At 41.5% G+C, this 230,686-nt stretch carries 219 protein-coding genes, 1 tRNA gene, 1 riboswitch and 3 other annotated features (2 of these 224 running past the window's edge); of the genes, 41 read left to right on the top strand and 179 right to left on the bottom strand.

Features of this window, described 5'->3' with window-relative positions; genetic code table 11:
* The 9 genes from AC0VXY_RS10700 to AC0VXY_RS10660 form a co-directional block, all read right to left on the bottom strand.
* Positions 1-494 carry the 5' portion of an SDR family oxidoreductase gene (locus AC0VXY_RS10700; protein ID WP_475527748.1) on the bottom strand. Its footprint begins 286 nt before the window's first position, so 494 of the gene's 780 nt are visible here — the first part of the coding sequence; its start codon is at positions 492-494; the stop codon falls past the left edge of the window.
* Between the two features lie 52 nt (positions 495-546).
* Positions 547-927, bottom strand: a complete 381-nt coding sequence (locus AC0VXY_RS10695; RefSeq protein WP_475527747.1) for a VOC family protein — start codon at positions 925-927, stop codon at positions 547-549.
* A gap of 90 nt (positions 928-1,017) precedes the next feature.
* The gene (locus AC0VXY_RS10690) at positions 1,018-1,440 is read right to left on the bottom strand and encodes a GNAT family N-acetyltransferase (protein WP_475527746.1); all 423 of its coding nucleotides are present in this window, start codon (positions 1,438-1,440) and stop codon (positions 1,018-1,020) included.
* A gap of 181 nt (positions 1,441-1,621) precedes the next feature.
* Complete coding sequence (locus tag AC0VXY_RS10685; RefSeq protein WP_475527745.1) at positions 1,622-2,551, bottom strand: sigma-70 family RNA polymerase sigma factor; 930 nt, start codon at positions 2,549-2,551, stop codon at positions 1,622-1,624.
* A gap of 199 nt (positions 2,552-2,750) precedes the next feature.
* On the bottom strand, positions 2,751-2,984 hold the full coding sequence (locus AC0VXY_RS10680; protein ID WP_475527744.1) for a hypothetical protein: 234 nt from the start codon (positions 2,982-2,984) through the stop codon (positions 2,751-2,753).
* 20 nt (positions 2,985-3,004) lie between these two features.
* The gene (locus AC0VXY_RS10675; protein WP_475527743.1) at positions 3,005-3,202 is read right to left on the bottom strand and encodes a hypothetical protein; all 198 of its coding nucleotides are present in this window, start codon (positions 3,200-3,202) and stop codon (positions 3,005-3,007) included.
* A 23-nt stretch (positions 3,203-3,225) separates the two neighbouring features.
* The gene (locus AC0VXY_RS10670; protein ID WP_475527742.1) at positions 3,226-4,278 is read right to left on the bottom strand and encodes a site-2 protease family protein; all 1,053 of its coding nucleotides are present in this window, start codon (positions 4,276-4,278) and stop codon (positions 3,226-3,228) included.
* Between the two features lie 68 nt (positions 4,279-4,346).
* Positions 4,347-5,504 (bottom strand): ABC transporter permease, encoded by a 1,158-nt coding sequence (locus tag AC0VXY_RS10665; protein ID WP_475527741.1) that lies wholly within the window; start codon positions 5,502-5,504, stop codon positions 4,347-4,349.
* A complete protein-coding gene (locus tag AC0VXY_RS10660) occupies positions 5,494-6,246 on the bottom strand; it encodes an ATP-binding cassette domain-containing protein (RefSeq protein ID WP_475527740.1) in 753 nt (250 codons plus the stop codon). Before AC0VXY_RS10660 ends, AC0VXY_RS10665 begins: the two co-directional genes overlap by 11 nt.
* 165 nt (positions 6,247-6,411) lie before the next feature.
* Here AC0VXY_RS10660 and AC0VXY_RS10655 point away from each other — a divergent pair, with 165 nt between their 5' ends.
* On the top strand, positions 6,412-7,110 hold the full coding sequence (locus tag AC0VXY_RS10655; RefSeq protein WP_475527739.1) for a LytR/AlgR family response regulator transcription factor: 699 nt from the start codon (positions 6,412-6,414) through the stop codon (positions 7,108-7,110).
* Positions 7,111-7,134: 24 nt separating this feature from the next.
* On the top strand, positions 7,135-8,103 hold the full coding sequence (locus tag AC0VXY_RS10650) for a sensor histidine kinase (protein WP_475527851.1): 969 nt from the start codon (positions 7,135-7,137) through the stop codon (positions 8,101-8,103).
* 409 nt (positions 8,104-8,512) lie between these two features.
* Here the strand turns inward: AC0VXY_RS10650 and AC0VXY_RS10645 are convergent, their stop codons facing one another.
* The 17 genes from AC0VXY_RS10645 to AC0VXY_RS10565 form a co-directional block, all read right to left on the bottom strand.
* A complete protein-coding gene (locus AC0VXY_RS10645) occupies positions 8,513-9,526 on the bottom strand; it encodes a serine hydrolase domain-containing protein (RefSeq protein WP_475527850.1) in 1,014 nt (337 codons plus the stop codon).
* Positions 9,527-9,612: 86 nt separating this feature from the next.
* Positions 9,613-10,134 (bottom strand): DinB family protein, encoded by a 522-nt coding sequence (locus tag AC0VXY_RS10640; protein WP_475527738.1) that lies wholly within the window; start codon positions 10,132-10,134, stop codon positions 9,613-9,615.
* A 28-nt stretch (positions 10,135-10,162) separates the two neighbouring features.
* A complete protein-coding gene (locus AC0VXY_RS10635) occupies positions 10,163-11,287 on the bottom strand; it encodes a metallophosphoesterase (RefSeq protein WP_475527737.1) in 1,125 nt (374 codons plus the stop codon).
* A gap of 35 nt (positions 11,288-11,322) precedes the next feature.
* Complete coding sequence (locus AC0VXY_RS10630) at positions 11,323-11,727, bottom strand: nucleoside 2-deoxyribosyltransferase (protein WP_475527736.1); 405 nt, start codon at positions 11,725-11,727, stop codon at positions 11,323-11,325.
* Between the two features lie 26 nt (positions 11,728-11,753).
* Positions 11,754-12,038 (bottom strand): hypothetical protein, encoded by a 285-nt coding sequence (locus AC0VXY_RS10625; RefSeq protein WP_475527735.1) that lies wholly within the window; start codon positions 12,036-12,038, stop codon positions 11,754-11,756.
* Positions 12,039-12,144: 106 nt separating this feature from the next.
* Positions 12,145-12,303, bottom strand: a complete 159-nt coding sequence (locus AC0VXY_RS10620; protein WP_475527734.1) for a hypothetical protein — start codon at positions 12,301-12,303, stop codon at positions 12,145-12,147.
* A gap of 147 nt (positions 12,304-12,450) precedes the next feature.
* Complete coding sequence (locus AC0VXY_RS10615; protein WP_475527849.1) at positions 12,451-13,143, bottom strand: DUF421 domain-containing protein; 693 nt, start codon at positions 13,141-13,143, stop codon at positions 12,451-12,453.
* Between the two features lie 116 nt (positions 13,144-13,259).
* On the bottom strand, positions 13,260-13,850 hold the full coding sequence (locus tag AC0VXY_RS10610; protein ID WP_475527733.1) for a kinase: 591 nt from the start codon (positions 13,848-13,850) through the stop codon (positions 13,260-13,262).
* Positions 13,851-14,049: 199 nt separating this feature from the next.
* Positions 14,050-16,344, bottom strand: a complete 2,295-nt coding sequence (helD, locus tag AC0VXY_RS10605; protein ID WP_475527732.1) for an RNA polymerase recycling motor HelD — start codon at positions 16,342-16,344, stop codon at positions 14,050-14,052.
* Between the two features lie 218 nt (positions 16,345-16,562).
* Entirely contained in the window at positions 16,563-16,931 is a 369-nt protein-coding gene (locus tag AC0VXY_RS10600) for a nuclear transport factor 2 family protein (protein WP_475527731.1), read from the bottom strand.
* Positions 16,932-16,981: 50 nt separating this feature from the next.
* Positions 16,982-17,182 (bottom strand): hypothetical protein, encoded by a 201-nt coding sequence (locus tag AC0VXY_RS10595; RefSeq protein WP_435990907.1) that lies wholly within the window; start codon positions 17,180-17,182, stop codon positions 16,982-16,984.
* A 36-nt stretch (positions 17,183-17,218) separates the two neighbouring features.
* Complete coding sequence (locus tag AC0VXY_RS10590; protein ID WP_475527730.1) at positions 17,219-17,926, bottom strand: M48 family metallopeptidase; 708 nt, start codon at positions 17,924-17,926, stop codon at positions 17,219-17,221.
* Between the two features lie 3 nt (positions 17,927-17,929).
* Entirely contained in the window at positions 17,930-18,442 is a 513-nt protein-coding gene (locus AC0VXY_RS10585) for a YehS family protein (protein WP_435990911.1), read from the bottom strand.
* A 167-nt stretch (positions 18,443-18,609) separates the two neighbouring features.
* Entirely contained in the window at positions 18,610-19,227 is a 618-nt protein-coding gene (locus tag AC0VXY_RS10580; RefSeq protein ID WP_435990913.1) for an HAD family hydrolase, read from the bottom strand.
* A gap of 83 nt (positions 19,228-19,310) precedes the next feature.
* On the bottom strand, positions 19,311-19,862 hold the full coding sequence (gene lepB / locus AC0VXY_RS10575) for a signal peptidase I (RefSeq protein WP_435990915.1): 552 nt from the start codon (positions 19,860-19,862) through the stop codon (positions 19,311-19,313).
* A 143-nt stretch (positions 19,863-20,005) separates the two neighbouring features.
* Positions 20,006-20,917, bottom strand: coding sequence for a cupin domain-containing protein (locus AC0VXY_RS10570; RefSeq protein ID WP_475527729.1), 912 nt, complete (start codon positions 20,915-20,917; stop codon positions 20,006-20,008).
* 80 nt (positions 20,918-20,997) lie between these two features.
* The gene (locus AC0VXY_RS10565; protein ID WP_475527728.1) at positions 20,998-22,302 is read right to left on the bottom strand and encodes a D-serine ammonia-lyase; all 1,305 of its coding nucleotides are present in this window, start codon (positions 22,300-22,302) and stop codon (positions 20,998-21,000) included.
* 129 nt (positions 22,303-22,431) lie between these two features.
* Here AC0VXY_RS10565 and AC0VXY_RS10560 point away from each other — a divergent pair, with 129 nt between their 5' ends.
* Positions 22,432-23,208: a putative hydro-lyase gene (locus AC0VXY_RS10560; protein WP_475527727.1), complete on the top strand. Its 777-nt coding sequence runs from the start codon at positions 22,432-22,434 to the stop codon at positions 23,206-23,208.
* Positions 23,209-23,255: 47 nt separating this feature from the next.
* Here the strand turns inward: AC0VXY_RS10560 and AC0VXY_RS10555 are convergent, their stop codons facing one another.
* From AC0VXY_RS10555 to AC0VXY_RS10520, 8 genes are all read right to left on the bottom strand, one after another.
* Positions 23,256-24,671, bottom strand: coding sequence for an MDR family MFS transporter (locus tag AC0VXY_RS10555; RefSeq protein WP_435990919.1), 1,416 nt, complete (start codon positions 24,669-24,671; stop codon positions 23,256-23,258).
* Positions 24,672-24,693: 22 nt separating this feature from the next.
* Positions 24,694-25,314 (bottom strand): TetR/AcrR family transcriptional regulator, encoded by a 621-nt coding sequence (locus tag AC0VXY_RS10550; protein WP_475527726.1) that lies wholly within the window; start codon positions 25,312-25,314, stop codon positions 24,694-24,696.
* Between the two features lie 115 nt (positions 25,315-25,429).
* A complete protein-coding gene (locus tag AC0VXY_RS10545) occupies positions 25,430-26,167 on the bottom strand; it encodes a glycosyltransferase family 2 protein (protein ID WP_475527725.1) in 738 nt (245 codons plus the stop codon).
* Between the two features lie 156 nt (positions 26,168-26,323).
* Positions 26,324-27,229, bottom strand: a complete 906-nt coding sequence (locus AC0VXY_RS10540) for a glycine betaine ABC transporter substrate-binding protein (protein WP_475527724.1) — start codon at positions 27,227-27,229, stop codon at positions 26,324-26,326.
* Between the two features lie 24 nt (positions 27,230-27,253).
* On the bottom strand, positions 27,254-27,991 hold the full coding sequence (locus AC0VXY_RS10535; protein WP_475527723.1) for an ABC transporter permease: 738 nt from the start codon (positions 27,989-27,991) through the stop codon (positions 27,254-27,256).
* Positions 27,992-27,995: 4 nt separating this feature from the next.
* The gene (locus AC0VXY_RS10530) at positions 27,996-28,988 is read right to left on the bottom strand and encodes an ABC transporter ATP-binding protein (protein WP_435990925.1); all 993 of its coding nucleotides are present in this window, start codon (positions 28,986-28,988) and stop codon (positions 27,996-27,998) included.
* An 18-nt stretch (positions 28,989-29,006) separates the two neighbouring features.
* Complete coding sequence (locus AC0VXY_RS10525; RefSeq protein WP_435990927.1) at positions 29,007-29,657, bottom strand: ABC transporter permease; 651 nt, start codon at positions 29,655-29,657, stop codon at positions 29,007-29,009.
* Positions 29,658-29,918: 261 nt separating this feature from the next.
* The gene (locus tag AC0VXY_RS10520; RefSeq protein WP_475527722.1) at positions 29,919-30,791 is read right to left on the bottom strand and encodes a TetR/AcrR family transcriptional regulator; all 873 of its coding nucleotides are present in this window, start codon (positions 30,789-30,791) and stop codon (positions 29,919-29,921) included.
* 214 nt (positions 30,792-31,005) lie between these two features.
* Between AC0VXY_RS10520 and AC0VXY_RS10515 the strand changes: the two genes are divergently transcribed.
* The 3 genes from AC0VXY_RS10515 (at position 31,006) to AC0VXY_RS10505 (ending at position 36,346) form a co-directional block, all read left to right on the top strand.
* Positions 31,006-34,068 (top strand): efflux RND transporter permease subunit, encoded by a 3,063-nt coding sequence (locus tag AC0VXY_RS10515; RefSeq protein ID WP_475527721.1) that lies wholly within the window; start codon positions 31,006-31,008, stop codon positions 34,066-34,068.
* A gap of 191 nt (positions 34,069-34,259) precedes the next feature.
* Positions 34,260-35,699 (top strand): MDR family MFS transporter, encoded by a 1,440-nt coding sequence (locus AC0VXY_RS10510; RefSeq protein WP_435990933.1) that lies wholly within the window; start codon positions 34,260-34,262, stop codon positions 35,697-35,699.
* Positions 35,700-35,851: 152 nt separating this feature from the next.
* Complete coding sequence (locus AC0VXY_RS10505; RefSeq protein ID WP_475527720.1) at positions 35,852-36,346, top strand: DinB family protein; 495 nt, start codon at positions 35,852-35,854, stop codon at positions 36,344-36,346.
* Positions 36,347-36,405: 59 nt separating this feature from the next.
* On the opposite strand, the gene AC0VXY_RS10500 is transcribed toward AC0VXY_RS10505, so the two are convergent.
* The 8 genes from AC0VXY_RS10500 to AC0VXY_RS10465 all read right to left on the bottom strand — a co-directional run bounded on the left by AC0VXY_RS10500 (position 36,406) and on the right by AC0VXY_RS10465 (position 45,228).
* Positions 36,406-37,200: an ABC transporter permease subunit gene (locus AC0VXY_RS10500; RefSeq protein ID WP_475527719.1), complete on the bottom strand. Its 795-nt coding sequence runs from the start codon at positions 37,198-37,200 to the stop codon at positions 36,406-36,408.
* A gap of 14 nt (positions 37,201-37,214) precedes the next feature.
* Positions 37,215-38,006 (bottom strand): ABC transporter permease subunit, encoded by a 792-nt coding sequence (locus AC0VXY_RS10495; RefSeq protein WP_475527718.1) that lies wholly within the window; start codon positions 38,004-38,006, stop codon positions 37,215-37,217.
* A gap of 6 nt (positions 38,007-38,012) precedes the next feature.
* The gene (locus tag AC0VXY_RS10490) at positions 38,013-38,897 is read right to left on the bottom strand and encodes an ABC transporter ATP-binding protein (RefSeq protein WP_475527717.1); all 885 of its coding nucleotides are present in this window, start codon (positions 38,895-38,897) and stop codon (positions 38,013-38,015) included.
* 23 nt (positions 38,898-38,920) lie between these two features.
* Complete coding sequence (locus tag AC0VXY_RS10485) at positions 38,921-39,541, bottom strand: TetR/AcrR family transcriptional regulator (protein ID WP_435990943.1); 621 nt, start codon at positions 39,539-39,541, stop codon at positions 38,921-38,923.
* A gap of 224 nt (positions 39,542-39,765) precedes the next feature.
* Positions 39,766-40,122, bottom strand: a complete 357-nt coding sequence (crcB, locus tag AC0VXY_RS10480; RefSeq protein WP_435994524.1) for a fluoride efflux transporter CrcB — start codon at positions 40,120-40,122, stop codon at positions 39,766-39,768.
* Positions 40,123-40,127: 5 nt separating this feature from the next.
* Positions 40,128-40,526, bottom strand: coding sequence for a fluoride efflux transporter CrcB (crcB, locus tag AC0VXY_RS10475; RefSeq protein WP_435990945.1), 399 nt, complete (start codon positions 40,524-40,526; stop codon positions 40,128-40,130).
* 152 nt (positions 40,527-40,678) lie between these two features.
* Complete coding sequence (gene mgtE / locus AC0VXY_RS10470) at positions 40,679-42,037, bottom strand: magnesium transporter (protein ID WP_435990947.1); 1,359 nt, start codon at positions 42,035-42,037, stop codon at positions 40,679-40,681.
* A 107-nt stretch (positions 42,038-42,144) separates the two neighbouring features.
* Positions 42,145-45,228, bottom strand: coding sequence for an SNF2 helicase associated domain-containing protein (locus AC0VXY_RS10465; RefSeq protein ID WP_475527716.1), 3,084 nt, complete (start codon positions 45,226-45,228; stop codon positions 42,145-42,147).
* A 635-nt stretch (positions 45,229-45,863) separates the two neighbouring features.
* Between AC0VXY_RS10465 and AC0VXY_RS10460 the strand changes: the two genes are divergently transcribed.
* Positions 45,864-46,481, top strand: a complete 618-nt coding sequence (locus AC0VXY_RS10460) for an acetate uptake transporter (protein WP_435990951.1) — start codon at positions 45,864-45,866, stop codon at positions 46,479-46,481.
* Between the two features lie 64 nt (positions 46,482-46,545).
* On the opposite strand, the gene AC0VXY_RS10455 is transcribed toward AC0VXY_RS10460, so the two are convergent.
* The 5 genes from AC0VXY_RS10455 to AC0VXY_RS10435 all read right to left on the bottom strand — a co-directional run bounded on the left by AC0VXY_RS10455 (position 46,546) and on the right by AC0VXY_RS10435 (position 51,973).
* Positions 46,546-47,472 (bottom strand): ferritin family protein, encoded by a 927-nt coding sequence (locus AC0VXY_RS10455; protein WP_475527715.1) that lies wholly within the window; start codon positions 47,470-47,472, stop codon positions 46,546-46,548.
* Between the two features lie 71 nt (positions 47,473-47,543).
* Positions 47,544-48,512 (bottom strand): GNAT family N-acetyltransferase, encoded by a 969-nt coding sequence (locus AC0VXY_RS10450; RefSeq protein ID WP_475527714.1) that lies wholly within the window; start codon positions 48,510-48,512, stop codon positions 47,544-47,546.
* 13 nt (positions 48,513-48,525) lie between these two features.
* On the bottom strand, positions 48,526-49,530 hold the full coding sequence (locus tag AC0VXY_RS10445) for a serine hydrolase domain-containing protein (protein WP_475527713.1): 1,005 nt from the start codon (positions 49,528-49,530) through the stop codon (positions 48,526-48,528).
* A 117-nt stretch (positions 49,531-49,647) separates the two neighbouring features.
* Positions 49,648-50,904: a tyrosine--tRNA ligase gene (gene tyrS, locus AC0VXY_RS10440; protein ID WP_475527712.1), complete on the bottom strand. Its 1,257-nt coding sequence runs from the start codon at positions 50,902-50,904 to the stop codon at positions 49,648-49,650.
* A gap of 144 nt (positions 50,905-51,048) precedes the next feature.
* Positions 51,049-51,258, bottom strand: a binding site (T-box leader).
* Positions 51,259-51,319: 61 nt separating this feature from the next.
* Positions 51,320-51,973, bottom strand: coding sequence for an O-methyltransferase (locus AC0VXY_RS10435; RefSeq protein ID WP_475527711.1), 654 nt, complete (start codon positions 51,971-51,973; stop codon positions 51,320-51,322).
* Between the two features lie 167 nt (positions 51,974-52,140).
* On the opposite strand from AC0VXY_RS10435, the gene AC0VXY_RS10430 reads away from it, so the two are divergent.
* Complete coding sequence (locus tag AC0VXY_RS10430) at positions 52,141-53,814, top strand: ribonuclease J (RefSeq protein WP_475527710.1); 1,674 nt, start codon at positions 52,141-52,143, stop codon at positions 53,812-53,814.
* Positions 53,815-53,878: 64 nt separating this feature from the next.
* On the opposite strand, the gene AC0VXY_RS10425 is transcribed toward AC0VXY_RS10430, so the two are convergent.
* From AC0VXY_RS10425 to AC0VXY_RS10365, 13 genes are all read right to left on the bottom strand, one after another.
* Complete coding sequence (locus AC0VXY_RS10425) at positions 53,879-54,175, bottom strand: putative quinol monooxygenase (protein ID WP_475527709.1); 297 nt, start codon at positions 54,173-54,175, stop codon at positions 53,879-53,881.
* A 19-nt stretch (positions 54,176-54,194) separates the two neighbouring features.
* A complete protein-coding gene (locus tag AC0VXY_RS10420; protein ID WP_475527708.1) occupies positions 54,195-54,830 on the bottom strand; it encodes a nitroreductase family protein in 636 nt (211 codons plus the stop codon).
* 26 nt (positions 54,831-54,856) lie between these two features.
* The gene (locus AC0VXY_RS10415; RefSeq protein WP_435990965.1) at positions 54,857-55,291 is read right to left on the bottom strand and encodes a MarR family winged helix-turn-helix transcriptional regulator; all 435 of its coding nucleotides are present in this window, start codon (positions 55,289-55,291) and stop codon (positions 54,857-54,859) included.
* A 141-nt stretch (positions 55,292-55,432) separates the two neighbouring features.
* Positions 55,433-56,215 (bottom strand): HAD-IIB family hydrolase, encoded by a 783-nt coding sequence (locus tag AC0VXY_RS10410; RefSeq protein WP_475527707.1) that lies wholly within the window; start codon positions 56,213-56,215, stop codon positions 55,433-55,435.
* A gap of 79 nt (positions 56,216-56,294) precedes the next feature.
* Entirely contained in the window at positions 56,295-56,486 is a 192-nt protein-coding gene (locus tag AC0VXY_RS10405) for a hypothetical protein (protein WP_435990969.1), read from the bottom strand.
* 122 nt (positions 56,487-56,608) lie between these two features.
* On the bottom strand, positions 56,609-57,070 hold the full coding sequence (locus AC0VXY_RS10400; RefSeq protein WP_475527706.1) for a DinB family protein: 462 nt from the start codon (positions 57,068-57,070) through the stop codon (positions 56,609-56,611).
* Between the two features lie 95 nt (positions 57,071-57,165).
* Complete coding sequence (locus AC0VXY_RS10395) at positions 57,166-57,531, bottom strand: hypothetical protein (protein ID WP_475527705.1); 366 nt, start codon at positions 57,529-57,531, stop codon at positions 57,166-57,168.
* A 98-nt stretch (positions 57,532-57,629) separates the two neighbouring features.
* On the bottom strand, positions 57,630-58,979 hold the full coding sequence (locus AC0VXY_RS10390; protein ID WP_475527704.1) for an NAD(FAD)-utilizing dehydrogenase: 1,350 nt from the start codon (positions 58,977-58,979) through the stop codon (positions 57,630-57,632).
* A gap of 123 nt (positions 58,980-59,102) precedes the next feature.
* Complete coding sequence (locus AC0VXY_RS10385) at positions 59,103-60,326, bottom strand: MFS transporter (protein WP_475527703.1); 1,224 nt, start codon at positions 60,324-60,326, stop codon at positions 59,103-59,105.
* Positions 60,327-60,339: 13 nt separating this feature from the next.
* Complete coding sequence (locus AC0VXY_RS10380) at positions 60,340-61,386, bottom strand: ArsR/SmtB family transcription factor (RefSeq protein ID WP_475527702.1); 1,047 nt, start codon at positions 61,384-61,386, stop codon at positions 60,340-60,342.
* A gap of 235 nt (positions 61,387-61,621) precedes the next feature.
* Positions 61,622-62,692, bottom strand: coding sequence for a dual-specificity RNA methyltransferase RlmN (rlmN, locus tag AC0VXY_RS10375; protein WP_034759748.1), 1,071 nt, complete (start codon positions 62,690-62,692; stop codon positions 61,622-61,624).
* Positions 62,693-62,855: 163 nt separating this feature from the next.
* Positions 62,856-63,494, bottom strand: coding sequence for a FusB/FusC family EF-G-binding protein (locus tag AC0VXY_RS10370; protein WP_475527701.1), 639 nt, complete (start codon positions 63,492-63,494; stop codon positions 62,856-62,858).
* A 162-nt stretch (positions 63,495-63,656) separates the two neighbouring features.
* Complete coding sequence (locus AC0VXY_RS10365) at positions 63,657-63,923, bottom strand: CD3324 family protein (RefSeq protein ID WP_435990982.1); 267 nt, start codon at positions 63,921-63,923, stop codon at positions 63,657-63,659.
* A 312-nt stretch (positions 63,924-64,235) separates the two neighbouring features.
* Here AC0VXY_RS10365 and AC0VXY_RS10360 point away from each other — a divergent pair, with 312 nt between their 5' ends.
* Complete coding sequence (locus AC0VXY_RS10360) at positions 64,236-64,781, top strand: GNAT family N-acetyltransferase (protein WP_435990984.1); 546 nt, start codon at positions 64,236-64,238, stop codon at positions 64,779-64,781.
* Between the two features lie 183 nt (positions 64,782-64,964).
* Here AC0VXY_RS10360 and AC0VXY_RS10355 read toward each other — a convergent pair whose 3' ends face one another.
* Both AC0VXY_RS10355 and AC0VXY_RS10350 read right to left on the bottom strand, forming a co-directional pair.
* A complete protein-coding gene (locus tag AC0VXY_RS10355) occupies positions 64,965-65,786 on the bottom strand; it encodes an MBL fold metallo-hydrolase (RefSeq protein ID WP_475527700.1) in 822 nt (273 codons plus the stop codon).
* An 82-nt stretch (positions 65,787-65,868) separates the two neighbouring features.
* Positions 65,869-66,432 (bottom strand): GNAT family N-acetyltransferase, encoded by a 564-nt coding sequence (locus AC0VXY_RS10350; protein WP_475527699.1) that lies wholly within the window; start codon positions 66,430-66,432, stop codon positions 65,869-65,871.
* A gap of 327 nt (positions 66,433-66,759) precedes the next feature.
* Between AC0VXY_RS10350 and AC0VXY_RS10345 the strand changes: the two genes are divergently transcribed.
* Entirely contained in the window at positions 66,760-67,575 is an 816-nt protein-coding gene (locus AC0VXY_RS10345) for an STAS domain-containing protein (RefSeq protein ID WP_475527698.1), read from the top strand.
* 90 nt (positions 67,576-67,665) lie between these two features.
* Here AC0VXY_RS10345 and AC0VXY_RS10340 read toward each other — a convergent pair whose 3' ends face one another.
* The 3 genes from AC0VXY_RS10340 to AC0VXY_RS10330 form a co-directional block, all read right to left on the bottom strand.
* Positions 67,666-68,406, bottom strand: coding sequence for a class I SAM-dependent methyltransferase (locus AC0VXY_RS10340; RefSeq protein ID WP_475527697.1), 741 nt, complete (start codon positions 68,404-68,406; stop codon positions 67,666-67,668).
* A gap of 34 nt (positions 68,407-68,440) precedes the next feature.
* Positions 68,441-69,115, bottom strand: coding sequence for a Type 1 glutamine amidotransferase-like domain-containing protein (locus AC0VXY_RS10335; protein WP_475527696.1), 675 nt, complete (start codon positions 69,113-69,115; stop codon positions 68,441-68,443).
* Positions 69,116-69,287: 172 nt separating this feature from the next.
* Positions 69,288-70,781 carry a lipase family alpha/beta hydrolase gene (locus AC0VXY_RS10330; RefSeq protein ID WP_475527695.1) on the bottom strand — a complete coding sequence of 498 codons (1,494 nt, stop codon included), beginning with the start codon at positions 70,779-70,781 and terminating at the stop codon, positions 69,288-69,290.
* Positions 70,782-71,072: 291 nt separating this feature from the next.
* Between AC0VXY_RS10330 and AC0VXY_RS10325 the strand changes: the two genes are divergently transcribed.
* Positions 71,073-71,381 (top strand): PadR family transcriptional regulator, encoded by a 309-nt coding sequence (locus AC0VXY_RS10325; RefSeq protein ID WP_475527694.1) that lies wholly within the window; start codon positions 71,073-71,075, stop codon positions 71,379-71,381.
* Between the two features lie 17 nt (positions 71,382-71,398).
* The gene (locus tag AC0VXY_RS10320) at positions 71,399-72,583 is read left to right on the top strand and encodes a chromate transporter (RefSeq protein ID WP_475527693.1); all 1,185 of its coding nucleotides are present in this window, start codon (positions 71,399-71,401) and stop codon (positions 72,581-72,583) included.
* A gap of 85 nt (positions 72,584-72,668) precedes the next feature.
* Here AC0VXY_RS10320 and pssA read toward each other — a convergent pair whose 3' ends face one another.
* The gene (gene pssA / locus AC0VXY_RS10315; protein ID WP_435991000.1) at positions 72,669-73,343 is read right to left on the bottom strand and encodes a CDP-diacylglycerol--serine O-phosphatidyltransferase; all 675 of its coding nucleotides are present in this window, start codon (positions 73,341-73,343) and stop codon (positions 72,669-72,671) included.
* 210 nt (positions 73,344-73,553) lie between these two features.
* On the opposite strand from pssA, the gene AC0VXY_RS10310 reads away from it, so the two are divergent.
* Both AC0VXY_RS10310 and AC0VXY_RS10305 read left to right on the top strand, forming a co-directional pair.
* Positions 73,554-74,000 carry a DUF2062 domain-containing protein gene (locus AC0VXY_RS10310; protein ID WP_435991002.1) on the top strand — a complete coding sequence of 149 codons (447 nt, stop codon included), beginning with the start codon at positions 73,554-73,556 and terminating at the stop codon, positions 73,998-74,000.
* A gap of 201 nt (positions 74,001-74,201) precedes the next feature.
* Positions 74,202-74,426: a hypothetical protein gene (locus tag AC0VXY_RS10305; protein ID WP_435991004.1), complete on the top strand. Its 225-nt coding sequence runs from the start codon at positions 74,202-74,204 to the stop codon at positions 74,424-74,426.
* A gap of 50 nt (positions 74,427-74,476) precedes the next feature.
* On the opposite strand, the gene AC0VXY_RS10300 is transcribed toward AC0VXY_RS10305, so the two are convergent.
* The 5 genes from AC0VXY_RS10300 to AC0VXY_RS10280 all read right to left on the bottom strand — a co-directional run bounded on the left by AC0VXY_RS10300 (position 74,477) and on the right by AC0VXY_RS10280 (position 79,749).
* On the bottom strand, positions 74,477-74,896 hold the full coding sequence (locus AC0VXY_RS10300; RefSeq protein WP_435991006.1) for a GNAT family N-acetyltransferase: 420 nt from the start codon (positions 74,894-74,896) through the stop codon (positions 74,477-74,479).
* Between the two features lie 112 nt (positions 74,897-75,008).
* Positions 75,009-75,740 (bottom strand): UMP kinase, encoded by a 732-nt coding sequence (pyrH, locus tag AC0VXY_RS10295; RefSeq protein WP_435991008.1) that lies wholly within the window; start codon positions 75,738-75,740, stop codon positions 75,009-75,011.
* 231 nt (positions 75,741-75,971) lie between these two features.
* A complete protein-coding gene (gene thrS, locus AC0VXY_RS10290) occupies positions 75,972-77,174 on the bottom strand; it encodes a threonine--tRNA ligase (RefSeq protein WP_435991010.1) in 1,203 nt (400 codons plus the stop codon).
* Positions 77,175-77,225: 51 nt separating this feature from the next.
* Positions 77,226-77,450 (bottom strand) — a binding site (T-box leader).
* Positions 77,451-77,777: 327 nt separating this feature from the next.
* The gene (locus tag AC0VXY_RS10285; protein WP_475527692.1) at positions 77,778-78,599 is read right to left on the bottom strand and encodes an undecaprenyl-diphosphate phosphatase; all 822 of its coding nucleotides are present in this window, start codon (positions 78,597-78,599) and stop codon (positions 77,778-77,780) included.
* A 292-nt stretch (positions 78,600-78,891) separates the two neighbouring features.
* Entirely contained in the window at positions 78,892-79,749 is an 858-nt protein-coding gene (locus AC0VXY_RS10280; RefSeq protein ID WP_435994528.1) for a YitT family protein, read from the bottom strand.
* A gap of 436 nt (positions 79,750-80,185) precedes the next feature.
* Between AC0VXY_RS10280 and AC0VXY_RS10275 the strand changes: the two genes are divergently transcribed.
* Together AC0VXY_RS10275 and AC0VXY_RS10270 are read left to right on the top strand one after the other, a co-directional pair.
* Complete coding sequence (locus tag AC0VXY_RS10275) at positions 80,186-81,433, top strand: ATP-binding protein (protein ID WP_475527691.1); 1,248 nt, start codon at positions 80,186-80,188, stop codon at positions 81,431-81,433.
* A gap of 129 nt (positions 81,434-81,562) precedes the next feature.
* On the top strand, positions 81,563-81,910 hold the full coding sequence (locus tag AC0VXY_RS10270) for a hypothetical protein (RefSeq protein ID WP_475527690.1): 348 nt from the start codon (positions 81,563-81,565) through the stop codon (positions 81,908-81,910).
* 105 nt (positions 81,911-82,015) lie between these two features.
* On the opposite strand, the gene AC0VXY_RS10265 is transcribed toward AC0VXY_RS10270, so the two are convergent.
* The 6 genes from AC0VXY_RS10265 to AC0VXY_RS10240 form a co-directional block, all read right to left on the bottom strand.
* On the bottom strand, positions 82,016-83,869 hold the full coding sequence (locus AC0VXY_RS10265) for an LTA synthase family protein (RefSeq protein ID WP_475527689.1): 1,854 nt from the start codon (positions 83,867-83,869) through the stop codon (positions 82,016-82,018).
* A complete protein-coding gene (locus AC0VXY_RS10260) occupies positions 83,866-85,476 on the bottom strand; it encodes an aminotransferase class V-fold PLP-dependent enzyme (RefSeq protein ID WP_475527688.1) in 1,611 nt (536 codons plus the stop codon). Before AC0VXY_RS10260 ends, AC0VXY_RS10265 begins: the two co-directional genes overlap by 4 nt.
* Before the next feature lie 11 nt (positions 85,477-85,487).
* Positions 85,488-86,063 (bottom strand): glycerol-3-phosphate acyltransferase, encoded by a 576-nt coding sequence (locus AC0VXY_RS10255; RefSeq protein ID WP_435991024.1) that lies wholly within the window; start codon positions 86,061-86,063, stop codon positions 85,488-85,490.
* A gap of 62 nt (positions 86,064-86,125) precedes the next feature.
* Positions 86,126-86,884: a YwaF family protein gene (locus AC0VXY_RS10250; RefSeq protein WP_475527687.1), complete on the bottom strand. Its 759-nt coding sequence runs from the start codon at positions 86,882-86,884 to the stop codon at positions 86,126-86,128.
* Between the two features lie 219 nt (positions 86,885-87,103).
* Entirely contained in the window at positions 87,104-87,901 is a 798-nt protein-coding gene (locus AC0VXY_RS10245) for an alpha/beta fold hydrolase (protein WP_435991028.1), read from the bottom strand.
* 251 nt (positions 87,902-88,152) lie between these two features.
* Entirely contained in the window at positions 88,153-89,154 is a 1,002-nt protein-coding gene (locus AC0VXY_RS10240) for a DUF3231 family protein (protein WP_475527848.1), read from the bottom strand.
* Between the two features lie 198 nt (positions 89,155-89,352).
* Between AC0VXY_RS10240 and AC0VXY_RS10235 the strand changes: the two genes are divergently transcribed.
* A complete protein-coding gene (locus AC0VXY_RS10235; protein WP_475527686.1) occupies positions 89,353-90,246 on the top strand; it encodes a glycerophosphodiester phosphodiesterase in 894 nt (297 codons plus the stop codon).
* Positions 90,247-90,291: 45 nt separating this feature from the next.
* On the opposite strand, the gene AC0VXY_RS10230 is transcribed toward AC0VXY_RS10235, so the two are convergent.
* Positions 90,292-90,588, bottom strand: coding sequence for a TIGR04104 family putative zinc finger protein (locus tag AC0VXY_RS10230; RefSeq protein WP_475527685.1), 297 nt, complete (start codon positions 90,586-90,588; stop codon positions 90,292-90,294).
* A gap of 172 nt (positions 90,589-90,760) precedes the next feature.
* On the opposite strand from AC0VXY_RS10230, the gene AC0VXY_RS10225 reads away from it, so the two are divergent.
* A complete protein-coding gene (locus tag AC0VXY_RS10225; protein WP_475527684.1) occupies positions 90,761-91,537 on the top strand; it encodes an MBL fold metallo-hydrolase in 777 nt (258 codons plus the stop codon).
* Positions 91,538-91,835: 298 nt separating this feature from the next.
* Here AC0VXY_RS10225 and AC0VXY_RS10220 read toward each other — a convergent pair whose 3' ends face one another.
* Both AC0VXY_RS10220 and AC0VXY_RS10215 read right to left on the bottom strand, forming a co-directional pair.
* Complete coding sequence (locus AC0VXY_RS10220; protein WP_475527683.1) at positions 91,836-92,441, bottom strand: YitT family protein; 606 nt, start codon at positions 92,439-92,441, stop codon at positions 91,836-91,838.
* 128 nt (positions 92,442-92,569) lie between these two features.
* A complete protein-coding gene (locus tag AC0VXY_RS10215; protein ID WP_475527682.1) occupies positions 92,570-93,640 on the bottom strand; it encodes a bifunctional transcriptional activator/DNA repair enzyme AdaA in 1,071 nt (356 codons plus the stop codon).
* 189 nt (positions 93,641-93,829) lie between these two features.
* Here AC0VXY_RS10215 and AC0VXY_RS10210 point away from each other — a divergent pair, with 189 nt between their 5' ends.
* On the top strand, positions 93,830-94,750 hold the full coding sequence (locus AC0VXY_RS10210; protein ID WP_475527681.1) for a hypothetical protein: 921 nt from the start codon (positions 93,830-93,832) through the stop codon (positions 94,748-94,750).
* Between the two features lie 64 nt (positions 94,751-94,814).
* On the opposite strand, the gene AC0VXY_RS10205 is transcribed toward AC0VXY_RS10210, so the two are convergent.
* The 7 genes from AC0VXY_RS10205 to AC0VXY_RS10175 form a co-directional block, all read right to left on the bottom strand.
* On the bottom strand, positions 94,815-95,420 hold the full coding sequence (locus AC0VXY_RS10205) for an alpha/beta hydrolase (protein ID WP_435991044.1): 606 nt from the start codon (positions 95,418-95,420) through the stop codon (positions 94,815-94,817).
* A gap of 13 nt (positions 95,421-95,433) precedes the next feature.
* Positions 95,434-96,414 carry a ring-cleaving dioxygenase gene (locus AC0VXY_RS10200; RefSeq protein WP_475527680.1) on the bottom strand — a complete coding sequence of 327 codons (981 nt, stop codon included), beginning with the start codon at positions 96,412-96,414 and terminating at the stop codon, positions 95,434-95,436.
* Positions 96,415-96,593: 179 nt separating this feature from the next.
* Complete coding sequence (locus AC0VXY_RS10195; RefSeq protein ID WP_435991048.1) at positions 96,594-97,436, bottom strand: STAS domain-containing protein; 843 nt, start codon at positions 97,434-97,436, stop codon at positions 96,594-96,596.
* Between the two features lie 843 nt (positions 97,437-98,279).
* Positions 98,280-101,726 (bottom strand): methionine synthase, encoded by a 3,447-nt coding sequence (gene metH / locus AC0VXY_RS10190; protein ID WP_475527679.1) that lies wholly within the window; start codon positions 101,724-101,726, stop codon positions 98,280-98,282.
* A complete protein-coding gene (locus tag AC0VXY_RS10185) occupies positions 101,707-103,557 on the bottom strand; it encodes a bifunctional homocysteine S-methyltransferase/methylenetetrahydrofolate reductase (protein ID WP_475527678.1) in 1,851 nt (616 codons plus the stop codon). The genes metH and AC0VXY_RS10185 overlap by 20 nt, the downstream gene beginning before the upstream one ends.
* A 15-nt stretch (positions 103,558-103,572) precedes the next feature.
* The gene (gene metC / locus AC0VXY_RS10180) at positions 103,573-104,757 is read right to left on the bottom strand and encodes a cystathionine beta-lyase (protein WP_475527677.1); all 1,185 of its coding nucleotides are present in this window, start codon (positions 104,755-104,757) and stop codon (positions 103,573-103,575) included.
* Positions 104,750-105,874, bottom strand: a complete 1,125-nt coding sequence (locus AC0VXY_RS10175; protein ID WP_475527676.1) for a methionine biosynthesis PLP-dependent protein — start codon at positions 105,872-105,874, stop codon at positions 104,750-104,752. Before AC0VXY_RS10175 ends, metC begins: the two co-directional genes overlap by 8 nt.
* Positions 105,875-105,965: 91 nt before the next feature.
* A riboswitch (SAM riboswitch) is annotated at positions 105,966-106,075 on the bottom strand.
* 307 nt (positions 106,076-106,382) lie between these two features.
* Here AC0VXY_RS10175 and AC0VXY_RS10170 point away from each other — a divergent pair.
* Positions 106,383-107,516 carry a zinc-dependent alcohol dehydrogenase gene (locus tag AC0VXY_RS10170; protein WP_475527675.1) on the top strand — a complete coding sequence of 378 codons (1,134 nt, stop codon included), beginning with the start codon at positions 106,383-106,385 and terminating at the stop codon, positions 107,514-107,516.
* Positions 107,517-107,601: 85 nt separating this feature from the next.
* Here the strand turns inward: AC0VXY_RS10170 and AC0VXY_RS10165 are convergent, their stop codons facing one another.
* From AC0VXY_RS10165 to AC0VXY_RS10120, 10 genes are all read right to left on the bottom strand, one after another.
* Complete coding sequence (locus AC0VXY_RS10165; protein WP_475527674.1) at positions 107,602-108,600, bottom strand: tryptophan--tRNA ligase; 999 nt, start codon at positions 108,598-108,600, stop codon at positions 107,602-107,604.
* 59 nt (positions 108,601-108,659) lie between these two features.
* Positions 108,660-108,902 (bottom strand) — a binding site (T-box leader).
* A 67-nt stretch (positions 108,903-108,969) separates the two neighbouring features.
* Positions 108,970-109,596: a metal-dependent hydrolase gene (locus AC0VXY_RS10160; protein WP_475527673.1), complete on the bottom strand. Its 627-nt coding sequence runs from the start codon at positions 109,594-109,596 to the stop codon at positions 108,970-108,972.
* A 95-nt stretch (positions 109,597-109,691) separates the two neighbouring features.
* Entirely contained in the window at positions 109,692-110,318 is a 627-nt protein-coding gene (locus tag AC0VXY_RS10155; RefSeq protein WP_475527672.1) for an NUDIX hydrolase, read from the bottom strand.
* A 23-nt stretch (positions 110,319-110,341) separates the two neighbouring features.
* Positions 110,342-110,998, bottom strand: coding sequence for an HAD family hydrolase (locus tag AC0VXY_RS10150; RefSeq protein WP_475527671.1), 657 nt, complete (start codon positions 110,996-110,998; stop codon positions 110,342-110,344).
* Between the two features lie 216 nt (positions 110,999-111,214).
* Complete coding sequence (locus AC0VXY_RS10145) at positions 111,215-111,394, bottom strand: hypothetical protein (RefSeq protein ID WP_435991066.1); 180 nt, start codon at positions 111,392-111,394, stop codon at positions 111,215-111,217.
* A 114-nt stretch (positions 111,395-111,508) separates the two neighbouring features.
* Positions 111,509-112,717, bottom strand: coding sequence for a cardiolipin synthase (cls, locus tag AC0VXY_RS10140; RefSeq protein WP_475527847.1), 1,209 nt, complete (start codon positions 112,715-112,717; stop codon positions 111,509-111,511).
* A 590-nt stretch (positions 112,718-113,307) separates the two neighbouring features.
* Positions 113,308-113,859, bottom strand: a complete 552-nt coding sequence (locus AC0VXY_RS10135) for a VanZ family protein (RefSeq protein ID WP_475527670.1) — start codon at positions 113,857-113,859, stop codon at positions 113,308-113,310.
* A 94-nt stretch (positions 113,860-113,953) separates the two neighbouring features.
* Positions 113,954-115,843 carry a selenocysteine-specific translation elongation factor gene (gene selB, locus AC0VXY_RS10130; RefSeq protein ID WP_475527669.1) on the bottom strand — a complete coding sequence of 630 codons (1,890 nt, stop codon included), beginning with the start codon at positions 115,841-115,843 and terminating at the stop codon, positions 113,954-113,956.
* Between the two features lie 14 nt (positions 115,844-115,857).
* Positions 115,858-116,010: a hypothetical protein gene (locus AC0VXY_RS10125; protein ID WP_475527668.1), complete on the bottom strand. Its 153-nt coding sequence runs from the start codon at positions 116,008-116,010 to the stop codon at positions 115,858-115,860.
* Between the two features lie 36 nt (positions 116,011-116,046).
* Entirely contained in the window at positions 116,047-116,583 is a 537-nt protein-coding gene (locus tag AC0VXY_RS10120; RefSeq protein ID WP_475527667.1) for a GNAT family N-acetyltransferase, read from the bottom strand.
* A gap of 629 nt (positions 116,584-117,212) precedes the next feature.
* On the opposite strand from AC0VXY_RS10120, the gene AC0VXY_RS10115 reads away from it, so the two are divergent.
* Complete coding sequence (locus AC0VXY_RS10115) at positions 117,213-118,415, top strand: IS4 family transposase (protein ID WP_435991858.1); 1,203 nt, start codon at positions 117,213-117,215, stop codon at positions 118,413-118,415.
* A 308-nt stretch (positions 118,416-118,723) separates the two neighbouring features.
* Here AC0VXY_RS10115 and AC0VXY_RS10110 read toward each other — a convergent pair whose 3' ends face one another.
* From AC0VXY_RS10110 to AC0VXY_RS10090, 5 genes are all read right to left on the bottom strand, one after another.
* Positions 118,724-119,320: an SCO family protein gene (locus AC0VXY_RS10110; protein WP_435991073.1), complete on the bottom strand. Its 597-nt coding sequence runs from the start codon at positions 119,318-119,320 to the stop codon at positions 118,724-118,726.
* A 122-nt stretch (positions 119,321-119,442) separates the two neighbouring features.
* Positions 119,443-122,577: an AAA family ATPase gene (locus AC0VXY_RS10105; protein ID WP_475527666.1), complete on the bottom strand. Its 3,135-nt coding sequence runs from the start codon at positions 122,575-122,577 to the stop codon at positions 119,443-119,445.
* On the bottom strand, positions 122,574-123,719 hold the full coding sequence (locus AC0VXY_RS10100) for an exonuclease SbcCD subunit D (RefSeq protein WP_435991077.1): 1,146 nt from the start codon (positions 123,717-123,719) through the stop codon (positions 122,574-122,576). Before AC0VXY_RS10100 ends, AC0VXY_RS10105 begins: the two co-directional genes overlap by 4 nt.
* Positions 123,720-123,871: 152 nt before the next feature.
* The gene (locus tag AC0VXY_RS10095) at positions 123,872-124,009 is read right to left on the bottom strand and encodes a YvrJ family protein (protein ID WP_475527665.1); all 138 of its coding nucleotides are present in this window, start codon (positions 124,007-124,009) and stop codon (positions 123,872-123,874) included.
* Positions 124,010-124,146: 137 nt separating this feature from the next.
* Positions 124,147-124,671, bottom strand: a complete 525-nt coding sequence (locus AC0VXY_RS10090) for a hypothetical protein (protein ID WP_475527664.1) — start codon at positions 124,669-124,671, stop codon at positions 124,147-124,149.
* Positions 124,672-124,966: 295 nt separating this feature from the next.
* On the opposite strand from AC0VXY_RS10090, the gene AC0VXY_RS10085 reads away from it, so the two are divergent.
* A tRNA-Sec gene (locus AC0VXY_RS10085) sits at positions 124,967-125,062 on the top strand.
* Positions 125,063-125,125: 63 nt separating this feature from the next.
* On the opposite strand, the gene AC0VXY_RS10080 is transcribed toward AC0VXY_RS10085, so the two are convergent.
* On the bottom strand, positions 125,126-126,451 hold the full coding sequence (locus tag AC0VXY_RS10080) for an ATP-binding protein (RefSeq protein WP_435991084.1): 1,326 nt from the start codon (positions 126,449-126,451) through the stop codon (positions 125,126-125,128).
* Between the two features lie 193 nt (positions 126,452-126,644).
* Between AC0VXY_RS10080 and AC0VXY_RS10075 the strand changes: the two genes are divergently transcribed.
* Positions 126,645-127,070, top strand: a complete 426-nt coding sequence (locus AC0VXY_RS10075; RefSeq protein ID WP_435991086.1) for a DUF2621 domain-containing protein — start codon at positions 126,645-126,647, stop codon at positions 127,068-127,070.
* A gap of 150 nt (positions 127,071-127,220) precedes the next feature.
* Here the strand turns inward: AC0VXY_RS10075 and AC0VXY_RS10070 are convergent, their stop codons facing one another.
* The 4 genes from AC0VXY_RS10070 to AC0VXY_RS10055 form a co-directional block, all read right to left on the bottom strand.
* Entirely contained in the window at positions 127,221-127,712 is a 492-nt protein-coding gene (locus AC0VXY_RS10070) for a site-2 protease family protein (RefSeq protein WP_475527663.1), read from the bottom strand.
* Between the two features lie 153 nt (positions 127,713-127,865).
* The gene (locus AC0VXY_RS10065; protein WP_034759886.1) at positions 127,866-128,345 is read right to left on the bottom strand and encodes a CcdC family protein; all 480 of its coding nucleotides are present in this window, start codon (positions 128,343-128,345) and stop codon (positions 127,866-127,868) included.
* A 120-nt stretch (positions 128,346-128,465) separates the two neighbouring features.
* Positions 128,466-128,825 carry a response regulator gene (locus tag AC0VXY_RS10060; RefSeq protein ID WP_435991090.1) on the bottom strand — a complete coding sequence of 120 codons (360 nt, stop codon included), beginning with the start codon at positions 128,823-128,825 and terminating at the stop codon, positions 128,466-128,468.
* A 126-nt stretch (positions 128,826-128,951) separates the two neighbouring features.
* Positions 128,952-129,659, bottom strand: a complete 708-nt coding sequence (locus tag AC0VXY_RS10055; protein ID WP_435991092.1) for a cytochrome c biogenesis CcdA family protein — start codon at positions 129,657-129,659, stop codon at positions 128,952-128,954.
* Positions 129,660-129,924: 265 nt separating this feature from the next.
* Between AC0VXY_RS10055 and AC0VXY_RS10050 the strand changes: the two genes are divergently transcribed.
* A complete protein-coding gene (locus AC0VXY_RS10050) occupies positions 129,925-130,104 on the top strand; it encodes a Spo0E family sporulation regulatory protein-aspartic acid phosphatase (protein ID WP_435991095.1) in 180 nt (59 codons plus the stop codon).
* A gap of 234 nt (positions 130,105-130,338) precedes the next feature.
* On the opposite strand, the gene AC0VXY_RS10045 is transcribed toward AC0VXY_RS10050, so the two are convergent.
* The 7 genes from AC0VXY_RS10045 to yneA form a co-directional block, all read right to left on the bottom strand.
* Positions 130,339-131,460 carry a CamS family sex pheromone protein gene (locus AC0VXY_RS10045; RefSeq protein ID WP_435991097.1) on the bottom strand — a complete coding sequence of 374 codons (1,122 nt, stop codon included), beginning with the start codon at positions 131,458-131,460 and terminating at the stop codon, positions 130,339-130,341.
* A gap of 188 nt (positions 131,461-131,648) precedes the next feature.
* A complete protein-coding gene (locus AC0VXY_RS10040; RefSeq protein ID WP_034759902.1) occupies positions 131,649-131,870 on the bottom strand; it encodes a YneF family protein in 222 nt (73 codons plus the stop codon).
* An 84-nt stretch (positions 131,871-131,954) separates the two neighbouring features.
* Complete coding sequence (gene sirA, locus AC0VXY_RS10035; RefSeq protein ID WP_475527662.1) at positions 131,955-132,392, bottom strand: sporulation inhibitor of replication protein SirA; 438 nt, start codon at positions 132,390-132,392, stop codon at positions 131,955-131,957.
* A gap of 254 nt (positions 132,393-132,646) precedes the next feature.
* Positions 132,647-134,650, bottom strand: coding sequence for a transketolase (tkt, locus tag AC0VXY_RS10030; RefSeq protein ID WP_475527661.1), 2,004 nt, complete (start codon positions 134,648-134,650; stop codon positions 132,647-132,649).
* Positions 134,651-134,837: 187 nt separating this feature from the next.
* On the bottom strand, positions 134,838-135,071 hold the full coding sequence (locus AC0VXY_RS10025; protein ID WP_435991103.1) for a DUF896 domain-containing protein: 234 nt from the start codon (positions 135,069-135,071) through the stop codon (positions 134,838-134,840).
* A 104-nt stretch (positions 135,072-135,175) separates the two neighbouring features.
* On the bottom strand, positions 135,176-135,826 hold the full coding sequence (locus tag AC0VXY_RS10020) for a YneB family resolvase-like protein (RefSeq protein ID WP_435991105.1): 651 nt from the start codon (positions 135,824-135,826) through the stop codon (positions 135,176-135,178).
* 11 nt (positions 135,827-135,837) lie between these two features.
* Positions 135,838-136,164, bottom strand: a complete 327-nt coding sequence (yneA, locus tag AC0VXY_RS10015; RefSeq protein ID WP_475527660.1) for a cell division suppressor protein YneA — start codon at positions 136,162-136,164, stop codon at positions 135,838-135,840.
* 153 nt (positions 136,165-136,317) lie between these two features.
* Here yneA and lexA point away from each other — a divergent pair, with 153 nt between their 5' ends.
* A complete protein-coding gene (lexA, locus tag AC0VXY_RS10010; RefSeq protein ID WP_034759911.1) occupies positions 136,318-136,938 on the top strand; it encodes a transcriptional repressor LexA in 621 nt (206 codons plus the stop codon).
* A gap of 215 nt (positions 136,939-137,153) precedes the next feature.
* Here the strand turns inward: lexA and glnA are convergent, their stop codons facing one another.
* The 4 genes from glnA to hflX form a co-directional block, all read right to left on the bottom strand.
* The gene (gene glnA / locus AC0VXY_RS10005) at positions 137,154-138,488 is read right to left on the bottom strand and encodes a type I glutamate--ammonia ligase (protein WP_435991109.1); all 1,335 of its coding nucleotides are present in this window, start codon (positions 138,486-138,488) and stop codon (positions 137,154-137,156) included.
* Positions 138,489-138,525: 37 nt separating this feature from the next.
* Entirely contained in the window at positions 138,526-138,942 is a 417-nt protein-coding gene (locus AC0VXY_RS10000; RefSeq protein WP_060673272.1) for a MerR family transcriptional regulator, read from the bottom strand.
* 148 nt (positions 138,943-139,090) lie between these two features.
* Positions 139,091-140,359 carry a methionine gamma-lyase family protein gene (locus AC0VXY_RS09995; protein WP_475527659.1) on the bottom strand — a complete coding sequence of 423 codons (1,269 nt, stop codon included), beginning with the start codon at positions 140,357-140,359 and terminating at the stop codon, positions 139,091-139,093.
* A 17-nt stretch (positions 140,360-140,376) separates the two neighbouring features.
* On the bottom strand, positions 140,377-141,630 hold the full coding sequence (gene hflX, locus AC0VXY_RS09990) for a GTPase HflX (protein WP_475527658.1): 1,254 nt from the start codon (positions 141,628-141,630) through the stop codon (positions 140,377-140,379).
* 203 nt (positions 141,631-141,833) lie between these two features.
* On the opposite strand from hflX, the gene AC0VXY_RS09985 reads away from it, so the two are divergent.
* Positions 141,834-142,442: a trimeric intracellular cation channel family protein gene (locus AC0VXY_RS09985; RefSeq protein WP_435991115.1), complete on the top strand. Its 609-nt coding sequence runs from the start codon at positions 141,834-141,836 to the stop codon at positions 142,440-142,442.
* A 47-nt stretch (positions 142,443-142,489) separates the two neighbouring features.
* Here AC0VXY_RS09985 and spoVK read toward each other — a convergent pair whose 3' ends face one another.
* The 4 genes from spoVK to AC0VXY_RS09965 form a co-directional block, all read right to left on the bottom strand.
* Positions 142,490-143,446 (bottom strand): stage V sporulation protein K, encoded by a 957-nt coding sequence (gene spoVK, locus AC0VXY_RS09980; protein WP_435991117.1) that lies wholly within the window; start codon positions 143,444-143,446, stop codon positions 142,490-142,492.
* Positions 143,447-143,831: 385 nt separating this feature from the next.
* Positions 143,832-144,065, bottom strand: coding sequence for an RNA chaperone Hfq (hfq, locus tag AC0VXY_RS09975; protein ID WP_034759923.1), 234 nt, complete (start codon positions 144,063-144,065; stop codon positions 143,832-143,834).
* Between the two features lie 27 nt (positions 144,066-144,092).
* Positions 144,093-145,052 carry a tRNA (adenosine(37)-N6)-dimethylallyltransferase MiaA gene (gene miaA / locus AC0VXY_RS09970; RefSeq protein ID WP_435991120.1) on the bottom strand — a complete coding sequence of 320 codons (960 nt, stop codon included), beginning with the start codon at positions 145,050-145,052 and terminating at the stop codon, positions 144,093-144,095.
* Positions 145,053-145,276: 224 nt separating this feature from the next.
* Positions 145,277-147,646: a penicillin acylase family protein gene (locus AC0VXY_RS09965; RefSeq protein WP_475527846.1), complete on the bottom strand. Its 2,370-nt coding sequence runs from the start codon at positions 147,644-147,646 to the stop codon at positions 145,277-145,279.
* Between the two features lie 250 nt (positions 147,647-147,896).
* Here AC0VXY_RS09965 and AC0VXY_RS09960 point away from each other — a divergent pair, with 250 nt between their 5' ends.
* Positions 147,897-148,343, top strand: coding sequence for a DUF4385 domain-containing protein (locus tag AC0VXY_RS09960; RefSeq protein WP_435991122.1), 447 nt, complete (start codon positions 147,897-147,899; stop codon positions 148,341-148,343).
* Between the two features lie 41 nt (positions 148,344-148,384).
* On the opposite strand, the gene mutL is transcribed toward AC0VXY_RS09960, so the two are convergent.
* From mutL to AC0VXY_RS09940, 4 genes are all read right to left on the bottom strand, one after another.
* Positions 148,385-150,256 carry a DNA mismatch repair endonuclease MutL gene (mutL, locus tag AC0VXY_RS09955; protein ID WP_475527657.1) on the bottom strand — a complete coding sequence of 624 codons (1,872 nt, stop codon included), beginning with the start codon at positions 150,254-150,256 and terminating at the stop codon, positions 148,385-148,387.
* Positions 150,257-150,268: 12 nt separating this feature from the next.
* Positions 150,269-152,890: a DNA mismatch repair protein MutS gene (gene mutS / locus AC0VXY_RS09950; RefSeq protein WP_475527656.1), complete on the bottom strand. Its 2,622-nt coding sequence runs from the start codon at positions 152,888-152,890 to the stop codon at positions 150,269-150,271.
* Positions 152,891-153,053: 163 nt separating this feature from the next.
* Positions 153,054-153,656: a DedA family protein gene (locus AC0VXY_RS09945; RefSeq protein WP_435991128.1), complete on the bottom strand. Its 603-nt coding sequence runs from the start codon at positions 153,654-153,656 to the stop codon at positions 153,054-153,056.
* A 132-nt stretch (positions 153,657-153,788) separates the two neighbouring features.
* The gene (locus AC0VXY_RS09940; protein WP_475527655.1) at positions 153,789-154,589 is read right to left on the bottom strand and encodes a hypothetical protein; all 801 of its coding nucleotides are present in this window, start codon (positions 154,587-154,589) and stop codon (positions 153,789-153,791) included.
* A 141-nt stretch (positions 154,590-154,730) separates the two neighbouring features.
* On the opposite strand from AC0VXY_RS09940, the gene AC0VXY_RS09935 reads away from it, so the two are divergent.
* Entirely contained in the window at positions 154,731-155,657 is a 927-nt protein-coding gene (locus AC0VXY_RS09935) for a VanW family protein (RefSeq protein ID WP_475527654.1), read from the top strand.
* A 35-nt stretch (positions 155,658-155,692) separates the two neighbouring features.
* On the opposite strand, the gene AC0VXY_RS09930 is transcribed toward AC0VXY_RS09935, so the two are convergent.
* The 16 genes from AC0VXY_RS09930 to miaB all read right to left on the bottom strand — a co-directional run bounded on the left by AC0VXY_RS09930 (position 155,693) and on the right by miaB (position 175,423).
* Entirely contained in the window at positions 155,693-157,048 is a 1,356-nt protein-coding gene (locus AC0VXY_RS09930) for an aminotransferase (RefSeq protein WP_475527653.1), read from the bottom strand.
* A 21-nt stretch (positions 157,049-157,069) separates the two neighbouring features.
* Positions 157,070-158,536, bottom strand: a complete 1,467-nt coding sequence (locus AC0VXY_RS09925; RefSeq protein WP_435991136.1) for a CoA-acylating methylmalonate-semialdehyde dehydrogenase — start codon at positions 158,534-158,536, stop codon at positions 157,070-157,072.
* Between the two features lie 166 nt (positions 158,537-158,702).
* A complete protein-coding gene (locus AC0VXY_RS09920) occupies positions 158,703-160,304 on the bottom strand; it encodes a PucR family transcriptional regulator (protein ID WP_475527652.1) in 1,602 nt (533 codons plus the stop codon).
* Between the two features lie 52 nt (positions 160,305-160,356).
* On the bottom strand, positions 160,357-160,536 hold the full coding sequence (locus tag AC0VXY_RS09915; RefSeq protein ID WP_475527651.1) for a hypothetical protein: 180 nt from the start codon (positions 160,534-160,536) through the stop codon (positions 160,357-160,359).
* Between the two features lie 17 nt (positions 160,537-160,553).
* A complete protein-coding gene (locus AC0VXY_RS09910) occupies positions 160,554-160,763 on the bottom strand; it encodes a hypothetical protein (RefSeq protein ID WP_435991142.1) in 210 nt (69 codons plus the stop codon).
* Positions 160,764-160,807: 44 nt separating this feature from the next.
* Complete coding sequence (locus AC0VXY_RS09905; RefSeq protein WP_475527650.1) at positions 160,808-162,280, bottom strand: NCS1 family transporter; 1,473 nt, start codon at positions 162,278-162,280, stop codon at positions 160,808-160,810.
* A gap of 132 nt (positions 162,281-162,412) precedes the next feature.
* The gene (hydA, locus tag AC0VXY_RS09900; RefSeq protein WP_475527649.1) at positions 162,413-163,840 is read right to left on the bottom strand and encodes a dihydropyrimidinase; all 1,428 of its coding nucleotides are present in this window, start codon (positions 163,838-163,840) and stop codon (positions 162,413-162,415) included.
* 16 nt (positions 163,841-163,856) lie between these two features.
* Positions 163,857-165,143, bottom strand: a complete 1,287-nt coding sequence (gene preA / locus AC0VXY_RS09895; RefSeq protein ID WP_475527648.1) for an NAD-dependent dihydropyrimidine dehydrogenase subunit PreA — start codon at positions 165,141-165,143, stop codon at positions 163,857-163,859.
* Between the two features lie 24 nt (positions 165,144-165,167).
* Positions 165,168-166,523 carry an NAD(P)-dependent oxidoreductase gene (locus AC0VXY_RS09890; RefSeq protein ID WP_475527647.1) on the bottom strand — a complete coding sequence of 452 codons (1,356 nt, stop codon included), beginning with the start codon at positions 166,521-166,523 and terminating at the stop codon, positions 165,168-165,170.
* Positions 166,524-166,607: 84 nt separating this feature from the next.
* Positions 166,608-167,498: a nitrilase-related carbon-nitrogen hydrolase gene (locus AC0VXY_RS09885; protein ID WP_475527646.1), complete on the bottom strand. Its 891-nt coding sequence runs from the start codon at positions 167,496-167,498 to the stop codon at positions 166,608-166,610.
* A 423-nt stretch (positions 167,499-167,921) separates the two neighbouring features.
* Positions 167,922-169,370, bottom strand: a complete 1,449-nt coding sequence (locus AC0VXY_RS09880; protein WP_475527645.1) for a carbon starvation CstA family protein — start codon at positions 169,368-169,370, stop codon at positions 167,922-167,924.
* A 224-nt stretch (positions 169,371-169,594) separates the two neighbouring features.
* The gene (locus tag AC0VXY_RS09875; RefSeq protein WP_435991156.1) at positions 169,595-170,122 is read right to left on the bottom strand and encodes an ankyrin repeat domain-containing protein; all 528 of its coding nucleotides are present in this window, start codon (positions 170,120-170,122) and stop codon (positions 169,595-169,597) included.
* A gap of 100 nt (positions 170,123-170,222) precedes the next feature.
* Complete coding sequence (locus tag AC0VXY_RS09870) at positions 170,223-172,391, bottom strand: DNA topoisomerase III (RefSeq protein WP_475527644.1); 2,169 nt, start codon at positions 172,389-172,391, stop codon at positions 170,223-170,225.
* 236 nt (positions 172,392-172,627) lie between these two features.
* Positions 172,628-173,164, bottom strand: coding sequence for an outer spore coat protein CotE (locus AC0VXY_RS09865; RefSeq protein ID WP_034759992.1), 537 nt, complete (start codon positions 173,162-173,164; stop codon positions 172,628-172,630).
* Positions 173,165-173,424: 260 nt separating this feature from the next.
* Positions 173,425-173,856 (bottom strand): YlbF/YmcA family competence regulator, encoded by a 432-nt coding sequence (locus AC0VXY_RS09860; protein WP_034759994.1) that lies wholly within the window; start codon positions 173,854-173,856, stop codon positions 173,425-173,427.
* A 1-nt stretch (position 173,857) separates the two neighbouring features.
* Positions 173,858-175,423: a tRNA (N6-isopentenyl adenosine(37)-C2)-methylthiotransferase MiaB gene (gene miaB, locus AC0VXY_RS09855; RefSeq protein ID WP_475527643.1), complete on the bottom strand. Its 1,566-nt coding sequence runs from the start codon at positions 175,421-175,423 to the stop codon at positions 173,858-173,860.
* A gap of 386 nt (positions 175,424-175,809) precedes the next feature.
* Here miaB and AC0VXY_RS09850 point away from each other — a divergent pair, with 386 nt between their 5' ends.
* The gene (locus AC0VXY_RS09850; RefSeq protein ID WP_475527642.1) at positions 175,810-176,382 is read left to right on the top strand and encodes a CotY/CotZ family spore coat protein; all 573 of its coding nucleotides are present in this window, start codon (positions 175,810-175,812) and stop codon (positions 176,380-176,382) included.
* A gap of 45 nt (positions 176,383-176,427) precedes the next feature.
* Here AC0VXY_RS09850 and AC0VXY_RS09845 read toward each other — a convergent pair whose 3' ends face one another.
* Both AC0VXY_RS09845 and AC0VXY_RS09840 read right to left on the bottom strand, forming a co-directional pair.
* Entirely contained in the window at positions 176,428-176,814 is a 387-nt protein-coding gene (locus AC0VXY_RS09845; RefSeq protein ID WP_475527641.1) for a hypothetical protein, read from the bottom strand.
* A 12-nt stretch (positions 176,815-176,826) separates the two neighbouring features.
* Positions 176,827-178,008, bottom strand: a complete 1,182-nt coding sequence (locus AC0VXY_RS09840; RefSeq protein ID WP_475527640.1) for a ParM/StbA family protein — start codon at positions 178,006-178,008, stop codon at positions 176,827-176,829.
* 234 nt (positions 178,009-178,242) lie between these two features.
* Here AC0VXY_RS09840 and AC0VXY_RS09835 point away from each other — a divergent pair, with 234 nt between their 5' ends.
* From AC0VXY_RS09835 to AC0VXY_RS09825, 3 genes are all read left to right on the top strand, one after another.
* Complete coding sequence (locus AC0VXY_RS09835) at positions 178,243-179,010, top strand: CsxC family protein (protein WP_475527639.1); 768 nt, start codon at positions 178,243-178,245, stop codon at positions 179,008-179,010.
* Positions 179,011-179,208: 198 nt separating this feature from the next.
* Positions 179,209-179,964 carry a CsxC family protein gene (locus AC0VXY_RS09830; RefSeq protein WP_435991171.1) on the top strand — a complete coding sequence of 252 codons (756 nt, stop codon included), beginning with the start codon at positions 179,209-179,211 and terminating at the stop codon, positions 179,962-179,964.
* A 70-nt stretch (positions 179,965-180,034) separates the two neighbouring features.
* Entirely contained in the window at positions 180,035-181,543 is a 1,509-nt protein-coding gene (locus AC0VXY_RS09825) for a hypothetical protein (protein ID WP_475527638.1), read from the top strand.
* 145 nt (positions 181,544-181,688) lie between these two features.
* Here the strand turns inward: AC0VXY_RS09825 and AC0VXY_RS09820 are convergent, their stop codons facing one another.
* Positions 181,689-182,447, bottom strand: coding sequence for a CsxC family protein (locus tag AC0VXY_RS09820; protein ID WP_435991175.1), 759 nt, complete (start codon positions 182,445-182,447; stop codon positions 181,689-181,691).
* A 319-nt stretch (positions 182,448-182,766) separates the two neighbouring features.
* On the opposite strand from AC0VXY_RS09820, the gene AC0VXY_RS09815 reads away from it, so the two are divergent.
* Positions 182,767-183,840, top strand: coding sequence for a hypothetical protein (locus AC0VXY_RS09815; RefSeq protein WP_475527637.1), 1,074 nt, complete (start codon positions 182,767-182,769; stop codon positions 183,838-183,840).
* A gap of 42 nt (positions 183,841-183,882) precedes the next feature.
* Here the strand turns inward: AC0VXY_RS09815 and AC0VXY_RS09810 are convergent, their stop codons facing one another.
* Positions 183,883-185,085: a hypothetical protein gene (locus AC0VXY_RS09810; protein ID WP_475527636.1), complete on the bottom strand. Its 1,203-nt coding sequence runs from the start codon at positions 185,083-185,085 to the stop codon at positions 183,883-183,885.
* Between the two features lie 256 nt (positions 185,086-185,341).
* Between AC0VXY_RS09810 and sat the strand changes: the two genes are divergently transcribed.
* From sat to AC0VXY_RS09785, 5 genes are all read left to right on the top strand, one after another.
* Entirely contained in the window at positions 185,342-186,502 is a 1,161-nt protein-coding gene (gene sat, locus AC0VXY_RS09805) for a sulfate adenylyltransferase (protein ID WP_475527635.1), read from the top strand.
* A gap of 13 nt (positions 186,503-186,515) precedes the next feature.
* Positions 186,516-188,273 carry an SLC13 family permease gene (locus AC0VXY_RS09800; RefSeq protein ID WP_475527634.1) on the top strand — a complete coding sequence of 586 codons (1,758 nt, stop codon included), beginning with the start codon at positions 186,516-186,518 and terminating at the stop codon, positions 188,271-188,273.
* A gap of 25 nt (positions 188,274-188,298) precedes the next feature.
* A complete protein-coding gene (gene cysC, locus AC0VXY_RS09795; RefSeq protein WP_475527633.1) occupies positions 188,299-188,895 on the top strand; it encodes an adenylyl-sulfate kinase in 597 nt (198 codons plus the stop codon).
* Positions 188,896-188,934: 39 nt separating this feature from the next.
* The gene (gene cysQ, locus AC0VXY_RS09790) at positions 188,935-189,708 is read left to right on the top strand and encodes a 3'(2'),5'-bisphosphate nucleotidase CysQ (protein ID WP_475527632.1); all 774 of its coding nucleotides are present in this window, start codon (positions 188,935-188,937) and stop codon (positions 189,706-189,708) included.
* Positions 189,709-190,309: 601 nt separating this feature from the next.
* A complete protein-coding gene (locus AC0VXY_RS09785; RefSeq protein ID WP_435991189.1) occupies positions 190,310-191,191 on the top strand; it encodes a glycosyltransferase family 2 protein in 882 nt (293 codons plus the stop codon).
* 50 nt (positions 191,192-191,241) lie between these two features.
* On the opposite strand, the gene AC0VXY_RS09780 is transcribed toward AC0VXY_RS09785, so the two are convergent.
* The 7 genes from AC0VXY_RS09780 to AC0VXY_RS09750 form a co-directional block, all read right to left on the bottom strand.
* Positions 191,242-192,123 carry an NAD-dependent epimerase/dehydratase family protein gene (locus AC0VXY_RS09780; protein ID WP_475527631.1) on the bottom strand — a complete coding sequence of 294 codons (882 nt, stop codon included), beginning with the start codon at positions 192,121-192,123 and terminating at the stop codon, positions 191,242-191,244.
* A complete protein-coding gene (locus AC0VXY_RS09775; protein WP_475527630.1) occupies positions 192,120-192,941 on the bottom strand; it encodes a dTDP-4-dehydrorhamnose reductase family protein in 822 nt (273 codons plus the stop codon). Before AC0VXY_RS09775 ends, AC0VXY_RS09780 begins: the two co-directional genes overlap by 4 nt.
* Complete coding sequence (locus tag AC0VXY_RS09770; RefSeq protein WP_435991195.1) at positions 192,938-193,930, bottom strand: SDR family NAD(P)-dependent oxidoreductase; 993 nt, start codon at positions 193,928-193,930, stop codon at positions 192,938-192,940. Before AC0VXY_RS09770 ends, AC0VXY_RS09775 begins: the two co-directional genes overlap by 4 nt.
* Positions 193,920-195,014 carry a non-hydrolyzing UDP-N-acetylglucosamine 2-epimerase gene (wecB, locus tag AC0VXY_RS09765; RefSeq protein WP_475527629.1) on the bottom strand — a complete coding sequence of 365 codons (1,095 nt, stop codon included), beginning with the start codon at positions 195,012-195,014 and terminating at the stop codon, positions 193,920-193,922. Before wecB ends, AC0VXY_RS09770 begins: the two co-directional genes overlap by 11 nt.
* 178 nt (positions 195,015-195,192) lie before the next feature.
* Entirely contained in the window at positions 195,193-195,966 is a 774-nt protein-coding gene (locus AC0VXY_RS09760) for a sulfotransferase family 2 domain-containing protein (protein WP_475527628.1), read from the bottom strand.
* Positions 195,967-196,014: 48 nt separating this feature from the next.
* A complete protein-coding gene (locus tag AC0VXY_RS09755) occupies positions 196,015-197,229 on the bottom strand; it encodes a glycosyltransferase family 4 protein (RefSeq protein WP_435991201.1) in 1,215 nt (404 codons plus the stop codon).
* Between the two features lie 231 nt (positions 197,230-197,460).
* Positions 197,461-198,420 (bottom strand): hypothetical protein, encoded by a 960-nt coding sequence (locus AC0VXY_RS09750; RefSeq protein WP_475527627.1) that lies wholly within the window; start codon positions 198,418-198,420, stop codon positions 197,461-197,463.
* Positions 198,421-198,685: 265 nt separating this feature from the next.
* Between AC0VXY_RS09750 and AC0VXY_RS09745 the strand changes: the two genes are divergently transcribed.
* Positions 198,686-199,750: a glycosyltransferase family 4 protein gene (locus tag AC0VXY_RS09745; RefSeq protein ID WP_475527626.1), complete on the top strand. Its 1,065-nt coding sequence runs from the start codon at positions 198,686-198,688 to the stop codon at positions 199,748-199,750.
* An 86-nt stretch (positions 199,751-199,836) separates the two neighbouring features.
* Positions 199,837-200,748: an NAD-dependent epimerase/dehydratase family protein gene (locus AC0VXY_RS09740; RefSeq protein WP_435991207.1), complete on the top strand. Its 912-nt coding sequence runs from the start codon at positions 199,837-199,839 to the stop codon at positions 200,746-200,748.
* A gap of 57 nt (positions 200,749-200,805) precedes the next feature.
* Here the strand turns inward: AC0VXY_RS09740 and AC0VXY_RS09735 are convergent, their stop codons facing one another.
* The 5 genes from AC0VXY_RS09735 to AC0VXY_RS09715 form a co-directional block, all read right to left on the bottom strand.
* Positions 200,806-201,510: a glycosyltransferase family 2 protein gene (locus AC0VXY_RS09735; RefSeq protein ID WP_435991209.1), complete on the bottom strand. Its 705-nt coding sequence runs from the start codon at positions 201,508-201,510 to the stop codon at positions 200,806-200,808.
* A 105-nt stretch (positions 201,511-201,615) separates the two neighbouring features.
* Complete coding sequence (locus AC0VXY_RS09730) at positions 201,616-202,002, bottom strand: M67 family metallopeptidase (RefSeq protein WP_475527625.1); 387 nt, start codon at positions 202,000-202,002, stop codon at positions 201,616-201,618.
* A 13-nt stretch (positions 202,003-202,015) separates the two neighbouring features.
* Entirely contained in the window at positions 202,016-202,150 is a 135-nt protein-coding gene (locus tag AC0VXY_RS09725; RefSeq protein WP_435991213.1) for a hypothetical protein, read from the bottom strand.
* Positions 202,151-202,170: 20 nt separating this feature from the next.
* On the bottom strand, positions 202,171-203,352 hold the full coding sequence (locus AC0VXY_RS09720) for a V-type ATP synthase subunit I domain-containing protein (RefSeq protein ID WP_475527624.1): 1,182 nt from the start codon (positions 203,350-203,352) through the stop codon (positions 202,171-202,173).
* A gap of 95 nt (positions 203,353-203,447) precedes the next feature.
* The gene (locus tag AC0VXY_RS09715) at positions 203,448-204,620 is read right to left on the bottom strand and encodes a BMQ_0737 family morphogenetic spore coat protein (RefSeq protein WP_435991217.1); all 1,173 of its coding nucleotides are present in this window, start codon (positions 204,618-204,620) and stop codon (positions 203,448-203,450) included.
* 496 nt (positions 204,621-205,116) lie between these two features.
* Between AC0VXY_RS09715 and AC0VXY_RS09710 the strand changes: the two genes are divergently transcribed.
* Positions 205,117-206,124 carry a hypothetical protein gene (locus AC0VXY_RS09710; RefSeq protein WP_475527623.1) on the top strand — a complete coding sequence of 336 codons (1,008 nt, stop codon included), beginning with the start codon at positions 205,117-205,119 and terminating at the stop codon, positions 206,122-206,124.
* Positions 206,125-206,145: 21 nt separating this feature from the next.
* Here the strand turns inward: AC0VXY_RS09710 and AC0VXY_RS09705 are convergent, their stop codons facing one another.
* From AC0VXY_RS09705 to AC0VXY_RS09605, 21 genes are all read right to left on the bottom strand, one after another.
* Positions 206,146-207,012: a 2-oxoacid:ferredoxin oxidoreductase subunit beta gene (locus AC0VXY_RS09705; RefSeq protein WP_435991221.1), complete on the bottom strand. Its 867-nt coding sequence runs from the start codon at positions 207,010-207,012 to the stop codon at positions 206,146-206,148.
* 3 nt (positions 207,013-207,015) lie between these two features.
* A complete protein-coding gene (locus AC0VXY_RS09700; RefSeq protein ID WP_475527622.1) occupies positions 207,016-208,758 on the bottom strand; it encodes a 2-oxoacid:acceptor oxidoreductase subunit alpha in 1,743 nt (580 codons plus the stop codon).
* Positions 208,759-208,984: 226 nt separating this feature from the next.
* Positions 208,985-209,908, bottom strand: coding sequence for a dipeptidase (locus AC0VXY_RS09695; protein WP_475527621.1), 924 nt, complete (start codon positions 209,906-209,908; stop codon positions 208,985-208,987).
* Between the two features lie 100 nt (positions 209,909-210,008).
* Complete coding sequence (spoVS, locus tag AC0VXY_RS09690) at positions 210,009-210,269, bottom strand: stage V sporulation protein SpoVS (RefSeq protein ID WP_034760060.1); 261 nt, start codon at positions 210,267-210,269, stop codon at positions 210,009-210,011.
* Between the two features lie 136 nt (positions 210,270-210,405).
* Positions 210,406-211,209 carry a TIGR00282 family metallophosphoesterase gene (locus AC0VXY_RS09685; protein ID WP_475527620.1) on the bottom strand — a complete coding sequence of 268 codons (804 nt, stop codon included), beginning with the start codon at positions 211,207-211,209 and terminating at the stop codon, positions 210,406-210,408.
* A 162-nt stretch (positions 211,210-211,371) separates the two neighbouring features.
* Positions 211,372-212,931 (bottom strand): ribonuclease Y, encoded by a 1,560-nt coding sequence (gene rny / locus AC0VXY_RS09680; RefSeq protein WP_034760066.1) that lies wholly within the window; start codon positions 212,929-212,931, stop codon positions 211,372-211,374.
* Positions 212,932-213,375: 444 nt separating this feature from the next.
* Complete coding sequence (gene recA, locus AC0VXY_RS09675; protein WP_060669610.1) at positions 213,376-214,413, bottom strand: recombinase RecA; 1,038 nt, start codon at positions 214,411-214,413, stop codon at positions 213,376-213,378.
* A 197-nt stretch (positions 214,414-214,610) separates the two neighbouring features.
* Positions 214,611-215,846: a competence/damage-inducible protein A gene (locus tag AC0VXY_RS09670; protein WP_475527619.1), complete on the bottom strand. Its 1,236-nt coding sequence runs from the start codon at positions 215,844-215,846 to the stop codon at positions 214,611-214,613.
* A 71-nt stretch (positions 215,847-215,917) separates the two neighbouring features.
* Entirely contained in the window at positions 215,918-216,496 is a 579-nt protein-coding gene (gene pgsA, locus AC0VXY_RS09665; RefSeq protein WP_258263310.1) for a CDP-diacylglycerol--glycerol-3-phosphate 3-phosphatidyltransferase, read from the bottom strand.
* A gap of 82 nt (positions 216,497-216,578) precedes the next feature.
* Entirely contained in the window at positions 216,579-217,475 is an 897-nt protein-coding gene (locus tag AC0VXY_RS09660) for a helix-turn-helix domain-containing protein (RefSeq protein WP_475527618.1), read from the bottom strand.
* A gap of 19 nt (positions 217,476-217,494) precedes the next feature.
* Complete coding sequence (locus AC0VXY_RS09655; RefSeq protein WP_435991236.1) at positions 217,495-218,286, bottom strand: DUF3388 domain-containing protein; 792 nt, start codon at positions 218,284-218,286, stop codon at positions 217,495-217,497.
* Between the two features lie 232 nt (positions 218,287-218,518).
* On the bottom strand, positions 218,519-218,776 hold the full coding sequence (locus AC0VXY_RS09650; protein WP_060669625.1) for a DUF3243 domain-containing protein: 258 nt from the start codon (positions 218,774-218,776) through the stop codon (positions 218,519-218,521).
* Between the two features lie 88 nt (positions 218,777-218,864).
* Positions 218,865-219,581, bottom strand: coding sequence for an elongation factor P 5-aminopentanone reductase (ymfI, locus tag AC0VXY_RS09645; protein WP_475527617.1), 717 nt, complete (start codon positions 219,579-219,581; stop codon positions 218,865-218,867).
* A 69-nt stretch (positions 219,582-219,650) separates the two neighbouring features.
* Positions 219,651-220,940, bottom strand: a complete 1,290-nt coding sequence (gene yfmH, locus AC0VXY_RS09640; protein ID WP_435991240.1) for an EF-P 5-aminopentanol modification-associated protein YfmH — start codon at positions 220,938-220,940, stop codon at positions 219,651-219,653.
* Between the two features lie 2 nt (positions 220,941-220,942).
* The gene (gene yfmF / locus AC0VXY_RS09635; protein ID WP_435991242.1) at positions 220,943-222,217 is read right to left on the bottom strand and encodes an EF-P 5-aminopentanol modification-associated protein YfmF; all 1,275 of its coding nucleotides are present in this window, start codon (positions 222,215-222,217) and stop codon (positions 220,943-220,945) included.
* Between the two features lie 506 nt (positions 222,218-222,723).
* Positions 222,724-223,683, bottom strand: a complete 960-nt coding sequence (locus AC0VXY_RS09630; RefSeq protein WP_435991244.1) for an ABC transporter permease — start codon at positions 223,681-223,683, stop codon at positions 222,724-222,726.
* Entirely contained in the window at positions 223,684-224,733 is a 1,050-nt protein-coding gene (locus AC0VXY_RS09625) for an ABC transporter permease (RefSeq protein ID WP_435991246.1), read from the bottom strand. It abuts the gene before it with no gap.
* Positions 224,726-226,261, bottom strand: a complete 1,536-nt coding sequence (locus AC0VXY_RS09620) for an ABC transporter ATP-binding protein (RefSeq protein WP_435991248.1) — start codon at positions 226,259-226,261, stop codon at positions 224,726-224,728. Before AC0VXY_RS09620 ends, AC0VXY_RS09625 begins: the two co-directional genes overlap by 8 nt.
* Positions 226,262-226,472: 211 nt before the next feature.
* Positions 226,473-227,567 carry a BMP family lipoprotein gene (locus AC0VXY_RS09615; protein ID WP_435991251.1) on the bottom strand — a complete coding sequence of 365 codons (1,095 nt, stop codon included), beginning with the start codon at positions 227,565-227,567 and terminating at the stop codon, positions 226,473-226,475.
* A 50-nt stretch (positions 227,568-227,617) separates the two neighbouring features.
* Complete coding sequence (locus tag AC0VXY_RS09610; protein WP_060669639.1) at positions 227,618-228,343, bottom strand: GntR family transcriptional regulator; 726 nt, start codon at positions 228,341-228,343, stop codon at positions 227,618-227,620.
* 424 nt (positions 228,344-228,767) lie between these two features.
* Positions 228,768-230,686, bottom strand: partial view of a DNA translocase FtsK gene (locus AC0VXY_RS09605; RefSeq protein WP_435991253.1) — the 3' portion only. Its footprint extends 445 nt past the window's final position; 1,919 of the gene's 2,364 nt are visible here — the last part of the coding sequence; its start codon lies beyond the right edge, outside the window; it ends in the stop codon at positions 228,768-228,770.

Genomic DNA, 230,686 nt, shown 5'->3' with positions numbered 1-230,686 from the left:
TCAGGGTCCGGTCCTTTTGAAACCATGTTGATAATCCGACCATAATTGCACCCCGGGAAAGCTCTCTCATATCTCCTTGCAAACTCCATTGTCAACAGAAGCGTACCACTATTGTTCACTTGGTAATGCTTATCAAGAATGCTTTTATCAAGTGTACGAAAGTTCGCCGGCGCTTCGTATGTTGCATTGTTCACTAATATTGTAGGTATTCCTAGAGTTTCTTGTACTTGGTCCATCAATCGTGAGGGAGCTGTTTCGTCACTCAGATCCAGCTCCATATGAGCAGCGCGCACTCCCGTATGGAGCAGTTCCTCACATAGAAGATGAGGAAAGCTATGATCTGCTCCCGTTCCACTTATTTCATCAAATGAACTCAAATGAGTAAAGAAGACATCTGCACCTGCACGTGCAAGTGAACGACAAATGGCTGCCCCAATTCCCTTGTCTCGGCTTGCTCCCGTCACGATGGCAATTTTGCCTGACAGATTGGTCATAATGTGTTTTACCTCCTATTTATAGAAGAGAAGATCCTTGTTAGTGATCACCTTAAATATTTTCATAGATTTCCAGTAGTACCCCCTCTGGATCACGAAAATGAGCGACCTTCATCCCCCACTCCAATTTCTCCATGGGTCTGGTGATGAATTCCACCTTGTCTTTCAGTTTTTCATATGTATCCTCGACACTCGCCACCTCAAAAATTAAAGCAAAACGTTCACCTTGCTCCGCTCCTACAATGTTTCCCGAGTTGAGGGCATCCGTCATCTGTTTCCTCTCAAATATCCCTAAGTGTGTTTGTCCAACTTTAAATTGACCATACAGGGAGTTTTCATCTCCCCACGATACTTCAAACCCAAGGACGTCTTTGTAAAAAAGAAAGCATTTTCTATAATTATCCACCAGTAATCTGGTATGTGTTAATTTCAATTCAAAAACCTCCCTTGATAACTTATATTTCTACCAATTATTCAATCCTGTTGATATTGAAGACTTTGATATACCAAGAATCATTTCCAATTAATGCTCTTCGAAGGTCTTCCTGAATCCATAAAATGGTCTGTATCCTTTTTGTTCATAATAGGTATGGGAAGATGTGCTTGCCAGCATTTCAATTCTGGTCTTTGGATATAGCCCATGAACGTATTTAAGCAAAGCATCTCCTATGCCCAACCCGCGGAAATCAGCTTTTATTAATAATTCGCAAACAAACAATGTAACAGATTGATCCGTAAGTCCCCGGATATAGCCGATGACCCCACCATTAAACTCAGCTACATATGCAATGTTCGAATGATCCCATGCATCTTTGGTACTTACGCTATTTTCCACAAGATTATTCCACTTTTCTTCTGTATTTAAGGTATGTATGCAAGAAAAATCTTCCGTATTGTATGCCCTTATTTCTATAAGGTTTTCATTTTTCAAACGTATTTGCATCATGAATTTCCTCCCTTTGTCCATTCCACCTATTAAATTTACTAACTCTCTACCAATCTAATTCATACTAAACTTCAGTAAAACATAACAGAGAGCTCTGACTATACTTTAACATAATTATCCATAAACCCTTCTTTTTTAAAAAATAAGAAGCCAAATCATCAGATTGGCTCCCTGACTCCTATCAATTCCATTCCACTACTGGCTTGTCGATCTGAGGTGGAATCCCCAATTCTTCACCAGCAGCTAAAATCAATTCTTTTCTAAAGTAGTAGCTCATATGGTGCACAATCTTCCCATTCTCCACTTCCTGGTACTGTATATCATGGATTTCAGGTCCTTTCGTTCCATCTGAAAGCATGACTATGACATTACGGCCCCATAAGCTGTATTCCTCAGCCCTCATACCAGGGAGGCCATATTTCATGGATCCGGAACGCATCTCTCCCTTGCTGTATTCCTGGAAGCCAAGGGCAGCCTCATTATGGGCTTCTTCACTGATTAATGCCATAACGCCTTCAATATCACCTTCATTCATTGCATTGAGGTAGGCTTGGATGACCGGATGAGTTTCAGATACCGGATGTTGAGTCCTGCTCTCGAGTAGGTCGACAGATTCCAACTTCTCTTTCATTCGTCGGACCGTTGCATAGACTGCTCCCGGAGTGGTCCTTACCATACCAGCCACTTCCCTGGCATCGAACCTGAACACTTCTTTTAACAAAAATACCGCCACCTGCCTGGGGTAAAAAAGGTCAAAAAGGATGTGTAATGCTTCCTCTGCCTCCAGACCATCTGTGAAGTTTTCTTGAGGAAGTTCATCTTCCTCAAGAAGACCGACATGCCTTTTTTCTTTACGGCACTGGTCAATCCACGTGGTTGTCGCCATTCGATATAAATAGGCTTTCGGGTTAGTCGGATGCCAACGCTGGTAATAGCCTCCGAATGCTTTTAGCATGGTATCTTGAAATAAATCCTCTCCATCCCAGGGTGAGCCCGTTAAATAACGGCAATACCTCCACAAGCCTTCTTTGAATTCTTCGATCATGGAATTGAATTCAATCGCCAATTCCCTGTTTTTTTCGGTAAATGATTCTTTCATTTTTTCCTGCATGGTCATCCCCCTCTAATTTATCATTCATATGTAAAACGTTTAAACAATGCAAAATTATACGGAAACAGCAAAAAAATAGTGAAGAAACTTAATATACCCCGTTTATTTTACCATAATATTCAAACTGCTAGCGTAATAGAAAAAGAGGACTCCCTGATTCGGAAATCCTCCCATACAAATTAATTTCGAATATGCGCTTTCAATTCTTTCGTTCATTCCCCCTCTTGAAATTACCCGTCACTTTTGCCATGATCAACTGAATTCCTTTTTCATCATGAACATCTTTCATTTTTTTCAAAAATTTATCCGCTTCTTTGCCTTTTAAAGTTTTCACCTGCTTACCTTCATACTCGATAAATACGGTTTGATCTTTGAGGACCCGGTAATGAAAAGGAGAATCATCCAGTCTGTTTCGTTTATCGATATTGTCCATCGCTTATTGTTCCCTTCTATTCATATTTGTTCGTGTTGCTTCTTAGCAGCCTGCCAAGTACGGATCATACTCGGTACACCTACCGACATGCTAACCATAAAACTCCACATTACGTACATCCATTGACCGGTGTAAAGTGCTACACATATGAAAAACAATAGTTGACCCAAGAGGGCAAACCATGAAGCAATCCATGCGAAAGTAAGATTCTCCTTCATCTCCCATCCTCCTTGGATAAATTTTATATTGCTATTTTATCCTCGACCAGTTTAGTCAAAGTTTTTTCTGCTTTAAGAAAACCATACAATGTCTCATTTTCAGCAATTTCCCTCTTTACGTATTGCAGGTGTTCAAATGCTTCTTGCTCGTTATGTCGCAGATACTCTATAAGCGCTTTTCCTCTATAGTAACTAATCGGCTCTATTTTCGAGAGTAACCGTTGAAGATGTGTAATCTCTTCTAAATCGGGTTCTTTGCAGAAGAAATTTGATAATTGTTCTAAATGAATAAGGAAGCCTAAGGTATGTTTGCTTTTCTTTGTGTAGGCAATGTTACGATAAGACTTGATTTTCTTAAGCGCTACTTCAAAACCACTCGATTCCACTTCCTTATAAAAAATCATCTGAGCATAAAATACATTCTCTGCCTTTGCTTCCTTTTCTCTAGCCTTTTCAAGGTACTCATGGCTCCAATCAAGTGGATGCTTCTTGCTTAGCAACTCTTTCATGATCTGCAAATCATCGATGAAATTGTATGTTTCTTCATTATTTCTGAACAAAGTAATGAGCTGGTACCCATCCGTTCGCATACTTGTTTTCATTGGAATGATGGTGGCCATGAAGATTGCACCATTCATGGTAACTAAAAATAATATAAAATCACTGTGTAACCATACATAAAGAAAATAGCTGAGAATTGCCGCCACCAGTGATACGGCGGGTCCACCCGCTACAGCTGCCGCCCATTTTAATCTTAGTTTTTCCTTCGTAGTCTTTGGAGGGATCATCATGGCCACACCACCAACAAATAACCAACTCTTGTTTTCTTTCAGCTTAATGCCGTTCATTGTCTTTTCGATTCGAAGAGGACCAGCTGTTAAGAATCCAAATTCAAACCCACTCCATTTTCCTAACATAATATGGCCAAATTCATGAAGGATGATGGCTAACCATCCTGCACAAAAAATACTTACGAGCAAAATGGTATCTTCCCTAAACGGCTCAATGGAAACACCTATTACTGTAAGAAAGGCTCCAATGATTGTGACCCATTTTGGACTGTAAAGAGATTTCAAAATCTTGATTCCTCCTTATGAATAATAGAAGCAATCACTAGTCGAAAGACGTGATTGCTTCATTCTTTTTAGTTCATCACCCATTTATCCTTCAAAAATAGAACTCTGCCAATGGCAAAGATGATCACCATAATCACCAGGTTGCTTCCTATCGTAATCGCTATGTGCTGATAATCGACCACACCCATCAGTAATTCTTTGAATTGGCTGAATAGGTTAAGAATCGGGATGGCAAAATGTTTGAAGGTCAGCTCATTTAGTCCGACATTTGTGATGATCATGCCTGGGAACGCTGCAAGCATCATGATCGGTGCACTATAGCTACCGGCTTCTTTAACGGTTTTCCCCAAAATGCTTGTGATCATCTGCAGGGAAGCGATAAACACGGCATACACAATGGTAAGCAGAAGAGAAATCCCTACGATCACATAGACATTATCGCCAAAGGATACTGCGTCTTTCAGGTTTTCTGTGAATAGCGTAATCTCAATTGCAAGGACAATGAGCGTGACAAGACCTGTAATGACACCTACGGTAGCAATAGTCAACCACTTGGAAAGCATTAATGTGGATCGTTTGACAGGTGTCATGAGTAAAGCTTCCATCGTTTTCTTTTCTTTTTCCCCAGCAAATAAGTCAGCTGCCGATGGTGAGGTTCCCACTCCTATGGATATCGCCAGGATAAGAGGTACAAGGAAGGATAGCAGGAACATGCTGCCCTCATCATCCGCTACTTCCAGCTGTGTGATGGTGAACGGCTGAATGATGGAAAGGTCCGTCCCTTCAGCTCTTAATCTCTCTGACGTAACTTCTTTTTCATAAGCAGTTAGGGCATTTGTAGCCGCATTCATAAGATTGCTTGAATTCTGGCTGAAGGAGTCCCCGATTAAAGTGATTTCAGCTTCCTTTCCTTGACTGACACTTTGAATGAAATCAGGGCTTACAATCATGGCGGCAAGTGCTTCTCCCTCTTCGACAGCTTTTCTCGGGTTATCTGTTTTGACTAGTTCAATACTTTCAAATCCTGTGAATACTTCCGTTAGTTCACGGCTGATAGAGGTGTCCACTGCAAGGGCATAGGTTTCCCCTTCTCCTCCGGATACCATATTCTCATAGAAGAATACAAGTCCACTCATCATGAAAATCGGAAGGAAGACGGTAAGCAGAAGAGTTCTGCGGTCTCTGAAACTGTCTTTCAGTTCTTTAAGATAGATATTAAGAAGCATAGTGCTCATCCCCTCTCACCAATTTACTCATAAAGATATAATTCAGATCCCTGCTCTTTTCCGTCTTGTATAGTTCTTCAATATCACCTTGATATACCAGTTCTCCTTTATGCATCATGGCCACTTTATCACACAGCATCGATACTTCCTCCATGATGTGGCTGGAGAAGAGGATGGTCTTGCCTTCACGCTTAAGTTGATGGACGAGCTGTCGAAAGACATTGGAGGATGTGATGTCTAGTCCGGTCGTCGGTTCATCAAAGAGGATGATATCCGGATTATGGATCAATGTTCTCGAAATGGCGACCTTCTGGCGCATCCCCTTAGAGAATCCTCCTACCCGCCTGTCAAGATAATCCCTCATTCCGAACATCCGTGAAAGGTCATCGATCCTCACTTTAGTTTCATGCTTACTCAAGCCGTATAGTCTGGCGAAGTATTGCAGATTTTCCCTGGCAGATAACCGGTCATATAAACCTGTTTCCCCTCCAAACAGCACACCGATCTTCGTTTTGATTTCGTTCGGATTTTTAATGGTATCGTAACCTGCTACTTTTATCGAACCCTCTGTTGGTGTCAGTAAAGTGGCTATCGTCCTAAGAAGCGTGGTCTTTCCTGCACCGTTTTCACCCAGCAGGCCGACCACTTCCCCTTTTTGAACGGAAAGAGAAACATGTTTTAATGCGGTTATATAGTTCTTTTTATCTTTAAATGTTTTTGTCACTTCATGAATATGAATCAATTTCTTCACCTCATCAATATTTATTATATTTTCATCATACAAACGAAAGGCGAAAGAATCCTTACTTATGTCGTGAAAAGTCCATTTCTTGTCGTGAAAATGCCAAATTCTTCTTTAGAAATGGTAAAATGAAGTAGAATAATAGAAAATGCGAGGGGAATGGAAATGAAGATTGGTCTGGTAGACGATCGAATGATTGACTTAGATAAATTAAACGGCATCGTTTCCCGTGCACAAGGTGTAGAAATCGTATTTTCCACCACCTCAGCCGAGGAAGCCTATGACCAAATCAAGAAAGAAACCATCGACGTTCTGATTGCTGATATTGAAATGCCTCACCTATCCGGATATGAATTGGCAGACATTATCCACTCACATGCTCTCAACATATCGGTGATCTTCGTGACGGCCAACAGTGGATATGCCGTACACGCCTTTGAATTGAACGTCCATGACTATATTATGAAGCCCTATACAAATGATCGCCTGATGAAATCCATCGAGCGCCTCATGGAAAAGTCGAGAACGGCAGAACTGAAGGGCCGACTCTATTTAAAGCAGAAAAATGATATACATATCATTCAAAAGAAGGATATCGTCTTCATTGAAAGATCTGGCCGATCAACGACGATTTACACGAAAGAGGAAAGGATCAAAACCTATCTGACCTTGAATGAATTAGAAGGAGAACTACGGGAAAGGGATTTCATCCGTTCCCATCGTTCCTTCATCATCAATATACACTTTGTAAAGAATTTCTCTCTCTATGCGAAGAATTCATATGTGATTACATTTGAAGGAATCACCGCACAGGCCATGATCACAAAGGAAAAAGTAGAGTATCTGCAACAACATTATTTCTAAAAGGTGGAGCCCGTTGTGAAACAAATGAAGTTTTATTGGTTAGTACTTTCCCTATTTGGCTTTATGCATATACAGGCGTTATTAACGAACCTCTCATGGCATCTGCCTCTTTATTTCACTTATCCAGCAGTCTTTTTCGTAACATATCTGTGTTATAGAAAAACGAAAATACAGCATTTTGGATTCGATCAGAAATGGAGCCACCTGCTTTCCCTCACACAACTATTTCTGTTACTTCCCTATTTGATCATTGAATCATCATGGTTACCTGCGTTCTTTTTCATGATTTTTATCGGGATTGAGTGGGTCCGGTGGGATGTCTCCAGCAAATTTAAGGTGTTTCAAAATGATTACGAGCAGTTCGAGATGGAACGGTTTCATTTAACCGAAACATTTCGGGTTGTACGAAGTGAACGGCATGATTTTCTCAAACATATTACTTCGATTCACTATATGCTCGAACATCACCATTACGAAGAGGCAGCTGCCTATTTAGACGATTTGGTGGACGGGTATGAAGAAACCAACCTTTCTATTAAAGGGGAAAGTGGAAGTGTGGCTGGAATTCTCCACCAGATGTACAATCAAGGAAAAGCTTGCGGGGTGACGATGATATATGATGTGGATATGCCCCTTTCCACGTTACCCCTCCCAGATAAGAAGATTGTGACACTCCTTGGGAATCTGCTGTCCAACAGTATAGAGGCTTCCACCCAATGGTTTGAACATTACGGTAATCAAGCAAGCGTCAGCCTTCAGTTTTATAAACGAAGCGGTCTATATATGCTGGTTTGCAAGAATCCTTCCCTCCCGATATCGCCATCTATCCTTGATGAGCTGTATCAACGCTACGGACATACAACAAAGGATGGCCACGAGGGTCTCGGCACCAAGATCATTCAAGAAACCGTGAAAGAATACAATGGTTTTCTGGATTTTGTTTATAAGGAAGAAGAATTTACGGTGAAAATTAAAATTCCGGCGATTCATTAGGGAAATGCAATTGATGCTGGACGAAATCGTAAAAGTTTTATCTTCTACAAGCTTTCTTTAATCCTATCAAAACACAATCTTACGTTTCAGAAATCTCATAGCAGGGAATATTCTTATGAATGAATCGAGAGGAGGAGCCTCAATGAGTGGAGCATCCGGAGCTGTTTTGTTTATAATTATTCCTCTATTAATCATTGCGGTCATTATTGGAATAACGATTAGTTACTTTAGAAAAAAAGCGAGAAAAAATAGAAATTTCTAGGATTAGTTGTTTAATTGACTTGAGAAAAAGGCTCGGAAGTTCGAGCCTTTTTTCTTTTTCACGTCGAACTACATTTAAATGAGAATATAGATTATCATTTATCGATGACCATCCCTGCGCACTTGAATATAACCATTTTTACAACTATTAATAATATGCTCTGTATACTTCACCAATGAGCCCCTTTAGCTGATGGACACCTGTGTCTGTATTCGTCATGATGACCAGACCCGCTTCTTCATTAGGAAATGCAACCATCATCCCTTGAAAGCCGACTCCCCATCCGAGTGAAGAAACTTCTATCCCTTTCTCATTGGTACCAAGAAAAACACCAAGACCTATCCACTCTTTTCCAAATTGAGGTGTTATCATCTCTCTAGCGCTGTTTGTAGAGAACTGATTGCTTTCGCCTTTGATTGAATTCATCCATTCAATAACCAAAAGTGCCACATCCGTTGGGGTGGTCCATAATCCTGAAGCCGCAGGATAGGGGTATATTGGATATTTTCCTGTTACCGATCCACAGCCCTTGGTATGACCGCATGAGAACTGATCTTTAGATGGTGGCAGCTGAAAAGTACTATTATTTAATCGTAGGGGTAGAAATAAATATTCTTCCATTACCTCTTCAAATGCCTTTCCCATTACATCCACTATCACAAGCTGGATGATACAGAAGCCGGCATCGGAATATGAAAATTCGCTTCCGGGCTTATATTTCACTTCGATTGGAATATCACAATATGGTGTTTTGCCATCCAATATTTCGACCATGGAAGGGGTATCAAACATAGGTATGAGTTCAGAAAAAGAGCCTTCCGGATCCACAATCCCTGAATGGTGACTGAGTAAATGCCTCAAAGTTATGACCCCAAAAGAATTCACCGGAACTTTCCATGATGACAGGTAATCGTTAATATTCCTATCTATTTCCAGAATGCCCTGTTCAGATAGAGTCATCACTAACATAGAGGTAAAAAATTTACTGATTGAACACGCATGAAAGATTGACTCATGTTCCACCCGTCTATTTGTTCCCGTCTCAAGGAAACCAAAGCAGGCGGTTTTACTTATGCATGCACCTTCAATTGTAGCCATGCTGACTCCGACTACCTGGTAATCTTTCAATTTTTTTTCAAAGTTGATCGTTTGTGGATTCATAGGATCCCCCACTGTTTTCATTTAAGATTCTCCCTGAATTAGGCTATCACATCACTGAAAGAAATGGTTGAATCACAACAACTGTATCAAGATTTATTCTTTTCAGAGAGTATTCTTCTAATCAGCCGGATTTGGCCCCTATGATTGATCTCATCCTCGAATACATGAAACCATATGAAATAATGGTTGGAGGGTTGATTATCCCATAATCTGCTTTCATAGAGCCATTCATCATTACGTTCTGAAAACTCCTGGAACGTTTTCTTTCTGACCTCATCAAGTTTTGTCAGATAAAATTCTAGAGGATTCCTATTTATTTTCTTACGACCTTCTTCTCCAAGGCTATAGGCTGCACCCCATTGAGCCATTTCCTTTTCATTTGGCCTTCTCTCCTCGAACAGTTCTATTTGAAACCCTTTTTCTACAGCCGCCATGTGTAGTAATAAAGCTCCAATACTGTTAGCACCTTCGCACGGTAAAAAATCCAGTTCAGACGGGGTTAATCCTCTCACACTGTCCAATGTTGTTTTTCTGGCATAGTCCATCTGGGAGACGAGGTAACTGATTTGCGGACTATAACCCTTTTTTGTGTCTATTTTATATTCCATAGATTATCGCACCTTATTGTCATATTGATTAAACGACGGGGATCGAGCCGCGTTGTTTCACTGGGAGGACGTCTTTAGGTACCCATCCCTCTTCCCCATTTTTCTTGATTAAGTCATATCCTGTGCAACTACTGTCAACAACAGATATGATATCACCAATATCCACAGAGATCTGCGCACATGAAAGATCCGTTTTTGCCGAATAAGTTCCCTTTTCACTTTGATGAATGTACTCATTTTTAACATATAATAGATCATTGGTTCCAACTTGTTTGCACAGTGTAAAATGCTCAGATGGTTGAAGGGGTATCAATTCGTAGTTTGGGTAGGAAATGGCCCCCGACATGATTGGTTCTGATATGTAGCCCTTCACCACTTCACATGTTAGGTGATGATCTATATAGCTTTGGGAAAAGCTGTCCCCGTTCTTTGTTCTATGTATGATAAATGCATTTAACTGACCTGTCGATTTAATGACATTTCCTCCATCAATGGAGATGATATTCCTATCTTCACTTACAATCGGATTATTGGAAGGAATGTCACTGGAATAATTGACAACGGGCCAATGGCCGACAATGACATATTTCCCTGTTCGATGTGATTTCTCCAGGAAGGCAGGCATTGTGATCGCAGAAATCCGATCCGTTTCTCTCCAATCTTTACGATCATCAAGACCTGCATGAACGAAAATATAGTCGTCTGTTTCGATTGCAGTTGGCAATTCCATCAGCCATTGGATTTCTTGAGGGAAATGTTGTGTAAGGATATCTTTCACCTCCTGAACCGTAGTATCTTCTTTTAGTTCAAACCCTACCTCATCAAGCCACTCTTTCAATATAGAATGTTTTCTTGAACTGATGTAGTTCATCAATTTAGGATTCTCTTCAAGAAGATCTTCTACCACAGTGTCGCAATTCCCTTCCGTTACATGGACGTTCGGTTTCCTCTTTGATAAATCCATGATATATCGGACAGTCCCTTTACTATTGCTGCCCTTTTCACAAAGATCACCGTTAATGAAAAGATGATCTTCTGAACAAAAATTTACTTTATGTAACAGATTGATAAATAGATTCAGTTCTCCATGTATGTCTGAGATTACTATAATCCTACCTTGACTTGGTAAGTTCACTCTTTTTATTTTCTTCAATGTCGGCTCCTTCCTCGAACAATGGTCCATAGGTCTTATTCATTTGCGCTGTAAATTCGGCTTTCTAGAACATATTCCAATAATTCCTCTTTACTCCCCGAACACTTTTCCACCTCAGGTAAGTGGTAAAATGTAGTCGTGTTAGCGAAATCATGTACCTCATCATTTGGAGAATACAAGATGATTCGTTTTTCAAGTCCCAGCGCTATTCCCAGTTCGACGTGACTCCCTTTTCCACCAGGGAGCATGATGATGATTACATTTGAATCAATGATGGCATCTTTTTCATTCTGGCCGATGTGCTGAAGGTCTTTCACTGTTGATGCGCGTTCATTCCTGGTCCAATCATATGCCTGGATAAAACCTTTTTGTTCAAGCCGATCACTCACATATCGCACATGGTCCTTATTTGCAAAGCTTGAGCCAATATAAAACTTCATCGTTAACACCCTCTTTTTATTGGATATTATTTTCGAAACAATTTACGCTGCTTCATGTAATCAATTGCCTTCGTCTTGTTTTTTTCATTTACCAGATAGGCTGCTTCATTCTTTTCCCGAAGATAGCTGGTGAGCCTTTCTTCAGGAAGAGTACCTTCTACTATTGCTTTTTTCACGGCGCAATTCGGCTCAGTTTCATGAGTACAGTTCGTGAATTTACAATCCGCTGCAAGGTTCAAGATATCTTCAAACGTGTCGGGAGTATCTTCTTTGGGATTCATGATTTCGGTCAATTTTCTGTTGGTTTTCATTAGGACTCCTTTCAATCATTTTCATTTCCCAATATTCTTGTTAGTAAAGTTGGATTCTGTTAATCCATTATGGATAGATAAAAAGAAAGTCATTTTTATTTACTCACTAACCCATAGCGAGGAAAATAATCAATACAAGTCCAATGAACAAATAGGTTGAGTATTTCTTTCTGTCGACTCCTATCCTAAGTTCCCATAGACCGACTGTTATCAAATACGCTCCCAGCAGTCCCATGACAAAAGGCAGTATAATAAAAAATAACATTTCAGCTCCCCCAATCTCTAATACAGCTATTTAGGATCCGAACATATATACCTACACCTATATTCCAATTATTCCAAATTATTTAATAAAACACAATCCTTTCCAAAATAAAAAGGTGCCACCCAAACTTAAGGGTTGACACCTTCTCTACTCCTTCAACCGGTCCCGACGCCGATCAATGTAAAGTGTTCCATTTTCCTGCAACTCGACGTAAAATGCATCTTGAAGTTTCACTTGGAAGTAGTTCAGCTGATTTCGAAGCCACTCTTCAGATATGCCCACTTCCTTTAAATTCTGATACAGGATGTTCCCATCAACGATTAATTCTGTTGGTATGTATGTAGGTCTACCGGTAATGATATCCTGATCCTTTTTGGTTAATGGTTGATTGCCGGATTTTAAAAATACGGTCAATTTCCCATCAGGTTCGAAAACAGCCGTATCAACTTCGTTAGTAGAAAATACATTTTTTTCTCTTAGTAGCATGCTTAAATCATCCATATTCAGATGATGTTTTCCTAACGTATCTTCAAGAATTTTTCCATCTTTCATGACAATGACCGGCTGCCCATCCATCACTACCCGTGCTCTCGGTGATTTGAGTCCGATATATCCAACCAGGAGCGTTAAGACACTCCACCAGATAAGGCTGGTCAGTCCTTCAAGAAAAGGAGTCTTCGATTCACCTGCAATATCTGCTGCAATGGAACCGATGGTTATACCGGTTATATAGTTAAAGAAAGTTAACTGGCTCAATTGTTTTCTTCCAAGCAAACGGGCGACAAGGAGTAGAACTAGAAAGCTTGTAGTTGAACGTGCAATCATTTCAAAAAAATCCATGTGAATCAATTCGGTTCGACTCCTAAAGGTATTTTCTATTAGTATTGTTTAATAAGTATCTAATATACTCTACCCCGTCACCATTCATTTGAAGAATCACGCTACCACATACCGGCTTATGAAGTTATAATGATATCTGCCGATTCGGCAGGATGACATCCATTGATATAATAGTCTTCTGCTTTCCAGTATCTATTTTCGAATTTTGACAAATTCTTTTTCGTTTCATTTGATTCGCGGTTAAACCTGGTCTCCCTCGGGCAGTCCAAATAGATAATCTTATCAAAAAAATGTTTCCACTCTTTCCGCTGGAGAAAAACTCCTTCTATAATGATTAATCCTTCCTTTGGCAACGGAATGGTACTGTTTTCATGAGTGTCCTTTGTCCCGTTATAAAAGGGGAGAGTGATCTGTTCCTCTTTCTTTAGCTTTTGAAAGAAGTGATTAGAAAGCCAATCTACATCCCATTGCAAATGAAAATATTCCTGCCATTCTTCTGAGCCAGTATTATAACGGCGTGCTCGTTCAACGATTAAATCATCCAGATGAAATATTTGATATGGACGATTTTCGTTATTCAAGATAAAACTTAATTGTTCCACAAAAGAGGTTTTCCCCGAACGGCTTAACCCATCTATTCCCAACAAAAATCTCGGCTTATCATGCTGGGCAACCATACTCTTCAACAAATCCACATAGGGATCCATCGTCTCCACTCCTTTCAATCCTTAAAAACTTGACATGATATATGAAACTTTGATTATTTATTTACAAATACAAATGAAATAAAACGCTCCCTATAATATTTTACCATTTTTTCCACAAAAGAGGGACGGACCTCTTTTTTCAGAGCAAAACCCCTTAAAATAGGGATTTCTTCTGAAAAATGGAGGTCCGTCCCTCATTCTATATTTGGATGAAGTGGGTTGGTTTGCCTATGCTGTAAAGCTTTAGTTCGTGCATGGCTCGCGTGCATGCGGTGTAGAATAGTCTTCGGAGACTTTCGTCACCGTATGTTTGGGCTGATGCGTCGTAAATGATGACGGCGTCGAATTCGATTCCTTTTGCTAAATATGCGGGTATGACCACGACCCCCTGTTCATATTCAAGAGAGACGCTCTTCATGAGTTTAAGGTTCTCCACATGATTTAACGAACCAAATACCCGTTCACTTTCAGCAGCCGTTTTGCATATGACGGCGATTGAACGATACCCAGTTGCCTTCCATTTCTCAATTGTTCCGGTAATTTTATCATGCAGGTCATCATGGTCCGTGACTGTCGTTATGACAGGTTTTGCTCCGTCCCGTTCGAAAGCGGAGATATGTTCCCCGCCCGGAACTATCCGGCGTGTAAAGTCTATGATTGGTTTAGTGGACCGGTAGCTCTCGGTCAGGTTAATGTGATCTGTTTCATCCTGCCCATACAAATCTGTCAGATTACTGAAATCAACATGTTCATTTGCATGAGCAAAGATCGCCTGATTAAAATCTCCGAGGACGGTCAATTTGGCTGAAGGAAACAGCCTCTTGATGAATTCAAATTGAAACGGAGAGTAATCCTGAGCTTCGTCGATGAGTACATGCTTAATGGATGTATTCGTTTGGAAACCGAGAATCAGCTCTTTTAATAGTAAAAATGGAGTCGCATCTTCATAGTACAGTTTCCCATCGTCGAGTATACTCAACGTCGATTGGCAAATATTCTCCCATATATCAGGTGTTTCCTTCCTCATTAATGAACTAATTTTCATAGGGTCTGCAAAGAGCTGCTGATAAATACTTTTTACATCCACATATTGGAGGGACCTGATCCATTTACGGAGCTTCTTGAATTTTTTACGCACAATCAATTTTCTCAAGGCTTCATATTCCATTTCATAATCATCGGAGATATTTCTCTTCCTAAAATACTTACGGGCCTTATGATATTGCTCATTGCTCATCAATTCAATGGCTTCTTCCACCCACGGCTCCATCCGTTCATGTTTCTCCGCATGATCGATTTGGCTGTTTAGCCATTCAGTCAGCTTTTCAAGTCTATTATGGAAGCGAAGTGAGCCGTCACAAGTATAAAACCGTTCGGTGATCTCTTCAGCGGTGACAATCGTCCTTCCCCTGAACATAATTCCTTTGAACTTCATCCCGGAACCCTCTAAGGATTTCCTATATGATTTAATTGCTTCAAAGAAATCGGTAGATGCTTTGAATTGGATACTCGCCGTACGTGTTGCATACGTGTGGCGGTTATCCGCCTTCCTCAACACGTACTCGAGTTGATCGTAGGGACCCTCCACCTGGAATTCCATGCTTAGTCGGTGGTCCAAATACTCTTGGAAAGTCACCTGCTCCATGTTTTCTTCCCCAAGTTCAGGTAGAACTTGAGAAACATAACTGTTGAACATAGAGTTAGGTGAAAACAAAACGATTTGATCCGCTTTCAAAGTTTCCCTATATTTATATAGTAAGTACGCGATACGCTGGAGAGCAGCAGATGTTTTTCCACTTCCTGCTGCCCCATGAACAATGAGGAGCCTGCCGTGGTCATGCCTGATAATCTGATTCTGCTTCTGTTGAATCGTGGCGACGATGCTATGCATGTGATTGTCTGTTCTTTTACCGAGTACCTCCTGTAAAATCTCATCGCCGATCGTGAGGCTCGTATCGAACATGGACTGAATCACACCATCCCTGATGAGATACTGCCACTTGCTCTCCACGACCCCACGGATGACGCCCCCCGGGGTGGTGTATTCTGCCTGCCCTGGTGGATAATCATAATAAACACTTGAAATGGGTGCCCGCCAATCGTAAATAAGAAAGTCATCACCTGTTTGATCAGTCAGGGTCGATATCCCGATATAAACCCTTTCAGTGGATTCTCCTTCTTCCGTGAAATCGATCCGCCCGAAATAAGGCTTCCCTTTCATCCTGTGCAATGCCGATAATTTTTTAAGTGCCTGTTTGTGAGTACTCTCAGAAACCGTCAACGATTGTGCCTGCTGCCTTAAAGCAATAACGGTTTCCAGAAAATCATCGAAGGTATCTGTGTTTACCTTTACCTCATCCCAGAAATGATTTCGGGTCTCCGCCACTTCCTCCTTGCGCCTTCCTGTTTCGGTTTCCAGGGTTTCGATCTGTCGCATGATGTTACCAATCACATCGTCCACTCGCTTTTGCTCATGCCTAATTTCAGATTTCATCTAAGCACTCCTTCAGCTATAAAATTCAGGGTTGACTAATAAGGATGTTATGTTATATAATTATTATTGAGGTAATATGAATGTTTTTACCTCGTCAAAAGGGTTTCTGTATTAATATATCATAATCACAAGACATTTACAATAACAAAATTAAACCTGCGCCGACTATTTATCATAGTGGTGCAGGTTTTTGTGTATATATATGCTGCTCTCCCGTTTTAAAAAACCCCATTTTCGTTCAAGGGATCTTCAGGAATTGGTTGACCTATGTCCCATAATTCTACGATTCTTCCATTTTCAAATCGAAAAATGTGGACAACCACCGCCCCTGGATCATCGGGATTCTGCCTTACATGGGAATGAACCGCTACTGTCTCTTCATCTGCCATCGCTCGTTTCACTTCAAATCTCTTATTGGGATTTTTTACAGCATTGTCTTCCATGCCGAGCATGAGCGATTCCGAGTCTCCACGAAAATAGGGGTTATGATGACGAAAAGCATTTCCTGTATAATCCTTGAATGCACCCCGGACGTCCCCCGACGCAACTCGTTCCAGAAAGGAGACGGCTATTTCTTTCTTTGACATTGTATGTGTTTCAGACACTTCCATCACCCTTCCATTATGAACACTCTTCCCTAACTCACTAGTACTTCATAAAAAGTTCCATTAATAAATAAAGTGATGTCCCCTATCGTTCCAATGCAAAAAAAGGTGAAATAATAGGTTGCCTTTGTCACTTCTTTTTTGAAAAGTTCTTTAAATGCTTGAATAAAAAGCCGATCAAATTTAAACCAACTGAGAATCCAGGCAATGATAAGGAAACTGGCGATTGTCATTTCCCATCCCTCCCAACCTGCTGATGACATTGCTCACTATACCGTCATCTTCCAACTTGTACTTGCCAGCCATTTTTCTTTTTCTTTATAATCAGGTACAATCTTCCCAACCAGACGCCAAAACGACCGATCGTGATTGAGGTGAATCAGATGGCACAGTTCATGCACAACAACATAATCGATGACCTCCTGGGGCGCCATGGCCAATTTCCAGTTGAAGGTCAGTTGTCTTCTTCCATCGCATGTCCCCCATGTTTTTTTACTATCCGAAATGCGGATCGACCGGGGCTTGATCTTAAAATGGTGCTGATGAAGAGAAATGCTGCTCTCTACCATGGACTTGCACCTCTTGTAGTAAAACCTTTTTAACGCCTGCTTTATCCGTTCATCTTCAAGCTCTCTGACCTGGATTTTCAGTGCATCCCCGTTAAAAGTGACAGAGTCTTTCGTGATGTCAGGGGTGTGAAGAACTTCAATGGGGAAGCTTTTTCCAAGATACAGGAAAGGTTCTCCGTGCTGGTAGGACTTCAACTGTGGGCCATTTAAGCGTTCCTTCATTTCATTTGATTTCTTAAGGATCTCATCCCAGTGATCCTCAAGCAACCGAAGGACAGATTCTTCATCCGTCCCTTTAGGTGCTTGGACTTCAATATTTCCATAGCTGTCCAGAAAAATGCCGATGGATTTACGGTTTTTATAATTAAGATCAAATTGAATCGTCTCTCCTGAATACGTATGGTTCATCTCCTAACCCCTATATCGGATTGCCAATCCTTTTAAGAAGTTCCGGGCGTAACGATCGCCGCAAATCCGGTAATTTTTATGGCCATCCCTTCGTAAAATCGCACCTAATTCACCTTTCGTGATATGCACGTCAGCTAATCCCAGAATTTCAATCATATCCTCACTTGTTAAGGAGAGCGCAATCTTGACTTTCTTTAAAAGAAGATTATTCACATGTTCATACGTTAATTCCGGTCTTTCCGCCTGTCCAGGCTTTGGTTCCCGCTTCCCTCTTTTGAACGTAATAAAGCCATTTAAAAAGGATTCGAACATCTCATCGTCACAAGGTATGTGATCGTCCTCTTCATACGTATCCTCTTCTAATTCCTCATGATCCATTGACTTCGTAAGCACTTTCAGAACTTCATCTTTAGATAATTCTATTCCGCCATGCTTGAAAATGTCTACCATTTCTGTATTTTTAAGATCGAGAGCGTATCGCAATCGAATTAAAATATCGTTATTATCAATATTCATCTGTATGCCTCCTGAGAATTTGCGTCTAATTCATTAGCTTACCATTTTAAAGACGTAAAAAGAAGCTTGCATGCTAAGATTCTTAAAGCATTGGCAAAATTGACCTCATTGTAATTCATTAAGAACAAAATGAAAGGTCCGTCCCTCGGAGAGAACAGACCTTAGTTCTAAAAAATATTCAATAATTCTTCAAATGATTGAATCATATAGTCATATGATTCTACTTTTCCAAAACCATACGATGCATATACAAAAGGGATGCCTGCTTCTTTGGCTGCTTTACGATCGCCTTCTGTATCTCCAATATAGACAGGTTCCTTTAATTGGTTTCGGTCGATGATGAGTTTAATGTTTTCTCCTTTTGATAGACCGGTTCTTCCCGGATTCTCATAATCAATGAAATGCCTGTCCAGTCCATGATACTCATAGAATGCTTCGATATAACCGTCCTGACAGTTGCTGACGATGAATAGATTGTACTTCTCCGATAGTTTCTCCAAGACTTTCTCTACGTGGTCATATAATTGACCTCCGTTTTTACTCAGGTGGGGAATTTCACGACGGGAAAGGTCTTTCAATAATTGCTCCCTTGCCTCTCCATTCAATTCCGGGAATAACTCCTTACCAATTTCCTTCATTTGAAGCCCCATGGTCCCTTCCAAATGCTTTCTGGTGATCCCATGCTCCAGCCGCTCATGATCTACGATTGTCTTATTCCAAGCTTCCAGTACTGACTCGATCGGGTCCCACAAGGTACCGTCCAGATCAAAGATGATGCTGTCCATTTTCCCATCCTCCTACTCTTTATATTTCTGATTTTTCAGGGATTGAATATTTTCCCCAAGTGGATGATCGCCATTTCTCTCACCTAATTATGAATGATTTTCATCTCCTTAACCGGCCAATACACGATATTTGTCGTTCCCACTATTTTATCGATGGGGATCGAGCCGATCTGACGACTGTCCTTACTGAATCTCCTGTTGTCACCCATGACGAATAATTCATCTTCCGGAACCGTCAGTTGTTTTAATGGAGTATCCTGTAAAGTGAAATCAGGAGTTAACGCCCCTACAGTCACTTCCTTTTGTTCATCCAGGTATGGCTCTTCATATGCTTCACCATTTATGTATAACGTATCGTTTATATATTCAATCTTATCACCAGGCAGCCCGATTACACGTTTAATATAATCTTCTGTTTCAGTTGCGTGAAATACTATGATATCAAACCGCTCGGGTTCATCCATTTTGTTTACGATCATGCGGTCATGATCCAGTAAAGTGGTATTCATCGAAGCTCCCTCAACGACAATGGGTATCACGATAAAGGACCGAATCATTACGGCTAACGCTATCCCAATTATCAAAGGCTGTGCCCATCCCATAATCTTTTTGCTTTTATTCACCAATCGATTCATCCTCTCACTCGGAAACTCTCAGTCTATTTATACTCACTGCTTCATTTTAACATATTATTCCTGAATTTTTGTCTGGAAAAGGCAGTTTCATTTTTAAGGATGTCGAATCTATCCGATTCCACATCCTTTTTATTTCGGTATGCTTAATAACTGCTATGCTTTTCCTCTGCCGCAATCGCGTCAGCTTTGGTTGTGTGAACCGTTCCCCTTGGATGATGTGGAGGTGCATATATCGAGTACAGTTTGATAGGCGTATTTCCGGTATTGATGACGTTATGCCATGTTCCGGCAGGGATCATGATGGCAAAGTCCTGCTTTACTTCTTTCTCATAGGTTAAGTTATCCTGGCGATCACCCATTCTTACAATTCCTTCTCCCTGTTCAAGACGGAGGAATTGATCAGTATTAGGGTGGATTTCCAAACCGATGTCTTCCCCGGGATTGATGCTCATAAGCGTTACCTGTAAATGTTCACCCGTCCATAAAGCCGTGCGGAACGTGTCATTATTAACCGTCACCTCATCAATATTAACGGAATACGGGTATGGCCCATAATCCTTTGACATCATCCGGTTGCTCGCTGCTGCACCTAAAACACTCAATCTTTCGGCATGCTGCCACTCATCTCTGCAGGTATTCACTAGGACCTCGTATACCGTGGAATGCTGAGCCTGCATACTGCAAATCCGATATAATTCATAATCTGCAAGCTCCGATTCATATCCTTGTTGCAGTCCCTCCCGATAGGATTGAAAATGAATTCTATCTACTTGATAAGAAGGCTGGGTATCGGTAAGGGAGATGTATAAATTCGTTAACTCCCACCAATGGCGCTCCTCGTCTTCCTTCATACGCATAAGATTTTGACGTTCCTCACTATTTGGTGCGAATCCGGCCAATCGATCATATAAATCTGCAGTGGATGCCTTTCTGCTTATACCGTTAAGCAGGGTATTCACTAAGTGCTGAGAAATACATTCACTTCTTTGTGCAGCGTTAATAAAGGTTTGGGGGTGGGTTGAATAAGTCGTCGGCACATTGTACATCCTGATCATTCCCTTCTGCTTTTTACCACGATATCATATGCGTGGTTTCAGAAGATGTGCATCTGCCTAGTACCATACTAATCCACGATTCATTCAACCAAATAACCCTCTCCTTTTTTCACGTACTCTTCCATGATTGCTTCTGGCACGAGCTTTCCTCCCGTGGCCCATACTACATGAGTGGCATGAGATAAATCCACTTCAATGGAGGTAAGATGTTCCTCAAGATCCGGCAGGAAGGGACCAATCATCCCTGCCACTGCTGACGGCTCAAGGAAGATGGATTCCGAATAATGTAGCAGGGCGAGCAATTTGAATAGATTCTTATCGCTTACCGTATATACCCCGTTGACCAGCTCATTAATCATTCTCCCTGCAAGAGCAGAAGGTCTGCCAACCGCCAAACCATCCGCTTCCGTACGATTGCTTAATCCAATATCCTGGACTGAAATCTCTTCATGTCTGCCGGATGCAAGTCCAAGGAGCATACAAGGAGAATTTACAGGTTCTGCAAAATAACAATGAACATGTTCGCCGAATACATGCTTCAAACCATAGGTCACCCCACCTGGACCACCGCCCACCCCGCAGGGCAGGTAAACGATCAACGGGTGATCTTGATCTACTATTATCCCCTCCTCTTCGAATTGTCCACTCAGCCTGAGAGCAGCGACTGCATAACCCATGAATAAATCCTTTGAATTTTCATCATCTATGAAGAAACAGTCTGGATCCAACTCACACTGCTTCCTCCCTTCAGCAACTGCGTGGGAGAAATCCTGTACATGTTCTACCACTTTTACTCCCTTTTCTCTTAAAAGTTCCTTCTTCCACCGCTTCGCATCGCGGGACATATGTACAGTTACCTTGAAGCCAAGAGCCGCCCCCATTATCCCTATGCTTAAGCCCAGGTTACCCGTGGAACCTACAGCGATGGAGTACCGTGAAAAGAGATTTTTGAAACGGCTCGTTGCCATCACTGAATAGTCATCTGTCTCTTGGATCCAGTTCTGTTCCATAGCAACCGTTTCTGCAATCTTCAATACTTCATAAATGCCTCCCCTTGCTTTAATCGAACCTGCAATTGGGAGGTCGTTATCACATTTAAGGAACAACTGACCTTGTATCGTCGATTGAACATTATCCTGAATCGCAGTTTGCATGTTTTTAAGAAGTTTGATTGGTGACTCGATAATCCCGTTTACCACTTCAGGGAATACCTTTTTTATATAGGGAGCAAAACGGGCGAGCCGCTGCTCGGCTTCAATGATCTCCTGAATGCTATCCCCTGAAATATTGCCGGATGCATCCAAAGGGTTGGTCCATAAAGTTTCTGTTTGCGACCGTAAATCCGATAATAATTTCGGATCCATGCCATGGAGATTTTGAGACATATTCGATTCCCCCTTAACTTGAATGGTTGATTACTGATAACGTAGCACAGATATATGATAGAAATATATGATAAAATGGATATTAATCTTCAGACTATTAAAATTTCAATTAAAGGAGAGCGTGTTTCCATGTTACCTCCAGAACTAAGAACGAACATCAGATGCGGAAAGCACCAAACTCACACTTCAGGGGTCTGCCAGGATTATGTACAAGCCAACCTGGTTGTCCTTCCTAAAGAATATGCCTTTGAATTTTTATTATTCACCATACGCAATCCAAAATCCTGTCCGATTGTCGAAGTGTTGGAACCAGGGCAATTCCAATCCAAGTATGCCGAAAACTCCGACATCCGCACTGACATCCCTTTGTACCACGTATATGAAGATGGTCAATTAGTTGATAAGAAGCAGCGGATTGATGAAATATGGAGGGATGATCTAGTCAGCTTTCTCATCGGATGCAGCTTTACATTTGAGAGTCAGCTCATCAAGGGGGACATTCCTCTGCGTCATATAGAGAAAAACAAAAACGTAGCAATGTATAAGACCAATATCCAGTCAGAAAAAGCCGGAGTATTTGAAGGGCCGATGGTCGTTTCCATGAGACCCATACCTGATTCACTCGTACAGAAAGCAACAGATATAACTGCTCTATTCCCCAAAATGCACGGGGCTCCTGTCCATATCGGAGACCCCGCTGGAATCGGCATACCGGATATTACAAAACCGGATTTTGGTGACTTTGTCGGAATCAGGGAGGGAGAGACTCCCATGTTCTGGGCCTGTGGGGTTACACCTCAAGCAGTGGCCCTTCATGCGAAGATCCCCTTCATGCTCACCCATTCCCCGGGCTGTATGTTCGTTACCGATTGGAAAAATGAAGAGTATTTGCAGGAAGGAAAATAAAATGAGGGACGGACCTGGTGATTTGTCAGGTCCGTCCCTCTATTTCATCATGCATTACTTCTAACTCTTGCAGGTCTCCCGCTTTTTATGAAAAAGGAAAGAACGAGTCCTGCAATGGCCGTTATGCCGGCAACAATGAATGAGACATTGACTCCATGAATCATCCCTTCGAGTCCACGGCTTGGATCTGCACTCGTTGTCATTACGGTTACAAGAAGCGCTGTTCCAACGGCACCAGAGACCTGTCTCATCGTATTGTTCATGGCTGTTCCGTGTGGTATCAGACTCCTGTCCAACTGATTCAGCCCGGCTGTTGTCACCGGCATCATCACCATGGCAACCCCGAACATCCTGAGGGCATTGACCGTTGCCAGATACATAAACGAGGTGTCAGTCGATAAATTTGCAAACATAAAAGTCGTGATCGTGAGAATCGATAACCCGATGATGGCCAGCCAACGGGCTCCGAATTTATCAAAGATCCTCCCAGTAATAGGGTTCATAAGCCCCATCAAGAGTGCACCGGGCAGGAGCATAAGCCCTGATTCAAAGGCTGAGAACCCCAGCATATTCTGCATAAGAAGGGGAAGTACAGTAGCCGCTCCGATCATCGCGATAAACACAACCATTCCTAGCACTGTGGTTAACGTGAACATCTTGTTTTTGAACACGCGGAATTCGAGTATCGGCTGCTTCAATTTAAACTGTCTTGTGATGAACCAAAAGAGTGTGACGCTTCCCACAATCATCGAGATAATGACCTGACCACTTCCCCACCCTTGACTTCCAGCGATACTGAAGCCATACAATAATCCCCCAAATCCAAGGGATGAAAGTAAGATGGAAAGAACATCGAGTTTCGGATACGTTTGTTTGGTTACATTCTTTAAAATGAAATACGCGACGATAAAATCGACGATGACGATCGGCAAAATCACATAGAACAAGCTTCTCCAAGGGAATTGTTCAACCAGCCATCCAGAAAGGGTCGGTCCGATTGCCGGAGCGAACGAAATGACGAGACCGAACATCCCCATGGCCGCTCCCCTTTTCTCAACAGGATAAATGAGAAAAAGGATGGTTTGCATGAGGGGCATGATGATACCTGCCCCTGAAGCCTGTATGATTCTCCCGACCATCAAGAAGCCGAAGTTAGGTGCAATGGCACAGATGAGCGTCCCTCCTGCAAACAAGCCCATGGCACTCAGGAACAAAGCCCGGGTCGTGAATCGTTCAATCAGGAATGCCGTAATCGGAATCATCACCCCGTTTACGAGCATAAAGATCGACGTCAGCCATTGGGCGGTACTCGCATCAAGGCTCAGATCGGTCATAATATGAGGGAGAGCCGTCGCAAGCAACGTTTGATTCAGGATGGCAGCGAACGCCCCTGATATAAGGACTACGAGCAGGGGTGTTTTATTAAAGGTTTCCGATTGGGTATTTGCATCTCTGTTATTCATGTTCTCCCTTCTTTCTATTTAACTATGTAGAGGATTTACACAGTCCTCTTTTAATCATGTTCATTTCCTTATCGTATTTTTCAAGCGCTTCTCCATGCGTCAGTTCATCTGCAATGCTCTGAACGAGATTATGGAAGGTGACAGCTGATAGGATCTGCAATACATGATACAAATCCAATTTATTATCAATAGTGAATTGATCTTTATTAACTAAAAGGAAGATTTCCTCATAGCGCTTATCGATGGTTTCCTTGGTTAAAGTCTGAGTGAACGTTTTCTCTATTTTGTAGTTCATATTCAAGAGTACATTACGAATAAAGTTATTTTGTCCATTTTCGTATGAAAACGAAAGCATTGAATGAAACATGACCCTTGTGGCTTCGAACAAATCTCCTTCACGGGATCTCAATAAAGCAATGAAGGTTTCAAACCGTTTCCGGGCATGTTCCCCAACGAGATAGAAAAATGCATCCTCTTTATTCTCAAAGTACTGATAGAAGCTTCCCCTGGGAATTCCAGCCGTCTTCAGGATGTTTGCGATGGAGGCATCGTACAAGGATACCCTGGAAAACTCCTTCTTGGCTGCTTCCACCAGTACATTTCTTTTCTCTTCCTTCAAATTAAAGAATGTTGGTTTAGGCAATTTCACAATCCTCCTTAAAAAATGACACCGTGTCACATGGGACATTCTCCACTCTATGTGACACGGTGTCATATGTCAAACGATAGTGTTTAAAACATTGAAATTCATTCTTCATTTAGAACTTGATTCTTTTTAACTTGTCTGAGTGTTGGACTGCATATTGATAGATCTGATGATGATAATGATGCCTGATCGCAGACACTTCCCTCTTCATTTGGTCAGGATGCTTACTCGTTCCAGAGTCAGGGTGTGACCGATATTTGAGCAGGACTTCATCTAAATAGTAAATGACATAACCTTTCATCAGCATTCGGCACCACATTTCATAGTCCTGGGTGAATTTCAAATGCGGACTGAAATAACCTATTTCTTTATATACATCTCTATGAACCATCACAGAGCACCCATTTATAGGGTTGATACGTGTGATTGTACGGTAGATTTCTTCTGCATTGGAAAACCTTTTTCCCACGAACGGAAGCAATGTTTCATTGTCTTTATTGATATAATCATAATTATGAAAACTTGCTTTGGCGCCTTTAGTGATCATGTAGTCCAATTGTTTTTCTACTTTTTGTCTATGAAAGTGATCATCTGAACTCAACCAGGCGATATACTCACCACTGGATCTTTTGATTCCTGCATTGACGGCAGTCGCTGTTCCACCGTTTTCTTTTTTTATATACGTAATTCGATTCATGAAAGGGGTCAATCTTTCCAACTCTTTACTAGAGCCATCATCCACAACAATGACTTCCGTATTCGGGTACGTTTGGTTCAAGGCGCTTCGAATCGCCTGATCCACGTACGAACAGTTATAAAAAGGGATCACAATTGATACAATCGGTTTCATGTTCTATTCCTCCAGTATTGCTTTGGTCAAGACGTCAATACTATAGAGTATTCATTTAGCGGTTTTCCGTTTAGGCGGAAAAGCTTTGCTGATAATTTATTACAAAAAGGAAGTAGGACTGAACCACTATCGGTCCAGTCCTACTTCACTCTTTTATCATTCTTTTAGTAGGTTGTTTTCCACGAGCCAATCATGGGCCACAACGGATACACTATTTCCTTCGATATCCACTTTGTAATTCAGTTCCCGCATAATATCACTGTTTAGTTTATCTGCCAATTTACCAGTGATTTCTTTGATTTCGGGATACTTTTTATATACTTCATTGTTAATGCTGACAGCTGCCCTGTATGGTGGGAAGAAATTCTTATCATCCTTTAAGGTTATAAGATCATAATCTACGATGGTTGCATCCGTTTCAAAGGCGACCGATACGTCCACCTGACGGTTATTCAACGCTCTTTGAGTCAATCCAAGATCCATCTGCCTTATTTGTCCGGAGCCGAATTTGAAGCCGTATTTTTCTTCCACCCCTGGGAGGCCATCAGCTCGGTTGGCAAATTCTGCATCAGATGCCATGGTTAATTCACCCGGATGACTATTGATGTATTGTGCCAAATCACTAATTGATTCGATACCCAATTCCTTTGCCTGGTCTTCATTCATGGCAAGGGCGTATGTGTTATTGACATTGGACATATTCATCCAATGGATTCCTTTTTTTGCATCAAGCTTTTTCACTTTTTCGAACGTTTTCTCGGGATCTGACATCGGTTCCTGCCCCATATAGGTGATCAAGGCTGTTCCCGTATATTCCCACATCATATCCACCTGCTCATTTTCCAGTGCCTTACGTACGACAGTACTTCCAAGATTGTTCATTTGCTTGACTTTGAACCCCTCTTCTTTTAAAAGAAAGGCCGTCATCTCAGAAAGCAGGTATTGCTCGGTAAAGTTCTTGCCACCGACGGATATCTGTTTGCCGCCTATCCCCACGTTTGAACAAGCGGAAAGCATAAGTATAAGGGTCAGGACTCCAACCCATTTCAGCTTCTGTTTCATGAATTTCACCTCCTGCTTCAACCATTACATTTCCAATGTTTGTTTCGTGCCTTTAGGAACGACGAGCCGCTCAATGAGCCTCAAGAATAAATCAACCAGAATGGCCAGTATCGTTACCGGAATAGCACCAGAAATTAAATAACCATTATCGAATAATTGAATTCCCGTAAATATCCAGACGCCTAATCCGCCTCCGCCAACGACGTACGCCAGAGCTGCAGTACCTATGTTCAGTACTACAGCTGTCCTGATTCCCGCAAGAATCGAATACGCTGCATTCGGCAATTCAATACGGAAAAGGATTTGATGAGGCTTCATCCCCATCCCTCTTGCTGCATCTATCAGATTATCGTCAATCGAGTCAATTCCTGCAACTGTATTTCGGTAAATCGGTAAAAGGGAATAAATAAACAGAGCGAATATGGCTGTTTTAAACCCGATACCCAAAATACTGATCATAAGGGCAAGTACAGCCAGACTTGGAATCGTTTGGCCAAAATTAACTGTATTCGATACAATCCACTCGGCTCTCCTGAACTGCTTTCGGGTAACCAGGATCCCCACTGGAACCGCCACCACAAGTGCAAGCAACGAAGACACCAAGACCAGTTGCATATGTTGTTTCAATAAGTGGAGAAACGTATTGGATTGACTGAACATATAATCAAAATAATGATTTTTTATCGCCCAGACAAAGAACAGGATGACCAGTGCATACACCACATACCGGACAATATTACTGACAACCTTTTTGGTATTCACCGAATCACCCTTTCTGAACCGCGTTCGATTTTCCTTTGATTTCATAATGGAGATACTTCTGAACAAGATCTATTGTAATCGCGCCTAATTTAGTGCCCCCATCGTCGGTTACAATCACTTGATCAGCTTCCTGATTCAAAAGCATCGACAACGTATTTCTAAGATCATGCCACACATTGATGGTCTTCGTATCAGGAATCGCTTCATCAAAATCTGCCAGTCCTATAATATTTTTCAAATCGGATATCGTATGGAGACTGAGACTCTTTATGGCTCGGTCTTTTCCGAAGAACTCATATACAAAGTCACTCTTAGGGCGGACAAGCATCTCTGAAGGAGTATCATACTGCATGATTTCTCCTCCCTGTAATAATACGATCTTGTCCGCCATCTTGATCGCCTCATCGATATCATGACTTACAAACAAGATGGTTTTCTTCACTTCCCTTTGAATCTGAAGGAACTCATCCTGTATCTTCTCACGGATGATCGGATCGAGTGCCCCGAACGGCTCATCCATCAACATGACGGGAGGATCTGCTGCCAGCGCGCGAATGACACCGATTCTTTGCTGCTGTCCACCGGATAATTCATGGGGGTATCTTTTTCCGAATTTATCCCCGCTCAGCCCGATCATATCCATCAACTTGTTGAAGCGTTCCTTTTTCTCTTTCTTCCCCCACCCTAACATGTCAGGAACAATCATAACGTTCTCTTCTATCGTCATATTCGGAAACAGTCCGTTGCTTTGAATGACATAACCGATTTTTCTACGGAGCTCAATCTGGTTTAATTCCATTGAATCCTGTCCGTCGATGATGATTTTCCCATCGGTAATCGACTCCAGTCGATTCACCATCCGTAATAAAGTCGTCTTTCCGCAACCCGATGGTCCAAGCAGTACGACGATATGACCTTCTTCCACAGTAAAGTCGACACCTTTAACCGCCGTCACTCCGCCTTCATATGTCTTTGTAGTCTGATCAAACGTAATCATCTCTTCACCTCTTTTACTTTATGCAATGCTTTTTGGTGTATAGCGTTTTTGTATCCACAACAAGATCGCGTCAGCAATCATGGCAAGTATCGCAACTGCAACAGATCCGCTGATGATCAAGTAATTGTCGCCTCTGGAAATCCCCTGAGTGATAAGAACACCGAGTCCTCCCGCTCCTATATAAGCTGCGATTACACCAATTCCGATATTCATGACAACCGCAGTACGTATGCCTGCCATAATAACCGGAAAGGCATTTGGAATTTCAACTTTTAACAGACGTTGGTGGGTCTTCATCCCAACCCCTTTCGCTGCATCTCTCATCTCGGGATTCACATTCCGGATCGCCGTATATGTATTCCTTATAATCGGAAGCTGGGAATAGAGTACCAGTGCCACAAAGGCAGGAACAAATCCAATTCCCTGATTGATGATAGAAAAGATCGGAATCATGACTCCAAACAAGGCAATACTCGGAATTGTCAGCATAACAGATGCAATCTGGAGCACCGTCTCCGCAAGATAATCGTTTGTCGTTAAATATATCCCTAAAGGTACCCCGATCAATAATGCTACGATGATGGCAAGTCCTACGAGAACCGCATGCTCTATCGTGAGATCAAGTATCCGAGGGGCATTGACCTCGAGGAATTTCATCCATTTCTCCACAATTTCACCCTCCTCAATATATGTATTTTTGGCCAAAACAAAAGCCGTCCAGGATCTATAATCATCCTGACGACCCACGGAGTTAGTATTACCGTAAAAATGCGCCAACATTCCTTTACCCTTAGTGTCGATTTTTGAAACATTTTGTAATGAAATAGAAATAAAGATAAACCAATTCCTTATTTATTGACCATCCGCTCATCCAAATGGACCAGAAAATAGTCCGGGAAATGCTTCCTCCACAAAACAGCTCCTTCCCAATCACTCGGGAAGGAGCTGTTTTTCTAACTCTTCAGCTTCCATTCTTAAATCTTCCGTATCCATTAATAACCGGAATAATCCTTTCAAGACCAATTTGTCAGGATCTGATTCCCTGCATTCCCCTGAAATCCGGTTTGCTATGTCCATGTAATAACCACTATTATCCATACCGTTGATCTTTCCATACAGGGATTTCCAAGCTTTCTCCCTTTTCTCAAACGATATGAAGGCTCCTTCCCTGTCCATACTGACAGAAAAGGATTTCATCATGTCATCATTCAATTGCGGAGAGCTTTTCCCAATTAGGAAGTCATTTGCAAGAAGTGTAATCTGCCTTACTAAATGTGTCCCAAGTCGTGAGGGCTCAAGGGTATCATCCTGTGATATCATCAGCATCATATAAGACGCATAAATGGACTGAGTCATCCACATCAGATCCCATTTGTATGGCCTGATTTCTTCCCCGTATACATCCAGGAGATTTTGTTCAAGCCAGCTGAACAGACGTCCCCTCATTCGGTGCTCCATGGCCGCCAGTTTTTCACTATTTTTCGTGGACTCCCCTCTCATGTGCATCTTCATATAAGACTTGTACTCCAATATCCCTTCGAATTGCACTTGGAACTGTTTCGCGAATCTCTCCATAGGAGACAGATTCCCATCCAGTCCTACCACGAATGCTTGCTCAAATACAAGCTGTTGATAATGTTCATAGATGGATATGATCAAATCTTCCTTCGATTGAAAATATGAGTAAAGGGAGCCTTTTGATATGCCGACACTTTCAGCGATTTGTTGCATAGACGTCTGATTGTAACCATGAGCTCCAAAGAGTTCCACTGCTGATTCGAGTATTGCATTCCGCTTATCCATTTTCTACACCTCAATATCCAGAGAAAAATATCCCTTTCTCATTTTAACCATAACCAGTAAAAATGAGAAGAGCATTATTTCTTGACTAGATAATTTTTTTAGGTAAAATGACTAGTGAGTCAACGAAACAGATGACTGTTATATCAATGATTAAACTCTTATAAAAATGAAAAAATGACCCACAAGTCAAATATTATCAAGGGAGGATTAAACCATGTTAAAAGCTATTTTAAATCGTTCGAAAATCGTACTGATCTTCATCTTATTATTTGTGATTATCGGAATTTTCACCTTTTTGCAGCTGCCACAACGGGAAATACCCGAAACCAGTGTCAATATCGGTACAGTAACAACTGTTTACCCCGGGGCTACCGTTGATTCCGTTGAAAGGACCATTACAAATCCGATAGAGTCTTCCCTTCAATCCATTGGAGGCATTAAAGAAATCAGCTCCTCATCTTCAGCCGGTTTCTCTACTATTATTCTAGAGGTTGAAGACGGGGAAGACAAAAAAGAAGTGTTCGGTGATGTGCGGCAAGCCGTCTCAGATGCTTCCACCTCGTTTCCTGAAGAAGTGTTCGATCCTGAAGTCAATGAATCTACCGTTAAGATGCCTATCGTATCATACCATTTGATCAGTGATGATAAGGAATCACTCCTTGATATGGATGATGAGGTAAAAAGATGGGAAGAGGAAGTAGAGGATTTAACCGGCGTTTCGAGTGTCACGGTGAAAGGACTTCCTGAAGAAGAAATTATCATAGAATTAAAGAAGGATGAACTCAAAGCATCAGGACTTAATCCTTCTACGGTCATGAGTGCCATCAATGACGAATATTACCCCACTCCCTTAGGAAAACAAGAAGTGGATAAAGAAGTGGTCCAACTGACTGTTGATCATTTTACCACGCTGGATGAAATGAAGGATCTCTTTGTTGGGAAGAATCCAAAAGGAGAATCGATCCTACTCGGAGAGATTGCAAATGTGAAAGTTTCTCCTAAAGAAGTCAAAGATATTGTGACGTTTGAAGGAAAACCTTCTATATCATTTACTGCTTTTGTTCAGCCTGGTGAGGATATCCCAACGGTCGATGAAAGAGTCAGTGATAAAGTGGATGAACTGTCAGACTCGCTTCCAGCCGATGTAGAACTTGTACCTTACTATTCTCAAGCCTCAACTGTAACGGACATTTTCGATGGATTGTTTAAGTCCCTGGGTATTTCCGTTGTGGCAGTTATCCTGACCACAGCTCTTGGACTGACAATTTCCGGTGCTTTTGTAGTGGCTCTTGCCGTACCTATTTCCGTTTTAATGGGGCTGATCCCCCTCCCGTTTGCAGGAGTGGATCTCAATCAGATTTCGGTTATCGGAGCCATCATTGCCCTCGGGATCCTGGTCGATGATTCCATCGTTGTAAACGATAATATTCAACGCAGATATAAACTCGGAGACGGTGCGCTTATGGGCGCCATTACCGGTGTGAAGGAAATATGGGTGTCAATCGTGACTTCCTCCCTTGCCATTGTGTTCACATTCCTTCCGCTCATATTCTTATCAGGCGGAAACGGGGCGTTCATCAGGGCTTTACCAACAGTGTTGATCACAACCATCATTGCATCCACATTGGTGGCTCTGATATTCGTTCCTATCATGAGATACTTTCTTTATAGCAAAACGAAGAAAAAAGTTTCCGATGCTCCAGGGTTATTGGGAAAACCTTTAAATAAACTTGCGGATTTCTATGCCGATACTGTGCTGAAGAAATTCTCGAAAAGGCCGTTCGTCGTGTCTGCCCTAGGCCTCGTGTTCACGACTGCGATCTTTGGTCTGATCGCTCTGACACCTTTTGAATTCTTCCCCTCTGCCGATCGTGAAGAAGTGACAGTCGATGTTACGTTACCGATCGGTACGCCGATAGAAGAAACATCAAATACTCTGGAAGAAATAGAAAAGATATTAAAAACAGATGAAGGTGTCTATGAAACGTCTTCCTTTGCAGGTACAGGATTACCGAATCTGTTCAACAGTTCATTATCCAATTCTGGTCAAAATACTGGTCAATTGGTTGCAAGGGTTGATCGAAAAAACCAGACTGCCCAAGGATTGATCGATGAGTGGACGGACAAATTGCGTAAAGAGTATCCTGAAGCCAAGATCTTCATGGAAACAATCCAGCAAGGTCCGCCGGCAGGGGCTCCTGTCACGGTGACTGTCTCAGGTCCGGAAATGGATCGATTAATTCAGCTCAGGGATACCATTTCCGATAAGATCGATTCGTTGGATACAGAATTAGTCGTTGATAATGTAGGGGAAATGGAACCTACGATCGTGTATGAGCCTAACCGGGAGAAACTTGAAGAAAATGGCATCACAATTAATGATGTCAGTCAGCAGCTGCGCTTGGCTACTGAAGGCATCCCGATGAAATCTTTCGATAATGGTGTGACTAAACGCGATATGACTCTCTTACTGGAAGGAAACGAAGGTGAAGTCGATCTTACTTCCCTGGAAGTTCCTGCTGAAGCGGCTAACCCTGCCGGACCACCGAAATTGGTTTCACTTGATGAACTGGTGACTCCTGAGAAGAAGGAAGAGCTTCAACTCATCCCTCATAAGGATGGAGAGCGTGCCATTACGATACGCGCCTTCCCTGGTGAGGACGAAAATTATAAAGAAAATGTACAGGAAATCGTGAAGGAAGTCAGGAAGAATCTTGATGACAATAACTACTCCATTACATTAGGTGGGGAAAATGAAGCACAAAATGATTTCTTCGCCGAAATCACCATCCTGTTTATCATCGTGATTTTCCTGGTGTATTTATTAATTGCGCTTCAGTTCAATTCTTTATCTCTGCCATTCCTGGTCCTGGTTGCGGTATACCTGGCGATCGCAGGTGCGATTCTCGGATTATTCGTCACTCAGACTCCAATCAGCTTCCTTGCCGTGATGGGGATGGTTTCCCTAACCGGAATCGTCGTACGGAATTCAGTGGTGTTAATTGAGTTTATCGAACAAGGATTACAAAGCGGAATGAGCGTGAAAGAAGCAGTCGTTGAATCTGGTCGTACCCGACTTCGACCTATCCTGCTCACCGCCCTTACCTCGATTGTCGCACTGATTCCAGTGGCAGTCAGTGGTGATGCATTATTCACCCCATTGGCCGTCACCATCATATCAGGTATTTTGTTCTCAGCTGTATTAACGCTGATTATCGTTCCTATGATGTACATGGTTTTTCATCGCTTCAGAAGAAAAAATGTGAAGCATAATTAACAACATCCTGAGGGGAGACACGGTCTCCTCTCCTTTTTATTTTTGGGATGATTGAAAAAAACGTCTTATGTATCCTTTATTAATTGATACGTGACTCTTTAGGATCACTTAAACTTTCCGCTTGAGATATTTCCTATCATCAAGCATTATAGATAAGTGTTACATTTTATACTTATTTTTGGAGGAACAACATGACAAATAAACTAAATTCAAAAGCAATCCTCACAACCTTCATGATCGGTGCTTTTTTTGCCATATTAAATGAAACGTTATTAAATATCGCCCTCACAGAATTAATGGCCGTCTTTAACGTGGATGCCCCCACCGTTCAATGGCTTGCGACAGGTTTCATGTTGGTGATGGGTGTGTTGATGCCCATCTCTGCCCTGTTGATTCAGTGGTTCACAACAAGACAGATGTTCATCGGTGTCATGAGTGTATTTCTCCTCGGCACAGTCATCGCAGCCTGCGCCATTAGCTTTCCCATGCTCCTTATAGGAAGGATGATTCAGGCTGTTGGAACAGGTTTGTTGATCCCGGTCATTATGAACGCCCTGCTGTTGATTTACCGTCCGGAAGTCCGCGGGAAAATCATGGGTACCTTTGGTTTGGTGATCATGTTCGCACCAGCCATCGGACCGACTCTGTCTGGAGTGATCGTCGATTTCCTTGGGTGGAGATGGTTGTTCATCACCGTCATTCCATTTGCCGTATTTTCCATTTTGTTTGCTATGAAATACTTACAAAATGTCGGTGAAGTTTCCCGTCCCGCTGTCGATGTATTTTCAATCATCCTCTCTTCCATAGGGATCGGCGGGATCGTATACGGCTTTAGCGCGGCAGGCGAAGAAGAAGCAGGATTTACGTCGGTGAAAATCATTGCCATCATAGCCATATCCGTGATCAGTGTCGTTCTCTTTGTCCTTCGACAATTGAAGCTTGATCAACCTCTCCTTGATGTGAGGGTATTCCGTTACAAGAGCTATACGAGGGGTGTAACCATCTTCGTCATCGTCATTATGGCCATGTTTGCCTCAGAAATTGTGATGCCGATGTACCTCCAGGGTCCTCTGGGGTTCTCTGCAAAAGCAGCTGGATTACTGCTGCTTCCTGGGGCATTGCTGAATGGCCTGATGTCTCCTACCATGGGCTCCCTTTTCGATAAATACGGCCCTAGGAAACTCATCATACCAGGCACGCTCACCTTGTTGGGAGTCATGATTTTCTTTAGCGGCATCAATCCGGCTACACCGATTTGGTTATTTGTACTGGTCTACATGATTCTCATGTTGTCGATATCCGCTATTATGATGCCTGCTCAAACCAATGGATTGAATGAACTCCCAAAGCACTTATACCCACACGGAACCGCCATTGCCAACACCTTGCAGCCGGTTGCCGGTGCACTTGGAGTTTCCATCTTTGTCAGCATCATGACCCAAAGTCAGAAAGGATACATCGAAGAGCAAGCAGGTGAGGTAACGGAAGGAATCCTTCACAATGCCATGACCTATGGTGTTCATCATGCCTATTGGTTTGCCCTTGCATTGGCTGCAATTGCATTCCTGATTTCATTGTTTATCCGCAAAGCGATTGCACCGGATTTTGACGAAGTGAAGTCAGAAGCTTAATAGATCGAATATCAAACGAACGGGAAGATCGCTACATAGGCGGGCTTCCCGTTTGTTATTCCTACTAATCAAACACGTAAAGTGCTATTACTGTACGTAACCCCTCTCCAAGAGTAAAATGAGCTTGAACGAAAGTATGAGGAGGATTTTGCATGGAGAAAGAAATAAAGATCATTGAAGATATTCGTTCTGAATTATTAAATAGTGTGAATGACTTAACAGACGAGGAATGTAACCAAGAGTTGGAAGAAGGTCGTTGGACGATTATGCAGGTATTGGATCATCTTTATTTAATGGAGAGATCCCTTACTAAAACGATTCAGTTGACCCTTGAAAAAGGCGAAGAACAGCAGGTGGACTCTAAACCGGTTCACTTTGCGGTAAATCGATCGACCAAGGTAGATGCCCCTCCTTTTGTGGTTCCTTCAGAAGAAATGCAGACTCTTCAGCAAATGAAGGAAAAACTGGAAGCGTCTCGAAAAGATCTTCTCAATTTTCTTGGAACAACGAGCAAGGAAGATTTACAGAAAAAAGCGTATCCTCACCCTATTTTCGGGCATATCCGTTTAGATGAGTGGGTACCGTTCATTGGTTATCATGAGAAGAGACACTTAGAACAAATTGAAGAGTTGAAATCAAAATTATAGACCTGTATGAATAGGATCTGTTTCTGTTTGAAACAGATCCTTATTAATTAAACCGATCTCTACAATTTTAGATCTCGTTTTTCAAAAAATAAAAATGTCGCAAAGCTCAAAATGACGATCAACGCTAATGATATCCCCACATAAGCAGAACCCAATCCTCCTCCATACATTACACTTTCAGCTTCAAAGTACTTAAAGGGTGTGAGATATTTTAAAGCCTCGATTTTTCCGTTCAAATCAATGGCGAATGACAGAATGAATGTTAGTAATAATACGCCAGTTGCGACTGCTGCTGATTTTCCAGGCTTTTTACTATAAGCTGCCACCGCCGTTCCAATCAATAAAAATAGTACTTGTAATATAATCATTCCGACTACCGTTACTCCAATATCAAAAGCTACCGACACATCACTATAATGACCTACAATCAACAAGGAGGAAATCCATGTGATCAATGCGAGTATCCCGATTTGAGTGAAGGCTGCTGCAAGCTTAACCCCTATGATTTTCTTCCTTGTAAGGGGTTTGACAAATAGAAACTCGGCGGTTTTATCCCTCTCTTCCTTGGAAATGATGGTCGCACCGGTCAAGGCTGCGTGGATGGTTGCAAGTAATAAGATATAAAGAAAGAGCACTCCGTAATATCCACTCGCTGTCGCCATATCAAGAGTACCAATTCCGAGAATGGCTTGCATAGGCTTAGGCAGCCCCTCCATCAATTCGTTCATGGATTGACCTGACGACGAGAAGCCTGCATACTTCCCCATCCCAGATCCAATCAATGCAATCATTCCTGTGCACCAGATGATTAGGGATTTACGATGAGCCCTCATTTCTCGTACATATACATTCATGACATCCCCTCCTTTTATACCGTATGAATGTCTTTTTTATTATAAATGATGAAGCTTAAGACCATGGCGACGACGATCAGTGTGATCCCTGCCACAAGGAATGACCACTCATACGCAGCGTGAACCATAATATAAGTGTAGTCAAAGTACTTAAAAGGTGTAAAATAACGCCCTGCTTCTTCTGTTGCAGCTACCATACTAATAACAAAAAAGGCGAATACGATGCCAAGTGAGAGCGTAAGGACAGATTTTACCCTTGACCATACGACCGCGATGATCATTCCTAAGGCAAACATGATGAATTGTGTGAGTAAGAGAGTAGTTGAAATCAATAAGAATATAGTAAGACTGAACCATTCCACCTTTACCAGGTTGGCGACAATGATCGCCGAAATCACGTAGACAATATTCGTAAGCAGGAGAGAAACAAGAGCTGCCAATACTTTCGAGTAAAGAATCTTCGTCCGGGTCACAGGCTTAGTCAGAAGAAAGTCCGCCGTCTTTTCCCTGATTTCCTTCGAACCAATCGAAATGGCCAGATTCATTGCCTGTATGGCACCGCATAATGTTATATAAAGAAAGAAATACGAATAATAACCGTTTAGGGATCCTATGCTATCAATCTGTATTCCCAATGCTTTTCGAACCCCCTCCGGAAACCCCTCCAGGAGCTTTTTGAATTCGTCGATTTCTTTAGAAATGGACGGAAACATGGACATGAACACAATCATCAATGAAGTAAGGGCCAAAGTCCATAAAATAGTCGACTTCCGATAAGACTTAAGCACATAAAGAAAGATATTCATAGAGCATCAAGCCTCCTTTTCATAATAGTGCATAAAGATTTCTTCTAAATCAGGCTCCTCGATCCATAGATTCGTTATTTCAATATCAGCAATCTTCTTCATGACCTTGTTGATATCCCCCCTGAAGAGGAAGCTGATTTGGCGATCATTTATTTCCAGTTTACTTACGCCCTCCACCTCAAAGTAAGAAGATTCGTAATCCCCTTTCGTCTCTATCTTGAATTTTTTATGATTCTTTTCTTTTAGCGTACTGATTTTCTCAACTTGAACGATCCTTCCTTCTTTTATGATTGCGACCCGATCACACATTCGCTGAACTTCACTCAATATATGTGATGAAAATAAGATGGTAGCTCCTCTCTTATTTTCATTTTGAAGCAATTCAAAGAATTTCTGCTGCATGAGGGGATCCAATCCTGAAGTAGGTTCATCCAATATAATCAGCTTAGGTTCATGAAGCAAACCCTGGATGATCCCGACCTTCTTCTTATTACCAAGGGATAGATCATCAATCTTCTTCGTTACGTCCAGATTTAACATATCGGCCAATTCCTTGATTCTTTTTGTACAATCCTTTTTATAAAAGCTGGCAGAATACTTAAGAAGATCCATCACTTTCATGTTGTCATAATAAAATACTTCAGAAGGCAGGTATCCCACTTCCTTTGCAATTTCAGGGGCAAATTCAATGCAGTCCATACCGAAGATCGTTGCGCTGCCTCCGGACGGATGGATCAATGAAAGCAAGGTCCGGATGGTCGTTGATTTCCCCGCGCCATTAGGCCCGATGAAGCCAAAGATCTCTCCTTCTTCTACATGAAAACTGATGTCGCTGATACCCCTGGATTTCCCATAGTTTTTAGTCAAAGAATGAATCTCAATCACATTCATCACATTAGCCTCCCTTTATCTTTCTATTTATAAAAAGAAATCTTCAACAATTCGATGTAGGCATCGATTTCCGCCATCACTTCTTCTTGATTGATTTCATCTACCGATAGTGATATCGCTTTCTGCTGTTGTTGATTGGCCATCCCTTCAAAGGTCCAATAAATAACCTGGATCGATTTATTTACGTCGATCCCTTCTTTGAATCTGGAGGTGTCGATGTTGGAGAATAAAGTGGCAAAGCTACTCTCCACCATCCTCGTTTTATACTTCTCAATTTCGTCTTTTACTTCGGGAGCCTCTTCTGAGAAGGCGCTGGTAAGGAAATTGATCAGATCAGGATAGACAGAAAATAATTCAAACTTGATCAATGTCACTGAACGGATCGTAACGAAAATGTCATGTTCATTCCAGTCGAGTCTTTCATATATTTTTTCTGTGAATAATTCCGAGAGATGTTCATAAAGAGAAATATACAGTTCCTTTTTACTATTAAAATAATGAAACAGGATCCCCTTGGAAATCTTCGCTTCCTTTACGATGGCATTTGTCGAGGCTTTCTCATAACCATTTTCGGCGAAAACCCGGGTTGCGGCTCTAATGATTCGATCCTCTTTCTCTGAATCGATTTTCAACGACTTAAACAATCTTGTTTGACCTCCTTTTAAAGGATAAGTGTTTGACCACTGTGGTCAATTTCATTTTAATCCTTTTGACCATTGTGGTCAATACTATTTTTATATAATGGCTGACTTCGCTAATTTACTTCTTTTTACCCTGAACAATATGTAATCTTGGATTAAAAAAAAGCTCAGGTGAGTACCTGACCTTCTTAGTGAGTTATATTAACCTATGAGTTGCCGTCTCTTCTTTACACCCTGCCTAAAGCCATTCCCCCAAAAGCGAATAAGATACCAATTGAATAGCTGAGCAGGAGATAAGTAATCAGGGGCTTCCATTTTTTATCGGAATGAAGTTGAATGTTTTCCAATTTAAATGTGGAAAATGTCGTAAAGGATCCAAGAAAACCAGTCCCAAGGAGAAGAATGCCTGTTTCTGCGATCTCCGACCCGATTAAATATCCAAGAAGAAAAGACCCAACCAGATTAACGAATAAGGTAGCGTATGGAAAATCAGAGTGATCATATTTCTTGAACAAACGGCTGATCCCAAAACGGGACATTGCCCCAAAGAACCCTCCGATTGCGACCATCATACCCTGCATCATCATCATTAGACCCCCTTTCGCTTATACAGATTCAATTGCTGCTTTCCAATCGTAAAGCCTGCCCATGACATAAACAAACCACCGAACATGCTTCCTAGTACATAAACAAGTGCCAGAACCAAATGTGAATGAGTAAGAAGGTCTACGGTTTCGACACTAAATGTGGAAAAGGTTGTGAAAGATCCAATCATCCCGGTCCCAATGGCTGTAGCTGCCATTGAATGGATCTTCTTCATTTGAAATATATATGTTGTTACATATCCCAATGTGAAGCTTCCAATCATATTGGCCAGAAATGTCCCCATTGGAAACGTATAATCCCACCATCCTCCGGCAAATATCCCAAGATAATATCTCAGCAGGGCACCCACCATACCGGCTGCACCGACTAATATATAGATCATATTTTTTCACCTCTGACATACTATTTCATTCATGAAAGAGACTCCTACCGATACATAAGTCTCGGTAGGAGCCTTTCACTTTTAAGTCGTAAAGCTAACTCCCTTGACGTTCACTGACTATTTTACCACAGGAAATATGTTGACCAAATCCGTTACATCAATTTTGTAATAAACATGGTGGCAATTCCAAAATAGATAAGAAGGGAAAGAATATCATTAATTGTGGTGATCAAAGGGCCGGATGCAACGGCAGGATCTACGTTAAACTTATACAATATGAGGGGGATGATGGTTCCTGCCAATGTCCCAATAATTAACGTAATCAGTAATGAGCTTCCCACCACGAGTCCAAGAACAATATTGCCCTGCCACACAAAGGCAATCAGGGCGATCATGACAGCACAAGTCACACCGATGATGATGCCTACCCATAGTTCCCTAAAAACCAGCTTTATGACTTGTTTTATATCCAAATCATACGAGACCAGTCCTCTGACGACGACGGCCAATGATTGCGTACCCGTGTTCCCGGTCATCCCCGCAATCATCGGCATAAAGAACGCAAGTGCGACAACCTGTTCCAAGGTTGCAGAGAATCTGTCAATGATACTTCCCGAAACGAGTCCGATGAACAGCAGTAAAACTAGCCATGGAAGACGGCGATAGGCTGCAACAAATGGTTTAGTCGTAAAGTCGATGGATTTACCCGATGCAGATAACTTCTCAATATCTTCATTGGCCTCTTGAATGACAACATCAATGATGTCATCGACAGTGATGACCCCGACAAGCCTTCCGTCTTCTTCAATGACAGGAAGTGTGATGAAATCATAGCGGCTGATCAATTTGGCCACTTCTTCCTGATCGGTATGGACATCCACCTTAACCACACGGCTGTACATGATATCTTCAATCTTATCTACTAATTCACTAAGTAATAAATCCTTGTAGGAAATGACCCCTAACAATTTCTTTTCGTCGTCGATGACATAGAGATAGTTCAAATATTCGGCGAGTTCTGCGAAATGCTTCAGTTTATCCACCGCTTCACGGACCGTATAATGTTTAGGTATCCAGACATACCGGTTGTTCATGATCCGGCCGGCTGTCTCCGGTTGGTAGGTCATGAGGTTCTGTACGACCTGAGACTCTGCCTGATTCATCTCTGATAGCAATTCCTCTATCTTCTCGGGCTCTAAATCCGTCAGCAATGTGGCCAGGTTGTCATTTTCCATCAAGTCGAGAACCTTTGTAGATTTCTCAATCCCCAGTTTTTCCAGTACGAGCAATTGGTCTTCCCTTTCTATCTCCTGAATGAATTCCGTTAGTTCTTCAAGAGGTAAATACAAAAGGAATTTATTCCGGTGCTTGGACGGGATATGTAGATATTGCTGAGCGATATCGTATGGCTGAAGCTCTTCGATGATATCTAAAAAAATGCTTTTCTTCCCATCTTTCAAACTTTGGATAATAGCAAGGGTGATTTCATTTTCCGTCATGGCTAATGTCATTGAGGGTGCTCCTTATAATATGTTTCTTTCAGATGGCATGAGGAAATACCGAGAAGGGTACTCACCACCCTACTAGTATCTCCCGAATCCTGTGTTCATGCCAATTTCTATTCAACTGTTTGTTGATCTATGGATAAGATTTCCTTCAACTCCTCTTCGGTTAAGGTTTGTACCATCTTTTCATCAGGGGTCATGATATCCCGGATCAGGTGCCTCTTTTTATCCTGTAGCTCGTTCATCTTCTCTTCGATTGTTCCTTTGGCAATCAGCTTCATCACTTTCACCGTATTTTCCTGTCCCATCCGATGGGCCCTGTCCGCTGCTTGTTCCTCTACTGCAGGATTCCACCATGTATCATATAGAATGACCGTATCGGCACTCGTTAAATTCAGCCCCGTTCCACCTGCCTTGAGGGAGATGAGAAATAGATTCCGTTCTCCTTCATTGAATCGACTGCACATCTTAACCCTCTCTTCTGAAGGAGTCGCTCCATTCAAGTAAAAATAGGATTGCCCTTTGATTGTCAGCTCTCTCCCGATCATCTCAAGCATTTTCGTAAATTGTGAAAAGACCAGGACCCTTCTGCCTGACAACCTGGATTCCTCCAACAACTCCATCAGCTCTAAGAATTTTGCTGATGAGCCATGATAACCATCTACAAATAATCCGGGATGGCAGCAGATTTGTCTTAAACGGGTCAATCCGGCGAGAATTTTAATTTTGTTTTTCCTCAGCGTGTCCTTATCCAAATGCTTCATCGTATTGTGTTTCAGCTTGGCGAGGTAAGCTGCATACAATTCTTTCTGCTGGGGCAGGAGCTCTGAATAATGGGTGATTTCTTCTTTTCCGGGAAGTTCAGATAACACGTCTTCTTTCATTCTGCGAAGAACGAATGGTTTGATTCTTTTCGCTATATCTTTTCTTGTTAAGCGGCTGTAATCCTTAAGTCCCTTGAATAATCCAGGAAATACAACGTGGAAGATGGACCATAATTCTTCAAGTGAATTCTCTACAGGTGTTCCTGACAAGGCGAAGCGATTATTCGCTTCTATCTTCTTCACACTTCTTGCCGTTTGGGTGAGTGGATTTTTGAAGGCCTGTGCCTCATCAAAAAAGACCGTATGGAATTTCTGTCGTTCATACCATTTACTGTCGCTTCTCAGTAAAGGATAGGAAGTGATGATTACATCCGCATCCTTCATACCTTTCTGTTTCTTCTTTCGTACAGCCTGATTACCGTCCATGATGAGGACATTTACGTCGGGGGCAAATTTCCCACATTCGCTTTTCCAGTTATACGTCAGGGAAGAGGGACAGACAATCAGGGCCGGAAGCTTCTTTTCCCTGATTTCTTCAAGAACCGATACGATAAACGTGATGCTCTGAACCGTTTTCCCAAGCCCCATATCATCAGCGAGGATCCCGCCCAACCCATAATGGGAAAGAGTCTTCATCCAGCGAAAGCCTGTCTTCTGGTAGTTTCTCAGCTGCTCGTCTAATAGGGAAGGCACCGAAATCTCCCGGCTGTCTGGGTTCATAAGATGCCCGTAAAATTCATGGAAGGAATGTTCAAGAGTAATGGAATGCCCCCCATCAACTGTATCCAGCAAATGTAGGCTTTGATGCATTGGTAGTTCGAGCCCCTTTACGAGATCATTCTTCTCTGCCTGTGAGGTATGCATGAAGCGCTGAATATCTTGAAATTCCTTTGAGTCCAGTGACAAGAGTGATCCGTTTCGCATCCTGTAATACTTCCGTTTTTCTTCCAGTGCCCCGAGGATTTCCATTACCTGTCTATCCGGGATGCCATCCATTTCAAATGTGAATTCCAACCAATTCATTCGTTCCTTTTTTACTTTGACCCTTATTTTTGGATGATGATTCCCTCTGGAAATCCTGTTTCTTACGGCGGTGGTGGCATAAATTTGAACATCCTTTTGAAGCTTCGTCACTCCATAGGTTAAAAACTCATATTCTAACTCTTCATTGTGTAAGTAGTAACCACCTTCTGTTTTTCCGAAAGAAAACTCGTCCATCCATTCCAGAATGGTATTTTCTTTCTCTACATTTCGTATTAGAAGAGAACCTGATGGCGCTTCCCGATTTTCAAGAGGATGAATAACGATTTGATCATAATGGAATTCAAGTCCTGCTAACAATCGGTTTTTCACCCGATCGAGATAAAGCTTCGCAACAAGTGGAGCAGTTTCCAGCTTTTCTGCAATGTCCTCTGATATTTGTACTTCCCCTAATTTCTTCAATCCAACAGCCACTTTTTCAAGGAAAAAGCCGATCTGATCTGGAGAAATCGGGATGTACCGTGCCCCTGAATGGTCCAACAGTCTCTTTAATTCAGTTAGTCTTTTACCATCCATGCTGCCAACCTGGGTAAAAATACCATCATGAATGACGGTTTGATATTCATCCATGACCGTCATATCATTCAGTCCAGAGATGTATAACCTGTAACCACCTGCGTCGGCATGCTTAAATTGGAATTGTATTGGAAGAGGCAGTTCCCCTTGCCTAAACCCTTTATGGACTCTTGCATTATGTTGCACTTTAACGTCTTTAGCACGTAAAAGTAATGAACTAACGTCCTCCCATGACGCTGGAGGGATAAGCAAATGGTCATCATCGTTTTTTTCCATTACTGAACCCTTTGACACCTTCACTAGATATTGAATGACAGCTGCCGTATCAGTTTCAAAATAATGAAACTCAGGATTGAATATGAATGATTCTGAAACATGAAAGGGTTTCCCTTCATTTATATATTCCAAAAAGGATCGAATCGGCATTACCATATTTCCATCTATCGTACATTCAATTCCAAGCATGTATCCCCCGTCTTGGGTAGATATGGGTTTAATAAGAAATTCACATGGCACAATCTGTCTGTTTTCAAAATGGCGAAGCTTGGCGGGGGAACGAAAGGTTTCCTCCTGGAACAATGTGAAAAATTTGTCTGTTACGCCTTCTTCATTCCTTTTTATTTTTTGCTCTTCATTCTCAAGTTTCAAAAGCACAGCTGCTATATGCTGACAATCCTTATCAAATGAAGCAAGCTTGGGGCAGCTGCAACAAGCTTCGATTTCACCTTTTGCGTCCTCCTGAATGGTAACGTGAAATTCTTCTTCCCCCATCACAGTTCCTCGACAATAATGTCTCGAATATTCGTCTAACTTCACCTTATTGGAGCGGTAATATGCCTCTCCCCGTTTGAAGGAAACGGTACCGCAGCGTTCTTTTATAAGTTTTTGATGTATAGCCTTCAAGGATCTGATTCCTTCCATGAATATGTATAGTAATGACCGATCAAATTTTTTGCGTTGAACATTCTAATGATAACAACAATTTTCGGATTTAGAAACATCCTGAGAGGATTAGTATTTTCATAGAAACGTATAAAGAAGAATAAAGCCACATAGAATATAAAGGAAACAGAAAAAAATCCGCACTATGAGGCCAGTCATAGTTCGGAAAACGTTCATGTCTTTTTCTACTTATCGATGTGGTTCAGTAACGAAATGAAGAAGCTGCCGGCTTGAAAAATGAGCATGAAAATGAAATATTCTTCCATCCTTGTCACCTCCTGTTGAGGGAAGATATTTGTCCCCACTTGATATCTATGTAAGATTGACTCAGTTCATGCGTTATTTTGTTGTGAATTGGATATTCTGATAGGGGAAAACAAAAATCCCGGATGATCATTCAATGATTATCCGGGATTTTGTATGAAAGTTTCGCTTACATGATATTTTCTATTGCATACCCACACTTTTTTATGTAAATTAGTCAAGTATGTTTAATAGGAGGTATCATCATGAATCACACACAAACCACTCAACGGGTTCAGATCACGACAGCTGATCCATCCGCACTTGGACTTTTCGGACTGGCTATGGTCACCCTTGTAGCTTCTTCTGCCAAACTTGGATGGACTGACGGTGTATCGTTCGTCTTGCCTTGGGCGATTTTCCTCGGAGGCATTGCTCAATTGATGGCAAGCTTTGGAGATGCAAAGCACAATAATACATTTGGTATGACCGCATTCGGTGCGTTCGGGTTATTTTGGCTGGGGGTTGGGACTTCCTGGTTGATTTCATTCGGGGTCTTCGGAGAAGCCGCAGCGGCTGCCATTGATCCAAGTCAGCTTGGCATTGCATATATCGGCTATCTGATATTCAGTATCTTCATGACAGTTGCTGCCATGGAGACTCATAAGGTCTTATTCATCATTTTTGTCCTGATCGATTTCTTATTCATCGGTCTTTCCCTGTCTACACTGGGAGTCGCTCCTGAAGCCACGCACAAATTAGCAGCGATCTCTGAACTGTTCATTGCCCTTTTCAGCTTTTACGGTTCAGCTGCAAGTGTATTGAATACACACTTCGGGAAAGAAACGCTTCCTGTTGGAAAGCCATTCGGAATTTTTAAATAAGCACAAAGAAGAGATAGATGAGTGACTCATCTATCTCTTCTATTTCACTATGGGGATCAGAATATTAGTGGTCTTGTGGTCTTGCTAATCCTCTCTCAAATGCAGCTAAATGATTCTGTGAAGCATTTCTCAATTGTGTGAAGACGATCCTCACATCCTGAGGCAGATTAAATGTCAAAAACCGATCATACATAGCGATATTATCAATCTCCCCTTGAACCCCTGCTGCATAGGCACTTTTTAGTGAATCCGGAGTGGTCGTATACGATTGGGATTGATCTTCAGGCAGAGCCAATCCGTAGTGTTGGAACAAAGTCTGCAATGCGGTAATATGGCGCAGCTCTGCTTCTTTAATCTGTAAAAATGTCCTTACATTCCCGAAATTCTCTAAAATCCGATCGTATCGTGCCTGGGCAAGGTATTCGTCTTGCATGGCATAATTGAGCATCTGGGGAACTGAAAGGAGAGAGGCAGCAAGTGCCCCTTTTGCACCGTAGTCCACTTGTCTTAATGCTCGCCTGCTTCCTTTATTCTGCATGATATAATATAAAAACCATACGGCGTGATTCTGTTCATCAAAAGCTGCACGACGAAATGTCTCTTTTATAAAGGGATCCTGTACCTCATCTGAAACGCTATGATAAAAATCCACCGTATCCTGCTCATCCCGAAAGGCAAATTCCAATCCCTTTTTATACGAGTTTGGACAGCCTTCCTGTAACCCAGGACTAGACTCCATCCCTGTCAAATTTCTATAGATGTCAGTGAATGACTTCAAATGTCTTTTTTCGTCCTTACGAATTTCAAGAATCCGTTGTCTTTCATCCTCAGTAGGGGCCAATTTCGCAAGTTTTTCATAACAAATAATGGCGCTATATTCACCATTGATGGCTTTTTGAAGATTTGATTCCAAAGATTGATTCCCTGGTGTCCGGGAATAGCCATCAAGATAAAAAGGTTTAAATTGACGGTAAAATTGATATGGGTTCATTCTAAGTAACACCTCTTTTATTCAGTCAATACATATGATATGTCTGACTGAATAATGGGTGTCTGTATAGTTTATTCTTTCTTTTCCCCCTGGAACGATCTGTACGCTTCCATAAGATCTTCCACTGATATGCCATTGATCTTCATACCGGTTACATCACTGTTTGAAATTTCAGCATGGTTCAAATTGCAGTTATCAAACTTACTACCATGAAAGTCGCAGCGTTCAAACCTGATCGGCTCATTTTTTTCTCCAAGGTTTGTGTCATGAACGTGAACGCCACCCAGTGTGACATGACCCATTTCACTTTGAGACAAATTAAGGTCTGCAATTAACGCTTTTTGCAGATTGATATTTTGAAAGCGGGATTCACTGAGATTGCAATTGTTGAACTGGACACCCATCAGGTTGCTGTTGCTAAAAGTGGAGTAACTTCCATTGATTCCATAGAAATCGATGTTTTTCAGGTTGCTATATTCCACCTGTAGTCCAGAAAGATCCCCGTCGTTTAAAGTATCATTTTGAATGGTAATCTCCCTTGACTCACCCTCTACAACAACCCCTTCTTTCATTTTTTTCTCATAGCAGAATTCCTCATCCGCTTCAAAGATCTTTTTGTACCCCATTTTCTCATAAAAATGGTGATTATTCAGTTGTCGACTTGAGGTTTCAAGCTCCCATGTCATCACTTCTGGATACTCAGATTCCATACATTCCATAACCTTAGAGCCGATCCCTTTTCCTTGGTATAAGGGATCGACGAATATCCGGTCTACTCTTCCGTGTCGTTTGCCGACCACTGTTAGAATCAATCCCCCTACAAGTATCCCTTCATAATGGATCTTAAAATAATTCAATTCCCTGATCATGTACTTAGTCATTTCGATTGAATCATACCCTGGTGGCTGGATATTAAAATCAACGATATCTTCCTGACCCCGTAGCCATTTTTCTTTTTCCGTGTCGAAAACGTTCTTTTTTAGACCGGTAAGGATGAATGCATCTTCAATATTAGCCTTTTCTATGTTAACAGTGCCCATTGTTGTTCTCCTTTTATCTATTGAAATAGCTTTCTATCAATTTCATAACAGCGAAAGCACCTGAGCTCTCGTTTGAGAGAATAACTGTCTTTATATTCTTTTCAGGATAATAGGCAGAATGAAAGCTCACCCCTGGGTCATACCCCATCACGTGATGCTTATGGGGTAGATTCAACCACATTCCATACCCATAGTTCACTCCTTCTTTGACTATAACATGGGGTTCTGAAATGAGCCTTGTACTCTCTTCATCAAGTAGCTTATTTGATAAAAGAGCCTTCCAAAATGAAAGCATATCAGGACCCGTGACATATGCCCCGCCGTCCGCCCCACCCTGTATGGGAATGGAGTACATATTGGTTCTCCATGAGCGGCCTGGCTCATCAATGTACCCGTAAGCCGTATTCTCAGGTAATTGATCCAGACGAAAATACCCAGATGCGTTCATATTCGCCGGTTCAAAAATATGCTTATTGATGTACTCTTGCACCGTCATCCCAGAAAGCTTCTCGATCATCAACCCCAGAATGATGTATCCTGCATTGTTATAATGAAACCTTTCACCAGGAGAAAATTTCATATAGCTATTTTGAAAGAACGGAAGAAAATCTTCCCCTTTTCTCATTAAGTACATTGGGGTCTGCTTCCACAAATCTTCAAAGTCATCCATCTCTTCCTCATCAAAATAGTCTGGAATCCCCGAGGTGTGGGTAAGTAAATGATGGATGGTCACATTGTCATCTAAATGTGGGAATGTGAAGTTCAAATATTCTTTTATTGGCGTATGAAAAGAAGCCTCTCCCTTTTCTATAAGTTGACAGATGGCTACAGCAGTAAATAATTTACATCCGGATGCAATACCAAATCGTGTATCTAGGGTATTTTCTCTTTCTTCACTGCGATCGGCAGACCCAAATGCCAATTCTAAGAAGCTCTCGCCGTCTCTCTTTACCATAATTGTTCCAGAAAAATGCTCCGTTTCTGCATGTTCTTTGATCATGTTATGTAGTTCATTCATCGTAAACACCCATTCTATTATTGTCTATGTGGAAAATTATAGCATATATAATTAGCCATGAAGAGTCCCCCCTTGACTCCCCATGACCATGTTTCCAGCTGAGTATCATTATCAATCTTACATTTCTTCTTGCACTCTTAACCGTATGAACTTTCTCTTCCCTACCTGCAAAACCATCCCATCTTTAATCTCTATGATCGACTGTACATCCAGAACCTTTTCTGAATTGATCCTGATGCCTCCATTTATTATCATCCGCCGTGCCTCACTTTTAGAGCTTTGCATGTTTAAGGCTACAAGGAGATCGACTACCGACATGTTCTCTTCTCCCGTCCACTCCTCCTCGGGGATATCTTCAGGAAGTGCCCCTTTTTGAAAGACCTCTTTGAACTGATTCTCTGCCTGTTCCGCTGCCTCTTTTCCGTGATAGATCCTTACAATCGTTTTTCCCAGAAGAATTTTGGCATCCCTCGGGTGAAGGGCACCACTCTTTACTTCAACGGCTAACCGCTCCTTTTCTTCTAACGATAAATCGGTGATCAAATTGAAGTATTTTGTTATCAGCTCATCAGGGATCGACATCGTCTTCCCAAACATTTGATTGGGATCTTCATCAATTCCGATGTAATTATGTTTCGATTTAGACATTTTATCAACGCCGTCAAGCCCTTCAAGTAATGGCAATAATATGACCACTTGTTTTTCCTGGTTGTAATGCTCCTGAAGATGTCTCCCCATCAGGACATTGAACTGCTGATCCGTACCCCCAAGCTCCACATCACTTTCGAGGGCGACGGAATCATATCCCTGCATCAAAGGGTAGAACAGTTCGTGAAGTGAAATCGGTTTTTTTTCTGATAACCGTTTGGAGAAATCGTTTCGCTCAATCAATCGCGCGACTGTGATCTTTGAAGACAAGTGAATCACATCTTCAAGGTTCAAGGATGATAGCCAGCTTGAATTGTAGTGAAGCTCCACTTTTTCCTTGTCCAGGACCTTTCCGAATTGTTCAAAATATGTCTGGGCATTTCTTTTCACTTCTTCATCCGTCAGTTGCTTCCTTGCAACAGATTTCCCTGTGGGATCACCGATTTTACCCGTGAAATCCCCGATAATCAGCTGGACGATATGTCCGTTTTCCTGAAACTGTCTTAATTTATTCAGTACCACTGTATGTCCGATGTGAACGTCTGGAGCAGTTGGATCCAGTCCCAGCTTGATTTTCAAAGGATGGCCAGAAGAAATTGATTTCACCAGCTTTTGTTTCAACTCTGTCTCTGGAATGATTTCATGCACTCCATTTTTATATTGCAGGAGCTGCCTTTCGACTTCGAGCTGTTGAACTTTTGAAAGAGATTCCCATTTGTGATCCATTATTGTTCCTCCTTGATTGATGATGGAAATAAGCAGTTTTTTTTTGGATTCACCGTTATAACGGAATATCCGCCAATAAACCAACTGATCTACTCCTTCCATTTCATAATGTTTAAGCCAAAAACAAAAAACCACGCCCCTTAATAAAGGGACGTGGTTTACGCGGTACCACCCTCATTGAAGATCTCTCTTCCACTCGATTCGGATAACGGACCGGCCGTTCTCTGCTACTTTTATGTTCACAAAGAATGTTCAAGGAGGTAATTCGCGCTTATCTGTGTACTGATTTCCACCAAGCATCAGCTCTCTAAGACAGGGAGATAAGTCACTACTGATTCCTATCATGACATGTATGATTTAGAATTTTCATTTATTTTACAGAAAAAAGGTGATCATTACAATAGAATTTATATCTTTATCTCACTATCCCCATTACAAATCCATCGTACCCCTTCGATCCGACTGTTTGAACGACTGTTGAATCGATTCTGTCTTCTTGAGACAACATCTCGGCAAATGACCTGACACCTTGAACGCTTTCATCTTCACTGTTTTCGTCAATCACCCTCCCGCCACGAACCACATTATCTGTAATGATAACTGTCCCAGGCTGGGCCAGTTGAAGTGCCCACTTTAAATAATTGGCATTGTTTTGTTTATCGGCGTCTATGAAAATGAAATCAAATGAACCTTTAAGAGATGGCAGTGTATCAAGAGCCGCACCCACTTTGATCTCCACCTTATCTTCTACCCCTGCATTGCGAATATTTCGTGCGGCAACCTGCGCATGTTTTTCACTGAACTCAAGGGTGACCAGACGTCCATCTTCCGGCAGGGCCCTGGCAAGCCAAATCGTGCTGTACCCACCCAGAGTCCCTATTTCAAGAATGCTTTTTGCCCCTTTAAGCTGGGCAAGTAATGATAGGAACTTCCCCTGATTCGGAGATACATCAATCGCAGGAAGTCCGGCTTCACTATTTTCTCTCAGGACAGAGTCCATAATGGAATCCGCTTTTTGTAGTTTACTAGCATAATATTGATCGACTTGCGTCCAAGTATTTGTTGACACTTTTTTCTTCACTCCCTTTAAAATCCTCTTGTTATCATAGCATAATTTTCCATTTCAGAATATTAAATTATGTGCATCTCTTATTAAATTCATCAGCAGCTAAATTTTGTAATTGGAACAAACTCATTCGGGAATAGTAAGAAAAACGTGTCTTGGAGGGTTCTTTCTTGGAAACAAATGAACAGGGTTTGACTATTTTTGCACTGGGTGGACTGAATGAAATCGGAAAAAATTTGTATGTAATTAAATATGGTGATGATATCATCATCATTGACTGCGGGGGGAAATTCCCCGATGAAAGTCTCTTAGGGATCGATTTAATTATTCCCGATGTTTCCTATCTTGAGAAAAATAAAGACAAAATCCGAGGTCTCATTGTCACGCATGGTCATGAGGATCATATTGGCGGGATTCCCTATCTCCTCAAAAAAATCAACATCCCTATTTATGCTACTCATTTTACATTGGGATTAATTGAATTAAAGTTAGAAGAACATAAGCTCATCCGGGATACAAAACTTTTAACGATTGATTCTGGGAGTTCAATCCATTTGGGATCCATCGATGTATCTTTCTTCAAGGTCAGTCACAGCATACCCGATTGTCTGGGGATTGTCTTTCATACGCCAGAAGGGAAGGTTGTACACACAGGCGACTTTAAATTTGATCTAACTCCTGCCAATCACCAATATGCAGATATTCATAAGATGGCGAGGATTGGCGATGAAGGTGTCCTGGTACTGCTTTCTGAAAGCACAAATGCAGAACGGCGCGGGTTTACGCCTTCCGAACAAATGGTAGGTAACCATATGGATGAAGCATTCTTTAAAGCACTTGGTAAAATCTTTGTTTCCACTTTTGCTTCCAATGTGAATCGTGTACAACAAGTGGTGGACTCTTCCATCAAGACGAATCGGAAGCTGGCATTATTAGGTCGAAGCATGATCAATGTAGTATCTGTCGCTTTGGACCGAGGGTATTTGACGGTTCCTGAGGGCATGCTGATTGATGCAGGTGAAATCGATGCATTACCTCCAGAGAAAGTAACCATTTTATGTACAGGGAGTCAAGGGGAAGCCATGGCTGCACTCGGCCGATTATCGACTGGGAATTTCCGCGGGGTATCCATTTATCCTGATGATACGGTCATCCTTGCAGCATCACCCATACCCGGTAACGAAAAAGACGTCTCCCGCATCATTGATAACCTCTTCCAACTGGGTGCCAACGTCATTTATGGAAGTGGAAGCTCTACAGGAATGCATGTTTCCGGTCATGGTTATCAGGAAGATTTAAAACTCATGCTGACATTGATGAAACCAACTTACTTTATCCCCATTCACGGTGAATATCGGATGCTTCACCATCACCGTTTACTTGCCGAATCGGTGGGAGTGGAGAATGGGAAGACGTTTATCATCAAAAACGGGGAAGCCGTGGATAATAGGAATTCCATCGCTCGTCAAACTCGATCTCATCCAGCAGGTGATACCTATGTGGACGGCTTGAGTGTCGGGGATATCGGATCCATTGTTTTACGTGATCGCAAGCAGCTTTCAGAGGATGGGATGCTGATCATCTTCGTTACCCTCAATAAATCGGATCATACCATTATTTCAGGTCCTGATACGATCTCTAGGGGATTTGTATTTGTTCGTGATTCAGAGGAACTCCTTAAAGATATTAACCAGTTAGTAAAAAAGGTAGTCGATGATTTGACCGAAGCGAATATCCGGGATTGGAAAGAAATGAAACAAGCAATCAAAAAAGACGTTGGTCAATTTTTATTCAAGCAGTTAAGAAGAAAACCTGTTCTATTGCCGATTATTATTGAGATTTAGTTAAGAGGCACTTTTATAAATATAAAAGCACCCAGCTCATGCCGGGTGCTTCTCAAGTAAGTTATTATTTTTCTACCTTATTTCCCTCATATATCTTCACATCTAAAGGAGCTGCTAAATACTCTGGTGCTCTTCCAACGAATGATGTGAAATGTTCGCTCGTATTATGACTCTCAACAGCAGATGGGTCTTTCCATACCTCTACCATTGTATAGACACTTTCTCTCTCTGTATCCTTCATTAAATCATAAGAAATGTTGCCTTCCTCCGCTCTGGATGAAGCGACAAGTGGGCGGATCACTTCTAAAAATGCCTGTTCTTTCATTGGATTGATCTGAAATTCTGCGTGTATAATAATCATGTCTTTTCTCCTCGTTTATTTATTTCCATTCTGCAATGGATTCGATTGGTAATCTGACTGATTTGTACCCCGCATCGGCAGCTTTCCCGATAGAAATCAACATAACCGGATAATAACGTTCTTTGTCCATGCCATATGCTTCAGCAATCTGATCTTTTTCATATCCACCTATCGGATTGGTATCATATCCGTGGGCACGTGCAGAAAGCATCAATTGCATGGATACTAATCCTGCATCAATAAGATTCATTTCCCTGAACTGATCTGCAGCCATCGTTTCAAGTAAACCTTTAATGGCTGGCAGTTGTCTGTCTCTTACTTCTGCAGGCATTAGTCCTTCTTCGACAGCTTTATTGTAAATTTCATCTGCATAATCAAGGCTGTTCATATCAACAAATACAGCGATGACTGCAGAAGATGTTTTCACTTGGGTTTGATTAAATTTGGCAAGTGGTGCAAGGGTTTCTTTTCCTTCTGCACTGTCGATTACAACAAAACGCCAGGGCTGCAGGTTAACAGAAGACGGTGCAAGTGTTGCCTCCGTAAGAATTTCTGTCATTTCTTCTTTACTGATTTTCACGGATGGGTCATAGTTTCGAATGGAACGGCGACCTGTGATAATTTCATTGAAATCATTAATTTTTGTTGTATTCATGATGCATTCTCCTTCATGTGTTTTGATTAGTATTCGATTTCTTGAACATTGTCCTGAATTCGATTCAGCATGCCCGATAAAATCGAACGTTCTTCTTCAGTGAATTTCTTGAAGACTTTAGAGATGAAAATCTCTTTCTCTTCCCTGTAAGCCTCAATCTTCATTCTTCCTTCTTCTGTCAGTCGAACATAAGTAAAACGGTTGTCCGCAGGATTCTTACGACGGGAAACCATTCCTTTTCCTTCAAGTTGTTTCAAATGCCTGGTCACGGCGGCACTGTCAATATTCACTTCACGTTGAAGGGCGGTCTGGCTGATTTCTTCCACTTCAAACAGTCTGTGCAATAGGTCCAGTCGCGATTGACTGATACCTGTACAGCGCTCAAATTTCGGACTCATTTGCTTATATATATCATTGAGTTGAACAATGATCTTCTCTTCCTCACGGCACGAGTTGGACAAAGCATCCTCCTCCTTTTAATTAAATGATTGATAGGTCAATTATTGACCCGTCAATTAATATAATATATTTAATACTGAGAGTCAATCATTTAGATCCAGACGAAAAAAAATGCCGGCTAAAAGGATTTCTCCTTAGCCAACTTACTTCGTTTCTACACTGATTTCACTATATGCAGATGTCAATTCCCTCAACTTCCTAATAATTTCCCCTTCATAATCTCCTGTAAGTGGGATTTGTTCATCAGCAAAGCTCGAAAGTCCTTCATGGTACCCTATCATGACAGCATGTCTTGCTTTCTGGAACATACTGATATCATTGGCATCATTACCAAAAGCAATAAAGTCTTCTTCATCCACTCCAAATCGCGAGAGTGCGCTCCACTTATGAATATTGGAAGGGCTGATATCCACTACGTTTTCATTCGTATGTATGTTTACGACGATATCCAAGTCTTGCAATTCATCAATTAATCCCTGAAAGTTAGATGCTGATAACAATAATATCTTCACAATTGAGTTCAGTGAAGCGACTGGATGCCTCTGGGCAAGATTGTCAGGATCAAGGAAATCAAGGATTGGATGATCGGCAGCACCTGTATAAGCGTAATCCCACTCGCTATCGATTAAATAGGTTGCCTCATATTGATGGATGAGGTCATGGATCCTCTTAAGGTCTTTTTCATGGAAAGAAGTTGCATGAATCACTTTTCCTTGATGATAAAGAAGAGAACCGTTCCCACCAATCAAAGGAAAAGAATGCAATCGATTATCCAGTACAGGGATCATATCCCGAATCGGTCTGGCAGATGCAAAAATCACTTCGTGGCCATTCGATTTCAGCTCAAGTAAACATTGGACGATTCTTGTTGAAATCGGTTTTCCTTTAAAGCAAATGGTTCCGTCTAAGTCAAATACGAATTTCATATATGTACACCCTTTCACAATATGTATGATTTTACCATATAAGATAAAAGCGAAGAACCATTTCATAAAAAAAAAAGACTTACTCCTTTGGTAAGTCCAATGCCTGATACGCAGCCTGAAATTTCCCACCATCCGCAACTTCCGAATGATACAAGGCTTTAAGGGCAAATGTTCTCTCTAAATTCATGTCTTCCATCAATACTTTCAGTCTTCCTTGTAATTCTTTATTATCCCTGACTAACAGTTTCATTTGTGACTTCATATATCTCATACGGCTTTTATTCCTCTCTTCCAGATGCTCATTCCATCAAGTATATCACTGATACCCATAGGACTAAAGGGATTTCTGTTTGAACATCAATTTTCGTGGCATTTCCTGCTGGTACACATTCTTCATCTAAAAATAAAATCACTCGATACAGGTTTTTCCCTGATCTCCCTTGCCCACACGGATAATTGCCCGATATGATGAATTTCATGGGTGACGATATGCTGCATTATTTTTTTGTATGTAAAGGTATACGTTTTACCTGACTTTGAAGTCATATTGAATTCTTTCTTATCATAGGCTGGTGTCCATAAAGATATAAAGCTTTCGGTTTGCTGCCGTGTCAATTCCGAAAATGCGATGACTTCTTCCAGTGTAGTAATGGCATGGATATCTTTTTCCATGGGGGGAATCCCCTGCAATTGATTCATCCATATCTGTTCACAATCAGCTACATGAAAAAGATTTTTCAGAATGCTCCCCATCCCGCCTGTCCTCTCTTTATTGAGTTCTGCAGAGTTTATTCCTCTACACCATTCAAACCAATCATCCCTCACTTGCCAGTTATATGAAAAAAGTTCTAACATCTAATCAACCTGCCCTTCATATATAATGTATTTAACTATCTGCTTATTCTTTTTCTATGGAAATCTAGTACATTTAAATCATCTTTATAACATCCCTAACTATAGAGTGATAAAACAAATAGGAGTCCATCGACTACTGAGAGACATACTAACGTGATCAATAATCTTTTTCTCCCCCACGTTTTTTTAAAATATAAATATAGCAATCCAAAATAAACGAATCCAACAGTGAACAAGCATAAAAAGAATTCCCTCATCATCTTTCCGTTAATATGAATGCCATTCACATGAACCCATTCGAATTTTTCATTAATATTCAATGGGACTGTGAAGAACATAACCCCCCACCCAAAGAAAATAAATATTCCCAGCAATCGAAGGAAAGAATACATACTCACCTGCTGTTTGGTTTGATTGTATACTTCCTCCTCATAATCAATACCGGTTTGATTTACTCTCAATCCCATAAAAAAATCCTTTCTGTCTGTTCTTTTCTACTAATACGAAAAAACAGACAAAAAGGTTTCAATTTTTCCTAAATTTATCATTTATTGGAAGCCTATTGACCGAAATATGTCCCTAGATATACACCGCTTGCCGCGGCCTGCGACAGGGAATGAGTTTCTCCCGAACAATCACCAATCAGAAAAAGATTTGATATATCCGTTTCAAAGTTTTCATCCGTAGGTAATTTCGGTTCATGAAATTTCGCATCCAACCCGTACAGAAGCGTATCAGGGTGGATTGGTTCCCCAATAAGGGTTTCCATAGAAACTAAAAACTCGATAAGCGCCCTCCCATACAATTCCGGGACCTCTTCCCGCATATTTCCGCATTCCGCATTGAGGGACGGACCTATCAAATTCCCCTCCAACGATTCAGTACGTCTATGGAGTTTAAAGTCTTGCAATCTCTGAACGACAATCCTCCCTCGTCCTTGATTGATTCCACCTATGATGTCCCCTGCATATTTCATTGCATCATCATGGGATTGAAAATAACGCGGAATGAATAAGCTGAAGTTCAGGTTCGCACTCGGTGTGTCCTCTTCACGGGCATTTTGTCCGTCCGGCATCACTAAACCATGCTGGTGCTTCCGGATAATCCGCCCTTGTGGATTCATACAGTAGGTCGTGGCACTGAATGCGTCCCTTTCGATCTTAAGCTTTGTTTCAAAGGTATCTTTTAATATCGATTGAAGTTGATCACCTTTCATTTCTAGGCGTATCCCCATATCCAGACGCGTTTTTCCCGGAAAAAGTCCAAGTGATGCTGCTTGTTCTTTAAGCCATTTGCTTCCACTCATTCCTGTGCCGATCACCAATTTTTCTGTGGTGAATTGACCGCTTGTCGACTTTAAAAGAAAGTCCTTTTCCTTTTTTGCAATGGTCTCGACATGTGTTTCAAAACTGAAAGTAACACGTTTTTGAAGCATCTCAAACATCTTTTGAAAAATCTCGCTCGACAGCCGTGTTCCTAAATGACGGACCTCCGTGGAAAGAACCTTCAAGCCCGCCTCATTGCCCCTACTTGAAAGCTTCTCATTTTTCGTACTATATGTGTGAATGGTATCGCCGCCAAATTCACAGAGAATATGGTCTACTTCCTTCATCAAGTCAAGCGTGTTTTGCTGTCCGATTTTCCTGCCAAGTTCTCCGCCAAAATCAGTCGTATAATTAAATTTGCCCTCGGATTTCCCAAGGCCTGCAAACCCTATGTATTTACTGCACACACCTTCACACGTGCAGGTTCCTCCCTCATCCAATCCACATGTACGTTCACTCAGTTCCTTGCCGAGATCAATCATGTGGATGGAAACATGTTCATTGAGGTTCATCAAGGTATAAGCAAGAAAAATACTGCTTACTCCTGCTCCGATGATGGTGATGTCATGGTGATTCGATTGCATCCCCTTTTCCCCTTTCTACGTTCCCCGTTATTTCATAACGATAAAACCGATTTTATTCATTACTATCTCAATTATATGCTATTCCCATCCTACCATAATGAACTTATGAGGTCCGTCCCTCTTCTAATCTTTCAAACTATGATGGAGGTAGGGGATGGAGGCGAGTGTCGAGATCGCACCGGCAAGCACGATGGTGAGGTTGGTTCCCATTGCTTCTGCCAGTATTCCTGCCAGAAATGCGGCGATGGGCATGAGGACCCACGTCATGAGACGACTCGTGGCCTGCACCCTCCCCAATAAGTGATCGGGGGACAGCGTTTGTCGGATTGTAATGATGCAGGGACTCATTATCGAAGCACAGAAGGTCCCTACTGCGTTCATGATAACGAGCCAGAAATACGATTCCATCAACCCGAAAGAAAGAATTGAAAGTCCTCCAATCACAGAGGCCGAAAATAATATGCTTCTATAAGAAAACCATTTCCGCAAGAAGTTCGACGTCACCGCACCTATAATGGCACCCACTCCGCCAGCTGATAACAACCAACCTATCATAACCGTATTTATATTCAGGGAATCTTTTAAGTGAAACACTAATAATGTAAGGAACAACGTTGTTCCGAATACGGAAGATACCATGGCGAGATTTGTGTACAAAATTGGTTTGGTCTTTAGAACGAATTCAAATCCCTCCCTGATCTCTCCCCAAATGGAAGCTCTTGATGAATCTCTCTCATTCCGCATCATCCTGAGACTCGCAATGGCAAGAAAGGATACCAGAAAGCTGACGCTATTCACCAACAGGGCATATCCTGGATTTAAAAAAGAAATGATTAATCCACCTATACCTGGTGCTAAAAAAACAGCTGAATTAAACATCCCCGAATTCAGTGAATTCACAGCTTGAAGGTCTTCTCTTCTCACCAGATTTGGAACTGAAGCAAATTGAGAAGTATTATAGATTTGACTTAATGATCCAATACCAAACACCACGGGGTATACCATCCACATCTCCAGAGTACCGATTATAAATAGAATCCCGATCATCCCGACAAGTATGCACCGTCCTAAATCGCATAAAAGGAGCAGGCGCTTTCGGTTGAAACGATCGGACAAGACACCCGCGAAAGGCTGCAACAGAATCGGTAACCTCTCAAGTGCCGCTACAATCCCCATGCTCACAGGTGAACCTGTTAAAGATAAAACCATAAGTGGAATGGCAATTAAATAGATCTGATCTCCGAAAAATGAAATCAGATTTCCACCCATGAACCTGAAAACAGGATAATTTTTCTTTAAAGGCGGGAAATCTGCCATTTGACTCACCGTGACCGCACGCTCTCCCATTCTGGACACCCCTTTACTCCTCTGTTAAATAGTGATTCAATTCATTCGATAACGATTGAACAGTATTCTCTTTCAGGCGATACTTCCCATTCCGGGTTTCGACGAGCCTAGCAGACCTGAGAATTTTCAGATGGTGGTGGACGGTGGATTTCCCCATGCCCAGTTCATTGGTGATTTCCTGAAGAGTCCGTTCTGATCCCTTCAAGAATTTCACCATTCGTAAGCGGGCTTCATCCCCGAGTGCTTTATGCTTCTGGACAAGAAAATAACTTGGCATATTCTTATCATCCGGATAAATACTTTCATTGGCTACAGGGTAATAAAACACCTTCACTCCTTCAACATCCCCTTCGACGTTCCAAGGACGGTAAATGGACTGGGGAATGAGGAGTACTGTGTGGACAGCCGGCTCGGGCAAATAAGTGATGCCGCCTGTGGCCCATTCCACCAAAGCCTCAGGATTTAGCTTTTCACTCATTTCTTTCTTAGACTGTCTATCCCTAGTCAATATTCCAGATAGTGTCTCTTGTTCAGGTCGAATCACTTCTTCATACCATCTGGTCATTACACTCATTAAGTGCTTCTTAAGGTTGAGGACATTTGTGGTGCAGATGAATTCAATATAGCCTGGATAATATGGGTTATCATCCGTCTGTTCCTTTAATCTGTTCCTTGCTGCCACATCCCCCTTTGATGCAAGCTTTCGAAGTTCCTGAAATTTAAGCCCTATGTAGGGAATGCAATGATATTTGACTTCTTCATCATCAAGGTCATCCATGTACGTGATGAAATCTTGTAAGGTTACAAATTCTCTTTGATGCAATAATAGAAGAAGGGATTTCCACGTATTATTCTTTTCTACATATTCTAAATCCTGGATCAATGAGTTGCTTAGAGACTTTTTTAACTTGTCCCATGATGCATTGGTTTTTTCTAAAGTATCAATGAGCCTTGTGTTGGTGATGGCAGCAATCCCTAAAGCACATTCCCATAGCAGGGAAGATTCAACCCTTACTTCATATGTCTCTCTTTTTCGACTGGTCATATGGAGCACATCCATATTAACACACCTCTTTTCCAAAAATTTCTTCTTAATAAATATTCTATAATTGTTGTATATTAAATTCAATATAAATCGAACCTATATTCAAAAAAGTTCCTGGTTCTCCAGAAAACGTGGATTTTCATTATCATTTTTTAAAAATGAGATCCAATATGATGAGTTTCAGTAGGGTATTCACAACAAAAAAGCACATAAATCCCAATCAGGAATTCATGTGCTCTATTCATACATATTACGATTTTACTTTATCCTTCTTGATCTGCTTACTTCTCAACTGACCGCATGCTGCATCGATATCTGTCCCCTGCTCCACACGTACACCACAGTTGATGCCATGTTCAAGCAATGTCCCGTAGAATTCAACGATCGCTTCTTTTGTACTCCGTTGATATTGATTGTGCTCGTCGACCGGGTTATAAGGAATCAGGTTGACGTAAGAAAGGTGACGCTTATTCTTCAGCAGTTTCGCCAACTGAAGGGCTTCTTCCTTATGATCATTCACATCACTCAACAAGATATATTCAAATGTTATACGTCGATTTGTTTTTTCTAAATAGTAATCAATCGCTGGCATTAATTTCTCGAGCGGATACGCACGGTTAATCTTCATGATCCTTGTACGCAATTCGTTGTTTGGTGCGTGAAGAGAAACGGCCAGGTTGATTTGAATATTCTCATCGGCAAATTTATAAATCTTATCAGCAAGTCCACTTGTGGAAACGGTAATATGGCGCGCTCCGATGGAAAGACCCTTCTGGTCATTCACGACACGGAAGAAGTCCATCATATTATCGTAGTTATCGAACGGTTCACCAATTCCCATCACGACGATGTGACTGACACGTTCCCCGTTTCCTGCTTCATCTAAATGATGTTGAACATTCATAATCTGTTCGACAATCTCGCCGCTGGATAAATCACGGTTCTTCTTCAAGAGTCCACTTGCACAGAATGTACAACCGATGTTACAGCCTACCTGTGTCGTGACACACACACTCAGGCCATAGTTAAAACGCATCAGAACGGTCTCGATCAGATTTCCATCTTCAAGTTTGAACAAAAATTTGATTGTACCGTCCTTCGATTCCTGTTTAACCTCTTGTGTGAGCGTATGAAGATAGAAGTGATCATCCAATAGCTGTACACAGTCAGCGTTCAAATTCTTCATATCCGCAAAGTTTGTCACTCTCTTTTTATATAGCCAATCCCACACTTGAGCCGCGCGGAATTTCTTTTGTCCGTTTTCAACAAGCCAAGTGGTCAGTTGATCTAATGTTAATCCATATATGGATTTCTTTTCCATTTAAAACCCTCATTTCAAAACTCTACAATTTTCTACTTATCTATACTACTTAAAGTATGGGAATGTTTCAAGGGATTTATAAGTGTTGAGAAGAATTGGAATTCCGTAATATAGTAAAAAGATAAAAAATATACGCCGGGAACTTTGCCCGGCGTATGGTGTCTTAATGATTGATTCGTTGGATGAAATCATCCAATTTCTCTTTATCTTTCAGCTTTCCATTACATTCACCACTATCCTGACAAATATAATTGCCTTTCTTTACAAAGGTTCCATGTGCAGACGTTTTGGATTCGGAAAGGTAAAATCCTATGCTTCCAAACGTGTTACATATCGTACAAAGCCCTTTTTTACTACTGCTTTTGAACGTTCCTTTGAACCCTCTAAACTTCCCTTCGTATTCTGCAACAATATATTTCCGTTCCTGACCGTAATCATTCCAACCCAGATAGGAAATGTCTTTTAACTCTATTTCATCCAATGCAGGTGTTTTTAACTTTTTTACCTTAGGGAATAATTTTTTCACTGCAGAATCACTCAAGGCAGGAAAAGGGATCACGAATGACTTTAGTCCAATCAGAAAGTCCTCAGCTTGCTCTGTATCCCGGATAGTAATAATCGTTTCAAGTTCCTTCAGCTGCAGTGGGGATAGGTCTTCAAATAGATTCATCACCTTATCGTACACAAGTCCTCTCAATGCTTGGAGAACACCAAGATCATTTACCGTTGAATACCCGTTAATCAGCGCCTGTGTTTGATACTTGATGAAATTGTATTGATCATTTCGAATAAATGAATCCATCGTTATCGCTCCTAAATCTAAAACATTTTACACTCTTTTATCTTTTCAGCCATGCAGATAAGCATGTACTCTCTCATATACTATATACCCTTATTATGCTTTCTGGATATGTAGAGTTTCACTTAGAATTAATATATACACTGAAAAAAGCACTGATACAACTCAGCGCCTTTTATAAACGATTTTCTTGATTGTTTCACTTGAAAGGTAATGTTCACCGGCTAATTCATGAATCGACTTTCCATTTGAGAAAGCTGCTTTGATTTTGTCATTTCGTTCATCAATGATCCTTCTGCTTCCGGAACGGCTCCCCCACTTCCGGTATTCCGCTTTCGGTTTTGGTATATAGAGGGTTTCCCCCTGTACATATTTTTGAATTTCTTTTACTAATGATTGAGGTAACACGCTTTCCGCTTTTACATATTTCATTTCAGTCAGCTCCTTATCTTCTACCTGAATTCAGTCAATAAGGTGCAAAGCCGACTTACTAGAAATGGACTTTCAGGGCGATCAAATTAGATACCATCCCATGCAAAGTGTCGCCTTTCTAATAATAGGCTTTGCATGAGACGCTTGGGACTCTGGCAAGATCGATCTCATTACCACGTCACCACCTCCTTCAACTATTTTCTTCTATTATAAAACAAATCCCCTTTATATCCATAAATTTTATTCATATATAAACGAATCAACACCACAAATATGGTATAATCTTCTAAATATAATAAAGGAGATGTTCCCATGTTTTCATTTACCGTAGATAAAGAGATTTCAATCGAGCTATTTCAACAGCACCATAAGGAGGAACTATACGAGCTGATTGATTCGAACCGGGATCATCTTCGCAAGTGGCTTCTGTGGGTAGATAAACGCCGATCACCAGAGGATTTAGAGCCGGTCATCCCTATTTGGATCCAGAATTATGCGGATAACAACGGATTTGATGCAGGGATACGTTATCAAGGGAGATTAGTCGGTATGATCGGACTCCATTTTATAGATTGGAAAACCCGTAGCACGAGCATTGGATATCTCCTCAGTGAAGAAGCACAAGGTAAAGGAATCATCACACGGACCGTTTCTTCCCTGGTAAACTATTTATTTAACGAATTGGATCTTAACAGGGTGGAAATCCAATGTGTCGTCAACAATGAGAAAAGCATAGGGATTCCAGTACGTTTAGGGTTTGCAAAAGAAGGTATCACACGGGATGGGCAGTGGTTATACGATCATTATGAAGACATTGTGACCTATAGTATGTTAAAAAAAGATTGGCCGGTTTCATGAAATCAACTGAATAAAACCACCCGTTTTCCTGAGAAAACGGGTGGTTTTATGTTCAGTCCGGACTAATCACTTAATACTCCTCTTTACCTCTTCCCCGATCTTGTTTATGGCTTTTTCCCAATCAGCCCATTTACCAGATGCATCCTTACAGTGAAGCAGCAAAAAAGAATACCAGTTGTCTGATTAAGTCTCAAACCAAGTACCCTCCAAGGCTCTTACGTAACGGTCGGCAGACTTCTGTACTCTCTCATGCGCATTTTCCTTTACAACGCGATGAAAGGCATTGTATAAACGGGCAAACTTCATTTCATTCACTTTTGAAGCGATCTCTTTTACTTTTGAAGACGGAAGAGGAATAAGGTTTGGATAACTGTACATGAAGCTGACCCACTCCCGGTCTGCTACTACCTGGATAATGTCCCCTGTGAGAAGGATGCCTTTACCATTAAAACCTGATTCCCATTCCAGGACGGCACCCCCTTTGAAGTGTCCACCAAGTCGATGAATGGTGATCCCGTTATGTAAATGAATAGATTCACCTGACCAATAAACGATGTGATCGCTTTTCCTCATTACCCATTCCCGGTCATCCTCGTGAATATAGATGGGCACGCCAAAAACTTCCGCCCATTCTACTTGAGTAGAATAATAATGGGGATGGGATAATGCGATGGCGTCCAAGTCTCCCAGTCTAGTGATCTCACTGATTGTTTCTTCATCAAGATATGAAATGCAGTCCCATAGAAGGTTGAATCCTTCATGTTGAACGAGATAAGCCGTCTGGCCGATGGCAAAATCCGGGGATGTTTTCACACTGTATAGTCCAGGTTCTTCCAGAATGATTTTATTCCTGAAGGATCCCCCCTTCATGTTTTCCAATGTGGTCCAGGATTGACCGTTGGGGTTGACATACTGCCTCTCTTCCTCACAAATCATACAGTGCTCTGGGATTTCTGACGTTTTTTCATACTGAACTCCACATGTTTCACAGATGTATCGGTGCAAAAGAAAACCTCCTTTTATGAAAATTGGAAATTATTACATTATCATTCTATAGAACGGTCCTTCCATTTGCAATTCGATTCAATCATCCGGAAATTTTCCCGTACACACATGTATCCGTTAATCGTTCTCCATCGACTGACAGATCTTCATTTCGAAGGATCCCCTCCAATTCATAGCCGATTCTTTCAGGAACCGCCCTGCTTTTGTCATTCGTCGATTCACATCTTATCTCCACTCTTTTTCCATTCAGCTCATTCAAAGCGAATTCCGTTAGTTTCCCGACCGCTTCTGCCATATACCCATTACCACTCATTCGGGTATCGATCCAATAACCGATTTCAAATTTCGGAACACTCCAATCGATGTTGTGAAAACCTGTTGAACCAACGAATTCATTTGAACCTTTCAAAAATATCAAATACCTCAGGCTTTCCCTGGTAACAAACTTGGCGTGCGCTTGACGGGTATTCGTCTCCGTTTCATCAACAGATGGGTTACTTCGGGCAAAGCCGAGCCACGGCTGTAATTCTGATAAGGAAGCCTTGATCGCTGCATTGACTGCACGGCCGTCACCCGGTTGAGGCATCCTTAGTTCCAGTCTTTCTGTTTCGATCATTGTAGGAACATCAATTAATACGGTATTCATTTCAAAACACTCCTTTTTAATAAAATAAAAAACCCTCCTCCTCAAGAACTAAATCCTAAGGACGAAAGTCATCACCTCAGTAATCTGCATTTGTACGTTTCCAGCCTTAACGAATTCTCAGTAATGGGATTCCAGTACGTAATTTCTGTATATATCAGATTTATGCAATGCTCCGATCGAGTCGTTTAATTGGAAATATTTTAAATTATTGAAATTATAAGGGAAAATCCACTTCTTTGTCAATATACCTGGTATACTATTATTCGCCTATACTAAATATGAATAATACTCTATACTAGAGGAAAAAGATTCAACTGGAGGATGAAAATGACTCACCATACAATCACCACATCCATTGGGGATCAATTGATTGAAAGGAAACAGGAAATCGCCAACTCGATCTTCTCTGAACTTGCAACATCTTACCCTGACCTATATGTCGAAGAAAGAAGAAATGACAATCTGCCATATTTTGTCCAGCTGATTGAACTCATTAGCAATGGATTACTGAAAGGAGAAAGGTTTGAGAGTCATTCAAGGCACTGGGGAAAAGAGGTTGGAAGACTTGCTTCCGGTCAAGGAATCCCTCTCAATATGTCAATAAGCAAAGTTTCTCTCTATAAAAAAGTGATATTAGAAGATATTGTTCTTCATAATGATGACACTTTGACGAAAGAGCTCCTCCTGCAGATTACCCATGATATCGACGAATCTTTTACGACGATGATTTCCGCTTTTTGTGAAGCGTATAGTGAATATGCAGATGAGCAGTTGAAGATCTCTGAAGAAAAATATCTATCCTTATCTACACCGGTTGTCCCCATCTTCTCGGACCTCGCTGTACTGCCTTTAATAGGTCAAGTCGATGAAGTTCGTGGAGAAATGATGGCAGAGCATGTTCTACTCGAGTGCAAAAAGCTTTCCATACAACAATTGATCATCGACCTTTCCGGTGTGTATGAAGTGAATCCGTTATTTCAACAAGGAGTCATGAAACTGATTGACAGCCTTAAATTACTTGGAATTGAACCGATTTTATCAGGAATGCGTCCCGAGATGAGTATCGAATTTGTTCAAATGGGCATTAATATTTCTACAATTAAAGTCTATCAAACACTTAATAAAGCCGTAGAAGCTCATTAATCGCTTCTATAAACATGAAAAAGGACATCATTAGCTGAAGTCCTTTTTTATATGTATATGAGATAGCTAACGTAAGTTTAAATTAGCCGATCAGGCTGTTTTCCTTGATATGATAATAAGAAATGATGGTCTTCGTTCTTCATTTTTCAAAGTCGGCATTAGTTTAATCCCTTCCTCCGTGGGCAGAGGCTCATGCATTTTTTCTAACATGAAACCATGACTAATAAGCCCATTAACCAAGGTCGGTATTGTCCTGTGATATTTGATCACTCCGTCTACATACCAATGCTGTTCCCGTTTCCCTTCTTCCCGGTAATGATCAATTGCCCAGTGCAACCGGTCCCCATCTGCATTTTCCCACCAATTTTTCATGTTCTTTCGTGCGGTTACGACAGGGTGCTCAATTGAGTAGATCAACAAACCGCCCGGCTTTAAAAAGGTATGGAGCTTTCGAATCAGAGATTCATAGTCTTCTATATAATGGATCGCCAGTGAGCTTACAATCAAGTCAAAAGGTTCTGTTGGAAATGTTAGGTCTTCAATCGGACTGCAAACGTATTTAATATTTTCGTCTTTATTTTCCTGTAATGCCCTGGTGATCATCTTCTCAGAAATATCCACCCCTACGACAGCTGATGCACCCATTTCAATACAGTATTTCGACAACTCCCCGGTTCCGCATCCAAGATCCATTACCCTTTCCCCCTTCAGATCTGGAAGTGCATCTCTCATTGCAGGCTGTTCAAGAAAATCATTATAGGTCATTTTGGAATCGCGCAAATTCATATACCCTTCAAAAAATGTAGGATTGTCATAAATATTTTGCTTCATGGTTCTCCTTCTTTCTCTTATTATTCATTGGCTTTCAGATAAATCGGCCAGGCTCAAAGACCCGTTTCATCAGGTCCATATTAAAAACATAGGCGGGCTTGGTACCCAGCACTTCCATTCTTCCACTCTTGAATTTTAGACCGGTCTCTTCACTCAGGGCTATGACAGGCTTACGGTATGCCTGAATAAACTGATGGATCAGTGGGTCATTTCCTTCCTCGTAATGGCACCATATCGATAAATCATTGAGAAAAAACAACCCATCTCTCGTCATCAGCTGAACATTATTTTTATCCATATGGATGCACGTTGCTATATTACTACCCATCACAATCGCACCGGCACTCCCACCGTAGATAATCCCGCCTTCTTCTTTGTAAGCCGATAAATGCACGTGGAAATCCGATTGGAAAATGTGATGCATTAAACTGAACGTGTTTCCACCTCCTATATACACAGCAGAGTATCTCTTAAGGTCATCCAGGGTCCTCCCCCTAAGATCCACCCACATCGTAATGTCATTAACACCAAAAGGTGCAAACACACTCTTAATCCATTCATAACACGCCTCATACGAAATATCACCCGGATCCATAGCCATCGGCAGATATAATAATGATTTCCTACCTGCCAACTCACCTGCAAACTCCCTATCAATAGCCCACGTCTGATCCCTATCGCCACCGCCAGAAAGATACAATGCACCCAATCTAACTACCCCTTCCTACTGGAGGGACGGACCTCCAATTTCTCCCACCCAATTATCATAATTATAGCAATAATCAGGATTTGTTCCATCATCTATCATAATATTGGAGGTCCGTCCCTCTATCAAGTTGAAAAAAGAGAAGCTGCTCATGAGCTTCCCTAATGAGGACTTATTATTGAACGAATACCTTCCCAGTTGAATCAATATAAATCGTTTTGATGAGGGTCCGTTTGAATCTTTTTTTATCTTTTTCAGCGTCTATATCAATGGTTACGTTGTAAACGCCTTCGCCCAGTTTGGGTAGTTTCAGTGTACCTTCCTTAAGTTTCAGCTTTCTTTCTTTTAAATTGCCGTTCTTATAATACTCGATTGTGGTTTCTTGTTGGAGTTTGATCTTACTGTCCTTTTTTTTCAAGCTGATTTCATCCCTATCAATGTTCACCTTCACAGCATCATTCACTGTACTCTCAAATGAAACATTCATAAGATATTTCTCTGAATTTGAAGAGGATGATTGGAGAGTCCACTCGCCAGGAATAGGGTTTGGAATTGTAAGAGTATAATGATAAGCCCCGTTAAAATACTCCCCGTCGTCTTTTTTTACTTTGAAGGAAGAATGTATTGTCTGTTTCGGATCCTGCAGGGTTATACGAGAGGAAGAACAATTACTTATCCAATCAAAGGTGACCGAATCAGCACCTTCTTCAACCAGGACTTTTTCTTGTTTTTTCCCGTTCGTTTCTCCACCTCTGACATACGAGGCTGCGTAAGTATTGAAGGATGTAGATTGCTCACTGCTTTGAATTTGAACCTTTTCACCTGATGAATTGGCCGTGCTTTCATTTAAATAATCCCTGAATAAGTTGAAAGTGGAGGATCCTTCTTTGATGGTGAAATGATTCCAGTCACCCACCCTCAGCTCAGTGGCATATGGAAGTCTGGAACTATTGACCGTAACGGCTCCATCATTGCTTCCATACCCCCAAAGATATAATCCGCCCCAATAAAGAGAACTACCAAAGCCCCCCCACTTTGTCCCTCCGAACGTATAGATTGGATTTTTATTTACATTCACATGCTGATCGGTTTCCGACCGGAAGTATGCCATATAACCCGTTTGCAGGGAGTAGGTGGCATCATTCTTACTGCCAAGGATGCCAGCAAGCCAACCCGCCCAGCTGCTATAAGCCAAGTCCGCCAATTGTGAGCCGTGATGAGGTGTAGAAAGGGTAATCACTCTTGATACATAAGGAAAGGCACCATAGTGAACGAGAGCCGATTGGGTATCGATTCCTCCTTTACTATGGGCGACAACCACCACTTTCTCTCCGTAGTAATTGTAAATCTCTCGTATTTTTTGCGCCAGGAGCGCGCCGTTGTCCCACATATTTTTTGTAGGATACAGGTCGATAAAAGCGGTCTCATACCCATTTTGATAGGCAGTGCCGTACATATTGTTATCGTTCCACCATGTATTTGAAGAGCTATTCAAACCGTGAACAAAAAGGATCGGTTGCTTTGAAGGAGCAACATACGAAGGAGTCGTACCTACATACCACTGCCCGGGAACTCCTGAAGGATCTTCATTTCCGAAAGATCCCGCCTGACTCCATGATGGCAGGAATAAAAAGAGCGCCAAAATCGTCATACTAATCTTTTTGAACATAACCTCTCTCCTTTACCGTTGAACTAAACCTGTAAAGTATATCGGCATGAATCAGAAGATATGCCCGGATTGAGCAATATGTGAAGAAAGGTCTAATAAGTGATGAGAGATTAGTAAGAATGACTCAGATTGAATTTCACTATTAAACTAAATAGTCTAACATTCCACTAATATTAAATTTGTGTAAATCTATGTGTTCTTTCTTTTGTTACCGTAAATCCTATGCTATAGTAGGATCGTCCGATTTCGGTTATCGATATCGCATCTCAATATCAAGTGGAGGTGACTTAAGTGGAGGACAAAGTCTTACGAAAACTATTCCTCGGTTTCATTCAAATACACATTCTTCATCATGCCAAAGAAGAGCCCATATATGGGACATGGATGCTGGAGGAACTGAGAGAGCATGGATATAGCATCAGCTCGGGCACTCTGTATCCGATCCTGCATTCGATGGAAACCGACGGCCTATTGATAAAAGAAGATAAAAACGTAGACGGGAAAATCAGGAAGTATTATTCCATCACCGATAAAGGAAGTGCAGTTTTGATTGAGGCTCGTCACAAAGCGTTCGAGCTCTTTAGAGAAATTAAAGATTGATAAGAAGGTGAATAATAATGAAAACAGCAATGAATCTTAAAACACTTTTGGAAATTCTTATTATTTCAACCAGACTTGGCTTCACCTCATTTGGCGGGCCTGTTGCCCATCTTGGTTATTCCCATGAAGAATATGTTCGCAGAAGGAAATGGATGGATGAAAAAAGCTATGCCGATCTCGTGGCCCTTTGTCAGTTCCTGCCTGGACCGGCAAGCAGTCAGGTTGGGATGGGGATAGGCATTATGCGTGCCGGAGTGCTTGGGGGTATTGTTTCTTTTCTCGGATTTACTATGCCTTCGGTCGTTGCATTAGTTCTCTTTGCACTCGTCCTTCAGGGTATGGGGGTGACGGATGCTGGGTGGATACATGGATTGAAAATCGTTGCAGTTGCAGTGGTAGGTCATGCGATCTTAGGAATGGCACAAAAGTTGACGCCGGATTTAAAGAGAAAAGCCATTGCGCTATTCGCTCTGGTTGTCATTTTGATGTGGCAGACCGCCATCTCCCAAGTTGCAGTGATCCTTCTGTCTGCTCTAATCGGCTTCCTACTGTATAAACATTCTGCTTCAGATCAGGAAGCAAGTGTGAAAATTCCGATTTCCCGCAGATTAGCGGTGATTTGCTTATTGATATTCTTTGGATTATTAATTCTTCTGCCGATTGTCCGGGAAGCAACCACATTGGAATGGGTCGCTCTCTTTGATAGCTTCTACAGATCAGGGTCACTGGTCTTTGGTGGGGGGCATGTTGTCTTACCGTTGTTGGAACGTGAATTTGTTCCGACAGGTTGGTTAACCGAAGAACAGTTTCTAGCAGGGTATGGTGCAGCACAGGCAGTTCCGGGTCCCCTTTTCACCTTTGCAGCTTATATTGGAGCGGTAATAAACGGATGGAAAGGCGGGATGCTTGCGACGGTGGCCATTTTCCTTCCTGCATTCCTGTTGATTACAGGGGCCTTGCCGTTCTGGGATTCCCTTAGGCAGAATCCAAAGATAAAAGGCGCATTGATGGGAGTAAATGCAGCAGTCGTCGGGATTCTGATAGCGGCTTTTTATCACCCGATCTGGACATCATCAATCCTCACACCTGTCGATTTTGCTTTCGCAGCGATTCTGTTCAGTATGCTGGTGTTCTGGAAGCTGCCGCCTTGGATGGTAGTAATTGCAGGGGCACTTGGTGGTCTTGTAATCAGGATCATGTAGTAGAATACAGAAATTAGCCAGGCGTTCATCGCCTGGCTAATTTATAATTATTACCATCTTATGTCTTTAAAATGCAAGAGAAAACTTACCTTCTTATAAACCGGTACGCCAGATAAGCAATATACAATGGCGTTGCAATGTAAATTAAATAAGGAAATTCTTCATATGTCCCTTTAAAGATTACATACAATAATGCCCCGATAAAGATCGTCACAATCGTCCCATATTTAGGTAACGGAACTTCTTTCAGACTCGGTATTCTGATCCTGCTGACCATCAGAAAGCACATCGCTGTAAAAATGACCGTTGTCACGATATTCGGAATCCAGTTACCGAACAATGTTAGAATGGCCAGGATCCCGCCCGCAGCCGTTATAGGGACGCCGACAAAATAGTGAAGAGATGATTTCGGCGGACTTGTGTTGAATCGCGCAAGACGGTACGCACCGAATAAAGGGAATAACCCAGTCACGATGAACCCTAATAATCCGAATTGAAAAAAGTATGTATAATACACAAGAAATGATGGTGCGACCCCGAATGTCACGATATCGGCCAATGAATCCAATTCCTTCCCCAGAACACTGTCTGCATTGAGCATTCTCGCAAGTCTACCATCCATACTATCGAGCATCATGCCAATAATGATTAAAACTGCTGCATTTTTAAATTGCCCGCTTGCTGCAAACCCGATGGATAAGAATCCGCAATATAAATTCCCCAAGGTTACCATATTGGGGATTTTTTTCGTTAGTTTCATTTTTAGTCCTCGCTCCGCCAAATATTCTATTAGTATTAGAATACCATTTTATTCATCTTCATAAAGCTGTGTCATAAAAAAAGTTCAATTATTCCTATAAAAAAGTCCATTTTCAATTTACAAACCTCAAAATTAGACATACTATAAACAAGAATGATACTAACACAAATTGAACGGAATAACATTCTAATAATATATGGTGATGATCAAATGATTAGAAAAAAACTAAGAGAATTAAAGTGCCTGACTTTAAAACTATTGCGGCTTAAAGATAATGCTCATAGCATCGCATTAGGATTCACGGTTGGCTTATTGATTAATTTCGTGCCATCCTTCGGAATCGGTCCTGTCCTTTCTACAGCCAGTGCAAAGATATTCAAAGGAAACCCTTTCGCCGGTTTAGTTGGCGGGGTCTCTTTAATCTGGGCTTTCCCTTTCTTCTTTTACTTAAATCTTGTCGTAGGACATCTTTTCTTTCCACTTGATTCCTCGGGTGATGCAGTAGGGGTCGGATTGCAAATAGGAAAAGCTTTCTTTACAGGAATGATGATCAACATCCCATTATGCGGGATTCTAACCTATGCCATCATGAATTCTGCCGTTAAAAAATACCGAGGGTCATTGCTGACATTTGTTCAAAGAAAGTGGAACGTATAACCCTCCCACTTTTTGTTGATTTACTGGTCATCTCCACTCTATTACTTTCAAATTTTTGAAACTCTTTCTTGGATTCATTCGTATATCCTTTTATAATGACTGCTTACTTATGATTACCACATTTTATACTATTTCATCTCGCACTTTGTTATAATTTAACTATTACAAGTCGAGCATAAAATGAGAAAGAGGAGGATTGAAATGACTGGAACCATAGCTGTAATCATGATTTTTTCCATACCCATTCTTGGTATTATTACAGACCATTTCCAAAAACAATCCAAGTTGAAACAAAAAATGATAGAAGATGAACTCGAACTTGAAAAACTCAAACATGAAAATTTCGTCATAGAAACCCAAAAAATGCGGCTTGAATTAGAAAAAATGAACCTCGAAGATCCCAAGGGGAAAACGCATACGATTTGAAGATATGTAGTGAAAGAGCCGGTCACATAGTGGCTGGCTCTTTTCCATGATTATGTTAAATATTCCTCCGCAAGGGATGGGTTGAGATACCTTGCCATTCCCGTCTTCAAACTTTTCATACCGTGTTTTCTATAGAAATCTTCATTGCCTGTAGTGGAGATCAATATGACACAAGATACATCCGCCAATTGCTCCAATAAATCCTTCATTATAAGAGTTGCAATCCCCTTGCGTTGATAACTACGATGAACGACCACATCATAGATCGTCGCATTGAAGACACCATCCGTCAGGGCTCTACCCACTCCGACAATACGACCTTCTAAAACTGCCAAAGAAACGATATCACTTCTGAGAAATATTTTGGATATCACCTCATTTGTATGCTTAAGCCACCCTACTGAACGGTATACATCTTTCATTTCATTCAGCCTATCCGGTTCAAATCGGTTCAGGATCCTGACGTTCACCGTTTCCCCTCCTTACTTTCTGTTATGAATGTCATATTTCATTTTCAAAAATTCATCGCTGCTGCCATTTGTTTGTAGGGTGAATGTTCCATTGGCTTTGAAGCCCACCTTCTTATAGAAATTTTGTCTCTTCTTGATTAATCAACGTTCCCTGTTTCTGTCCAGAGCAAATTTTTTTCATGATTCCCTCCTGATTAAAGTTAAAGATATGAACAGGTAGTTTATAATCACGAGCTAGTAGGAGCGCTGACTGATCCATGACTTTGATATTGTTTAAAACCACATCATCATAGTTTAAATTCTGATACATCTTCGCCTTTTTATCTCGTTTGGGATCAGAAGTGAATACACCGTTGACTCCTTGTTTTGCTACAAGGATAGCATCACTGTTTGTTTCAATCGCACGTTGGACACTGGGATAGTCTGTCGTGACGAAAGGCTGCCCATTGCCCCCTCCGAAAATGACAATATACCCTTTGTCCAGATGATGGACTGCCCGGAGGCGGATATAAGGTTCAGCAACTGTCGAGACAGGGATTGACGTCATAACCCTTACTTCTTTGTCCGTTTTACTTTTTAATACACCTCTCAGCATCAAGCTGTTGATGATCGTTCCAAGCGTTCCGATACTATCGGCTTCCACCCTTTCAATTCCCCAGATATCTGCTAAACTCCCCCGAAAGATATTCCCTCCCCCCACTACTATTGAGACTTCGATACCCATTTCTACAATGGATAAGATTTCGCTCGCAATATGCTCAAGCTCTGCTGTTCCAAAATTATTGCCTTCGTTATCTGCCAAAGCTCCACCACTTAATTTTATTAATACTCTTTTATATCCCAAATTGATTCCTCCATGACATGAAAAAAGCCAAAAAGTAAGTGCATACTTTTTAGCTCTTGTATAGGAAAGAAGAAATAAAGCGATATTCCAGATTAAATGTGCCCATTTCTTCTCCCCCTTCAGTATATTCAGAATTTTCCTTCTGTTAGTTTATAAAAAAAACAGGAAATAGTCAAGTGAATATTGAATATTTTTCCACCATCCCCCAGCAACCAAAAGGAATCCATATGGTTACCGCATCTCCTCTTTCAATTTTTGAATAACCTCACTCACTTGAAGTACTCCCACGTTACCCTCCTTCCTTTTTCTGAGTGACACCGATTGTTGCTGGATTTCTTTATCGCCTACGACCATCATATAAGGAACTTTTTGTATCTCGGCATCCCTGATCTTCAACCCCGTTTTCTGAACTCGATCGTCCAGTTCCACCCTGAATCCTTCTCTTTCCAGGTGGGACTTTACTTCTTGGGCATAAGGGATATGAGCTTCAGAAATAGGAAGGATTTTCACTTGATGGGGAGCTAACCAAAGGGGGAAATCTCCTCCGAAATGTTCAATGATAATGGCCATGAACCGTTCGATCGACCCGTAAATGGCTCGATGGATCATGATCGGTCTCTCTACCCGGTTATCCTCACCAAAGTATTGACACTGGAATTTTTCAGGCATTTGAAAATCAAGTTGAACCGTTCCACACTGCCAGCTTCTACCCAGACAATCCAGAATGTGAAAGTCGATTTTCGGTCCGTAGAATGCTCCATCTCCATGATTGATATGATAATCGACCCCCCTGTCCTCTAATACACGTTCAAGATCCCCTTCCGCTTGATTCCATAGGTCAACAGATCCCATATAATCTTCCGGGCGAGTTGAAAGCTCCACTTTGTATTCGAAACCGAATTTCCCATAGAAACGATCAATGAGATCGAGAACTTTATGGAGCTCTGCACGAATCTGATCTTCCCTTACGAATAGATGTGCATCATCTTGAGTGAATGAACGGACTCTCAATAATCCGCTTAACGATCCTGAAAGCTCATGACGATGGACCAATCCAAGCTCCCCATATCGGATAGGTAATTCCCGGTAGCTTCTCCGTTTACTTTTATAAATCAGGACAGCTCCAGGACAGCTCATCGGCTTAATAGCATATTTCTGATCGTCCACCTCTGAGAAATACATGTTTTCATGATAATGATCCCAGTGACCTGACTTCTCCCATAATTCCTGTTTCATCATGATTGGTGTCCTGATTTCCTGATAGCCTGCCTTCAGGTGCTCTTTTTTCCAAAATTCCTCCAGCTCATTCCGCAAGAGCATCCCCTTGGGTAAAAAAAACGGCATCCCTGGTGCATCTTCCATGGAGATAAACAATTCCAGCTCTTGACCCAATTTCCTGTGATTTCTTTTTTCAACCTCTGATTGAATAGACATGTCTTTTCCTCCTTAAAAATTTGGTATATAAAAAACCGCACCCATCCCTAACCAAGGGACGAATGCGGTCGTGGTACCACCCTAATTCCGAAGGACAAAAATTCACTGGTCCCTCGCTCAAGTAAGATAACGGTTTTCCCGATTGTGGATACTGTCATTTCCCCACAATAGCTCCAAGGTGGTAAATCATTTCTCTTTCTTCAGGGCTTGCAGCCTGATGACCCTGTTCTCTGGTAAGAAAGTGGAAATGATCCGTGTCCTCTTCATAGCGCACAACTTATTTAAAATAAAAAACCGCACTCATCCCTAACCAAGGGACGAGTGCGGTCGTGGTTCCACCCTAATTTCGAAGTGTACAATAAAACGCTTCGCTTAAGTAAGATAACGGTTTTCCCGATTATGGATACTGACCTTCTCCATAATAGCTCCGAGGTGGTAAGACATTCAATTCTCTTCGAGGGCTCTCAGCCGGTGACCCTGTTCTCTGATCAAGAAAATAGTGAATGAATCATGTCCTCTTCTTTGCTTTCATATAGTATATTCTCATTCTGAAAAAGTGTTATTGAAATTATATGGGAGTATTTTCTACCTGTCAAGTGTATATTATACAAAAATAAGTAAAATAATGCCCACCAGAATAAGGCGGTAAATAGCAAATGGGATTAACTTGACTTTATTGATCACTTTTAAGAAAAAGCGGATCGATAAATAAGCAAACAGGAATGCGCTGATGAATCCAACAAGTAAAAAAGGCATGAACTCAGCATTAAAATACATCCAGTTTTTCATCAGGGACAGTGCGCTTGCACCCAGCATGATCGGTACAGCCATAATAAAGGTGAAATCAGACGCAGCACGGTAGCTTAAGCCAAGTAATACGCCACCTGATATGGTAGAACCAGACCTTGAGAACCCCGGCCATAATGATAGACATTGTATCAGACCAATCATCAACGCTTTCTTGTGGGTGATCCCATCAACAGTTTCCACCGCCTGTATCTTTGGCCGGAACACATCGGCAGCAATCATAAGGAACGCACCTATGGCTAACCCTGCAAGGACCGTATTTAGTGAAAAGAGATGTTCATCGATATAGTCTTCGAATAGTAACCCAAGGATTACGGCCGGAAGCAACCCAACCAATATATGTGATAGTTTTAATGTTGATGATCTTTCTTCTTTACGGGAATTCATTCCTAATAAATCCTTGAATCTGTCCCGGAACACTATGACTACCGCAAGAATGGATCCAAGTTGAATGACTACTTTAAACGTATTGGCAGGATACTTCCCCAACACTTCTTTCGATTTGATCCATAGATCGTCCACCACGATCATATGGCCGGTAGAGGATACTGGAGCAAACTCCGTCAAGCCTTCTACCATACCGAGAATAAATGCTTTAATCAGTATTACGAATTCCATGGTTATGTTCTCCTCTATTGAAGATGATAATTTTTGTGCTGACTCGTTAAACGGATGTTCCTCTTTGAATGTTCGGTATCTAAAGAAAAAACGAGTCCTTTCTTCATCTCAATCTAGATAATAGTACTACAAGTACATGCGGACGACAATAAGTATATGTTCATAACCAAATACAGAAAGCCTATTAAGTGTTGGGACACATTCTGCTTGGTGGGACTTCACACATAAAAAAAACAAAACCGGGAGTTATGCCGATTCTGCGCATTAAAATGTAGTATTTATATCGTTGGGCTCAATGGATGTCTTTTTTCTTAAACCTTCCTCCTCTTACCTCTGCGATATCAGCTATCGCCAGAAACGCGGAGGGATCATGCTCAGCTACGATGTCTTTCAACTTTGCCTCCTCAAGTCGTGTGATGACACAGAATATGACCTTTTTGTCATCTCCTGAAAAGGCGCCTTCTCCCTTTAAGTAAGTGACACCCCTGCCTAACCGATGAAGGAGGGCGTCTCCAATCTCTCCGTAATACTCACTGATGATCCATACGGATTTAGATTCATCAAGACCCTTTATCGTAATATCAATGAGCTTAAAAGCAACATAATAAGCGAGTAGAGAATACATGGCCCTATCCCAGCTGAAGACAAAGCCTGCACTGGCTAAGATGAATAGATTCACAAACATGATGATTTCCCCTACAGAGAAAGGGAGCCTTTTACTTGATAAAATGGCAAGGATTTCAGTTCCGTCCAGGGAACCTCCGTATCTGATGACCATGCCGACCCCTATACCGAGCACGATGCCTCCAAATAAGGATGCCAACAGAATATCTTGTGTAAATGCTGCGACAGGATGTAGAAAAGTTGTAGAAATCGAAAGAATGATAATGCCATAAAGCGTCGAAAATGCGAAGGTTTTACCGATTTGTTTATAACCAATGAAGAAAAAGGGGATGTTTAAGATAAAGATAAAAAGTCCCAGCTTAATGCCTGTTATGTGTGAGAGCATAATGGAAACGCCGACAATCCCTCCATCGATGACCTGATTGGGGACAAGGAAAATCTCAAGACCGATAGCCATGATAACAGCTCCTATAGTAATCAGGAACGCCCTCTTCACCACTTCTTTCAATGGGATTTTCTTATGCATGATCTTCACCTGCTGCCGTTGATGCAAGACCTGTCCTTCGATCATCTTCATTCCTCCTATTCCGTACTCAAACGCAACGGCCGAACTATTCCATGCACTTGGCAACACCAAACTATGTATCATACCCTTATCATCCAATTCCCGAAAATAAGGCCTGTATATCTTATATATTCTATTCTCCCTGCTAAATTACCTGCTTATAGAGAGGGACGGACCTTGGAACAAGTCACATTTTTGATCTCAAACTTACTTGTAACATGCTTCAACACTACATTTTATTAAAATGATTGGTTAAAAATGCAAGCGATTCAGAGGTCCGTCCCTGAAATTTGACTAAAAAGAGGAAATGAAGTATTTTTTATATTTGTATGTTCATGTGTTATCAGACAGGGAGCCTTTCGTGGCCCTTTAGTCAAATAGTGTTGGGGGCTTTTCTTTGATTACATTAATCAAAACTCTACTGGTCAATATTACGATATTATTTTCTTTTACTTATAATGCAAATGTCTTATTTCCATTCAAAGAAAAACAGGATTCTATTTTCAAACATAAAATCACGTATGGGTTGGTTGGATCATTTGGGGCACTTTTGTGCATGTTGTATCCCATCGAAACGCTTGGAGCCACCCATTTTGATTTACGAATGATTGCGATCCTGATTTCAACTATATATGCAGGATTATTATCAGGTTCTATCGTGCTCGGCTGTGTCATCATATTCCGTTATTTAATCGGAGGTCCTTACGTTGCAGTGGGTATCGCCGTTTCAGTATTGGCTCTTGTGATGGGAATGATCTTCCGTAAGATGCTATTAAAGACTCAATACAAATTTCTAGGAAGCACACTTATCTTTCTAATCCACTCAACTTTCTACATTACGATTATTAATGTATATATTCCAATTCTACATTTGCCTTTTTATATTATTTATTTTTCTGTTTTTTATTTTACCTTTCTCTCATTAGTATTCATTATCGAGCACCTGATACGCACGAATAGACAAATTGAAGAAATGGTATATCTTGATAAACTGAATATGGTTGGACAGATGGCGGCTTCGATCGCTCATGAGATCCGTAATCCCCTTGCAACAGTAAGAGGTTTCATACAACACCTAAGCGAGGATTCACAGGATAAGAGGTTAAAGAGGTACTCACCCCTCATCCTCAATGAATTGGATCGAACGAACAAAATTATCACGGACTACCTGAGCGTAGCAAAACCAAGCGGGTTTCAACTGTCAAAGCTTAACATTGAAGATGTCATCGGGGATTGTGTGGATCTGTTAAGACCTTTTGCAGCATACTCCAATACTTCCATCGTTTTTTATAGGACCGGCTCCCATCATATTAAAGGTGATGAGCACCATTTGAAGCAAGCCATCATGAACGTTATTAAAAATGGAATCGAATCCATTGAGAATCAAGGCGAAATTTCAATCTCTCTCAAAGAAGATTCCTACTCTCGCTCTATTCATATCAGCATCTCGGATAACGGAAAGGGAATGACCGGAGATGAGTTAAAGAAGATTGGCTTACCCTTTTATACAACGAAAACCAAAGGGACAGGATTGGGAAGTATGGTGACAAATAAACTTATTCGTGAAATGGGCGGGATGATTGAATATGAAAGTGAATTGAACAAAGGAACTGTTGTAATAATCAAACTTCCGCTTCTTCCTTAATATGAATCTTTGAAAAGAGCTTGGGAGCCCAAGCTCTTTACTTATGGTGTTTTCCCCCCTTCCCTCGAAAACTGTGATAAACTGATTTTATCAGCATTTTCCAATTTTTTTGAAAGAAGGAATCGAACAATGAACAAAAGATTGGCGTTTCTTTTTGTTATGGGAGTAATCGTTGCACTAAGTATTGTTACGATTCTCAACAGACCGACGGAAAAAGATTTTGAAAAGTGGCTCCAGGAAGAGTATATGATCGATTGCAATGAAGATTGTTCCATCATCGAATTGAATAGTGATAGTGGAGATATTACCGAGAGGATTAAGTATACTGATGTAAGAGGTGCCTATTCCCCGGGACTATTCACTTTACGTATAAGCAAACAGTATAAGAGACTCGATGATCCTTTGCACATCATACATATCGACGTGATTGGTTTCAATGGTAGATTTTATCCCCTTCATACTGACGGTGAACTATAAAGGATCGCGGATTTTTGTTTACATAATAAAATTATGGTCATTACATATTGTTTCATATTAAGAAACCCCCGGCGCTCACCTAAGCCGGGGGTTTCAATTGCTTTTCTATTCCAGGAATCTCAATAAATCTCCATACATGATGTCATCTGACATCCTCAGCTCTTTTCTAACCGTTTCCTTAAATGGATCGCAGAGGGAATCATTGACAGACTCCTCGCTCTTTTTATTGTAGCAAACATTATCCTGGAAAATGTATTCATCTGTAATGAAATCCCCATCACGAAAAATAACGGGATGATTTTCATTTCGTGTGAATAGGCTATGACCAAATGAGAGAGCATTCTTTGTGTCTATCCCCAATAAATGCAGGATTGTTGCCCGGATATCAATCTCTCCTCCAATGGTGTCGATCGTCCTTGCCTCTTCTCCTGGAACATGGATGATCAGGGGAACCTGTTGAAGCTTGGCATGATTGACTGGAGTATCCTTCTGACCCAATAGCTCAAATACACCCGGTTCGTATTTCTCGGAAATCCCATAATGATCACCATAAAGGACCACAACCGTATTCTTATACATCCCATTTGCTTTAAGCTTTTCAAACAATGTCTTTATTGCTTCATCCTCGTAACGAACCGTTGTGACATAGCGGTTTACTACATCTTCACTCGTAGAAGCTGTATCAATGAATTGATCATCTTCTTCCAATAGAAAAGGGAAATGATTCGTCAGCGTTATGATACGGGTATAAAAAGGCTGTGGGATCTTCTCAAGATGTGAACTTGTCTGTTGGAAAAAAGGAATGTCCTTTATCCCATAATTGATTGAATTATCTTCTGTGACCGTATAGTCCCTTTTTGAAAAATAGCGATCGTACCCCAGGGACTCATACATCTTTTCACGGTTCCAAAATGTCCGCTCATTTCCATGAAAAACAGCTGCATAGTAATCTTTCTTCCTTTTCAGCATATGTGGAAGGCTGGCGTAGGTATTATCCGGTTTTCTCACAAAAGCTGACCCGCTTGATAATGGGTATAACCCGGTATCAATCATAAACTCGGCATCCGACGTTTTCCCTTGTGCCGTCTGGTCGTAAATATTATTGAAATAAAAACTGTCCTTAATAAGGGAATTCAAAAAGGGTGTGATTTCTTCTCCATTCACTTTTGCATTGATAACGAAGTTCTGGGTGGATTCCATGCTGACTAAGATCAGGTTTTTCCCCTCAGCAACCCCAAATAAGTCAGAAGGGTCTTGCTTGGTTGATTGAGTATACTGCATGGATGCCTTGGTGTCAGATTTGCTAGCAAGTAGATGGGAAAAAGGGTTCGTTGCGGCAATCCCGATGTCATACATATGATAATTATATGGCCCAACGGATTTCACCATTTGTTCCCTATCATAGGACTCGGCAAATAAATAGGGGGATTTCATTAATCCCATTCCAATGGTAAGCACCAATAATGAGAGACTAATTACGATATAGGTCAATTTCCATCTGCGAGGCAAGATGTTAGAAGCCGCCCTGCCCTTCTTCAACAGCCATCCTGCAATAATGATATCAACCAATAAAAGGAGATCCCACGGGCTCATGAGTTCGAACGTGCTGGGTCCGATGCCCCCCACATTCTTAAATTGAAAAAGAATGGGAACCGTTACGAAATCCGAAAAAAATCGAAAGTAAAGAAGATCGCCATACAGGAGACCTGTTGCAATCCCCATAAAAAGTATGACTAGGATCTTCTTAACCCTTTTAAAGAAAAAAAAGCTGAATCCGATTAATATCATTATGGAACCAACCGGATTTAATACTATGAGCAATAAGTCCAGAAAAGTCTCTATGTGGAGGTTGAACCCTATTAATGAGACCAAAATGGTTTTGATCCAAAGGGAAAGCAGGGCAAACCCTACCAGTTTATTTGTCTTAAATCGCGAAAAGAAATCTTTCATCCTACTCATTTCACTACCTTTGTTCCAATCATTCTGTTATGTTCTTCGATGAGCATTGTCATGCCATTCAAAACCTCTCGTTCTTTGTGTTCCCCCATTAGTGCCACCTGCACCCAATTCCTTTTAATCAAATATTCACTTTCATAGCTTAATAAGATGCCCCTACTTTTGCAGGCATCTCCGAATTGTCTACTACACTGTTCCCTATTTAGTGCAATGGTAATCACGCCGGGAGAATAATCTTCATCCCCTAAGATTTGAAACCCTTCATCGGCCAACATCCGTCTTACATTTTTAGAGATTTTTAAGGTCCCATCATAGTCAATCAACTGGAGGGCTTCTTTTAAAGCGATTAGTAGATTTGATGAGTGAGTATAAGGAACACTTCCATTCAATGCATACATGCCCACATCCAGATATCTAGGAATTGAAGCACTTGGATTGATTATTTCACGATGAAAAACGAGGGCGAGTCCCGGATACGATCCTAGTCCCTTTCCGCTTACTGAGGTGGCGAGAAAAACTTTATTAAAGTCGACTGGTACCGTTCCGACTGAACTGCATGCATCAATGCAAAGTTCTACATTATATTTTTGACAGAGTGAAAGAATTTCTCTTATATTATATAAATAACCTGTTGATGTCTCACAATGAACCGTCCACAGCCACTTTATAGCGGGATCACATTGAAGGACGGTTTCGATTTCTTCCACTGTAATATGTTCATTCCACTCCTTTTCGAGCGTATGAAAGGTTAAATCGAACCGTTTACCATGATCCATCAATCTGTTGCCAAATTCTCCGTTTGAAAGAATCAGACCTTTCCCCTGTATCTTTTTCAACTGAGCTGCCACCATATCATTAGATAAGGTGCCCGTTCCCACTGCCACCTGTACATGATTCGCACCCGTCATATCACATAAACTCTCTCTTACAACTTCCATTTCTTGCAGAAAGGGGCTGCTTCTATGAGATGTTGCGTCCCTTTTAAATGCGGCTTCCACTCTTTTATGACGCGGCACTGGCCCTGGCAGAAAAGACCGGGTGGTCAATGCGCCTGTCTTACGGATCATTAAGCGCTGAAACGCTTTTGTCGAATTCTCGAAGCTCTCACGGGTCAGATACATAGGTTGAAATCTTGCTTCCTCTTCTCCCACAAGTTCAGCAAAGGGGAGAAATCCAATCCGCTTATAAAGTTTAAGCTGACGTACCGTGCCGGAAATCAGCGCCATAGTATATCCCTCTTCCAAACAATGGGACACGAGGCGGTTACATAATTGGTAGAAAACCCTTGTACTTCTATACGCTTCCTTAACTGAAAGGAGCCTGACTTCACAGGGGACTGCTTGATCAGGTAAATACTCATCCAAATTGCTCAGCTTTTGATCTAACGAAAAAGGCCGTTCGGACCTTACGGCAATCATCCCGACGACTTCATCATCGGCTTTTGCTATCACATATGTATTCTCATCGTGAAATTTATCCACCAGCATACAAGTATCATTTTCTTCATGCTGAGGGATTTCTTCCACGAACGTTTGATAATTTAACGAATTTATTTGTTGAAATTCATCTTGTTCGCATGCAATTTTATATTGTAGAGTATCATTATTCATTCTCTTACCTCCTATGTTTGGACTGAATGATGAAAGGATCGGTTATGGAACAATAGGACCGTCATAAATAGAGCCCCCAGGCCAGCAGATATAGTGAATGAACCTTCAATCATATAGGCAGTTATCGGGATGGTACCCATTGAAAGAAAACCGGCGTATGTGTATCTCCTAATGATGAGGTATAATCCGCCCATCATAATAGCGAAAACACCGATACTTAATGGGCTCAGAAATAATGCTGAAGCCAAATAGGCTACAACCCCTTTTCCCCCGTGAAATCCGAGTTGAATGGGGAACAGGTGCCCAATCATGATCAATATCGAGCTTATGATCAGATAGCCCTCCCCATCAATCAGTATCGATGTGAAGAATAATGCCAGTATTACTTTGCCTGCGTCTATAAGGAGAGTCAGTAAAAACCCTTTCTTACCTGTGGATCTTCCTGCATTCGTAGCGCCGACATTGCCGGTTCCGATCTTACGAATATCCATGCCAGTGAGAAATTTCACTACATAATAAGCTCCTGTGATACTGCCCAATCCATAAGAAACCAAAACGATTACACTTAAGATCAATAGTTGACTCATCAAACCTGCTCCCTGCTTTATATGTTAATAGACGAATGAAACCAAAGGAAAGTTTCATATATTTACCTTACACCTTTCCGATTCTTCTTTAAAAGATAAAAAGGAGCATAGAGAAGGAGAAATAATAAAAGACTCACCCCTTCGAGTGAAAGGAGATACCAGGGATACTCCCCCAAATAATCGATCGGACCTGCGTTATACGGTTTATGCATTAGAAACATGTAATTTGCCCCGACTACTTTATTTACTGCATAAGCTATGACTGCGATTCCATTCAATGCCATAAATGCTCTGATCAGGGATCTGAAAGACAACTTGTAGCCTTCTATCCACACCATGTACAAACAAGATAGAACAATCGATAAATGGGCCAAAAAAAATTGAAAAAACCGAAAATGTGGAAAGCCAAAAAATAGTTCTGGTGTGACGATGGCAATAAAAGCCCCGGACATACTGGAAAAGAAACTAATTTCAAAAATTCTATAATTGTTACTTATAAGCATAAAGGTACAAAGATACAAAGACAACGAGCATAATTGAAAAGGTAAATTTATCGTTACGTCCCACTGATCATTCAAACCATACCAAACCTGGAAAGACACTTCGCTCAATACGAGTAAAATAATCAGCAGCCATTTCACCCAACTCTTTGCACTACCCTTTAGACGATTTCTAAAGATATATAAGCCCGCCATGCATACTACAGAAACTATAATCGCTGCCAAATGAGAACCGGAAAACGCCTCAAACGGATACTCCTCATACCTGAAATTCAAAACCTCACGAATCAAATCCTCAAATCCCCCCCAACAAACACCCATCTATACTATATTCTCCCAACATGCCTCCATCTCCTTTAAAGGGACGGACCTTGATTTCACCACTTTCTTTCCTGATTTAGAGCCTCTTATACGTCATTCTTTAGGGACGGACCTTTCATCTATTCCCCTACATTCGGGATGGATATTCCATTAACTCTTACTAATCCAAAATCAGGCACAAAAAATCTCCCATTTCGATTATGAAATGGGAGGTGCAAGTTATTGAACCTTCTGCAGTGGAAGAACCTGTTTATTATGAATGAAATCAAGTGCCAGCCGATTAAATTCAGTCGGCCTTTCTACATTGCAAACGTGTCCGCAACCGTCAAGGAATACCTTCATTGCCGAAGGATCTCCTTTTGTATCTTCATCAAGCGAACGGACAAACAGATGATCTTCTTTTCCGGTAATGTACAGTTTCGGGATGTGGGAGGCCCTTTCCTGTACAGAGGCATATGTCGATTTCACAAATGGAGTGAGCTGATACCACCCCAGAAAATCTTTCCGTTTCATTTTCTTTGCTTCCCTAATAAATAACTTCCTCGAAATTCTATGATTTCTTTTGGGCATCATGACGTATGCGAATAATTTATATAACCACATGAATGGAATCATGCCTTTGATAGCATGCCCCGCCTGCAGCAATGTGTTTGAAAGTAAAGTAAAACGAGTAATGCAACCACCAAGAACGGCCGTTTGCACCCGATCTGGAACTTGTTGCATCAGTTCATGAATAACCACTGAACCAAGAGATATCCCGATAAAGTGGGCTTGCTTAATCCCAATTTCATCCAGGACTTTTACGATCTCACGAACAATTAAATTGATTGTGAATGGCTCATTATATGTATCAACCCCTGGTGAATCACCATGACCAGGCAAGTGAACCGTCACTACGTTATAATGATTTTTAAAGGTTTCCATTTGTTTGCAGAAGATACTTGAGGTCCCTCCGATTCCATGAAGGAAAACCACATACTCTTTGCCGACTCCCTGATGTACGATGTATTCTAGCATCCATTTCTCCTTATAAACAGCACAACCTACCAAAAGTTTGGAGTGTATCAGGTGATCAATCAAGCACCGCTTTCCTTCTATTAGAATCTTCTTTATAGGGAACCCGTATTTTTGATTCAATCACATGATAGTCTCAACGCTTTTGAAGCCTTACCTTAATGTATCTTATATTCTATCCTATCCATACGTTCTTTGTCATTTAGAAACAAAAGAAATTCCGAACATTTTGTGATGATAGAAAGGATACTATTTTATTTACTTAAGTCTTTTCGGTCTTCCTCCTGTGGAGGCTGCTCCATCCACCCTCGCTCAACTAAAAGCTTAAGACCATCCGCCCCATATTTCATGATTTCTGACACAAACAGCATGTAATGAACGGCTAAGTCCTTTCTCGTCGTCATGGTGATGGCGTGACATAACGTAGAAAGGCCGACTGAATTAGAGGATGAAATAAAAAACAGCATCAGCTTTTCTGAAAATGGCGCTATAGTGGAAGCTGTCACTTCCATAGAGACAGGATAAGTGGGGAAAGCATCATCTTTTACCAGTACGTGATTGAATGTTGTAATTTGTTTTTCACTGAGTTTTTTCCCTTTTTTTAGATACTCTTTTACCTCCTTGTCTCTGGACGTTTGTATGAAACCCTTCAATAATATGATGCCTATACAATTCCGCTCAATCACAAAAAATAATTCGCTAAGTTCCAATGCATTAAGAGGTCTTGTTTCCCCAAGCCAGGTTTCCAGTAAAGAGGGCTGATGGGCGATATATTCAATGGACTTGGGATAATTTATTTTTGGCGGACGATCATAGATCCCCTTTTCCAACATCAGTTGAAGTGATCGTTTATAAAGGGATAGAGATTTCGTCAGACACTTCTCAAAAAAGTCATACACATCGGAACGGGCAACCGAACCTACTATTGTGGTAAAATGACTGTTTGTGACCTGTCCTCCCCGATAGACAAAGCTGAGAGCAAATATATCCGTGTACAGAGGAGGAGCAGAAGTATTCACGTCTTTATCAGTAAAGCCTGAGGGAATGGGAAATCCCTCTGAAACACATAATTTCTCGATTTCACTCATCGTCTCAACATTTGTGTTCAAGCTGTCTTCAATGAGGGATATAATACTCTCATCTTTTAGATACATAAGAAAGTGAGTATAAAAACAATTCATTGCCGAGCATTTAATATATGTTGTCCACAAAGCGGAGACTTCCGAAGTAGTCAATCTGATGTCCTGATTCTCCATCATACGACTCCTTTTCTTTTTTTTATAGTGTTTTCCTAATGTTGTAAATTATTCTACGATCTTTGGACTTGCGTCTTTCTCCTCAGCTGTCATATTCCATTCATACAATCTTCATATACCCTTTTCATTCCTCTCCATTTCCATTTACATTCATTTTATATCCTTTAGATGAGCTTAAATCAGAAGGGAGAAAATAGAATGAATACACTAGTTAGAAATATTTGTTTATCAGCAGCAATTATAGGGATCGGAGCCGGTACGGTTCAGACTGCCTCTGCGCAATCAGGCCACCCACCAATGAATGACAACAAATTTCTGAACATCGCCCACAGAGGTGGATCAGGTTACGCCCCGGAACACACGCTGCCATCCTATCAATTAGGTGACGAAATGGGCGGGGATTACATAGAACTTGATCTGCAAATGACAAAAGACGGTAAATTGATTGCCATGCATGACGAAACACTCGATCGAACAACCAATGGGACCGGACTAGTTAAGGACTATACGTTGAATCAAATCAAAGAATTGGATGCAGGATCCTGGTTCAATGAAATGTACCCAGAGAAGGCTAAGTCAGAATATAAAGACCTTAAAGTACAGACTCTTGAAGAAGTCCTACAACATTTCGGGAAGGACAAACACTATTATATTGAAACAAAGTCCCCTGAAGTATATCCCGGCATGGAGGAGAAATTACTTAAAACATTGGAAGACTATAATCTGACTAGACAGAACGGCCCTTCCAGCAAAGTGATCATTCAGTCCTTTAGTGAAGCAAGCTTACAAAAAGTTCATGAAATGAATGCAAACATCCCCCTTGTCCAGTTAATTGACTATAAGAAGGATGCAACCATCACAGACGAAGAGCTTGACCATTATGAAGAATATGCCGTTGGTCTTGGAATGAGTTTTAAGAAAATCGATAAAGAATATGTAGATAAAGTGCGTGAGCATGATCTTCTTATCCATCCTTATACTGTCCTCGAAAAAGAAGATATGAAAAGGTTGATTGAGTGGGGAGTGACAGGGATGTTTACTAACTATCCTGATCGGTTAGAAGAAGTGTTAAAAGAAATGAAGAAGAAATAGTCAATAATACAGAAGAGAGCTGCCATGATAGGCAGCTCTCTATATTTATCTTTGCTTATATTCATATTTAACGAATAACGGGAGGAAAAGTGAAATAACAAACGCCATGAGAACTATGAGGCCGAATGTCACCGGTTTCGATAGCCCTTGGGCAGGTGCAATCATTAAACCGAACACTACAGCTGGTACGATAATCAGAAAGGAAACAATGAATTTTGAGACAAAATTGATTGCATGCCTTTTTCCACATTGATTGCACTCAATTGGTTTATATGAAGCCCAAATTGAAAATAATAACTCTTTCCATTGAAATTGATTTTTACATACATTACATTTCTGCAAAACATTGCCCCCTATGTCAAACAACTGCTTTTTCTCTAGTTTACCATTTCCGGCATACGAGTAATAGATGATATTTGAGGTCCGTCCCTAGAAAAGATGTAGATACAAGCAGGGATTTCCATATTTTATCCGAATATTGTACTATAACACTTATTCATGAGGAGTAACTGCGTTGATACAATCATTCAAATTAAACGTTCAAACGTTTGGTCATAAAATGCCCGTTTATATTTTTCAAGTCGATGATGTTCTTGTAGATACAGGACCATATAGTATGAAAAACGAAGTGCGTACTATCTTCAAAGAGCTTCCCATCAAACGGGTCATACACACTCATCACCATGAAGATCATACCGGCAATAGTGCTTGGATAGAACGATTTTATTCGATCCCTCAATGGATTCATCCCCAGGGAGTCGATAAGTGCAATCAAAGTACCAAACTGCCTTTCTACCGGGCCATGTTTTGGCATAACCGGCCACCTTTTCATCCTTTGTCCCTTCAGCAACCTACACTTGAGACCGAACACCATTCGTTTCAAATCGTCCATACACCCGGCCATGCTGAAGATCACATTGTCCTTATCGATGAAGAAAAAGGCATTTGCTTCTCAGGAGATTTGTATTTATTTCATTCTCCCACCTCTAACTTCTCGTTCGAATCGGTGCCGGAACTGATTCGTTCCATAAACAAAGTCCTGATGTATTCCTTCGAAGAGGTGTATTGTTCTCATCAAGGGTACCTGAAGCACGGTAGAAGGCTGCTCGAGAAGAAACGGGATTACCTTCTCCGTCTCCAGGATTCCGTCACAAAAGCGCACCAGGAGGGGAAATCAGCCAAAGAAATACGTAAAGACCTCCTGCCGAAAAACAAGATGTTTCAATACATCTCTTTCTTTGAAAATTCCCCTACACATACCATCAAATCAATCATCAGAGAAATATCCTAAATGAAAGAGGTTGGGACAAAAGTATTTAGTTGAAAGAAAATCCGAACGATCATTCGAAATTCTTTTTTGAAAATCGAAATCGTTCGGATTTTTCATTGGATGTTTACGTAAACATCGTTGCTTGAAGATGCAGTAAGTAGTGGTTGATTTCCGCTACAGGTGCTCGCTTTCCGCCTTCCGCCCGAGGAAAGCGAAGTCTTGCACGGAAATCAAAAGCGGTGTAGCAAGCAATCCTAACTAATTTATGATTGTTCTCCTTTAGAAGAAATGGATTTAGTTATGTCCCAGCCTCTTTCATTTAAACATTTTCGACATGTGGAAGGCTTCGCCTGATATCGATCTTGATGATGATATCCAAGATTCTTGTAGCGATGAATTGACACGTTATGGCGAATAGAATGATTTTCACATCCACTACGATCCCTGTTAACAGTAATACACTGCCGTTTATTGCGAATAACGTCTTTCCCGGTGAGTGTCCTTTCAGCTTTGAAATGATTAGGGCTAAAATGTCCATTCCCCCGGAGGATGCACCCATCCTAAAAAGGACTCCGACCCCGATTCCAAAAAGGATACTTCCAATGAGAAGGTCCACAAATACAAATGAAACCGTACCCCTCAGAAATGGATCTACAGCATCCACCACCCCTGATGTGACTGTTACGCAATACATGGTCCAGAAGGCATTTCCCTTCCCCAGCCACTTCACAGCGGCACCCAATAAACACGCGTTCATCACCCACAAGGTAACCGCAAACGGGATATGCAGTAAATAGTTTAATAACACACTTACACTTGCTGCACCACCGGAAGGGATGAAGTGGGGAAACAAAAACACTGCCATAGCCAAACCTTGTAGGGTTGATGCGAACCCTAAAATAACTACTTTTCTCAACACACCCATATGTACATTGCTCCCGATTCTGTTAAGACTCTATGTCATAGTCTAGTAGCTCTTAGCAGAATCTGCAACACCTATTTATTTGCGGATGCATTGAAACCCCTCACATATGAGGATCCATCTGCTGTACATCATAATACCTGACCCTTCTTATTTGCCACCTTCCGTTCATGCTCTATCAGCCATTTTTTCCGGTTAAGACCTCCCGCATATCCTGCTAGATCACCATTTGCCCTGATCACTCTGTGACAAGGTATGATGATGGCGAGCTGGTTACAACCATTTGCCTTTGCCACTGCACGCACGGCTGTGGGATGATCAATATTTTGGGCGATCTCGGTATATGACCTTGTTTCTCCAATTGGTATTCTCTTAAGCTCCTTCCATACATTCATTTGGAATGAAGATCCACTCATATGCAAAGGAGTATTAAACGCTGACAGGTTCCCATTAAAATAATCGTTCAGTTCCTTTTCTATGGAACGAAGTGGCTCTGATGTGCCCGGGATGATCGCTGACTTTGTTTTATGCCTCAACCTTTCCACTTCCCGTTCCAGCCCCCGCCTGTCAACAAACTCTAATAAAAATAGTGCCTTATCATCAGAAATACCGATCATTGGCCCAAGTTTTGTATCGAGCCAAGCTGCTTTTAAAACAAGAGTGTGCTGATCTAAAGAAGCTGGTGCATACCCCATGATTCTTGAAAAAGCGTCTCTAAATCCACTTGCTGATTCATAACCGGTTACATGTTGGGCGTCAATGACTCTGGCACCAGATCTAATTTCCTTCATGGCCAGCCCCATCCTGCGTGCTCTCGCATATTCAACAAATGTCATACCAAATCTTTTCTTAAATTGGCGCCGGGCAGTGGAAGCATCAACCGATAATTGCTGAAAATCCTTGTCTTTCCAACGTTTCTCCGGATTTTCCTCTACAGCCTCCACTAACATTTTCACCACTTCTGATACACTATTCGGGTGTGATAATGGTCTACATCTCTTACAAGGACGATAAGATGAAAGCAACGCTTGCTCTGCTGTCTGAAAGAATTCACAGTTTTCAAATTTCGGTTTTCTGGCTGGACAAGAAGGGCGGCAAAACACTCCCGTTGTTTTCACTCCGACATAAAATACTCCCTCATAGTCCGTTCTCTTGTCTACCAATGCCATATAATACTCCGTTTGTAATTTAAGCGAAATCATCCTCGAGTCCCCCTATATCCTTCTCATAATCCTATTATACATACATCATAAAACGATGCCGCCGAAAATCAGGCATCAATTTTTTTGAGGGACGGACCTTAGAGTTTTTCACGAAATAAGCAGGAATTCCCCTTGCGATTAGATAATCTATTACTATAACCAATTATGCTTAAATAAGGAGTTTTTCATATGAACCTTTCCCCAGAGCAATGGAAAAAGGCAAAAGATTATATCCGACAGAATGCAAGGCCGCTTGAACAGAAATTATTCAAGTTTCACTTTGAAGGAGGAAGTAAAGAGGAAGCCGTCCATGAGTTATCTTGCTACCAAAATGAAGACGGAGGATTCGGCCAATCAATCGAACCTGACTTTCGCCTGGACAGTTCCTCCCCACTTGCTACCACCATTGGATTACAAAAGGCTAAGGAATTAAAACTCCCCGCCAATCATCCTATCATTCAAGAGGCGATGAGATATTTACAGAACGAATACGATGAAGAAAACGAGGGGTGGAATGCTGTACCCGAAGAGGTCAATTCAGTGCCTCACGCTCCATGGTGGCATTTCGATCCTAAGAGAGGTCATTGCGGCGTCCAAACTACCTGGGCAAATCCGAATGCAGAGATCGTAGGATATTTCCACCGCTTTCAACCGGACCATCCCCGTCTTCAAGAATGGACGGAAAAAGCGGTAAGTGAACTTACTTTATTAATCGAGCCTATCGATATGCATGATTTCCTCTGTTACGAAAGGTTGTTAAATGAAGTGAGTGGGAATACAAAATCCACTTTATTCAAGATCCTATCGACCAATGTACGTAAAACGGTTTGCACGGATCCCGAGAAGTGGAATGAATATGTGGCAAAACCGCTTCAGGTGGCAAGTGAACCTTCATCACCATTTTATAAGATATTGGAGGATGTCATAAACATACAATTGAGTAAGGAGTTAGCATCTCAGCATCATGACGGGTTCTGGCAGCCCACCTGGTCCTGGTTTGGGCACTACGAAGAAACATGGCCTGTTGCGGAAATGGAATGGCGGGGAATTTTGACCATTGAAATGTTAAGAGTCTTCCAGGCATATCATATGATTTCCTTTGAAAGATAGGATTCTTCTATTGTACTCCACAAAAAACTCCGGAAGACAATTGTCTTCCGGAGTTTTTCTACAATCACATAAAATTGTTTTCAAACCATTTCTTCGCTTCATCCACCTCTTCACGACGAAGTTCATGCCCTCCATCTGTCCAAAACTCAGTAACATCTGAGTGTGCCTTTTTCAGGTTTTCCACAAGTTCCTTTGTTTCATTCATGGGTATAAGGGAATCGCGCTTACCGGCACCAATAAAGACTCGGGTACCAGATAAATCCGGCAATTCGATCCCGCGTCTTGGTACCATGGCATGAAACAGGATACCAGCTTTTAATGAGTCTTTTATATGGTACATCATGCTTGCCGCTATGTTTGCTCCATTTGAATAGCCCAGGGCAACGACACGATCACGGTCAAATTCATAGTCATTCGCGCTTTCATCAATGAATCGTTTCAATTCATTCGTACGGAAAATTAAATCCTCTTCATCAAAGACCCCTTCCTGTAAGCGGGCAAAAAACCGGGCCATTCCATTTTCATCCACGTTCCCTTTCACACTTAGGACGGATGCTTCAGGTGCAATCATCTCGGCAAGGGGAAGTAAATCGCGTTCATCTCCCCCTGTCCCATGCAGCAACAAAAGTGTAGGGAGTTCTTTGTTTCCTTGCTTAAAGATATGTTTCAAGAAATTGTCCTCCTTATTCTTTCGTATCCAATGGTTTTAATTTCGATTCAATGGATTCTCTTTGGGCTTCGAAATATGGTGGAAGTGATAAATTTTGTCCTAAAGTATCGAAGTCTTCATCAGTTTCAAAGCCCGGACCATCTGTTGCTAGTTCGAATAGAATCCCATTTGGTTCACGGAAATAAAGGGAACGGAAATAGTAACGCTCCACAAAACCTGAATTCGGCAGGCGGTTTTCTGTAATCCACTCTATCCATTTTTGCAACTCAGTTTCGTCTTCCACCCTGAATGCCACGTGGTGGACACTTCCCCTTCCCGGTCTTTCCTGGGGGATATCATTTCTTTCTTCAAGATACACTTCTCCACCGGTTCCGCCTTCACCTGTTTCAAATACCCTGATATCTGCCTGGCCCTCTATATCCGAAGGAAAGCTTCCGGTCTCTTTAAAGCCTAAAACATCTTTCAGTACAGCCGCCGTGCTCTCCCCACGTGCGACGGTTAATGTGATAGGACCTAAACCGACAACCCCATATTCAACTGGAACCGGACTCTTATCCCAGGGCTTCCCACCGGGTATTCCTTCATTCTTTTCATCAGATACCAGCATAAGCCGCTGACCTTCGAAATCACGGAAACTTAAAGTAGACCGGCCGGTGTGATGAGAAATATTGTCATGATCGACGCCCAGCTCTTCAAAACGCTGTTTCCAATAGGACAATGACTCATCTGTGTTCACTCTTAGAGCCGTCAATGAAATACTATTCGTGCCTTTATACGTATTTCCTGCATGTGGAATCTCAAAGAATGTAAGGTCCGTCCCTGGATTTCCTCTTTCATCCGCATAGAAGAGATGATATACAGAGGTGTCGTCTTGGTTTATGGACTTCTTCACTAGTCTTAATCCCAGGGTTTTCGTATAGAATTCATAATTTTTCTTTGCATTTGCTGTTATGGCAGAAACGTGATGCTGCCCTTTTAATGGTTTTAGGTTCATCTTTTTTCACTCCTTAAGAGATAGTATTACCTTATAGATGTATCATACACGATATTTATCTTCAATTCAAGATATTTCATTTCAGAGCTTTTATTACTTCATATTATTTTGAAAGGGAACGAACTGGAAATAAAAAAAAGCATCCATACACGCTGTTAGGATGCTTTTAATCTGTTTGATTATGCTTCATTGTTTTTGATTGTTAAAGCTTGAGACAATGTTGATGTAATAGTGAGGTTTTCGAAGTTTAATCCAAGTTGAACCGCCGTTTGAGCAATTTCAGGTCGCAGTCCGGAAAGAATTGGTTTGACCCCAATCAATTGAAGTGCATCGATCAGCTGAAAAATTTGATGGGCTACCATCGTATCAATTAATACGACACCTGATAAATCGATGAACAATTGAGAAACTTCCATCTTCACGCATTGTTCCAAGGCATTTTCTAAGATCAGTTCCGCCCTTGAAGGGTCGATGTTACCTACAAGAGGCAACAGAGCCGTATGTGAATTCAAAGAGATGAGGGGGGAGCTTAGTTCATTTATGATTTCCTGCTGATTCTGGAGCTGCTGTTCCACAACTTCAGACTGTAACTCCACAAAACGCATCATGACCCGGTCAAATGCTTCTATTATGACTTTGCTCCATAAATTGAATTGGTCAAATATGCCCTCATCCAAATGAGAATCGGCATATTCTTTTATGAAGTCCAAGTATTGATTTCTCACCCTCATAAATTCCTTGAGGATATAATGGGTGGGCGTATCTAAATGTTCCTTATCATTCGCCAGGTTTAACACCCATTCGTCAATATTCTTACTAAACGTTTCTCTATCTTCCGCAAATACGTTACAGAGGATTCCGTGGAAATCAAAGTTTTGCTTTTTCAAAGCTTCAATTACTTTTGGATCGGTGGAAGAGTATACCCCCCTAGTTCTATTTTTATCTAATGTATCATACCATTCATCTGTCAATTGACGAGCCTTGCTCAATAAAAATGTATGTACTTCTTTGTTTCTATGCATGTATGATTCCTCCTATAATATCCATCAAAATGTTCCGTTTCCTCATCCCTAGCTGACGTTATGAGTAGTCGGGAAATCATACTCCAAGTGAAATTTTTCAAAACTAACTTATATCTCCTTCTAATATATAACACATTCATGTAACAATGTCATTTTAGAGGATATCCCGGAAATAAATACATGGTTACAGGGCAAGAAAGCGACTCAATTTTCGGGAAAACATTAAAGTGTGAATAGTGGATATTTTCAAATAATATTACACTATTTTGTAAATACCCTCTACAATTCACAATATAAAGTGTATAATGGGGGTATTAGCAGAGAAACAGACAGCAAGGGTATGTCTCGATATACTATTTTGATGTATAGGGATCTCCTATTAGAAACCAACCTCTAATCTTAAAATGATGTCGTATTCTTACTACTTAGTCATATGTCAAAATAGTTGGGAGCTGATGAGAGAATGAATAACAAGCTGACAAGAAAGTGTATCGAAACACTTGCTATCCAAAGTGCCTATTATTTTTGCGAGACAATAAGTCTTAAGCCCAGTTTACTTAATCTAACGATGATCACAGGATTTTCCGAAGAAAAGATACTCGAAATACTTGAAACAAAGTTTAGTAATCAAAGTGTTAAAGCAGAAGATCACTCTTTTTAACTCTGTGTTTCCCCTTTATTACTCTACAAGCCGATTTTCCTTCATCCCTTTTCGTTATGTTCAGCCATTTCCAATATATCCGTTAATAGTGCACCATTGCCCAAACTTACAGGCAGGTTAAGAAAGTAATAAATAGAAAAAGGCAACTCCGCATTATGGAAGTTGCCTTTATAATTGGAGAATTATAATACATTAAAATATCTTGCTTCCGGATGAGCGAAGACCATCGCTGTTACCGATGCTTCAGGTTCCATCATGCATCCGTCTGTTAGTTGGATCCCGATTTTTTCAGGTTCGATAAGCTTAAAAAGCTTCTTCTGATCCTCAAGTTCGGGACACGCGGGGTACCCAAATGAAAAACGTTGGCCTTGATAGTGGGTTCGGAACCTATCCTGCATCGTAAAGTCTACGGGATCCGGAAAGCCCCACCTGCTTCTCATCATTTCATGGACTCTTTCAGCCAGTCCTTCTGCTGTTTCCAAGGCAATAGCCTGCAATGCGTGACTTTCCAGGAAACTTCCTTCTTCTTTTAACTCCTTTGCCCACTGCCTGATTTTCACACCGGCCGTTACGGCGAAGAATCCGACGTAATCCATTTCCCCACTTTCAACCGATTTCAAGTAATCCGCTAAACAAAGATGCTGATTCCCTAATTGTCTCGGAAAGCGAAATCGTTCCACTTCTGTTGATGAATCTTCCGGGTGATAAATAACAACATCATCACCATCGGACTGGGCAGGAAAGAATTGATATCGTGCAGATGCATGGATCATTCCTTGCCTTTTTGCCTTTTGGTACAACTCATCCGTCACCGCTTTCAGGCGGATGGTTCGTTCGTCCCCTTCTTCCAGCAATCTTGAGATTTTCCCTTTAATCCCCAAGTGATGACCAAGAAGCATTTGCTGATTGATGTAGGGGTGGATTTGATCCAGTGAAAATTCATTTATGGTATGAGGTTTCAAGTCTGGTGGAACATAAACCTTAACATCCTTTGAGACGGCGGAACGTGCTTTCACTGCAACGGCAGATGTCTTTCGACTAGACGATTCTTCATGTAATAGGTGTGTGCTTCGTTTCTCCCGGTATTCCTCTTCCAGTTGCAGTCTTGTTTCTTCATGCTGAAGTCCATTCATGATACTCAATCCATCCATTGCATCCTTCGCATAAAGGACCAGACCATCGTATTCCTTGCCGATTTTGTTTGTAGTGAACTTTCTGGTGAGTGCTGCTCCCCCAACTACAAGAGGAACCGAAATATCAGACTGCTTTAAATCTTGAGCCGTGATGACCATTTGTTGAGCAGACTTCACCAGGAGACCGGATAAACCTACGATGTCAGGCTTTTCTTCCCGTATGACCCCAATCAGTTCTTGTGGAGTTACTTTAATGCCTAAATCAATCACTTCATACCCATTATTAGTGAGGATGATATCAACAAGATTTTTACCGATATCATGAACATCCCCCTTAACCGTAGCTAAAATTACTTTGCCCTTGGAAGAGGAACTTTCCGTTTGTTCCATATATGGTTCCAGATGAGCGACGGACGCTTTCATGACCTCGGCACTCTGTAATACCTCGGCAACAATCAGCTGGTTATCATTAAATAATCTTCCAACTTCGCTCATTCCTGCCATAAGGGGACCATTGATGATATCAAGGGGAGCGTTATATTTTTCCAAAGCAAGAGTTAAATCGGCTATCAACCCTTCCTTCGTCCCTTCTACTACATAATGAGACAATCGTTCTTCTAAGGTCATTGTATTTACAGGAGCCTTTACTTCTTTCTTTTTCCCCCTATAAAATGCTGTGAATTCAGCAAGGGTTTCATCCGTCGTCTCAAATAAGAGTTTCTCAGCCATTCGGACTTCTTCTTGAGGAATAGAGGCAAAGCGCTCTAGCTTTTCCGTGTTGACTATGGCATAGTCGAGGCCAGCCTTTGTACAGTGATAAAGATACACAGCATTGAGGACTTCCCTTCCGACAGGGGGCAGCCCGAATGAAACATTGCTGACCCCAAGTATATGAGGGCAATCAGGCAAGGCTTCTTTAATCTTCTTAATCCCTTCCACGGTGCTATTGGCTGATCCTATATATTGCTGATCCCCCGTACCGACAGGGAATACGAGAGGGTCAAAGATGATGTCTTCAGAAGCTATCCCATATTTCTCTGTTAACAGTCTATGGGAACGAAGGGCAATGTCAACCTTTCGTTCTACTGATACACCCATGCCCTTTTCATCAATCGTCCCGACCACCACTGCCGCTCCGAAGGCATTCATCAGTTTAGCGACCTTCGCAAATCTCTCTTCTCCGTCTTCGAGATTAATTGAGTTAATGATCACTTTCCCTTGAGAAAATTTCAAAGCGGCCTCAAGCACCTTCTCATCCGTTGAATCGATGACAAGTGGAACTTTTACTTTCTTCACAACTTCCTGAATAAAAACATTCATGTCCTCTACTTCTTCACGATCGGGGTCGGCAAGGCAGATATCGATTACCTGAGCCCCATTTTTCACCTGCGCCCTGGCAATCTCTGACGCTTCCTCTATCTTATTCTCTGCAATCAATCGTTTGAATTTTCTTGAACCGATGACATTCGTCCGTTCTCCGACCAGAATCGGTCTTCTGTCTTCATCCTCATAGACGAAAGCTTCAATTCCAGACACCGCATGGGGATGAGATTCTTTCGGTGTACGGGGCGGGAATCCCTTCACGACATCTGAAAGGGCGCGAATATGTTCCGGTGTTGTACCACAGCACCCTCCTACAAGATTCAGCCAACCTTTCTCCGCGAAACCTTTCATCTTTACACTGAGGGAATCTGCTGTTTCATTATAATTCCCTTCTTCATCAGGGAGTCCGGCATTCGGGTAACAGCTTACATAGGTAGTGGCTAAACCCGATAACGAACGGATGTGGTCACGCATAAATTCAGGCCCCGTTGCACAGTTCAGACCAACGACCAAAGGGTTTAAATGTTCAAGGGATAGATAAAATGATTCGATTGATTGCCCGGCCAGTGTAGTGCCCATAGGTTCAATGGTTCCGGATAATAAAATCGGGATTTCTTTTCCTCTGGATTCGAAAGCCGTTCGAATTCCGAGGTTCGCTGCTTTTACGTTTAAAGCATCCTGACTTGTTTCAAGTAAGAGCACATCAGCCCCTCCATCGAGAAGGCCTTCTGCTTGAACACGGTAGTTGTCTGCCAGTTCATCAAAGCTTACTCCTCCTGTTACGGATAACGTTTTAGTAGTTGGACCAAGCGATCCCGCAACGAACCTTGGCCACTCGTGAGTTGAGACATCATCTACTGCTTTTCTGGCGATTTCAGCTGCTACTTTGTTGATTTCGTATGCTTTATAGCCTAAATCATATTCGTCGAGTACGATGGGGGTTGCGCCAAAGGTATTCGTTTCAATCATATCAGCCCCTGCTTTCAAATATTCCATATGGATCTCATAGATTACCTCCGGCGCTGTCAAGACAAGATTTTCATTACATCCTTCAAGTTCTTCCCCTCCGAAATCCTCCGGGGATAAATTTGCTTGTTGAAGCATCGTCCCCATTGCTCCATCAAGTACGAGTATTTTTTTTCTAAGCTGTTCTTCAAACAATGTGATGGCCATAGGGAACCTCTCTTTCAGTGTTGGTTTTCTCTTGAATATGATGAATCAGTTCAATGCTCATATCATATCGTACAAAAGGTGTGATGAGATAAATGCCATTAAATAGTTCTAATGCTGTATCCAGCAAATCTTTGGCTATCTCCATTCCGACTGTTCTAGCAATGACAGGATCACTTCCAGCTTCCTTCATTCTTTGCCTCGTTTCTTCCGGTACATTGATACCAGGCACTTCATGGTGGAGAAATTCTGCATTTCTTGAGCTGATCAACGGCATGATTCCGATGAAAACCGGAACATCCAGATGCTTTGTCGCTTCATGGATTTGTATCAGCTGTTCATTCCCAAAGATCGGTTGAGAAATGAAATAGTCGGCACCGGCTTTCTTTTTCTTTTCAAGCCTTTTTACAGAAGCGTCTAAATGACGGAAGTTCGGATTAAAGGCTGCCCCAACTGAAAATTGAGTGCGTTCCCGGAGTGATTTACCGGAAAACGATATTCCCTCATTATTCTGTTTAATGAGTTCAATAAGTTCCAGGGAAGAAAGATCATAAACGGATGCAGCACCTGGAAAATCCCCGATCTTTGCAGGGTCACCCGTTATCGCTAATAGATTGTGTATCCCTAATGTGTGCAAGCCCATTAAATGGGATTGAAGTCCAATCAGGTTTCGGTCACGGCAAGTGATATGAACGAGTGGTGTAAGATCGTATTTCGACTTGACCAGACTCCCGATCGCGTCATTGCTAATACGCGGCGTTGCCAGCGGGTTGTCAGCAAGGGTGAGTGCGTCAATGCCTGTTTCCTTAAGTGCCGACGCCCCTTGGAAGAACAATTTCGTGTCGAGATGCTTCGGTGGATCGAGTTCAACGATAATGGTTTTCTTTTCTCTTACTTGCTCATGCAGCAAGCTTCCCCTGATGGATGGTGAAGATAACTGAACTACTTTTTTCTTTTTTACTTCTTTTTCTTTCACCGGCTCCCGGCTTTTCAACCTTGAAGCTACAGAACGAATGTGATCGGGTGTGGTTCCACAACAACCCCCAATGATTCTCGCACCCTGGATCCGCAATTCATTGCTCATATCCCCAAAGTAATCAGGCTCAGCAGAGTAATAGAATCGACCTTCTTCATAGTTAGGGAGACTCGCATTTGGAAAGACGGATAGAAATGCCCTTTTCGGCAAGGGAACTTCCTCTAATGAATTCACCATGTGAAATGGCCCCATCCGGCAATTGATGCCGACAACATCGGCCCCCAATAACTCCAATTGTTGAAGAGCGTCTTTGATTTCCATTCCATTTTGAAGGACTCCCGTTTCATGCAGGGAAACTTGAGCAATGAGGGGAATATCCGCTTCTCGTTTAGCGATGCTAAGAACGGTGGTCAGTTCCTCGAAATCATAATAGGTTTCCAGAAGAATGCCATCAACCCCCTCTAATAATAAGCAGTAAAGCTGTTCCCGGAAGCTTCTTTTAATCTCTTCCAGAGACACATTTTGTTTTATCCCCCTGATTCCCCCGATGGTTCCAAGGATATAGGTGTTTTCTCCAGCTGCTTTTCTTGCCAGACGAACAGCAGCTGTATTGATTTCCTTAACCGAATCCTCGAGTCCGTATCTTGAAAGCTTTTGATAATTGGCCCCATACGTATTGGTCTGAATGATATCTGCTCCTGCATCGATATACTCTTTATGGACTTTCAACACTTCATTTGGGTGAGAAAGATTCAGTTCTTCAAAGCATCTGTCCACTCCATAGGAATATAACAATGTTCCAATTGCTCCATCTGCAATCAAGATTCTCTCTTTTAATGCTTCCGGCAACGGTTTCATGACGCTCCCTCCTCTTTACAAATTTATCACGTTGTTTCGATTGATTTTTTGTATACTCTCTAAACCGTTTTGTAGATCCTTAATTAATTCATCCGCGTTTTCAAGCCCAACGGATAAGCGCAATAATCCATCTGTAATCCCTCTTCTTTCCCTTTCGGCTTTTGGCATAGAAGCATGTGACATTCTCGATGGATAGGATAAAATCGATTCAACAGCTCCTAAACTGACGGCGAATACGGGGATGTTTACATGTTTGATGAGTTGCTTCACTTCCTCTTCCCCTTTTAACCGGAAGGAAAGAACCGCTCCGGGACCCTCTGCCTGCCGAACTTGAATTTCACGACCGTGATGATAACTCAAGCCCGGATAATATACTTCTTCTACTTCCTTTCTACCTTCTAAAAAGCTTGCAATCTTATAAGCCGACTCTGATGATTCCTTCAATCGAACATGCAATGTTTTCAGCCCTCTTAAGAGCAACCAGCAATCCTGTACCCCGAGCACCGCCCCAAACGAATTCTGCAGAAAAGCAAGTTTCCCGGCAATCTCTTCATTTCCCGTTACCGCAAGCCCCGCTAAGACGTCACTATGTCCGGCAAGAAACTTCGTCGCACTGTGAAGAACAACATCCACCCCGAAACTGATTGGTCTTTGCAACAGTGGCGTCATGAATGTATTATCAAGAAACGTTAAACAATCATTTGCCTTGGCAAGCTTCACGACCCCTTCAATATCGGTAATATTCAATAACGGGTTCGAAGGAGTTTCCATATAAATCACCTTCGTATTGTGCTTAATTGCACAAGCCACTTCATGCAAATCCTTCATATTCACAAAAGAGTATTCTATATCAAACTTAGTAAGGACTTCTGTGATCATCCTGTAGGTCCCCCCATATACTTCTTCCGATACGAGAACATGATCCCCACTCGATAACAAAAGAAAGCTTGTTGAGATGGCCGCCATACCGGATGAAAAGGCAAAGCCCCTTACCCCGCCTTCTAATTCCGCTATCGTTTCTTCGACTGTTTCCCTTGTTGGATTCCCTGAACGGCTGTAATCATACGTTCCATATTGATCAAAATCCTGTTGATGAAAAGTTGTAGCATGATGAATCGGAGTAGAAACAGCTCCTGTCCCTTTATCAAATCCCCGGGAATGAATGAGTGACGTCTGAAGTGAAAATGGCTTTTTACTCATACGTTAACACCTCTTTTTCCAATTGATGAAAAACATTCTCCAAATCTTCAATCAGGTCATCGATATATTCAATTCCTACAGAAAATCTGAGTAGTCTGTTGCAGATACCAAGTCTTTTTCGTTCTTCTTCAGGAATGTCGGCATGTGTCTGGGTGGCGGGATAGGTGATAAAGCTTTCAACTCCTCCTAAACTTTCTGCAAATGTAATAAGGTTCAGATTTTGTAGGAAGGGACCGACCCATTCTTCCTTACCAATGCGAAAGGAAAGCATGCCTCCTTTCCCCGGATATAAGACGTCCGTTACACAATCATGCCCTTCAAGATATTGGGCTAATCTCCCTGCATTTTTTTCATGCTGAGCCATTCTGAGGCTAAGGGTTTTCATCCCTCGTATTAAGAGCCAACAATCAAATGGTGAGAGCACTGCACCGATTGAATTTTGAATCGTGTAAATTCTTTCAGCTAAGTCCTCTGTGTTTACAACAACCACTCCAGCCAGAACGTCATTATGGCCGCCTAAGTATTTGGTGGCGCTATGGATAACCAGGTCCGCACCCTCTTTGAGCGGTTTTTGGAGGACAGGTGTATAGAAGGTGTTATCGACGACCAAGAGCAGTCCATTCGCCTTTGAAATCCCGGCAACCTCAGAAATACTTGCTTCATTCATTAATGGGTTGGTTGGTGTTTCAAGAAATATAGCCTTCGTCCGCTTCGTAATTTGTACGTTAATAGAGTCAGCATCACTTGTATCTACAAAATGAAATTTGATATTATATTGGGCTTCATACTGTACAAATAAACGGTAGCTTCCTCCGTAAAGATCCTTCGATACAATCAATTCATCCCCACTTGAGAATAAACCCAGGATAGCCTGAATCGCAGCCATTCCCGAACTGAATGCAAATCCTTTATGCCCCTCTTCCAATTGAGCCAATGTTTCTTCAAGGGTCGCCCTGGTTGGATTACCTGTTCTCGTATAATCATAACCGGTTGATTCACCGATCCCTTTATGTTCATATGCTGTCGATAGATGAATGGGAAGGCTTACGGCACCAGTAACAGGATCCTTCCGATTGCCTGCCTGAACAAGCAATGTATCAATATGTTTTTTCAACATTCTTCTCTCCTTTTCTTCCCTAGAAAATGAAAAGGGGAAAAACAAAAAAACCTTCTTATGAAAATAAGAAGGTTTTATACGTTCGTTCTCCCTCTTATCGTCCAAGTTGACATCAACTTGCTGGAATTAGCACCATACCTGTAACTGTGGCTGGTTGCTGAGGTGTCTTCGGGCCAGTCCCTCTACCTCTCTTGATAAGAAACAATATGAATTTTTAAAAAATACTTTCCCATAACTTATACCAAACATAGAAGACTGTCAATGAAAAGTAAGAATTTTAAATTTATTTTTTATTTATTTAAAATCCCATCGGTACGGACGCTTGAATAAATAGTGGTAATTAAATCCAATTAATAATTGATGGAACACTGTTTAAACAAGATTTTCTAATAAGACTTCCTCATCGCTTTATTCAGTTTTTCAAAATTGGGACGACTTGATGTTTAGCTCACTCAAAAAGAGTTTAAACACATAGAAGAATCTTACAAAATTTACAGGAGTGATGAGAGTGAAGGGCGTTACGTTCCAAGGAAAAGAAAAGATGGTCGTGAAAGAAGTAGCGAATCCAGAAATTCAAGTAAATACTGACATCATCGTAAGGATTACTGCAAGCGGAATTTGCGGTTCAGATTTACATTTATACAAGGGAGGAATAAAACCGCAACAAGATTATGTTGTGGGACATGAACCAATGGGTATTGTCGAAGAGGTGGGATCGGAAGTGAAAACCCTTAAAAAAGGGGATCGCGTGGTTATTCCTTTTAATATTGGCTGTGGGAAATGTTTTTTCTGTGAGAACCAAATGGAAAGTCAATGTGATGAGTCCAATCCCCATGGAGAAGTGGGCGGTCTTTTCGGATTCACTGAGATGTTTGGTGGATACCCGGGTGGTCAGGCGGAGTATCTGCGGGTACCGTATGCAGACTTCACATCGTTTAAAGTCCCTGATTCAAGTCAGCTGGAGGATGAAAGTGTTCTCTTCCTTTCCGATGTAATACCCACTGCTTACTGGAGCGTAGAAAACAGTGGTGTAAAAAAAGGCGATACGGTCATTGTATTAGGTAGCGGCCCAATTGGATTGATGGCTCAGAAATTCGCTAAATTGAAAGGCGCCGAAAGAGTCATCGCAGTAGACCAGGTAGATCATAGACTTGCGCATGCTAAACGTACTAACCAAGCAGAAATATTCAACTTTCAAAATCATAGCGATATCGGGTCGCTCCTGCATGAAGAAACTAAAGGTGGAGCTGATGTTGTGATAGACTGTGTGGGAATGGATGGGACCGTTCAGCCAAATGAATCGTTCGGTTCTGACTTTGATAATCAATTTGGGACCATAAGTCCGATCAAGACAGCCTCAGAAGCGGTTCGGAAGTTCGGAACTGTTCAATTGACTGGCGTATATGCAACAGAAGCAAATCGATTTCCTCTAGGGGACTTTTTCAGCCGGAATGTTTCCATTAAAATGGGACAAGCACCTGTAATTCATCTGATGCCAAAATTATACGATATGATCGAAGAGAACCAATTTGACCCTACCGACATCATCACCCATACCTTTTCAATTGAAGAAGCGGCAAAAGGGTATGATATTTTCGATAAGAAGTCCGATGGAAATATTAAAGTAATACTCAAACCTTAAAAAGTGGGAAGAAAAGCCGCATTCTGACAAAATGCGGCTTTTCCAATGTTTTCATTTGTTACATTTATTTAATTAAGTGTATCAATCAATGATACAAACCAATCTTTTGTTTGATTTCCCTCATAAAAGGAGTGATTTTTTTTCTTGCCTTTTCAGCACCATTTAGTAGAATTTGATCAATTGCCTCTGTGTCACTTACCAATTCGTTGTACATGTCACGGGGTTCTTTCATAAATGAGTTCATCACAGAAAACAATTCTGCTTTTGCTTCACCCCAGCCAATTCCGGAGTGAAACCTCTTTCTCATTATTTCGGTTTGATCTGACGACGCGAATTCTTTGTATAACGAAAAAATAACAGATGAGCCGGGATCCTTTGGTTCTTCGGGAAGAGAGGAATCCGTTTTTATTTTATTGATTAGTTTTCGAAGCTTTTTTGGTTCCTCGAATAATGGGATTGTATTGTTATAGCTTTTACTCATCTTTCGTCCATCAAGTCCCGGGAGGACAGACGTCTCTTCCTGTATGACATACTCGGGAAGAACAAATGTTTCACCATATTGTTTATTAAAACTTTCTGCTAAATCCCTGGCAATTTCAACATGCTGAATTTGATCCTTTCCAACCGGAACCAATTCAGTTTGAAATAAAAGGATATCCGCCGCCATCAATATCGGGTAGGTAAAAACTCCCATGTTGACTCCAGAATCCACTTCTCTGCCATCATTTTGATTATCTCCAACCATTGATTTATACGCATGAGCCCGGTTCATTAATCCTTTTGGTGCAAAGCAGGAAAGAATCCAGCTTAATTCAAAGATTTCAGGAACATCAGATTGACGGTAAAAAATCGCTCGATCTGGATTCAACCCTAAAGCTAACCACGCTGCCGCTACCCCATAAGAAAATTCTTTCATTGCGAGTGGATCATGGATCTTTGTTAAACCATGATAATCTGCAACAAAATAAGCGGTGTTATAAGATTGGTTCCCTGCCAATCCCAATGCCGGTTTAATCGCACCAATATAATTCCCTAAATGTATACTACCAGTTGGTTTGATACCAGTCAGAACTTGTTTATTCATCCCCATTATACCCTCCATTGAAAAATGATAAAAACACAAAAAGGGCTTCCCATCCTCTAAAAAAGGACGGGAAACCCGTGGTGCCACCTTCATTCGCTTACCCTTTAGTAAACGCACTCATCTGTACAGAAGTCGCCTTCGATACATCGTCTCTTATATCGGTGAGACCTTCCGCCAAAACCTACTTCATTTCAGCCTGGATGCTCAAAAGCCCATTCAACGATTTTACCATACTGATTCTCACCCGCCATCAGCTCTCTTAAATGTTTCGATCGTCTACTCTTCTTCTTCATCGCACATACCCATTTATAGTGTTTCCATTATTTTAATGTATAGGGAAATAATGGTCAAGTAGGTATAGAACACATTTTACATTTCTTTGGACGAAAGAGGAAGGAAGAGCTTTATGCCTCTTTTATTGAAAGGAAGAAACTTCATATCCGCGATTAAATGACTCGCATATCCGATGACACATGCTTCAAATACTCCATCCATCATGATAGAAGACTCGAGATAACGAGCGATGATGCCAAAATATATCAATCCTAGTACGGAGTGAGTATAACTGCGATGTGACACGAATGAAGCAATAAATATATATATGCCCAGCAACCATAACCATATTTCATTCAATTGCCAGCCACATGCCGTCACACCTATGCCAGTAATCATCAGCATCCTTCTCTGGGTAATGAAGCTTGTGAGAAACATCATTCCTGCCCCATACCCAATCCCAAGCCACCTTTCTTTCCCACTGCCTTCAAGGTAGCTGTACACCATCATGAGAAAGCCGATGATTTGCGCCACCGACCTGATCATTTTGGGGGAGAAAGTAACTTTGTTACTAAGCTTTCCGTCAATATCCAAATCCGGCATGAGTCCGGATACCCCTCCAATTGCTACAAGTGACGCTGTCGTACCGGGGCTTGATCCAAATGAGTTCGCCACAATAAAACCTGTTGCTGCTCCAATTGCCATATGCGCTGTACCGTTCAATTTTAACTCCTACTCCCTATCTCAATATGTAAGTATCAGATATTCATGATAGCCTTTATTATTCATTCTGACTATGGGATAGAGGCATTACTTTCTTACATTTTCCGTTCTATTTGATCAATGATTTCTAAAAGATAGGACCTTTCATGCGGGACGAAATGTTGATAACCCACCTTGTGGCCTGTATATTTCTTAATCCCTTCTTTTTGGACAATAAATCCTTCCAATTCGATTTGGGCTTTATCATGTTGAATCAGCGATTTGAAATCGGCCAGGGTAGAACGGAAGATCCCTGTGACTTCCTCAGGCTGAAGCTGAAATTCCTCGTATGAGACCGGGTTCGTATAAAGGAACACATTGGTATGCTCCCTGTCTATCATACCTTGTTGAATGAGTTCCTCTTTTACAATCCCCAGATCTTCCAATTCCTCAAACAGGACCTTGATTCCCAGCTCTTCATGAACTTCCCTCACACCGTCTTCAATCTTTTCATCGAACAAAATATGTCCGGCGGCCGTAATGTCCAAAAGTCCAGGAAAATCCTTCTTGGTGTCACTTCTTAATTGAAAATAGATGAAGGTTTCCTTCAAGTCGGTATCATAACGAGCAAACCAGCAGTGAAAGGTCTCGTGCCAATACCCTTTCGCGTGGACCTCCGAACGGCTCCCAACCCCTATTCTTTCTCCGATTTCATTCAAAATGGCCAGTTTTTCCTGCTCCACCTGATCACTCCTGCTCTCTTATTTCATTTCACTTTCTCCAAATAGTCTCTGATTTCTATCAAATCATCGACCACTACATCGGCTTCACGCAATTCATTTTCCTGTGAAAAATCAAAAGCACATCCGATGGAAAGAAACTCATTCGCCTCGGCTCCTTTGAAGTCCGATCGTCTGTCTCCAATCACAATTCCGTGACTGAGATGATGATCTGCCTTCACTTTCCGTATTAGTTCACCCTTATCCACAGAATCAATATCCTCAATACTATAGGAGGATATAATCCATCGATCCAACGCGTAATATTCCACGATTGTTTCGAGATAACGGGGATAGCCGTTACTTGCCACAAAAATCGGGAATCCCCTTTCGGCCAAATAAGATAAGAGGGCCTCGGTATGGGGATATAGGGCACCCATTCCACCCAAAATGTTTTGAATCAATTTATCCTGAAATACATCATTTACTCTCTCATGTACATGAGTGGGATGCAGGGGCAATAGAGTCTTCCACACATCCGTAAGGGGGACTCCCATAATATCTCTGTATGTTTCGAGAGGCGTATCCCCCTCCCACTTCTCTTCGTCTCTAAGTAATTGAAAGGTATCATGAAGTGAAGCCTCAAGTATACGGTCTGTTTGAAATAATGTACCATCCATATCAAAAATCATTGCTGCTTTCATCTGTATTCTCCTTTATTGCCATACGCACAGTCAGTCTCCATGATGATTTGATCTTTCCCCGAGCTTTAACAAAGCCATACTAATCATATCAAATTTATGGCCACTTAGAAGCAAACAATCTATAAGAGGATTACACGGTTCACCATCCAGAGGCATAAAAAAAGACACGTGAGACCTTCCTCTTGTGTCTTTTGCTTTTACAGTATTCTCCGTTTTCTAAGAAGCGTTCGGAAGGTAAAGAAGGACCGCCAACATCATGCCGATCACAGAGAAGATGACAATTGTGACTGCTATCGACCTGTGATTCTTTGAAACATGTTTCTTCTTTGACACATTAAAAAACGCAAATGCCATTAACGAAAGAACAAACAAAGCTATAAACAAGAGCTCGCTCATGGACAATCCCTTTCTTAAATAAGGTGTTTACATCTAAACTATATGAGAACACTTTACCATATTTTCTTATTCAACAAAAATTTTTACATTCGTACACCTTGAATCAAGACGCGACTAAAAGTAATAATAAAGCCAGTGTGGTGTCTTCTGTAAGGGTTTTTCCCAGAATGGCAGTTCATCAAAATCTCTCCTGGTCACCTTTTCACTATCCTTCATATCCTCTTTGATAAGGGATTCCAAATGTCTCGCTACTTCCTCATCCCGAATGATGCAGTTGCTCTCATCATTTAAGTAAAAGCTGCGCGGATCCCAATTGGCTGTCCCCACGTCCGCCCAGGCATGATCAACAACCATCACCTTGCCGTGAAAAAACCCCTTCTGATATAGATATAGATGCACTCCTTCTTTTAAAAGGCTCTTTTCTATCCTGTAGCTTGAGGGTTTGGTGAACCAGGCATCCGTATCATCCGGTACAAGGATAATCACTTCGACCCCTCTCTTCACTGCTTCTTTCAATGCGCTGATAAGCTTATTATTTGGGATAAAGTATGGGGTTGTGATGGTCACACTCTTTTCTGCTTCATTTATCCAATCAATGGTTCTTTCAATGAGAGGGTCTCCAGTAGAGAAGATGAAATGGACACTACCTTCAGTGCTGGCTGACGTGTATGAGGTTAGATCACTCTTTATTTCCTCGCCACCGTCCTCAGTCCAATCTCTTATGAACTGCTTATATACTTCTTTTCCCGCATCGCCTGCCAACCGGATATGATAATCCCTCCAGTAGCCAAGCTTTGGATCTTTCCCCAGATATTCTTCCCCCATGTTGAATCCTCCAATATAGGCAATGTTGTCATCTATGGAAATAAGCCTGCGATGGTTCCGGTGGTGAAGGGAATAGAAAATATTCTTAAGTGAAAGTGGTCTGCTTTTCGTAATCTTTACTCCGGCCTTTTCCATCCTCTTGATGTTCTTCGTAGGGATGTCCGACCCAAGAAAGTCTACAGATAAGCGGACATCCACACCCTTTTGAGCTTTTTTCATCAATAAATTAAAGAACTCATGAGAGATTTTGTCATCCCTAATGATAAAAAAATGGATCCATACATAATGTTCAGCCGAATCTATATCATTGAAAAGGTTTTCATAAAAACTTTTTCCAGTATTAAGAATTTCAATTGAAGCGTTGCTTGACAGGGTTTCAGTAATCGGGTGGGTTCTCGTATAATTTTTCACACCTTGTCTTACATCCCAATGCATGATGAAGAACAATACCACAGATAACACGATGATGACCATAATCACTTTTATAGCTTTTTTCATCACGAGCACCCACCCCCTTTCATCGTACTGTTAGCTTTTGTTTATGGGGGTGGAGTATACATTCGCTGTCAAAGTTTATCGATGAACAGGCTAAATGAGAAGCAGTAAAAAGACTGGGGATAATGTGTTTAGTTAAAAAAATCCTAACGATATTCGAGATTCATTTTTTGAAAATCGAATTCGTTCGGATTTATCAGTTTACGAAAATATTGTTACTTTTAATGGAGTGAGTGGTGGTTGATTTCCGCTGCAGGTGCTCGCTTTCCGCGGGGCGTGAGTTGAGCCTCCTCGGGCTTTGAGTCTGTGTATGTTTAACAACAACTTTGGTGAAATGGTCCTTTTATTATTATTCCTAAAGCATATTCAGTGTATACAGCAGGATCTAGCTATTGATTGGAGTGCAAGACGAAGACTCCTACGGGAAAAGCGGAATAGGTAAGACCCCGCAGGAGCGTGAGCTGTGAGGAGGCTTGCCTTCCGCCCGAGGAAAGCGAAGTCTTGCACGGAAATCAATAGCGGTGTAATAAGTGATCCTCACAAATTGTTTGGTTGTTCGTCTTTTGAAGTGGAATTAGTTATATTCCAGCCACTCACTTGATTTTTTTATTGATTTTCAACAATGTATAGAAATAACGGGCGGTGACGAATAAGATACCACCAATGAACGCTCCCATTGTGTTCATCATCCAATCATCAATATCCGTTGCTCTTCCTAAAGGCAAATAGTATTGAGCAAGCTCAATTCCAAAGGAAAAGATCCCCCCAAGAAAAGTGACCATCAATATCAATTGTTTCGATTGCCTCATCCACCAGGCAAGAAAGAAGGTAAAGGGAATAAACAGTATAATATTGGCAAGAAGATTACGGATCGGCACGTCCAAATGATTACGGTAAATTAAATTCAACTTTAAATTGGAGAAAGGATCGAAATTCACAGACCCCTCTGAAACATTTTCCAGGGGAGTCAAGGTGATTAGACAAATGCCACCAATTGATATACACGTAAATAATACAGGGAGTAAGTTCAGCCACCTGCCCTTCCCCCTTCTTTTCTTCCAAAAGGAGATCGCAAAGATAAGGGTAACCGTCACAATGATTATAATCGGAAGCACCCAGCCAAATGCGCTCCATAATTCTTTCATAATTTCCTATCCTACTTTCTACTATGCCACAGAATGAATAGCAGCAATTTGTACTTTATTTAATTTAATCAACCTAAATATACTTCCTTCCCACTCATTCTTTATCAATATTGCCAATCCATTGTCGTTTCCCTTCTATACGAAGCGTCAACCCTTCACTATCCAGCTTTTCTAAAAAAGGAATCATATATTTTCTGGATAAGCCCAGTACTTCTTTCGCTTCACCTACCTGAAATGCATCATCTGTATGCTTCCTCAATAGAATGATTGCGTTGTTAAACACCCCAATGGAATAAGCTTTCTTTTCATCCAGGGGCACTATTTTCTTCTCCTGTATGAAAAAACGAGTGAAGTCCGATTGCCACTTCTCCGGTATTCCCACCTTCTCAAAATACTCTTCCATGTCTCTTACCTGTGTACCGTCCCTTTCCAGTAAATCGAGAAGCTGAATGCACCGCTTCTCCCATGCAGGTGGCAGATGGGGTGTAAAGCCAGCTAACTGAACCAGACCATTTCCCTGGACCCAATTCCCTTGCTCCAACACATAATCTACCAGATTTCCAGGATATTCACACAAGTGTTGCTTTAATTCTGCACGATTGACTCCCTTCAATAAGGGGAATTTCTCGTGAAACGTCAAGAGGAACTGTTTTATCGCGTTTTGGCATTCTTTCATGATTTTAGAATGGGATATGCTTGAATCAGAAAGTTGAATCCACTCCCGTTCTTTGAGTAATTCCCTCATCCTTTCTTCTGAAAGGGATCCTTCCTTTTTCAAACTTTCCCTCTCAAGGGATTTATATCGATCAAGTACCCTCAGTACCCGTTCACTTGGAGTTCCTTCAACCAGGGATTTAAGGTAGCCAATCGTTTCATCTCCAAACCGGTAATTTCCTCCGTTTGGCTGAATGATCCACCCTCCACCCATAGTTTCAACCGGTGATGGTCTCCTGACAATAAAACGGTCTCCCCGTTTAACCATGATGGAACCATCAAGGCGAATCTGGCATAGGATCGTGGTGGGGTTTGTGCCTGCTTCCACTTTATTTCGGTCAAAGAGCATAAGCTTCCCCAGGACCTCAGACGTTCCTGTATGGACCATGACCCGCATTCTCTGCTTGATTCCATGTCGGACAGTAGGTAGCACTTGTAGGCAAACGTCAATTGTGTTTGTCATGAATAGATGAGGGGACGAGACAAGTACATTTCCCCGTTTAAGGGTTTTATAGTCCACTCCTGGAAGATTGACAGCAGCCCGTTGACCGGCGTATCCCTTTTCTGCCTTACGGTGGTGAACCTGAATTTGTTTCGCTTTCGTATGTATCCCATGTGGTAGAATGGTCAGATCCTGACCCGTTTCCAGACTTCCTTCATAAATCGTTCCTCTCACCACGGTTCCCTGTCCCTTAACTGTAAAGACCTGATCAACAGGTAACCGAAATTCCCCGGCAGTATTCCTTGAGGGAAGACCTTTCAAGGAGGAAATGATGATTTCTTTAAGTGCCGTCACTCCTTCACCTGTTAAACCATCTGCCGCTAGAACGGTAGAGCCATCAAATACGGTGTCCTTCAATTCTTCGATGACTTCTTCCCGGGCCATCTCTCTTAAATCTTCTTCGACTTTAGAAATTTTAGTCAAGACGACAATGCACAGTCGTATTCCAAGAAGGGACAAAATATCAAGATGCTCTTTCGTTTGAGGCATCACTCCTTCATCTGCAGCGACTGCGAGTACAACAAGGTCGATTCCCGCTACACCTGCGATCATTTGACGTATGAAGCGTTCATGGCCCGGCACATCCACTACAGAAATCTCTACGGTATCATCCTCATACAGAGGGGCAAAGCCAGGTTCAATTGAGATACTGCGCTCCTTTTCTTCTTTAAGGCGATCAGTGTCAACTGACGTCAGAGCCTTTGTGAGAGTGGTTTTTCCATGATCGATATGTCCGGCCATCCCAATCGTATAATGGTCCTTTCTCATCCTCTCACCACTTTCTATCTTTTCGTCTTGAATCTGAATACCAGTACTCCTGCCATGATGGCAAAACAGACGGCAAACAGAACACCCTTCCAAACTTCCCCATCTGAAAAGGATTTCACCACCCATATGAAAATGAATAATGAGATCAGTATATCTACTATCAGCATTCCCTTAGAATTTCGAATATGCGCTCACCTGCTATCCTATAATTTAGCTGTAGATTCTTTAACATTATCATATTCCTTCTTCACAGCACCACCAGGACGAAATCTTGCCATGCAATGTTCCCCCGCAAAACGACCATTCTGGACAATGGTGCCATGTTTGAATCCTTCATTCTGAAATCCCAATTTCTCATATAAAGCTTTCGCTTTGGTGTTCACGTCTATGACAGTCAACTCAATCCGTTCGATCATCAACCAGTTATCCGCTAAATCGATTGCATTTTGAATGAGGATGGTGCCGATTCGCCTGCCATGATATTGCTCATCTATAAATATGAATAAACTTCCCGTGTGGGCACGCCTGCCGAGGCCTTGACTTAATCCGCACATCCCCACTACGATTCCATCCACTTCTGCTATAAAATCATGCTGATTGGAAGAAGGGTTCTTCAATCTCGCTTCAAACTTCTCTACCCTTAAGCTTGGTAAAGCGATGATATTGGGTAAAACCGTCTTTTGGCGCATGATTTCAACTAATCTTTCAGCATCTTTCACTTCAATCGGACGAATTCTCATCGTTTCAGCTCCCCAGTCCTTTTCACCATTATAATCGTTAGCATCCTAATATTGGAATGGGAAATCAAAAAGTGGTTTGGACAAAAGTATTTAGTTAAAATAAAATCCGAACGAGCATTCGAAATTCTTTTTTGAAGATCGAAATCGTTCGGATTTTTCATTTGGAAGTGTACATACATATTGTTACTTTTGGAGGTAGTAAGTAGTGGTTGATTTCCGCTCCAGGCGCTCGCTTTCCGCGGGGCTGGCGGTGAGCCTCCTCGGCTTCGCCTGCGGGGTCTCACCCACTGGCTTTGCACAACTTCTAAAAAAAGTAAATTCGTCTTTTGAATAAGTGGTCGTGTTAAAACATAGACCGTTCCTTTTCGCTCCAGGCACTTGCTTTCCGCGGGGAGGAAGTCGAGCCTCCTCGACGTTCCGTCTGCGGGGTCTCGACTTTTCCTCAATTCCCGCAGGAGTCAAGTGCCTTCCGCTACAATACACTCTGTGCGTCTATATTAGGACTGCTTAATGACATATAGACAAACACAAAAAAAGCTCCTATTGTAGATATGTTGAGCGTTTGTTCCCAAAAACAAACTATCTACAAAGGAGCACAAAATAACCTCATTATGATAGCTCGAAAATCAGTGATTAGTCAATGTTTATCGTTATTACCTACAAAGGATTTAGCTTGTCCTCTTCTAAATTACAATTTTAAAAAGCTTTCCATTGAACAGTTAGTCAAGGTTTTTGTGACGGCTCAATTGGATAATTGGAAATCGTATCCTGAATTTGACACTCAGATGCACGCAAATCAAAGTCTAATGAATGAGATTGGAATCAAAGGAATTAGTGGATCTCAACTAAGTAGAAGAATAAATGAATTAGATACCACCATTCTTCAAACCCTATTTTTCAACGTTCTAAATGAACTGAGGGCCTATACTCATTCACTTTCGGGTATTCCGAATATCGGAAAACTTCACATAGTTGATGCGACCCATATCAAGCTTTCCCCTGTGTTATCTGAATGGGCTTATGTCACTAAAGGGTGGAACGTCGTCAAAATGCACACCCGTTTAGTGGTGGCTTCACCGGATGTTCATTACCCAGACAAAATTGTCCCCTCAAACGGGAAAGCCTCGGATCATGAAGGGGGCGAATTCTTAATCGAATCGGATGATGCCACTTATGTGATGGACCGGGGATACATGGATAAAATCAGGATGAATCAATGGATCAAGGACAAGATTAAGTTTGTCATTCGATTAAAGAACGATATTCGGATTCAAGTAGAGGAAGAATATGAGATCCCAGAAGGGAATCGGGATCAGATCTTAAGAGATGCCAAAGTCATCTTAGGTGTAGAAAGAAAGATGGAGCCTGTACGATTGGTGGAATATAGAGATGAGAATGGAAACGTGTATAAAGTAGCGACCACAAGATGGGATTTAACACCAAGTGAAGTTGCAGACATCTACAAAAACCGATGGATCATTGAACTGTTTTTCAAATGGATCAAGCAATCCCTTCGGTTTGTAAACGTATGGAGCACCAAGCCGAAAGGCATATGGAACCAAATGTTTATCGCCATGATTGCCTATGTCCTTACCTTGATGGTGAAGTTGAAAACGCAATCTACTAAAAGCATGTTGGATATTCTTAGACATATTCGAATCTATTTCAATCGAACGTGGTCCGAATTCACGGCTGCCTTAGATTATAAGCCGAAAAAAACATCAAGAGGCAGGCAGAAAATCCCCGATAAACCTAAGATAGAAGTAGATTTTGGCACCCTCGCTCTAGTCGTCAAGACAAGAAAAAAGCAAGTCAAGAGAATGATAAAATAAACTAAATAACAAAAAATGGGAACAAATGAGCATCTTATTTGAGATTCTCTTTTTTGCCCCCACAGTAAAACTTAAATGGAAAATTTATACTTATATTGAAATTCATTTACAACTATGCAAAGCCAGTGGGTCTCACCTGTCCAGCGTTTCCCGCAGGAGCGACAGCGACGAGGAGGCTTGCCTTCCGCCCGAGGAAAGCGGAGTCTTGCACGGAAATCAAAAGCGGTGTAACAAGTGATCCTAACTATTTTTTGATTGTTCTTCTTTAAAGGAAATGGATTTAGTTATGTCCCAGCCTCCAGAAGGGTTTATTCAGATCCTTCCTTAATTAATGTTTCCATATCCTGAACGATTTCATCATAAGGAACATCACTATTGCCGCTGTATGTTTTAACGACGGTTCCTTCCTGGTTCACCAGGTAGAAGCTGGTCCCATGAATCATCTGATCGGAATTGGGGTCGTCCGCTACGATTGAACGGAAGGAATGTTCCGCAAGGTCCTTCACTTCATCGAATTCATAACCGGTCAAAAGCTCCCATTTACTTGTGTCTGCTTCGAAGTTTGATATGTACTCTTTTAATGCGTCTGGTGTATCTTTTTCCGGATCAACACTGAAGGAAACGATTTTATAATCTTTTACACCTTCTTCTTTTAACTTCTTTTGCAGCTTTGTCAAGTTGAATGTCATTGGAGGGCAAACTGTTTCGCAACTGGTAAAGATGAAATCGGCGATCCAAACTTGCCCCTTTAAATCTTTTAAGCTTACTTGTTTATTATTCTGATTCGTATAGGTAAATTCCTTCACTTCATAATCCGTTTCTGCTTGAAAGTCACTATTGCTGCAACCTGCAAGGAGTAGCCCGATGATGACCATCACCACAATGAATGTTTTGGTTTTTGACATCTTTATCTCCTCCGACTTTATCTGTCTCTCCCATTCTATGTTAGTAAAATGAGGATGGAAAAACAATTCCTCCAGAGAGGTTTCATTGTCTATTTTGTGAAACCTCTTTGAGTGGCATGGTCTTAAGTTAAAAACTGGAATTCCGTCCTGCTCCCATTTTGTGATGAAATGACTTCTAGTCGTGCATCAATTCTCTCTTTCAGCTCAGGAACATGGGAAATTAACCCTACTAAACGCCCGCTGCTTTGTATATCCATCAATGCTTCGATTGCCTGATCAAGTGATTCTGGATCGAGTGTCCCGAACCCTTCATCAATGAACATCGTCTCTAAGGATACCCCTCCTGCGTACTGCTGGACTACATCAGCAAGTCCAAGGGCTAAAGCCAGGGATGCCTTGAAGCTTTCCCCTCCGGATAATGTTTTGACATGTCTCTCCTGCCCTGTAAATTGATCAAAGACCAGGAGTTCTAAACCACTTTGTACATTTCCCTTGCTTCGGTCCGTTTTTCTAATCAACTGATACCGGCCTGAAGTCATTTTGATTAATCTCTCATTTGCGACTTGAAGAATGTCTTCAAGGAATGATGCCAGAACATATCTTTCAAATGTGATCCGGTTCGCGTTCTGACCCCTTGCAACTTCAGCTAAATGTCCGACCGTTTGATATCTTGTTTCTAAATCCCTGATCCCTTCATTTAAGGCTTTCACCCTGGTGAGGATGAGTTCATTTTCCTTTCTATTCGTCATGACCCTATTTAGTTGATCATTTACCTTTTTCAATTCATCTGTAACCTTGATGATGTCTTCTTCGATTTTTTGCAGGTCAGGCCGCTCTTTATCTTTTAAGATTTGATCAATATCTGATAGACGGTCAGTCACTGAGCGAAGATCCTCCCCGTACTTCTTCACTCTTCCTTCAAGAACCGTGACTTCCGCTTCAGACTTTTTCGCTTCCTGAAAGGCTTTATAGTGGCAGAAACCATGTTCTGTGAGAAGTGCAAGGAAAGCATTTCTTTCAGCTTTCATCTCCACATTTACATTCTCTATATGGCTCTCTTTATCTCTGACTTGAGATTCCTTTACACTATTTTGGTTCATCAGTTCATAGTACTGTTTTTGAGCCCGTTCAAAGGATGCCTTTAATTCTTTCAGTCTTTGTTTCTCTTTCTGTAAGACTTGTTCAAATTGAACTTTTGTCCTGAGTTCAAGGGGAATGGATTCCTTTACCTTTTCCAGGGTCGTATTCTTAGTGTGAAAGAGAGTAGTGAGTTCTTGGAGCATTTCTTGATTCTTCCCTCTTGCCCCTTCAAGTTCTTCAAGCTTTTCTCTACCTTTTCTAATTTCTTCCCCCATGACTCTTACCTGCTCCACTTCTTTTTTCTTCGAAGCGATGTCCGTCTTCAATGATTCGATTTCCTTCATCAGCAACGAACGTGTTTCCCGGATTTCATGCTGATTAAAGTCACGTTTCTTATCAATTATTTTCTTGCTGATATTCTCTATTTGCTCTTGAATGCTCTGTATTTTCGTTTCCTCCTGGGCAATAACCAGGCTTAATTTTTTCTCTTCCGTTTCCAATTCCTGTTGCTTAGATTTGGCAACCTTAAGGTCTTCACCGGAATGGATAGACTCTGCCTCTACGGCAGGGTTTGGATGATGTTCTGATCCGCAGACCGGACAGGGAGCATCATCAGATAATCCTTTCGCGAGCAATGACGCTTGAGCAGAATTCCACTTTCCCTCCAAAAATGCCAGCGTTTCAGACGCATCCTGAAGACGATCCTCAAGTTGACTATATCGATCCTTTAATTGATCACGCTGCGCTTTGACACGTTGAAGATTTTGTTCCAATTGATTCATATCATTTATGTGCTCCAGCAGGGAAAGTTTCTCTTGTACGTTTTTTTCAAGTTGAAATACATCTTCCTGCCCACCTTCTTCTGCTTTGACACGTACTTCCCTTTCCTTTATACCTTTTTGTAATAATGAAACCTGCTCATTCTGTTTTGTTAAAATATCCTGCTGTTTTTCGTACCTTTCTTTCAATTCACCCGTTTCGTTCGTTAACATATCTAACGAATCTATATCTTTTTCCATATTTTCAAGTTGAGTCACTCTTTTTGAAGCTTGTTCCCTGAGTTCTTCATTATTTGTTTCTTCTTCAAAAATCCTTGTTGCTGTCATTAGCTTTTCAGAGATTGTTTGTTTTTCTTCTGATAGTGTTGCTAATTGACTCTTCAGTTCACTGAGATTCCGGTTAAGTTTGTGGCAATATTCATCTTGTTGAACCAAATGGGAAGCTCTCCTGGCCAATACAATCTCGTGATCGATCGATTCGATTTCAGGCTTCAATGCTAAAAGGGATTCTTTCTGATTCTTAAGTTTCCCCTGAAGATCGTATTGATCGATCAGACTTTTAGCCTCCGCAAGATCCTTCTGAAAGGCATCCCTTTTCCCCTGAACGTTCTCATATTGTTGTCTGAGATTCCTCTCTTTCTTTTCCATTTCTTCAATGTGAGGGGACAGAAGGTGCAGAATGCGATGATCATTTAACGGATTTTCCAATAAAAGAGATTGAAGTTCTTCATTTTCTTCAAAATGAATTCTTACTAATCCCCTTGTTCGTTCTTCTATAGAGGATTCAACAGACCTTTTCAACTCGTCAGCCTCGGATTTCAATTTTTCCTGAATCGTCTTGTAAAGCTCCGTATGGAAGAGGCGTTGCAATATGAGTTCTTTATCTTTACTATCCGATGTAAGAAGTTTCCGAAACTCCCCCTGGGGAATCATAAGGATTTGTCTGAATTGATTGGCATCGAGTTGGATCAACTCTTTGATCTTCTCATCTACTTCCCTCACATTTGCCGCGAGAAGCTGTTCTTTCCCCTCTTCATCGTACACATATACTTCAGATCGGGCATTGATGGTGGTATATCCCTCCCCCCTTGCTTTCTTTTTTTCCTGCTGGGGTGAACGCCAAATACGATAGGTCCTTCCACGTAAACTGAAAAGAAGATCTACTTCTGTACTATCATCATTACTGGCAAATTGGCTTCTTAATTCTGTCGGATTTCGGTCTTCTCCGCTGGCCTTTCCATAGATCGCGTAGGAAATCCCATCGAAAATCGTTGTCTTTCCCGCCCCTGTTTTACCAGAAATCACGAACATGGTGCGGTTATCCAGCTCCCGGAAGTCAATGGTTTCCCTGCTGGCATAAGGCCCAAACGCCTGCATCACTAGTTTAAGTGGTTTCATGCATGATCAACCTCCTTTCTGGCGATATCAATCATATGACGTACCACATCTTCCTTTTCATCAGTGAATTCACTTGTCGTCATGTCCTTATAAAATTCTTTAAACAAGTCCAGTTCAGACCGTCTTTTATCCTCTAGTACTTGGAACGAATTTTTCTTTTTAGCATCGGTCAGATCCCTCTTTCGCTCAAGATGAAGCACGTTTGGGTAGACTTGTCTCAGCTGATTGATTGGATCGATTAATGTACCTTCATCATGAAGTGTGATCTTTAAATAGTCATTCACCTTCTGAGACTGATAAAAAGCCGGATCGAGCAACTCTTCCATATGCCCCTGCAGTTCCCTCATATCCTGTTTAGGCTGAAGTACCTTTTCCCGCAATTCAAAGGTTCCATTCTCCTCCATTTCAACAATGGTGACAGATTTCCTCTGAGAAGCTTCTGAAAAGGAGTATTTCAACAGAGAACCTGAATACCTGATTGTTTCATGCCTAATGGCATCGGGACTGTGAAGGTGACCGAGTGCAGTGTAATGGAATGGTCTGAATACCTCTGCCCCCACACACCCGGATCCCCCAACTGAAAGAGTCCGCTCCGAATCCGTCGTTTTTCCTCCCAATACAAATGCATGACCAACAAAAACATGTGGTTCATCAGGGTTCATCTGTTCTTCGATCCTCTTTACGATGGCTTCCATTGCTGCATGATGACTATTGATCGAGTCATCATCAAGTATTTGTCTGACTGTACCAGGCTCAGCATAAGGAACGCAGTGGAAGTTCACCCCTTTTATATGGATAGGTGTAAAATCTGCCGAAACTTTCCCCTTTAAATAAAATTGACTATGTTTGTACCATGAAGACCCAAATGACAGCCTCTCTGCACTATCATGGTTGCCTGAAACCGCTACAATCGGTGTGTCGAGCTCTACATTTATCCGGAATAACACTTCATCTAATAGCTGCACTGCATCTGTAGGAGGCACCGATCGATCATAGAGATCGCCCGCAACGACGACTGCATCAGGTTCCTCCTCTTTCACAAGTTCTATGAATTCCTCCAATATGTATCGTTGTTCTTCTGTCATATATATGCCATGCACCAATTTACCCAGGTGCCAATCTGCGGTATGAATGAATTTCACTACTGTTTTCCCCTCTCCGGACATTCTTGTTTCTAACTGAATTATATCAAACTCACAGGGTCTCCGTGTAAGAAAATCATTGATAGTGGATCGGGCACAACCCTTTTATAAATCGTCAAAAAATAGGACCACATAAAGCGGTCCCACTTCCATTATTCTTTGAGTTTCTGAGGTAGTGTTTGAATTGACGTGATGACAGCATCAAGCTTTGTCTCGATTCGATAAAGAAGATACATCGTGACCACAATCGGAAACCCTACTTCAGAAACTAGTGAAATAATCGGCTCCATTTTCTCCCTCCTCTCATCCTATATATAGGTAGTTGGGGAGAAAATGGGTACACGAACAGAAAAAAAGCGAATCCTGTACAAACCGGACTCGCTTTACCCAACTATAAGTGGTCGTAATAGACCTTTATACTTTAGTATTAACCGTTTAAATCACTGATCAAACTTGAACTTACCAGACCAGCTTCATCTAAAACTTTTTTGATTTGATTTTCTGCATCGTTCAATTTTTCATCAGCTGCTGTGAAATCTGCTTCGCCTTCTTTAGACAGTTCATCAGCTTTCATGTTATACGATTCAGCGAGTGTGGATTGGAATGATTCCACCGCTTCTTTTTGATCTCCAAGACCCTTGGGGATCTCCATGCCTTCAACTGCTTCTGCGGATGCTTTCGCTGATGCTTGAGCAGATTCCTTCAATGTTGCCAATTCGTCTCCAGCTGGAGGCTCTTCACCTGCCACCGCTTCTTCATAACCATTTAAATCAATATCAGCACCGTTAACGGTCGTTGTTAAATTCAAGTAGTAGTCCATTAATTCCCCAGTCGTATCCTTGTTCTCTTCAGTACTTGACGCCTCATCTTTCTTCTCCTTGTCAGAACCGGAGTCAGAACATCCTGCTAATACCAAAGATAAACCAAGACCTAATACCCATACTTTTTTCATGTTTGTTTCCCCTCTCTGTCTATATCTATATGTTTACGTACAGTAAGCTGCTCCACTAGGAAACGCTTACTTTGTCTATAATAAGCCGGCAAAAAGTATCTTATCATGGAGATAAACCAATGGTAAAGAAATATTTGCAGATTTCTCCAAAGTTTAAATCTTGTAAATATTTCAAATAAACAGCATTTATTCCCTTCAAATCTCTTATTCAACTGGGTCATTAGTATGAATGCCCTGTTAAAAACATTTGAACAAGTTTTCTTCCCATGGTATAACTTATATATACTTACCTTTCGGGGCTGATCGTTGAGCTGGTGCTTGCCTTAGTCTTCAAAACTTTCGGGAGGCGCGTGCCGTCTCCGCTGGGTTCGATTCCCAGGCAGTCCCGCCATTTAGAAGACCTCATCCATACATAGTAAAGAACCCTTATGTTATCCATAAGGATCCTTTTTCTCTATTTCTGCAGTGCTTCCCGTTTCTTCCTCTCTGACGCCTGAACGCCGTCAAACATTATATGAAAGGTTGTGCCCTCTCCCTGATCACTTTGCACCCGGATATCTGCTCCATGATCGCGAAGGATCCTAAGGCATATAGTAAGGCCGAGACCTGTTCCTTTCGTTTTTGTCGTGAAGAAAGGCTCTCCCAGTTTTTCCAGGGTTTCCTTCTTCATCCCTACACCCTCATCCTTAAACATCAATTGCACCTTATTATGGGAATTGAAATCAGCGTGAATGGTAATCGTTCCTCCATGAGGCATCGCTTCTATCGCATTTTTTAATAAATTGATGAAAACCTGCTTCAATTGATTTTCATCGCCGCGGATATACAGCTCTCTCTCATGAAACTCCGTTTGAATTTCGATATTATATAAGATGGCATTCGTATTCAGTAATTTCGAAACATGATCCAGTGTTTCGATGATATTAATTCGTTTATACGTAACAGATTGCGGTTTCGCAAGGATCAACAACTCGCTCAGTACAAGTTCGATCCGCTTGATTTCAGAAAAGACAATCCCTAAGTATTCCTTTGTTTTCTCATCGGCTTCATCTCTTAACAACTGCAGAAATCCATTAATTGATGTCAATGGATTTCGGACTTCATGAGCAATCCCTGCAGCTAATTGCCCGGCAACTGAAAGTTTTTGAGATTCAATAGCCAGGGTTTCATTCATTTCCATCAATTCTTCCTCATTATGTACCCTTTCGGTAATATCTGAAATGGTACCCACTGTACCCAGCAACTCACCATTCCCATTATAGTTCAGCTTAATATTGACCTCTCCCCAACGAAACTGACCATCCCTTTTTTGGTAGGGGATATCCATCCTTGTTTTCTCCCTATGTAAATCGATGCTTTGCCTTACCAGTCGGAGGATTTCATGACGTTCATGGAGGGAAATGAAATGGAGGGCTTTCTTATGCAGGCTTTCTTTGACCGTATATCCCGTAAATTCTTCCCAGGATTGATTGAGGAATTGAAATTCCCCCTTGGCATTTGTGTGAAAAACCACCTCATCAATACTTTGGAGGACGTGTTGCATTTCTTCATTAAGCAGCTTAACCCTTTCTTCACTTGTTCTGAGGGCTGCCAACGAACTATGGCTGATATCATAACTTTTCCCCATATAATAGCTGATGAAAAGTATCAATAGAGTGAAAACCATATCCACCCTTAAATCCACCGGATAATGGAGAACAAAGTAATAAATAAAATCCCATGTAATAACTAATAAAAGTCCAGTAAGTAATGATACGATCCTGCCTGTGAATTTCATCATGCGAGCCTCCTATTTGCACAAGCTTAAAAACAATCGAAATAGAAAGAATTTTCACGATATTTGTTATTTATTAGTATATCATTTCTAATTAATAACAGTATAGAGTCTTTTATAAAAACGATGATATTCTTGTCAGGGACAAAGTCCTTGTCTATAATTGAATAGGATATGCTTTTAAACTGAGGTGAAAAATATGCTAGAAGGTTGGTTCTTATATTTTATCCTTTTTTGGGTCGTTTTTTTAGTGGCTTCGTTTGCGATCGGTGGATTCTTCATGTTCCGGAAATTCTTAAAGAGGTTCCCAAAGGAAGATGGTAAATCTGACTTGGATTGGGAGGAACATTATGTGAACGAAACCATCCATCTTTGGGGTGAAGACGAAAAGAAAATGCTGAATGAGCTGGTTACCCCGGTTCCAGAATTATTCAGGGATGTTGCAAAACAGAAAATCGCCGGAAAAATTGGTGAATTGGCTTTAAAAGAAAGAGCTGGAGCCATAACGAAAGAATTAGTCATCAGAGGATATATTTTGGCGACTCCAAAGCGAGATCATAAATTTCTGAGAAAAAAACTTGATGAAATGCAGATAGAAGTTACACCCTATGAACATTTATTTTAATAAAACAGGCAGGGAATAGAATGGGCTGGATACTTGTCATTCCAATTGTATTATATGTAATCTTTATTGTCGGGGCTGCTATTTTATACGTAAAATGGAAGAATGCAAAAAAAGGTAAACGTTAACCGTTTACCTTTTTTATATAGGCACTTAATCAATGGGATCTTCTGCTTTGCCAAAGCGAATGACGTCGAGAATCGCTTGGCCGTCACTCGGTTTTCCGTCTCCGTTCCTATAAGGAAACAACGAGAAAAAGATGAAGTAAACCGAGAAATACACAAATTGATAGAAAAAGATGTGCACAGGTATCACACCTTCATAAATCAGAAAGTTAATGAATAGTATCGCCACCAGGTTGAATAAACTGCCTGATAAATAGATCAGGACATGCACCCATACCTTGTTGTACTTCAATTCCCGATATTGACACCATCCCTCCATAAAGTACATTCTCTTCACTTCCAAAGGACCAATATTTATCAGGTGTTTACCGGTTCCAATGGCAAACTTTATCTTCGCACCAAATATTCGTGCAATCAATATATGACCCAATTCGTGTAAAATGGTGACTAATGGCAATGTAAGAAAGAAGGCCAGGAAAAAAGTCCAGATATCTGCTAATGTAAACAATCGTAATCCCACCAGTATCATTTATTATTCATTCATCTTCTCCCTCTTTGCCCTAAAAGATTTACTCTTATGCATATTCGTATGCATTGTCATAAAACTGTCACCTTTCAGTAAGATTTACAAAATAAAAAAGCAGGGCGTGTCTCCCTGCTTTTTAACGGTGCATTAAATTGAATTCGTCGTTAAGTCCTGATTTTCCTGATGCAGCTTTCTATATTGAAAATACATGGTTATCCTCCATGGAACGATCATGCCAAAAGCTAGTATCCAGAACATCCCGCTCAGTTCTCCGTAATCAATTGAAGTACTTAGGATCGACTTTGCTACAATTCGAATTAACAGAAGGCCGATCAAAATGAAGGCAAACGCTTTAGAACGCTTTAAATAAATATCATTTTCACGAATCTCAAACTTGGATGTCTTGATTAACAACAGAGAGAATACCATCCCGACAGTAATCGCCTCTAAAAACTCACTCACATTGACCCGAAAGACAGGAAATAAGAACATCAACGCACCCGTACTCATAAAGAGAGGGGGTAAAATAATCTTCTTACCGCTTACCGGCCTTTTCTGAGCCTTCATCCTGATAAATATCACCATAAATCCCATGCAAATCGCTACAATGGATGAAGCAATCATCATAAAGCATCATCATCCTTTTATAATCTACTTTCATACCTTTCCTTATTATAGCCCAAATGCAGGAAAAACGAAAACAGAAAAAAGAGAGAATGAATGGAAGATTCAATCTCTCTCGGTTTATCAGCCTAACACCCTTTTGATGGCTTCGTCTACACGCACTTCGTCAAATGGTTTAACTATGAAGTCCTTCGCTCCGGCTTCAATTGCTTCCACTACCACCTTTTGTTGTCCCATCGCCGAACACATAATAATCTTGGCCTGAGGGAATTCGGTAAGAATCTTCTTAACTGCCTCAATTCCATTCATGTCCGGCATGGTGATATCCATCGTCACCAGGTCAGGGTGAAGCTCACGATACTTCTCCACGGCAATAAGTCCATTCTCAGCTTCCCCAACGACTTCATGCCCGCTGGATGAAAGCATGTTTCCAAGAGTCAATCTCATAAATTTCGCATCATCCACTACAAGAATCGTTGCCACAGATGTTTCCTCCTCGTATACACTATCGATGTCTATTGAGTCTATTTACCTATTTAATCCAATTAAACTATACCATAAATCGTAATATTTATTCAATTTATTCTTTTAATTACTGCCTAAAATTGATTAAAATCCTTGAAAGCCTCCGAATAGCGTCGTAAAGTAAGCAAGAATGACCGTCATCCAATCAAAGAACAGCATGATTCCTACAGCAATCATGACATATCCACCTACTTTCACAATTCTTCCACTGTTCTTTCTGATCCACTGCATTCTTCCAATGAAGAATGACAGAATGAAGAAAGGAATGCCAAAGCCTAATACGTATGCTGTCATGTACATGACACCTGAACCAGGATTCGTTGCGGCAAGCGCAAGAACTGAAGCAAGGATCGGACCTGTACAGGGAGTCCACCCTGCGGCGAATGCCATTCCGATCAAAATGGAACCGATAAAGCCCGCAGGTCTATTCTTGAATTCAATTCTGCGATCCTTCATCAAGGATTCCGGAGTGAACACACCAATGACAACCAGGCCAAATATAACAATAAAAATTGCCCCAAGCTGTCTAATAAGATCTTTATAATTTAAAAAGAAGTTTCCAATAAAGGAAGCCCCAAAACCAATCGCGATAAAAATGGCTGAGAAACCAACTAAGAAGAATAATGTATGCAGTAAACTTCTTCTCTGCAACATGGCATTATCCGTTTTCAATTCATTGACACTCATCCCGGTTATGTATGAAAGAAAGGCGGGATATAAAGGTAAGCAGCATGGGGATATGAAGCTTAGGAATCCTGCCCCGAAGGCTAAAAAAATATTAATATCAGACATTTCCACATCTCCTACAATTCAGTATATATATCTATTCTATCAAACAATGCTACAAACTATGAGGGATGTTTATGTGAAAGATTTGTGACTATCTTATTACAATCACCTTTTACTCTTTCATTTGTATTAAAGTCTCTTTTCTTTTTTAAAATCCGATAATTTTACTTTGAAAAAATAGGCTATTTTCGTTATACTAATAAAAAGTTACAGTTATTACTAGTTTTGTATTCCACTTGTCAGGACATACAAAAGAAAGGAAACAGCCGTGTCTAAAAAAGAGCTTCTCGAACGAATTGAAAAAAAGCGTACTCAATTAATTGATATTGTTGCTGAAAATGGACTGACGTCACCTCAAGCTATTCAATTTAGTCAGGAACTTGATCGTCTGTTAAATAGCTACAACTCACAATACATAAAAAAATGCTACACACCCCAAATGAGCTGAACTAAACCTTTCATCCAAATAAACAATACTAATATAATGCTAAATATGAACAGGGAGACCCGAATAAAGGGTCTCCCTGTTGCATGATTATATTACCAAAGAATAGGAATGGATCCTGAAGCACCAGCCCCATCTTCTTTCGAAGTTCTGCCATTGGATAGATTTTGGCAAAAGAACTATATTAAAAGAACCTCTCTAATCATGATTAGAGAAGCTCTTTCATATAGAAATATTTTAATGTATTTGTACAAATGGTTCCTGGTCCACTTCTTTGACGATGGTGGCTTTGAGACCTTTAGGGGTTTTCACATAAAGGTAAACCGGTGTATGAGGGAAGTAATCGACGATTTCAGGACCAATCGCCTGTGCAAACCCAATTAATTCGGTTTCTTTCACCATGCCTGTATGTACATCGATGACCAATTTATTTAGCGTATCCTTTTTATACAATCCTTTACCCACAAATTCAATATCCTGATGAGAGAAATACTTTGACACATAATCTTCAAGATCCCGGATCCGGTTATATAAATCCCGGTCCTTCTCTTCTCCTTCATCACTAGGGAAGTAATAATATTTGTCGGATACATCATCCCACTTTTTGATTTTCCTATCATTCTCATCTAAATAGGTTGTGGCGATATAGTTACCTGAAACAACGCTGTTTAAAGGTTGTAGTTTGTAAATCGAAATCATAATGGGTACATTTTTCAATTCTTTATTTGCCCTTACACGACGGGCCACTGTTCCAGCTACTTTTTTCCCGTATTCTTCCATCATTTTTTCGTTAATGTTCGCTTCGTCAAAATGCATAAGCTTCTTATCATCTTCCACCCTGATATAATCGATGGAGTTCATCGCAAGACCAAGGGAAATTCCCTTGATATTCCCTTCTGCGTCTACATAATTCTGCTCATGAATATAAGCAAGGTACATTGGGTTTTTCTTTTCCAGCTCCATCTGTTGTTCCCATGACATATCATCGGTAATCTCCAATTCAGGGTTAAGACCTGCCTTATTGGATTTAGACTTTCTCCCTAACCATGAGCTTAGATTCTTTAAATACTGCCCTTCCTGGTAGACATACTTTTCAGGAGAAAAATGTTCAGTGGATAAGGACATAAGGCCCGTCTCAATTTCATCCATATCACTGCGGTTATTGATAGTCATTGTAATAAGACCGCGATTTACCGACTTTTTTTCTTTGTTTACTTTATAATTTAAATATTCACGTGCATCACTTGCTGCACTATTTTGAATTTCAAGCGTTTCTTCATCTATCACTTCTTGAGGCTTATTGCTGCATCCGGCAATAAGAATCAAAAGGGACAGAGATACAATCATCCATTTTTTCATATGACTCCCTCCGGACTATATTTTATCATACATTACATTTCAATCAGCCTGATAATCTTTAAGTTTTTATGAATTCACGAAAATAATCCCATTATCCTACCTAATCTTATAAAATCATCTGTACACACCCTCATATCAGGATGCCCCAACAATAGAAAAAGCACTCATCACCTGAGTGCTTCCATCTATTACTTCATGTTCTTATTCATTGCATTCATCATCTGATTGATTTTCTTCTGGGATGGTTTTTGCCCCATTTGCATCATCATCATGCGTAACATTTGCTCGTTAATTGGTGGATTTTTCTTAAGATAGCTCATCATATATTTACGAGCAATGAAAAATCCTAGTGCTACTCCGGCAAGTAATGCCAGAACGCCTACTAGAATAAGTAATCCAGTCGTTCCCATACTCTTACTTCCTCCTTCATGTTGTCCTTTTAAAAGTGTACTAAACCCTGAAACATTATACAATATTTTGGTCGAAATTTCATATTAATATATAAACTTTCTTTGTTTTATTGGTTTTAACCAGCCAAAACGTTCATTTTTGATATCCATTGCCAATAACTGACCCATATTCCTTCGTAAAATTTCAAAAAAGATATATTCAGATTCATCGTGTCCCCAGGCATTCAAAGACATTGACTTTTCATTCAGAACGAGTGTCGCGCCTGATTCTTCTTTTTCGATTGTCGCCACGGAGTTTATCCAGGCTGCCCCTTTAACCTTCGTGATTTCGTGCTGAAGGAGTCTTTGTGTAGGAAGGTATGGAATCGGTTTCGTAATGTAATCTACTTGTTTCGAGACGATTTCGTGAAGATCACCTGTACTCGCTTCCCAATCAGAAAACAATTGATAGAACATTCTTTCACGACCATAGTAGTGTTGAACAAACAACTCTTCAATCCAATAGATTTGATAATTTCGCACCTTTACTCCCTCCTACCTTTCTTTCATATAGTATAAATCAACTAGAAGGGAGTCATTGTCATAAATTGTTGAAAATCTGCACTAGTTTTGTCGAACCTATTCTATCTCTTCTGAATATTAAGGGACGGAACGAAGTATTTATACGTTACTTGTTCTATACCCAATCTCTTCCACCCTTACTCCTATTGTGTTCACCCAAAAGAAAAAGGCCAACTCCTTAGAGGGTGTAAGGAGCCGACCTTTTCCATTCACGATTATTGAAGTAAAGCTTTGATTCTAGATACCACATTTTCAGAAGTGAAACCATATTCTTCCATTACCTTCGCTCCTGGGGCAGATGCACCATAACCATTGATTGCCAGGATGTCACCTTCATCGCCAACGTAGCGATCCCAGCCCATCGGAGAGCCCATTTCGATAGCCAGGCGTTTTTTCACGCTCTTAGGCAGGATGGATTCTTTGTATTCTTTTGATTGCTTTTCGAAACGATCCCAAGATGGCATGCTCACAACTGAAACACTGATGCCGTCTTTTTCAAGTGCATTTTGCGCATCTACCGCAAGATGCACTTCAGAACCAGTTGCAATCAACAAGGCATCAGGCTGTTCTTTACCCGAAGCTGAGACAACATATGCTCCTTTGTTAACCCCGTTATAAGCTTTATCAGCCGTACCTTTAAGCGTTGGAAGATCCTGACGGGATAGAACCAGCATCGTAGGCTGATCTTTAGATTCTAACGATAATCTCCAGGCGGCAGCCACTTCATTACCGTCACCAGGTCGAATGACTGACAGGTTAGGCATTGCACGCAGGGATGCAAGCTGTTCAATAGGTTCATGGGTAGGTCCGTCTTCTCCCACAGCGATACTATCATGTGTGAATACATACGTAACAGGTAAGCCCATTATCGCCGCCAAACGGATAGCAGGTCTTAAATAGTCACTGAATACAAAGAATGTCCCACCGAATACATGAAGCCCTCCGTGCAGTGCCATACCATTCATGGCACCACCCATACCGAATTCCCGGACTCCGAACCAGATATTGCGGCCTTCATAAGATTCAGGCATGAAATCTTTCTCATCTTTAATCATCGTTTTGTTTGATCCTGCCAAGTCAGCGGAACCACCGATGAATGAAGGGAGGTTTTGAGCAATGGCATTCAACACTTCCCCTGAAGAAGCCCGGCTTGCCAATGCTTTTCCTTCTTCATATACCGGGATGTCCTTATCCCATCCTTGAGGGAGTTCGCCTTTGATCGCCGCTTCTAATTGAGTGGCTAGTTCAGGGTGTTCCTCTTTGTATTTAATGAATTGGTTGGCCCAATCTTGTTCTTTCTCAGAGCCAGCTTGTTGGATCTTTTCCTCAAAGCGGCTATATACCTCATCAGGCACGTGGAAATCCTGATCGAATGTCCACTTGTACGCTTCTTTCGTAAGCTTCATTTCATCTTCACCCAGAGGTGCACCATGAACAGCAGATTTACCTGATTTATTCGGAGCTCCGTACCCAATGACTGTCTTAACTTCAATCATTGTCGGGCGGGATGTATCCCCTTGACCTTCTTCAATCGCTTTGGAAATTTCGTCAAGATCATTTCCATCCTCAACACGAATATACTGCCATCCGTATGATTCAAATCGTCCCTTAACACTCTCAGAGAATGACTTATCCAACTCTCCGTCAAGTGAAATATCATTGGAATCATAAAGAACAACAAGGCGTCCTAATTTGAGATGTGCAGCCAATGAAGCAGCTTCAGAGGAAACACCTTCCATTAAGTCCCCATCTCCACAAATGGAGTATGTAAAGTGATCGACCATATTATATTGGTCTTTGTTATATGTAGTGGCCAGATGTCTTTCAGCTAATGCCATACCAACTGCCATTGCAATCCCCTGTCCGAGCGGGCCAGTCGTTGCTTCTACACCAGAGGTATGCTTGTACTCCGGATGTCCTGGAGTCTTACTTCCCCATTGGCGGAAATTTTTAAGATCACCCATTGAAACATCATAACCAGAAAGATGGAGTAGGCTGTACAACAGCATCGAACCGTGTCCCGCAGATAAGACAAAACGGTCGCGGTTGAACCATTCTGGATTTTTAGGATTATGATTCATGAACCTTGTCCAAAGTGCATACGCCATTGGAGCTGCCCCCATAGGCATTCCCGGGTGCCCGGAACCTGCTTTTTCAATCGCATCGATTGATAATGTACGAATTGTATTAATTGCTAATTGATCTGTTTTATCAAACATATGTCAGACATCCTTCCTTTTAATGTACCTTATTAATATTAATCTTCTTTGATAGTTTATACAACTATCTTGAATGATAACATGACTTTATGATCGTTGAAAATAAAAACCCTTCAAATCCTATAAGGGAGGAAAATGAATCAAAAAACTTCCAGGACCTATCAAAATTGGCCTGGAAGTTTTTTGATTAATGCATTTTTTTCTTATTCTGTATATCTTGGATCTTTTTAGGTGTTACTTCATTTCCTTCCGGATCAAAGATTCTTGTATTTTCAATTGTGCCTTTCATCGATTGACGGAACGTTTCTAGATATTCTTTTCTAAGTTTGGTCTGTTCTTTCGCTTCCTGCTCAGTTAGTCCGCTACTTTTGGACTTTTTGGCAAGTTCGTTGATTCTATTCATTTTTGATTTTGAAAGCATCTATAAAAACTCCTTTATTGCATAGTTTGCAAACTCTAAAACATTCTAAAAGCAGTGTATTACACTACCGTCATGTTACTAGAATAAAGGGTATAAAACAAGGGTTATGCATGATCAAGGGACACCATATATTCCTTGAAGCGTCTATGTACCGTAGCTTTGGATACATCGTATCCAAATCCCCTAAGAGTAGCTGCAATCTCAGCGAAGGTTAATTCATTTTTCCTTAATCGCACGATTTCTTCGACCGGCACCTCAATGCGTTCCCTTCCTTCCACATTTCCTTTGTTTTTTAAATTTTTATGAGGCTGAAAGCCATTTTCCACAGCCCGCTTCATACCCCGCTTAATTTTAAGGTTATGAAGTTTACGTTGATATTCCTCCACCATACTGACAATGTTGATGACCATAGAATCGGATTCGGATAAGTGTAATTCTCCACTATGAGTCTGACTGATGATTTTCACTTCCTCTTTTAACAGACAGTGAATAAGGGCGATCTTGGCATTTCCCCTGCCGATTCTTGTCTCGTCCTGGATAAGCACAGCCTCAATTGATTTATCTCTGACCAGGTCCAAAAGTTCCAAAACACCTGGACGGTCCAATTCAAATCCGCTCGCCTGATCCCTGATGACCGCATTTACTTCATAATGATGTTCGTTCGCCAATTTAACCAGTTCTTCTTCCTGCCGTTCCAATGATGTTTCCTGTGTGTTTTTCTTAGTACTTACCCTGCAGTATATGACTGCTTTCATCTTCTATCCCTCTATTCTTTGTTCATGACCAGTTCGAAATCTGATTGAGATGATATTGTTGGATTTTCAATAGGTAACACAAGTGATTCACCAGGTTTGATGGCAAAAGAGGTCAATTCGTTCTCTTCGCCAACCCAGGCGATAAAATCTTCCACTGTCATAGAATATTCTTCATTATACTGTTTGGCAATAGTCCAAAGAGTATCACCCTCCTCTACTGTGATACTTTGGTAGGAAGGTTGATCAGTCATATTGATTAATAAATAGCAAGCTGCTGAAAGGACTAAAACAAATAATATAATAATGTAAGAGAATCGATTCCAAATATGTGTTAACATAAAATTACCCCCATACGAATGTTTGTTCTGTTTTGTGTTTTCATTGTAATACGAACACTCGTTTGGTGTCAACAAAATTCGAACTTATGTTTGTATCAATAGTGGTGACATGCTATAATGGGAACATAAGATCTATAATAGAGGTGCGTGAACATGACAAAATTGTCGAAGAGACAGCAGGACATACTACAATATATTAAAGTTGCAGTCAGAGAAAAAGGGTATCCCCCTTCCGTACGTGAAATCGGGGAAGCTGTCGGTCTTGCTTCCAGTTCCACTGTACACGGACATTTAGCGAGGCTTGAAAGTAAAGGTCTGATCCGTCGTGATCCGACTAAACCGAGAGCGATAGAAATTCTGGACCTTGAAGAAGATACGATACCGCGACAACGTGTAGTAAACGTCCCTTTAATCGGTAAAGTCACAGCAGGTCAACCGATAACGGCTGTTGAAAATGTGGAAGAATTTTTCCCTCTGCCCGAGCGGATGGCCCCTTCGGATGAGCAGGTCTTCATGCTTGAAATCATGGGTGACAGTATGATCGAAGCCGGCATATTGGATGGGGATTTTGTCATTGTTCGCCAGCAGCAGACAGCGAACAACGGAGATATCGTCGTTGCCATGACCGATGAAGATGAAGCAACGGTCAAACGTTTCTTTAAAGAAAAGGATTATGTGCGTCTGCAGCCAGAGAACTCAACAATGGAACCAATCATTTTACGGAACGTCTCCATTTTAGGTAAAGTGGTTGGTGTGTATCGTCAAGTTCATTGATAGTGGCATTCGGTATGCTTAGGGCATGCCAGAAACTATTATCAGCCGGTTATCATAATAATGAAAAAAAGCCTGAGGTTGGAAGTCGAAACATTCCATCCCCAGGCTTTTTTTGATATCGTTTCCTTCCCTGATTCCCTTCTTCCCCCCTATGAATACAGCCTGAACTTTGTGTAAAAAACCCTCAACGATATATCGTTGAGGGTGCCTGGTAATTAATACATTTGAATGTACTGTTCACGTTCCCAAGGATGTACTTGTGTACGGAACATATCCCACTCGATTTCTTTCGCTTCCACGAAATGTTCGAATATGTGTTCCCCAAGGGACTTAACAATTACTTCACTTGTTTTTAATGTTTCAAGAGCTGCATATAATGTTGCAGGAAGATCTACGATACCTGCTTCTTCACGCTCTTTTTTGTCCATTACATAGATGTTGCGGTCAATTGGCTTAGGAGCCGGTAGGTTATTCTTAATTCCATCTAATCCTGCCGCAAGTAAAACAGCCATTGCAAGGTAAGGATTTGCCGCTGGGTCGACACTGCGGACTTCAACGCGTGTGCTCAGGCCACGGGAAGCCGGGATACGGATTAACGGGCTACGATTACGCGCAGACCAGGCAACATAGCAAGGTGCTTCGTATCCTGGAACTAAGCGCTTATATGAGTTTACAGTCGGGTTGGTAATCGCTGTAAATGCAGTGGCGTGCTTAATGATACCAGCAAGGAATTGACGGGCAGTATCGCTTAGTTGCAAGTCACCTTTTTCGTCAAAGAAAGAGTTCACTCCATTTTTGAAAAGGGACATATTACAGTGCATTCCTGAGCCATTTACACCGAATAATGGTTTCGGCATGAATGTAGCGTGCAAACCGTGTTTACGGGCAATCGTTTTTACTACCAGTTTGAATGTCTGAATATCATCACAAGCTCTTAATGCATTGGCGTATTTGAAATCGATCTCATGTTGTCCGGGAGCTACTTCATGGTGAGATGCTTCGATTTCAAAGCCCATCTCTTCAAGTTCTAAAGCGATATCACGACGGCAGTTCTCCCCTAAATCGGTAGGGGCTAGGTCAAAATAGCCACCGTTATCATTTAATTCTAACGTAGGTTCGCCATTTACATCTAATTTAAAGAGGAAGAATTCCGGCTCTGGCCCAAGATTGAAGTCAGTAAACCCAAGTTCCTCCATTTCACCTAAAATGCGTTTTAGGTTATTACGGGGGTCTCCCTCGAACGGAGTGCCATCCGGATTGTAAATATCACAGATCAGACGGGCTACCTTACCTTTTTCAGCTGTCCACGGGAAAACTAACCATGTGTCTAAATCCGGGAAGAGGTACATATCTGATTCTTCGATACGGACGAATCCTTCAATGGAAGAACCATCGAACATCATTTTGTTATCTAATGCTTTTTCAAGCTGACTTAGAGGGATTTCTACGTTCTTGATCGTCCCTAAAATGTCGGTGAATTGTAGTCGAATGAACTTAACTCCTTCTTCATTCGCTAATCTTGCAACATCTTCCTTAGTATACTTTGCCATTTACGTAATTCCTCCTCAAGTTTATTAAAGGGTTTATTTAATGAAAGAAGCGGGACATATCTCCTTGACGCAGAGATGATCGATTGAATCGACCGGAATGAATCAATTCATTGCGAAGTAATTTACGCAGCTCGTCGTCAGATAGATCCTGTCTTGCTTTTTCTTCCTTTTCATTACTTACGTCAGATACGACTTTGCTTTCATTATGACCGGATACAGAAAAGATCTTCTTAATCCCTGCCATGTTGATACCTTGATCTAACAGATCCTTTACTTCTAATAACTTATCAATGTCATTCAAGGAAAAGAGCCGGCGATTCCCCTCGGTCCGTGCCGGGTTTATCAGTTGATGCTCTTCGTAGTATCGAATCTGACGAGCTGTTAAGTCCGTGAGCTGCATGACAATACTAATTGGAAATAATGCCATCGTTCGACGAATTTCACTTCCGCTCATCTTGATTCCTCCTTCTGTTTTCCATCTTGAATTCATTATATGTAATGTCAGGAGTTCTGTCAATCAAATGTGAGTTTTTCTTACATAAGTAATCAAAAGAAATGGATAGTCTATTTTAGACTATCCAATTACTACTTTTATATCCTTTTTATATGGTGATTAAACCTTTTTCAATTAAGTTGTCCACCGCAGAGCAAACGGCGATTTTCACATGGGAGTATGTCAACCCGCCTTGAACATAAGCTATATAAGGTGGTCTTATAGGTCCATCCGCCGATAATTCAATGCTCGCTCCCTGAATGAACGTTCCTGCGGCCATGATGACATCATCCTCATAGCCCGGCATATAGTTCGGATACGGCGTGAAGTGAGAATTGATCGGTGAGGCTGATTGGATTGCCTGACAGAAAGCGATCATCTTTTCCCTGTCATCAAATTGTACCGATTGAATTAAATCCGTGCGCCTGGCATGAGGTGAAGGATCCGTATTCATACCAATCTCGGTCAGCAGAGCCGAAGTGAAAACCGCTCCTTTTAATGATTGCGCCACCACGTGAGGAGCTAAAAAGAACCCTTGATACATTTCTTGAAGACTGTACAGAGACGCCCCTGCCTCCGCCCCGATCCCCGGCGAGGTCATACGGAAGGAACAGGCTTCTACATATTCTTTCTTTCCGACGATATATCCACCTGTTTTCGCAAGGCCACCCCCGGGATTTTTAATAAGGGAGCCGGCCATTAGGTCCGCACCGACGTGACATGGTTCTTGCACTTCGACAAATTCCCCGTAGCAGTTGTCTACAAATACAACAATTCCAGGGTCAATCTCTTTAATGAAATCAATCATTTCCTTTATTTCTTCAATGGTAAAGGATGGCCGGTTGGCATACCCTTTTGATCGCTGGATACCCACCATTTTTGTCTTTGTTGAAATGGTCTGGGCCACCTTTACGAAATCTACTTTTCCTGACTCATCTAAATCAACGCTCTGATAGTGGATATGGAAGTCTTTGAGTGAACCTGTACCCTTTCCTCGGCTTCCTACAATTTCTTCTAATGTATCATAAGGTTTCCCTGTTATGTACACCAGTTCATCTCCCGGTCGGAGTATACCGAACAAAGCGATGGAGATGGCGTGGGTACCAGAAATGATCTGAGGCCGCACAAGCCCTGCTTCCCCGCCAAATACATCTGCGTATATGCTTTCCAGGGTGTCCCTTCCTGCGTCGTCATAGCCATAGCCTGTGGACGGGATGAAGTGAGAATCGCTTACCCGGTGCTTCTGAAACGCTCTTAAGACGTTGAACTGGTTGCTTTCAGATCGTTCATCGATTTTTTTGTGTATGTCTTTGATATCCGCTTCCACTTTTGTTACAAGTGATTGTAATACCGTTCCATTTACTAATTGTTCAAACATTTAGTGTTGTTTCCTTTCTACTTTTGAAATTTCTTGATGCTTCCTGCGATCGGATGATCTTCAAGGTGAAATCCGGTCATTTCATATACTTGACTTGCTTCTTGGAATTCCAATTTTCTCAAGATGGTTTCACTCTTTAATTGGGATAGAATTTTCCCTTCATTCACAGGGACAAACACATGATAAGGTATCATTTGATTCTTTACGATTTCTTCTATCTTAATAAGTAGCTTCCCTCTGTCCTCTTCGTTCAAGGCACTAATGAGGATGGTTTCTGATTCGCTGTCGGGAACAAAATCGGGATCCATTTCATCCCGCTTGTTGTATACCGTTAGCTGCTGCAGCCCATCCATTTCCAGATCTTTCAATAAGAATTGCACTGTCTTTTCGTGTTGACTGTAGTCAGGATTTGAACTATCCACAACATGAAGAAGGAGGTCAGCCTCTTTTACTTCTTCAAGGGTAGATCGAAATGCCGCAACCAGCGTGGTCGGTAAATCTTGAATGAACCCTACGGTATCTGTGAGTAACGTGGAATATCCACTGGGCAAAGGCATTTTCCTCGTCATCGGATCCAAAGTCGCAAATAATTGATTTTCTTCATATGAATCAGCCATTGAAATTCGATTGAACAACGTGGATTTTCCAGCGTTTGTGTATCCGACGAGTGCAATCTGGAAAGCTTTGTTCCGCTTTCTTCTCCCCCGGTACCTTTGTCTATGATCAACTATGGTTTGTAATTGCTTCTTTATATCGTCAATCCTTTTATGGATGTGTCGACGATCACTTTCGAGCTTCGTTTCACCGGGCCCCCTGGTGCCTATCCCTCCACCCAGTCTTGAGAGGGATGCCCCCTGACCGATGAGTCTTGGCAGCAAGTACTGAAGCTGGGCAAGTTCTACTTGTAATTTCCCTTCTCTTGAGCGGGCTCGCTGTGCAAAAATGTCCAATATCAGTTGTGTACGGTCAATCACCCTGCCGTTTAATTCTCTTGATAAGTTGCGAATCTGACTGGGGGATAGTTCATCATTAAAGATGATGATGTCCGCTTCAAACTGCTCTTCCAACAGGACCAGTTCCTCCACTTTACCCTTTCCGATATACGTGCTTGGATGGATCTTGTCGCGTTTTTGAATAAGAGTGGCAGCAACTTGACCTTGAGCTGTTGCTGTCAGCTCTGCAAGTTCCGTTAAACTATACTGAAAACTCAGGTCATCATCGTGCAGTTGACATCCCACCAGAATGACTTTTTCTAGATTTTCATTCTTCAAAAAACAACCTTCTTTCTTTCCGTTTCATTCTATTTCCCATCATATCAAATCCACATCGTAAACTCTATGTAAAAAGCAATGAAAAATGGTTGCAAATAAGCACATACGTGTTAAAATCAGTATGTTTGATTATGACATAACACTACTTCAAGATTCTACATAATGGCATGTAGCATATTGTAATAGGGTGAGGAGGAATGTGTATGACGTGGGAAGTACTGAGTATCATCGGTACCATTGCTTTTGCTATTTCAGGAGCTATCATTGCCATGGAAGAGGAATATGATATCCTCGGTGTTTATATATTAGGAATTGTCACTGCATTTGGAGGAGGCGCCATCCGGAATTTACTGATCGGTGTACCCGTTTCCGCTTTATGGGAGCAGGGAATGTTGTTTCAGATTGCCCTTCTCTCCATTACAGCAGTCTTTCTGTTCCCGAATAATCTTTTGAAACATTGGAGGAAGTGGGGGAATTTCTTTGACGCGATCGGTCTATCGGCTTTTGCGATTCAGGGGGCGTTATATGCTTCTGAAATGAACCACCCCATCAGTGCGATCATCGTGGCTGCCGTTTTAACCGGTAGTGGTGGCGGAATTATCCGTGACCTTCTGGCTGGCCGGAAACCTTTAGTCCTACGGTCGGAAATTTATGCGGTATGGGCAGTTTTATGTGGAGCGGCGATCGGACTTGGTATAGTGAATTCAGCGTTAGAGCTATACTCCCTTTTCATCATTACGACAGCTTTACGTGTGCTCTCCTACCTATATAAATGGAGGTTACCGAATAGAAGTTTACGGGCCCATGTTTAATAATAAAAATGCATTCACAAGTGAATGCATTTTTGTTTTTCGATATACTAAGTATGGTTATCGGACGCCGTTTTGGTAAAGACCAGGTCATTGCTACGGATGGTTAAGAGATCATGTCGATCGTAACAATTCTCCAATAAAAGCCTCATCGCTTGAGATCGTATCGATTTTTCAAGTACATTCCGAACATACCGTCCATTGGAAAACGCCATTGGAGATAATGTGTTTTTTGCCGCACTCAAATGTTCACGGATCTTTCTTTCGGCATCATGACTCAATAAGTACTGCTTTTCATCCAGCATCCTTTTGCCGATTTCCATCAGCTGATCTACAGAATAATCAGGGAAATGAAACACAAGGGGAAATCGTGATTGCAATCCTGGATTCAAGGTAAGGAAGTGCTCCATTTCCCTTGAATACCCTGCCAGGATCAAGATAAAGTCATGCTGCCTATCTTCCATATGTTTCACAAGGGTATCAATGGCCTCTTTTCCAAAATCCTTTTCTCCGCCTCTGCCCAGTGAATACGCCTCATCAATGAATAGAATTCCTCCCAATGCCTTTTTCACTAAATCCCTTGTTTTCTGAGCCGTATGACCAATATATTCACCGACCAGGTCAGCCCTCTCAGCCTCGATTAAGTGTCCTTTCGAAAGCACGTTCATCTTTAAAAACAGTTTTCCGATGATTCTCGCCACCGTCGTTTTACCAGTCCCCGGATTCCCTTTGAACATCATATGAAGTGCTTGTTTTCCTGCCTTCAGTCCCATGGCTTCTCGTTTTTTATTCACATATATCCATGCATAAATTTCTTTCACCATTTTTTTCATTTCTTCCATTCCGACAAGAGATCCAAGTTCTTCTTCAATTTCTTTCAACGCTACATGCTCTTGAGGAAGAGACTGAGGAGTCGAATCTACGGTTTCTCGTACTGAACTCCTTTTTTGTGAATTCAATACTATACTGATTTGTCCGTTATTTTTCATTCTCATTGGTTGATCCAAAGATTTCACCTCACCATTCTAAAGACAATATACGCTTCTAAGATTTAAGGGTGATAAACGTCTATCGTTTTACCTGATTTATTTCGACAAATAAAAAGAATCCTGTCTATTCCTGCGCTTTCCCGAGAAATAAATAGAATTACGCTGAATGCATTTTCATTTCGGACTCACTATTTTCGGTAATACAGTTTGATAATCTTCAATACCATATTGGTGATTACTATTTCAGGGTCCATTTTTTAGTTAATGAAGAGATAGAACGCTGAAAATTAAAGCCTCTCTTATTATCCTATTCACTTACGGTACATTTCATTAATTATTCTTGCATTCATCCCGTCCGGTCAAATATAAAAAGCTGCCACAAAGGGCAGCTTTCACATGAACATTAATTTTGCTCTTCAAAATTTATTTGAACATTTCGCTGCGGGGCGAATGTTGAGATGGCATGTTTATATACCAGTTGCTGTTTACCTTCTGTTTCAAACAGGACGGTAAAATTATCAAACCCCTTTACCTGGCCGCGAATCTGGAAGCCATTTAAAAGGAATACCGTTACGAGTGAACTGTCTTTTCGCAATTGATTTAGGAATTGATCTTGGATATTAATGGATTGTTTCATGGTTAGTCCTCCTCTTCTATCTCTACATTACTTATTCGACTTTAATTGAAGCTTTCCTGCAATAAATTCTGAAATGTCCTCAATATTTTTGCTGTGTAAACTTTCTTCTGTCATATCATACCAGGCAACATCCATTTTATTTCGGAACCAGGTAAGCTGACGCTTGGCGTATCTTCTGGAGTTTTGCTTAAGGTTCTCTATGGCCGTTTCCAGGCTGACGGTACCTTCGAAGTAATCATAAAGTTCTTTATATCCTATCGCCTGTACAGATTGAACGTCTCTAAGCCCTCCATCATATAACGCTTTCACTTCTTCTAAAAGTCCTTGCTGTATCATCAGGTCAACCCGAAGATTGATTCTCTCATACAGTTTTTCCCGATCCATGGTTAAACCAATTAACGCCATATCATACTGAAGCTCGTGAGTTTGGGAACTTTGATACTCACTCATCGTCTTACCGGTACAATGGAAAATCTCCAATGCACGGATCACACGCCTCGTATTGTTAGGATGAATGTTGCTGGCTGAAACCGGGTCCACCTTAACAAGCTTATGATGAAGCCAATCAGCATCATGCATTTCAAGCTCCGCTTCTAACTTTGTGCGAAAATGTTCATCGCCCGGCATTTCTGTGAATTGATAATCGTATAAGACAGCCTGAATGTAAAGACCTGTCCCACCTACTATCAAAGGGATCTTCCCCCGTGAATGAATGTCGGATATTTTCTTCCTTACAAGATTCTGAAACTCCGCCACTGAAAAAGAATCTTCAGGCTCTTTTATATCAATCAAGTGGTGAGGTACGCCTTCCATCTCTTCCGTGGTGATTTTTGCAGTTCCGATGTCCATCCGCTTATATATCTGCATGGAGTCCCCACTAATGATTTCTCCATCAAATCGTTTTGCAAGGCTTATACTTGTACTGGTTTTTCCTACTGCTGTCGGACCAATAAGGACAATCACTTTCTCTTTATTCAGTCTTGTCATACATTCACTGCTTTCTATGTAACTGTTTCTTTACATATTATCGTACCATAATAATAGAAGGTTTGAAATCACATCTTGTCAGTATCTCCATTTACTCCGGTCTTATTCAAAAAACAAATTGCCATGAAATGAATGTACCCGTTTCTTACCATTATAAAACGTTCTGATGTAACGTGGAAATTAAAACTGCTTAAAGGGAATTCCCTTTAAGCAGTTTAGACTTATTACGGAATTAATATCAATTGATCTCCTTCTGAGCCTGAAAGTGAGGTTTTATGGTAATCTCCATTTACCCACGCGTCAATTTGATTTTGATACCATTCACTTTTGTAATGACCCGCCTGTCCCGGGCCGACAATATGATAGCCGTTCTCCATATCGGAAGTATCAATCACGAATCTCCATGAAGCACCGTGATTCACGATACCTTCCTCATTATAACTTGCAGCCTCCACTGTTACCCTGCTTCCTCCCACAGGTACAGGCCCTCTTTCGTTCAAGAACTTTTTTAAGATTGGCGAAGCACTTGATAATGGATGTTCAAAGTACACTTTATGATACATTCCCCACTCCCATTCATTCACAGAAGATCCATATGCTTCCTCAAGCTCATTCAGAGCATTTGTAAGGGATGCGGCCAGAAATGATTTGTATCCGCCCCGATCTGCAAACCACTGGGATTCGTCTCCTGTATGGGCTTTTCGAATAAGTTCATCGACAACACTTTGACGTCCTTCAAAGAGCTTCATCATATCATCAGGTACGTCCTTTTCAAAAAGCCCCGTTGATATTTCGTTCATCCACTGATGAAAAATCAGGGGTGCCGCTAAGTTTTTATCATCAAGATAGTTCCACGATTTTAGAATCTCAATGGCTTTTTTTTGCTCATCGGTCAATGACCCGGTCTCCAAATCCTCAGTAAGGATTGGTACAAACTCACGTGCGTGTAAATTCTTCTGATCCATTTGCAATGCTTTCATATCAGAAATCGTAAGTTCACTTTTTCCTTCTAAGTATTCTGAAATTCTCATATATCGATACGGTTGTGCCCAGTGATGACTGATATGGTAAGGATAATCATCATCCACTACTTTATTATTCGCAGTTGCCACAAAGCCTGATTCAGGATTGATCACCTTCGGAAGTTCGTCAAAGTGTATGAACCCCTGCCAATCATAATCAGGGTCCCATCCCGGGACAGGCAGTAGCCCATCCCCTTTCTTCCTGATAGGAATCTTTCCATTTGCCTTGTATGCAATCGTGCCATCTTTAGAGGCAAATACGAAATTCTGGGTAGGAACATGAAAGTCTTCCAGGGCTTCTTCGAATTCACCCCAATTCTTTGCCTTATTGATATTGATGATGGCAGAGAGCTCAAGACTCGGATCCAGTGCGGTCCATCTCATGGCCATCACTTCTCCTGCCTCACCTTGATGAGCAAACTCCGAAATCACCGGCCCATGTCTCGTAATTGTGACTTTATAAGGTATGGTCTCACCATCCTTGACTTTAATTGGTTCTTGTACGATGGTTGCCTTTTCCCATTTCCCATCATATAAAAACAGATCTGGATCTTCCTCGCTACGTTTTTCAATATACAAGTCCTGTACATCGGGACCCGTATTGGTGACCCCCCATGCAATCTGTTCATTATGACCCAGGATAATCCCGGGAATTCCGGCAAAGATCACTCCACTTACATTGACTTCAGGTGATTCGAGCTGCATTTGGTACCATATGGAAGGTGTCCCCAGTGATAGATGAGGATCGTCTGCCAGTAACGGTTTTCCGCTTTTCGTCTTATCTCCGCTGACAACCCAGTTATTGCTTCCATTAAATTCCGTCGGTATGACTGCTGAAGCGAAGGATTGCTTTAAATCAACCTGTACCTCCCCAATATCTGAAAGAATGGTAGGCGCATCTTTCGGATAGGTCGGAAACAGGTCATAAGCCTTCTCCTTCGGCAGATTCTCCAACGCCCAATACCTGAAGGCCTGGCCCTGCCAATGCCCCCCCAAGTCGAAAGCCATGTATTTCCCGATGGTCAAAGAATCAATCGGTGTCCATTTCTCAGGTTTGTAACCTAATAGAGTGAATTCAATAGGAAGCCTTCCCCCGTCTTTCGCCTCTTCCATATAGGCATTGACTCCCTCGGCATACCACTCGAGAAGCTGCTTTGCTTCATCCGGATAGGCAGTAAAGGATACCTCTGCTGCCCTCCTTAAACCAAATGTACGGAAGAACTTGTCCCTATTCACCGCCTTTTCTCCGACAACTTCACTCAATCTTCCCGATGCCTGGCGCCTGCTTAGATCCATTTGGAACAAACGATCCTGGGCTTGAACATATCCTTGTGCCATATAGAGATCTTTTTCATTTTGAGCGTGAATATGCGGCACGCCATCTTTATCTCTTATGACCTTCACATTCTTTGACAAACCATTCATCGTTATTGTGCCTGTCGTAACAGGAAGGGATCTGTCAATGTAATAATTCACAAAGATTAATAGCCCGAGCAGAATGAACAATATACTTCCTGCGGTCCACAGCGTTATTTTAAGACGCTTCTTCTTTTTCTGATGCTGAAGCTCAATGCCTCCGTTCATTCTAATTTCCCCCAGTGTTTATATAGAATTTTCTGAAAAATAACCATATCTTTATTATTAGCCTTTTAAGAGAGAAATCCTGCTATCCTAAAGGGGAATTTACATAAATGGTCGAAACACCATATTCCATGAAGACCAATTAGTTACCATAATGTTATTATCGTGAATATATTTTAGGATCTTCCTTCGTTTATCCCTATGAGGATTATGGGTAAAAGGTAGTCAGGAGGTGAGGGACATGTCTTTTAATTATAATCTTGATTTTGATTCTATTGATTTTCGTAAACACCCTGAAAAATACCGTGTAGGCCGCGGGGAACAAGGTGTTTTACTTGTAGAACCCTATAAAAGCGAAATCCTTCCAGAATGGCGTTTTAAAACACCGGATATTGCAGAAGAATCCTCAAATACCATTTATCGCATGTTTCTTCAATATAAGGAGGAAAATGATTTTGTGGGAATGGATATGGCAAGGAAATTCCTTCAGATGGGCTATACGAGGGCCAGAAGGTACGCCAATTATCCGGGTGGTAAGAAGTATAAGAAGGATGGGGATATCAATAATCGAAAGATAGATGAACAGAAAGCTGAATCAGCCTCCATTTTTGAAGCGAAATGGAAATTGGTGAGGGAAGATGATGACTATCTGAAAAGGAAGAAGGAACATCAGAACAAATATGGATGAATGGGGATGAACCTTAAAAAGGCTCATCCCCATTCGTTCCATTACATAATCCGTTTAAACATTTTTTCCATTTCATAGGTGGAATAATGAATGATAATCGGTCGACCATGGGGACAGGTGAATGGATCGCTGGTTCTTCTTAATTCATCCAGCAGCGCCTGCATATCCTCATTTCTCAAATGATGATTTGCTTTGATGGATCCTTTACAACTCATCATGATGGCTGCTTCTTCCCTCAGCTTTTTAATATCGACCTTGTTCATATTGATGATCTGCTCAATCATGTCTTCAATGGTTTGCTGTTCTTCCCCTTTAGGGAACCACTGTGGGTGGGCACGTACGATGAAACTGTTGTATCCGAAGTCCTCGAGGAAAACCCCTACTTCTTCAAGGAGAGAACGATGTTCATTGATCTTAATATACTCATCCGTTGAGAACTCAAGTGTAAGGGGGACGAGGAGTTCCTGAAGTTCTTTCGAAACCTCCCCTACTTTCTCTTTATAGTATTCATACTTGATCCGTTCCTGAGCTGCATGCTGATCAATGATATAAAGACCGCGTTCATTTTGGGCGAATATATACGTGCCATGCATTTGCCCGACAAGATAAAGAGAGGGAACCCGAGGTGTTTCCTTTTCATCATCAATGTCTTGAATAGGTTGTTTCCGGGTTTCTTCTTTCTCGATAGGGTATCCTTGAAGAGGTTCTTCATTAGAAACGATACTTGTTGGTTCACTCGTATCCATGACAGGTGGTTGCGGCTCATACAGCTTCACCATCTCTTCTTTAGGCAGCAACCGCTCCCGGATGGAGTCTCTGTTATCATATCTAACTTCTTGTCGCTTAGCCGCATGATCGAGATTCATGTAGGTCTGCTCAGATTTCGGTTGAGCCATTTTAGGCGAGGTAGATCCTGAGGGAATCAGTTCCTTTCCTTTAAACACCCTCTTGATTCCTTCCGTTACCAACGAATTGAGCTCTGCTTCCTTACTGATGCGGACCTCCATTTTCGACGGATGCACATTCACATCCACCAGGATCGGGTCCATCTCGATACTAAGGAGCACGATGGGATGTCGTCCGATGGGGAGAAGTGTGTGATATCCTTCACCGATCGCTTTCGCCAGTGCATAGTTCTTTATGAATCTCCCGTTGATCATCGTAGAAATATAATTCCTGGATGCCCGGGTGACCTCAGGAAGGGATATGAATCCTTTTACATTAAAATCAAGGGACTCTACTTCGATCGATACCATTTTCTTCGCTATCCCGACGCCATAAATCGCGGCAAGAACCTGCTGGACATCCCCATTGCCATTCGTGTGCAAAAGCGATTTGCCATTATGGAGAAGCTTGATCGAGACAAAAGGATGGGCAAGGGCGATCCGGTTCACTACATCCGTTATATTTCCAAGCTCAGTATGAATGGTCTTCATATATTTTAACCGTGCAGGTGTATTGAAAAATAGCTGTGAAACTGTGATATCTGTTCCTTTTCTGGACGACGTGCTTTCAATCGAATTTACTTCTCCACCTCGGAGCTCAATGCTCGTACCCGGCCCTTCTCCCGTACTCGTTTTTAACATGAAATGAGAAACAGAAGCTATACTCGGAAGGGCTTCTCCCCTGAATCCCAACGTCCGGATCCGGAATAGGTCATTTTCGTCTTTGATCTTACTCGTTGCATGCCGCTTAAAGGCTGTTTGGACATCTTCCTTCTCAATTCCGTCTCCATTATCGATGATTCGTATGGATTGTAACCCTGCTTCCTCGATATGGATTTCAATGACGGTCCCACCTGCATCGATGCTATTTTCAAGGAGTTCCTTCACCACAGAAGCCGGTCGTTCCACCACTTCCCCTGCTGCGATTTTATTAGAAAGGGAATCATCAAGCTGAAATATTTTCACCACAGTTCCACCTCCTTATTGCTTTAACTTTTTTTGGATCCCGTATAGCGTATTCATAGCATCCAATGGCGTCATTTCAAGAATGTCCAATTTTTTCAATTCCTCTATGCATTTCTTTTCTTTAGAATTCAGCTTTTCTTTCTTTTCCGATTTTTCAGCTCCAAAAAAAGATAGCTGAGCCAAATCTTCTTCACTTGTTTCCCGCTTTTCAACAAACGACTCCCTTGAAGCGGCTACTTCATTGGAAGTTGAAGTTTCTTCCTTCCGTTCAAGCTCAAGAAGAATTTCATTCGCTCTCTGAATGAGGGCCTGGGGAAGTTCAGCGAGTTCTGCAACATGTATTCCATAACTTTTGTCTGCCGCACCCTCTTTGATTTTATGAAGAAAAACAAGTTTGCCATTTTGCTCCATCGCACTAACATGAACGTTTTTCACTTTTGATAACTCTTCCTCAAGAACCGTTAATTCATGGTAGTGAGTGGAGAAAAGGGTTTTCGCCCCGATATGTTCATGGATGTATTCAATGATTGCTTGTGCCAGTGCCATCCCGTCATAAGTGGATGTGCCCCGTCCGATTTCATCGAACAGAATCAGGCTTTGTTGAGTCGCGTGAATGATCGCATTCTTCGCCTCAAGCATTTCTACCATGAATGTGCTTTGTCCGGAGATCAGGTCATCCGCTGCTCCAATGCGGGTGAATACTTGATCGAATACAGGAAGATTTGCCTCTCTTGCAGGCACATAACACCCTATTTGGGCGAGGATGCTTGTTAGCGCCACCTGTCTCATATAAGTACTTTTACCCGACATATTGGGACCGGTAATCAGAAAGACTTCTCGTTCCTCATCCATATAGCAATCATTCGGAACATACTCCTGGGCGCCCATCACCTTTTCGACAACGGGATGCCTTCCCTCTTTCAAGACGATTTTTCTCTCGTCATTGAACAATGGACGTGTGTAATGACGTTTCTCACTGACGGTGGCAAAGCACTGTAGCACGTCCAGTTCACTGACGAGTTTTGCCAGTTTTTGCAGGCGGGGGATGAATTCCTTTACCCTTTCACGTATTCCAAGGAACAATTCATATTCTAAATCCACGCTCTTTTCATCAGCCTGGAGGATTAGGGATTCTTTCTCTTTTAATTCCGGGGTGATGAACCGTTCAGCATTTGTTAAAGTCTGCTTCCGTTCATAGCGTCCTTCTTCCAGGTGCTGCAGATTCGCTCTCGTTATTTCGATGTAGTAACCAAATACCCGGTTAAATCCTACTTTAAGAGACCTGATGCCAGTCCTTTCCCTTTCTTCCCGTTCAAGCTTAGCTATCCACGATTTCCCATTTTTGCTTGCATCACGATATTGATCCAGTTCTTCATGATACCCATCCTGAATCAGGTTCCCTTCTTTTATGGACAATGGGGGATTTTCGATCAATGCCTTTTCGAGAAGGTCTGTCAACTCTTTACATGGGTCGAGCCTGGCGACAAGCTCATCGGTTGCATCATTCTCCAACGATTGGATCAATTGCTTTAATACGGGTACTTGTTGCAGGGATTTTTTCAGCTGTATCAAATCACGACCATTTACATTCCCGAAGGCGACACGGCCCGCCAATCTCTCGAGGTCATACACTTCCTTTAGACGATCTCTCAGATCCTGCCTTTCAAAGAAGCGTTCCAATAATACCTCTACCACTGTCTGGCGACTTTCGATTTCTTGTTTATGAATAAGTGGACGATCGATCCACTGTTTTAAGAGTCGGGCACCCATCGCTGTCATCGTTTCATCCAAAAGCCAAAGAAGTGACCCTTTTTTCCCTTTGGAACGGATGGTCTCTGTCAGCTCCAAGTTACGCTTCGAATAATAATCCATTTTCATAAATTGGTGAAGCTGATACGTCTCAACGATTTGCAGGTGATCCAAACTCCTTTTCTGTGTCCGGAATAAATAATGAAACAGGAGGGAAGAAGCTTTTATGAGTTTCTCCTGCTTCAGCGTTTCCACCAGATGAGTGAATTCATGCCCGGGGCTAGAGTCCTGCTCATAGGATAACGTAACATCTGTTCTTTCTTTGATCCTCCCCTGAACCTCGTCAGAAAGATCAGGATGAATGACCACTTCTTTCGCCCCAATCGTGGATAATTCATTCATTAACGCCTGCAGTCCATCTGAAACGACCGTCACTTTGGTTTCCCCGGTCGTTAGATCACTATAGGCGAGGCCAAACGTATCATCATCAAAAACGGCTACTGAAGCAATATAGTTATTTTCTTTGTCAGTAAGACCTTTCCCATCCATAACCGTACCGGGTGTAATGAGCTGTACGACTTCCCTCTTCACGACACCCTTGGCTTGCTTTGGATCTTCCGTCTGTTCGCATATCGCTACTTTAAAACCTTTATCGATGAGTTGCTCTATGTAATTAGGAGCAGAATGATAAGGTACACCGCACATGGGAATTCGTTCCTTTCCTCCCCCATCACGGCTTGTTAAGGTTATTTCAAGTTCCTGGGAAGCTCTCACGGCATCATCAAAAAACATTTCATAAAAATCGCCTAAACGAAAAAATAAAAAGGCATCCTGGTATTCTGCCTTTACTTGTAAGTATTGTTTAATCATAGGAGTATATTGTGTCATGGTTTCATTCAAACCTTTCCAAGTAAATCTGCTATTCTCGACTATTCATTATATCATACGGACCATGGTTGAAGCATGTAGTAGATTGAGGAAACGCATATGGTATTGGCCTATTTCAAAAAAAAATCCGCTTCCTATTTATAGGAGCGAACTTTCTGTTTATCTATTCAGCTTGCTTGGCGATACTCGTTTCATCCTGTATACAAGCGGACTTTGCTTTTGGTTTATACACGAACTTATATAGCAGGTAACCAATCAGGAGCACTGCCCCTCCAATGAGAAGATAGGTCTGAATATGACTCATCATGGATTGAACGGATTTCAAATTGCCATTTTTCCCGACAATTAACATCGTGAGGGTGATCGGGAATATTCCTATGAAGGTTAAACCTCCGAATTTCCACTTGTTCACTTTACTGATACCTGCAACATATGAGACATAATTACCGATGCCGAGGGGTCTCGTAATCGCTATACTCCACAAACCACATTTTCGGAACCACTTCTGCCCCTTTTCAATTTTCTTGGAGCTGGTTTTTTCCTTGATTTTATCCTTCAGCTTAAATCCAATCCCATATGGTATGAAACTGAAAATGGTATAAATTGCACTGCTGGTGAGGGCTAATATCAAAAGCTTTAGCCACGATGGATCCAGTACGTACCCATAAGTCAGCGTCACAAGGGCTCCTGGAAAAGGCAATGAGGACGCTTCAATGGCATTTCCAGCGAATAACCCCCACATTCCTAACTCCTTAATTAATTTCATGACAAACTCCAACATCGGCCTTTCCCTCCACGATTCATTTATATACCCTTTTCCCTCTTTCACCCATTAAAAACTCATATAAAGGATAAGATTTCATCCACTGGAGGGAATTAATGTTAGGTGATGGGTACATTAATGAATTTCATCAATGAATGTTGGACCATCTATTTTCCACTGATTTTCCAATGAATCCCTGTGTAAATAGAAAACAACATTCTTTTCCCCTTGTGAATGATCAGACCTGATCCATTTCACCTTGAATTCTATGTTCATTGCCACAAGAGCAGGCAAGTCCTCAACCGGGAGTATGGATCTTTGGGTAATCTGGAAATGTTTCACTGAAGCAAGGGCCTTACGATTGTTTCCGGTCATGATTTGTGAAAGAAGTCTTTCGTCTTGTTGGTTAATGGCAATCTCAAGTACGCTGATTATTTCATATGGATCCAAACGGTACAGGAAATTGTCCAGATCACCACCTGCTTTCAATATCATGACTTTATGGGCTAAGTCTGGAGTCGGGGTCTTATGCGTCGTACTTCCGTAGAAATGGACACAGAAATGCCCTGGAAAATTATTTTGGAGTGCTCCGGCACCATGAGGCATTCCATTCATTGAGGCAGCAATGAGCTGATCATGAACCAATACCAAAATGGCACGACGATCCCAACTCCACTTTCCTTCGTAAATGGCTTTCATTATTTTCGTGTCTTTTTCTGTGACTGGCTGTACATCCGCATGTTTACTTCCTGCCCTTCTCTGCACTTTGAAAGACAAACCTGAATCAACATCAATAATAGTAAAATAAGAATGGTTAGGAATGATTCCCTTTACTTGTTCCCATGGAAGAATCTCAACTTGAAAACTCGGTATGGCATCGGCCGATTTTGCTCCAAAGACAAGGAGCATTGATAGGACGATTGTGAATCTCATCATAAAAAGCATGTACGAAACCTCGTTTTTTCCCCTTAGTTTTAGCACCCTTGTTGCCGGTTCATTCACTCAATTTTTGGAAGTGGCATTTGAACATGAAATAGCTCTCTTATACGGATACTACCAACGAAAGGGAGGATTCATATGCTTTTGATTAAACTGACTGCGATAGGTCTGTTAGTGTTTCCGGCAATGGGGAGTCAAGATCACCTACATATCCAATCACCAAATCACACACCCATTTCAGTTGACCGTCACTACCTGGGAGTACCATTGTTGGATGAACCGTTAATGAATGAGAAACACTATGAGGATTTTGTTTCTCAAGTCCAGACTATGGTCTACACCCCTCCACGTAATGCCTATATTAATGAACATGGCCGGATAGTCCCCGAAGAGGCTGGATATAAGCTCCATGAAAGGAAGTTTCGTGATCTGGTCGAGGGTTTCTTATTCTCAAAGGGATCGGGATTGATCGAACCTCCTTTGTTGACCTTATATCCAAAGGTGGATAGTGAAATTCTCGCTCACATACGAACACAAAAAATAGGGCAATATGTTACGTACTTTAATAAACATAATGAAGAGCGAACGCAGAATATTATCCTGGCAACTAAAAAAATCAACAACACGGTTGTGTTTCCAGGGGAAGTGTTCTCTTTTAATGAAGTGGTCGGAAAAAGAACGAAACAAAAGGGTTATAAAAAAGCTCCCGTGATTGTAAGAGGGGAACTTTCAGAGGATATCGGTGGTGGTATCTGCCAGGTTTCTTCGACCTTATATAATGCGGTTGATCAAGCGGGCGTAACCATATTGGAAAGGTATCATCACTCAAAACGTGTGCCATATGTCCCTGAGGGCAGGGATGCAACCGTGAGCTGGTACGGTCCCGATTTCACCTTTAAAAATGCTTATAATCAGCCTCTTCTCATTCGTGCAAAAATTGCAGGTGGGCAAGTGAGCATAACCGTCCATTCATCAGATCTAATCAATGTCAAAAAAAGAAAGGTCCCCAGTGCCTCGGAGGAATTACCGCAGGAAAAACAAGTCGATCATTCCATACAAAATTAAAGGCATCTGCACACAAGCAGATGCCTTTAACCTGATTATTTAAGATGTTGAATCCCTTCAATGACAGTCGATACCAGTCGTTCCAGATCTTCTTCTTCGATGTTTAACGGAGGCGATATTGTCAGGACATTATTGAATCCTGCCACAGTTGCACCATTTTTACCGATGATGACTCCATTCTGTTTACAATATCCTATGACTGCGTTAACTTTATCCAGTTCCAATGGCTCCTTGGTATCCTTATGATTCACCATCTCAATTCCGATCAATAATCCCTTTCCTCTGACATCCCCTACATAGGGGTGGTCCTGAAGGTGATTTTTCAAGGAGTTTAACGTTTTTTCACCCAGGTCTTTTGACCGTTCAAAGAGTCTCTCATTTTCCATGATTTCAATGTTCTTTAAAGCAAGCGCACAGGCTGCAGGATTCCCTCCGAATGTGTTGATATGACGGAAATAATCATAGTCTTCAGATCCCTTAAAAGCTTCATAGATCTCACGTTTCACAGCAGTGGCGGATAACGGGAGATAAGCACTGGTGATACCCTTGGCCATTGTGATGATATCAGGCTTCACGTCATAATTCATAAAGCCGAATGCTTTTCCGGTCCGCCCAAAACCACAAATCACTTCATCTACTATTAAGAGAGCACCATGCTTCACACACACTTCTTTGGCCGCCTTCATATAGTCATCCTGCGGCATGAGGATTCCTCCGCCAGTAATAATTGGTTCCATGATCAGGGCAGCGACTGTTTCACTTAGTTCCCATGTCATGGCCTGATCAATTGCCTTCACTCCCGGAAGGTCATGGGGATTCCCCCCTGTCACTTCATCTCGGTATGCGTCCGGAGGAGCAATATGGTGAAACCCGGGAGCCAATGGTTCATACTTAAATTTTCGCTGAGCCTGACCTGTAGCAGCCAATGCCCCCATAGTATTGCCGTGATACCCTCTATACCGGGAGAAAATTTTATATCTTCCGTGCTCATCGTTTTGTTGATGATACTGCCGGGCGATCTTAAAGGCCGTTTCATTGGCTTCAGATCCACTGTTAGAGAAGAAAATCACATAGTCATCACCAAGTAATTGATTTAACTTCTCTGCAAGTTCAATGGCTGGCTTATGACTTTGGGTAAGAGGAAAGTAAGCCATTTTCTTGAGCTGCTCGTAAGCTGCCTCTGCTAACTCCTGTCGTCCATACCCAACGTTTACACACCATAATCCTGCCATACCATCAAGATACTTCTGTCCATCCTGATCAGTTATCCACGATCCGTGAGATTCTGTCACAACCATCGTTCCCTCGGGATTATATGGTTTCATGGAGTGCCAAATGAGTTTCTCATCCTGCTTTAACCATACATCCTGAGAGTGACCTGCTTTTACCATGAAGATTCCTCCTAACCCTGATTAAAAATCAAATCGAGAAGTGATCATTTTCTTCCTAGTATAGAAATTTACTCCGTCTTTACCATTTACATGCATATCTCCATAGAAAGAATCCTTCCACCCTGAAAATGGGAAGAATGCCATTGTCGCAGGAACCCCCACATTAATTCCCAACATCCCTGCGTCTGCTTCCTCCCTGAACTGTCGTACGGCGCCGGCGTCTTTCGTATAGATCGTTGCACCATTACCGTATCTTGACTGGCGGATGTAATCCAGTCCCTGGTCCAGATCTTCTGCTCTTAAAAGACTGAGGATAGGTGCAAACATTTCTTCTTTCGCAATCGTCATTTCTGGTGTCACATGGTCAAAGATCGTCGCCCCCAAGAAGTTCCCTTCCTTGAAGTCTTCCATCTCTTTCCGGCCGTCCCTAATGAGTGACGCTCCTTCTTGTAAGCCTTTTTCAATATAACCGAGAGTCTTCTCCCGATTTTCCTTCCGAATGACCGGAGTTAGCAGTACTTCCTCATCCATCCCGTTCCCTATACATAGTTCGTCTGCTTTTTTACTTAAAGCCTTCACAAACTCTTCATTGTCCCCAACCACCACAACTGCACTGCATGCCATGCATCTCTGCCCTGCACTGCCAAATGCTGAACTGATGATATGTTCAGCCGCTTTATTGAAATCCGCATCAGGCATGACGACATGATGATTTTTTGCTCCCGATAGTGCCTGAACCCTCTTTCCTTGTGAAGCGGCCTGTTGATACACATATTTCGCAACCGGCTGGGAGCCGACAAATGAGATGGCCGCAATGTCCTTATTCTCCAGTAAGCCATTCACCACATCATGGGCGCCGTGCACCACGTTTAAGACCCCGTCAGGCATTCCCGCCTCTGTTAACAGTTCTGCAAGTCTATTGGCTAAGATCGGGGTTCTTTCAGATGGCTTCAATACGAAAGTATTTCCACATGCGATGGCAAGGGGGAACATCCATAACGGGACCATCATAGGGAAGTTAAATGGAGTAATCCCCCCCACAACACCGAGTGGATAGCGAAACATTTCAGAGTCGATATCTTCCGCAATCCCACTGAGGGTCTCTCCCATCATGAGTGTGGGTGCTCCGCAAGCAAATTCCACACATTCTAATCCACGCTGAACTTCCCCATACGCTTCTTTGAATGACTTTCCATTTTCCTGCACAACCAGTCTGGCCAGATCATCGTGATTGTCTGAAAGCAATGAATGATATTTATACAGGATTCGGGCACGTTTTGGCACCGGGGTCTTTTTCCAGGTTCCTGAGGCAATCTTCGCAGCTTTCACAGCCATCGCTACATCTTCTTTAGTAGATATCGGCACCCTTGCAATCTCTTCATTCGTGGCAGGATTCAAGACTTCCAATGTTTGTGAGCTGAGGGAGTCCACCCACTTACCACCAATATAATTTTTCAATACTGCCACATCTTTTTTTATTACAGTCATATTCAGTTCCTCCTTGTTACTTTTTTCGATAAGATATCCCCAAAGAAATTCAGAACTTTCTGTATACTGGATACTTTCATTATGAAAGAAAACGTCTGGTCATTCATTAGACATTGTGTAACATAACCAAGGGATCCCGCTGGACACTATAGCTGAAAGCTTTGATTTATTGTATCTTAGTCTTCTTCAATAAGCTTAGAGGTTGCAAATAATCATGAGCCGCCAATAGAAATTCGATTGCCACTCGTTTATCCGATCTCATGAAATCTTCACCAAGCAAATCTTCTATTTTCTTCAGTCGATGATAGAGTGTTTGTCTCACAATATATAACCTTTTAGAGGTTTCTTGCTTTGATCCCTGACATGACAGGAAAACTTTAAGTGTCTTCATTAAATTCCCATCATGCTCCCGGTCATAATCAATTAATGGGGAAAGAAACTCTTCTATCATTTCCGACATGTTCACATTCTCATTGACGATTGAAATCAATCTGAATAAATGAAGGTCATCAAAGAAATAATAATGATCTCCTACATCGACTTTCGCACGAAATGTAAGGGTGTCTTTCGCAGTTTCATAGCTTCTATGAATTTCCATCATCTCGAGTTGATATTTACCGGTGGCAAATACTGCATGCGACGACTTTCCAAAAAATCCTGATTTTAATATCTTTTCATATGCTTTGATCAATCTGGCCTTCCAGTCACCGGTTCTCCTGGTATCTAGGAGAATGAAGATTAAATCATGATCTATCCTTTCTGGCACCACTTTGAAACCATATTGCTCAAATATACTTTTTGTTACAAGGTTAAAAAAGGTTAAATCAAGCATTTCTTTCTCAGCCAGTGTATTCGTCTTGCAAATACATACGACACCCCCATGGATCGATACGTTTAGATTCTCCATGAAAGTGGCAAGTCTTTCGTATGATTGATCTCCTTTTAACCACGACATAATCCACTTTGATTCTTCCAAGCGTTTTTGTTCATCAAAATATAGTTCCCTCATCAAATATTGAGCAAGGGCAGTGGACGTCCGGTCAAGTATTAAGAGCTCATATTCACTAAACGGATGATTGTACCGGCAGATGCACAGCTCTGCATACTCCTGATCAAAAAGGATTACTTTCGTCGAAGCAACATGATGATCCTTACTATCTTTGTGCTTATAGTAGTTTTGTAGGAAAAGCTCTTCTTCAGACGAACACATTAAGGGATGAACTTTTACATCTTGTTCTTTCAACTGAAAAAGTACCGGTACATCCAATTCAGTATGTAACATTTGTAGAATATCCCTGCAGTGTTTGACTGACAGCAGCAATTTATTCAGGTTCTGAGCGTAGAAATCAAGTTTCTTGATCATCTCATATTGCTGATTGATTATTACGGCGTGTATATCCTGCGTGATACTGACAAATGGAACTTCTTTTTCAAAAACAATGATGGGGAAATCAGATTCATCCGCCCACTCCAGGACAGCTGCTGGTATGGTAGAGATGTTTGTATCAAGTTCGATACAAAGGGCCGCTGCTTCACAAGCTCCCAACTGATGAATGAGTGAGAGGAAACTGTCTTCCTCCTTCAGGGCAAGACCAGTCGATAGGATCAATTCGTTCCCGTTAAGAAGATTTTTTATGGAAGTGACTTCGACAATGTGGACCCATTTTACTTGTCTTGAGAGACCTCTGTGTCCAGCCATCACCTTAGCATGTTCAAAGTACTTTCTTTCCAGGATATCTTTCACTGAAAAATAAAAATGACTTTTCATCCTTCTCTCCTTCAATTTGGCGTGGAGAAAAAGGATTGGCAGAACCAATCCTTCACTCTTCTTCAGTATGGGGGATTGCAAACTGTATCTCCTCACCCCACCACTTCACTAATTGCTCTTCAGTCAAGTGATCCGATGACAAGACGGTTAATACCCAATGTATTAACTCATCTGTCGTTTGCATACTTTCAGGGCACAGCGTCAAAACTTTGTCTGCGAGAAGATCACCCATGCCGATTAGCCCCCCTTTCAATGATGTGTATGAAATAAAAGATTTGAAAAATACTTTCGTGCATTCGCCGTTTTCACATGCAAAGTGGCGCTTCTTTTATTTTCAGTATGTTTAAAAACTACAAAAGCCCCACTGAGATTTTCGGTGACCTTTTCTATTTTGAAGCCCTTTTGCAGGAGAAAATCAATCTTATCTCTTTCGCTTAAGAACTCTTGATAATCGGACATTTCGACACCCTTTCATTATCCTATTTGGAACCTCTGTAGCCTATTTAAGAAAAACTCGTGCCCGTCGGGGATTTTTCGATAACGTTTTCTTCTGCATCTTCAATGATCCAATCACGGCCTACCGACATTCCCAGATATTTCTCATCACTGGGATCGGAAAGCTCGGCCTGCTCATACTTTTTGAACCACCAATATTTAGCCAATACGTAATAGCAGAGGGCACCTATACCAAATCCAACCAAAAACGAAAAGTTAGGAACGAAATATGAAGCGACTGCTCCGAGGATCCATGATATGAAGCCTGCAAGATTGATTCCTTTCATATACCTGAATTGTCCCCTGTCTTCATATAAGGCGGGCACATTGACCCGGCGTTTTCTTATAAAATAGTAATCTGATATCAATATTCCTACGATTGAGGATAAAATTCCCCCCACAAATAGCAGAACAGGAATGATGATATCGAAAAGGTTCCAGGGCTGAACAATCGTCCCCACGACTCCGGCTGTTAACACACCAGCCCAAAAAGGAAACTTGGGTCCCCCAACATTTGAAAAAATGGTGGCTGCAGGTACTATATTGGCTGCAATATTCGTAGACCACTGTGCCAGGACGATCATCAGGAGGAGGACTCCTAAAACAAATCCACTTGCTGCCTCCTGCAAGGCGACTACAGGATCATAATTCAGTACGGCTATATACGAAATACCGCCGATTAATACCATAAATGCTTGAGTAATCGGTAGGGCTACTAGATTGCCAATGAGTGCACTCCGATTTCTCTTGAACCAATTCCTTTCATTGCTTGGAGCCTTCATGAAGCGCGAAATGGAAGGAATATCTGCTGAAAGTGTTGCCCAAAATCCCATATTACTAAAAATCACTACAAGGAAAGCGGTAAACGTTGCTGCCCCCGTCACCGGACTTTCAACCCAGCTCCAAATATCCCTACCCTGTGAGGCTGCGGAGTTTGATAATGACGAATACATCCAGACTGAGATGAGGATGATGACTGGGGCGGCAAGGTCCGCAAAACGTTCTACAGCTTTAATCCCAAGTGCCGTATTCACCAATTGAAGAACAGCAAAAATCAGGAAACACACAAACCAATTATCAAAACCTGATAATATATTTAGAATTCCGTTCATCGCTGTGGCACCGAAGTATGTGTTGATTCCGAACCACATGGAAGCAGCCAGGCCACGAACCACGGATGGAATATGCGTCCCGATTGTTCCGAAGGGTGCTCTCATGTATACAGGGAAGGATAAACCATGTTCGATCCCGATATCGCCTGTTAAGGTAATAAATAATCCAATCGCAAGGGAACCTATGATTGTGGCTAAAACAACGAGTGGTAGTGGTAATGATACGACACCGGCTCCACCGATTGCGAATGTTGCAAGTACGACGACCATCCCCACCCACATAAAGGAATAACCAAGCTTTGTAACTTTCCTTTCACTTTCTTTGATCGGTAATAAATCAGGAGACTTTAAGTAACTTCTTTTCAACATGAACACCCCATTTTGTTTGCTTCGAATAGCTTTACCAATCTTCTCACAAGAGAGGCGAGTGGGCGCAGTCCCTGCATCCGGCTCGCGAGGAGTCGTTCTAAGATTAAGATGGATGTTTTACAATAAAGGTTATCAGCTCTTAGAGGATTGAAGTGCTGCACTCTCTTCATTTTCCAGCAGGTTACCGTATTTCGCTCTCTTAATATACTTGCCGGTACCCTGTTTTCCTACAAACTTTTTATCTTTGATGACATATTCACCCCTGGATAATACAGACACCGGTTCGCCTTTGATCTTCATGCCTTCAAACGGGTTATAATCTGCTGCCATATGATGGGTCGCAGCAGAGATGACTCTTTCTGCCTCCGGATCAAAGATGACGATATCTGCATCCGATCCAACGGCAACGGTTCCTTTCCGAGGATACAACCCAAACAATTTGGCACTTCTCGTCGACATGATATCCACGAACTGATTCAAGCTTATGCGTCCTTTTTCAACCCCTTCTGAGAATAATATGGATACACGGTCCTCAATGATCGGGCCGCCATTCGGAATTTTAGTGAAATCTTCTTTCCCAAGATCCTTCTGTCCCTGGAAATCAAAAGAACATTGATCAGATCCCAATGTTTGAAGCTGCCCGCTTTTCAAAGCGTTCCATAAAACGTTCTGATGCCACTTTTCCCTGAGTGGAGGCGACCATACGTATTTCGCCCCTTCAAAGTTGGGACGCTCCAAATAAGTTTGATCAAGGACCAGATACTGTGGACATGTTTCACCCCATACATTCAACCCTTTACTCCTCGCCGCTGAAATCTGTTCCACGGCCTCAGAGCATGAAACATGTACAACATATAGTTGTGAATCCGCTAATCCCGTTAGTTTAGCCGCTCTGCCAGTGGCTTCCCCTTCAAGTTCAGGAGGCCTCGTCAAAGCGTGATAAATCGGTTCCGTTTTCCCTTCTTCTAATGCCTTCTCGGTTAAGTATTCAATGACATCCCCATTTTCTGCGTGCACCATGACGAGGGCTCCGAGTTCCTTTGCAGCAACCAGTGTTCTGAATAGGGTTTCATCATCTGCCTGAAATACATTTTTATACGCCATAAACACTTTGAACGATGTGATGCCTTCCTGCTGTATGACATCAGGCAGCTGAGAGAGTACCTCTTGATTGATCTCCCCGACCATCAGGTGGAAGCTATAATCGATTACGGCTTTATCCTTTGATTTTGCATGCCATGTATCGATGGCACTTTGAAGAGGTTCTCCTTTATTCGTTAAACAGAAATCTATGAGGGTCGTTGTCCCACCAAATGCAGCGGCAATCGTTCCGGTTTCAAAGTCATCCTTTGAAACCGTGCCACCAAATGGCATTTCCAGATGTGTATGGGGATCGACTCCTCCTGGAAAAATGAATTTCCCGCTTGCATCGATCACTTCAGCCTCTCCCGGGTCAAACCCTTTTCCAATCCCTGCAATCTTTCCGTCTTGTATCAGGATATCTGCTTTATACGTATCGGTTGCTGTGACAATCGTTCCATTTTGAATGATTTTTTCCATTACGGTACCTCCTGGGTTATTTTACTGCATTTACTTTAGAGCCCGACAGGTTACTCATGACTGCTTGACGTTGGTTCCAGGTCATCGGCATCTGACCACTTGGAACTTCAATCATGTCTATGGCACCATCAACCGGACAGACAATCGAGCATAGATTACATCCGACACAATCTTCCTCCCGCACCTTTAGATAGCTGTTTCCATCAGGATCCTTCAGCATATCAATGCACTGATGAGATGTATCTTCACATGCAATATGGCACTTATTGCAATTGATACACACGTCATTATTAATCTGGGCCACTACGCTATAATTCAGATCCAGATTACCCCAATCGGAAAATCTAGGCACTGACTTTCCAACGATCTCCTGAATGCTTGATATTCCTTTTTCATCTAAATAATTATTCAATCCATCCAGCATATCTTCGACAATCCTGAAACCGTGGTGCATGGCAGCCGTGCATACTTGAACTCCGGAAGCACCCATGAGCATGAACTCAACGGCGTCCTGCCAGTTTGACACTCCCCCCATGCCTGAAATCGGAACATTGATCCTCGGGTTCCTTGCACATTCTGCAACCATGTTCAAGGAAATAGGTTTCACTGCAGGCCCGCAATAGCCACCGTGAGCTCCCTTACCGGCCACATGAGGAATGGTGTTCCATGAATCCAGATCCACTCCCGCAAGACTATTGATCGTGTTGATCATGCTGACAGCATCCGCTCCGCCTCGAACGGCTGCTTCGGCTGTCACGGTAATATCTGTTATATTAGGTGTGAGCTTTACAATGACCGGTGTCTTGGCCACTTCCTTTGCCCAGTAAGTTTGTTTCTCGACCAGCTCAGGTACTTGACCGGAGGCCGATCCCATCCCCCTTTCAGCCATCCCATGGGGACATCCGAAATTCAGTTCCAATCCATCAACGCCTACATCCTCAACTTTTTTGACGATTTCATGCCACTTTTCCTGCTTCGGCTCCACCATTAATGAGGCAATGATGGCGTGCTTCGGGAATCTCTTCTTGGTTTCATATATTTCTTTTAAATTCACTTCCAATGGACGATCCGTAATCAGTTCGATATTGTTGAAACCTGCTACCCTCTGACCGTTAAAGCTTACTGCTGCGAACCGGGATGAAACATTTATAATAGGTTCACCCAACGTCTTCCAAACCGCACCTCCCCAACCAGCCTCGAAAGCCCTTTGAACCTGATACCCTGAGTTCGTTGGTGGCGCAGATGCTAACCAAAATGGATTGGGTGATTTGATCCCCGCTAAATCTATGCTTAAATTCGCCATGGAATTCCCCCCTCTTAAACAGTTTTAACTCGTTTTCACTGTCGAACATATCTCATGCAAATGGTATGCTGCCTGCTTCCCTTGCTCTGCTGCCGTAACGACCATCGCTTCCCCGATGCCTTTACCGAATACGATGTCCCCACAGGCAAAAATTGAAGGATTCGACGTTTGAAAAGTCCCGGGGTCAACCTTCACAACCCCTTCAGAGTGCTCCAACCCGAATTGTTCAATTAGTGAAAGATGACGGGTCTGCCCTATGGCTTTAATGACGACGTCAACCGGCAAAATGAATTCGGAGCCGTTTACCGGAATGGGTCGTCTTCTTCCATCAAGCCCTTGTTCGCCAAGCTCCATCTTGATACATTCAATCCCTGTAACCTCTCCTTTTTCATTCCCGATGATTCTTTGAGGAGCTGTCAACCAACGGAATTCGACACCATCCTGCTTTGCAAATTCGTATTCAAAATCATAAGCTGTCATTTCTTCTTTTGTACGTCGGTATAAGATTTTCACATTCTCTGCTCCTAGACGAATAGAGCAAGTGGCTCCATCTATAGCTGTGTTTCCTGCACCGATCACCACTACTTTTTTACCAATGTACTCGTGATTCAACACGCCACTTTTGGTTTTTTTCACAAACTCAATGGCATCATGGACACCTGTCAGCTCTTCTCCATCAATTCTTAAGTCCGGGACACTAGACATTCCTGCAGCCAGGATGACAAAATCATGTTTCATTGCGATTTCTTCGGCTGATATATCCTGACCCACTTTTACATTTGTCCGGATCTTTACATTCAATTTCTTCACCTGTTCCACTTCCCAATAAGAAATGCTTTGAGGAAGGCGGAACGAAACGATGCCATAAGTATTTAAGCCCCCCGCTTCTTTTTCAGCCTCATAAATCGTTACATCATATCCAAATCGCGCGAGTTCTCTTGCTGCAGAAAGCCCTGCCGGTCCCCCTCCGACGATTCCGACTTTCTTTCCGTTCGGCTCTCCCGCTTTAAAGAGCACAGTGTCATTATGTCTTGCCCAATCTGTTGCATACCGTTGAAGATCCCCGATCATAATGGGTTTGGTTGAAGAATTTAGTACACATGCTCCTTCACATAGCTCCTCTGTCGGACAGACCCTTGAGCAGCTCGCCCCAACGGGATTTGCAGACATGATTGTCTTAGCAGAACCTTTTAAATTCCCTGATGCAATCTTTTTGATAAATGATGGTATATCGATACTGGTTGGACATGCTTGAATGCATGGTGCATCATAGCAATACAAACATCGATTTGCTTCCTCCAATGCCTCCCTGCCTGTTAACCCTTTATGGGTTTCCTGAAAATTTATCTCCAGATTGAGTAATGAAAGTGTGTTGGACAAACTGACTTCCCCCTCTTCATTTCCGATTAATGAATCAAAATGATGGAGCACTCCTTATGACAATAAACACCAGTTCCTGCTTGGTTAAGGAAGTAACGCCGTCATATCGTTATAGGTTTCGGGTCTCCGGTCACGATAAAACTGCCATGTGTCCCTTACTTCTCTTAACAACTTTTTATTCATTTCCCCAATGATCACCTCATCCTGATCCCTGCTCCCAACTGATACAAAGGTTCCTCTCGGATCGACCAGATAGGACTGGCCGTAGAATTCCCCCATATTCCAGGGACCTTCATACCCCACACGATTGATGGCTCCCAAATAGTACCCATTTGCCACTGCATGAGCAGGCTGTTCAAGCTTCCATAAGTATTCGGAAAGCCCTGCTACGGTCGCTGACGGATTAAAGACAATTTCGGCCCCCTTCAATCCTAATAAACGCGCTCCTTCAGGAAAATGCCTGTCATAACAAATATAGACTCCTACCTTGGCATAAGCCGTATCAAATACCGGGTACCCAAGATTTCCCGGTTTGAAATAATATTTCTCCCAGAACCCGTATCCTTCCTCCCCGACCCCCACGTGGGGAATATGCTGTTTTCGATATTTACCCAGGTATGATCCATCTGCGTCGATGACAGCTGCCGTATTATAGTACGTTGCTATTCCTTCCCGCTCGTAGATTGGTAGAACGATGACCACACTCAGTTCTTTGGCCAGATCCTGGAATTGTTTTGTAGTAGGTCCATTCGGGATTTCTTCTGCAGAGTCATACCATTTAGGATTTTGCTCTGAGCAAAAGTACGGCCCATAGAATATCTCCTGTAAGCATATGATCTGGGCACCTTTTTTCGCTGCATCTCTCACTAATTCCACATGCTTTTTTATTGCTTTCTCCTTATGGACGTCCACTGTTTCATTCCCGTCCACATCATGAGATGCCTGAATGAGTCCGATTGTGACTAAGTCTGACATTCCAATTCCCCCAATACGTTAAGATTTTTATAAATTAGTAAGCGCTTTCATTGTTTTTTGCTTCCTATGTAAACACTTACTGGATTTCACTTACGTCTAAATAAATTCTGAATTTTAAGTATTTTCACTTTATTTTAACCCGTACTAAAATAGATTGCATTATACATTCTGTAACATGAACTACCTTCACCATTTGTCGTTAAGTATTATAATCTATTTAATTAGCCATCTTGTCCGTTTCTCATACGGTATCATACGTACCTCGCGAAATTTGTAGAATAATTTGTCTAAATCTTATAAAAATTCAGTTTTTAATCGACAAAGTTCACAATCCTTCATTTATTCCTATCTTTTATGAAAAAAGAATGCACACGCACAAAAAAACAGCCTCTTCAAATGAAAAGGCTGTTCCCTCGATTAACACTATGAATTGACTGATTTCATTTCCAGTGACTGCTGTCTTTCCGGTCTGTACTTTAATACTTGTACAATAAACCAGATCAATACGGCTAACCAAATCATTGCTCCAAGAACCATCGAAACTGAATAGGATAGACCGAACCCTTCTGGTGCATAGAAAATATACGAACTTACCACTCCTGTCATAAACAGTGCGGGAAGGCTGCAAATCCAGTGAAATTTTGCTTTCTGCAATAAATAGATGGAAGCGGTCCATAGCATGACAGTCGCAACTACTTGATTCGACCATCCCACATACCTCCAAAGAAAGGTATAATCGATTTGAGTCAGCAGGAAAGTAGGCACTGCAACCGGGATGACGAGTAATCCGGGAAGCCATTTCCCTTCCATTTCTTTCTTCCGAAAATCGCTCAGTAAATCTGCGAGCATCATACGTGAAGATCTGAGGGCTGTATCCCCTGTCGTCACTGGGAGAATGATGACACCAAGGACTGCAAGTATCCCGCCGAGAGTCCCAAGTGTCGTTTTACTGATTTCATTAACTACTCCAGCAGGTCCTCCTGAAGCCAACGCTTCTTGCAGGCCGGCTGTTCCATTAAAGAATGCCATACCTGCAGCCGCCCAGATCAACGCGATAATCCCTTCAGCTACCATCGCCCCATAAAATACTTTCCGACCTTCACTTTCCCGTTTTAGGGTCCTTGCCAAGATGGGACTTTGAGTGGAATGGAAGCCGGAAATGGCTCCGCATGACACCGTGACCATTAAGAGCGGCCATAAAGGCAGTTCGCCTGGATGCATGTTTTCAAATGTTAAATTCGGGACCGGATGTTCAAAGAAGAATAATCCGATTCCAATTGCTACCGCCATAAATATAAGTATCGCTCCGAAAATCGGATAAATTCTACCGATGATTTTATTGATTGGTAAAACAGTTGCAATCAGAAAATATGTAAAGATAATAACCAGAGAGGTCATAAAATTAAGCGGCGTCACCTCTGCCATAAGTTGCGCCGGCCCCGATGTAAAGGCAGCCGCTACCAGGATCATTAACACGATGGATAAAATGTTCATGACAGACTGAACGGGTTTCCCTAAATATTTCCCTACAATTGTCGGGAACTGTGCCCCATTATGTCTGAGAGAGAGCATTCCGGAAAAATAATCATGTACGGCTCCAGCGAACAATGTCCCTATCACAATCCACAGAAATGCCACAGGACCATATAAAGCACCCAGTATCGCACCGAAGATCGGACCCAATCCCGCAATGTTCAAGAGTTGTACCAGACTTGCCTTCCACCAGCTCATGGGCATATAATCCAAGCCGTCTTTTTTAGCATATGCAGGTGTGATAGTTGAATCATCGATCCCGAAAATCTTTTCTACCACCTTTGAATATAAGAAATAACCAACTACCAGAATACAGATGGATGCAAGAAATGTGAGCATCACGATGTCCTCCCTTCACTAATTGAAATTAACGTTTATTCTAATACGAAGAACGACAAAAAACAACAGAATTTTCTAAAAACATTATTTTTTCAGAATAAATAAACATCAATGGTTTCAAATAAAGCCTATCTAAACAACAATGAAACCGCGTACAATTCTTAAAAAATTTTTTTAATATAATGAAAGACGCATCCCCATTTGGGAATGCGCCTCATCGGAGATTATATTTTAGATTTAGTAAATTTCTCGTGAGCTTTCAAGAAATCTTTATTATTTCTTTCAGTAGCGATCTCCAAAGGGGATTGGGTATCTTTGGTATCTTCTGGTTGGATGGCTCGCCCGTCTCCATAAGCCAGCAGCAAAGAAACGATCTCTGCGCTTCCATCAAAAGCAGCAATATGTAAAGGTGTATGGCCGGATGAATCGCTCTGATTTACATTCGCTCCCTGATTCAGCAGGAACTCCACTAACTCCTTTGACGCTTTCCCGGCAATTCCTGCATGTAATGCTGTGTTGGATGGAATGTAGGATACCTTTGAATTGGAAACGGAATTGATATCCGCACCAAAATTCAGAAGAAGCTCCACAATTTCCTTTTGATCAAAATGCGATGCCACCCCGAGTGCGGTTAAGCCTTGTTCATTTTCTGCATTACAAAGATTCGTATCATTTCTTAACGTTTGTTCCACTACCGCTTTATCTCCCGTTTCGATTGCCTCAAAAAACTCTTCAATTGTAAAGGATGTCATTGACTTCACCTCATTTTTTCATAATTACAAATATTCTACCAATTTATTTTGATAAAAGATAGGGATGATTGCCAAAATAGGCACTCATCCCCAGGAACGGCTACTGATCCAATTTTAATTTAGCCAAGGCATCAGCTAATGCTGTATTGACAGGCTCTTCCTTCTGTTGTGTATTTAGATATTTATTGACATCCCTTTTTGTCGCTTTACTATTCTTTTCTTTTTTTCTTCTATCATTGAATGTCGATAATTTTTCTCTATGTCCACATACACAGGTGAATGTCTGCCCTTCCCCTTCTCCTCTTAAGTCCAGGCGTTTATGGCAATTCGGACACCGGGCATTCGTTTTCTTGCTGATATTTTTCCGGTGACCACATTCCCTGTCTTGGCATACCAGTTTCTTTCCATGCTTATTTTTAATCTCTAACATTAAATTCCCACAGTCCGGGCATTTTGTTCCTGTCAGGTTATCATGGGTGAATTTTTTAGTTGAATTTTTGATTTCACTGACGGACTTCTTCGTATAATCCTTGATTTCTTTCAGAAATTCCTGCTTCTTCAGGGATCCATTGGCGATTTTTTCAAGCTTTTGCTCCCATACCGCTGTCAAAGTAGGTGACCTGAGATCAAGAGGAGCAAGTTCCAAAAGTTGCTTCCCTTTTGAAGTTATATGAATATCTTTTCCCTTTGACTCTATTACCCCTGAATTGAAGAGCTTTTCAATAATATCTGCCCTTGTTGCGACAGTCCCAAGCCCGCCTGCCTCAGAAATTGTAGCGAGCAGGTCTTTATTGCTTTCTTTCATGAACTTCTTAGGGTTCTCCATGGCAGATAACAATGTTCCCTCATTAAATCTTCCTGGAGGATTAGTTTGTCCCTCTGTTTCTTTCATTGAGAGGACCGGATAGGCAGCCCCTTCTTCCATTCTGGAAAGAAGTTGGTCTGCTTCAGTGTTGTGATCATAGAGTTCTTTCCATCCTGACTCTACAATCCGCTTCCCTTTTGTTTGAAACGTTTCTGACCCGATTGTGGCTTCTACAGTCGTTTGTTCGTACTGAAAGGGAGGAAGGAATACGGCTAAGAAACGCTTGACAATCAAATCATATATTTTTCTTTCCCTGTCCTGCAGCTTCTGAAGAAAAGGCGTTTCCTCCGTCGGGATAATCGCATGATGATCTGTCACCTTTTGATCATCTACATATGCTTTTGACAATTGCATTGAGCCCTGTAACGCCCCGTGGGCCAACTTTCGGTAAGGTTGAACGTTCACCGCTTTCAATCTGTCCTTAAGGGTTGAAACCATATCACTTGATAAATGTTTACTATCTGTTCTCGGGTACGTCACTAATTTATGCTGCTCATACAATTTCTGCATGATAGAAAGCGTTTCTTTAGCAGAAAATCCAAAGATTTTATGGGCATCTCTTTGTAATTCAGTCAAATCATAAAGGGGAGGTGCGACATTTTTCTTCAATGTTTTCTTCACTGACTGAATGACGATTTCCTTCCTGTCTTTTAATGACTCCATGATTGAAGTGATTTCTTCTTTGTTAAACGTTCTCGTATCATTGGTTTTCCTGTTGGACCACACAAAGGTCCCTTTATCCGTGACAGCTTGTATACCGTAAAAGGATTGTGGGGTGAAATTCTTTATTTCTTCTTCACGCTGGGCAATGATACTTATCGTCGGTGTTTGTACACGTCCGCAAGACAATTGGGCATTGTGCTTGGTGGTCAGCGCTCTTGTTGCATTCATTCCAACATACCAATCAGCAGCGGACCGTGCCTCGGCAGCAGCATATAAATTTTCGTAGCTTTTCGCGTCTTTGAGTCTATTGAATCCATCCTTGATGGCTTTGTCGGTGACAGATGAAATCCATAACCGCTTTAATGGCTTATTCACCCGGGCTTTTTCGATGATCCAACGGGCGACAAGCTCTCCTTCACGACCAGCATCGGTGGCAATGACGATCTCTTTTACATCAGGGCGGTTCATTTGCGTTTTGACCGTGCTGAATTGTTTTCCCGTTTTCTTGATCACAACAAGATTAAGGGAGGATGGGAGCATTGGGAGATCTTCAAGCTTCCATGATTTATACCGTCCATCATAGCTTTCAGGCTCGGCCAGTGTCACCAGATGTCCAAGTGCCCATGTGACGACATAATCGTTTCCCTCCAAATATCCATTTCCATCTTTCGTACACTGAAGTACTCGGGCAATATCTCTACCGACAGAAGGTTTTTCTGCCAGGACCAAAATTTTTTTCATGTAAAAAATCCTTTCATTACCGAATGTATGTTTTATTTCCCTTCTATTTTAACATACAATAAAAGGGGTGGAGTATGTTGATTCACGCTAAGGAAAAAACCAATCACCGGGTCTTAGTGATTGGTTCAACACATAAAAAAAGAGCATCTGGACAGATGCCCGCTGTTTCTATCTCCATGCCCCTCGCCTGTCAATCGTAAAAAAAAACTAGGAAGAGGCCGTCTTCCTAGTAAATATTATTCTTCGTCGCCTTCTAAGAAGTCTGGATCTAACTCTTCAAATTCTTCATCATCCAAGTCGCAATCCCAGTCCTCATCGTCACAACCTTCAGGATTCACTAGGACACATACTTTCGTTTCTCCGATAACTTCCACCAGGAATTCACGTTCGACGTGAACGATGATCTTGTTACCGTTCGGTGAAATGACCGCTTCGCAGCAATTTGGCTGTTGCAGTACTCTGGCACATACTTCAATGTCATCTAAGCAGTCGGGATCACGGTATTTTAATTTAATGCAATCTGTATATTCTACTCTCTCGGTTACAACGGATGTCTTCGTGTTGTCACTGTGGGAGTACCATACGTTGATTTCGTAAAAACCGTGAACTTCGACCTTCTTGCCGACTTTGTGTGCTTCATACTGATGGTTAATGATCCAGCAGCCTAAAATGCTCGATGGATTATGCGGTGGGCAAATCGTATGATGAGACTGTGTGAATTTACGTCCCTTCGCTACGACCGCTTTAGTGATAATCTCTCTATATTCTGCCATTCGAGCGAACCTCCTCATTCATTTTCAATTCATCTTATGCGACTATCTAGGTGTTTGTGCGAGTAAATTTTTATTACATAATGGGATTGTTGCTTAGATAATGTATTGTATGCGAATCCCAATTGAATGTTCCGGAATGCATTGCACGGTAACGGTGAAAAAACAAACAAAAAAACGATCTATACAGGAAAGGGATATCCCTTTCTGTATAGATCGTTATGAACTGAATTATTCGTGAAGCCTATGACATATTCCCAGCCTCAGGAACAGCTGCCTGGCGCTGAGTTTTTCACGTGTGACCCTGTTTCCCCGCGGAGTAAGTCTCCCCCGGTCGTCTCGATGATATGATCTGTCACATTATTTGAAATTACCGAAGCAACGATTTGCAATAAATCATTCACATCCGTTTGAGATTCCTTAAATTGTTGAACAACCGGAATCTCATCGATTTCCTTTTCAAGGTTTTCAATTTTCGCCTCTACCATTTTCAGGGCTTCAATCTTCCCATAGTGTTGGAAGTTAACGGCTTGTTTTTGTAAACTCTTGATACTTGCGATCATTTCACGGACTTTTTGATTTTCGTGGATCTGTGCTTCCGCCCGCTTAAAGAAATCCACTTCTTCCGTTTCAGCAATCATTGTTGCAAGTTCCTCTGCACGCTTCATAATATCGTCTTTTGTATACTTTGCCATATTATTTCACCTCTACCGCTTCCTGGAATTCTGTTCCGATTTGGCCTTCTCCTACCATTTCCCCATCCAATGACCAGGACTTGGCATCTGTGATCTTTACTTTCACTATTTTCCCAATGGCTGTTTTAGGAGCCTTGAAGTTTACGAGCTTACTGCGTCTTGTGTAACCTGCCAGAATGTCCGGATTCTTCTTACTCTCCCCATCCACAAGCACCTCAACGATTTGACCCGTATATTTCTTCATCGCTTCTGCAGAATTTTCTTTCACAACTGCATTCAACCGTTGAAGACGTTCTTTCTTCACTTCCATCGGCACGTTGTCATTCATCTTCGCTGCAGGGGTACCTTCCCGTGGAGAGTAGATGTAAGTGTATGCCGATTCAAAGCCAACTTCCTTATATAAAGAAAGGGTTTCTTCAAATTGTTCATTGGTTTCATTTGGGTAACCAACGATAATATCTGTCGTAAGCGCCACGTCCGGCATGGCTTTTTTAATTTTACCCACTAATTCCAGGAATTGTTCCCTGGTATACTTACGTGCCATGATTTTCAGAACATCTGTCGAACCTGATTGAACAGGTAAATGAATGTGCTCGACCAGATTTCCTTTCTTGGCAAGCACTTCTATTAAATGATCATCAAAATCCCTTGGATGACTGGTTGTGAACCGGATACGTGGAATATCCACCTTACGAAGATCATCCATTAAGTCTCCCAACCCATACTGAAGTTCTTCAATATCCTTACCGTATGCGTTGACGTTTTGACCAAGGAGAGTGATTTCCTGATATCCCTGTGCGGCCAGATGGCGGACTTCCTGAATGATTTCTTCAGGACGGCGGCTTCTTTCTTTCCCCCGCGTATACGGCACGATACAGTATGTACAGAACTTGTCACATCCGTACATGATATTGACCCATGCCTTGATATTGCCTCGGCGGACCTTCGGAAGGTTCTCAATGACGTCCCCTTCTTTCGACCACACCTCAACGACCATCGCCTTGGACATATAAGCATCAGATAATATTTGAGGAAGACGATGAATATTATGCGTACCAAAGATCATGTCCACCTGTTGATAGGTTTTCAGGATTTTGTTGACAACCGATTCTTCCTGGGACATACATCCGCATACTCCAATTAATAGATCAGGCTTTTCCCTTTTTAAATGTTTTAGATGCCCTAATTCTCCGAACACCTTATTCTCAGCATTTTCACGGATCGCACATGTATTCAATAGGATGACATCCGCATCATCTGTCGAATTCGTCGCTTCAAAGCCTAGTGCCATGAAGATCCCTGCCATCACTTCTGTATCATGCTCATTCATTTGACAGCCATAGGTACGGATATAGAATTTCTTTCCTTCCCCGAGTCCTCTATATTGATCATCAATTGTAAAGTCATTATGGTATTGGATTTCTTCTTTCCCACGCTTCTTGGCATCTTTTAACGACGGCGGGATATAGACACTTTCAAAGTACTTGCTGAAATCCTTTTCGGATTTTTGGTCCGCTGGAGATCCAGAGTTCGATTGTTGTCCATGTTTTCGCTGTTCTTCGTTCATGAATAATCCCCTTTCTACCTCTATAACCAAACCGTTTTCTTCTATATATAAAGCCGGTCTTAATTAACAGGATATACATTGTTGCACATTACTATAGTATAAAGGTTTTCAACCCTACATACAATAGAGTCGCTTAAGTGTTGAAAAATGTTTCATTCCTATTTTAGCTAGTAAATCTACTGTACTATGATCGTGTCATCACATATGTATCCTCCTTTCGGCCACACCGGGAGACACATTCCTCTATCGACACAATCCTTAAACACTGACCAACTAGCAATTATGTCCCTTAAATCTATTTTTATCATTTTAGGCTAGAGGCTCAATCGAATACTCCCTTATGAACGTATGATAATTAGTAGTAAATTGTAAAGGAGTGTTAAATAATGAGTTATAGTCAGAAATCAAATGCTCAGGACACCTATTTCCATGAAGATTACCAAAAGCACAAATGCCATGACTCTCGTTCCAGGCATTATGATCATTGTGTCGAAGACGTTTTAGAAGCAATCCTTGAAGCTCAGAAAAAAGCAAAAAAAGACCATGGTTGTGAGACTTCATGTAAAAAGTCCATAGAGGATTTACTCTGTGAAAAAAAGAAACACAAAAAGAATACCATCCCTTTTATTTTATATTGTGGATGCGAGCCATTTAAGGGCACTGGTGTCACTACCTATCATTGTCACTCAAAAAAGAAAAAAACCTTCAAGTGCATCGAGACCTACGTCTTTAAGTTAATTGACCTTGATCATAGATGTGCGACCCTTGAATTATTAACCTTTAAATCCGACCACCATAAGGGCGATTCCCATCATCATGATAGTAAATGCGCCCTCTCTTCACCTTGTAAACAGATCGAACATAAAAGTGTGGATGAATTGATGGGAACCGGAATTTGTATAACTGTTGACTTGTCTTGTTTCTGTGCTATTACCTGCCTGCCTGCCGTTCATTTATAAATACATCCCGAATGAAAAAAGGTGAACGAGAATCGTTCACCTTTTTCATCCTCCAAAAGCTTCAAGTAAATCGTCAATTTCTTTCATTCCAACAGAAGCTTGATTTTGCTCTTGTGGACTCTTGATGGTGTATTCGTTCAAGATCTTGGAGGAATCATTTCCATGTTGAAGCAGCAATCTCTTTAATTCCACTAGTTCTTCTAAAATGACATGTTCGGATTGTCTATTCACTTGAACAGGTTTAGGGTGATGCAGGTAATCATGCAGTGCAGAAAAAACAAGATGATTCAATGTATTATTTTTCGCATGATAGGCGACTTGCTCTACAATCTTAGAAGTGATGGCTTTCGTTTCCCCGGTTTTAACATTCACGAAGCTATCGTGGATCGTTAGAATCGTATCCTGAAAGTAATCTGCATATTTTTTAGACATACTCATCACCCTTTAGCTTTTTGTATATTCCATATGCACAGGATTATTTTTCAATTGATTCAACTTTGCAAGGATCATCAAACCTGATACATTTAATCTTTCCATATTTTGCGGAAAAAATAATTCAATGGGGCGTCCTCTTTCTGCCCATTTCACGGCCGCTTCTCTGATATGGGATTCGGCTATTTTTGCGGCACCGCCAACTGCAATGTATTTGACCGCACCCTTAATTTCATTTGAGCTGTTCCTTACCCGGTCGAAATGTTCCAGGTATTTAATGGCCAATGATTTCAACTGCGGAATGATATATTTACTTATATCCTTTTTCACCCCGGCGAATGGTTCTACATACCACTCGGATTGACCTGCCACCAGCTTCTCCTCTAGTTCAGATCTTGAATCGAACTTGTATAGCTCATACTTACTGACTTTCTGAATGATATGATCTAAAAACTGATTGATCCCGAAAGGCTCGCCCTCGATGGAAGCCACTGGCTTATTGTTTTTGATTCCTACAAAATCCACTGAATCTCCACCCAGGTCACCGATTAGGATTCCTTTTGCAGAGTCCTGTAAAAGAGCTTCATCTTTCACTCCCAATGTCTCTTCATCCCGTGTCAATGCCAGGTAGGCACAGGCTCCTTCAGCCCCAATAATGACATCTTTAATATGAAGTCTTACAATGATTTCTTTAGGGGAAGCCATTCCAGGAACCTTGTGCAGATAAACTGTATGGGTCCCGATGAGACGGCTTTTCAACGTATCTTTCCGCTCTTTATACTGAGTGGTCGGCAGAGAGACCGCCAATTGATCGATCTCAAAAGATAAATCTGTCTCAGATCGGCTGTTCTTTACGGCATGATTGGCCAACATGCCAAATAAAAGGGTGTAAGTACGGTCTTCATCTACCTTCTGATTATTAAAGGACGTTAAACTCACATTTCGCTGTCTGGCTGCTGCTTTACCGATATAATATGGATCCCTTTTTTCATGAAGCGCTGAACTGTTCACTTCCACAATCAAATTGTCTTGTAGTAAAACATCCTCGTCGTCGTAAGGTTTCTCATAAAATTCTTCATCAAATAACGCAATTGCATTCGGCATGGAATACTCTCTCACTTCACCTTGAGTTGATACAATGGCTTTATAAAAGCTGTTTCCCAAGTCCACAGCTGCATAATTATGCCTATCCATTCCATCCTCCTCCTTCCCTAAAGCTTATGCCGGGAGAGAAAACATCTGTGCACGTACCCAGTCATAAATTTTTCAGGGCAGTAACGGAAAATGGAAAAGGGTTGTTTCTACTAAAATGATTTTCCCTAGTAAATTTCCACTCTTATACTGATTCATATATCCACTCTTAATAGATTCTATCCGCATATTATAAAGTGTAGTTTAAATATTGTTTATTAAATAGGAGGAAAAAATATGAGTGATTATAATAAGAGTAAAAATTGTGTGAACGTAGATAAGTCTGCTTCACTCGATCACTGCGACAACACAACAGTAGGTCCCATTCTAACCCCGGCAGGTGAAAGAATTGTCCATGTTCCAGTAGATTTAGGAGTATATCGTGTATCAAGTAACCTTGAAGCACACATTAAATTTCCAGAGCCTGTAATGGAAATCAAAGATGTAAAAAAGAAAGTCGAAATTGTACAATGCCGTTTAATGACGATTCCAACAAGCGATGGCGACTTCAGTGAAGATGGTGCACAATTTCCTCTACTATTATCAGGGTATGTGCGCAAAAACATTCAATATGCAACACCTAGTGGAGGATCTGGATTCGACGGATCCTGTATATCTTCTGACATTAAATCTTTAACGGTCCGTGTCCCTTTCAAATGCATGACTACGATTACCCTGGAATCTCCGGTCCAACTCCCAAGAACGAATAACCGTCAGGAATTTGATTTCTTTAGAGCCCAAAATTTAGGGACAGGCTATCCAGAAAAGGATCAATATTTATCCAATGATATTTCCCAGTTTCATCAATACAGCAATCAATACTATAATCAGCTTCCTTATTGTGAACTGCTTTCAAGCAGCATCCTGGAGTGGGATGAATCTACAGACCGTGTATCCGAAGGTCCTGTGGGTGAAGGATATTTCTACAATATGCTAGAAAAAATGTCCCTCAACTTTACTATTAAAGTATTACAAAAACAGCAAATTCGTCTTACTGCAGAATAAGCAGTAAACTAGTATCTTCAGCACTCCCCCTACTGTTATCTATAACAGTAGGGGGAGTGCATTTTCTTTCTGTACAACATTCTCATCAGTATTTGTGGCAGGCTTTCTATAATTAGTCTCTATACATATAGGCTAAAGGCCCAAACAACTATCAATCTTAATCATAAGATGGCATTATCTTGCTTTAGGAGGCCCCTTATGTTTGAAAATCATCATAAAATGTCCGAATGCCATGGAACGTCAAATATGCATGATTGTAAAAGCCATTGTCACCACCCAAAAGTCAGTATCGGAAAAATTGTGACCAAGGTACCTGTCGTATTGGCAGAACTGACACTACAGGTAAATGTAGATGCGACGATCACCTTTCCAGAAGCCGTTTTGGAAATTAAAGATATTAAAAAAACGATAAAATTAACACAGTGCAGACTTCTTCTTCCTTCTAATAAACTTTTTGTAAAAGGTTTTGTACGAAAAAACATCCAGTATGCAAGCCCTTGTAAAGAAATTGAAGAAACGTCCCTTTCTTCGATTGCGTCAGATCTTCACTCATACACAGTGGATATACCTTTTCAATGTGTGACAGACATTAAGCATTTCTTATCCATGCCGGTCATGCCGGAAGTGAATAACCGTCAGGAATTTGATTTCTTCATTTCAAAACCGCTTCCTTCCGGGTATCCGGAAAAAGATGAATTACAAACCCATGATTTATCTCAATTCCATCAGGAAAGCCACCAATTTTACAATGAAATCCCTTACTGTGAGTTAGTTTCAAGTAAAATCATCGAGTGGGATGAAGCCATCGACCGGTGTCCCCTCCCTCATTCCGGTCCCATTGGAGAAGGCTACTTCCGTACAATCGAAGAGAAAATGGTCATAGATATATGTGTAAAAGTCCTACAGAACCAACAAATACGGGTTACCTCCACTACGAATGATGAGTGCGACTGATCATGACTATTCATTCATTTTTAGAAAGGAGGGAAATGATTTGGTGTGATGTTAAAGCGCACCGATCACCATGATTATGAGAGAAGAACACAATAATGATATAGAAAGCTATTTTCTGAATAAGATGAAAGAACATGAGAAAAACAGCCGGAAATCGCCTTCATTTTCTCTATTTAACCTTACTCAGAAACAAGATCCTTCTTTACAAGATCATATGACGAATAAAAAAAGTCCCATAAAAAATACAGACCTGCCAAAGGGTTCTCAGGAAAAAATCCATTCCCACCCGACGTTTTTCCCTCCACCTAAGGTGATGGATATGGCGGTAAACCAAGAAAATAAACTGTGCAAAACCGATGGGTCGCTAGATGAGGATGATGAACAGGAATACGGGGACTTGAAGTCCGATTACACCGAAAAGGATTTATCTGATACCCGGAACAACACCGGCCATTCGACTTCAGATGAAAATATAGAAATCGAGCCCTCCGTAGAAGAAGAGGTTATTATAAAGGGTTCTGAAGAGGGAAATAAACCTGGGTCCATCCGGGAAGAGATATTTATGATGTTGGAGGAAGAGCTGGAGGAACAAAGAAATCTTCATCAAGAACAAGAAAACCATCACGAACCAAACGGCATTTCCGACGATATTTCCCCTATTGCACTTGAAGAAGAAATAAACTATTCGAACCATGAATTTGATCATAATGAAAATCATCTGCCTTCATTTAGTGATTACTTAGAAACAATATACTGTGAAAAAGAATCGAGTCCGATGAAAAGTAAACGGCCTGAGTTCGTTCATTGCATTGATGCCTTAACCTCAGTTCTCAAAAAGATTTCCACAGAGCGGGAAACCATCATTGAACATCAAGAGGATATTGGGAACGATAAATATGAACATCAAGAGGATATCGAGGAGATCGAACCCCAACACCCAAATCTGACCGCATTAAAAGAGCGTTTCGAAAATGAACTATTTTCGGAAGAACATCACCTGGAAAGTGGGACTGAAACCACTGTACCCGACTCTCGCTCTTTAACTGTAAAGATTCCCGTTGTACTGTCTACTTTGCAGGTTGAAGTCGATATCTTTGAAGACGTTGAATTACCGTTTCCAATTGAACATATACTTTCCATACACTGGTCCATCCAATCTCTTAAGACTAATATTCCTATTCCTGCTGCAGTTGTGTTTGTAAAAGGGACGCTTGTTGCTTCGATTCAATATGTAAATCCAGGGGAAACAGCTTCTATCCGTTCTATCAAAATCCCAATTCAATGGGATCGCATCATTCCCATTCGTTGGATACTTCCGCCTAATATCCCTATGAGTGAGAAGAGAGAATACACATTCATGGCAGAAAGCACCCAAGAACCAAGCACTCATCATGAATGTCATCATTCCTTCTGTGAACCAATTGAACATTTCCTACAAGATTTCACGTTTATCAGTCACCATGAACCCTTTAAACAAAATGGCCAGTCAACTTTAAAGATTCAAGGTTGTTTACAGGCTTGCCTTCATTTAACACAAGAACAATTTGTGCACATCCAATCAGATGATCTGATTCAATAATATGTATAAAGAGGAAGGGGTCCACCCTCAAGGTGAACCCCTTTTCAACTCGTCACTCTACCCTCTCACAGTTATCTTCGTAATCTCTTACAACGCCTTTCAAGAAAGCATGCTCCATCACTTGTAAAAAATTTGCATTTAGTCATTATTGTTGGATGATATTTCTGAAACGATTAAAGACTACTTCTGGACCTTGCTCTTCTCCTCCACCTGTATCCCCGTCTCCAGCCATTTGTTGTCTCTTCTGAGTTAATTTAATTAGAAGATTAATGTCCATTTTTTCTGTAATTTTATTAAATCGTCCCCAATTGTCAAAGTTTTCGGTAATATCCCACTGATTAACAGCAGAAGCCAGAAGTTTGCAATTGATCGGTTCATTATTGATTTCAAACGTCAATGATCCAAATTCGCAGCGGTTAGCTCCCATTCCGTCCTTGGCAAGTTCTCTTCTTTGCAACACATTCTTCTTAATGCTGAAGTCTATTCCGAACGGATTGTTGACAGGGGTAGCAAGTCTCACTCGATCATACGCTTTAAAAGGAATGTCAACACTATAATCCTTTACTACTCCATAGGAACCTTCTACATATTGAATGTTCTTATGGACAATCCCTTCTACAAATAATTTCACGTAATCCGGAAACCCCGGTACAGGAATTGCTTTACATTGTGTAAGCGAGACGTTTTTCTCGATGTTTTTAATGGCACTAGCATAGGTTGGCAGATGAATTTCCGCTTCTGTTAAAGATTGAAGAAATACATCCCCAAGAACGACCGTTACTTCTTCTAAGTCAAGATCTGGTACGTATGTTTCTGTAAATAAGCTCCTTGATTTTGCTTTATCGCTTGATGGTTGTGGAGGGCATTCGTGATGACCAAATCCGCAGCCTGTATTCTTTTTCATATCCATTCACTCCTGATAGTCATAAATTAATCAATGGAAAAGGGCATAGTTGAAGCGAACAGTGAGGATTCCTTTTCTATTGACTTACTATAATCTATGAATTTTTTGAAGAAATGAGTGGACGACTGTCGGTAGGCTTCAACATATTTCTAGCACTACTTCTAGTAAACTATGAAACGTGATAAAAACTCATACACAATAAGCTTTATTAAATCTAAATAGCTTGGGTGTTTGTAACGTTTAGCCAATTGGATCCATACAATAGAGTAAAAGTCTTTAGGAGGAGATTATCATAAGGGAGGATGCGAAATTACCACCGATGTACACGATTTCCGATCAAGAGGTCCTTTATTTAAAATCTGAGATCGAGAACTTGAATAAAACGATTCGAACTTTGAAGAGCAGTTATTTGTATGCTGAAAACGAGTACCATAAAGAACAACTTCAGAAAGTGCAGGAGGAATTAACGCTTGCTTACCGCCGGATAGATGAGAACGAAACAGTTGAGAGGGAACTCATTAAAGACCGAAACCTGTTTAAAGAAGGCAAAGAGAAGCTTGAAAGTCAGGTAAGGGCACTTCATGACGCCTTACATGGCAAGGATGAGCTGTTGCAGCAGTCGCAAGTGATCAAAAATGACCTTCAACAGGAACTCCTTTCCATCAAGCTCGAAAAAAAACAATTATCTCAAAAAATAACGGAAATCGAGAAGGACCAACAAGATCTTTTCAGTAAAAATCAATCCCTTTTAGAGGAAAACATCCTGCACCTAAGAAAAATAGACAGCTTAAACAGTGAACTGCAAGGAAAGAAACTTCATATTTCAGATTTAAACTCAGCTTTGACTCATTCAGAAGATACGAAGAAAGAAATATTCTTTAACCTGATAGCTAAAACCGAAGAGTTGGAAAAGGCCTTGTCAGAAAGGAAACATACCCTTGATTCAATGCAATTTGCAAAAGAGCAATTAATCCAAGCAGAAAAGCAAAAGATGGAGTATATTAAAACATTCATCAGTCAATATCAAAAACACTTTGAAGAAAATGAATGGTGGCTTTCCTCCCAATTTGCTGATATCGATCATCGTACCAAACTGCAGGATGAACGAATCGAAGCTGTTGAACAAGAGCAGGACATTCACTTTACTCTACAGAATGAGGTACTGGAGGGGAAATTTGAGCAAGTGGAACAAAAGTTTGTTGATTTTCTTGAAGAGGTCGACTCCATACGGGAATATAATGTCACCTTGACCCACAGTCTATTGGAGCTTAAAAGACTGATAGAGAGCCAGAAACGCAGTCAGGCTCATATCATTACCGCACGTCAAAAACCTTCTGCAGAAAAGCTTCCTGCTCCGATGGATTATTATTTCATAGAGAATGAAAAGGAATGAAAAAACGATGCCACAGTAGATTCCGTGGCATCGTCTTTTTGTTTAAAATGTAATCTTTATCTTGTTATTTGAGCTTAGCTGAAGGTCTTGCTCTTCAAATAATACAAATCCCAAAATGGTTGAAACTTCCTGTTCTTCTAGAGGTTCAACCGTAAATTGCAGCCCCTCCACTGCTATCATTTCACCAGGGGGGATGAATGATTCCTGTATCGATTCTATCCAATACTCTCCTGTGGAATAGGCCGTTTCCAACCAATCCTTCCCCATATACTTCCATCCTTGTGCCCCGTTTTGACCTTGCAGGGAAAAGATTTCGCTCATTTCAGGAGGAAGAATCTGTCCGCCGATTTCAATCTTATCTGGCGGATCCATTCGAAAGCAGATTTTCGGATTCATCAAGTCTACATTTCCTGTGTTCTTTATGAAGAAATCGGCTTTAATGGAATAGCGTTCTGATTTCCGATTGGGTATGACATTGTAATCAAAATATATTTCAGAATATGGCTTTTTTTCCTGAGCTTTTTGAACTTTCCGATTTGCTTTTCGCATTTTGATTTCTTCGTACGTTTTATCATCCATTTGGATATCTTTGCTTGGCTTCTTCTGAACTGTATGACGGCTTGATTCCCCTGACTGGTTACTTATCGATTGGAATAAATGGAGAACATTCAGATCCAGTAAACTTGGCTTCTGATTTCCGAGTAATGTTTTAAACACACAATGCATTAGTAAGACAGGGGCTTCTTTTAGTAGGAACTCCTCATCTTTACACTTAATGGAGCATCTAAGATGGGGAATCGCGTGGTGTTCGGGTATTAAATAGTATCCCTTGAATGGCAGTTCTTGCTTATACATTGAGAGATTTTTCTTCACATTAATGGAATTCAGCCTTTCATTATAACCGACCGAAACAGACTTGCCCTCACCCTTTGAATGACTGGACACTAATTCAACAAACAAATCCCCTTCCCTAATCCTGCCTGTATCACGTTTTGAAGAAACGTCAATTCCATATTCGGTTAATACACCGGTTATTTTTTCATTTATTTCATTGTTTATATTTGCATTCTGTGTAGTCACTGATAGCCATACTTTCTTTCCATGAAGGGAACTTTTCACTTCCACCCTCTGTTCTTCTTCGTCCAGATGAAATTGATGATTATTCTCCGCACAATAAAATTGGATGGCAGCTATGGAATGTGATGGAATCGTTCCCCAATCATGGTTGTTGATTGATAATTTCATGTACAGGCTCACCACCCTTTTGTTGTAGTCTATGTATCTTATGAATACGGGGAAAAAAATATGAATTTCTTAAGCATCTTCCCTTTAAGTTTCTAGGCAGATGCTTGTTTTATTATACAGCCCTCTCCTACTGGTAGATCATTACATAAACTAGTAAAAGCAAGATTGTTACAGCAAAAAATGAAGCCGTAGATCAGATGGATTCTGGTCATAAACTGCTTTGTTACATTTATTCCAATCGAAAGGAGAAATCATTATGATATCCCCACACGGAGGTATGCTTGTTGATCAAGTTGTTATCGGGAATGAGCGCGATGAGTTACTAAAAAAGTCATCCACTCTCTCCTCAATTACGCTCGATTCCTGGGGGCTCTCCGACTTAGTGCTGCTCTCAACGGGAGCCTTCAGCCCCTTAACGGGATTCATGAATCAAAAAGACTATTTACACGTATTGAAAGACATGAGGTTGTCGAATGGGATGGTTTGGAGTCTGCCCATTACTCTCCCAGTGTCCAAGAGATTGAGTAAGACATTATCCATCGGGGAAACCGTTTCACTCATAGGAGAAGATGGAGTGACCTACGGAACATTAGAAATTGAAGAAATTTATGAATATAGTAAAGAAGCGGAAGCCCTTTTTGTATTTAAGACATTGGACAACCTTCATCCGGGGGTTCAAAAAACGTATCAAAAAGATGACGTGTATATCTCTGGTCCGATCAAACTTCTTCGATTCCCGGCCATTTTCAAGAAAGATTTCCAAACGCCGAAACAGCTTAGAGAGCGATTTAGTGAATTGGGATGGAACACAGTCGTTGCATTTCAAACGCGGAATCCCATTCACAGGGCTCATGAATATCTGCAAAAAACAGCACTTGAGCTTGTCGATGGTCTATTGATTCACCCTTTGGTAGGAGACACAAAGAAAGATGATATTCCCGCGGACATTCGCTTGAAAAGCTATAGGGCATTACTCGACGAATACTATCCCAGAGAGAGAGTCCTTTTATCCACATTCCCCGCAGCCATGAGGTATGCGGGACCCAGGGAAGCCTTATTCCATAGCATTGTAAGGAAAAACTTTGGATGCACACATTTTATTGTCGGCAGGGATCACGCAGGGGTCGGGAATTACTATGGCACATACGATGCCCAGAAAATCTTTAATCAATTTTCAAGAGATGAGATAGGGATCGAAATCTTGAAATTTGAACATGCCTTCCATTGTATTAAATGTGGAGCTATGGCTACTTCAAAAACGTGCCCTCATGATGAACAATTTCATATCCATCTTAGCGGTACAAAGGTACGAAAAATGTTAAAAGACGGAATGATGCCTCCTAAAGAATTTTCAAGGCCAGAAGTGATAGAGGTACTTCTTAATGAAATGGGGGAAGGTTCTCAAAGGGAGAGCTGAAGGAGATTACATCATGATTGAATTTTATATTGTCATAATCGGAATGATCGTTATGCTATCATTGCTGGTCCTTGAGGTGGAGCGACCTGAAATCATTCTTCCGTCCACTCTCCTCCTTTTTGTCATGACCGGTGTCATTACGCCACAGGAAGCCATAAGGGGGTTCTCAAATGAAGGGATGTTGACCATCGGTTTATTGTTCATCATTGCCGGAAGTATTCAAAACAGTGGAATTGTGGATCATGGCTTCAAGAAGTTATTAAACCGTTCAGGTTCAAGGAAACACATGCTTGCCAAGCTCCTCTTCCCCATCTCTTTTCTTTCTGCGTTCCTGAACAATACTCCCATCGTCATCGCTTTTACGCCACTTGTGAAGAAATGGTGTGAAGATCATCATCTACCCCCTTCAAAATTTTTGATCCCAATTTCATATGCTACGATCCTTGGTGGTACCATAACCATTATTGGTACTTCCACAAATCTCGTTGTCCATGGTTTGCTTCTTGACTCGAACCTGCCTGGATTCACCTTTTTCGAACTGGGTAAAATAGGGGTACCGATTACTCTCATTGGCCTATGCTATCTCATATTTTTCAGTTTTTCCTTACTACCTGATAGAGGAAGCAACCCTGTCAATATTGAATCCTTAAGAGAGTTCACTGGTGAAGTCTTAATACTCGATGACTTCCCTTACATTCAGAAAACGGTTGAACAAGCCAGGTTAAGAAGCTTAAAAGGACTATTTCTTGTTAGTATCATCAGGGAAGATGAGACCATTACTCCTGTTTCCAATACAACAATATTAAAGGCGCATGACCGCTTGATATTCACCGGGGATCTTACCACCATCACAGAACTTCAATCACATAAAGGCCTCCTTTTACAAAGTAATAGCGGCTCTTCTTTTCCAAAACACCATCAGTTGACGGAGGCAGTGGTTTCCCATCATTCCTCCTTATTATATAAGAAGATTAAGGATACCAATTTCAGGAGCAGATTCAATGCAGCTGTAATAGCTGTTCATAGACAAAATCAACGGCTGAAATATAAAATTGGCGATATTATTTTAAAACCGGGAGATATCTTACTACTTGCCACGGGAACTGATTTTTACAAGAAAGCCAACACGAATGACTTCTATATTACCGCTACACTGGACAAGACCATGATGACCCGTAAGCAGACATTGAATGGGTGGTTTTCCGTCGCACTACTGGGAACGATGATCCTTCTGGTGACATTAGGATATATTTCAATGCTAACAGGAATGGCGTTTGTAACAGTGTTATTACTTTCATTCAGAATTGTCAGTCCCCTGCAGGCAAAGAATGCCATTCAATGGAATGTACTGATGGTGGTTTCCTGCTCATTCGGTATCGGCTATGCGATGATCGAATCGGGTGTTGCCGCTTTTCTTGCTGATCTACTGATGCACGCTTCAAGGCCGTTTGGCTTTTTTGCCATAATTATAGCAATCTATCTCCTTACTAATGTATTTACCGAAATGATGACGAACAGTGCTGCTGCCGTCCTGATGTTCCCTATTATCCTGGAAGTTTCAAATACTCTGGATCTAAATCCAACAGCGTTGGCCGTAACGATCACCATTGCCGCTTCCGCAAGCTTTGCGACACCTATCGGATATCAGACCAACCTGATCGTATATAGACCGGGAGGCTATCGATTCAAAGACTTCTTGAAGGTGGGGATCCCCTTGAATATCCTAACAATGATCACCACAGTATTACTGGTCTATTACTTTTGGTTATAACTATCGAAAACATGGAGGTGATAAGATGAATCAGAAAAATATTACTTGGCATGAGGGCAAGGTCCAGAAAGCAGACCGGCAACATCTAAATGGACATAAAAGCGCATTGCTTTGGTTTACAGGGTTGTCCGGTTCTGGAAAGTCCACAATCTCAGTGGAAGTAGAAAAGAAATTACATGAGCTTGGACATCACACTTACCGTCTTGACGGGGATAATATTCGTCACGGTTTGAATTGTGATTTAGCATTCTCAGAAGAAGATCGTACGGAAAACATCCGAAGAATTGGTGAGGTATCGAAGCTTTTTGTCGATGCCGGCATCTTAACCTTGGCTGCCTTTATTTCTCCCTATAAAGAAGATCGGGCATTTGTCAGATCCCTATTACCCGATGGGGAGTTCATAGAAATCTATGTACAGGCGAGCATTGAGACATGCGCCAGTCGAGATCCGAAAGGTCTTTACGAGAAAGTGAAAAAAGGAGAGTTAAAAAACTTTAGTGGCATCGATTCTCCTTATGAAATCCCTGAATCCCCTGAAATCGTAATTGATACAGAGAATCAACGAATAGATGAATCCGTCCTGCAAATTGTAAACTATTTAAGAAATAAGCGATTCATATAATTGTAATTAAAATTATTTCATACGAGGAGTTGATGAAACTTGCTGAATGACGTTATTGAAATTGCGATTGGGGCAGGAAAAAAAGTATTGGAAGTATACGACGATACCTATACGATCCATGCTAAAGCGGATCGATCCCCCCTCACCATTGCAGATCAGTTGTCACACTCATATATACAGGCCGAATTAAGCAATCTTTCACCCACCATTCCCATACTCAGTGAAGAAGGGGCCAGTATCCCTTTCATGGAAAGAAAGGACTGGTCATCTTTTTGGCTTGTGGACCCTCTGGACGGGACGAAAGAATTCATTAAGAAAAATGGCGAATTCACAGTCAACATTGCCCTTATCCAGGGAAACAGGCCAATACTCGGCATCGTTTATGCACCCGTACCTGATACACTTTATTATGCGGAAGATAACCAAGGAGCCTATAAACTCATTTCTGCCAGTTCTTCAGAAAAGAGAAAACAGGTAAAGATCACTACTGTTTCATCAGGTGTAAAGAAAGTTGTCATTTCAAGATCCCATCTGTCGGAGGACACTCGGGAGTATATCGACGACCTTCAACGGCAAGAAGGACGATTTGAATTCACTTCGATTGGAAGCTCATTAAAGTTTTGTTTGATTGCAGAAGGAACCGCACACTATTATCCCCGACTCGCCCCTACAATGGAATGGGATACAGCTGCGGGTCAGATGATTGTAGAGGAAGCATATGGACAGGTGATTGAATATGAGACCGGTAACCCCCTTATATATAACAAAAAAGTCCTAACGAACCCTTCTTTCATTTGTTCCATAAAAAAATAAGGCTCTTTTCGTATACGTTGTTGCTATGTAAGGTAGCGAGTAGTGGTTGATTTCCGCTTCAGGTGCTCGCTTTCCGCGGGGCTGGCGGTGAGCCTCCTCGGGCTTTTGCCCTGTGGGGTCTCACCTGTCCAGCTACGGCGGCAAGCCCCTCGAGGTCATAAGCTAAATGGTCCAAGAAGGCAAAAAACGCCTTCTCGGCCCATTCATCTTATGCTTGTCGGGGCTGGGCGAGCCGCCTCCGCTTTTCGTACTGTCCAGCGTTTCCCGCAGGAGTCGAGCACCTTCCGCTACAATCAACTTTATTGTTATGGAGGATTAATCTGCTTCTGTACACCTCTAGAATACATTATTTACTATGTATGGAGTGGTCAATTTTAAAATGCTGTTTCATTCGTTTTTTCACTGGCAAGCTCTGTCACTCCATCTATCCATACACACATAGACAGAGCTCAAAGTTCCTATGTTAGAAAACAACAATCTTTGCGAAAAGAGCTAAAAATAAAGAAGGCTGCGGCACTCGTCGCAGCCTTCTTCATTATTCACGGAAAATCCCCATATACATACACTAACGTAGAATATTTCAGTTTAAGGGAGCGAGATTATGGGAAACAAGCCTCCAAAGGTATCCATCATTTTCCCGGTGCGTAATGAAGGAAAGAATGTGAAAATGACTCTGGACTCTTTGTTCAAGGTGAACACAAATATCGAGATGGAAGCCGTTATCGTGGATGATGCTTCAACTGATCAATGCTGTAATTTTTTAACCCACTATCCATATCGGGACAAAGTAACGTATATTAGAACAAACGGGGTGGGACCGGCTAATGCCAGAAACATGGGAGCAGCAAGAGCCCGAAATCCATATTTAGCATTCTGTGATGCTCATATGACCTTTGAAAATTTCTGGATTGATCGTTTGGTCTTCCACATCGTCAAGGGGACAAGCGACGCCGTATGCCCTGCCATTGGATCTATCCAAGACCCCTCCGTAAAAGGATACGGCCAGTCCCTCACTCCCTCACTCAAGATCAAATGGCATCAGAAACGAAAATCTCTATTTGAAACGGCTGTACTGCCAGGTGCCTGCATTATTACCTCTAAACAAGTGTTTGACGATGTAGGTGGATTTGAAACAGGCTTTTCCACATGGGGCCATGAAGATGTTGAATTATCCCTCAAGCTTTGGCTGTTTGGGTATCGGTGTCATTGTGATCCGAACATTACCGTACTCCACTTGTTTAGAACAACTCATCCGTATACTGTAAACTATGAGGGAATATATTATAATTTACTCAGGATGGCCTATCTTCATTTTGATGATAAAAGAATCAAGAAAGCAAAATCGCTGGTTGTCCATGGATCGGCAGCGACCATAGAGAAAAAAGTAATCAAAGATGGTGTATTACAAAAAAGGGCTCACTATGTAAAAAGAAGAAAAATGGATGTTGATGACTTATTTAAGAAGTTCAACATCTACTTCTAGAAAAAACAATATATCCCATGAAAGCTGGTTCAGCTTTCATGGGCTGGCGGTTAACCTTGTTTAAAATACTCGATGATATCTTTCAAACTCTGTTCTAAGGGTATGGTCTGATACCAATCGAGATTTTCAAGTTTGCCTATTACATAATGAACAGGTGGCTTGTGTTTGAACTGCTGCGTTGTTAATGGAAGATCACTTTGAGATAGCCTCTTCAATTCTTTCGCCACTTCTAATAATGTATGCGTCTCCCCTGATGCCACGACATAGGTTTCATTCTTTCTTCCTTTTTGGAGGATGCAATCATAGGCCCTTACCGCATCCCTTACGTCCAGGAAATCCCGACGATCCAGTACATTGTGAAAGTGAAATCCTTCTCTGTCCCCTTTCCGATACTGTAAGCATTTCTGTGCAACTAGGGAGCAGATCCCATTGGAATGGCCGGGACCGATTAAATTGGACGTTTTGGCGATCCGTATATCCAGGTCATAAAACGAGGACCAACTTCTTGATAAGAGAGTCTGAATGTACTTTGATAGTCCATATGGGTGATTCGGCTCTGTTGAGTGGCAGGGATTGAATTCTATTACAGAGCCTGTAATGAGGATCCGTGCGTGGGGAACGACATTTTTTGCTGCTTCCAGGAGGTTCATCGTCCCGATTACATTTGTATTAATGGTCGTAACGGGATCCTTCCAGGATTGACCGCTATGATTCTGTGCGGCTAGGTGAAGAATCAGATCTGGCCGGATTTTTTCAAGTAACACCATCAAAGCTTCTGCATCCATCAGATCACAAAGCACATTCCGAACATCTTTAGGTGAAGGAGAATGATTGCGTACAACCGCGTAAACCTCATTACCCAACCCATTATAATACCCGCATGCATGGTGACCAGTGAACCCGGTAGCCCCAGTGATGAATATTTTATTCATCTCCCCTTCATCCAATCACGAAGTTCAACCAGCATTTCCCTATAACTTGGAACAGGGTACTTATAATCATTTCTTGTGTGTAGGAGGGTTTTATCATGTACCGGATCCGCGACTGGTGTAATATCTACCACATCGTGCCTGAAGATCTCCTTAAAGAGGGTCAGCAGGTCATATTTAGAGATCCTTTGATCCACACTTAAATGATATAGTCCTGAAATATCATCTTTAATAAATGCTTGAATGGCTTTAGCCAGCTCCAATGTGGTCACCCCATTCCAGAAGACATTCTGATAGCCATAGATCGTCCCTTTCTGTTGCAAGAACCAATGAAGAAGACCGATTCCCTCCTTTTTCAATTCAGGCCCTATGATGGAAGTGCGTACTGTCAAGTGAGGGGGTGCTTCAATTTCTCCCAGGGACTTTGACTTAGAATAGATGTTGGTACCATTTTTCGTGTCGTTTTCTGAATATCGCCCTTTTTCCCCTGAAAACACGCAATCTGTGCTAATATGGATCAATTTTCCTCCGAATTCATTTACCATCTCCTTCAGTGCGTGGGGTAATAAACTATTTACCTGAACCGCTTCCATCACATGGGTTTCAGCATACTCATTCAAGAGACCCGTCGCATTAATGACAATGTCTGCCTTATGCCCTTTCAAGACCTTCCTCACACTTTCAAGATTTCTGACATCCAATCGTATACCCAGAGAATCTTCTTTTCTTACTGTATAAAAGACCTGATGGCCACATCGTTTCAAATGATCCACGATGACATGACCAGCCATTCCGTGTCCTCCCAGAACGAGGATCTTCATTCTAGAAACCCTCCATCCTTCAGCATCTTCTTGATCTGATCATAAGAAATGATGTTATCACTGGAAGAATACGTATCCAGATCCACTTGGGGGAAATCTTCGTAATTCTCCATGAGCCCTTTGATTGGAATGGTCGGCAGGATGACAAAATATTCATTGTCATAAACGATTGTGTTATGACTTTCGAATTCAGTTAAAAGGAGTTCATGTAATTTCTCACCGGGACGGATCCCCAGTTCTTCAATGAGAACTTCATCGTTTGGTGAGTATTGATCGATCAATACCTGGGCAAGATCGATGATTTTGCACGTAGGCATCTTCATGACGAAGATTTCTCCTCCGTGGCTTTCATACGTAGCCTTGAAAAGCAGTTTGATCGCATCCTTTATCGTCAGGAAGAAACGGGTCATTTTTCTATCCGTAATACCGATTTTGGATTTTGTTTTGATTCCGTGTTTGAATACGTGAATGACGCTGCCATTCGTACCCAGTACGTTTCCTCCCCGTACACAGACAAACTTTGTTTTATCCGTTAACACGTTGGCGTTAATGATCAACTTCTCACCCATCGCTTTTGTAAATCCATAGAAGTTGGAGGGATTTGCCGCTTTATCCGTAGAAATATTGATGACTTTTTCTACATTGTTTTCGATTGCTGCGTCAATAATATTCTGTGTTCCCATTACATTCGTTTTAAGGGCTTCCAAAGGCTGGAATTCACACACAGGGACATGTTTAAGTGCAGCAAGGTGAAAGATATAATCGACTTTTTGCGAAGCTTCTCTCACAGCTTCCTTGTCCCTCACATCCCCAATGACGAACGTTAACTTGGGATGATTTTCAAACTTTTGCTTCATTAACACTTGACTCGTTTCATTTCGTGAGAATATGCGGATTTCTTTCGGATCTTTCTCAAGCAGTTGACTTACCAGTTCATTTCCCCATGAGCCGGTACCACCAGTCACTAGAATGGTCTTATTAGTAAACAATGTCGGAACCCCCTAATAGAATATTAATCACTTTATCTGAGACATTTGTATCCAGATACTCCGCCGGACATGTCCAGTTGGATAGTTTAGAAGTCATCACCTTGACCCCGGTTATGATGTTTTCTTCCTTTAAACCGGATATAAAATTGCTCCCGCAATCCACGGTTTCAGGTCTCTCCGTTGTCTTCCTGATGGTTACGGTCGGAATGTGAAAAATACAACATTCCTCTTGGACAGTACCGCTATCCGTTAAAGCGCAAAATGCATTTTTTTCAAGTTTTATGAAGTCAAAAAAGCCGAATGGTTCGTGAAGTTCGATAAGTGGATGTAACTGTAGATGAGGGGCTGCATGCAGTTTTGAACGGGTTCTTGGATGAGTACTTAGAATGATTCTCTTTGTGTGTGTGTCGGCAAGTTCATTCAGGGCGTTGACAATGGAACTGAGATGACCTGGGTTGTCGACGTTTTCTGCACGGTGAATGGTTGCAAGGAAGTAATCTTGTTTCCCTAGTGATAATTGTTGAAGAATGGAACTATCCTCTATCTGCCGATCATAGTGGGTAAGGACTTCAAAAATTGGATTACCCGTTATGATGATTTTGCTTGATGTCATTCCTTCCTTAAGAAGGTTGGTCTTGCTGTAAGGAGTGTATACAAGATTGTAAGAAGACACCGCATCAATGATTTTACGGTTTTTTTCTTCTGGTACATTCAAGTCAAAACAACGGTTACCGGCTTCCATATGGACAACCGGAATCATCATTCTTTCTGCAAGAATGGCACTCAGTCCACTGTTTGTATCTCCAAGTACCAATACTTTGTCGGGCCTTTCTTTCACCAGAATCTTTTCAAGTTCGGTAAATAAAGATGAAAGTTGTTCACCCAGGGATTGCTGCTTATCTGCTAATACATAATCAGGCTCCCTCAAACCCAGTTCCTTAAAGAACACACCATTTAAGGAATGTGTAAAATTTTGACCTGTATGGACAATGATATGTTCATCCGAAAGTAGATCCAATTTTTTCATAATCAAACTCAATCGGATAATCTCAGGTCGTGTTCCTAAAACAGTCACAATCTTCATGATCACCTCTCCTTTTTGTTTCTCTTATTATATTTATGTTCAAAAGATGGACATGTCCTGGACTCTTCTCTCTATTATGAAAAAAGGCGATTGACTCATATGCTGGTCAATTCTTATATCACCAAACAAATAAAAATAAGAATGATATAAAAAGCCCCCATAAAAGAGGACTTCTACTTTATTTTTTTTCATAGTTATAGACTTTAAAATCATCGTGAAATACATGATTACATAACTGAATCGTTTCATTATCATAGAGGGAATTATACTCCGGTAAAGGGCCGTGGATAAGTTGGGGTACGGTTAAGATCGTGTCTGAGTTTAGCCCGGATTCGTTCATCTTCGGGGCAAATGAATTCGGAGAGGTTAATACATTTTCAGGAGATAAAAGAAGTTTGTACTTTTTTTCAACACCCTTAATTTCTTTTTTAAAGTTCTCCAATTTAATTAATTGGGGAGAAAAATATTCCTCTTCCTGACAATATTGTTTAGCGATATGACCATCCACGATCGTATAATCCGCTCCAACTTTTGATAAATAATATAAGAATTGTTTAAATGAAATTCCTTTATAAGATGAATTAGGGTAAAACATCGCGAGAATCCTTTCTTTGTCCTTATTCATCCCTATATTTGGAAGACCTCTATAACAGTAATAGGCAATGGTAAAATAACTGCTTACTGCCCGCTTATAAGGATCCCTCACTAATTTGCAGGGTGTTTTATTTCTTAATATATTCTCCCTTGCATTAAGATCTAGATAATTCTTCTGCTTGAAATACACCCCCCCTTTGTACACATGTATGGAAGGATTATAATCAAGAGCTTCTTCCAATAGACCAATCTGATAAAAAAACCAGCGGGCAAATGTCGTACAACCTGCTTTCGGAGTCCATAAAAGCATCAGAGGAAAATCCTGGTGGTATAACGGTGTTCTAAGATATTTTTTCATAGTTTCAATAGCTAATTTCCTATTCACTGTTTCACCTCCTTTCCATATTCATTTCTGTTTCAATTGAATACCTTTCTTATAAAGCTGAAGAATATTGCGGTTCAAGGTGTGGACATCCCACATAACCTGTCCCTTTTTGATTGCATATTGACTCATCTGATCCCGCCTTGACGGATTATTCAAAAGATATTCGATTGAGGACGATAACTGAATGCTATTTCCTTTTTCAACAATCATTCCATTTCTATTGTTCTCGATCATTTCCGGTAAACCACCTGCATTACTGACAATTGTCGGAAGACCTAAGAGTTGAGCCTCAATGACGGCAAATGGCTGATTTTCCTGTAAGCTCGGCATCACCATCATATCTGCTTGCCTCATCAGCTCCTTCACCCTGGAGGAGTGTCCCCAGAAAGTAACCCTATCTTCAACGTTGAATTTTTTACAGGCTGCTTTCAATTTTCGTTCTTCTTCTCCTTCTCCAAGGATCCAACACTCCCACTTTTCCTTTGATTCCACATACGATAAAGCTTCTATCAAATCATGCAAACCTTTTAAATACACTAATCGGCTGACAGCTAAAATAATTTTCTTTTTGTTTCCTTTTAACGGTAATGGTATCTGTCGATATTCAGACAATTCCACTCCATATCGAAAGGTCTCCAATTTAGACGTCGCTATCTTGAACTTATTCTCAATGATGCCTTTCATCCAGAGGCTGGCTGTGTGAATAACATCACTTGCTTCATACCCGATTTGTTCCAGCCTTGAGTAATATTGAAGAACGAAGGTTTTCCAAATATCATGATTGTCCATGGAGATATTCATGGATTTAAATTGATGAAAGATCGCTCCGGTCAAAAAGCCATGGACGCTTGTTATTAGAGGCACACTGTCCGGTTTAACACGGCTTAATGCTGTGGCTGAAATGACGTCCTGTGCATGAATGACGTCATATTGAGTTAAATCCAGTGAGGATATTCCCTGTTCAAATAAATATCTGTTCATTTCTGCATGAAACACCCATTGATTGTTGACAAGATGTGGGACGGAACTCAGCAGGTTTCTATTCACTGAAGAGCGGAAAGGTTCAAGATTTATGCAAGTATTACTATTTAAGATGACTACTTTTGAGTTTTGATTGGAGGTGCATAAAATGTCAACGCGATGACCATTCCGGACGAGGATATTTCTGAGATTGGAAACAAAAGACCATATCCCTCCACCAGGCAGAGGAAATACAGTGGCAAGTAAAATATTCATTCTCATCAACCTCCTGGAAACTGATTCAGGATCGATTGGATTCTTGGGTCTGGTATTGAAAGTGGTGTCTGATTAGTTCGATTGCTGTGTTTACTTTTGATTCTATTTTTATTCAGCTGATTTTGCTTTTGAACACGAAGAAAATAATTTTTTCTAGGTAGCATGTCATTTCTCACTCCGATATTGAACAATTTTGTAAGACCAATCAGCCTCTCCTACCGGCCCCCACCATCAGTGAATGGAATATATGACATTTAATCCACAATCCTCAAGATTCTTCTCCCATATCAATGTGTTGGTGTTGATATTAAAACAAGATAATCTGGTAGGCATGACCCCATAGTCACCTATATACCTGATAGTGCCATCCTCCATTTTTTTACTTTGTGGCCTAATCCTTGAGAATCCCACTAATACAATATCCTCAGATAGAGGTTTGATTCCCCTGCACCACCCGATTTTGCCATTGAGGCTTCCAATCGTCTCAAGGTCTACCACTCTTTCAACTTTCAAGTTCTTTGAATCAACTATGACAATCCTTCCATCCACCTGTGTAAAGTAAAGTTTTCTATGAAAAAGAACTCCATCATGAATCAATTGTCGTCCTATATTTATTCTTTTCGACCTATCAGTCAAACAAATGGCATCTTTTTGTAAACACCTGGTCACCCAAATTTCATCCTTCAATTCAAATACATAGTTAGGATGTGACTGGTGTGGCTTGGTTGTGGGAACTTTTCTATAATCGATTTTTGGATCAAATCGTTTCCACGGTCCTTCCCCCATGACGTTCCAAAGATTTATTACCTTCCCCTTTGGATCAAGTTCAACGACCATATCCAATCCGGTATTCGCAACAAGCAGGTTCCCATTCTTCCTCGCTTTGACATGATGAACATCATTGAATATCGGTAAGCTATAATAGTTCTCCATCTTATGAGTGGTTGTATTGTATACAAGGATTTCTGTTTGAGTCCCAACAAACAGCCTGTCTCCTATCATGGTTGCAGCCGTGAAAGAATAGGAAGGTTCGTGATCCGGAGACACTTCCTGTGGAGAAATGTATTCGATGACCTTTTTCGTCTGTTTGGTCGATCCATTCATTTTCAATACAACGGCTTTTTTAAACTGTTCCCAATCCTTCAGCACCTTGGACTTTTGTTCCGCCCCGACAAGATATAAATCTTTCAATTATTCTCACCCCTTTTTTCACTATAAGTAGTCTCTTTGCTTACGGAAACTGCAAAATCCCAACACTGCTATGGGAGATGGCCAGTATATCCGATCGACTTCTCTACTTATTCTATGTACTGCTTGTATCTTTTGACAGTCCCATTGAATAAAATGGGACTCCCCCCTAAATAATATCCGATTAGCCCGTACAATCAGGGAATGATCACATATAAAAATAGTAGTATTGTTTTTTGGAAACGTTAAATTGATCGGGGGATTATAGATGAAAATACTATTCGTTTTTTACGTACCGAGCGGAGGGGTGGAAACCCTGAACAGACAAAGGGCCATTGCGTTGAAAAAAGTCGGTATACGATGCGATTTCTTGTATTACAGCAAGAGAAGAGAATTGATGAATCATGAAGAGTCAAAGGTCTTCATTACTAATAATGATCAAGACATAAAAAACATCCTGCATAGGGGAAAATATGATGCGATGGTGATCACCTCGGATTATGCTGCGATGGAAAGGTTCAGGAACTTAGGATTCAAAGGCAAAATGATTCTCGAGATACAAGGTTTCGGTCCACAAAGTGTGGCTCGTGCACAATTACAGCTTGCCATCCCATTTGTACAAAAACATTGTGATGCCCTCCTATATCCCAAGACTCCTCATATCGGGGTGATCTTTAGGGAATTCTTTTCCACGACACCCATTTTTGAATTCAATAATTGCTTTGATCATAGAACCTTCACTTACCAAAAGCTCCCCAAAATAGATAAACCAATCATGGCATGGATCGGAAGGCTTGAGGATAATAAAAACTGGCGTGAATTCCTTCACATCGGTCATCAACTTGCTAAGAAAAGAGACATCCAATTATACATGTTTGAAGATCCAAGCTTGTCCACCCCCACGGAAAGGAAGGAGTTCATTCAATTAAAGAGCAGATTGAATCTGGATAAACATGTACACATCCTTCAAAATATACCGAACAATCAAATGCCTGGTTATTTTTCACGAATTGGGGACTCCGGCGGATTTCTTTGCTCAACCTCCAAGGTGGAAGGTGCCCCATACTCACCGCTGGAAGCCATGAGTTGCAGGTGCCCGGTCCTTACAACCGATTCAGATGGGGTCAGAAGTACAATCCTTCATAACCAATCAGGTAAATTCTATCAAATAGGCAATATTCAACATGCTGTCAAACAAGCCGAAGAACTTATGGACAATACCTCTCTGCGCCAATATATTATTGAGAATGCCCTGCTACACCTAAAATCACAGTTCAGCCACGATCAATATAGTCACCACTTCTTAAAAATGCTAAAATCTATAGACTTATAGATTCTGTTGCATTCTGGACTCCTGTTCAATCAAAAGCCCTCCCCTGAACATATGCTATTAAAAATAATGCAAAGGTGAGATGTCAATTGAAAGCACTTGTTACAGGAGGAGCAGGGTTTATCGGATCCCATTTAGTAGATTCTTTAGTTGCAAGGGGATACTCTGTACACGTTATCGATAATTTAAGCAGCGGGAAGAAGGATTATCTCAATCCAGCTGCCTCTTTTCACGAATTGGATATTTCTTCACCAGATGCACATCAAGTCATCCTTTCTGAGAAGCCTGATTATATCTTCCACCTCGCTGCCCAGGCTGATGTATCCCGGTCCACTTCCAGCCCCCTTTCTGATATGCAATCAAATTTAGCTGGAACCATTAACTTATTGGATGCGTGCAGGCATACGCCTGTCAAAAACTTTGTCTTTTCTTCTACATCAGCAGTGTACGGGAATGCACTCAGTGGATTAATTAATGAATCACATCCTACATCGCCGATTTCATTCTACGGATTGTCAAAGCTTGCTGCTGAACACTATATAAAACTTTATCACGACACTTTTAATCTCCCCTACACCATCCTACGATACGGGAACGTCTATGGACCACGTCAAACATCTAAAGGGGAAGGAGGAGTGATTGCTGTCTTCCTTGAAAAATTAAAGAAGCAGGAACCTTTGAAAATCAATGGAGATGGTCTGCAGACCCGTGACTACATTTATGTACAGGATGTAGTGGAAGCAAATATTGCCGCTGCCTTAAAGGAAAAACACGTGACCATGCAAATCAGCACTGGGGAAAGGACATCCATTCTGCAGATCATTGATTTACTGAAGAAGTGTCATAAGAATGAAATCCCGTCCTTCCATGCTGGGGATAGACCAGGGGATATTAGGCATAGCTGTTTGGATAATACACTATCGAAACGTGTTTTAGGGTGGGAACCTGGTTATTCATTTGAGAAGGGAATGAAGGAAACCTATATATCCCACTCCCTATAACCCGGTCCATCAATAAAGCATCATTCATTTCCTGATTGAAAATGAATGATGCTTTTTTTAATGTCTATTTTTTTTGTTTTCCATTTGGAAAAATTTCTGATACTTTCTTTGGATATACTGTGATTCTTTCACCATCCCCGCACCATGCTTCGCTGAACCCATACGGGGATGGACACGGTATAATACAAGGACTTCATCCAAGTAGTGCATTTTCGTATACAGGCTGAGCCGGCACCACATTTCGTAATCCTGTGTGTATTTTAGATTTTCATCAAACCAGCCTGCCTTCTTGATTAAATCGATTTCTGCCATCACGGTGCAGCCATTCACAGGACAAGCCTTCAGAAGCAGATTTTGAAACGATTTTCTATTCATTTTCCTGGAGTGGATTTCGTTCAATACTTTATTTTGATGATCAATGGTGGTAAATGCTGTGTAAGATAGGTTGGAACCTATTGAATTCATATAGGCTAGCTGTCTTGCTATCTTGCTTTCAACAAACATATCATCAGAGCTCAGCCAGGCAAAATACTTCCCTCTCGCTGCCCTTATGCCTGCATTTAAAGCAGAAGCCGTCCCACCATTTGACTTCTTTATATACTTGATCCTATTTTTAAAAGGTTGTATTTTTTCCACATATTGAGTTGAACCATCGTCCACAACAATCACTTCAATATCTTTATAAGATTGACGAAGAGCGCTATTGATCGCCTGGTCAATAAAAGCGCAATTATAAAATGGGATAATGATTGATACCTTCATGTAGTCCCCCTCTTTCATTATAGAAAGTGATAATACCAGTATATGAAGGTGTTGATAAGGTGCTTGTATCATCACCCAGAGAAAAAAGAGTGCATTCGCACTCTTTCAATCAATCAGTATATCGATATGCTTGACCTTCCCATTATGAATCTTGTAACATCTAATCTCTTCTTTCCCGCCACCGACAGCGGCTATGAAATAATAAAGTTCCGGGTGGTGGGCGAAGGCAACATCGTCCCTGGAGGGAACAGGAATTCCATAAGGATGGGAATGATAGATCCCCAAAAAAGCCTCCTTCTTCAGAAGCATTTGATCCATGACTTGATCCTGTTCATCTGGATCGATGGCAAATGAATACGGTGATGGCTCTGAATTTCTCATCGGCCAAATCGTCTTACAAATATTTCCTGCCCCTGAAATGAATCCACAGCCTTCGTTCGGCAATTCCATTTTTACTTCAATTAAAATAGTTTTGTAAAATCGATTAGTCATTTTAACGATTTCTTTAGGCGTTGCACCCGCAGCCTTTGTATTTAAATTTCGTTCTTTTGGCTTCCATTTGGATTCTTTCTTCTTTTTTGATACCGATGGGCACACTTTTTCTCTGCCTATAAATTTTGTTCAGATCTTTGGATTGCATTTTTATCCCCCCTTTCCAATTTACCTAATATACTTATTCGGATTAAACATGGTGCGTTTCGCTTCAGAGGCCATTGGAATATGTCCATATTCATCAAATTGAGGATTCACCTGGGGAGGCTGCTTTTTTTGCTGCTTCATTCTATTATAGAGTTCGTTTTTCTTATTGGATTGAGATTGAAGGTCTTTTCGCAGCCGATTCAATTCCTGTTCGAGTTCGACCTCACGCTGACTTTTTCCTTTATGCTCTCCTGAATATTTTTCATTTAATAAACTAATTTGCCTTTCAAGATCTTTTTCTCTCTGTTTAAAATCTTCCAATTGATTTTTCAGCGAATGAAGTTCATCTTCATATAGGCCCTCGATTTTCTTTATTTCATCATGTAAAGCTCCCATCTTTTGAATATAATTTTGAGTGGTTTCCTCCCTTTCTTTACTTTTGTTCAGTGTTTCTTTCACTTCGCTGAATTTTGCTGAATAAGATAACAATTGCTCTTCAATCTGATCCAGCTTCTTCAGTATTTCAGGATGATTGTTTCCCTCGTCTTTACCCCATAAAAAATTCCACATTTGTGTAAACCACCTTTCTTTATTTCGTCCCATGTATTTCCTTCTCTGAATTTGCAACCATTCCAGCTGTGTAACGAAAGCGGTATGGTACATTTCAACTTCAATGGACTTTTTTTCCTCTGATAAAAAATACTCGTTCGTTTCAATCAATAAGGAAATGGCTTTATTTTTTATTTGTTCGAGTATTGTTTTCATATCACTCTGAAGACTTTCATAAATGATTTGGATTTTCGGGATGGAGGCGGGATGTAAATAATCTATGACCCCTGGGTTGTCATCAATGGTGATTTCTTCTTTGATTTCTTCCTGGATATTGTTCCATTCCTCCCCGGTCATCGTTTCTTTCTCTACATTCTGTTGCAATTGAATATAAAGCTCATGCCTCACTTCAACCTCCTGGAGCAAATATTCAATTTGTTCTGTCAGCATTTGGATGGTGTGATGATTCTCCGCAATCTCCAGTTGATAGACCTTATGTTTAGATCTTTCCCTGGACAATTCTTCTGACACATTCTTAATTCGCGTTGAATAGTGTTGATATAGGGACTCCAGTTCTTCTGAGATCATATGAATGTCATGCATGACCCCGGGCACGTCTGTGTCAGGTTTCCATATATTATCCTCCTCGCTCACTTGTCTCACCTCCAAAAATTCCTTTAGTAACATCATATGTACGGTTTGTTTACATGTTAAAAAAAAGGAGAGAGATCACTCTCTCCCTCATTTAATTAGTTATCTAAATCTCCAAGTAAGTCTGCGAAAGTTTCACACTCACCAAACTCAACCAATGCATCGACTACTCCACTATCAAAGATTACAACGTTCGCTGTATTTCTAAGGATCAAGCGGAATCCTTCAGTTGGTGCATCAAAGATTTGCAGTTCATAGAATAATTGTTCAGGTGCACCGTCAAAGTAACGGATTCCCTCTCCAACTGCAGTAAGGGCATCGTCACCACAAGTGACTCTGTCGATTGAAGATGGATCGAATGTGAAGCTGAAGTCAGGTTGGAATCCTGTTGCAGTCGGAGCTGGTGTAGGACCGACTTCTGTATCCGTGAAGGAGTAAGACCAAGTACTGTCTGCAAGAGAGCATTCTTGACAGATTTCAGCTCTTAACGTGGATAGACCTGTTACGAGGTCTGCTGTTGCGCCAGATCCGAATGTTGCTTCAGTATCTTCATTTCTTGCAAGAGCAGTTGCCTGGCATTCACAGTTCGCAACCGGGAATAATCCAGGGCATTGACGTGGGAATTCAAGTAAACTCAAGTCACATTGAAGTCTTTCTTCCGGCACGGGAATGTTGTTCGGACGAGGGAAACAGAATTTAGCCAATACTTCAAGCTTGACCGGGTACTCGACTTGAACATCTTTACAAAGTACGACTTTCAATGGAATCATTGGTCCAAATGGATCTGGTCCCATTAATACTCCACCGGACGTTGCAATTACTTGGGTAGCTCTGATGTTTAAGTTCGCATTGGTGATTCCTACCGGTACACAAAGCATGATTTCGTCTGTGAACTGTGTACGCACAGTAAATGAACACTCGGCTACTCCATTAATCAGGATGGTAACATCAACCGGTACCGTCCACACGATGAGAACTTTTCCAGGATTTCCGTTTTCAATAATGGAACCGGAAACGCTGACGTCAGCTGGATCTACAGGAGCTGTTTGCACCTCTACTCTTTGGCCTGCTGCTAATGCTGCACTTACTGCGGCACGACAAGCTTCATCTGGAATGAAGTTCTTGTTTTCATATTTATTCGCAAAGAACACCCAGTCATATACTTTGTCTACGCGAATACATTCCGGTGCTAAATCATTGGTGTCCAATGGAATCGGTGACGGAGATGGTGTCGGAGTCTGGGAACCCCTAAATTGTTTACGCTTCTTCAAACAAATCTTCCTTTCTTTTAATGAATATTTATATCACACTATATCCTATGGACGAGAAAGATTTTGGTATAGAGTAAACACCTATTTATGCAAAAAAAAATAATAGGCATATTAATAGTTTTTTTATTCCTATTAAAAAATAGGCTGATTCTATAGACGTTTGACAGTACATCCGCATCTAGACTGTCATATCATATACCATAAGGAAAGGAGGAATGAAAAAACAAAACTGAATAAACATGCAACATTATGATCATAACGATTAAACTGAAACTTTCATATATAGTGTGATTCACCTTTTATGGTTACGCTGCTTCCTTTAAATGAATATTACGAACGTGAATAATCAACTATCATTGCAATGATATTAATTATATATATATAAAAGCCATGTAAACGCTGGGAAGTTTACATGGCTTCTTTCATGGACAAATACCGTTCATCCTGACCCTTACATATACATAATAGAAATAAATGACGAAAGGAGCTAATATCCATGAGACAACTTTCGAACATCCAGCTCCAGCAACAAATCATCCATTATAAATCTGAAATGGAAAAGTACAAAAAAAAATGTGAAAGATTAGAAAACGGAATCCGCGCCCAACATTATGTCGCCATCAAAAAAGAAAATGATCTATTACAAAGCCGGATACAAACATATCTTCAAGAGCTTGAAATCCAGAATTCTGAAAAAAACATGGAAACCTCAAGATACCAAGCCCTTTTGTCTGCACAGGAAAGAGAAGTGAAAAAGCTCCGGCACATTCTAAACCAAGTCAAGGACCAGCTACGGACATACACGACTCGTTATGTATCAGATACAAATAAACAAGCAGAACACTACTTTGAATCACAGAATTCCCTGGAACACGAAATCATGGCGTTGCAAGTTGAGAATAGTTACTTATTAAAAGAGATGGATCTCCTATTAATGACTAAGCAAGAAGCAGACAAACAATTATATAAAAAAGAAATCCAAATATGGGAGCTTGAGGCACTACTTGAGGATGTGAGATTAGAATTGGAGTCGCAGAAGGACCATTTGCTTTTCGAGAAGTATTTTAATGAAGATCAGATTCGCCGTCTCCTATATGAAAATGAATGGTTACAAAATCGCCTTTATTTAAACGATATCGAGTTATATGAGTCACATAATCTTCTAACGGAATCCAAGTTACTATATGAATGGGTCATCAAGCTCCAAAAGGAAGATCTGTGTCGTGCAGGTCAAGTTCAGAAGGATAATGAATCATCTATTCAACAGCTACAGGAAGAATTAAAAAGAATGCAGGATGATAAAAACGTCTTCACCCGTTCACTTCAATCCGTCAGAATGAACATCAAAGACTTGAAGGATAAAGTATTCATAACCGAAGAAAAAGATTCCATCGTCACGAAAGACACTCTGAAAAATTATGAAAATACCATCCATCATCTTCAATTCACCAATTCCCTCTTGAATGAAGAAATCAATAAATTAAAAAAGAAACCGGGTACCTAAAAAGGAATCCGGTTTCTTTCATTACATAAATTCTTTCACTAATTCATCAAATTTACTTTCGTCTAATCTTAAATCATGAGTACTGAGAGGCTCTTCGGAATAACCTGACACCAGGTCCTGGTATGATGGCTGTTCATTGTTTTGATAAATCAAACCCGTAACCAGTCCATCCTTCTCCATGAGCGTATTCATGGCCAACTCCCGATTCGATGGGTCATAACCTTCTACATCAGCGAGCTTTGTAAGATTCTCTTTGAACCAATCGTACGTATTGATTTTATTATATGTGACACAAGGACTGAACACATTGATCAAGGAAAATCCTTTATGGTTCAGACCGGCTTCAATCAGAGCAGTCAGTTCTTTCAAATCAGATGAAAAGCTTTGGGCGACGAATGTAGCGCCCGCTGTCAAAGCCATTTCCATCGGTGCGAGAGCCGGTTCGATTGATCCCTGAGGAGTTGACTTCGTTTTGAATCCGGAAGAGGAACGCGGTGAAGTCTGTCCCTTTGTCAGTCCATATATTTGATTGTCCATTACAATGTATGTGACATCGACATTCCGGCGAATGGCATGGATCGTATGCCCAAGACCGATGGCGAATCCATCCCCATCCCCGCCTGATGCGATGACGGTTAAATCTTTGTTGGCCATCTTTAATCCTTGGGCAATCGGAAGAGACCGTCCATGGATTCCGTGAAAGCCGTAAGAATTGATGTATCCGGATATACGTCCTGAACATCCGATCCCTGAAACGACCGCTAACTGTTCGGGATCCAGTCCCACATTGGCAGATGCCCGTTGGATCGCAGCTTGTACCGAGAAGTCTCCACACCCAGGACACCAGTTTGGTTTCACATTATTCCTGAAATCTTTGAAGGTAGCCATGGATCAGTTCAACTCCTTACATCTTGTATGAATTTCATTTGGTAAGTATGGGGTTCCATCATACTTTGTCATTTTAACGATTTTATTACCGAAGCCTACATTCATTTTGATAATATTGGCTAATTGACCGGTAGCGTTATTTTCAATCACGACCACTTTTTTCGCTGAATGAATAAGTGGCTCCAATTCATCGGACGGAAAAGGGTGAATCAAGCGTATATGGGCATGATTCACTTTCAATCCATCGGCTTCCAAACGACCCATTGATTCTTCAATCACCCCGCGTGTAGAGTTGAAACCTACTAATAACAAGTCAGCCTCTTCATGAGGAGCATGTGTGTGTATCGGATTCTGAAACTTGATTTTCTCAAGTTTGCGCATACGTTTATCCATCTGGGCCTGTCTGTTCACAGGAGATTCAGATGGCTTGCCGGTTTCATCGTGCTCTACACCTGTGACATGATGAATCCCATTTTTCATACCTGGGATGACACGGGGTGATACCCCATCTTCCGTCACTTCAAAGCGCTTATAATATTTCTTGGGCTCTAATTCTTTTAATTCAGATTCGTTAGCTGCAAGCTTTCCTCTGCGTATTTCCACTTTACTGTAATCAAGGGGTTCCACCGTTTGTTTACCTAAGGAAAGTTGGAGATCCGAAAGAATGATGACCGGGCATTGATACTCTTCCGCCAGGTTAAAAGCTTCCACTGTATCATAAAAAGCTTCCTGGACTGTACTTGGAGCCAGGACGATTTTAGGGATTTCACCGTGAGTACCATAAATCATCGCCATTAGATCGGATTGTTCCTGCTTCGTAGGCAACCCTGTAGACGGTCCCCCGCGCTGCGTATCCACTACAACAAGAGGCTGTTCTGTCATTCCGGATAGCCCTATCGCTTCCATCATGAGTGAGAGCCCTGGTCCTGCTGAAGCCGTGAAGGAACGGATCCCTCCGTAATTCGCTCCGATTGCCATAGTGGCCGCTGCGATCTCATCCTCTGTCTGGATGACGGTACCACCGACCATTGGAAGCTTCTTGATGAGATACTCCATGATTTCAGATGCCGGCGTAATTGGATAAGCCGCCATCAATCGGACGCCTCCTGCCAATGCACCTAGTGCTATGGCGTCGTTTCCAATCATGAACATGCGTTTATTCCGGTCTGCTTCTTTCAGTTGCAGGGAACCGACCTTGTCACCGAGTTCTGCTTTCATCGCAGCGTATCCCTGCTTGATCGCTTCCATATTTTTCTCAACGACCGTTTCACCTTTACGTCCAAAGATTTCTTCCACTACTTCCTTGAAAACATTTGGATCCAGATTGAGAACGGCACAGGTAGACCCAACTGCCACCATGTTCTTCATCAGGGAAGTTCCGAGCTCCGTCGCTAATTCAGTGAAGGGAACAATGTACAGGGATGCTTCAGTATCTTCAGGTTTCACAGGTTTGAACTTTGCATCGGCTATAATAACGCCATCGCTATGTAATTCTTTGTAATTCACATCAATCGTTTCCTGGTCAAACGCAACCAAAATATCTAAATCGTCAGCAATCGCACGTACTTGCGTGGTGCTTACACGAATCTTATTATTTGTATGTCCACCTTTAATGCGGGAGGAGAAATGGCGGTAACCATATAAGAAATACCCAAGACGATTGAGGGCCATGGAAAAGATTTCACCTGTACTCTCAATACCTTCACCTTGCTGTCCGCCAACTTTCCATGAAAGCTGTTCCTTCATTCATTACACCCTTTCAATCATTATTTGCAACATCTATTGTTGAAGCATATTCTCTTCATTAGGATCAATCATCTATTACCGATGCAGCCTATTCATATCATTTACTCTATCAGTTTATCACTTTTCTCTTTAAATCACTACTGTATTGAAGAGATTATCATTCTAAACACGTTCATATCAGCAGAACTAAACCACTAAAGTTTTTCCCTCAGTGGTTTTAATGTAATCAATCAGGCAGTCTCTTAAAGAAGTTCTGGAATAAGAATTTTTTTACTTGCTTTTCACTGTAGTATCGTTGGAGGGTGTTGATTAAGTTATCATAGTGAATGAATGAGGATAGACCTTGGACGGTTTCAGATATGCCGTCGAAATCGGAGCCAAATCCGACATGATCCTCACCTCCGAGACTGCATACATGTTCGATATGGCGGACTACATCAGAAATCTCCGCTGCCCCTTTCTTGTTTAAAAACGGTGGGACAAAGGTGATGCCCATCACACTGTTTTTACTGATGAGTGCCTTAATTTGATCATTGTTTAGGTTTCGTGGATTGGGACATATCGAGTAAGCGTTTGAGTGAGATGCTACTGGATATTCAGCTGAATCCATCACATCCCAGAATGCTTTTTCACATAAATGGGAGACATCCGTCCAAAGTCTTTTCTCGTTTAAGAAGGAGATGATTTCCTCCCCAAAGTTTGTCAACCCGCCCCCTCTTGGTTCAAGGGCACCGTCTGCTGCGGCATTGGCCCAGTTCCACGTCAAACCGACCGACCGGACTCCCAGCCTGTAAAGGATCTCGAGCTTCGTAAGATCCTCCTCTACTGCTTCGGCACCTTCCAGTGTCAGCATTGCCCCTATTTCATCTTCCGCAAGACGTTCTATATCCTTTTTCGAGGTGACGAATTTCAGCTTAGAGCTTGACTTAAGGATCTGATTATGAAACAGATTCACCATTTCAAGTGCTGCTTGAAACCGTTGACCCGGCTTCAGGTAGGAGGGGATATAGATTGCGAACAACTGTACTTTACTGCTGCTTTGAATGAGTTGAGGATACGTAATATGTAAGGAACTCTTCGATTGAAAGGCCCCACTCCCCGGCTCTAAAAATAGCTTCATCAAAACATCACAGTGTGCATCAAATATCATATTGGGTCTTCCTTTCCGTTTCTTTTCATATATGTATATGTGTTCATAGTATAAAGGCTGTCCACTAAAGGGTCCCCTCTAATGAACAGCCTATGGTTTATTATCTTGGTTCCACGATTAACTTTATCGCCGTACGTTCTTCTCCATCGATGAGAATATCCGTAAATGCAGGGATACATATTAAATCTAAACCACTGGGAGCCACAAAGCCTCTTGCAATGGCAACAGCCTTGACGGCTTGATTTAAAGCCCCTGCACCGATTGCTTGAATTTCAGCTCCTCCTCTCTCACGAAGAACACCGGCGAGTGCACCAGCTACAGAATTAGGATTAGATTTTGCTGAAACTTTTAATATTTCCATTCCTTTTCCTCCTTGTCATTTCCCCCATACCGTATGTCCGTGGTAAAGAACAAACTTGGTATAAATGATTCCACTGATACTATATTCAGGAAATGGACAAATCATTCCGGTAACACCGAAAAAGGAAGGAAAACATTTAATATTCTGCCATAAATGGATGGTCTTCGTTGATCAATATGCGCTCGATCTTTTTAGCTTTACCCGACTTGTGATCAATGTCGATGAAACAAGCACTCAGGGTTTTACGCCCCGCCTTCGGTACTTCAAATCGGACGGGTAAACTGGTCTGGAATCTCCTTAGAACAGAATCCTTACTCATTCCCAATACCTCATCGTATGGTCCGGTCATACCAACATCACACATAAAGGCTGTCCCATTTGGAAGGATCCGGTTGTCTGCCGTTTGAACATGAGTGTGCGTTCCAATCACTGCAGACACACGGCCATCCAGAAACCAGCCTACAGCCTGCTTCTCACTTGTTGCCTCTGCATGAAAATCAACGAATATAACGGAGGTTCTCTTTTTGGCCTCATCTACAAGCTCATCAAGAGCTTTGAATGGATCATCAAGTGGAGGCATAAACGTCCTTCCTTGAGCATTTATGACAGCGACCTCTTTACCGTATACCTCCCCGAACACCAAACCGCTGCCCGGCGTTCCTTCAGGGAAATTAGCCGGCCTCACCATTTGTTTGGATGAGTCGATGAAATTAAAGATATCCTTATTGTCCCAAGTGTGATTTCCCAGGGTGACCATATTCGCACCATCTTGTATAAATTGTTTATATATTTTCTCAGTAATCCCTCTACCTGATGCAGCATTCTCACCATTTACGATTGTAAAATCCGGTGAATGCTTCTTCTTTAGCTTAGGCAGGTATTCTGTAATCATTTCCCGGCCCATTGAACCGACTACGTCTCCAACAAATAATATTTTCATGAAAATCCCCTTCTCTATATTTATTAAGTTTTGTCGTTATTGTATCACAAATAACTTGTCGTCTATTCATACTAAAAGGAGCCATCATCTATTAAAAGGCGGATTATAGCATGAGATAAAAAAAGCTGACTCGAAAGGGATATCCCTTTTCGAGTCAACCTCTTATTTTGCATATTCGACGGCCCTTGTTTCACGGATGACCGTTACTTTAATATGACCCGGATAGTCAAGCTCATCTTCAATACGTTTACGGATATCCCTTGCCAATCGGTGTGATTCCAGATCGTCAATGGCTTCCGGTCTTACCATGATGCGTACTTCACGTCCTGCCTGGATCGCGAAGGATTTCTCAACGCCTTCATATGACTCTGAGATTTCTTCAAGTTTCTCCAGTCGACGGATGTAGTTCTCCAGCGTCTCACTTCTTGCTCCAGGTCTTGCAGCAGATAAAGCATCAGCTGCAGCAACCAGTACGGCAATGATGGACGTTGGCTCTGTATCTCCGTGGTGAGAAGCAATACTGTTGATGACAACAGGATGTTCTTTGTACTTCGTTGCAAGCTCTACACCAATTTCCACGTGGCTTCCTTCCACTTCATGATCGATCGCCTTACCGATATCATGAAGCAATCCGGCACGTTTGGCGAGTCTTTCATCCTCACCAAGCTCAGCTGCGAGTAATCCGGACAAATACGCCACTTCCATTGAGTGTTTTAAAACGTTTTGACCGTAACTTGTACGGTACTTCAAACGCCCCAGGATCTTGATCAAATCCGGATGTAGGCCATGAACGCCTACTTCGAAAGTAGTCTGTTCACCAATTTCCCGGATATATTCATCCACTTCACGGCGGGATTTATCCACCATTTCTTCAATTCGTGCAGGGTGGATACGTCCATCCTGAACTAATTTCTCTAATGCAATTCGAGCCGTTTCTCTACGAATCGGATCAAAACCAGAAAGAATAACCGCTTCAGGAGTATCATCAATAATTAAATCAATACCCGTAAGTGTTTCCAGCGTACGAATGTTACGTCCTTCCCGCCCAATAATTCGACCTTTCATCTCATCATTCGGTAGATTCACAACACTGACCGTTGTTTCTGCCACATGTTCAGCAGCACAACGTTGAATAGCCAGTGAAAGGACTTCTTTCGCCTTCTTATCTGCATCTTCCTTCGCGCGGGTTTCATGCTCTCTGACCATGATGGCGATATCATGGGAGAGTTCATTTTCTACGCGGTCAAGGATGATTCCTTTCGCTTCATCACGAGTCAGGCTAGAGATACGTTCTAGCTCTGTTTGCTGTGATCGTACCATCTCGTCCACTTTGCTTTCCATCTCTTCAATATGTTGTTGTCTCTCGTTAAGAGTCCCCTCTTTTCTTTCGAGTAAGCCTTCACGCTTATCAAGCGTTTCATCTTTCCGATCGAGGTTTTCCTCTTTTTGCATCAAACGATTTTCTTGTTTTTGCAATTCATTTCTTCGTTCACGTAGGTCATTTTCCATTTCAGTGCGAAGTTTATGATTTTCGTCCTTTGCTTCCAAAAGTGCTTCTTTCTTCAGAGCATCTGCCTCGCGCTTCGCATCTTCTAAAATCTGCTCCGCTGAACCTTTAGCACCAGCAATCTTTGCTTCAGCAATGGACTTACGAATTAGGTATCCAACAACTACACCGACGATTAGGCCAAGCAAAATGAAGATGATTGTAATAGGTTGCATTATTTCACCTCCTCTTGCTATGAACTGTCATGTTTTTTACATGTCGGCTTGTACATTGCTCACTTGAACAAAATATACAGCGCTAGGCTTTCAAATATTCATTCGAAAAATTTGTAAAATATACATGTTAATTTTAAATCTCTGAAAATTTATTGTCAAGGGGTTGAGCCCTCTATCACTAGATTTCTCAAGGGTTTTTTTGCAATCGACAAAAATTGACACTGTCGCATTGGGCTTGTGAATGTTTTTTAACCAAAACTCTCATTTTTATTTTTTTTTGAGGAATGCGGGGTCAACCAGTGATTACGGGTATGTACTACCTGACTTATATCGCTTACCCACCGTTTTTGAGAAAAGGGATTGTTACTATTTTCCACCAAAACATGTATTCCCATACATAATAAAGAGAAGCAAACCAAATCACGGCTGCTTCTCTTTCCTCACTTAGTCTTCCAGAAGACTTAATTCACCTTGATCGTCCGTTTCAGCACGGCCAGTATCCAATCCGTAATGTTCACGGATCTTCAGCATGATTTCATTACGGATTTCAGGGTTTTCTTTCAGGAAGATCTTTGCGTTCTCACGTCCTTGACCTAGGCGCTCTTCGTTGTAGGAGTACCAGGCACCGCTCTTTTGAACGATGTCCAATTCAGACCCAAGATCGACGATTTCACCTTCTTTGGAGATTCCTTCCCCGTACATGATATCTACTTCGGCTACACGGAAAGGTGGAGCCACTTTATTTTTGACTACTTTGATCTTCGTTTTATTCCCTACCATTTCATTCCCCTGCTTAAGGGTTTCGGCACGACGGACTTCCAAACGTACGGAAGAATAGAACTTCAGCGCGCGGCCACCGGGAGTCGTTTCAGGATTACCGAACATGACCCCGACCTTTTCACGAATCTGGTTAATGAAGATCGCGATGGTCTTCGACTTATTGATGGCACCGGAAAGTTTACGAAGGGCCTGTGACATTAAACGGGCTTGAAGACCTACGTGAGCATCTCCCATCTCTCCTTCGATTTCCGCTTTCGGTACAAGGGCTGCCACAGAGTCGATAACGATGGCATCCACCGCGCCGCTTCGTACAAGTGCTTCAGCGATTTCCAGTGCCTGTTCACCTGTATCAGGTTGTGAAAGCAATAATTCATCTATGTTTACCCCAAGCTTTTGAGCATACTCGGGATCAAGTGCGTGCTCTGCATCGATGAATGCCGCCTGTCCGCCTTGAGCCTGTACCTCTGCTATCGCATGAAGTGCCACTGTTGTTTTACCGGATGATTCGGGACCATATACCTCAATGATTCTGCCACGTGGGTATCCGCCTATTCCAAGAGCAGCGTCCAGTGCAAGTGAACCACTTGGACATGTTACTACATTTCTGTCCGTTTTCTCCCCAAGCTTCATGATTGAGCCCTTACCAAACTGCTTTTCTATTTGTTTTAACGCCATATCTAAGGCTGCTTTACGATCGCTCACAAATCTTCCTCCTTTGAATATACATCTTGTAATTGACAACTTATAAGTTTGTCTCAAATCCAACCTATCTATACTATAAACGTTTTTATTAGAGAAAACAAGAAAAAAATCGAACATTCATTCGGTTTTTTTCTTTGGGTGTGCTGGAGTAAAAAAAGATAAAAAGCTGCCTTCAAAAAGAAGACAGCCTCATCAAACTAACTCAATTCCTTGATCAAATAGTGCCAACCATACTTCGCTGTTCTCATCCGGTTCCCATTCCGGCCACCGCCAAGGTTCAATAGAAATGCCTTGGTCGTTCCATCCTTCATGGATAGTCCAATCCAGACGGTCCCGGCAGGATGACCTTGGTGAGCATCCGGTCCTGCAACACCTGTAAAGCTTACCCCGATGTCGGTGGAAAACAGCGCTCTAACGTTTTCAGCCAGTTCCCGTGCACATTGCTCACTTACTGCTGAATGCTGTTTCAGTGTAGTGTCATTAACAGATAAAATCCTTTTCTTGATGTCATCTTGATAACAGATCACCCCGCCACTCAAAACGTCCGATGCTCCGGGTATAGACGTCAGTTGAGCCTGAAACAGTCCTCCAGTCAAACTTTCTGCACATGAAAGGGTAAGACCCAACTCTTTTAATAAATGGAACCCCACTTCAACAAGGGAATCCTGATTATAACCGTAGAAGTATTCTCCCACCCTGTTCAAGATCTCTTTTTCAACTGAATCCATTAATGACATGGCAATATCCCTTGACTCGTGTTTAGCCGTCAACCTCAAGGTCACTTCCCCATCACCCGCAAGAGGGGCGATAGTGGGATTGGTTTGTCTGTCGATCAGATCTTCTAATTCCGTTTCAAGCTCTGCTTCCCCGATGCCAAAGAAACGAAGTACCCGTGAATGGATGACCTCTTTTTTCTTCATTAAGTTCAGGATTGCCTGTTTGCCGTACTTATCAAACATCGGCCTCATTTCAGACGGCGGACCAGGGAGAAGCATATAGGCAGTACCGTCCTTTTTCAATAACATCCCCGGAGCCATACCGTGTTCGTTCTTCAATACATGGGCCCCTGATAGAATCAGGGCTTGTTTTTCATTATTCGGAGTCATTTCACGATTGACCTTATGAAAATAGTTTTTTATCGATTCTAATGCGTCATTATCCATGCTTAAAGTCGTCCCTAAAGCATTTGCAATCGTTTCTTTCGTCAGATCATCCTTTGTTGGTCCAAGGCCACCAGTAAATACCAACAAGTCCGCCCGCTTCTTCGCTACCTCAATGGCCTGCTGTAAACGGGCTGGGTTATCCCCCACACTTGTATGATAATACACGTTTACGCCCATTTCAGCTAACTGCTCGGAAATGAATTGAGCATTGGAATTGACGATTTGTCCCAGCAATAACTCGGAGCCAACCGCTATTATTTCTGCATTCATCTTTGTTCCCCCTAAAACTTGGTGAAAAGAAGGGGATGATTCTATTTGAATCAATCCCCTGGTGTACACTGTTATTTTGAATTCACAAATGCTTTTTTATTATGTTTGAAATAGTCCCATCCTGACCAGATTGTAAAGAACATAGCCACCCACAGAGCAATCGTCGCAAATGGAAGGTCGATCAATTCAAAAATGGCGTTATGAAGAAGAAGGGCTGATATGGCGATGATCTGTGCCCATGTTTTGATCTTGCCGAGTTGACCTGCAGCAACCACTTCCCCTTCCCCCGCTAATACGAGACGAAGTCCTGTTACGGCAAACTCACGACTGATGATGATGATGACAATCCAGGATGGCGCAAGACCCAGCTCGACGAGTACGATCAACGCAGCCGATACAAGCAGTTTATCTGCCAACGGATCTAAGAATTTCCCTAGATTTGTCACAAGGTCAAGTTTTCTGGCATAATATCCGTCAATCCAATCCGTCGTTGCCGCAATGATAAAAATCAACGCTCCTACAAAATGCTTGACCGGCATTTCCGCCCCAAGAAACATCATCTCACCCCAATTAAACGGTGCAAGCATGATGATTAAAAATAATGGAATTAAAAATATCCTTGATACTGTAATCTTATTAGGTAAGTTCACCTTTCTACCTCCAATGCTTTAAAAAACACGTATACCATTAGTATGTAAGAAAAAGGAGTTATTAAAACTCCTCCCATTTCAATTATTGTTCTTGCGGTACGTAATTGATGATGATATCCTGCCTGACGACATCAGTTGCAGATATTTTATACTCAAGCTGTTTACCGTTCACACTTATATCCGTATTCGAAGCATCACCGATAATAAGGTATGCCTGTTTATCATCGGAAAGGTCAAAGTCCTTTTTAATTCCCTGTTTTAACAGTCCCTCAAACAAAACCTGTTCGTCGGTGTTAAAGACTTTTACCCACGTGTCTCCCTTAGCTGACAATTGCAGCTTGAATTCTTTTGCATTTTTCAATTCGTACGTCGTTTTATAGTCTGAGGAATCCACTGCTTCTAAAGACTGTTCAGGCTGCGAGTTATCTTCCCCGTCATTTTTATCTTCTGAAGGCTTGGGTTCTTCGGTCTGTTCTTTATCATTTGTTTCATCTTCAGGCTTCTCGCCATCAGCACTTTTATTCTCATCAACATCTACTTGTGTCTGGTTTTCTGCTTGGTTGGATTCAGGTGCCTTGTCCCCTACTTTCCCTTGCCAAAATACCCACACGGCAACAAGCGCACCAATGACAAACAGGGCGATGAGGAGCTTCGGCAGAAAGTCAAATACCCTAGTCGAGCTCTCTGAAACAGTCTTTCGGGACTGCACCCTTGAAAGGGAAATGGGTATTTCGTCCTCATAGGCCGTCGGGATTTCCGCCTTGTGTTCCTCAAAAATCACCTCAGGAGGAAGTCCGACTGCTTCACAATATTGCTTAATGAATGCGCGCACGTAGAATTTACCCGGCATCGCATCATAGTTCCCTTCTTCGATCCCAATCAAATAGCGTTTTTGAATTTTTGTTATTCTTTGTAAATCATCAAGGCTGTAATCTTTCGCCTCTCGCGCTTCCTTTAAACGATTTCCTAATTCCGTCACTACTTAACACCTTCCAATATTAAAAATCAAAACCTCCAAAATCGGAATTTTGAAATAGATTATTTTGTTCAACTAATTCGTATGTAATTTCTTCATCAGGATCGTTTCTAAGTTCAATGATATAATCAAAATCTTCAAGTGAATATTCAGAGTTTTGAACGAATACATCAGGATGTTCGATTACTTTCACAGCAGGTAATCGCATGATCTCCCTCACAAGCTGCCAATGCTTCTCACTTGCACGGCGTGTAGAAACGATGCCGTCTATAATAAATAAGTTCTCAGCGGAATACTCGTCTTCAATGAGCTTGCTCCGTATCGTTTGCTTTAATAATGTAGAAGAGACAAAAAGCCACTTCTTATTCGCACATACACTTGATGCCACGATGGATTCGGTCTTCCCTACCCTGGGCATCCCCCTGATCCCAACAAGCTTGTGTCCTTCCTGCTTAAATAATTCAGCCAAAAAGTCAACTAATAAACCAAGCTCATCACGAACAAATCGAAACGTTTTCTTGTCGTCGGCATCACGCTGGATATAACGGCCGTGACGTACAGCAAGACGGTCCCTTAATTTAGGTTCCCGGAGCTTTGTCACATTGATTGTATCCATTGTTTGAAGGATGGATTCAAGCCTCATGATCTGTTCTTCATTATTGGCAAGGAGAAGCATTCCCCTTCTTCCTTCGTCCACACCATTTATCGTCACAATATTGATAGAAAGCATTCCTAATAATGAGGAAATATCACCTAAGAGGCCTGGACGATTTTTTTGTATTTCATATTCTAAATACCATTCTTTGCGTTCCATCGCTTACCTCCCCAGAAAAACTGTGACATCCCATTTCGATATAAATTGACATAATTCGAAAATTTATTTAAACATCTAGGTATTATAATAAATGATTTTCTGGCAATAGAAAAGCAAAACATACATAAATATGAACAATTTCTCATTAATACGTGAAATGATAACCTGAAGACTAATATTATATTGGTATAAGTCATACCCCATAAGAAAAAGGAGAGGGAAATCCCTCTCCTTAACGACTACCGTTATTATTAACAAGCTTGACCATCATATTGGCGATGGCATGTTGCTCTTCCGGAGACGCGACTGACCATAAATCCGCTAATACTTTTTCCTGATCGTTCTTAGCTTCGACTTGATTGGCTAAGTAATCACCGATTTGGTAAGCCAAGTCATTTACCGTTTCGTGCTCCATGCCGCCGTGTTCTGCCTGGTTTAGGCGTTCCCCTAAAAAGTTTTTCCAATCTGACCAGTTATCTAATACAGACATTTGTCATGACCTCCTTTATTGAAATACAATCTTAGTTTGTATCCCGGAGGAAAAATTATGCGCTGGAATCATTGGATTGAAAAATTTTTTATGTGTGCCATCCCCCGTTGATAGAAAGGGTTTGGCCGGTAATATAAGAGGCCCTGGATGATAGAAGGAATTGAATGGAATCAGCAATTTCACCCGGTTGAGCAAACCGGCCTATAGGGATCTCCTCACGGATCGAATCTTTATCTTCATTAGTAAATGAGTCCATCATGGACGTATCAACGGCCCCGGGAGCAATGGCGTTTACCCTTACACCGCTTATTGCAAGCTCTTTACTCAAGGATTTCACAAATGCTATTTGAGCACCTTTGACTGTTGAATATACAACCTCACAGGCAGCTCCTATCTGTCCCCAGATCGAACTCACCATGACAATTGCCCCCTTCCTGTCAATCAGCTTCGGCAGGAGTTTTTGAACAAGGAGCAACGGACTTTTGACATGAAGGTTGATCATCTGATCCATATCGTCTTCTGAATGGTCCTGGAAGAGCCCCCAGGTAGAATTCCCACTACAGTAAACGATCGCATCGAGCCGGAATATGGAATGGACAAGATTACCCACTTCCTCCGGGTTGGCAAGATTACCCTGAATGGGGATTACCTCCACTCCCAATGCTTCAACTTTATGGACCAATTCTTTCATTGCATCTTCATTGGAATGATAATGCAAGTACAGATTCCACCCCTCCTCTGCCAATGTAAGGGCAGTACTGCTCCCGATTCCACCTGATGCCCCTGTAATTAATGCATACTTCATTGGTTTCACTCCAAACGTCATTCACATGAATAGAGGAACTACCCTTTAAAAAGGATAGCCCCCCTTCCATCATGATTTTGGTACGACCTGACATACCGTAAATCGTTCTTCACTGATAATAGACTCCGCAACCGCCTGGATATCATCATATTTCAACGATTCAAGGGTAGGCACGACTTCAAATAAATCCATTTCGTTAAATGCATAGCGGGTAAATTGATTCGCAATATACTCAGGAGAATTAATGGCACGCAGGAATGCACCAATCTTCTTCTTCTTCGTTCTCTCAAGATTTTCCTCATTAAAAAGGGATTCCCGTTTCGCTTTCAGCAACAATGATTGTACCTTTTCAGAGAGTTCATCCGGCTTTTCCGTATCTCCACCGACTGTCAGGAATCCAAAGCCATTTTCCTGTGTATAGTCATAATGGAATGTCTCATCGATCAGTCCATCATTATAAAGTTCGGAATAGTACGGTGAACTCTTTCCAAAGAGCATATCAAGAAAAACATTCATGGAAAGCTCTTGTCTAAGCATTTCCCGCCCCTGCTGGGTTGGTTCCGGAGCTTTCAGTCCGACAATACATTTAGGACTTTGAACGTTCATCTTAAGAACCTGTTTTTTCTCCGCAACTGTCTCTGGTTCAACCTCGAATTCACGCTTGATTTCAGGCATTTTTTCATAATCTTTCTTTTCCTGATTCGAACGGACCTGATTCATGATCTGATCGGGATCAACCGAGCCAACCACGAATAAGAGCATATTACTTGGATGGTAGAATGTATTATAACACTGATAGAGCATATCCTTTGTAATCGGGGTGATGGACTCGATCGTTCCTGCAATATCAATTTTCACAGGGTGATTTTTATACATATTCTGGATTACACCGAAGTATAATCGCCAATCAGGATTATCATCATACATGGTGATTTCCTGACCGATGATGCCTTTTTCCTTTTCCACCGTTTTCTCTGTGAAATACGGATCTTGCACGAAATCGATGAGTGTCTCTAAATTCCGTTCTACATTTGTCGTACTTGAAAACAGATAAGCTGTCCTTGTAAATGAAGTGAACGCATTGGCGGACGCCCCTTGCTTACTGAATTGTTGGAAGACATCTCCATCTTCTTTTTCAAACAGTTTATGTTCTAAGAAATGGGCGATTCCATCGGGTACTTTAACAAATTCATCTTCATCCAAAGGGATAAAATGATTGTCGATGCTTCCATATTTCGTTGTAAATGTAGCATACGTCTTGTTAAACCCTTTTTTCGGGAGGATGTATACATCGAGACCATTAGACATTTTTTCATAATACAAATTTTCTTGTAATTGATCGAAGGAAATTTTCTTCATCTTTATCCCTCCATTCCTGTTAGAAAGTAAATCGTATCAAGTTCAACTTTATTTGCAGCTTTTACGATATCTTCTTTAGTTGTCTTCCCAATCTCATCCAACCAATGTTTCAGGTCGATTTCTTCATGAGCTACGGCATTATGGTAAAGTACTTCAACCAAACCTCTTGAAGTATCGATGGTTTCAAGGAGCTGGTTACGGATGACCGCTTTTGTCTGGTCGATTTCCCCCTCCGTGAAGTCTCCATCCTTCATTGCCTGGAGCTGCTCGTTGATGATTCCTACCGCTTGGTCATACTTCTCAAATTCGATACCGGACATCACCATCAATAACCCTTTATGACTCTCGAGGCGGCTAGCAGCATAATATGCGAGGCTCGCTTTCTCCCTCACATTAATGAACAATTTGGAATGGGAGAAGCCACCGAATATACCATTGAATACTTGAAGAGCGAAATAGTCATCGTCGCCATATTGAGTATGTGTACGGTAGCCCATGTTCAGCTTCCCTTGTTTCACATCCTGTTTTTCTTTTACGACGTTTTCGTTTTCCTTTTCCTTCACAAGAGAAGCATCCACTTGTTTAGGAGTACGTTCATTCAATTCGAGTAATCGATCACAGAGGCTTTCAACCTCTTTAACATCGACATCACCGATCACATAAAGGTCAAACTGATCTTCTGCCATCACTTTTTGATAATATTCATATAAACTCTTCGAAGTAATGGACTCCACTTCTTCATTTACACCGTTTACATGGAGGGCGAAACGCTCACCTTTACACATTTCTTCTACCAGCCGTGAATTGGCATAGCGCATTTTATCGTCATATACTGCCTGAATTCTAACCTTTTGGTTCCGTTTTTCTTTTTCGACTGTTTTCTTGTCGAACTCGTTATTTTCAACATGAGGGTTCTGAAGGACATCTGCAAGGAATTCGATTCCTTTTTGAAGCAGGGGCTCAGAATCCTTCAAAAACTTTTCGTTGGCGATTTCAACAGACATACTGACCACATGGTACTCACCTTTTTTACCTAAATCCACAAAAAAGTTCGCTCCATATAACTCATCCAGATGGGAGCGTAACTCCGTAGTGCTCGGATAGGTCTTTGTGCTGCTCTGCATCACATGGGGGAGCAATCCCCGTAAAGTGACTGTTTCGGGGTCGAGGGGGGCTTTCAACTTTAATACCAGGCTATTGGTTTTATACTTATCCGTTTGAACGATATGTAGCGTGTAACCAGGTTTCTTCTTGACTATTTCGTTTATGGCTGTCATCGTACCGTCCTCCTTAGTTCCAAACTTCCATCGATTTAAAAACAAAATTAATAAACACCCTTATTGTGCGGTATTTATGTATAACTATACATGTAGTGAGAGATTGATTTCAAGCATCTTCCTCTGTTGGAATATCCTTTTAGATTAAACTATTATATGCTTATTTATTTTTCATTATGTTTCTACGCTTTACCCTCCTTATTCTTCTCTTTCACTCATAATAAATCGAATTTTATAAGGGTGTCAGCTGAAATTTAGACCGTTCCTTTTAAATGGGTGTGCCGAACTAAGAATATAAAAATAGGAAGAGGAATCTGCATAAATTCATGTGGATAAATCCCTAACGTGAGGCCATTCGGCTATTCTGTAAAAGCATGACAAAACAAAACACCAGCTGATCTAGAATCACTCCTCATTATCACCCACACATTATGAGAAAATTAATCCACAGTATGAAAAAGGATATCCCGGGTCCCGGGATATCCTTTTGGATTTATGATAGATGTTTAACGGTTTCCTTTGATGTATGGAGTACCAAGAGCTTTAGGTGCATCTGCACGACCGATGAAGCCTGTCAGTGCAAGGATGGTAAGCACATATGGCGCAATCAATAGGAATACACTTGGGATGCTTTCAAACAACGGGATACTGGATCCGATGATGCTTAAACTTTGAGCGAAGCCGAAGAACAGGGCCGCTCCCATGGCTCCAAGTGGATGCCACTTCCCGAAGATCAAGGCTGCAAGGGCCATGAACCCTTGTCCGCTGATCGTTGCATGGCTGAAGTCTGAGGAAATCGCCTGGGCGTATACTCCCCCGCCGACACCGGCAAAAGCACCGGAAATGATGACACCGATATAGCGCATTTTCGTTACATTGATTCCCATAGTGTCTGCAGCCATAGGATGCTCACCTACAGAACGCAATCTAAGACCGAACGGGGTTTTGAACATAATGAACCAAACGATGAAGGACACAAGGATCGCGACGAATGGTGGCCAGTATGTGTTAGAAAAGAAGATATCTCCGATGACCGGGATTTTGTGAAGTAAAGGAACATCAACCTTCCCAAATCCTTCAGAGATGATATCCGTTTGACCCTTTCCATAGATACGTTTGACTAAGAAAAGAGTTAACCCGACTGCCAGTAAGTTGATGGCTACACCTGATACAACCTGGTCAGCCCTGAATGTAATGGAAGCAACAGCATGCAGGATGGCTAATAGCCCCCCCATCACCATGGCCACAAGTAGCGCGACCCAAGGAGTCGCTGCACCGAAAGTATCTGCGAAAGCAAGGTTAAATACAATACTTGAGAATGCACCAATGACCATAAGTCCTTCGAGACCAATGTTTACTACTCCCGAACGCTCTGAGAACGCCCCTCCCAAAGCAGTGAAAATAAGTGGTGTTGCCCAAAGTAATGTTGATGGGATGAGGATTGTCAAAATATCAATAAAACCCACTTATTTCACCCCCTTTTTACTAAATCGTTGAATCAGATAACGAATCATATAACCAGATGCTACAAAGAAAATGATAAGGGCAATAATAATATCTACCAGTTCATTTGGAATTCCTGCATCGAGAGGCATATTCAAAGCCCCTACTTTGAGTCCTCCAAATAGAAGGGCGGCGAACACAACTCCGATGGCCGCATTACCACCAAGAAGGGCTACAGCGATCCCATCGAAACCGACACCTGTAAATCCTCCCTTGATTGAAGCATAGCCGAATGTGCCAAGGCCTTCCATCGCTCCTGCAAGGCCAGCAAAAGCTCCGGAGATAACCATGGAAAGGATGATGTTTCCATTCACGTTCATACCGGCGTATTGAGAAGCATGCTGGTTGAATCCTACAGAACGAAGCTCATATCCACGCTTAGTCTTTTCAAGCAAGAACCACATAATGAATACACAGGCAAGTGCGATGAAGATTCCCCAATGCAATCGGGAATAATCTGTCAATGTTTCAAAGAAGGGTGATTTCAATGAAGCTGTATCCGCAATCATTTCTGTCCGATCTTTACGGTCAGTAATGACATCACGGATAATGGCATTTGTAACATGAAGAGCAATGTAGTTCATCATGATCGTTACAATGACTTCATGTACGCGAAATTTCGCTTTGAGAAGTCCAGGTATAAAGCCCCACAGTGCTCCTGCAAATGCGGCCGCAATGATTGCAAGGGGTAAATGGATCAGTTTAGGTAAATCATCAAAGGCAACCCCTACCCACACAGCTGCAAGCCAGCCCACAATCAATTGACCTTCCACTCCGATGTTAAAGAGACCCGTTCTAAAAGCAAAGGCAACAGCCAGTCCTGCTAAAATATACGGTGTCACTTGACGGATCGTTTCTCCTACATAATAAATCTCCCCGAAGATTCCATTCCATAATGCAGCGTATCCTGCTATCGGGTCATACCCACTCACCAGCATGATGATCGTTCCGACAATGATACCTAAAAGGACTGAAATTACCGGGATTAATATATTTGTTAAGCGGTTAGACATGTGATTCCCCTCCCGTTTCCTTCCTCTTCGAACCAGCCATTAAAAGTCCAAGTTCTTGTTCGGTAGTTTCCCTAGGATTAACTATCGCCACAATTTGACCTTCGTAGATAACGGCAATACGGTCACTTACATTCATGATCTCATCGAGTTCAAATGACAGCAGAAGAACCGCTTTTCCATTATCTCTTTGTTCGATCAGACGTTTATGGATAAACTCGATCGCCCCTACATCAAGGCCCCTGGTCGGCTGGGCAGCAATCAATAGATCCGGATCCCGGTCAACCTCACGGCCGATGATTGCTTTTTGCTGATTCCCACCGGACAAAGCACGGGCAAGGGTGAATTCTGATGGAGTCCTGACATCAAATTCCGATATCAATTTTCTTGCCTGATTGTAAATATTTTTATAACTAAGTACCCCTTTGTTGGAATACGGTTTCTGGTAATAGGTCTGAAGAACCATATTTTCCCCGATAGGAAAATCAAGTATCAGGCCGTGTTTATGCCTGTCCTGAGGAATATGACCTACACCTGACTCATAAATTTTACGGGGTTTCATATTTGCGATTTCTTTTCCATTCAGTTTGATTGAACCACTGTCGACTTTATGAAGACCTGTGATGGCCTCAATCAACTCACTTTGTCCGTTTCCATCCACACCGGCTATGCCAAGGATCTCCCCTGCTTTCACCTCAAGGTTTAAGCCCTTTACAACAGGGACATTTCGCTGATCTTTTACGTTTAAGTCACGAACCTCGAGAACATTATCACTAGGTGTAGCTTCTTTCTTCTCTGTTTTAAATGTGACTTCACGTCCCACCATCAGACTCGCAAGGTGATTCGGGTCAGTCTCTGCGACTTTCACCGTTCCGATCCCTTTACCCTTTCTGATAACGGTTACATTATCACACACCTCCATAATCTCTTTTAGCTTGTGAGTGATGAGGATGATTGATTTACCTTCTTTAATCAGTGTTTTCATGATTTGAATCAGTTCTTTAATCTCTTGAGGTGTCAATACAGCGGTCGGTTCATCAAAGATCAGGATTTCCGCCCCTCGGTAAAGTGTCTTTAAAATCTCTACACGTTGCTGCATACCTACAGAAATTTCAGAAATTTTAGCACTCGGATCTACTTTCAATCCATATTTTTCAGAGATATCCAGGATATCTCTTTCCGCCTTTTTAATATCCACTGTGGCTCCGGATTTCGGCTCTCTTCCAAGTATGATATTCTCTGTTACAGTGAAGGTATCGACCAGCATAAAATGCTGATGGACCATACCGATTCCGAGATCATTGGCTATGTTCGGATTGGTAATGTTCACTTTCTGTCCTTTTACCCGTATTTCTCCTTGTTCAGGTTGGTATAGCCCGAATAATACATTCATTAATGTAGACTTACCTGCACCATTTTCACCAAGAAGCGCATGAATTTCACCTTTTTCGAGCTGAAGGGTAATATTGTCATTTGCTACGATGCCGGGAAACTCTTTGCGGATATTCAGCATCTCGATTACATAATCCATTGCTAATCACTCCTTGCATAGACTAGGGATATTTATCTAGTAGTTAGAGGTCAGACCTTCACTACTCAGAAAAAAAAGGGTTTCCCCGAATAAAAATCTAAATGAAAGATAGAAATTTTCTATACTTCAATTAAATTTCTATTTATTTATGAATCTATTTTCAGGAGGATAAGCGGCCGGGTATCTTCCGGCCACTTTCCTTCTTGTTCGATCAGTTAGCTGAGAAAGCTTCCGCATCTTTAATAGATTCAGGAACTTTTACATCTCCACTAGTAATCTTTTCTTTCCATTCATCTACTTTTTTCATGACTTCATCTTTATTGGAAAGTTCGTCATTTATTTCAGCAAGTCCTACCCCATCTTCTTTAAGACCGTATAGGATTTGTTCTCCACCAGGGAAATTTCCTTCTTTAGCTTTAGTGGAAAGATCCACTACAGCGTTATCAACGCGCTTAAGAGCCGATGTAAGAATGATATTATGATCTCCTACTTTACCTTCTGCAGATTGATCAGAATCAACTCCGATTGCCCAAAGTTCACGTGAAGGATCTTTTTCTTTCAAGTCGCGTGCTTCTTTGAATAAACCATTACCTGTTCCACCAGCTGCGTGGAAGATTACGTCTACATCTTGAGTATACATTTTTGATGCGATTGTTTGTCCAAGTTCAGCTTTGTCGAATGCACCTGCATAGTCTGCAACGATTTCCGCATCAGGATTGACCGCTTTAACACCAGCAATAAAACCAGAGTGGAAACGTTCGATTACCGGAATCTCCATACCACCGATAAATCCGATTTTGTTCGTTTTAGTCGCAAGTCCAGCTGTTACTCCAGCAAGGAAAGAAGCTTCTTGCTCCTTGAACATGATGCTTGCAACGTTTGGTTGATCCACTACAGCATCAACAATTGCGAAGTGTGAATCTTTTTGTTGTTGTGCAATTTCAGTGATTGCACCTTCCATAAGGAAACCGATACCATATACTAAGTCAAAATCTTGACGAGCTAATTTGTTTAAGTTCGTAGCATAGTCAGCATCTGATTGTGATTGTAAATAGTCAAATCCATCTTTACCTTTTTCCATGTCGTTCTCTTTACCGAAGGCTTTCAGACCTTCCCATGCTGATTGGTTGAATGATTTATCATCCACGCCACCAACATCTGTAACCATTGCTACAGTAAATTGATCTTCTTTCTTGCCTTCACCACTAGATGCACCTTCTTTGTCCTCGCTTGTTCCACAAGCACCTAATAATGTACCTGCTGCCAGAACAAATGACAACGCTAAACCGAATTTACGTTTTTTCACCTAGAGTACCCCCTATTATTGTAATAAATTAGTAGTAAGATGGATTGCTGTTATACGCGCTTTCTTAATACCTGGAAGCTAAATTTGTCTGATCTGAAATAGTTTACGGAATACAGGATCGGCTCATCGTTTTCATCAAAGTGCATTTGCTTTAAAACGAGTAACGCCGTTTCCGGCTCGCAATTTAGAATAGGGGAGATTTTATCGTGATATCCCATTGGTTCAATTTGTGCCACTGCATGGGTAATTCTCTTATTCTCCCGTTTTTCTAAAACAGTGAAAATCGAATTATCCTCATGTGTGAAATTCCTCGGCATGACTTTCTCAGGAATTTTGTCTACACAATATACAACCGGTTCCCCGTTTGCGGTTCGAACCCTTTCAATGAGGATCACATCGTCCTCTTCATTGCAAGTAAACCTCTTCACATCATCCTCAGTAGCTTCTTGAGTTGTTGAGCTTAAGAAAATGGTCCCTGGCTCCATACCAGCCTGTTTGATCATGTTCGTTACACTGTTCAGCTGCTCGATACCAGAAGTGAAGAGCGGCTTGGCGTTTACAAATGTACCTACACCATGACGTCGTACGATGACACTTTCTTCCTCAAGAATTCTGAGAGCTTCCCTAAGAGTCGCCCTACTTACACCTAATTGTTTGGAAAGATCGAATTCAGATGGGAGTTTTTCTTTTTCTTTGTATATTCCCGCTTCGATATCCTTCTTCAAACGGTCAATTACCTGTAAGTATAAATGCCGATTATCTGTTTTTATTGTCACTGGAACCACCACCACATTTTCTCAAGACATCAGACCTCTGATGTATATCTTTCCTACTAATCGAAAATACTATAACACTTTTCTTTTGATAAATAAATAGCATTGTGTGATTTTGTCGAAAAAAATGATTAGAATGACAATTTTGAATCCTTTTCTGTAAAAAAATTGAAAAAACAGTTGATAAATTGGGCTTAAATGGGATAAATTAACTACATTTTTACAGACAAAACGTTTTCCGTTATCATTTTTTACATACTCACAACAATGGCATTACATTTGTAAACGCTTTTAATAGTATAACACATTCGTGGATAAACCCGTATCTCTTTCATTAAAGCGTATTCAAATGGTGGAATTTGCTCATTTCAACCACAAAAAAAGGCATGTTACCCCCTTCGATATGAATAGAGTAACACACCTTCCATTATGAACTTTGCTCTTCTGATGGTTTGCCGACCAGTACGGTTCTGGGTTTACTGCCTTCATAAGGGCCAACGACTCCCCTTACTTCCATTTCATCGATCAATCTAGCAGCCCTCGTATAGCCGATCCTGAATCTCCTTTGAAGCATAGAAACGGATGCTGTTTGCATTTCCGCAATCAACTGGACGGCATCATGATATAACTCGTCTTCCGCTTCCCCAGACTTCCCATCCTCCGGCACTTCATCGGGAATCATTTCTTCCTGATATTGAGCCTTCTGTTGGGAGATGACAAAGTCGACGATTTCTTCTACTTCTTCATCTGATAAAAATGCACCTTGCACCCTTGTGGGCTTGGATGCCCCAACAGGCATAAAAAGCATATCGCCCCTTCCCAATAGCTTCTCAGCACCACCGGAATCCAGGATCGTTCTGGAATCGGTTTGGGACGATACGGCGAAGGCAATCCGAGACGGGATATTGGCTTTTATGACCCCTGTTATGACGTCTACCGATGGACGCTGCGTTGCTATAATAAGATGGATTCCGGCAGCACGTGCCATCTGTGCAAGCCTTGTGATGGCATCCTCCACGTCGCTCGAAGCTACCATCATGAGATCCGCCAGCTCGTCTACAATCACAACGATATAAGGCAGCAGGGGCTGTTTATCTTCATTTTCTATATTCTGTCTCTTAACGTAGTCATTGTAACCTTCAATATTCCTCGTTCCCGTATGAGAGAATAGCTCATACCTGCGCTCCATTTCACTTACAACCTTCTTTAAAGCCTGGGACGCTTTTTTGGCATCTGTTACCACGGGTGCCAGGAGATGTGGGACTCCATTGTATACGTTAAGTTCGACCATTTTCGGATCAATCATCATCATCTTTACCTCATGGGGCTTTGCCCTCATGAGTATACTCGTGATGATTCCATTGATACATACACTCTTACCGCTTCCTGTTGCCCCTGCTACTAGTAAGTGAGGCATTTTATTCAACTCAGCGAGCACCGCTTCACCGGTAATATCACGTCCTAAGCCAATTTGCAGTTTGGCATCGGGTTTGTTATGCTCCTTCGCTTCAAGTACCTCCCGCAGGGACACCATGGCTACTTCTGAGTTCGGGACCTCAATACCGATGGCCGATTTACCCGGAATCGGGGCTTCAATCCGAATATCTTTCGCTGCCAGGGCCAACGCCAGGTCATCACTCAAGTTGACGATCCTGCTTACTTTCACCCCTACATCTGGATGTACTTCATACTTTGTGACTGCAGGACCAAGATGGACTTGCGTCACTTTCGCCTTTACCCCGAAGCTTTGAAATGTTCTTTCAAGCTTAGCCGCGTTGGCATGTATCAATTGATATTCGTTACTCTGATCCGTTTTTCTCGGGGTTTTTAATAAAGAGATTGAAGGAAGCTTGTAATCTTTATTTTCCACTTCCGTAAAGGTGATTGGCGGGGCTGCTTCCGCTTCCCCTTTCGAATCGCCCTCTTTTTCAGATGAAGAAGCCTCTTTATCATTACTTGTCCCGCCTCGTGAAGAGACTGGATCATCTTTTGATTGTGATCCGCCATATGCACGCTCTGCGAAGTTCGAAATGATCGGTTCCCGCGTTTCTTCTTCCACGGGAAGCATTGGTTCAGGGGGTTCCTCTTTTCTCAATGGTGTATCTTGCTTTTTCTTCTCTTTTATTTCTTTTTTCTTAGATTGCTCTTCTTTCCAGTCGCTCATATCCTGTTTAAATGCAGACCATTGCCCACTCATGAACGCACCAAAGCGTTTCCCTGCTCTTCCAAGTACGTCCCCAATAGATTTACCAGTCACGAGGATGATGCCGATCATAATGAAAGTTGCGCTGACGATCCTCGCTCCCTGTGAATCAAATAGAAAGTAGGAAACTGCAAACAGGATGC

This window comes from Rossellomorea sp. QJM3NY_18 (assembly GCF_056173145.1).
The sequence above is the reverse complement of the archived record's forward strand: the minus strand, read 5'-3'. Positions and strand labels throughout refer to the sequence as shown.

What these genes read in the sequence shown, in the direction of transcription:
- AC0VXY_RS10445 (WP_475527713.1), bottom strand. Translation starts at nt 49,530, where the DNA reads ATGAATGAACTACATAACATGATCAAAGAACATGCAGAAACGGAGCAT.
- AC0VXY_RS09775 (WP_475527630.1), bottom strand. Translation starts at nt 192,941, where the DNA reads ATGAAGATCCTCGTTCTGGGAGGACACGGAATGGCTGGTCATGTCATC.
- AC0VXY_RS10350 (WP_475527699.1), bottom strand. Translation starts at nt 66,432, where the DNA reads ATGAATACCGTATTAATTGATGTTCCTACAATGATCGAAACAGAAAGA.
- AC0VXY_RS09850 (WP_475527642.1), top strand. Translation starts at nt 175,810, where the DNA reads ATGAGTTATAGTCAGAAATCAAATGCTCAGGACACCTATTTCCATGAA.
- AC0VXY_RS10270 (WP_475527690.1), top strand. Translation starts at nt 81,563, where the DNA reads ATGAACAAAAGATTGGCGTTTCTTTTTGTTATGGGAGTAATCGTTGCA.
- AC0VXY_RS09875 (WP_435991156.1), bottom strand. Translation starts at nt 170,122, where the DNA reads ATGACATCCTTTACAATTGAAGAGTTTTTTGAGGCAATCGAAACGGGA.
- AC0VXY_RS10405 (WP_435990969.1), bottom strand. Translation starts at nt 56,486, where the DNA reads ATGAGATATATGAAGTCACAAATGAAACTGTTAGTCAGGGATAATAAA.
- AC0VXY_RS09925 (WP_435991136.1), bottom strand. Translation starts at nt 158,536, where the DNA reads ATGACTGTAATAAAAAAAGATGTGGCAGTATTGAAAAATTATATTGGT.
- AC0VXY_RS10420 (WP_475527708.1), bottom strand. Translation starts at nt 54,830, where the DNA reads ATGAATACAACAAAAATTAATGATTTCAATGAAATTATCACAGGTCGC.
- AC0VXY_RS09935 (WP_475527654.1), top strand. Translation starts at nt 154,731, where the DNA reads ATGCTTTTGATTAAACTGACTGCGATAGGTCTGTTAGTGTTTCCGGCA.
- AC0VXY_RS10135 (WP_475527670.1), bottom strand. Translation starts at nt 113,859, where the DNA reads ATGAAAGAATTATGGAGCGCATTTGGCTGGGTGCTTCCGATTATAATC.
- AC0VXY_RS10625 (WP_475527735.1), bottom strand. Translation starts at nt 12,038, where the DNA reads ATGAAAACCAACAGAAAATTGACCGAAATCATGAATCCCAAAGAAGAT.
- AC0VXY_RS09785 (WP_435991189.1), top strand. Translation starts at nt 190,310, where the DNA reads ATGGGAAACAAGCCTCCAAAGGTATCCATCATTTTCCCGGTGCGTAAT.
- sat (WP_475527635.1), top strand. Translation starts at nt 185,342, where the DNA reads ATGATATCCCCACACGGAGGTATGCTTGTTGATCAAGTTGTTATCGGG.
- AC0VXY_RS10045 (WP_435991097.1), bottom strand. Translation starts at nt 131,460, where the DNA reads ATGAAAAAATGGATGATTGTATCTCTGTCCCTTTTGATTCTTATTGCC.
- AC0VXY_RS09845 (WP_475527641.1), bottom strand. Translation starts at nt 176,814, where the DNA reads ATGTCTAAAAAATATGCAGATTACTTTCAGGATACGATTCTAACGATC.
- AC0VXY_RS09825 (WP_475527638.1), top strand. Translation starts at nt 180,035, where the DNA reads ATGATTATGAGAGAAGAACACAATAATGATATAGAAAGCTATTTTCTG.
- tkt (WP_475527661.1), bottom strand. Translation starts at nt 134,650, where the DNA reads ATGTTTGATAAAACAGATCAATTAGCAATTAATACAATTCGTACATTA.
- AC0VXY_RS10560 (WP_475527727.1), top strand. Translation starts at nt 22,432, where the DNA reads ATGTTACCTCCAGAACTAAGAACGAACATCAGATGCGGAAAGCACCAA.
- crcB (WP_435994524.1), bottom strand. Translation starts at nt 40,122, where the DNA reads ATGATGCAGGGTATGATGGTCGCAATCGGAGGGTTCTTTGGGGCAATG.
- AC0VXY_RS10530 (WP_435990925.1), bottom strand. Translation starts at nt 28,988, where the DNA reads ATGATTACGTTTGATCAGACTACAAAGACATATGAAGGCGGAGTGACG.
- AC0VXY_RS09760 (WP_475527628.1), bottom strand. Translation starts at nt 195,966, where the DNA reads ATGAAAAAATATCTTAGAACACCGTTATACCACCAGGATTTTCCTCTG.
- AC0VXY_RS10310 (WP_435991002.1), top strand. Translation starts at nt 73,554, where the DNA reads ATGATTAGAAAAAAACTAAGAGAATTAAAGTGCCTGACTTTAAAACTA.
- AC0VXY_RS09650 (WP_060669625.1), bottom strand. Translation starts at nt 218,776, where the DNA reads ATGTCTGTATTAGATAACTGGTCAGATTGGAAAAACTTTTTAGGGGAA.
- AC0VXY_RS10690 (WP_475527746.1), bottom strand. Translation starts at nt 1,440, where the DNA reads ATGATGCAAATACGTTTGAAAAATGAAAACCTTATAGAAATAAGGGCA.
- AC0VXY_RS10095 (WP_475527665.1), bottom strand. Translation starts at nt 124,009, where the DNA reads ATGGAGCCGATTATTTCACTAGTTTCTGAAGTAGGGTTTCCGATTGTG.
- AC0VXY_RS10510 (WP_435990933.1), top strand. Translation starts at nt 34,260, where the DNA reads ATGACAAATAAACTAAATTCAAAAGCAATCCTCACAACCTTCATGATC.
- AC0VXY_RS10460 (WP_435990951.1), top strand. Translation starts at nt 45,864, where the DNA reads ATGAATCACACACAAACCACTCAACGGGTTCAGATCACGACAGCTGAT.
- AC0VXY_RS09780 (WP_475527631.1), bottom strand. Translation starts at nt 192,123, where the DNA reads ATGAATAAAATATTCATCACTGGGGCTACCGGGTTCACTGGTCACCAT.
- AC0VXY_RS10615 (WP_475527849.1), bottom strand. Translation starts at nt 13,143, where the DNA reads ATGGATTTTTTTGAAATGATTGCACGTTCAACTACAAGCTTTCTAGTT.
- AC0VXY_RS09880 (WP_475527645.1), bottom strand. Translation starts at nt 169,370, where the DNA reads ATGCTCACATTTCTTGCATCCATCTGTATTCTGGTAGTTGGTTATTTC.
- AC0VXY_RS09910 (WP_435991142.1), bottom strand. Translation starts at nt 160,763, where the DNA reads ATGTCCGATTATCAAGAGTTCTTAAGCGAAAGAGATAAGATTGATTTT.
- rlmN (WP_034759748.1), bottom strand. Translation starts at nt 62,692, where the DNA reads ATGGAAAAGAAATCCATATATGGATTAACATTAGATCAACTGACCACT.
- AC0VXY_RS10665 (WP_475527741.1), bottom strand. Translation starts at nt 5,504, where the DNA reads ATGCTTCTTAATATCTATCTTAAAGAACTGAAAGACAGTTTCAGAGAC.
- ymfI (WP_475527617.1), bottom strand. Translation starts at nt 219,581, where the DNA reads ATGAAGTATGCATTAATTACAGGGGCATCAGGTGGAATCGGGAGCAGT.
- hfq (WP_034759923.1), bottom strand. Translation starts at nt 144,065, where the DNA reads ATGAAACAATCCATTAATATCCAAGATCAATTCCTAAATCAATTGCGA.
- AC0VXY_RS09670 (WP_475527619.1), bottom strand. Translation starts at nt 215,846, where the DNA reads ATGAATGCAGAAATAATAGCGGTTGGCTCCGAGTTATTGCTGGGACAA.
- miaA (WP_435991120.1), bottom strand. Translation starts at nt 145,052, where the DNA reads ATGACAAGACTGAATAAAGAGAAAGTGATTGTCCTTATTGGTCCGACA.
- AC0VXY_RS10340 (WP_475527697.1), bottom strand. Translation starts at nt 68,406, where the DNA reads ATGAAGCAAAATATTTATGACAATCCTACATTTTTTGAAGGGTATATG.
- pssA (WP_435991000.1), bottom strand. Translation starts at nt 73,343, where the DNA reads ATGAAACTAACGAAAAAAATCCCCAATATGGTAACCTTGGGGAATTTA.
- AC0VXY_RS10400 (WP_475527706.1), bottom strand. Translation starts at nt 57,070, where the DNA reads ATGTTAGAACTTTTTTCATATAACTGGCAAGTGAGGGATGATTGGTTT.
- AC0VXY_RS09915 (WP_475527651.1), bottom strand. Translation starts at nt 160,536, where the DNA reads ATGGGTGATCTTCTCGCAGACAAAGTTTTGACGCTGTGCCCTGAAAGT.
- AC0VXY_RS09995 (WP_475527659.1), bottom strand. Translation starts at nt 140,359, where the DNA reads ATGTTTGAACAATTAGTAAATGGAACGGTATTACAATCACTTGTAACA.
- AC0VXY_RS10630 (WP_475527736.1), bottom strand. Translation starts at nt 11,727, where the DNA reads ATGAAGTTTTATATTGGCTCAAGCTTTGCAAATAAGGACCATGTGCGA.
- AC0VXY_RS10245 (WP_435991028.1), bottom strand. Translation starts at nt 87,901, where the DNA reads ATGCTAGAATACATCGTACATCAGGGAGTCGGCAAAGAGTATGTGGTT.
- AC0VXY_RS09940 (WP_475527655.1), bottom strand. Translation starts at nt 154,589, where the DNA reads ATGATGAGATTCACAATCGTCCTATCAATGCTCCTTGTCTTTGGAGCA.
- AC0VXY_RS10620 (WP_475527734.1), bottom strand. Translation starts at nt 12,303, where the DNA reads ATGTTATTTTTTATTATACTGCCTTTTGTCATGGGACTGCTGGGAGCG.
- AC0VXY_RS10255 (WP_435991024.1), bottom strand. Translation starts at nt 86,063, where the DNA reads ATGAGTCAACTATTGATCTTAAGTGTAATCGTTTTGGTTTCTTATGGA.
- AC0VXY_RS10675 (WP_475527743.1), bottom strand. Translation starts at nt 3,202, where the DNA reads ATGAAGGAGAATCTTACTTTCGCATGGATTGCTTCATGGTTTGCCCTC.
- hydA (WP_475527649.1), bottom strand. Translation starts at nt 163,840, where the DNA reads ATGGAAAAAATCATTCAAAATGGAACGATTGTCACAGCAACCGATACG.
- AC0VXY_RS10215 (WP_475527682.1), bottom strand. Translation starts at nt 93,640, where the DNA reads ATGATTTCGCTTAAATTACAAACGGAGTATTATATGGCATTGGTAGAC.
- AC0VXY_RS10165 (WP_475527674.1), bottom strand. Translation starts at nt 108,600, where the DNA reads ATGAATAAACAAGTTCTGACTGGTATCAAACCAACTGGTAGTATACAT.
- AC0VXY_RS09960 (WP_435991122.1), top strand. Translation starts at nt 147,897, where the DNA reads ATGTCTTTTAATTATAATCTTGATTTTGATTCTATTGATTTTCGTAAA.
- AC0VXY_RS10285 (WP_475527692.1), bottom strand. Translation starts at nt 78,599, where the DNA reads ATGGAATTCGTAATACTGATTAAAGCATTTATTCTCGGTATGGTAGAA.
- AC0VXY_RS10685 (WP_475527745.1), bottom strand. Translation starts at nt 2,551, where the DNA reads ATGCAGGAAAAAATGAAAGAATCATTTACCGAAAAAAACAGGGAATTG.
- AC0VXY_RS09835 (WP_475527639.1), top strand. Translation starts at nt 178,243, where the DNA reads ATGAGTGATTATAATAAGAGTAAAAATTGTGTGAACGTAGATAAGTCT.
- AC0VXY_RS09695 (WP_475527621.1), bottom strand. Translation starts at nt 209,908, where the DNA reads ATGATATTTGATGCACACTGTGATGTTTTGATGAAGCTATTTTTAGAG.
- AC0VXY_RS10185 (WP_475527678.1), bottom strand. Translation starts at nt 103,557, where the DNA reads ATGAAACCGTTGCCGGAAGCATTAAAAGAGAGAATCTTGATTGCAGAT.
- AC0VXY_RS10580 (WP_435990913.1), bottom strand. Translation starts at nt 19,227, where the DNA reads ATGGACAGCATCATCTTTGATCTGGACGGTACCTTGTGGGACCCGATC.
- AC0VXY_RS10365 (WP_435990982.1), bottom strand. Translation starts at nt 63,923, where the DNA reads ATGAAATATGTAAAAGCGGAAAGCGTGTTACCTCAATCATTAGTAAAA.
- AC0VXY_RS09710 (WP_475527623.1), top strand. Translation starts at nt 205,117, where the DNA reads ATGAGACAACTTTCGAACATCCAGCTCCAGCAACAAATCATCCATTAT.
- AC0VXY_RS10380 (WP_475527702.1), bottom strand. Translation starts at nt 61,386, where the DNA reads ATGGATGTGCTCCATATGACCAGTCGAAAAAGAGAGACATATGAAGTA.
- AC0VXY_RS10265 (WP_475527689.1), bottom strand. Translation starts at nt 83,869, where the DNA reads ATGAGTAGGATGAAAGATTTCTTTTCGCGATTTAAGACAAATAAACTG.
- mutS (WP_475527656.1), bottom strand. Translation starts at nt 152,890, where the DNA reads ATGACACAATATACTCCTATGATTAAACAATACTTACAAGTAAAGGCA.
- AC0VXY_RS09945 (WP_435991128.1), bottom strand. Translation starts at nt 153,656, where the DNA reads ATGAAATTAATTAAGGAGTTAGGAATGTGGGGGTTATTCGCTGGAAAT.
- rny (WP_034760066.1), bottom strand. Translation starts at nt 212,931, where the DNA reads ATGCAACCTATTACAATCATCTTCATTTTGCTTGGCCTAATCGTCGGT.
- thrS (WP_435991010.1), bottom strand. Translation starts at nt 77,174, where the DNA reads ATGTCTATTCAATCAGAGGTTGAAAAAAGAAATCACAGGAAATTGGGT.
- AC0VXY_RS09625 (WP_435991246.1), bottom strand. Translation starts at nt 224,733, where the DNA reads ATGTCTAACCGCTTAACAAATATATTAATCCCGGTAATTTCAGTCCTT.
- AC0VXY_RS10000 (WP_060673272.1), bottom strand. Translation starts at nt 138,942, where the DNA reads ATGAGCGGAAGTGAAATTCGTCGAACGATGGCATTATTTCCAATTAGT.
- AC0VXY_RS10600 (WP_475527731.1), bottom strand. Translation starts at nt 16,931, where the DNA reads ATGTCAAAGAAAGAAATAGCCGTCTCCTTTCTGGAACGAGTTGCGTCG.
- AC0VXY_RS10390 (WP_475527704.1), bottom strand. Translation starts at nt 58,979, where the DNA reads ATGCAATCGAATCACCATGACATCACCATCATCGGAGCAGGAGTAAGC.
- AC0VXY_RS10105 (WP_475527666.1), bottom strand. Translation starts at nt 122,577, where the DNA reads ATGAAACCACTTAAACTAGTGATGCAGGCGTTTGGGCCTTATGCCAGC.
- AC0VXY_RS10250 (WP_475527687.1), bottom strand. Translation starts at nt 86,884, where the DNA reads ATGGGTGTTTGTTGGGGGGGATTTGAGGATTTGATTCGTGAGGTTTTG.
- AC0VXY_RS09820 (WP_435991175.1), bottom strand. Translation starts at nt 182,447, where the DNA reads ATGAAAAAGAATACAGGCTGCGGATTTGGTCATCACGAATGCCCTCCA.
- AC0VXY_RS10210 (WP_475527681.1), top strand. Translation starts at nt 93,830, where the DNA reads ATGAACCTTTCCCCAGAGCAATGGAAAAAGGCAAAAGATTATATCCGA.
- AC0VXY_RS10500 (WP_475527719.1), bottom strand. Translation starts at nt 37,200, where the DNA reads ATGAATGTATATGTACGAGAAATGAGGGCTCATCGTAAATCCCTAATC.
- AC0VXY_RS09840 (WP_475527640.1), bottom strand. Translation starts at nt 178,008, where the DNA reads ATGGATAGGCATAATTATGCAGCTGTGGACTTGGGAAACAGCTTTTAT.
- AC0VXY_RS09860 (WP_034759994.1), bottom strand. Translation starts at nt 173,856, where the DNA reads ATGGCAAAGTATACAAAAGACGATATTATGAAGCGTGCAGAGGAACTT.
- AC0VXY_RS10320 (WP_475527693.1), top strand. Translation starts at nt 71,399, where the DNA reads ATGAAAACAGCAATGAATCTTAAAACACTTTTGGAAATTCTTATTATT.
- AC0VXY_RS10595 (WP_435990907.1), bottom strand. Translation starts at nt 17,182, where the DNA reads ATGACAATCGCCAGTTTCCTTATCATTGCCTGGATTCTCAGTTGGTTT.
- AC0VXY_RS10640 (WP_475527738.1), bottom strand. Translation starts at nt 10,134, where the DNA reads ATGGAATATAAAATAGACACAAAAAAGGGTTATAGTCCGCAAATCAGT.
- AC0VXY_RS09920 (WP_475527652.1), bottom strand. Translation starts at nt 160,304, where the DNA reads ATGAAAAGTCATTTTTATTTTTCAGTGAAAGATATCCTGGAAAGAAAG.
- AC0VXY_RS09735 (WP_435991209.1), bottom strand. Translation starts at nt 201,510, where the DNA reads ATGAAGGTATCAATCATTATCCCATTTTATAATTGCGCTTTTATTGAC.
- AC0VXY_RS10345 (WP_475527698.1), top strand. Translation starts at nt 66,760, where the DNA reads ATGACTCACCATACAATCACCACATCCATTGGGGATCAATTGATTGAA.
- AC0VXY_RS10260 (WP_475527688.1), bottom strand. Translation starts at nt 85,476, where the DNA reads ATGAATAATGATACTCTACAATATAAAATTGCATGCGAACAAGATGAA.
- AC0VXY_RS10410 (WP_475527707.1), bottom strand. Translation starts at nt 56,215, where the DNA reads ATGAAATTCGTATTTGACTTAGACGGAACCATTTGCTTTAAAGGAAAA.
- AC0VXY_RS10065 (WP_034759886.1), bottom strand. Translation starts at nt 128,345, where the DNA reads ATGATGATTGCTTCATCCATTGTAGCGATTTGCATGGGATTTATGGTG.
- AC0VXY_RS09815 (WP_475527637.1), top strand. Translation starts at nt 182,767, where the DNA reads ATGTACACGATTTCCGATCAAGAGGTCCTTTATTTAAAATCTGAGATC.
- AC0VXY_RS10080 (WP_435991084.1), bottom strand. Translation starts at nt 126,451, where the DNA reads ATGATGAAATTCACAGGCAGGATCGTATCATTACTTACTGGACTTTTA.
- AC0VXY_RS09705 (WP_435991221.1), bottom strand. Translation starts at nt 207,012, where the DNA reads ATGGCTACCTTCAAAGATTTCAGGAATAATGTGAAACCAAACTGGTGT.
- AC0VXY_RS10455 (WP_475527715.1), bottom strand. Translation starts at nt 47,472, where the DNA reads ATGAACCCATATCAATTTTACCGTCAATTTAAACCTTTTTATCTTGAT.
- AC0VXY_RS09730 (WP_475527625.1), bottom strand. Translation starts at nt 202,002, where the DNA reads ATGACTAATCGATTTTACAAAACTATTTTAATTGAAGTAAAAATGGAA.
- yfmH (WP_435991240.1), bottom strand. Translation starts at nt 220,940, where the DNA reads ATGAAGAAAATTTCCTTCGATCAATTACAAGAAAATTTGTATTATGAA.
- AC0VXY_RS10370 (WP_475527701.1), bottom strand. Translation starts at nt 63,494, where the DNA reads ATGGATTCATTTATTCGAAATGATCAATACAATTTCATCAAGTATCAA.
- AC0VXY_RS10515 (WP_475527721.1), top strand. Translation starts at nt 31,006, where the DNA reads ATGTTAAAAGCTATTTTAAATCGTTCGAAAATCGTACTGATCTTCATC.
- AC0VXY_RS10175 (WP_475527676.1), bottom strand. Translation starts at nt 105,874, where the DNA reads ATGTTGAAAAAACATATTGATACATTGCTTGTTCAGGCAGGCAATCGG.
- AC0VXY_RS09905 (WP_475527650.1), bottom strand. Translation starts at nt 162,280, where the DNA reads ATGTTGAAAAGAAGTTACTTAAAGTCTCCTGATTTATTACCGATCAAA.
- AC0VXY_RS10565 (WP_475527728.1), bottom strand. Translation starts at nt 22,302, where the DNA reads ATGTCTCAAAATCTCCATGGCATGGATCCGAAATTATTATCGGATTTA.
- AC0VXY_RS10305 (WP_435991004.1), top strand. Translation starts at nt 74,202, where the DNA reads ATGACTGGAACCATAGCTGTAATCATGATTTTTTCCATACCCATTCTT.
- AC0VXY_RS10385 (WP_475527703.1), bottom strand. Translation starts at nt 60,326, where the DNA reads ATGGGAGAGCGTGCGGTCACGGTGAGTCAAATGGCAGATTTCCCGCCT.
- AC0VXY_RS10545 (WP_475527725.1), bottom strand. Translation starts at nt 26,167, where the DNA reads ATGAAACCGATTGTATCAATTGTGATCCCTTTTTATAACTGTTCGTAC.
- AC0VXY_RS10090 (WP_475527664.1), bottom strand. Translation starts at nt 124,671, where the DNA reads ATGAAAAAAGTATGGGTATTAGGTCTTGGTTTATCTTTGGTATTAGCA.
- AC0VXY_RS10110 (WP_435991073.1), bottom strand. Translation starts at nt 119,320, where the DNA reads ATGTCAAAAACCAAAACATTCATTGTGGTGATGGTCATCATCGGGCTA.
- AC0VXY_RS09725 (WP_435991213.1), bottom strand. Translation starts at nt 202,150, where the DNA reads ATGCAATCCAAAGATCTGAACAAAATTTATAGGCAGAGAAAAAGTGTG.
- AC0VXY_RS10200 (WP_475527680.1), bottom strand. Translation starts at nt 96,414, where the DNA reads ATGAACCTAAAACCATTAAAAGGGCAGCATCACGTTTCTGCCATAACA.
- AC0VXY_RS09870 (WP_475527644.1), bottom strand. Translation starts at nt 172,391, where the DNA reads ATGAAAAAAATTTTGGTCCTGGCAGAAAAACCTTCTGTCGGTAGAGAT.
- AC0VXY_RS10145 (WP_435991066.1), bottom strand. Translation starts at nt 111,394, where the DNA reads ATGAGCGAGCTCTTGTTTATAGCTTTGTTTGTTCTTTCGTTAATGGCA.
- AC0VXY_RS10220 (WP_475527683.1), bottom strand. Translation starts at nt 92,441, where the DNA reads ATGGGTGTGTTGAGAAAAGTAGTTATTTTAGGGTTCGCATCAACCCTA.
- AC0VXY_RS09885 (WP_475527646.1), bottom strand. Translation starts at nt 167,498, where the DNA reads ATGTCAGACTTAGTCACAATCGGACTCATTCAGGCATCTCATGATGTG.
- AC0VXY_RS10570 (WP_475527729.1), bottom strand. Translation starts at nt 20,917, where the DNA reads ATGATCAGGATGTACAATGTGCCGACGACTTATTCAACCCACCCCCAA.
- AC0VXY_RS09620 (WP_435991248.1), bottom strand. Translation starts at nt 226,261, where the DNA reads ATGGATTATGTAATCGAGATGCTGAATATCCGCAAAGAGTTTCCCGGC.
- AC0VXY_RS10425 (WP_475527709.1), bottom strand. Translation starts at nt 54,175, where the DNA reads ATGATTATTATACACGCAGAATTTCAGATCAATCCAATGAAAGAACAG.
- AC0VXY_RS10025 (WP_435991103.1), bottom strand. Translation starts at nt 135,071, where the DNA reads ATGCTTTCAAAATCAAAAATGAATAGAATCAACGAACTTGCCAAAAAG.
- tyrS (WP_475527712.1), bottom strand. Translation starts at nt 50,904, where the DNA reads ATGGATCACAAATGGGAATCTCTTTCAAAAGTTCAACAGCTCGAAGTC.
- metC (WP_475527677.1), bottom strand. Translation starts at nt 104,757, where the DNA reads ATGAGTAAAAAGCCATTTTCACTTCAGACGTCACTCATTCATTCCCGG.
- yneA (WP_475527660.1), bottom strand. Translation starts at nt 136,164, where the DNA reads ATGTTAACACATATTTGGAATCGATTCTCTTACATTATTATATTATTT.
- AC0VXY_RS10125 (WP_475527668.1), bottom strand. Translation starts at nt 116,010, where the DNA reads ATGCTGATAGTAGATATACTGATCTCATTATTCATTTTCATATGGGTG.
- AC0VXY_RS10645 (WP_475527850.1), bottom strand. Translation starts at nt 9,526, where the DNA reads ATGAATCCACAAACGATCAACTTTGAAAAAAAATTGAAAGATTACCAG.
- AC0VXY_RS10680 (WP_475527744.1), bottom strand. Translation starts at nt 2,984, where the DNA reads ATGGACAATATCGATAAACGAAACAGACTGGATGATTCTCCTTTTCAT.
- AC0VXY_RS09985 (WP_435991115.1), top strand. Translation starts at nt 141,834, where the DNA reads ATGACGTGGGAAGTACTGAGTATCATCGGTACCATTGCTTTTGCTATT.
- AC0VXY_RS09755 (WP_435991201.1), bottom strand. Translation starts at nt 197,229, where the DNA reads ATGAATATTTTACTTGCCACTGTATTTCCTCTGCCTGGTGGAGGGATA.
- AC0VXY_RS10075 (WP_435991086.1), top strand. Translation starts at nt 126,645, where the DNA reads ATGCTAGAAGGTTGGTTCTTATATTTTATCCTTTTTTGGGTCGTTTTT.
- miaB (WP_475527643.1), bottom strand. Translation starts at nt 175,423, where the DNA reads ATGAACGAAGAACAGCGAAAACATGGACAACAATCGAACTCTGGATCT.
- AC0VXY_RS10655 (WP_475527739.1), top strand. Translation starts at nt 6,412, where the DNA reads ATGAAGATTGGTCTGGTAGACGATCGAATGATTGACTTAGATAAATTA.
- AC0VXY_RS10055 (WP_435991092.1), bottom strand. Translation starts at nt 129,659, where the DNA reads ATGTCTGATATTAATATTTTTTTAGCCTTCGGGGCAGGATTCCTAAGC.
- AC0VXY_RS10450 (WP_475527714.1), bottom strand. Translation starts at nt 48,512, where the DNA reads ATGGGCACTGTTAACATAGAAAAGGCTAATATTGAAGATGCATTCATC.
- AC0VXY_RS10150 (WP_475527671.1), bottom strand. Translation starts at nt 110,998, where the DNA reads ATGAAAGCAGCAATGATTTTTGATATGGATGGTACATTATTTCAAACA.
- AC0VXY_RS09930 (WP_475527653.1), bottom strand. Translation starts at nt 157,048, where the DNA reads ATGGTAAAAGCAGGTCACTCTCAGGATGTATGGTTAAAGCAGGATGAG.
- preA (WP_475527648.1), bottom strand. Translation starts at nt 165,143, where the DNA reads ATGGCGAATTTAAGCATAGATTTAGCGGGGATCAAATCACCCAATCCA.
- spoVS (WP_034760060.1), bottom strand. Translation starts at nt 210,269, where the DNA reads ATGGAAATATTAAAAGTTTCAGCAAAATCTAATCCTAATTCTGTAGCT.
- cysC (WP_475527633.1), top strand. Translation starts at nt 188,299, where the DNA reads ATGAATCAGAAAAATATTACTTGGCATGAGGGCAAGGTCCAGAAAGCA.
- AC0VXY_RS09655 (WP_435991236.1), bottom strand. Translation starts at nt 218,286, where the DNA reads ATGGAACGCAAAGAATGGTATTTAGAATATGAAATACAAAAAAATCGT.
- AC0VXY_RS10650 (WP_475527851.1), top strand. Translation starts at nt 7,135, where the DNA reads ATGAAGTTTTATTGGTTAGTACTTTCCCTATTTGGCTTTATGCATATA.
- AC0VXY_RS10240 (WP_475527848.1), bottom strand. Translation starts at nt 89,154, where the DNA reads ATGGAGAATCAGGACATCAGATTGACTACTTCGGAAGTCTCCGCTTTG.
- mgtE (WP_435990947.1), bottom strand. Translation starts at nt 42,037, where the DNA reads ATGACATTAGCCATGACGGAAAATGAAATCACCCTTGCTATTATCCAA.
- AC0VXY_RS10235 (WP_475527686.1), top strand. Translation starts at nt 89,353, where the DNA reads ATGAATACACTAGTTAGAAATATTTGTTTATCAGCAGCAATTATAGGG.
- crcB (WP_435990945.1), bottom strand. Translation starts at nt 40,526, where the DNA reads ATGATCTATATATTAGTCGGTGCAGCCGGTATGGTGGGTGCCCTGCTG.
- AC0VXY_RS09745 (WP_475527626.1), top strand. Translation starts at nt 198,686, where the DNA reads ATGAAAATACTATTCGTTTTTTACGTACCGAGCGGAGGGGTGGAAACC.
- AC0VXY_RS10280 (WP_435994528.1), bottom strand. Translation starts at nt 79,749, where the DNA reads ATGCATAAGAAAATCCCATTGAAAGAAGTGGTGAAGAGGGCGTTCCTG.
- lexA (WP_034759911.1), top strand. Translation starts at nt 136,318, where the DNA reads ATGACAAAATTGTCGAAGAGACAGCAGGACATACTACAATATATTAAA.
- AC0VXY_RS10495 (WP_475527718.1), bottom strand. Translation starts at nt 38,006, where the DNA reads ATGAATATCTTTCTTTATGTGCTTAAGTCTTATCGGAAGTCGACTATT.
- AC0VXY_RS10120 (WP_475527667.1), bottom strand. Translation starts at nt 116,583, where the DNA reads ATGAGAATTCGTCCGATTGAAGTGAAAGATGCTGAAAGATTAGTTGAA.
- selB (WP_475527669.1), bottom strand. Translation starts at nt 115,843, where the DNA reads ATGAGAAAGGACCATTATACGATTGGGATGGCCGGACATATCGATCAT.
- AC0VXY_RS10195 (WP_435991048.1), bottom strand. Translation starts at nt 97,436, where the DNA reads ATGCATAGAAACAAAGAAGTACATACATTTTTATTGAGCAAGGCTCGT.
- AC0VXY_RS10590 (WP_475527730.1), bottom strand. Translation starts at nt 17,926, where the DNA reads ATGAACCATACGTATTCAGGAGAGACGATTCAATTTGATCTTAATTAT.
- AC0VXY_RS09800 (WP_475527634.1), top strand. Translation starts at nt 186,516, where the DNA reads ATGATTGAATTTTATATTGTCATAATCGGAATGATCGTTATGCTATCA.
- AC0VXY_RS10555 (WP_435990919.1), bottom strand. Translation starts at nt 24,671, where the DNA reads ATGAATAACAGAGATGCAAATACCCAATCGGAAACCTTTAATAAAACA.
- yfmF (WP_435991242.1), bottom strand. Translation starts at nt 222,217, where the DNA reads ATGACAGCCATAAACGAAATAGTCAAGAAGAAACCTGGTTACACGCTA.
- AC0VXY_RS10585 (WP_435990911.1), bottom strand. Translation starts at nt 18,442, where the DNA reads ATGAATATTGATAATAACGATATTTTAATTCGATTGCGATACGCTCTC.
- AC0VXY_RS09685 (WP_475527620.1), bottom strand. Translation starts at nt 211,209, where the DNA reads ATGAAAATATTATTTGTTGGAGACGTAGTCGGTTCAATGGGCCGGGAA.
- AC0VXY_RS09830 (WP_435991171.1), top strand. Translation starts at nt 179,209, where the DNA reads ATGTTTGAAAATCATCATAAAATGTCCGAATGCCATGGAACGTCAAAT.
- AC0VXY_RS09700 (WP_475527622.1), bottom strand. Translation starts at nt 208,758, where the DNA reads ATGAAGGAACAGCTTTCATGGAAAGTTGGCGGACAGCAAGGTGAAGGT.
- AC0VXY_RS10330 (WP_475527695.1), bottom strand. Translation starts at nt 70,781, where the DNA reads ATGTTCAAAAAGATTAGTATGACGATTTTGGCGCTCTTTTTATTCCTG.
- metH (WP_475527679.1), bottom strand. Translation starts at nt 101,726, where the DNA reads ATGGCCATCACATTGTTTGAAGAACAGCTTAGAAAAAAAATACTCGTA.
- AC0VXY_RS09865 (WP_034759992.1), bottom strand. Translation starts at nt 173,164, where the DNA reads ATGGCAGAATATAGAGAGATTATCACTAAAGCGGTCGTAGCGAAGGGA.
- glnA (WP_435991109.1), bottom strand. Translation starts at nt 138,488, where the DNA reads ATGGCAAAGTATACTAAGGAAGATGTTGCAAGATTAGCGAATGAAGAA.
- cls (WP_475527847.1), bottom strand. Translation starts at nt 112,717, where the DNA reads ATGAAAAAAGCTATAAAAGTGATTATGGTCATCATCGTGTTATCTGTG.
- AC0VXY_RS09810 (WP_475527636.1), bottom strand. Translation starts at nt 185,085, where the DNA reads ATGAAATTATCAATCAACAACCATGATTGGGGAACGATTCCATCACAT.
- AC0VXY_RS10520 (WP_475527722.1), bottom strand. Translation starts at nt 30,791, where the DNA reads ATGGATAAGCGGAATGCAATACTCGAATCAGCAGTGGAACTCTTTGGA.
- AC0VXY_RS10505 (WP_475527720.1), top strand. Translation starts at nt 35,852, where the DNA reads ATGGAGAAAGAAATAAAGATCATTGAAGATATTCGTTCTGAATTATTA.
- AC0VXY_RS10540 (WP_475527724.1), bottom strand. Translation starts at nt 27,229, where the DNA reads ATGAAACAGAAGCTGAAATGGGTTGGAGTCCTGACCCTTATACTTATG.
- AC0VXY_RS10020 (WP_435991105.1), bottom strand. Translation starts at nt 135,826, where the DNA reads ATGAAAGCAGTCATATACTGCAGGGTAAGTACTAAGAAAAACACACAG.
- AC0VXY_RS10040 (WP_034759902.1), bottom strand. Translation starts at nt 131,870, where the DNA reads ATGGGAACGACTGGATTACTTATTCTAGTAGGCGTTCTGGCATTACTT.
- AC0VXY_RS10610 (WP_475527733.1), bottom strand. Translation starts at nt 13,850, where the DNA reads ATGGATCCCTATGTGGATTTGTTGAAGAGTATGGTTGCCCAGCATGAT.
- wecB (WP_475527629.1), bottom strand. Translation starts at nt 195,014, where the DNA reads ATGAAGATTGTGACTGTTTTAGGAACACGACCTGAGATTATCCGATTG.
- AC0VXY_RS10360 (WP_435990984.1), top strand. Translation starts at nt 64,236, where the DNA reads ATGTTTTCATTTACCGTAGATAAAGAGATTTCAATCGAGCTATTTCAA.
- lepB (WP_435990915.1), bottom strand. Translation starts at nt 19,862, where the DNA reads ATGAATCGATTGGTGAATAAAAGCAAAAAGATTATGGGATGGGCACAG.
- AC0VXY_RS10490 (WP_475527717.1), bottom strand. Translation starts at nt 38,897, where the DNA reads ATGAATGTGATTGAGATTCATTCTTTGACTAAAAACTATGGGAAATCC.
- helD (WP_475527732.1), bottom strand. Translation starts at nt 16,344, where the DNA reads ATGAAATCTGAAATTAGGCATGAGCAAAAGCGAGTGGACGATGTGATT.